The following is a 230686-nucleotide window of genomic DNA, read 5'->3' as shown; positions in this document are numbered from 1 at the left end:
CCATCGAACACCAGGCGCATCTGCGCCGGGCTCATGAACAGGTCGTCGCTGCCGTCATCGGGAACCAGGAAGCCGAAGCCGTCACGGTGACCGCTGATGCGGCCGAGGATCAGGTCGAGCTTGTCCACCGGTGCATATGTGCCGCGACGGGTGTAGATCAGTTGGGCATCGCGCTCCATGGCGCGCAGGCGGCGGCGCAGGGCTTCGATCTGGTCTTCTGTGGTCAGACCAAACTCTTCGACCAACTGTTCGCGGTTAGCAGGCGAACCCCGATCAGCAAGGTGCTGAAGGATCAGTTCGCGGCTAGGGATAGGGTTTTCATATTTTTCCGCTTCACGAGCGGCCTCGGGATCGAGGGACTGCCAATCGGCCATTAGATAAATTTCACCTTGTCTATATGCGGGTTAGTTTGGCATACGCGTATTGAAACGGGAAATTTCAGGCTAAGACAGGCTCCGAAAAGTCCTTTAGAGGCTTCAGAACCATCCTGCAAAAGCCGTCGGCAAATTTTTTTCAATATTTTCAAGATCAGGGGTTTACAGCTCAAAAGGTGGTCCGTATAGTGCGCGCCATCGACGACGGAGACGTTGCCGATACTGCCCAGATGGTGAAATTGGTAGACACGCCAGCTTCAGGTGCTGGTGGCCGCAAGGCCGTGGAAGTTCGAGTCTTCTTCTGGGCACCAATTCAGAGCTGTAGATCGCTTGAATCTTCAGGCTCCTCCAAAAACCCGCGAAAGCGGGTTTTTGCATTCTAAGTGTTTGATTTATTGAATCTAAGTCAAAACAGGGCTTTACAGATTCAAAGGCGCTCCGTATAGTTCGCCCCATCAACAGCGGCAACGCTGCTGATACTGCCCAGATGGTGAAATTGGTAGACACGCCAGCTTCAGGTGCTGGTGGCCGCAAGGCCGTGGAAGTTCGAGTCTTCTTCTGGGCACCACATTCAAGTTTCACAGCATAGCTGTGAAGCCTCACAAAAACCCGCGAAAGCGGGTTTTTGCGTTTCTGGCCCACAACAATCATTTCCCCCGCCCAAGCGCCCCTCCTCCAGGACTATCCAGCCCGCCAAGCCGCACATGAGAAACAATATCGTTTATGATTGTTACAAGTTTTTGCGGCACCACAGTGAGGAACCCTGCGAATGATGTTTAGAAACATCCCCCTTCCAACATCCCTTCTGCGTGGCTTGACCATCACTTTGCTGGGCCTGGCCCTGGCATCTCCCTTCACTCAAGCAGCCGATCCGGTTTCCCTGACGCTGTACAACGGCCAGCACAAGGAAGTCGGCGACGCCATCGCCAAGGCTTTCGAGGCCAAGACCGGCATTCACGTCAATGTGCGCAAGGGCAGCAGCAACCAGCTCGCCAGCCAGATCGCGGAAGAAGGCGAGCGCTCCCCCGCCGACGTGATCTACACCGAAGAATCGCCGCCCCTGAACAAACTCGGCGAGCAAGGCCTGCTGGCCAAAACCGATGCTGCGACCCTTGAAGTCCTGCCCAAGGACTACGTCGCCGGTAACGGCACCTGGATCGGCATTACCGCCCGAGTTCGCGTGGTAGCGTTCAACCCGAAGCTGATCGACGAAAAAGACCTGCCTGCATCAGTGATGGAGTTCTCCCAGCCACAATGGCAAGGCAAGGTAGGCTTCGTCCCCACCAGCGGTGCATTTCAGGAACAGGCCGTGGCAATCATCAAGCTGCACGGGATGGACGCCGCCGAAGAATGGCTGACCGGCCTGCGCGCTTTCGGCAAGACCTACAGCAATAATATGGTGGCCTTGAAGGCCGTGGAAAACGGCGAAGTCGCCACCGTGCTGGTGAACAACTACTACTGGTTCGCCCTGCAACGGGAGAAAGGCCAGCTTGACTCGAAGCTGCACTATTTCACCGGCGGCGATGCCGGCGGATTAATCACCGTATCCAGCGCCGCGGTACTCAAGTCCAGCAAACACCCCAAAGAAGCCCAGCAATTCCTCGCTTATATGGCCAGCGAAGAAGGCCAGCGCGTAATCACCCAGACCACCGCAGAATATCCGCTGCGCAAAGGCCTGGAGTCGGATCGAGGCCTCAAGCCGTTCAGTGAACTGCAAGCGCCGAAAGTCACCCCGGCCGACCTCGGCAACGCCGAAGAAGCCCTGGAACTGGAACGCGAAGTCGGCCTGAACTGATGAGCCCATCACTGCCCGCCCCCGCCTCGCGCACGAACCACATACCGAGGCGCAAGGGGCCATCGATCTGGCTGCTGCTACCGGTCCTGTTGCTGGTCGGGCTCAGCCTGCTGCCATTGCTCTATGTCGGGCTCAAGGCCTGGCAGGCTGGCTGGGCCGAAGCCCTGCACCTGCTGTGGCGCCCCTATGTATTCGGCCTGCTGCGCAACACCCTGCTATTGCTCATTGGCGTGACCGTTACCTGCGCTATCGTCGGCCTGTCCCTGGCCTGGCTGCTGGAACGCAGCGACTTGCCGGGGCGACGCCTCTGGGGCGTGATCTTGTGCCTGCCCTTTGCCGTACCGGCCTTTGTCAGCAGCTTCACCTGGGTCTCCCTCAGCGCCAGCTTCGAAGGCCTGGGCGGGGCCATCCTGGTCATGAGCCTGTCCAAGTACCCGCTGGTATTCCTGCCTGTGGCGGCTACCCTGCGCAATCTCGACCCCTCCCTGGAGGAATCGGCCCGCACCCTCGGGCAGAATCGCTGGGGCGTTTTCTTCCGGATCACCCTGCCCCTGCTCTGGCCCTCGCTGCTGGCCGGTTCGCTACTGATCGCCCTGCACATGCTGGTGGAGTTCGGTGCACTGTCGATTATCGGCCTGCAAACCTTCACCACCGCGATCTACCAACAGTTCGAACTGGAGTTCAGCAATGCCAACGCGGCGATGCTTTCCGCCGTGCTGCTAGCGCTGTGCCTGGCCCTGCTGTGGCTGGAGTTGCGGGTTCGCGGCAAAGGCCGCCATGTACGAACCGGCCAGGGCGCGGCGCGACATGCCGAGCAGGTGCGCCTCGGCAAGTGGGCAATTGGCGGACAACTGTACTGCGCGCTGCTGACCCTGATCGGCAGCGGCATTCCGCTGGGCATGCTGGCGTACTGGCTGGCCGTCGGCTCATCAGCCGCTTTCCCGGTAGCTGCCATCAGCGAAGCCCTGCTCTCCTCCCTGGCGCTATCGTTGGGTGGCGCGGCGCTGTGCCTGGTGCTGGCGGTACCGGTCGGACTGCTGGTGGTGCGCCACAAGGGCCGCCTGGCACTCTGGGCCGAACGCCTGCCTTACCTGCTGCACGCCCTGCCAGGCTTGGTGATCGCCCTGACGCTGGTGTTCTTTGCCCTGCACTACGTGCCGGCGCTGTATCAGACCTCAGCCCTGTTGCTGATCGCCTACGCCCTGCTGTTCCTGCCCCTGGCGCAGGCACCGATCCGCACCGCCCTGAACAAGGCGGCGCCGCCACTCGAGGAAGCCGCCCGCACCCTGGGCGCCTCCTCATTCACGGCCTTCTGCCGCGTGACCCTGCCGATCATTTTTCCGGCTTTGGGCGCCGCCTTTGCCCTGGTATTCCTCGATGCCATGAAGGAACTGACGGCCACCCTGCTGCTCAGCCCGACTGGGCTGAATACGCTGGCAACGGAAGTCTGGGCACACACGGCGAATGTGGAGTTTGCCGCCGCAGCGCCTTATGCGGCGCTGTTGATCCTGGTATCGGGACTACCGGTCTATCTGCTGACGACACGGATGTATCTGAGCCGCTGAGCCCACTCCTACAGAAAGCTTTCTGTAGGAGCCCCGCCCCGAGCATTCAAGCCTCGTGAACACTCAAGCCCGGAACTGCCCCAGGCTGGCCTTCAATTGGGCTGCCAGGCTATCCAGTACCTTGCCGCTGGCCGTGGTCTCCACCACAGCCTGAGCTGCCCGCTCAGCCTGGGCATGGATGGTCTCGACCCTACCGCGCACCGCTTGCGCGCCCTGAGCCTGATGGGCAGCCGCCTGGGTCGCCAGGCCAATCGCCGCGTGCACCTGCTCCACCGACGACTGCACCGATTGTTGCAGCCGCGCACTGTCGCGCAACACCAGCAACCCTTCGCTGGCCTGCCTTCCAGCCTGGCCGATCGCCGCCACCGCCTCGCGCGCGCCCTGCTGCAGCGCACCGATATGCGCCTGGATATCGCCGGTAGAGCTTTGCGTCTTGCTCGCCAGCGCCCTGACCTCATCGGCTACCACCGCAAAGCCGCGCCCGGTTTCCCCGGCCCGCGCCGCTTCAATGGCCGCATTCAAGGCCAGCAGGTTGGTCTGCTCGGCAATCCCATGAATCACCGTCAACACCACCTCGATCTGTTCGCTCTGCTGCGCCAGGCGCTCGATGACCTTGGCCCCCGTGTCGACCTGCCCCGCCAGTGCCTCGATCAGACCGCCCACCTGGGCCGAGGTCCGAGTGTTTTCGTCGGTCGCCTGACGGATCTCCACCACCTGCTGCAAGGCCGCCTGCATCGCCTGGCTTTCCGCCTGGGCTTCGTCAGCCATCTGCGACAGCGCCCGCAAACTCTCCGCCACCTCGTCACGCTGGGCCTCGGCCGCGGCGTCCGCCCCAGCATTACGCAGGCTCATCGCGCCGATTTCGACGCCAGTACGCTGCGCCACATCGCCGGCCTCACGCACGATCGGCTGCAACTTGTCGACAAAACGATTGACCGCCGAGGCCATGTCGCCGATCTCATCATTGCTGTTGAGCTGGACCCGCTTGGTCAGATCACCCTCACCGGCGGCCAGATCGTTTAGCGCGGCGATCAGCAGATGCAGCTTGCTGACCACTCGCCGCCCCAGCACCACCGCCAGCAACAGCAAGACCCCGCAGCCGACCAGCGCCAGGCCCATGCCGATGCGCCAGCGCAGGGTGGCCGCCGCGTCCTGCACGGTACCCGCGGTGTTGGCCTGCATGTCCGAAGCGGTGGTCTGCGCCGACTGCAGGCGCGCACGCATGGCCGCCGAACTGTCCGCCGAAGCGCCCTTGAGGCTATCGCCGACCAGCTGATCGCTGCTGGCGATCAAGGCCTCGAAACGCTTGTCCAGCGCCGCCACATCCGCCTCGACCGACGCCGTGGAAACCCCCATCAGCACCTTGCCGATCTCCACGCCGTTAGGACTGATGGAGGCTTCCAGGTAGTAGACCGATGGATCGTTCTTGGCCGCGTCCAGCACCTTGTCCAGGGCACGCTCGCCCTTGCCCTTTTCCAGCAGCGCCTTGTTGATCGGGTTTTCCCGGTTCAGATAGCGGGTCAGGTGCTCGCCATTGGCATCGTCGTACACCACGAACAGCACGTTGGGATTGCGCTGGGCGCGCCGGGCGAACTCGGAGAGGGTCGGAACGTCGCTGTCCCACATGGCGCGCGGGGCCACCGAAGCGAGCAACTGGGCCATATCGTTGGCTGAATCCTTGAGATCCTTCTCCAGCGTTGCGCGCAATTGCGCCTGCTCCTCTTCCAGGCGCGAGGAAAGCCCGGCGGTCAAGCGTTGCCGGGTGTTGCTGGAAAGGCTTTCCAGGCTCGAGGTGACCTCACGAGCCGCCTGCTCCAGTTCGCCGGACAGCTTCTGGCTATCGACGCCCAGACGAGCGGCCAGATCCGCCTCCAGCGCCGTTACCGTGCTCCGGGTCAGGGCAACGGCAACCAGCACCTGCACCAAAAGGGCGATACCAAGGGTAACGAACACAGGCCGCAACAAACGGCTTTGTAACAGTGAGAGAACGGCCGACACAGGAAATCCCTCTACTTCAACGCCATCAAATTGATGGCACTCTGGAAGAGCAAATCACAGCAAGGGTCGTGCCGCTCGGCAGGCAGAAACGACAAAGGCCCCTATGAAGGGGCCTTTGTTTTTTACATCAACAGCTTATCAAGCAAACGGGTGACGCAGAACGATGGTCTCATTGCGGTCCGGGCCTGTCGAAATAATGTCGATCGGCGCGCCGACCAGCTCTTCGATACGCTTGATGTAGGCACGGGCAGCGGCCGGCAACTCTTCCAGGGTCTTGGCCCCCAGGGTCGACTCGCTCCAGCCTGGCATCTGCTCGTATACCGGCTCCAGGCCGATATAGCTGTCTGCGTCGGTTGGCGCGTCGATGACTGCGCCATCCTGGTTTTTGTAACCCACGCAGATGTTGATGGTTTCCAGGCCGTCCAGTACGTCCAGCTTGGTCAGGCACAGGCCCGAGATGCTGTTGACGTCGATGGCGCGACGCAGGATGACGGCATCGAACCAGCCGCAACGGCGGGCACGGCCGGTGGTTGCACCGAACTCATGGCCACGCTTGGCCAGGAAAGCGCCCACGTCATCGAACAGTTCGGTCGGGAACGGACCCGAACCTACACGAGTGGTGTAGGCCTTGGTGATACCGAGGATGTAGTCCAGGTACATCGGGCCAACGCCCGAACCGGTGGCGATGCCGCCGGCAGTGGTGTTGGAGCTGGTGACGTACGGGTAGGTACCGTGGTCGATGTCCAGCAGCGAGCCCTGGGCGCCTTCGAACATGATGTCCTTGCCCGCGCGACGCAGCTGGTGCAGCTCGGCGGTCACGTCCAGCATCATCGGCTTGAGCAGCTCGGCGTATTCCATGCACTCGTCGAGCGTCTTCTGGAAGTCGATGGCCGGCTCTTTGTAGTAATTGACCAGTACGAAGTTGTGGTAGTCCAGCAACTCGCCCAGCTTCGCGGCGAAACGCTCGCGGTGGAACAGGTCGCCGATACGCAGGCCGCGACGAGCGACCTTGTCTTCGTAAGCCGGGCCGATGCCGCGACCGGTGGTACCGATCTTCTGCTCGCCGCGGGCCTTTTCACGCGCCTGATCCAGCGCTACGTGGTAGGACAGGATCAGCGGGCAGGATGGGCTGATACGCAGGCGCTCACGCACCGGTACGCCTTTCTCTTCCAGCTTGACGATTTCACGCAGCAAGGCGTCCGGCGCAACCACCACGCCGTTGCCGATCAGGCACTGGACGCCTTCGCGCAGCACACCCGAAGGGATCAGGTGCAAGACGGTTTTCTCGCCGTCGATCACCAGGGTGTGGCCAGCGTTGTGGCCACCTTGGTAGCGCACTACGGCGGCAGCATGTTCGGTCAGCAGATCAACGATCTTGCCTTTGCCCTCATCACCCCACTGGGTGCCCAGGACTACGACATTCTTACCCATAACACTTGTCCTCATTCGCGCAAACTTGGTGCCGGCAACGGCCGGCGGGAAAACTCAAGAAGCCAGCGGCAATACTTGCCAAAGCCCGTTCTGCTGAATCAATTGCCGGTCGCAGTCCGCGTCACGGGCGGCGGCCAATGGTTGTCCAGGCAAGGCCTGAACCACGCGCTGACCCTCACTGCGCAACTGGCAAACCTGCTGCCAGAGGGCTGCATCCGTACTGTCCGGCATCCAGATACCGCCAGACGGTAGCTCGATCTCAGCACGCCCCAGGGTCACCAGGGTTTTCAAATCGGTAGAGAAGCCGGTTGCCGGACGGGCGCGACCGAAGTCGGCGCCGATGTCGTCGTAACGACCGCCCTGGGCAATGGACTGGCCAACGCCCGGCACGAACACCGCGAATACCACACCGGTGTGGTAGTGGTAGCCACGCAACTCGCCCAGGTCGAAGTACAGCGGCAATTCAGGGAAACGCACGGAAAGACGCTCGGCAATCGCCAACAGGTCGTCCAGGGCCGCCAGCACCGGCGCCGGCGCATTGGCCAGGCGTTCGCGGGCTGCAGCCAGTACTTCACGGCCGCCGCACAGGTCGACCAGCGCCCGCAGCATGCCGGACAGGTCGGCCGGCAGGCCTTCGGTCAAGGTAATGACTTCATCGATGGCCTTGCGTTGCAGGGCATCGAACAGCTGCTGTTCCACTTCGCCGGAGAGACCGGCCGCGCGGGCCAGGCCACGGTAGATACCGACATGCCCCAGATCCATGTGCACATCCGGCACATCGGCCAGTTGCAGCATCGCCAGCATCAGGCTGATGACTTCTACGTCGCTGCTCGGGCTCGCATCGCCATACAACTCGGCACCCAGCTGGATCGGACTGCGCGAGGATGACAAGGCACGCGGCTGCGCATGCAGCACGCTACCGGCGTAACACAGGCGGCTCGGGCCTTCACGACGCAGGGTATGCGCATCGATACGGGCCACCTGCGGCGTAATGTCGGCGCGGAAACCCATCTGCCGACCCGATTGCGGGTCGATGACCTTGAAGGTACGCAGATCGAGGTCCTGGCCCGCGCCAGTCAGCAAGGATTCCAGGTACTCGATATGAGGGGTCACGACGAACTCGTAACCCCAGCTCTGGAACAGATCCAACACCTGGCGACGCGCAACTTCAATGCGCGCCGCCTCAGGTGGCAGTACTTCTTCGATGCCATCTGGCAGCAGCCAGCGGTCTACCGTTGCCATTACGCCATTCCCCTGTGATCCAGGCGGCCAGCCTATGGGCGGGCCTTGAGTGAAGCAGAAAATGATCGGCCCATGTGCAAACCACGCGCATGGGCGACGGGGCGAAAAGCCTGAAACCGGCTTCGCCACTCACTTTCCTCGAAAAAACTGTCGAGTCGTTCAACTCGTCGTCTTGCACCAACAACCACAATCAAACGTGCAGACGCAAAAAAGCCGGGAATTTCCCGGCTGCCGCATCATACACTCGTTTTCCCAAAGGATCACCCCGCCAGACACTTTAGCCGCCGGGCGGGGCGATTCAGGTCAACGTCGCATCAAGGCTTGGCCTTTTCCAGGTAACGGAAAAAGTCGCTGCTTGGGTCCAGGACCATGACGTCGGATTTGTTCGCGAAGCTTTCACGATAGGCACGCAGGCTACGGTAGAAACCGTAGAATTCCTGGTCCTGACCGTAGGCCTTGGAGTAGATGGCTGCAGCCTGGGCGTCACCATCACCGCGAATCTCTTCCGACTCACGATAGGCTTCGGCCAGCAGTACGCGGCGCTGACGATCGGCGTCGGCACGAATACCTTCCGCCAGCTCGTTACCCTTGGCGCGATGCTCACGCGCTTCACGCTCACGCTCGGTGCTCATACGCTCGAAGACGCTGCGGTTCACTTCCTTCGGCAAGTCGATGGTCTTGACCCGGACATCGACCACTTCGATGCCAAGCTCTTTCTCGGCCATCTTGTTGAGCGAAGCCGTGATGTCCGCCATCAGCGCATCACGCTCACCGGAAACCACTTCGTGCAGGGTGCGCTTGCCGAACTGGTCACGCAGGCCCGACTCCAGACGACGGGAAAGACGCTCGTCGGCGATCTGCTTGAGGCCGGAAGTCGCGGTATAGAAACGCTCCGCATCCTTCACGCGCCATTTGGCATAGGCATCGACCATCACGGCTTTCTTTTCCAGCGTCAGGAAACGCTGGGTCGGTGCATCCAGGGTCATCAGGCGAGCGTCGAACTTACGCACCTGGTTCACATAGGGCACTTTCACATGCAGGCCCGGCTGAACGTCAGCCTGGACCACACGACCGAACTGCAGCAACACCGCGCGCTCGGTCTGAGCGACGATGTAGAAGCAGTTCCAGGCAGCGATCGCCACGACGACGCCAACGATAAGGGCGATCAGCGATTTATTGCTCATCAGCGACTCTCCCTGGTACGCGCTTGCTGTTGCTGCAGATCAGCTGCCGCACGCGCATTCGCTTCGTTGCTGCTGGCTGCTGCGCCGGTCACCGGAGCACTGGTGCTACGGCCACTTTCGACCATTTTGTCCAGCGGCAGGTACAGCAGATTGCTCTGGCCGTTCTTGTTGCCGGTCACGAGAACCTTGCTAGTATTGCTGAAGACTTCCTGCATGGTGTCCAGGTACAGACGCTCACGGGTCACTTCAGGCGCCTTGCGGTATTCGGCCACCAGCTTGGTGAAGCGATCGGCCTCACCCTTGGCGCGGGAAACCACTTCGCCACGGTAACCGTTGGCATCCTCGATGATGCGCTGGGCCTGACCACGGGCTTCCGGCACGACGCCGTTGGCGTAGGTTTCAGCCTGGTTGCGCGAACGCTGCTCGTCTTCACGGGCACGGATCACGTCATCGAAGGCTTCCTGCACTTCACGCGGTGCCGCTGCGCTCTGTACGTTCACCTGGGTAACGGTGATACCGGTGCGATAGGTATCGAGGAAGCGTTGCAGACGCTCCTTGATTTCGCTGGCCATCAACTCACGACCTTCGGTCAGCACCTGGTCCATCGCGGTGGAACCCACTACGTGGCGCAGCGCACTGTCGGTGGCGTGCTGCAGGCTGATTTCCGGCTGATCGACGTTCAGCACGAAGTCCTGCAAGTTGCTGATCTTGTACTGCACGGTCAGCGGCACTTCGACGATGTTCTCGTCTTCAGTCAGCATTTGACCCTGCTTGGTATAGGCACGCTCGCGCGTGACGTTTTCCATGTACTTGCGATCGATCGGCGGGAAGTAGATGTTCAGGCCCGGGCCGACGGTTTCGTAGTACTTGCCGAAGCGCAGCACCACGGCCTGCTCCTGCTCGTCCACGACATACACCGCGCTGTACAGCCACACGGCCGCCAGCACGACCAGACCGATACCGAGCAGGCCGAGACCGCCGCCCTTGCCGGAACTGCCACCATCGTCACCACGTTTCTTGCCACCACCGAACAACCCATTCAGGCTTTCCTGCAGCTTGCGGAAGGCCTCGTCGAGATCCGGTGGCCCCTTGCGGTCGCCATTGTTGCGGCGCTTACCACCCCAAGGATCCTGATTATTCGAGTTGCCACCCGGCTCATTCCAAGCCATAGCGCTCTCCATCTGATAAAGCAAAGACGCACCCACGGCGCGCCGACCAATGCTACAGAATGCCTGCTACAGCGGCACAACCGCTTTCTCAGGCTTTTATTGCAAAGTGTGTTGCTCGATGAACTCCAGCGGCTGCATGCCTTCGCGGCTTACCAGTCGATTCAGCTCGACTCGCGGCAAGCGGACAGCCAGCAGGCTGACACCTTCCTCGTCGTGATCTTCTTTCTGCACTGCGCCCAACTCGAAGAACTGCGCTCGCAGTCGAGCAAAACGCTGCGGCAAGCGCAAGGTGCCTACAAACAAATCCTCGCCGAGCAACTCGGCAATGGCCTGCTTGAGCAGGTCCAGCCCTTGCCCTTCACGAGCCGACAACCAGACCCGCTGCGGCTTGCCGTCGGCATCACGCTGGATCTGCGGGTCTACTCCCTCGAGCAAATCGAGTTTGTTATAGACCTCCAGTATCGGCAAGTCCTGGGCCCCGATCTCGCCGAGCACCACCATGACCTGTTCGATCTGGGCCATGCGCTCCGGCTCATGGGCATCGATCACATGCAACAGCAGGTCGGAGTTGCTCGACTCTTCGAGCGTAGCCCGAAACGCCTCGACCAGTTTGTGCGGCAGATGACGAATGAACCCCACGGTGTCGGCCAACACGACCGGACCAAGATCGTCCAGTTCGAGCCGGCGCAAGGTCGGATCGAGGGTGGCGAACAGTTGGTTGGCCGCAAATACATCGGACTCGGTCACGGAGTTGAACAAGGTGGACTTGCCGGCGTTGGTGTAGCCCACCAACGATACCGAAGGAATGTCGGCACGCTTGCGCCCGCGACGAGCCTGCTCACGCTGGCTGCGAACTTTCTCCAGCCGGGCCTTGATCTGCCGCAGGCGAACCCGCAGAAGACGCCGGTCGGTCTCGAGCTGGGTTTCACCCGGACCACGCAAGCCGATACCGCCCTTCTGCCGCTCAAGGTGAGTCCAGCCACGAACCAGACGGGTACTCATATATTCAAGCTGGGCCAGTTCTACCTGGAGCTTGCCTTCGTGAGTGCGGGCGCGCTGGGCGAAAATATCGAGAATCAGACCCGTGCGGTCAATCACGCGACACTCGAAAGCACGTTCGAGGTTACGTTCCTGACTGGGTGTGAGGATGTGATTGAAAATCACCAGGTCGACCTGTTCGGCTTTGACCAGGTCGCGTAATTCTTCGACCTTGCCGCTGCCAACCAGGTACTTGGCGGTTGGCCGATGACGCGGCACGTTAACAAACGCGACGGTCTCGGCGCCGGCCGATATTGCCAACTCCTGAAACTCCTGCGGATCTTCGCGCGCCTCAGGGTCCTGACCATCCAAGTGAACGAGAATTGCACGTTCACCACCACCGTGGCGCTCAAAGAACAAAGGAGACTCCTATCAGGCGTTACCTGGCTCAGCGTCACCCTGTTCGGATTCGGATGCGCTAGGCAGGCGAATTGGACGAACCGGCACCACTGTCGAGATAGCGTGCTTGTAAACCATTTGGCTGACGGTGTTCTTCAGCAGGATGACGAACTGGTCGAAAGACTCGATCGTACCTTGCAGCTTGATCCCGTTGACCAGATAGATGGAAACCCCAACTTTCTCTTTACGTAAAGTATTCAAGTAAGGGTCTTGTAGCGAATGCCCTTTTGACATGTGCCGCACTCCTTTAAGGATCAATAATAAAAAATCGGAAAACAGATGGCTAAAACCGCCCCACCCCCAAGGATAGACGGCAATTGCAAGGACTCAGCTCAATATGGAGACCGTTCCCAGGTATTTCAAGGCGCGTGGCAGATTGTCGCAATCCAGGCTGTCCAGCCAGTGTAAATCAGCCCAGCTGCGTAACCAGGTGAACTGGCGCTTCGCCAATTGGCGCGTGGCAATGATGCCGCGCTCCTGCATCTCGGCGAATGTCAGCTTGCCATCCAGATGATCCCAGACCTGTCGGTAGCCTACAGCACGTATAGACGGCAACCCGGCATGCAGGTCACTTCTAGAGCGCAGAGCTACGACCTCGTCGACGAATCCCTGTTCCAACATAATTGTGAATCTTTGTGCAATACGCTCATGCAGTACCTGACGGTTTGCCGGGGCAATGGCCAAGTTCGCGACAGTATAGGGCAATTGTCCCCGTCCCGAAGCGGCTGCTTCAGTACTTTGCGCAGATTGTCGCAGTCTGTGGGCGGTCATGCTCAGGCCGCTGACCCGATAGACTTCCAGCGCCCGGGTCAGGCGCTGCGGATCATTGGGATGAATCCGCGCCGCCGATTCGGGGTCGATTATCGCCAGTTGGTCATGCAAGGCTTGCCAGCCAAGGCGTGCGGCCTCTTCTTCCAGCTCCGCGCGAACCTGTGGGTCGGCCGGCGGCATGTCTGCCAGGCCTTCGAGCAAAGCCTTGTAATAGAGCATCGTGCCGCCCACCAGCAGCGGAATCTTGCCGCGCGCGGTGATATCGGCCATGGCGGCCAGCGCATCGGTGCGGAAATCCGCCGCCGAATAGCTCTCGGCCGGGTCGAGAATATCGATCAGACGGTGTGGAAACTCGGCCAGGATTTCCTTGGACGGCTTGGCGGTGCCTATGTCCATGCCACGGTAGACCAGCGCCGAATCGACGCTGATCAGTTCGCAAGGCAGAACCTTGGTGAGCTCGATGGCCAGGTCGGTCTTGCCAGCGGCAGTCGGGCCCATCAGGAAGATCGCTGGAGGAAGCTGGCTCATCAACGACCGCGCAAGAAGAGTTTGTCCAGATCGTCCAGGCCCAACTGGGTCCAAGTCGGTCGGCCATGGTTGCATTGACCGCTGCGCTCGGTGTTTTCCATGTCGCGCAACAAGCCGTTCATTTCCGGCAGGGCCAGGCGGCGATTGGCACGGATCGCACCGTGGCAGGCCATGGTACCCAGCAACTCGTTGAGGTGCGCCTGGATACGATCGCTGGTGCCGTACTCCATCAGGTCGGCCAGGACGTCATGCACCAGGCGATTGGCTTCCGCCTGCTTGAGCAAGGCTGGAATCTGCCGGATCGCCAGCGATTCCGGGCCCAGGCGCTGCAACTCGAAGCCCAGGCGCTGGAACCAGCCGACATGCTCCTCGGCACAATCCGCTTCGCGCTGGCTGACCGCGATCGACTCCGGCACCAGCAGCGGCTGGCCACTCAGGCCTTCGCTGGCCATCGCCACCTTCAGGCGCTCGTACATGATCCGCTCGTGGGCCGCGTGCATGTCCACCAGCACCAGGCCCTGGGCGTTTTCCGCGAGGATATAGATGCCTTTGAGCTGCGCCAGCGCATAGCCCAGCGGCGGGATATCGCCCTGGGCATCCGGCAAGGACGCTGCGCCGGATTCCGGCAGTGGCGCGAAGAACTCACGATAGGCGCTTTGCGCCTCGGCCGCCGGCAACACTGGCTGCGGACGCGGCGTGTACTGATACTGATAACCCGCGCCCGAGCCAGTCCCCGACGGATTGAACGCCGGCTGGGCCTGCGGCTGCTCCAGCGTCATGTTCGCCGCCAGGCGCATTTCGCCCTGGGGGCCGAACTCGCCGGCCTCGATCCCGCTCGGCCGCACAATGCCGGCGACCGCTGCCGGCGCCGCCAGATGGTCTTCCGGCCGGACATCGCCGAGGGCGCGATGCAGGGTGCCATACAGGAAGTCGTGGACCATGCGTCCGTCGCGAAAGCGCACTTCGTGTTTGGTCGGGTGCACGTTGACGTCGACCACCGCCGGGTCGACTTCGAAGAACAGCACAAAGGTCGGATGCCGACCGTTGAACAGCACGTCGCGGTAAGCCTGGCGCACCGCATGGGCCACCAGCTTGTCGCGCACCGCACGACCGTTGACGTAGAAATACTGCAGGTCCGCCTGGCTGCGGGAAAAGGTCGGCAAGCCTACCCAACCCCACAGATGCAGGCCATTACGTTCGACCTCGATCGGCAACGCCTGCTCGAGAAAGCCCGAACCGCACACCGCCGCTACACGCCGCGCACGCGCCACATCATCGTTGGCTTCATGCAGGCTGAGAACGCTTTTACCGTTATGGCGCAGGTGAAAAGCCACGTCGAAACGCGCCAGAGCCAGGCGCTTGATCACTTCCTGCAGGTGATCGAACTCGGTTTTCTCGGCCTTGAGAAACTTGCGCCGGGCCGGGGTATTGAAGAACAGGTCGCGGACTTCCACCGAGGTACCGACCGGATGGGCCGCCGGCTGCACGCGCGGGGCCATGTCGCGGCCTTCCGTTTCCACCTGCCAGGCCTGATCGGCGTCGCGGGTACGGGAAGTCAGGGTCAATCGCGCGACCGAACTGATGGAAGCCAGTGCCTCTCCACGAAAACCCAGGCTCATGACCTGCTCCAGGTCCTCAAGGTTGCGAATCTTGCTGGTGGCGTGGCGCGCCAGGGCTAGCGGCAGATCGTCCGCGGAAATGCCGCTACCGTCGTCGCGTACCCGCAGCAACTTGACACCCGCCTGCTCGACATCCACATCGATACGCTTGGCCCCGGAGTCCAGGCTGTTCTCCAGCAATTCCTTGATCACCGAGGCCGGACGTTCGACCACCTCACCGGCGGCAATCTGGTTCGCCAGTCGCGGGCTGAGCAGCTCGATCCGGGCGCTGCTGATGACTGCGTCATTCATTCCTTGGCCGCCAGTTCTGTACCCGGGATGGTGAGGGTCTGACCGATTTTCAGCTCATCGCTGCTCAGGTTGTTGGCGCTGCGCAGGGTGGCGGCGGAAACCTGATAACGCACGGCGATCATCGCCAGGGTTTCCCCCGGGCTCACGCGGTGGTCGCGAGGTCCCTGGGCAATCTTCCCGGAATCACGCAGCCAGGCGATGTAGGTGCCCGGCGGTGGATTCTGCTGGAAGAACTGCCGCACACCGCTGCTGATGGAGCGCGCCAGTGCCTGCTGGTGGCTGACAGTGGCCAGCTTGGACGCTTCGTTGGCATTGGAGATAAAGCCGGTTTCCACCAGGATCGACGGAATGTCCGGAGACTTGAGCACCATGAACCCGGCCTGTTCGACGCGCTGCTTGTGCAGCGGGGTGACCCGGCCGATGTTGCTGAGCACTTTCTGGCCGACGTTGAGACTGGAAGTCAGCGAGGCCGTCATGGACAAGTCCAGCAGTACTCCGGCGAGCATCCGGTCCTTGTCATCGAGGCTGACGTTGCCGGCCCCGCCGATCAGGTCGGAACGGTTTTCGCTGTCCGCCAGCCAGCGGGCCGTCTCGGACGTGGCGCCACGGTCGGAGAGCGCGAACACCGAGGCCCCGAAGGCCGCGCGGGACGGTGCCGCGTCGGCGTGGATCGAGACGAACAGGTCGGCGCCTTTCTTGCGGGCGATCTCGGTGCGGCCGCGCAGCGGGATGAAGTAGTCGCCGGTACGGGTCAGCTCGGCGCGGAAGCCCTTGAGGCCGTTGATCTGGCGCTGCAGTTCGCGGGCGATGGCCAGCACCACGTCTTTCTCATGCTGGCCGCGCGAGCCGGAGGCACCCGGGTCCTCGCCACCGTGACCGGCATCGATGACCACGACGATATCGCGCTTGCCGGCCGGGGCCGGTGGCAGCTTGATCTCAGGCTTGGTCGGCGTTACCGGGACCGCCGGCACAGTCGCGACATTCGGCGCGGGCGGCGGCGTTGGCGCGGCGTCGGCCGGGTTGTCGAACAGGTCGACCACCAGGCGATTGCCGTACTGGGCATTGGGCGTCAGGGTAAAACTCTTGGGGGTGACGGCCTTTTTCAGGTCGATGACCACCCGCAGGTCGGTAGGCGTGCGCTGGGCCGAACGCATGGCGGTAATCGGCGTATTCGCCGTGGAGACATTCAGCGGCCCGCCGAGGGTCGCACCGTTGATATCGATCACCAGACGATCAGGGGCCGTCAGGGTGAAGACGCTGTGCTGGACCGGCCCGGACAGGTCAAATACCAGTCGAGTGTTATCCGGTGCCCGCCACAGGCGAACGCTACGGACCTGTGTAGCGGCCAGAGCGTCGACGGCCAATGCCGTAAGCAACAGTCCTACGACAGCAACCAACGCGCGAATGCGCATACCTAACCCCATCAATTATTTGAATTCCAACGCCAAAGCGGCACACCAGGCCTCGCCACGCGAGCCTTGCGACAACAAATGCAGGGAACGCCCACTGTTATGCGGGCTAATGGTAATGGTCAGGTCCGGCTTTGGCAAAAAGCCCGCACCACGCTGGGGCCACTCGATCAGACACAGTGCATCCCCCTCGAGATAATCGCGGATGCCGAGAAACTCCAGCTCTTCCGGATCGACCAGGCGATAAAGATCGAAGTGGAAGGCCCGCACATCGCCGATCTCGTAGGGCTCGACCAGGGTAAAGGTCGGGCTTTTCACCGCGCCGGCATGTCCCAGGCCACGGATGAGCCCCCGGGACAATGTGGTTTTCCCCGCCCCCAGATCACCTTCCAGAAAGATCACACCCACCCCTTGAGTGACCTGCGCCAGGCGCGCGCCAAAGGCGATCATGGCGTCTTCGTCTGCCAGATACAGGGTTATTTCAGACACGATGATTGTTCCTCCAGCAACTGACGAATGACCGGGATCAGATCGCTGGCCGCCAGCCCCCGGCCCAATTTACCTTGATGCTCGCCCGCGACGGCATGCAGCCAGACCGCCAGGCAAGCACTATCGAACGCCGGCATCCCCTGGGCCAGCAGCGCTCCGACCAGACCGGCCAGCACATCCCCCAACCCCGCCGTGGCCATGGCCGGATGCCCCCGGTCGCAACGGGCCAGGCGGCCATCCGGGCTGGCTACCAGACTTCCGGCGCCCTTCAGGATAGCGACAGCTGTGTATTTTTTGCTCAGTGCCCGCGCGGCGGCCGGGCGATCCGCCTGCACCTGCGCGGTTGAGATTCCCAGCAGCCGTGCGGCCTCCCCCGGGTGCGGGGTGATCACGCTGCCCGACGGCAAGGTCAAACCGCCTTTGGCCAGCAGATTGAGCGCATCGGCATCCCAGACCTGGGGCCGCGGCGCATTGGCGGCGGCAGATAAAAGGCTGCGCCCCCAGGCCGCCTGCCCCAGCCCGGGCCCCGCCACGATGATCGAGGCCTGCTCCAGCAAGCCCATCAACTGGTTGGCCGAGTCGGTGCCCAGGGCCATGACCTCCGGGACCCGCGCCAGAGCGGCCGCAACGTGCTCGCTGCGGGTCGCCAGAGAAACCATCCCGGCACCGCTGCGCAGGGCGCTCTCGGCGCAGAGCAGCGCCGCGCCGCCAAAACCGCGATCGCCGCCGATCAGCAACAGGTGCCCGAACTGGCCTTTATGGGCACTTGGCGAACGGGCAGCCAGTCGCGGTAGCGTGTTGGGCATCAACGGCTGAATGTCGGGTAAAGGGTGTTTTGTCTGCGGCATGCGTCTTCGGGCTCCGATGTCTGGCAGAATTATACGCACCTCAGCCCCGGTTTCTCTCGCCTCATGCCTGCCATTACCACCGATCTGCCCGCCCTGGCCCAATCGATCAAGGATTGGGGCCGCGAGCTGGGCTTTCAGCAAGTCGGCATCAGCGGCCTGGACCTGGCCGAGCATGAGCAGCACCTGGAGCGCTGGCTCGAGGCGGGCTACCACGGCGAAATGGACTACATGGGCGCCCACGGCAGCAAACGCTCCCATCCGGACGAACTGGTGCCCGGCACCCTGCGCGTGGTGTCCCTGCGCATGGATTACCTGCCCGGCGACACCCAGATGGCGCAGCGCCTGGCCCAGCCGGAAAAGGCCTATGTCTCGCGCTACGCCCTGGGCCGCGACTATCACAAGCTGATCCGCAAGCGCGTGCAGCAACTGGCCGAGCGCATCCAGAAGGAAATCGGCCCGTTCGGCTATCGCGCCTTCGTCGACAGCGCCCCGGTGCTGGAAAAAGCCATCGCCGAACAAGCCGGGCTCGGCTGGATCGGCAAGAACACCCTGGTACTCAACCGCAAGGCCGGCAGCTATTTCTTCCTCAGCGAACTGTTCGTCGACCTGCCCTTGCCGGTGGACGAGCCACACGCCACCGAGCATTGCGGCCGCTGCACGGCATGCCTGGACATCTGCCCGACCAAGGCCTTCGTCGGCCCTTATGTACTGGACGCCCGGCGCTGCATTTCGTACCTGACCATCGAACTGAAAAACGCCATTCCCGAGGATCTGCGCCCGCTGATCGGCAACCGGGTGTTCGGCTGCGACGATTGCCAGATCGTCTGCCCGTGGAACCGCTTCGCCCGCCCTTCCGGCGAAGGCGACTTCAAGCCACGCCACAACCTCGACAATGCCGAGCTGGCCGAACTGTTCATGTGGGACGAGGACAAGTTTCTCAGCAGCACCGAAGGCTCGCCGCTGCGCCGCGCCGGCTATGAGCGCTGGCTACGCAACCTGGCGGTGGGGCTGGGTAACGCACCGTCGAGCATTCCGGTGCTGGAAGCCCTGAAAGCCCGGCGGGATTACCCATCAGAACTGGTGCGCGAACACGTGGAATGGGCGCTGAAGCAGCATGCCAGCCGTCATTGCTCGTCGTTGTAGACGAACTTGGGCATTTCCCAGTGGAAACGGATCGCCAGCAGGCGCAGTAGGAAACCGCCGAACAGAGTGATGAGGATCGACTGCTCGCCGGGCAATTGCAGATAGATGCAGAGCATGTAGCACCAGGCCGCGGCGAACGAGACGCTGGCATACAGTTCGCGACGGAAAATCAGCGGAATATCGTTGCAGAAGATGTCCCGCAGGATGCCGCCGAACACCCCGGTAATCACCCCGCTGACCGATGCCACCACCATGCCGTGGCCCATTTCCAGGGCGGTCATGCAACCGATCAGGGTGAACGCCACCAGCCCCACGGCGTCGAGCACCAGGAACAGCGAACGCAAGTGGCGCATCAAGGGCGCGATGAAGATCGTCACCAGGGCCGCAACCGAGGTCAACACCAGGTACTCAGGGTGCTTGACCCAGGTCAGCGGGTAATGCCCCAGCAGCACGTCACGCACCGAACCGCCACCCAGGGCCGTGACGCAGGCGATCAACACCACCCCGAACCAGTCCATGCCGCGACGACCGGCGGACAAGGCGCCAGTCATGGCTTCGGCGGTAATGGCAATCAGGTAAAGCATCAGCAGCATGATGGCGGTCCTTACAGGAAGGCGCGCAGTCTACTCAGTTGCTGCCGGCACCAAAAGGGGGCGCCGGCTGGAATTGCTGGAGCCCCCGGAGCGATCTATCGCGAGCAAGCCTTGCGCGAACCCGTAGGAGCGAGGCTTGCCCGCGATGGCGTCAGAACAGACGCCACCGCACCATCAGAGCTTGATGAAGTGCTTGCGGTAATGCTGCAGCTCGGCGATCGACTCGCGGATGTCGTCCAGGGCCAGGTGGGTGCTGCCTTTCTTGAAGCTGTCGCGCACGTCCGGCGCCCAGCGGGCCGCCAGTTCCTTGAGAGTGGAAACGTCAAGGTTGCGGTAGTGGAAGTAGCTTTCCAGTGCCTTCATATGGCGGTACAGGAAGCGGCGATCCTGGCAGATGCTGTTGCCACAGATCGGCGACTTGCCCTTGGGCACCCACTGCTCCAGGAAGGCGATGGTCTGCGCTTCCGCTTCAGCCATGCTGATGCGGCTTTCACGCACGCGCTGGGTCAGCCCCGAACCGCCATGCTGGCGGGTGTTCCACTCATCCATGCCGGCGAGAATTTCATCGCTCTGGTGGATGGCGATGACCGGACCTTCAGCCAAGGTATTGAGATTGCTATCGGTGACGATGGTCGCCATCTCGATGATGACGTCGGTATCAGGGTTCAGACCGGTCATTTCCAGATCGATCCAGATCAGATTCTGCGGGTTTTGCATGTGTGGGCTCCTCGGCGTAGTTGCGCAGTTTAGCCTAGAGGGACCTGCCGGCGTGCTAAACTCGCGGCCGTTTTACCTAACCGCCGCATTATCGACACGGAACACCAATGGCCAAACGCCAGCTCAATCGTCGCCAAAACTGGCGCATCGAAAAGATTCAAGGCGAACGCGCCGCCCGCGCCGCCAAACGTGAATCCTCTGCCGTGGAAGCACTGGAAGGCGGCGATCTCGGCCCCGAACAGACCGGCCTGGTGATCGCCCACTTCGGTGTGCAGGTCGAGGTCGAGGCGCGCGAGGGCGAACTGGCCGGCCAGGTGTTCCGCTGCCACTTGCGCGCCAACCTGCCGGCGCTGGTGACCGGCGATCAGGTGGTCTGGCGTCCGGGCAACCAGGGCATCGGTGTGATCGTCGCGCAACTGCCGCGCCACACCGAGCTGTGCCGTCCCGACAGCCGCGGCCAGCTCAAGCCGGTGGCCGCCAACGTCGACATGATCGTGATCGTCTTCGCCCCGCTGCCCGAACCCCATGCCAACCTGATCGACCGCTACCTGGTCGCCGCCGAACATGCCGGTATCCGCCCGCTGCTGTTGCTCAACAAGTTCGACCTGATCGACGAGCAGAATGCCCCCGCCCTGAACGCCTTGCTGGCGGTCTACCGGCAACTGGGCTATCCGGTGCTGGAAGTCTCGGCGCACCACGGCAATGGCATGGAACAGTTGCAAGCACAGCTGGACGGACGGATCAGCGTGTTCGTCGGCCAGTCGGGCGTGGGCAAGTCGTCGCTGGTGAACAGCCTGCTGCCGGAAGTCGAAACCCGCGTCGGGCCTTTGTCGGAGCTGTCCGGCCAGGGCACCCACACCACCACCACCGCGCGCCTGTTCCACTTCCCGGGCGGTGGCGAACTGATCGACTCCCCGGGGATTCGCGAATTCGGCCTGGGCCACGTCAGCCGCGCCGATGTCGAAGCGGGCTTCATCGAGTTCAACGACCTGCTGGGCACCTGCCGTTTCCGCGACTGCAAGCATGACCGCGAACCGGGCTGCGCCCTGCTCAAGGCCCTGGAAGACGGCCGGATCCAGCAGCAGCGGATGAACAGCTATCGCTCGATCATCGCCAGCCTGCCGGACAGCAGCTATTAATAGGTAGCCCCCACGCAGAAACAAAAAAGGCCGCGATGATCGCGGCCTTTTTCATGGGCCCTCTTTTATAGGGCCTGTTGCCAGCGGTTACTGCGCGGCTGGAGGCGTAGCGGCGGGTGCAGCCGGGCCTTCGGTCTTCGGCGCTGCGTCATCGAAGATATTCAGGCGCTCGCGCAGCTCATGGGCCGGCAGCGGCTCCTGCTCCGGCGGCAAGGCGTTCGGGTCGACCGGCACTTCGCCTGGGGCGCCCTGGCCCTGGGTCGGTGCCGGGGCCTCGGGAGCGACTTCGCCTTCGATCGCGCGCTGGGCCTTTTTGGTCAGCACCACAATGTCGATACGCCGGTTGATCGGGTTGAACGGGTCCTTGCGATCGAACAGCGATGACGAGGCATACCCCACCACGCGAGCCACCTGGCCGTCCGGATAGCTGCCCGCCACCAGCGCCCGACGCGCGGCGTTGGCACGGTTGGCCGAAAGCTCCCAGTTGCCGAAATCGCCGGTGCCCGAGTAAGGCTTGGCATCGGTGTGACCGCTGATGCTGATCTTGTTCGGCACCGCCTTGATGGTGTCGGCCATGGCCAGCAGGATGTCCTCGAAATACGGCTTCAGGCGCGCACTGCCGGAGTCGAACATCGGCCGGTTTTCCGAATCGATGATCTGGATACGCAGGCCGTCCGGAGTGATCTCGAACAGGATCTGGTCCTTGAACTTCTGCAATTGCGGGTTTTCTTCGACCTTGTTCTGCAGCTCTTGAAGCAACAGCTCCAGACGCTCTCTTTCCACCTGCTCGGCCATGCTCTCGACCTGATCAGTGTCGACCGTGACCTTGTCCGGTTGCGGCTGCGACTTGATCTCGGGGTTGAGCGTGTTTTCCGGCGCCAGCTCGGGAGAACCGCCCAGGTCGATGATGTAGGGCGTGCCGCTTTCCGAGAAGCCGATCGGGTCCTTGAAGTAACCGGCAATGGCGATCTTCTGTTCCGGGGTGGCGGTGGACAGCAGCCACAGCACCAGGAAGAACGCCATCATCGCCGTGGCGAAGTCGGCGAAGGCGATCTTCCATGCCCCGCCGTGATGCCCGCCGGCAAAGCGCTTGACGCGCTTGATGATAATCGGCTGATTGTTTTCCATGGCTTAGCGACCGCGAACCGCTTGTTCCAGCTCGGCGAAGCTCGGACGGTGCGCCGGGTACAGGACCTTGCGCCCGAACTCCACGGCCAGCGATGGCGGCATGCCGGAAGCCGAGGCCACCAGGGAGGCCTTGATGGCTTCATAGACGTTCAGCTCTTCCTTGGCGTCGTGGGCCAGGGAATGGGCCAGCGGGCCGAAGAAGCCGTAGGCCGCGAGAATACCGAAGAAGGTACCGACCAGTGCCGCACCTACGTGCAGGCCGATGGACTTCTGGTCGCCATCGCCCAGGGACGCCATGGTCACCACGATACCCAGTACCGCCGCGACGATACCGAAACCCGGCATGCCGTCGGCGATGCCATTGACCGCATGGGACGGATGCTCGAGGTCTTCCTTGAGGCTGAACAGCTCCATGTCGAACAGGCCTTCCAGCTCGTGGGGAGCCATGTTGCCGGAGGACATGATGCGCAGGTAGTCACAGATGAACGCGGTCATGCGCTCGTCTTTGAGCACGGATGGGTACTTGGCGAAAATCGGGCTGGCGGCAGCGTCTTCGATATCGCCCTCGATCGCCATCATGCCTTCGCGGCGGCTCTTGTTGAGGATCTCGTAGATCAGGCCCAGCACTTCCAGGTAGAAGGTCTGGGAAAAACGCGAACCGAACATCCCCAAGGACTTCTTGAGCACGTGCATGGTCATGTAGCCGGGGTTCGCCTGCAGGAACGCCCCCAGCGCGGCGCCGCCGATAATCAAGACCTCGAAAGGCTGGATCAGGGCGGCAATCTTGCCGTGAGAAAGCACGTATCCGCCGAGCACGCTCGCGAACACGACGATGATGCCGATAATTTTAGCCATAGGTAGGAAGGTACTTACTGAGTCGGGTTCAAGGTCATATTCGGAAGTTCTTAAAACTCTTCTTCTACTTATCGGCAAAACTGCGCCAGACTATAGGCCGTTAAGGCGAAAAGCCAGTTTGGCCCGCTCTGGGCGTGTTTACAGCAGACGATGATTGCGCCCAGCCATGTCTAATGAAACGACAGTCCCAACTACCGCCCCCCACTCCCTCGAATCCTGGATAAAGCTGCTTGACGCGGTCCGCCTGCCGGTGCCGCAGGCCAGCCATGACCGGGTCTGCAAAGCCATCAGGGACAATCGCAGCTCATTGCGCGACATTGCCGACCTGATGCAGGACAGCCCCGCGTTGGCCTTGAGCGTGATTCGCGAAGCCAATCGCCACACCCACGGCAGCATGGGCGAGCCGGCCGAGAACCTCGAGGTCGCCCTCAACCGCCTGGGCCTGGCGCGTACCGAAGAATTGCTCGCCCGCCTGCCCGCCCAGCCCGAGCAGGAGATCCCGGTCGGGCTGCGCCAGTTGCAACTGATCAGCCAGCACGCGACCCAACAGGCCAACGGCTTTTTCGCCGGGCGCCTGGCCAGGCTCTGGCAGGACATTCACTGGGGCAGCCTGCTGTTTCTCTCGCCGCTGTGGCCCTTGGCGCTGGCCTATCCAAAACTGCTCGAAGAGTGGGAGCTGCGTGTCGTCCATAAAGCCGAACCGGCCCAGGAGGTCGAGCAGGAACTGTTCGGCGTCGGCCTGCTTCAGTTGGGCCAGGCCCTGGTGGAGGCCTGGCACTTGCCGATCTGGGTACAGCAAGGCTACCGCCTGCTGATCGACGAGCAGGACCAATTGGTCAAGGCCCTGCATATCGCCCGGGACAACGCCCATCCGTTGCACCAGCGACAATGCCTGGATGCCGACCCGGCCCTGCAGCGCTGGCTGAACCAGCCGGCCAACAGTGTGTTGCTGGCCAACGCCCTGGCCCTCTCGGCGCAAGAATCCTGGACCGGCCCGCACTGCATGCGCTGGCAATACCTGACCAGCCTGTACCTGCAGATGTCGATGGACGAGCTGCAACAACAGCTGCACCAGCAAGCCGCGCAGAGTGCCCGGCATCACCACATGCCCGACCTGTGGCATCCGGCCGAGGCGCTGCTCTGGCCCTGGGAGGCCCGGCGCGTGCATCGCGGCGAGCTCCCGGTTCCCGCACCAACCGCAGAAGATCTGGCCAAGTGGCGCAAGCAATGCAGCGAATTGCTGGTGGAGCCCAGCCGCTTCAGCAATGCCATGCACCTGACCACCTTTGCCCGCGACGCCCTGGTGGCGTGCGGCATGCGCCGGGTGATGCTGCTGATGGTCGACCGCACGCGGACCCAGTTGCGCGTGCATCAGATCGCCGGACTGCCCGCCCCCGCCATGAACCTGGCATTGACGATCAACCAGAGCAGCGTACTGCAAAGGCTGCTGGATGCTCCGGCGCAAGTGCGCCTGACGCCGACCAACAACGCCCAGTTCTCCGCCCGCCTGCCCGCCAGCCTGCGCACGCTGTTTCGTGGCGAGCACCTGCTGATGCGCTCGGTGCCCAGCAATGGCCGGGTGATCATGCTGATCGTCGCCGACCAGGGCGGCCAACCCTTCTCGGAAGTCTCCGTGCAGGCGTTCGGCAAGACCGCGCAGTGCATCGAAAAGGCCCTGCACAGCTTTACCAACCGCAGCCGCTGACGCTTGCGCTACAATCCCTCCCTTTGTGCCCTGGAGACCTCACATGCCTGACTTCTCTGGCTTGCCGCTGGTGATCGAGCCGAGCGACCTGCTCCCTCGCCTCGACGCCCGCGAACTGATTCTGGTGGACCTGACCAGCGCCGCCCGCTATGCCGCGGGCCATATCCCCGGCGCGCACTTCGTCGACCCCAAGCGTACCCAGCTCGGTCAGGCACCGGCGCCAGGGCTGATGCCGCCACAGGCAGCCCTTGAGGCCCTGTTCGGCGAACTGGGGCATAACCCGGACGCGGTCTACGTGGTCTATGACGACGAAGGCGGCGGCTGGGCCGGGCGCTTCATCTGGCTGCTGGATGTCATCGGCCACTCCCGTTACCACTACCTGGACGGCGGGCTGCTGGCCTGGCTGGCCGACGGCCTGCCGGTCTCGAATGAAGTCCCGGCGGCCGTCGGCGGCCCTGTCGCCCTGACCCTGCACGACGAACCGACCGCCACCCGCGAATACCTGCAAAGTCGTCTTGGCGCGGCCGACCTGGCGATCTGGGATGCCCGCGGCCCCCTGGAGTACTCGGGAGAGAAAGTCCTCGCCGCCAAGGGTGGGCACATTCCCGGTGCGATCAACTTCGAGTGGACGGCGGGCATGGACCCGACGCGCAACCTGCGGATCCGCAGCGACATGCCGCAGATCCTCGAACAGCTCGGCATCAGCAAAGACAAAGAAGTGATCACCCACTGCCAGACTCACCATCGCTCTGGCTTCACCTATCTGGTGGCCAAGGCGCTCGGTTATCCGCGAGTCAAAGGCTATGCCGGTTCCTGGGGCGAATGGGGCAACCACCCTGACACGCCCGTAGAGATTTAAGGTTTTAAGGACAGTTAATGAAAAAGCGTTTGTTTATCCTCAGCCAGTACCTGCTGCCTCACCACCTGCTGTCGCGCCTGGCCGGCTGCATTGCCGAGTGCCGCGTGCGCTGGTTCAAGAATGCCTTCACCGCCTGGTTCGCCAAGCGTTATCAGGTGGACATGTCCCAAGCGCTGGTGGAAGACCTGACCGCCTATGAGCACTTCAACGCCTTCTTCACCCGCGCGTTGAAAGACGGTGCCCGCCCGCTGGACCAGACCCCGGGCGCGATCCTCAGCCCAGCCGACGGCGCGGTCAGCCAGCTTGGCCCGATCGAGCACGGTCGGGTATTCCAGGCCAAGGGCCACAGCTTCAGCGTGCTGGAACTGCTGGGTGGCGACTCGGCCCTGGCAGCCCCGTTCATGGGCGGCGATTTCGCCACCATCTACCTGTCGCCGAAGGACTACCACCGCGTGCACATGCCGCTGGCCGGCACCCTGCGGGAAATGGTCTACGTGCCGGGACGGATCTTCTCGGTCAACCAGACCACCGCGGAAAACGTGCCGGAGCTGTTCGCCCGCAACGAGCGTGTGGTATGCGTTTTCGATACCGAGCGCGGCCCGATGGCCGTGGTCCTGGTCGGCGCGATGATCGTGGCCTCGATCGAAACCGTCTGGGCCGGCCTGGTGACTCCGCCCAAGCGCGAACTGAAGACCGTGCGCTACGACGAAGCCGCCCGCGCGCCGATCCACCTGGAAAAGGGCGCCGAATTGGGCCGCTTCAAGCTGGGTTCCACCGCGATCGTGCTGTTCGGGCCGGAGCAAGTGCAGTGGGCCGAAGAACTGGCGGCCGGCTCGCCGGTCCAGATGGGCCAGAGCCTGACGTCGGCAAACGCCTGAGGCGGTTGACTGCGCAATGAAGAGCGAACAGCTCCAGGCGCGATGAAGCCCCGCCAGTTCGGGGGAGTGTCCGAAGAATGCCGCCGGTCTTTCGACAGGCGGCTTTTTTTTGCCCGTCGCAGGCTCCCGACGCAGTACCACTGGGGCTACTAGAACAACAAGCTCAGCATCTCGCTCAGGGCACGATCCGTCGGGTGCGACGAACGGCTTTTCTGCTTCAGGCTCTGTTGCAGGCAGTCGATAAAACACATCGCGGCATAACTGTGGGTATGCCCCTGATGACTGATGATGCCCATGGCCTGCCTATCCATCTCCTCGCGCAGCGCCAAGGCTTGCACATGGGGCTGGAAGCCATGGCACAGCAACAATGGCTCCGGGCCGAAGCTCAACATGCCGGCTTGCAGCACCATGCTCGACAGCAGGGTCATCGAATGGGCACAGATCAATCGCTCGGGACCGATGCCCAATCCATGCCGACCGAACAACGAGTGCATCACCTGCTCATAAGTGACCGGGCTGTAGTTGACCACCCAGTCCTGCTCCAGCAACTCCTCCAGGGAACTGGCCCGCAACGCCGGATGGCCATGGCGGGCGAAGACCCGACAAGGGTGGGTCAACAACGGCTGGCAATGGAACTCCTGGGCGGAAATGCTGCTGAACAGCGGGCCGATGGCGAAGTCCATTTGACCATCCCGTAGCAGGGGCAAGGCTACCGCCAGCAATCCCTCGAACAATTCCAGGCGAATCTCCGGCATGCGCTGGCGAAACAACCGCACCACATCCGGCAACAGCGTTTCAGCCAGCCAGGGCGTGACCCCGACGCAGAGGCGGGCCGCGTGCTGGCCGCGCAAAGCGGCCAGTTCATCCTCGGCTCGCTCCAGTTGCCTGAGCACCTGCCGGGCATGCTTGAGCAGTACCCGTCCGGCATCGTTCAGCCGCGTACCGCCGGCATGGCGTTGTAGCAAGGGCAACTGCTGTTCGGCCTCCAGTTCGCGCAAGGTCTTGCTGACCGCGGCTTGCGACAGGGCCAGCGCCTTGGCAGCGGCGCGGATGCTGCCGTGCTCCGCCATGGCGATCAATGCCTGCAACTGATGGATCTTCATTGTTCCTCTCCCACCATCAACCAGAAGTGCTACTGACAACTTTTTTGCGCCTTCCCGGTGTTCTGGGTTGCTTCTAGTATCCCCAGGCCTAGGTCATAACCCCAACAATAAAAAGGAGACATCGCCATGGGCGCGTCCACCATCTTGCCCGGTATCCGTGAAATCACCCCATCCATGATCGCCCTGCGCCATGAGATCCATGCCCATCCCGAATTGGGATTCGAAGAGTTCGAGACCCGCGCCCAGGTGATTCGCTGCCTGCAGAATTGGGGCTACGACATTCACGAAGGGCTGGGGGAAACCGGCGTGGTCGGCACACTCCGCAATGGAGAAGGGCCCGCTATCGGCCTGCGCGCCGACATGGATGCCCTGCCGATCCAGGAAACCACCGGCCTGCCCTGGGCCAGCCGGGTCGAGGGCAAGATGCACGCCTGCGGCCACGACGGCCATACCGCCATGCTGCTGGCCGCGGCCTGGGACCTGGCCAAGCGCCGGCCTTTTCGTGGCACCCTGCACCTGTTCTTTCAGCCGGCCGAAGAAGGTCATGGCGGCTCCGGGGCCAAGCGCATGCTGGATGATGGCCTGTTCGATCTGTTCCCCTGCCAGGCGATTTTCGCCATGCACAATATGCCGGGGGTGCCCCTGGGCAAGCTGGGCTTCCTGCCTGGGCCATTCATGGCCTCCACCGATACCGCCACCATCCGCATCCAGGCCACCGGCGGCCACGGTGCGATGCCGCACAAGGCCGTGGACCCGATCGTGGTCTGTGCCTCCCTGGTGATGGCCCTGCAAAGCATTGTGTCGCGCAACGTGCCCCCACTGGAGACGGCCGTAATCACTGTGGGGGCGATCATGGCCGGCGAGGCCCCCAACGTGATTCCGGAAACCGCGCAAATGCGCCTGAGCATACGCGCCTTGTGCCCGGACATCCGCGAGCTGTTGCGTCAACGCATCGTGGCCCTGGCCGAGGCCCAGGCCGCGGGATTTGGCGCCCGTGCCGAGGTGGATTACGAGTATGGCTATCCGCTGCTGGTCAATGACGTCGCGGCGACCCGGCTGGCCGAGGCAGTGGCGCGAGACTGGCTCGGGGAGGAAGGGTTGGCGACGAACATGCAGCCGCTGACCGGCAGCGAGGACTTCGCCTTCTGGTTGGAGCAGGTACCAGGCTGCTACCTGATTATCGGCAATGGCGACGGCGAAGGCGGCTGCATGGTGCATAACCCAGGTTATGACTTCAACGACCAGGCCCTGCCGATCGGGGCAAGTTACTGGGTCAAGCTGGTGGAACGCTATCTGGCCTGACTCCGGGAGCACTTGCCATGACCACTTTACAGAAAGCGCCGGTGCTCAATGCGTCGGCTCCCAGTCGGCGCGCAATTATCGCCATCACACTGGGCAACGCCCTGGAGTTCTACGACTTCATCGTCTACAGCGCCCTGGCCACCTTGATGGGGCGCCTGTTCTTTCCATTTACCGATGAACCCTTGTTGCAATTGATGCTGTCGCTGGCGGTATTTGGCACCGGTTTTATCAGCCGGCCCATCGGCGGCATCCTGATTGGCCTGTATGCCGACCGTCGAGGCCGCAAACCGGCGTTGCGACTAAGCCTTTGGCTGATGGCCATTGGTTCGCTGCTGTTAGTGATCGCCCCCACTTACGCCCAGGCCGGCCTGCTGGGCCCGCTGCTGGTGCTGCTGGCGCGCCTGGTGCAAGGCTTTGCCGTGGGTGGCCAGGTCGGTGCGGCCACCTCCATGCTGATGGAGTACGCCAACGACCGAACACGCGGCTATTACTGTAGCTGGCAGCTGTTGAGCCAGGGCCTGGGGGTACTCTGCGGCACATTGGTGGTGGCGTTGCTGGGCGCAGTTCTGTCACCGGAAGCCATGGACAGTTGGGGCTGGCGGATGGTGTTCGCGGTCGGCGTGCTGACGATTCCGGTAGGTGAATACATTCGCCACCGGCTGGATGAAACTGCCGCCGTTAGCACCAGTTCGCCCCAAGGTGAGCCTGCGCCAGACCAGGAACCGGCGGGGCCGTTGCTGCGCCAGCACTCGCGGCAGATTATCGCCGGAGTGTTAGTGGCGGTGGGAGCAACGGCACCGACCTTTATCATTAGCCACTACCTGGCCAACCACGCCGTGACCTTGCTCGGCATGCCCCTGTCGGTGGCGATCTGGGCGGCCTCGGCGTCGGCACTGCTGACGGTGCTGCTGTCGGTCCCGGCGGGGCGATTGAGCGACCGGATCGGCCGGCGCCGATCGATCCTGCTGCCGCGGCTGGCGTTGCTGGCGCTGATCTACCCTGGCTTCCTGCTGCTGCATGCCATGCCCGGCTTGCCAATGCTGCTATTGGTAGTCAGCCTGCTGAGCGTGCCTTTGGTATATACCTCGGTACCCTCCCTTGCAGTGTTGCCGGAGCTGTTTCCACGCCGCATCCGTGCCAGCGGCATGTCCATCGTCTATTGCCTGGGAGTCATGGTGTTCGGCGGTTTTGCGCAGTTCTTCGCCTCTGGCCTGATCAAGCTCACGGGCGACCCCAGCTCGCCGGCCTGGTATGTGATGGTCTGCATTCTGTTGTCGCTGATCGGCCTGGCCATGGTGCCGGAAACCGCGGGCAAAGCCTTGGACTAGGCCTCCCGCTGCCGGCCTGGAGAGCATCGGACCGGCAGCGGACTCAGGTTCCGCGGTGCGCAGCCTGGCGACGGCGCACCTCCTACTGGATCAACTTTGGCCGTCGCGATCGCGGAAGCCCAGCAGATACAGCACGCCATCCAGGCCCAGGGTGGAGATCGCCTGCTTGGCCGACTGCTTGACCAGCGGCTTGGCGCGGAAGGCCACGCCCAGGCCGGCGATAGCTAGCATCGGCAGGTCGTTGGCGCCGTCGCCGACCGCGATGGTCTGCTCCAGGCGCAAACCTTCCTTGGCGGCCAGCTCGCGCAGCAGATCGGCCTTGCGCTGGGCGTCGACAATCGGCTCGACCGCGACACCGGTCACCTTGCCGTCAACCACTTCCAGCTCGTTGGCGAATACGTAGTCGATCCCCAGCTTGGCCTGCAGCTGCTTGGCGAAGTAAGTGAAACCACCCGAGAGGATCGCGGTCTTGTAGCCCAGGCGCTTGAGTTCGGCGAACAGGGTCTCGGCCCCTTCTGTCAGGCGCAGCGATGCGCCGATGGAGTCCAGCACCTTGATGTCCAGGCCCTGGAGCAAGGCCAGGCGCTCCTTGAAGCTGGCGCGGAAATCCAGCTCGCCGGCCATGGCCCGCTCGGTGATTTCCGCTACGCGGTCACCCACGCCGGCCGCCTTGGCCAGTTCGTCGATGACTTCCGCCTCGATCAGCGTCGAGTCCATGTCGAACACCGCCAGGCGGCGGTTGCGACGGAACAGTGAGTCTTCCTGGAAGGCGATGTCGACGTTCAGCTCTTGGGCGACGCTGAGGAACTCGGCACGCAATGCCTGCGGATCGGCCGCTTCGCCCCGCACAGAGAACTCGATGCAACCCTTGCCCTTGTCGGCCGGGGTGTCCAGCGGCATGCGCCCGGAGAGGCGATCGATGTGGTCGATGTTCAAGCCGTACTTGGCGGTGATCGAACTGACGCGCTGCAACTGCTCGGCCGTGACCTTGCGGGTCAGCAAGGTGACGATATGGCGCTTCTTGCCCTGACCGCCGACCCACTGCTGGTAATCCTCTTCGGAAACCGGCGTGAAACGGACCTGCTGGTCCAGCTCATAGGCGGTGAACAGAATGTCCTTGAGCACCGACGAACTCTGCTCGTTGTCCGGAATTTCAACCAGGATGCCGAACGACAGAGTGTCGTGAATCACCGCCTGACCGATGTCGAGAATGTTCACACCACCCTGGGCCAGAACGCCGGTAATGGCCGCAGTGAGACCCGGACGGTCTTCACCAGTGATGTTTATCAGGACGATTTCGCGCAAGGCGCACCCCCGCAGGTGGAAAAAAACCGCATTCTACCCACTTTCAGTGACCATCGGGCACAGCCAGCGCTTTGCCGGTCTAGGGCCTGTCGCTATACTGCGCCTCAACTTCACGGACAAAAGAGCCGAGCTCAGTGAACCGGCCCACGCCAGTTAAAACCGATAACTTCTTCCTGCTGATCTTCCGTGCACTGCGTCACCGCCGTGTACCGATTGCATTGCGCATTGCCAGCCATAACGTGATCCTGGTCGCCCTGGCCCTGGTGATCTATGCCTGCGTGATGGGCCTGCAGTTCAAGCAGGCCATGCACGAACAAGCCGACGCCCTGGGTCAGAGCCTGACTACCCAGACCGCGACCTCGGCCACCGAGCTGTTGGTGTCCAACGACATCCTCAGCCTCAACGTGCTGCTGAATAACCTGACCAAGAACCCGCTGGTTGCCCATGCGGCGATCTACAGCGTGGACAACCGCATCCTCGCCGAAGCCGGTCAGCGCCCGAAAAGCAGCCTGCTGGGTGAAACCGAAGGCGTCTACCAGACCAAGATCACCTTCCAGGACGTGACCGCGGGCAACCTGCGCATCAGCCTGGACATGGAACAATTCCAGCAGCCGATGACCATCAGCCTGCAGAGCATGGGCATTCTCAGCGCGATCCTGCTGGCTTTGGCCCTGGCCTTGAGCCTGCGCCTGGGACGGCACATCTCCACACCGCTGATGCAACTGCGGGTCTGGCTGCGGGATATCGACGAAAACACCCCGGCCACCCAGCGCCAGGACGAGATTGGCGACCTGGCGCGCCAGCTGCACGCCAGCTTCGCCCCCGAGAAGGTCGAGCCGGAACCCGAACCGCAAGCCGAGATCGACGATACCGACTACGACGACAGCGAAGACGCGGAACCGACTTTCGAGGTGCGCAACCTGCGTGACCCGAGCTTCGATGAAAGCGCTCCCGTAGCCGGGCTCAAGCCCGCACCGCGGCACGTGATCAATGCCGAAGAGGACCTGGCCGACGATGAAGACCCGTTCGCCGACCTTCGCGACAGCTCGTCCACCGCGACCGCTGCCAAGCCGATCGTGAAACCCACGGTACCGGCACAGCCGCAGCACAGTGCGGTCCTGGCCGTGCAACTGGGCGCCCAGGAGCAACTGCGCCGCCTGCCCCGCGCCCGCCTGACGGAATTGCTGGAACGTTATCGCGACTGCCTCGACCAGGCCGCCTCGCTGTACCAGAGCGAACTGCACACCCTGAACGACGGCAGCACGCTGATGCTGTTCCACAGCGAAGACAGCGGCGACGACTACCTGACCAATGCCATCTGCTGTGGCGAGTTGCTGCGCGCCCTGGGCCACGCCCTGCAAATCGAAGTGGCCGACAGCGGCATCACCCTGCAGCTGCAACTGGGCCTGACCCTTGGCGAAGAGCTGTTCGGCCTGAGCCAGATCGACCTGCTGCTGACCGAGACCGCCCAGGACGCCCTGGCGCTGTCCCAGCACAGCCGCAACCTGCTGCTGGTCGAGCGCAAGATCAACGATGACGCCCTGATTCGTCAGCGCGCGCGCATCCGTCCGATCGCCAGCCCGGAAGGCGCCTGCTGCGTCGAACGCCTGATGGAGCCCTACCCATCGATGCTGGAACGGCAACTGGCGCGGATGCACGAGACTCGCGCCAAGCTGTAAGCCAGCCGCCCAACAAAAAGCCCGCAGCGATGCGGGCTTTTTTGTGGCTGCGGCACAGTCGTCGCGAGCAAGCCAGTCGCCCCTCTGTAGGAGCGAGCTTGCTCGCGATACTCCATCAAGGGCGCACCATTACCTCAGGCTCAACCTGCCCCCCCCCCAGAAACGACAAAGCCCGCTGATCAGCGGGCTTTGTCCTGGAACCGCAACACTCAGAAGCGGAACACTTCCATATCCGTGCGGATAGGCGTGGCCATTGGAATCTTCGGCTGCTTCTCCTGCTCGGCCGGCTTTGCCGCCGGCGCAGGCGCCGCCTTGCGGGGTACCTCGGCTACCGTAGGCTGGTTGGCCAGCGGCTTGAGGGCACCCGACAGCTGCTCGGCCAAGCGTTGCAGCAATACGCCCTGGGCCTGGACCTGGGACGCGGTGGTACCCGCATGCTGCTCCTGCAGATGAACGATACGGTTGTCGCGAACCTGCCCACGACGATCGATCAGGCGCCATTGCGCATCGAGAACCGCCGGTTGCGAGGCGCCCGAATCCAGGCGAGTGATCGACAGCAGCACCTGCACATCCGGAGTGAAACCGGTGCTCGCCGGCGCCAGCACTACACGCTGGCTGTCCAGCTGGCCGGCGACCTGACGCAGCAGCAACTGATCGATATCGGAAGACAGGCTGCCGGCCCAGCGACCGTCGGTCGAAGCCTGCAGGCTGCCGTCGTTCTGACGTTGCAGCAAGGTTTCACGTTGCAAGTAGTCGGCAACCAGTACCGGCCCCAGCAATACGGCCATGCCGGCGCTTTGTGCCGGTTGAGCTGGACTTCCGCTGTCCAGCTGATACAGCGACACCGGCTGGTGTACGCTGCAACCCGCCAGGCCAAGAACGCCAGCGAGCAAGAAAACAAGAGGAAGGCGCAGAGCAGTCATCATCCCATCCAGGTGGCGGCCACAAGGCTAGCCACAGTGTAAATACTCAAAATAACCCTGAATAACGCTCAGCCACGCCGGCGCTTGAAAGCGCATATCATCCGTGAATATGCGCCATGACTCCAGTGTTGTAGCGCCGATCTACCGGTTAAATCGCAGATCGGACGCTCTAACCCGCATCAATTGAGAGTTTCTACCAACAACGCATCCACTCGCTGGAAGCCCCGTGGCAGCTTGTTACCCCGGCGACCGCGCTCGCCCTTGTAATGTTCAAGGTCATCGGCCTTGAGCGACAGGGTACGTTTTCCGGCCTGCAGCACCAGTGTCGCGCCTTCCGGCAGTACCGCGATATCGGTCACGTACTCTTCGCGGCTGGCCACTCGCTCACCCGGAATCCCGATGATCTTGTTGCCCTTGCCTTTGCCCAACTGCGGCAGGTCGCTGATCTTGAACACCAGCAAACGCCCTTCGGTGGTCACCGAAGCCAGCCAGTTCTGTTCACGATCACTCACCGGCCGCGGCAACAGCACCTTGGCGTTGTTCGGCAGACTCAACAACGCCTTGCCGGCCTTGTTCTTGGCTTGCAGATCCTCGCCCTTGACCACGAAGCCGTAACCCGCGTCGGAGGCGATCACGTACAGCGCCTCATCGTCCGGCAGCAGTACGCATTCGAAACTGGCCCCAGGCGGTGGCGTCAGGCGTCCGGTCAGCGGCTCGCCCTGGCCACGGGCCGATGGCAGCGTATGCGCCGCCACCGAATAACTGCGCCCGGTGGAGTCGATGAACACCGCGAACTGATTGGAGCGCCCGATGGCCGAGGTCTTGAAGCCGTCGCCGGCCTTGTAGGACAGCCCCGTGGCGTCGATATCATGCCCTTTGGCGCAGCGTACCCAACCTTTTTCCGACAGAACGATGGTGACCGGCTCGGTCGGCATCAGCTCATTTTCCGACAGGGCCTTGGCCTCGGCGCGCTCGACGATCGGCGAACGACGGTCGTCGCCGTAGGTTTCGGCGTCCTGCAGCAATTCGGTGCGCACCAGCTTCTTCAGCTTGGCTTCGCTGTTGAGCAGGGCTTGCAGCTTGGCCTGCTCCTTGAGCAGCTCGTCCTGCTCGGCGCGCAGCTTCATCTCTTCCAGCCGCGCCAACTGACGCAGGCGGGTATCGAGGATGTAGTCGGCCTGCACTTCGCTCAGGGCGAAACGCTCGATCAGCTTGGCTCGCGGCTGGTCCTCGGTACGAATGATGTGGATCACTTCATCCAGGTTGAGGTAGGCGATCAGCAAGCCGTCCAACAGGTGCAGGCGGCGCTCGACCTTGTCCAGGCGGAACTGCAGGCGGCGGCGCACCGTCAGTACGCGGAACTCCAGCCACTCCACCAGCAGGGCGCGCAGGTTCTTCAGTTGCGGCTTGCCGTCCAGGCCGATGATGTTGACGTTGACCCGGTAACTGGATTCCAGCTCGGTGGTGGCGAACAGATGCTGCATCAGCTCGTCGGGATCGACCCGGTTGGAACGCGGAATGATCACGATCCGGCATGGGTGCTCGTGGTCCGACTCGTCGCGCAGGTCGGCGACCATCGGCAGCTTCTTGGCCTGCATCTGCGCGGCGATCTGTTCCAGCACCTTGGCGCCGGACACCTGGTGCGGCAGCGCGGTGACGATGATGTCGCCATCCTCGATGCGATAGACGGCACGCATGCGCACCGAACCGCGACCGGTTTCATAGATTTTCAGCAGGTCGGCGCGCGGCGTGATGATTTCCGCCTCGGTCGGATAGTCCGGACCCTGAATGTGCTCGCAGAGCTGCTCGACCGTGGCCTTGGGCTCATCCAGCAGGCGCACGCAAGCGGTGGCGACTTCGCGCAAGTTGTGCGGCGGCACGTCAGTGGCCATGCCCACGGCGATACCAGTGGTGCCGTTGAGCAGGATATTCGGCAAACGTGCCGGCAATACCAGGGGTTCCTGCAGGGTACCGTCGAAGTTCGGCCCCCAGTCCGCGGTACCCTGGCCCAGCTCGCTGAGCAGCACTTCGGAGTAACGCGACAGGCGCGCTTCGGTGTAACGCATGGCGGCGAAGGACTTGGGATCGTCCGGCGCACCCCAGTTACCCTGGCCGTCCACCAGCGTGTAGCGATAGCTGAAAGGCTGCGCCATCAGCACCATGGCTTCGTAGCAGGCCGAGTCGCCGTGGGGGTGGAACTTACCCAGCACGTCACCGACCGTACGGGCGGACTTCTTGTGCTTGGAATCGGCATCCAGCCCCAGCTCACTCATGGCGTAGACGATACGCCGCTGTACCGGTTTCAGGCCGTCGCCGATATGCGGCAAAGCACGGTCCATGATCACGTACATGGAGTAGTTGAGGTAGGCATTTTCGGTGAAGTCAGCCAGCGATCGGCGTTCTACGCCATCCAGGCTGAGATCCAGGGAGTCGCTCATGCGGGCCTCATCAGTTCGTTGTCTGGCGCAGCAGCAAAGTGCCGCCGCGCTGGGTAAATTCAAGTTTTTTCAAAGCGCTCATGCCCAGCAACACCTGCTCGCCACCCAGGCCCGGCGCGACCAGCGCACGGACATCGCGCAGGACGATATCGCCCAGTTGCAGGCGGTCGAGGCGGGTTCGATAACCCTCGCTACGACCGTTGGCGGTACTCAGGGTCACCGGTGCGCCCTTCTCCAGGCCAAGACGCTCGGCCAGCCCGGACGGGATCGACACATCGGTCGCTCCGGTATCGAGCATAAAATTCACCGGCTGGCCGTTGATCTGGCCGCTGGCGACGAAATGCCCCTGGCCGTTGTCGACCAGTTTCACTTCGATGTAACCCTCATGTTGTTGCGAAGTGACGACAGCATTGGGGTTCTCCTGACGCTGTTCCCACTCGCCAAAAAAACGTGTCGCCAGGAACAGGCCGGCGCCCCAGGCCAGCACCAGCAGCACGCGTCCGGCACGTTTGCCCGGTGGCTGCTGGCTCACGGCTTGGCACTCCAACCGCCCTCGGGCGCGGCGAAGCGCCAGACGATCGGGCGTTTTTCACCGTCGGCACGGGCTCCGGTGTTGTTATCCACACCAATCCAGGCGCCGTCGGCATCCACCACCAGGGCCTCGGTCAGGCCATAGGCCTGTGGATAACGCCGGTTTTCCTGCAACGCCTCGGCGGCAAACGACCAGCAACGCTCGACCTTGGCCGTCGACGCATCACGACGACAGACCTGGAACGCATTGCGCTCGAGGGTGAACAACTTGCCCTCGAACAGCGACAGGTCGGCGAAATCCCGGGACACCGCCTTGGCCTTGGGCATCTGCGGCGGCTGCATTTCCAACCCGGCCTCGCTGAGCAGCACACAGCCGCCGTCGCAGTCCCAGACACTCTGCTGGCGCTTGATCAACAGCAGCCCGCGGCGCTCGCGCTCGGCGGCCAGCCAGATCCGGTCGCCGGCCGGGTTGACCGCCAGGCCTTCGAACAGGGCATTGAAGTGCAGCAACATACCGCTGGCCCGCGCTTCGCGCACCATGATCGGCGAAATCTTCAGCCAGGCGGCCGAACCCGTCGGCGGCAGCTGCAACACTGCCGCATGGGACTCGCTGACCACATACTTGTTGCCGGCGCTGTCGCAGGTAATGCCCTCGAAATCCAGGTCGCCGCCGCGCACGAACGACGCGACCCAGGTACGCGAGTTCAAGCCCCAGGGCAAACCGCTGTCCGGCACCGGCGGCACATCGATGCGCACGGTCTCGGCCTGCCAGACCCGATCGCTGGTATCGAGCCGATAGATCTGGTCGTCGTCGCGGTCGGAGACCGTCCACAGCGCCTTGCCACACAACGCCAGCCCCGACAGGTTACCGCCACGCATGCCGTCCACCGGATGCTCGGCCAGCAGCCTCAACTCGGGCAAGGGGTCGGCCATCGCCGAGGTTGCCAATAGCAGTAACGCCAGGGCAAAGCCTCTGCGCATCAGGCCAGAACCTCGGCCAGGTTGCCCTTGGACTCCAGCCAGCTCTTGCGATCGCCGGCGCGTTTCTTCGCCAGCAGCATGTCCATCATTTCCGAGGTCGCGGCGAAGTCTTCACCGAGGGTCAACTGCACCAGGCGCCGGGTGTTCGGGTCCATGGTGGTTTCGCGCAGTTGTGGCGGGTTCATTTCACCCAGGCCTTTGAATCGGGTGACCTGCGGCTTGCCACGCTTCTTCTCGGCCACCAGGCGATCGAGAATGCCATCGCGCTCGGCTTCGTCGAGGGCATAGTAGATCTCCTTGCCCAGGTCGATGCGGTACAGCGGCGGCATCGCCACGTAGACGTGACCGGCATCCACCAGCGGACGGAAATGCTGGACGAACAGCGCGCAGAGCAGCGTCGCGATGTGCAAGCCGTCGGAGTCGGCGTCGGCGAGGATGCAGATCTTGCCGTAGCGCAGCTGGCTCATGTCCTCGGCGCCCGGGTCGACCCCGATGGCCACGGCGATGTTGTGCACTTCCTGGCTGGCCAGGACTTCGCTGCCGTCGACTTCCCAGGTGTTGAGGATCTTGCCGCGCAGCGGCAGGATCGCCTGGAATTCCTTGTCCCGCGCCTGCTTGGCCGAACCACCGGCGGAATCACCTTCCACCAGGAACAGCTCGGAACGCATCGGGTCCTGGCCGGCGCAATCCGCCAGCTTGCCTGGCAATGCCGGCCCCTGGGTGATGCGCTTGCGCTCGACCTTCTTGCTGGCCTTGAGGCGACGGCCGGCGTTGCTGATGGCCAGCTCCGCCAGTTGCATGCCCAGTTCCGGGTTGGCGTTGAGCCACAGGCTGAACGCGTCCTTGACCACGCCCGAAACGAAGGCGGCCGCCTCGCGGGACGACAGGCGTTCCTTGGTCTGGCCGGAGAACTGCGCGTCCTGCATCTTCATCGACAGAACGAAGGCGATGCGCTCCCAGACATCTTCCGGTGCCAGCTTCAGGCCACGCGGCAGCAGGTTGCGGAATTCGCAGAACTCGCGCATGGCGTCCAGCAGGCCCTGGCGCAAACCGTTGACGTGGGTACCGCCCTGGGCGGTCGGAATCAGGTTGACGTAGCTTTCCTGCACGCTGTCGCCGCCTTCCGGCAACCACAGCAGGGCCCAGTCCACCGCTTCCTTGTTACCGGCCAGGCTGCCGCAGAAAGGTTCGGCCGGCAGGCGTTCGAATTCGCTGACCGCGTCCACCAGATAGGAGCGCAGGCCGTCTTCGTAATGCCACTCGACCTTCTCGCCGGTGCCTTTGTCTTCGAAGCTGACCAGCAGCCCCGGGCACAACACGGCCTTGGCCTTGAGCACATGCTTGAGGCGGCTGACGGAGAATTTCGGCGAATCGAAGTATTTCGGATCCGGGGCGAAGTACACGCTGGTCCCGGTATTGCGCTTGCCGACGCTGCCGACCACTTCCAGCTCGGTGGCCTTGAAGCCGTCGGCGAAGGTCATCTGGTATTCGTTGCCATCACGCTTGACCCGCACCCGCACCTGGTTCGACAAGGCATTGACCACGGAAATACCCACCCCGTGCAGACCGCCGGAGAACTGGTAGTTCTTGTTGGAAAACTTGCCGCCCGCATGGAGCTTGGTGAGGATCAGCTCGACACCGGACACGCCCTCTTCGGGGTGAATGTCCACTGGCATGCCGCGACCGTCATCGGACACTTCCAGGGAATGGTCGGCATGCAGGATGACCTGGATCGACTTCGCGTGCCCCGCCAGGGCTTCGTCGACACTGTTGTCGATGACTTCCTGGGCGAGGTGGTTCGGCCGGGTGGTGTCGGTGTACATGCCCGGGCGTTTGCGCACCGGGTCGAGGCCCGAGAGGACTTCGATGGCGTCTGCGTTATAAGAGCTAGCGCTGGGAGTGGCCATGGGGTCTCGTCGTTAGTCGTTCAATGAAATAGAAGCGAGGGTTCACAGCGAGGTGAAATCGATCGCCTGGTACTGATCCGGGCCGATGCCGGCAAAATTCAACAACGCCGGCAATTGTCCGGCAAAACCCTGGAAACTATGGTCGCCGCCGGCCTGGATGCGCAAGGCACAGGCTCGGTAATACAGCTGGGCGCTGCGATAGTCCAGCGTCTCGTCACCTGTCTGCAGCCAGACCTGGAACCGCTGCGGGTCCTGGGGCGCCGGCACTTCCAGCTCGGCCAGGGCCGTCACGTGGTCGTGGGTCAGTTCCCAGGTTTCCCCGGTATAGAGGTTGGTCTGCGTGCCCAGAAAGCCGTCGAACATCCGGTGCGGACTGACCGCGGGGTTGATCAGCAGGGCTTTCAGGCCGTGACGCTCGGCAAGGTGAGTCGCATAGTAGCCGCCGAGAGAGCTGCCGACCAGCAGCGGCCGTCCGAGTTCGGCAATCGCCTGTTCCAACTGGCCAATGGCCTCGCGTGGATGATGATGCAAGGCCGGCACCCGCAGCTGTTCACCGCGGCCGAGCGCCTCCATGACAGCGATCAGCTGGCTGGCTTTCTTCGACGCCGGTGCGCTGTTGAAGCCGTGGATATACAGGATCGAACCGGACATGCGCACTCCCTTTGCATCGTGCAAAAAGGCGCAGTTTACAGGGTGTATCGCCGCTTGACTTGTGTTCAGGTGTATCCCTTTGTCCTGCCGCCGCAGACTGCGGCTCCGGGCCGGAATCAGTAGCCGTCGCTGCCGTAATCGACCTGAAAATCGAAGCCGGTGACCCGCTCGACACCGGTTTCCAGGCGCCCGTCGGGCAGCAGGCGCAGCCAGCGATAACCCGGCGCGGTCTCACCGACCTGGAAATCCTCGCTGCCCGGTTCGAACTGGATGCAGGTCGAGGGCGACGCCAGCAGGCGCAAAGGCCCTTGCTGGCGGTCGATTTCCTGATGCACATGGCCCCAGAGCACCGCGCGCGCCTGTGGAAAGCGCTCCAGCACGGCGAACAGCGCATGCGGATTGCGCAGCCCGATGGGCTCCATCCAGGCACACCCGATGGAGACTGGATGATGGTGCAGGCATACCAGGTGATGGCGTTCGGGGGCTTCGCTCAGGGCACTGGCGAGCAGCTGCAATTGATCGTCCTGCAGATAGCCCGGCACCGAACCGGGTACGGCCGAGTCGAGCAGGGTGATCCGCCAGTTGCCGATATCCACCACCGGCGCCAGCAACGAACTCTGGGTCGCCGCCTGCGCCATGATTTGCGGCTCGTCGTGGTTGCCGGGAATCCAGCGCGCCGGCGCCGGAATCTGCCGGGTCATGTCACGAAACAGCTGATAGGACTCCAGCGTACCGTCCTGGGACAAATCGCCCGTGGCCAGCATCAGGTCGATCCGCGGTTGCTGTTCCAGCACCAGATCGATCACCCGCTGCAGGCTGTCGCGGGTATTCATGCCCAACAGCGTGCCGTCCGCTTCGGCGAACAGATGGCTGTCGGACAACTGCACCAGCAACACAGGATCGTCGGTGGTCAGAGTGGATACGCTCGGCAAGGCGGCCTCCCAGGGCGTGTCACGGGAAGTGAGGAATGGGGGCAATTATGCTGGGGGAAATTCAAAAGAGGAAACCGGCGAACCGGACGCAGTTCACATCTACCGCACGGCCTCGAACTCATGACCGCAAGCCAGGCAGTGGCTCAGCCATTCACCGAGAAATACATTGAGCTGGGCCTTCTCGTCCGGCTGGTGCATGAAGGCATTCGGATACGGATAGATGCCACGAAAGCGCCGAGCGTGCTCGGCACTGATGACCTCGGCCATGCGCGCGTCGTGGTAGACCTGGACCTCCAGCTGCGGCACCGGCAGCCAGGGCAGGCTGTGCTCCTGACGCACCTGCAGGGTGGTGGTGTAGGGACAGGCCAGCAGCACCTCCAGCGCCAGCACGCCCAGCATCTGGTCGCCCTGGGTCACCGCGATCCGCCGCGCCACCGGCTGGTTGCGCATGTCGGGCAACAGGCGCATCAGTCGGGCATAGTTCGCCTCGCAGGACGCTTGCAGCCCCACGAGATCGACCCGATAGCGATCGCGCACTTTGTTTACGACCATAACCCCCTCACTTCAACGCGGTTCAAAGCCAGCCATTGCAAGGCAATAATGCTCGCCGCGTTGGAAATCCGCCCATCCCTTACCGCCTGCAGTGCGTCTTCGAAAGCCCAGACCGACACACGGATATCCTCCGCCTCTTCCTCCAGCCCGTGCAGACCACCGGCACCGCTGCTGTCGCAGCGCCCCAGGTACAGATGCACGAACTCGGTACTGCCCCCCGGCGACGGGAAATACTGGATCATCGGCCACAGCGCGGAGAATGTCAGTCCAGCTTCCTCCTGCGCCTCGCGGTGAGCAACTTCTTCCGGCTGCTCGTCCTTGTCGATCAGACCGGCGACCAGCTCGATCAACCAGGGGGTCGCGGTTTTCCCCATGGCGCCGACGCGAAACTGCTCGATCAACACCACTTCATCGCGTTGCGGATCGTATGGCAGGACGCAGACAGCATCGTGACGGACAAAGATTTCACGACTGATTTCGCGCCCCATGCCACCGGCGAACAGCTCGTGGCGCAGGTGCACACGGTCGAGCTGATAAAAACCCTGGAAGCATTTCTCGCGCCGAACGATATCGACAGTGGTCGGCGTGGTGTTGGCAAAGTCCGTCATAGCAATCCTCGTTTCCTGCAATTCGATCCGAGGCTCCCCCTCGACTTCGCGCCATCCTAACGCGCCGCTGACCGATGATGCAGCCCCTTTGCCATCAGCGGGATAGACGGCAAGGGGGCAAACCTAATCTAATTGCCTCTATTGAGCTTAGTGGCGAACTGATTGCCCCGCAGGCAGTCGAAGCCGGTAACTTTTGCCTACCTCTGGTTTATCAAGGACGCACATGTCGCTTCTTAAAATCGCCTCCGTGGCTTGCCTGGCCCTGACTCTGGGCGCCTGCCAAAGCCTGTTCCAACCCAGCTATCAAAAGCCCCTGCAAAGCACCAGCGACAAGTCGGAACAGATCAAGCCCGGCTGCAGCAATCAGGATTGCCCGCTGGTGAACATCGACACCGTGCACTTCGCCGACGAGCCGCAGCTGGATGCGCTGATTGAAAAGCGCCTGCTGCAGATGACCCGCACCACCGCGGACCAGGCCGTGCCAGCGACGCTGAGCGCCTATCGGGAGAAGTTCCTGCGCGAGGCCGACAGCCGCAACAGCATGTACCTGCAAGCCAAGGTACGCGAACAGCATGACGGCCTGGTGATCATCGAACTGGCCAGCTACCTGGACACCGGCGGCGCCCACGGCACGCCCGGTCGCGGCTTCATCAACTACTCCCGCGAGCTGCACAAGGAACTGACCCTGTCCGACATGCTGCGCCCGGGCCAGGAAGCCGCGTTCTGGAAAGCCGCCCAAGTGGCTCACAACAGCTGGCTGATCAGCACCAAGCTGGACCAGGAGCCGGAGTTCATCAAGAGCTGGCCGTTCCAGAAAACCCCGAACGTGGCGCTGACCTACGGCGGCGTGATCCTCAAGTACAACGTGTCGGTGATCGCGCCTTACGCGCTGGGCCACATTGAACTGAAGATCCCTTACAACCGCCTGAACGGCATTCTCAAGCCCGAGCTGTTTCCTGGCCGTGGCTGAAGGCCCATCCCAGCAGCCCCTGCAGCAGCCCTGCCAACACCAGTGACGGCAGGGTTGCGCCAACATCCGGATAGAAGTTGGCCAGCAGGTGATAGGTGCTGACCCCGCCCAGCCAGGCCAGCAACGCCGGCCAGCGCCACCCCACGGACAGTTCCTGTGCACTGCGCTTGCGCAGGATGAAGTGATCCACCAGCACCACGCCGAACAGCGGCGCGAACACCGAGCCGATCAGCAGCAGGAAGTTCTGATACTGGGCCAACGGCGCCAGGCAGGCGATCAGAGTGCAGAGCACGCCAATGGCCAAAGCCAGGTGCTCGACTTTCAGACGCAACAGAATGCCGCAGGAAACCGCGGCCGAATGGATATCGGCAAAGGCGTTTTCCGACTCGTCCAGCAGGATCAGCAACAGCGGAATCCCCAGGCCCGCGCCGGCCAAAGCCAGCAGCAGCGCATTGACTTCGCCACTCGGCGCAAAGGCCAGGGTGTAGGCCACGCCCAGGCTCATCAACCACAGATTGCCGATAAAGAACCCCAGCGCCGTACCACCAAAGACATTGCGCGCACGCTTGCCGAACCTTGAGTAGTCGGCAATCAGCGGCAACCACGACAGCGGCATGGCGATCGCGATATCGAAGCCCACGCCGAGCGGCATGGAGCCGTCGCCGGCCTGGGCCCAGAGCGCGGCCAGATCGGCCTTGGCGAACAGGTTCCAGGTCAGCCACAGGCAGGCCGCCAACAGCAGCCAGATGCCCCACTTGCGCAGGACCTTGCGCACGAAAGTCAGCGGCCCGCTGACCGCGAGCAAAGTCGCCAGTGCGCCGAAAAACAGGGTCCAGAGCAAAGGACTGGCCAGCAGGCTGCCTTCGCTGAACGCACGAGTGCCCAACAGGCTGGCGGCATCGCGCATGACGATGATCTCGAACGAGCCCCAGCCCACCAGTTGCAACAGGTTGAGCAACGCCGGCAGGCTCGCGCCGTAAGTACCGAGGCTGAGCTTGAGCGCCGCCATGGACGACAGGCCGGTATCGCTGCCGATCACCCCGACCGCCGCGAGCAGCAAGACGCCGACCGCCGTACCGAGAAAGATCGCCAGCAAGGCACCGGACAGGCCCAGGCCTGGCGCCAGCAGCGCGCCGGTCTGCAACACCATCAGGCCGATGCCGAGGGAAAACCACAGGGAAAACAGATCGCGCGCGCCGAATACGCGCCTGTCTGCGGGGACCGCGGTGTCTGGTGAATAAGTGTTCAAGACGGTTATCTCGGGGCAGGAAAAGGGCGCGTTAGCTGCAAGCCTCAAGCTGCAAGAAAAAGCAGGACCACTTTTGCCTTTAACTTGCAGCTTGCAACTTGTCGCTTAAACCTTCTTGTACAGCTGGCTGCCTTCCTGCTTGAAGCGCTCAGCCTGCTCCGCCAGCCCCTTGGCGACATCCACGTCCACCGCTTCGATGCGCTGGTTGGCCGCGTACTCACGGACCTCCTGGGTGATTTTCATCGAGCAGAACTTCGGCCCGCACATGGAGCAGAAGTGCGCGACCTTGGCCGAATCCTTGGGCAGGGTCTCGTCGTGGTAGGCGCGCGCGGTGTCCGGGTCGAGGCCGAGGTTGAACTGGTCTTCCCAACGGAATTCGAAACGCGCCTTGGACAGCGCGTTGTCACGGATCTGCGCACCCGGGTGACCTTTCGCGAGATCCGCAGCGTGCGCGGCGATCTTGTAGGTGATGATCCCAGTCTTCACGTCATCCTTGTTCGGCAGGCCCAGATGCTCCTTCGGCGTCACGTAGCAGAGCATGGCGCAGCCGAACCAGCCGATCATCGCCGCGCCGATACCGGAGGTGATGTGGTCGTAGCCCGGGGCGATGTCGGTGGTCAGCGGGCCGAGGGTGTAGAACGGCGCCTCGTCGCAGCACTCCAGCTGCTTGTCCATGTTCTCTTTGATCAGTTGCATCGGCACGTGGCCAGGGCCTTCGATCATGCACTGCACGTCATGCTTCCAGGCGATCTTGGTCAGCTCGCCGAGGGTTTCCAGCTCGCCGAACTGCGCTTCGTCGTTGGCGTCGGCGATCGAGCCCGGACGCAGGCCGTCGCCCAGCGAGAAGCTGACGTCGTAGGCCTTCATGATTTCGCAGATTTCGTCGAAGTGGGTGTAGAGGAAGTTTTCCTTGTGATGCGCCAGGCACCACTTGGCCATGATCGAACCGCCGCGGGAGACGATGCCGGTCACGCGCTTGGCGGTCAGCGGCACATAGCGCAGCAGCACGCCGGCGTGGATGGTGAAGTAGTCGACGCCCTGCTCCGCCTGCTCGATCAAGGTGTCGCGAAACAGCTCCCAGGTCAGGTCTTCGGCCACGCCGTTGACCTTCTCCAGCGCCTGGTAGATCGGCACGGTACCGATCGGCACTGGCGAGTTGCGGATGATCCACTCACGGGTTTCGTGGATGTGCTTGCCGGTGGACAGGTCCATGACGGTGTCCGAACCCCAGCGGATGCCCCAGGTCAGCTTCGCCACTTCTTCTTCGATGGACGAACCCAGGGCGCTGTTGCCGATGTTGCCGTTGATCTTCACCAGGAAGTTGCGGCCGATGATCATCGGTTCCAGTTCGACGTGGTTGATGTTGGCCGGAATGATCGCGCGACCGCGGGCGATTTCCTCACGGACGAACTCGGGGGTGATTTCTTTCGGGATGCTGGCGCCGAAGCTGTGGCCGGCGTGCTGTTGATCGAGCAGACCCGCGGCGCGAGCCTCTTGCAGCTTCATGTTTTCGCGGATGGCGACGTATTCCATCTCGGCGGTGATGATGCCCTTGCGCGCGTAGTGCATCTGGCTGACGTTGGCCCCGACCTTGGCCCGGCGCGGGTTGTTGACGTGGGCAAAGCGCAGCTTGGTCAGCTCGGGATCGGCGAGGCGTTCCTGGCCGAAGTTGGAACTCAGGCCCGGCAGGCGCTCGGTGTCGCCACGGTCGTCGATCCAGGCCGAGCGCACATCGCCCAGACCGTTGCGCACGTCGATCACCACGTTGGGGTCGGTGTACGGGCCGGAGGTGTCATAGACGGTGACCGGCGCGTTGATCTCGCCGCCGAAGTCGGTCGGGGTCACGTCGAGGCTGATTTCGCGCATCGGCACGCGAATGTCCGGGCGCGAACCCTGGACATAGATTTTTTGCGAGCGGGTAAAGGGCTGAACCGACTGCTCATCGACCTTGGCCGATTCGCTAAGGTGGGTAGCGTTTTTTAATTTTGTAGTCATCACGGGCTCTCCAGACAGCATCCAGGCAGTGGATTTTTGTCGGAGCGAACCTGTAACGAACGGACGCAACCATGGCTGGAGCCAGAGGCGAAAACCAGCTGGTGCAGTGCTTGGTGCTCGAGGGGTGTTCGATTGTCGAACAACATCCCGGACGAAGCACAAGAGGACTCGCCGGGTGACGAGAAATCTTGTTCCCTACGCAGGCGCTAACCTGATCAGGTTCAACGGGATCCGGATTATCCGATCTCAGCCTCATAGCAAGGCACCCCGACAAGAACCCGGCCAGTCTAGACAAAGCCGGTGCAGAACGCCAACCCCACGGCAAACAGCATGATGAATGGCGTAAATGCAGGATTGTTGCCCTTCGCAGGCGCATCTACACTCGCTCAGGTTGCGTCGAACCTTGACGCTGCACAGGCCGAGACTTAGCCTTGGCGCCAGAATTATCCTCGTAATATCAACTCTAGGGATCGCCGAATGCTGCGCAAACTCTCACTGGCCATCGCCGTGTCTTGTGCGTCCAATGGAATGGCCTGGGCAGCAGAAGCGCCCCTGACCACCAAAACCGACCTGGTCAGCGTCTACCAGGAGGCGGTGGACAACAACGCCGACCTCGCCGCCGCCCGCGCCGATTACGACGCACGCAAGGAAGTGGTGCCACAGGCGCGCGCCGGTTTGCTGCCCAACCTCTCGGCCGGTGCCGACCTGAACAACACCCGGACCAAGTTCGACGAGCCGTCGATGACCGCCACCCGCAGCGGCACCGTGTACCAGGCGACCCTGGCCCAGCCGATTTTCCGCGCCGACCGCTGGTTCCAGCTGCAAGCGGCCAAGGACGTCAACGAACAAGCCGCGCTGGAACTCTCGGCCACCGAGCAGAACCTGATCCTGCAAAGCGCCGAGAGCTACTTCTCGGTCCTGCGCGCCCAGGACAACCTGGCCTCGACCAAGGCCGAAGAGGCCGCCTTCAAGCGTCAGCTCGACCAGTCCAACGAACGCTTCGACGTCGGCCTGTCGGACAAGACCGACGTCCTGCAATCCCAGGCCAGCTACGACACCGCGCGGGCCAACCGGATCCTCGCCCAACGCCAGGTGGATGACGCCTTCGAAGCCCTGATCACCCTGACCAACCGCCAGTACAACGCGATCCAGGGCATCGTCCACAGCCTGCCGGTGCTGGCGCCGGCCCCGAATGACGCCAAGGCCTGGGTCGATACCGCGGCCAAGCAGAACCTCAACCTGCTGGCCAGCAACTACGCAGTCAGCGCCGCCGAGGAAACCCTCAAGCAGCGCAAGGCCGGCCACGCCCCGACCCTCGACGCCGTGGCGCAATACAAGAAAGGCGACAACGACGCCCTCGGCTTCAGCAACCCGGCCCCGCTGGGCCAGCGTTACGGCAGTGACGTCGAACAACGCAGCATCGGCCTGCAACTGAGCATTCCGATCTACAGCGGCGGCCTGACCAGCTCCCAGGTCCGCGAGTCCTACTCGCGCCTGACCCAGAGCGAGCAGCGCCGTGAAGCCCTGCGGCGCCAGGTGGTGGAAAACACCCGCAACCTGCACCGCGCGGTGAACACCGATGTCGAGCAGGTCCAGGCCCGGCGCCAGTCGATCATCTCCAACCAGAGCGCCGTGGAAGCCACGGAAATCGGCTACCAGGTCGGTACGCGCAATATCGTCGACGTGCTCGACGCCCAGCGCCAGCTGTACACCTCGGTGCGCAACTACAACAACAGCCGCTACGACTACATCCTCGACAACCTGCGCCTCAAGCAAGCCGCCGGCACCCTCAATCCGGGTGACTTGCAGGACCTGTCGCGCTACCTGAAAGCCGACTACAACCCGGACCGCGACTTCCTGCCGCCGGACCTGGCCAAGGCCGCGGCGGAACAGCTCAAGGCCCGGCCGGGGCAGTAACCTGTAGCCGCTACCGCTGGCTGTGATCCTGTCCGCAGGACACGCAAAAAGGCCACCGCGATTCGATTGAATGGCGGTGGCCTTTTTTACGACCGTTCCGGTCGATCGCAGCCTGCGGCAGCGGCTACAGCAAGCGATCCAACCCGTCGAGCAGACGCTGCAGGGCGCCCTGATTGCTGCGCATCACCCGCAGTCCGGCATCGGCCATCTTCTGCGCATCCCGGGGCAACTCGAACAGGCGCTGCACCGCCACCGCCAGGCCATCGGCATCGTCCACTTCCTGCAGGGCGCCCGCCTCGCGCAGCATCGCCGCGATCTCCAGGAAGTTGAACAGGTGCGGCCCGCTCAGCACCGGCTTGGAAAGGGCCGCCGGCTCCAGCAAATTGTGCCCGCCATTGGGTACCAGGCTACCGCCGACAAAGGCGCTGTCCGCCAGGGCATAGAGAAACAGCAGCTCGCCCATGGTGTCGCCCAGCAGCACCGAGGTGCTGGCGCTGACCGGCTCGGCGCTCGAGCGGCGAATGGTCTCAAAGCCCTGCTGCCGGCACAGCTCGAACACCGGATTGAAACGCTCCGGATGACGCGGCACCAGGATCAGCAAGGCATCCGGGTGGCTGGCCAGCAGTTGGCGATGAGCAGCCAGCACCACGGCGTCTTCGCCTTCATGGGTACTGGCGGCGATCCACACCGGGCGTTCGCCGGCTTGCCATTGCTCGCGCAGCTCGCTGGCGCGCACCAGCAGTTGCGGGTCGACGCTCAGGTCGAACTTGATCGAGCCCGTCACCTCGACTGTTTCCGGGCGCGCGCCCAACTGGCGAAAACGCTCGGCCTCGGCCTCGGTCTGCACCGCGAACAGGCTCATTTCAGCGAGCATCGGTGCGGTCAGCTTGGCAAAGCGCCCATAACCCCGGGCCGAGCGCGCCGACAACCGCCCATTGGCCAGCGCCACCGGAATCCCGCGCCTGGCGCACTGGTGAATGTGATTGGGCCACAGCTCGGTTTCCATGATCACCGCCAGCTTCGGCCGGACCCGATCGAGAAAACGCGCGGCGGCGCAAGGCAGGTCGTAAGGCAGGTAGCAGTGCTGAATGCGCGGCTCGTTGGCGAACAGCGCCTGGATACGTTCCGATCCCGTGGGGGTCATGCAGGTGACCGTGATCGGCAGCTGTGGATAACGCGCCAGCAAGGCACGGATCATCGGCGCGGCGGCGATGCTCTCGCCTACCGACACCGCGTGCACCCAGATCCCGCCCGGCTGCATCGCCGGCAGCCCCCAGGAAAAACGTTCGCCAATCCGCCGGGCATAGGCCGGCGCCTTGCGCGCCCGCAGCCACAGACGAATCGCCACCAATGGCAGCCCCAGGTAAAACAGCGCGGTGTAGAGAGTTCTATTCATGGCGGCGGAGTTTATCGGCTTTTTCAGCCAATCGCCCGCAAGTGCACGGCAAAACGCTCCGCCAGCCAATGCGCCGCCGGCCCCAGGGGTTCATCGCGGCGCCAGACCAGTTCCACCACCAGTGCCGGCGGGGTCCACTCGCTGGCCAACTCGACCATCTGGTTCTGATAGGCCGGGTACTGCACCACATGCCGCGGCAGCCAGGCCCAGCCCAGGCCGCGCATCAGCAGCTCGGCCATCGCGTAGAAGCTGTCGGCGCGCCAGACTTGCGGGCTGACCTGCTCGCCACTGGGGTAAGTGCTCAACTGCGGAGAAATCAACAACTGTCGATGCCGCCCCAGTTGCTGGCGATCCACCTGTTTCTCGCCGGCCAACGGGTGCCCGACCGCGCACACCGTGACCATCTCGACGCTGCCCAGGGCCCGTCGCTCAAGGGCCTCGGACATCTGTTCATGGTGAAACAGCAAACCGAGGTCGGCCCGACGGTCCAACAGCTTGCGCGCCACATCACCCTGGGCGCTGCTGGCCAGTTGAACCTCAAGACTGGGGAAACGTTCGGACAACGCCTCAAGGCTATCGAGCACCGGCTGGAAAGGCATCGCCTCGTCCAGGGCCAGCCGCAAGCGCGCCTCCTCACCCCGCATCAACGCCAGCGCCCGCCCGTTCAAGCGCTCGCATTGGCGCAGCACTTCCCGCGCCTCCGCAAGCAAGGCACGACCCGCCTCGGTGAGTTTCGGCTGGCGACCGCTGCTGCGCTCGAACAAGAGCACGCCGAGATCGGCCTCGAGCAGCGCAATCGCGCTGCTGACCGCCGATTGCGCCTTGTGCTGGTCACGGGCCACCGCGGAAAACGAACGTTGCTCGGCGACGCTGACGAACAGCCGCATCTGCTCCAGATTCCACTGCACATTCATAAGGCAACCCATCTTCAAAACAGATAGGTAATGACTTTACCCCATCTGCACAATCTCTAGAATGCCGACCTCATCAAGCAAGCCCAAACACGAGGACTCTCCCATGAACGCTTACACCTACCTGGCCATCGCCATCTGCGCCGAAGTGATCGCCACTGTTTCGATGAAAGCGGTCAAAGGCCTGAGTACTCCACTGCCGCTGCTGCTGATCATCGTCGGTTACGGCGTGGCCTTCTGGATGCTGACCCTGGTGGTGCGCACCGTGCCGGTGGGCGTGGCTTACGCGGTCTGGGCCGGCATGGGCATTGTCATGGTCAGCGTGGCCGCGCTGTTCCTCTACGGGCAGAAGCTGGATATCCCGGCAATGCTCGGCATGGCCCTGATCGTCCTGGGCGTGGTGGTGATCCAGCTGTTTTCCAAGACCGCCGGGCACTGATCCATGACCACTGCCGCAGGCCCTTCAAGAGCGCGACCGCTTCGCGCTCGATCGCAGCCTTCGGCAGCGGCTACACAAAGCGCTTCGCCAAGCGCGCCCCTGCCAGTTTGATCGCCAACAAAGCCTGCGCGGCTCGAGCCTGTATACTGCGCCCCTAGTCTTGAACACTGAGGTCGCTGCATGCCATCCGTTATTTCCACCGACGTGCTGATTGTCGGCGCCGGAGTCGCCGGCCTCTGGCTGAACGCCCGCCTGCGTCGCCAGGGCTTTTCCACCGTGCTGGTGGAGAGTGCCAGCCTCGGCGGCGGACAAAGCGTCAAGTCTCAGGGAATCATTCACGGCGGCGCCAAGTACGCCCTGCACGGCGCCCTGACCGGCGCCTCGGAAGCCATCGCCGACATGCCGCGCCGCTGGCGCGAGGCCCTGGCCGGCAACGGCGAGCTGGACCTGTCCGGTGTGCGCCTGCTGTCCGAGGCCCATTACCTGTGGTCCCCCGGCACCCTGGCCGGCAACCTCACCAGCTTTTTCGCCAGCAAGGCCGTGCGTGGCCGTGTCGATCAGGTCAAGGGCGACCAGTTGCCGCCGGCCCTGCAGGACCGTCGCTTCAAGGGCAAGGTGTATCGCCTGGCCGAATTGGTGGTGGACGTGCCGAGCCTGATCGGACGCCTGGCCGAACTGGGCGGCGATAGCCTGCTGGCCGGGCAGAAGATCGAACCCCTGCGGGAAAACAGGCAATTGCTGGGCCTGCGGGTCGATGAGCGGGAAATCCGCGCGCAACGCATCGTGCTCAGCGCCGGCGCCGGCAATGCCGAGCTGCTGAACAGCCTCGGCCTGAGCCAGCCGGCCATGCAACGCCGGCCGTTGCACATGGTGATCGTCAAGGGCCCGAGCCTGAAACCGCTGTACGCCCACTGTCTGGGCGGCGGGCCGAAGCCGCGGATCACCGTGACCACCCACCCGGCGGCCGACGGCCAGTGGGTCTGGTACCTCGGCGGCGACATCGCCGAAGCCGAAGGCGTGGCGCGCGAGCCGGCGGCGCAGATCGCGGCCGCCCAGAAAGAACTCGGCAACCTGTTGCCATGGGTCGATCTCAGCCAGGCGCAATGGGCCACCCTGCGGGTGGACCGCGCCGAGCCCGCGCAGTCGGGCCTGACCCGTCCGGACAATGCCTTTCTCGCCGAACAGGACCGCCTGCTGGTCGGCTGGCCGACCAAGCTGGCCCTGGCCCCGGACTTCGCCGACCGGGTGTTCGCCGCCCTCGAGCGCGACGGTATCAAGCCGGGCCCCGCGACTGCGTTGCCGACGCTGCCGAAACCCGCCATCGCGCAACCGGCCTGGGAGCAACTGCTGCCATGAGCCAAGCGACCCTGCACGACCTGCATCGCCCCTTCGGCAGCACCGGGCTGCTGGTCTCCCCACTGGGCCTGGGCACCGTGAAGCTCGGGCGCGACCAAGGGGTGAAGTACCCCAACGGCTTCCAGATTCCGGATGACGCCGAAGCCCGCATGCTGCTCAAGCTGACCCGCGACCTGGGCATCAACCTGATCGACACCGCGCCGGCCTATGGCCGCAGCGAGGAGCGCTTGGGCCCGCTGCTGCGCGGGCAACGCCAGGACTGGGTGATTGTCAGCAAGGTCGGCGAAGAGTTCGAAAACGGCCTGTCGCGCCACGACTTCAGTGCCGCGCATACCCGCCTGTCGGTGGAGCGCAGCCTGCAGCGCCTGGAAACCGACTTCATCGACCTGGTGCTGGTGCATTCCGACGGCAATGACCTGCACATCCTTGAGCAGTGCGAGGTGTACCAGACGCTGGCCGAGCTCAAGCAGGAAGGCAAGATCCGTGGCTTCGGCCTCTCCGGGAAAACCGTCGAGGGCGGCCTCAAGGCCCTGGAACAAGGTGACTGTGCCATGGTCACCTACAATCTGAACGAACAGAACGAGCGAGCCGTCATCGATTACGCCACAGCCCACGGCAAGGGCATTCTGGTGAAAAAAGCCCTGGCCAGCGGCCATGTGTGCCTGAGCCCCGGTGTCGACCCGGTGCGCGCCAGCTTCGAACTGCTGTTCGATCAACCGGGCGTCGCCAGTGCTATTGTCGGGACCATCAATCCGTTGCACCTGGCCCATAATGTCGCCACTGTCGCGCAGGTGTTGCGCAAGAACTGATGCCGCCCACGCGGCCGACCCCGACGCAAGAAGGAGCCGACATGCCGCGTACGCTCATAAGAAAGAACCCCAGCAACTTCAAGACCCTGCCGCTGTTCGTCGAAGCGACGCCCGAAGGCCTCAGCTACCAGAGCGTCGGCATGCCGCTAAACTTTGCGCAGACCCTGCAGCGCCGGCGCCCGGTTGCGGTGGCCGACGCCGAGCGCTTCGCCCTGGAGCTGGCCAACCTCGGCGTCTCGGTACGCCTGACCCTGCATTGGCAGAACCGCGACTATTGGGTGCTGGTGCGCCAGCGCCGGCAGGATCGCGGCGACGTGGTGCTCAAGCTGATTTCCGGCTACGTCCCGGCCCATGAGCTGAACCTGCCGCTGCATACCGCCATCCAGGAAATCGCCGAGGAATGCCTGCTGGAAACCCCGGAAGGCTGGCTCGGCGGGCGCTTCAACGACACCTGGCTGCCCGCCCCTTACTCGGCGGCCCTGCATTATCGCGAGGCCCTGCCCTTTCGCCTGACACCGCTATCAGGCGCGGCACGCCCGGTGCGCTGCGCCAACCTGCAGTTGCTGGAACGGCCGCGGGCCTATGTGCACCTGCCCACCGCTTCACTGCAACTGATCTATGACCTGCGCCTGGACGTGCCGAAAGAGGCCAAGTCCCTGAGCCTGTTCCATGTCGACGAACGCCTGGAGGGCGACCAGCTGGTGGCTCGCCTGGATCGCAAGCGCCCGGACCTGTACCTGATGCCACTCAAGGACGGTCAGCCCTGCGCCGAGCTCTATACGTTGAAGAAGGATCAGTTGCACCCGGCGAGCACCCGCGGCCTGTATCTGGCCGAAAGCTTCGCTCGGCAGCAAGGCTGGCTGGTGCGTGACGAGCGGATTCGCTGGAAGGACTGGCTGAAGCAGCAGGGATTGAGCGCGCCGGAGAAGGACTCCAAACTCCAGCGTCTTACCGGCAAGGCACGGCAGATATTGCGCAAGATGGTACCGACCAAGACCAGCCGGCAACGTTGAGCGCCTCCCGCCCACTCCAGCTTTCGCGAGAGTGGGCGGATTGGCGGCAAGCCTTATTCGGTCTTGCGGATCTTCTCGACTATGGCCGTGGTGGAACTGTTCTCCACCAGGCCCAGCACCTTCACCACACCGCCATAAGCCTTGACGATATCGGCGCCGACCACCTGGTCGACCGAGTAATCCCCGCCTTTGACCAGCACGTCCGGCTTGACCTGGGCCAGCAGGTTTTCCGGAGTACCCTCGGGGAAACTGATGACCCAGTCCACCGCGCCCAGGCCGGCCAGTACTGCCATGCGCCGGTCGACGCTGTTGATCGGACGGCCCGGCCCTTTCAGGCGGCTGACCGAGGCATCGTCGTTGATCGCCACGATCAGGCGATCGCCTTGGGCCCGCGCCTGCTCGAGGTAGGTCACGTGGCCGGCATGGAGGATGTCGAAACAGCCGTTGGTGAAGACGATCTTCTCTTTGTGCGCACGCGCATCGTCGATCGCCAGCAGCAGCTGGTCGAGGCTCAGCACACCGCGCTCGGAACCTTCTTCACGCTGGATCGCGCGACGCAGCTCCGGTGCGCTGATGGCCGCGGTACCCAGCTTGCCGACCACGATGCCGGCGGCCAGGTTGGCCAGGGCCACCGCGTGCGGCAGCTCTTCACCCGCCGCGATTGCCGCCGCCAGGGTAGAAATCACTGTATCGCCGGCACCGGTGACGTCGAACACTTCACGGGCCCGGGCCGGCAAGTGCAGCGCCGGGTGGTCGGGACGCAGCAGGGTCATGCCGTGTTCGCCACGGGTCACCAGCAAGGCGCCCAGTTCCAGGTCGTGCATCAGCTTGGCGCCTTTGCTGACCAGGTCGTGCTCGTCGATGCAACCGCCGACTATGGTTTCGAACTCGCTGAGGTTCGGGGTGATCAGGCTGGCGCCGCGGTAAATCGAAAAGTCCTTGCCTTTCGGGTCCGCCAGCACCGGGATGCCACGGGCACGCGCGGCCTGGATCAGCGCCTGATGATTCCTCAGGGCTCCCTTGCCGTAGTCGGACAACACCAGCACCTTGATGCCGTCCAGCAACCGGTCGACTTCAGCGCCCAACGCCAGGGCGTCGGTGGCGAAAGGTTCTTCGAAATCGATACGCAGCAGTTGCTGGTGCCGGCTCATGACCCGCAGCTTGACGATGGTCGGCTGGTGGGCAATGCGTTGGAACAAGGCGCGTACGCCCGCCCCCTCAAGACTGTTGGAGAGACTGTCGGCAGCCTCGTCGTCGCCGGTGACGCCAACCAGCGAGGCCGGTGCGCCGAGCGCGGCAATGTTCAAGGCAACGTTCGCGGCACCGCCCGGGCGGTCCTCGATTTGCTCGACCTTGACTACCGGTACCGGCGCCTCAGGGGAAATCCGTGAGGTACCACCATGCCAGTAACGGTCGAGCATGACATCGCCGACCACCAAGACAGGGGCTTGATCGAATCGCGGCATGGACAACTTCATGGAGCAACCCACATACAAAATGAACAGGGGCGCGATATTAACACAGGGTGAACGCTGCCTAGTTCTACCGCTGCACGAGTATTCACGATCGCCCCAAACTGTTCATTTATTGAGCAAAAGCGCCATGAGCCGGTCTGTCGCGCAGGCCAGTCCAACCGTTTCGGTATCGATCTCGCAGTCAGGATCCAGTGGCGCTTCATAGGGGCTGTCGAGCCCGGTGAAGTCCCGGATACGCCCTTCGCTCGCCGCCTGATAGAGGCCTTTGGGATCGCGTCGGGCACAGACAGCGAACGCAGTGCTCACGTACACCTCGAGAAATTCGTCCGCCGCGAACAAGGCCCGGGCAGCGGCGCGCTCCGCGCGAAACGGTGATATCGCCGAAACGATCACGATCAACCCCGCCTCCACCATCAACCTCGCCACCTCGGCCAGGCGCCGGATATTTTCCTTGCGCGCCTCGGTGTCCATGCCCAGGTCACGACACAGGCCACCGCGCACGTTGTCGCCATCGAGGACAAAGGTATGCAGGCCCTGCCCGTTCAACCGCAACTCCAGCAGGTTGGCCAGGGTCGATTTGCCGGCGCCGGACAAACCGGTCAGCCAGATACAGCTCGGGCGTTGCTGCTTGAGCGCCGCCCGCTCGATCGCGGTCAGGGACAGGCTGCTGGGGCGGATGTCCGGTTGTGGGCAACGCGGTGGCAGGGGCTCATTCATAGCCGAGCATCTCGTAGTCGCGCTGGTAGGCCCGACGCACCAGTCGTCGGGTGCGCACCGTGCAGAAGTCCCGGGCAGGCGCCTCGCTCCGTTGCCGCGATTCATTGAGATGCGGCAGAGTCCTGCTCACGCCCAGATGCTCGCTGAGCAACTGATAGTCGCGCTGCAGGTGCTCCTGATAGCCGATGAAGTCCATGTCCAGGCGTCCCATGGAGTCCACCAGGAAGTCGGTCTGCGGGGCGAAGTGCAGTTGCTTGTGGATATTTTCCGGGTGCAGCCAGCGACCGACAAAATCATCGAAATCGCGATAGTGGCTGACCAGCCGCTGAGCGGCCTGGTCGCGACGACTGAGCTCGTTGCCACGCAGAAAGGCATAGGCCGAATAGGCCCGCTCCAGGGGATCGCGGACCACGGCGAACTTGAAACTGCTGGCGAATTGCTGGGGAAACTGTTGCTCGTACCAGTACAGGGGCAGATGGCCGGGCGTCCAGCCGTCGAACAATGCCGAACACAGGCTGCTCCCCGCGCACTTGGGCACATGGATGAACACACAACCGCGCTGACGGAATGGCGCCGGAAAACGGACGTTGGCGGACATGGCCTTGTTCACCACCTGCCGGTCCACCACCGACAGGCGCCCAAGCAAAAACGCCCGTTGCGACTTGGGCAATAACTTCCACAGATAACGTTGCAGCATTCCAGTACCCGCGCGACGGGGTTGGCCCCCTCGATTCAGTCGACGATTGAGGCTGGAACCATAACAAGCACGAGGCGCTGGATTATTTAGGCTTGGTCAAGACTGTAAGGGGCGGGATACAAAGACCGCCGGCGCATTGCACGCCGGGGCTGTTTCCAGGGTGGGCAGTGCCCACCCGGGCGCTGGCTCAGGCAATGCCTTCGGAGGCAGGCTCGTCCAGGCCCATGGCATGCAGACGCGAGTAGTAGCCGTTCTGCGCCAGCAGGTCGACATGAGTACCGCGCTCGACGATCCGCCCCTGATCCATGACCAGAATCAGGTCGGCCTTCTCGATGGTCGACAGGCGGTGTGCGATCACCAGGGTGGTGCGCCCCTTCATCACCTTGTCCAGGGCCGCCTGGATATGCCGCTCGGATTCGGTATCCAGGGCCGAGGTAGCCTCGTCGAGAATCAGCAACGGCGCATTCTTCAACAGGGCTCGGGCAATCGCCAGACGCTGGCGCTGACCGCCGGAGAGCAGCACGCCGTTCTCGCCGACCTGGGTGTCCAGGCCTTCGGGCAACTGCGAAATGAAGTCCATGGCATAGGCATCCGTCGCCGCCTTCTCGATGTCTTCCCGCGGCGCCCCGGCCAGGTCGCCATAGGCAATGTTGGCGGCCACGCTGTCGTTGAACAGGGTCACATGCTGGGTCACCTGGGCCACATGCCGGCGCAGGTTGCGCAGGCGGTAATCCTCGATTTCCACGTCATCGAGGAGAATCTGCCCCGTTTCGTGGTGATAGAAGCGCGGAATCAGGCTGGCCAGGGTCGATTTGCCGCTGCCGGAGCGGCCGACCAGCGCGATCATCTGCCCGGGAGCCGCGCAGAAGCTGATGTCCTTCAGCACTTCCCGGTCGGTGCCCGGATAGGTGAAGCTCAGGTTGCGCACGTCCAGGCGACCCTCGATGCGCTCACGCTCGATCTGTCCCCGATCGACTTCAGGCTCGACGTCCAGCTGTTCGAAGATGCTTTCCGCGCCCGCCACGCCTTTCTGGATGGTCGAACTGACTTCCGAGAGCTGGCGAATCGGCTTGGGCAGCAGGCCCGCCGCGGTGATGTAGGCCACCAGGTCGCCCGCGGTGGCATCGCCACGCAGGAACAGCACCAGGAACATCAACACCGCCATGGCGGAGTAGATCACCAACTGCAGCATCGGCGTGTAGACCGCACCGGTCTTGGTCATACGCAGCTGTTTATCGGTGTTGCTCTGACTGGCGTCGACGAAACGCTGCTGCTCGTAGCTTTCGCCACCGAAGCTGCGAACCACGCGATAGCCTTGAATGGTCTCGGAGGCCACATGGGTCACATCGCCCATCGCCACCTGGATCTTCTTGCTCTGCTTGCGGAATTTCTTGCTGGTACTGCCAACCATGATCGCAATCAACGGCAGGATCGCCAGCATCACCAGGGTCAGCTTCCAGTTCATCCACAACAGGTAAACGAACAGGAACACTACCGTCAGGCCTTCGCGAATCACCACCTTGATGGCGTCGGTGGCGGCACCGGTGACCATGGTGACGTTGAAGGTGATGCGGGAAATCAGATGCCCGGAGTTATGGGTATCGAAATAGCGGTTCGGCAGGACCAGCAGCTTGTTGAACAGCTCGACCCGCAGGTCATGCACCAGCCCCAGGGAAACCTTCGCCAGGTAGTAGTTGCCGAGGAAAGAGCCGAGCCCCTGCCACGCCGCGATCAGGATGATCAGCAGCGGCACCGCCATCAATAGTTGCAAGTCGCGCAGATAGGGAACGTTGGGGAAGAGCACCGCTTCGGGATTGCTCAAGCCGTCGACGAAATATTTGAGAATGCCCGCCAGCATCGGCTGGGTGGATGCAAATATCACGAAGCCCACGATACTCAGCAGGAAAATGCCTATGTAGGGTTTTACATACCCCAACAGCCGAAAATAGATTTTCAGGCTGGAATCCTGTTCCGCTTTGAGCGGTGCATCACTCATCGTCGAGCTCACTGTTTAGGAGGAACGCGGGATTTTATCACAGCCTGTGTGACCGCCCCGTGCCCAGACCAAAACAGTGGCCAGACCGATCGGCAGCCAACTGATGAACCATTCGGCGCGAGGGGTCCCCGTCAGGCTCGCAGCATCGAACTGCATGGCCAGGAAAGAGAACAGCCAGATCCCGATGACGCCCCGACCATAAAGCGTTTCACGGGCGCGCCAGGCTTCGCGCAAGACGGCAAACCAGGCCACGATCCAGAGCAATAGTCCGGGGATACCCAGTTCAATGGCAATGTGGGTGAACAGGTTGTGAGCATGGTCGAATGTCAAACCGTCGACCAGCACGTCATAGCTCGAGCCCAGGCCGAGGCCTGTCCATGGATGTTCGGCGATCATCTGCAGACTGGCCATCAGAATCTGCGGGCGAAAGGAAACCCCACGTGCCATGACCAAAGGTTCGAGAAACCAGAACGCCAGCATCGCCAGCAACAATGCCGCGGCCGCGAACATACGGCTGAGTCGGTCGCGGCACCAGATCGGCATCGCCAACACGGTCAGGAATAGAGCCAGGGCAGCACCACGGCTCTGGCACAACACGACGAACGCGCCGAGCAGCGCCAACGCTACCAGCCATACCGCTTGAAGAGAACGAGTGCGCGGCATCCAATGCAGCAACCAGATAGCAGTGAGGCCAATGACATAACCGCCCAGGATCGGATGGCCCAACTCGCCCAGCCCTTCCAGGCGTCCCCACCAGACATTTCCATGAATCCAGTAGAACTGGATAATGGACAGTAAAGCCGTCACCGCAAGCCCTATGCCGCCCCACTGCATGACAGTAATCACCCGCTCCGGGCGGGCATTGGCGAAAATCGGGAAGAACAGCAGGAACACCGCGATGTACAGCAAGCGCTTGGCCTCGCGTGACGGGTCCGCCGCTTGCGTCCATGTCAGGCTGATCAGCCCCCATATCGCCAGTCCCAGCAATGCCAGACCAATCCAGCGCTGGGAACGCCACCATTCGATCAGACGCTCACGTGCGGACCAGGCCAGAATCATTGCCGGCAACCACAGGAAGGCCACCAGCCCCTGCTGGTAGATCTTGTTGGTGGGCGCCAGTGCGATGGCCAGCAAAAACCATAGCAACCCGATTGTCATCCATACTTGCGCCCAACGTGTGGCCTGCATCTATTCGCTCCTAAATGGTTCACCAGCCAAACCGGCATGGTTAAAACAACAACTTTTCGGCATCATTGCCCGTCACTGTGCCCGCCACTTCGACAAGGCTTCCTACGATGCAATGCTCCCGGCTTCCCCAAGCCACTTTGAATCAGATGATTGAAGGCGCCAGGATTCTGGAGGCCGACAGTTACGGCCCGAAAGTCTACCTGTTGCAGGATGGGAATATTCTGAAACTGTTCCGGCGCAAGCGTCTTTTTTCATCCGCCCTGTTTCGGCCCTATTCGACGCGCTTCATCGACAACGCCGCACGCCTGGAACAACTCGGCGTTCCCACGCTGCAGGTTCTGGACTTCTACCGCCTGGAACAACCCGGCATGACCGCGGTGCTTTACCGACCGCTGCCAGGCGAAACCCTGCGCCAGGTCGCCAGCAAGGAAGGCTTCGACTGGCAGCAGACCTTGCCGGCCCTGGTCGAGCTGATTCGTAGCCTGCATACCTCGGGGATCTACTTTCGCTCGCTGCACCTGGGCAACATCGTCATCACCCCGGATAACCGCTTCGGCCTGATCGACGTGGCCGACATGCGCTTCTTCCGCGGGCCATTGCCGCGCCATTTGATCAAACGCAACCTGCAACACTTCGCCCGCTATATTGCCCGGGAGAAGCTGAATGGGAGCTTTCCGATACAAGCATTGGAACAGGCCCTACTTTCGGCATGACAGCAGGGTAGTGGCCGCCTGGCTGAAGCGCTGCCAGGCCAGGTCGGGGGCCAGAGCAGCGTACTGATCCGCCGCGATGCTCTGGGCGGGCAGGCCGAGGGCCTGAAGAATCGCCTCTTGCCAGGCGTCGATATCATTCACCGGCGCATAACGCCCGGTTTCAGCCAACTGCTCACGGAACACTGGCAAATCGCTGGTCAATACCGGCACACCGGACATCACTGCTTCCTGCAGGATCAGCCCCAGGCCCTCGTCCAGCGACGGGATGGCCACCCAGTCGAATGCCTTGTAAAGCATCGCCGCATGCTTCAGATGCCCAGGCAGCGAAACCTTGTCTTGCAGGCCCAGCCGGTTGATGCGGGCCTCGAGCGCTGCGCGATTCGAACCCTCGCCGATAATCACCAGACGCATCTCCGGCCGGCTCGCCAGGGCCTTGGCGAAGGCCTCCAACAGGCAAGCAAAACCCTTATCGTCCACCAGACGCCCGACCGCGCCGAATACCGGAGCATCGCCCGCGGGCAGGCCGAGGGTGGCCCGGGCCTCGGCACGCGGTAGCAGCCTTGCGTTGAACTCGTGCGGATTGAACGCGCTGCGCAAGGCCGTCACCGGCATCTGCAAATCGTCTTCGAGGGATGAAGCCAGGGTCTGCGAAACAGCCGCGAGAGTCAGCTGCGAAGCGGGGAACTGCCGGAACAGCTGTTGATCCTTGCGGTGCAAGCGCGTGGAACCATGGATCACCACCACCGCACGCATGTGCGGCAATGACTTGAGGACCGGCAACAAGGTACGCGCCACCCCCAGGCCATCGAGCAACAACACCTGGGCATCGCTTTCCCGCAACGCCTTGCGAAAACTGTCCCGCAGCCAGGGTTTGAGCAAGCGCCAGAAATGCTTGCCCTTCAGCCGCGCCGACGACAGGTTCCACTCCCGGCATTCCCCCACTTCGGCAACGCATCCGGTAGACGAGCCTTGCAGCAGCCAGGTCTTGACCACAGTGCCTGGCTCGGCCTGAGAGAGGATCTGCTGGTGAACCTTGTGAACGGAGGCAAATGCACTGCCGCCTGCCCACATGATGTTGAGAATGCTCATTGGGCACATAGCCCTTTCGCGGTATTCGGGAAAGTGAAACCGGTAGAACTAATTGATAAACCAGCCAATACCGACTCCAACCAACAGGACTAAAACAAGCTTGATTTGCTCGCGACGACTGCGCCGAGCCTTACGCTGCCGCTCGGCGGCAGTCTCCACATGCAGACCGAAGCCTGTATGCAGCACCGCGTCGCCTTCCAGGCTGACAGCTGTCAGGTTCAGCTCAGCATAGCGCTTGGACAGCGCTTTCTCGCCTCCGTGCCCGGCGAAAGGCGCGCACAGTCGATACTCTGCCAGCCGGCGCAAGCCCGGGTTCAGGGAAAAGCTCTGCCACTCGGGTTTGTCGGAGATCAGCGGATAACAAGGCACACCACCGATCAACTCGCGGGCACCCAAGTGGATGTAAGGGCTATGGATTCGCAGGTCGTGGGCATAACTGCGCAACCAGACCTGCAGGATGTCCGGGCGCCGCTCGAGAATCGCTTTCGAATCCTCGACAAAACCCGGGCGGTAGAACTCCCAGTCGTCTTCGCAATGGAAGATGTAGGGGGTCTTGACCTGCTCGTAGGCCAGGTCGATCGACGCCAACTGACCGAGCTTCGGCCGGTTGACGAAGAAGGTACAGTGATCTTTCCAATGGGCAGGCACAGCCGTGCGCACCCGCTCGTCGCCAGCATCTTCGGTGATGAAGACTTCGCGGATCGGCGCGCTGTTGAAGCGATCGAAACTCTCCAGCGTGAGCTTGAGCAGGTCCAGGCGACCGCAACTGGTGACCACCAACGTGATGTCACTCTCTTGACTAAACTGCACTTGATTCTCACCTACGACAAAGTGCGATCACTATTAAGGGCTCGGTGACCGCTGTCAAACACCCAGTTTCGAGCGTACGCGCTCGATAAAGCTCAAGGGTGCACGAGGCCGCAATGCGGGCTGGAGTTCCTCGACGATGCGCTGCCCGATACGGGCGAAGCTGAACTGAGAGACCGCCATATCGCGGCCGTTTCGCGCGATGCTCTGCGCCAGGGCCGGATCGGCGCGCAACATGGCGAGTTTTTCCTGCAATTGCGGGATGTTCTGATAAAAGACCACGTTGTGCAGGTCCTGCAAGCCCAGCGCGCGGTTTTCCGCCTCACCCTGGTCGAATGCCAGCAACACACAGCCACAGGCCATGGCCTCGAAGTTCTTGATCATGTATTCGCCCATGCCGACGTCGGCACTGACGAAAAAGCGGATACGGTTGAGGGTGTCGCAATACTCTTCGCCCGACTTGGTCCGCGTCACCACCAAGGGCTCGACCTGGCCGAGTTCGTCGAGCAGCGCCTTGCGCCCGCTGTAGGCCACGCTGTTGGTGCTGCCGACGAATGCCAGCTCGATATCCCGCTCGCGGCCCTGATCCTGCAGCAGGGTCTGGTCGTAGCCCTTGGGCACGAATACCGCGTCGAAACCTTCCTCGCGCAAGCGCTCGCTGACCATGAACCCCGAACTGATCACCCGTGCCCACGGCAGGCGGCGGTAGTGTGCGCTGAACTTGCCGGTGTACTTGCAGGTTATGTAGTTCTGGTAGGCGTCGTGCTCGAGGATCACCAGGTTGGGAATGCTGCGGATGAAGCTCGCCTGGCGGATTTCCTGCTTGAAACGCAGGAAGAACACGATGCGGTCATAGCGCGATACATCCACCTCACGGCGGAAATAGCCACGCAGGTTGCGCTGCTCGTCACTGCTCAACCACCGCAGGTCGCATTCGCAATGAGCGGCAACGCCTTCGTACAGGCGGTCCAGAATGGCCCGCTGTTCTTTCTGCACCAGAAATAGAACCTTCATCATCTTCCTTGCAGCCGTGAGCAACCGGACAAAAGAGCGAAACTACCCTGGCCGACAGGCAAAAGGGTGTCATGCAATATCAATTTACAAACGCCAGAACAGCTCATGCCGGCGTACCGCCTTGCGGAAAAACTCGTTCTCGCCATAAGGCGAAGCGGCGCGGCCAGCCAGCACACGCTGCAGGACCCGTCGCAGCCGGCGCTTGAACGGCGCTCGCGGCTGCAGGTCGTGCATCATGCCCAGGGCCATCGCCTTGTCCCGTTGCTGTTCGACCGACAGCGGCAAGCAGCAGGGCCTGAGCACCTGGGCCGGGTCGAACACCGGCGGCAGGGCAATGCCCGCCCCTGAATCGCCCATCGGCCAGCGGTCGTTGTCATGCAAATGGTTGGCATAACCGAGCAAGGTGGTCGGCTGCCACTCCAGCCCCTGCAACGCTTCCAATACCGCCTGCTGGGCGCAGATGTGGTCCGGGTGCGGGTCGAGTGTCGGATGCGGCAGCACTATCACCTCGGGGCGGGCCTTGAGCAACAGCGCCCGCAGGTCGGCCAGGAGATTGTTCCAGGTCGGCGCGCCATCGGCATCCGCCGGCAACGGGAACGGGTTGAACTTGCGGAACAGGCGGATATCCGACAGTTCGGCCTCGCGGGACGCCACAGGCCGGTTCGGCGCCGCCTGCATGGCCGGCAGTTGCAGGCAGAAATACCCCAGCTGCACACAACGTTCCTCGGCGACCCCGGCCCAACGCGGCACCGCAATGCTGTCCCAGGCCCGCAGCCGACCCTTGATCCGCGCCGCATCTGCAGCGTTCATGCCCATCTGCCGGTAATGCTCGGCTTCGATCTCGCCCGCGGTCAACGTGACGATCCAGGCTTCGTCGGCCTGGCTGTACAGACCGAAGGCCGCCAGTTCGGCATCGTCGGCATGGGGGGCGATGACCATTACCCGCTGGTGGCGATAGTCCGGCTCGCGGAACACCGACAACAGCGGCTCGCCGTGCACCCGGCAGAAACGCCCGCGCAGTTGCAGCTCGCCGCTGGCCAGAGGTCGGGCCAGCCCGCTGAGGTTGAGATAACGCAAGCCGTTCACGCCACGCTCGAACGTCTGCCGATCCTGCTCCGCCAAGGAGACGGAGGGGTCGAAAAAGCGCCCCAGCCAGCTGCTGCTGACCTTTACCGCGAGGATCAGGGTTTCGTCCCCCGCCAGGTCGATCGCCTGGTCCAGCACCAAGCGCTGCTTGTCCAGGTGGACCTTGGGCTGCTCGGTGCCGAACGGAAAGCTGTACTGATAATCGTCCCGGGGCGAATAAAACAGATGGTCGGCGAACCAGGCCTCATGGGCCACCCAGGCCAGCACCGCGAGCAGCAGCGGCAGCCACCAGGCCACCAGCACACCGATAGCCACCAGTACCAGCAGGCCGATCAGCAGGCCCAGGCGCTTCTGCCGGCGATGGCGTTTGAGCAACTGTTGCTTGCGACTCGGAGGCTGATTCATACCGTGAACACCGGAACCGGATTGCACCAACGATCCTTGTATTCGCGATCGGCGCGACCGAAGGAGAAACGCAGCGGCTTGTCGATGGCCCGCGCCTGCTCCCAGGCGCTTTGCGTATTGAGGAAACTCAACACGCTGCCGGGGCTGAACTCGCGGGTTTCAGGATCGACGCCACCGTTGATGTATTCGACGCTGATCCACTCTGGCGCTTCGACCCGGTACACCAGCTGGATGGCGATTGGCGCATCGTTGAGGAAAATCACCGAACCGATCAGTAACTCGCGCAGCAACTCGATGACTTCGGCCATGCGCTCGGCACCGGTGGCCGGGAACCCCCAGCGCCGCTGGAACAGATCGCAGTAGATGGCCGCCAGCTCCTGGCTGGAGAACTCGCTGACCGGGCGCACCACGCCGCCCGCCTCTTCCAGCAAGCGCAGTTCGCGGCGCTGGTTGTAGCGGAACTTCTTCGACAGCTCTTCAGGTGTGCGGGCCATGGCCAATTGCTCGGCCTGGAGCTTGAGGGTGCTGAACCGGCCCTGGTTCAAGGCCGACAGATAACGACCGCGATGACGCAGCGGGGCCTGGGTCTCAGGCGCCGCCGGCAGGATCAGCTCGGCGTTGCCCAGGTCGAACAGGCCTTTCTTGCCACGGCGCTTGAGCACGTCCTTGGACAGCGCCAGGTCGCGCCCCCAGGTCGGGATCGCCGCCCGCAGTTCACCGGCCTGTTCCCAGGCCAGGTAGCGGACCGGGATGCCCGCCAGGTTCGCCAGGCGTTCCACCACCAGTGGGTGGGTGGCGACGCTGCCGCCAAAACGCTGCCAGGCGGCGGCATAAGTCGAGGCGTCGACGACCGACCAGCCACGCTCGCGCCAGCCTTGGAATCGATTGAGCATCAGGGCCTCGCGGTCAGATCGGTAACTTGCGGCAGACGCCAGAAGGCGTCGCGTACAGCACGGTCGGAGAAGCGCTCGCGCAGGCGCTCGAACATCAGCTCGGCGCACAGCAAGCGCTGGTTCTCATCCATCCCGGCCAGGTGTTGCAGGCCCTGGGCCATATGCTCGGCATCGCCCAGCGGGAACAGGATGCCGACGCCTTCGACCACTTCCTTGGCACCGCCACAGGCCGTCGCCAGCAAAGGCACGCCAGCGGCCATGGCCTCCAGCAGCACCATGCCGAATGGCTCGTGGTCGGAGCTCAGGGCAAAGGCATCGAAAGCACGGAAATAACGCCGGGCTTCTGTGACCTGGCCGAGGAACAGCACGCGGTCGGCAATGCCCAGCTCGCGGGAAAGGTCCTTGAGGTTCTGCTCCAGACGCCCGCTACCGAGAATCGCCAGCTGGCTTTCCCGAGGCAGCCCCGGCAATGCCGCGGCAAACCCGCGCAGCAGGGTGGCCTGGTCCTTGTCCGGGTGCAGACGCCCGACATTGCCGACGATCCAGGCGGAAGGCGACAGCCCCAGTTCCTGGCGCGCTTCGGCCTTGGACAACTGGGTAGCCTGCAAGGCTTCGACGTCGATCCGGTTGTACAGCGTCTGAATCCGCGCCGCCGGCCATTGTGGCAGGCAACTGCGCATGTCATCGCGCACCGCGTCGGACACGCCGAGCAGGCTCAGGCGCTTGCGGAACAGGTTGGCGAACAGGCGGCGACTGCCGCGCTGGTAATCGCCAAACGCGTGATGCACGCCGATCACCGGCAACGCGGTGCCCAGCAATGCGATGTAGATCGGCTTGAAACGGTGGGCGATGCAGAAGCTGAAGTTGCGCGACGCGGCAATCTTGCGCAGGTCGCGTATCGCCCCCAGCTTCAGGCCACGAATGGCCTTGGAGCTGTATTCCATGAACAGCACTTCGTCGCTGGCACAGGCATCGGCCACCTCGGCATCGGCGACCCCGGTGAGGAACACCGTGGTCACGCGATAGCCGCTGCCCGCGAACAGGCTGGCATATTGCCGGGCACAGTCCAGGAACGGCCCGTCATAGCCGTGGCAGAACTGCAGGACGTGGCGCTCAGCCGAGCGTGTCATAAGGATCCACGCCGTCTTTGACTACCAGGATGTCTTCCATGATCAGGTACTGCAGATCGGAGCCGAAGAACATGTTCAGGGCGTCGGTCGGCGAGCAGATCATCGGCTCGCCACGGCGATTGAGCGAGGTGTTCAGCGACACGCCGTTGCCGGTCAGGACTTCCAGGGCCTTCATCATGTCGTAGTAGCGCGGGTTGTATTCGCGCTTGAGCACCTGGGCCCGGGAAGTGCCGTCTTCGTGGACCACTTCCGGCACGCGGGTCTTCCATTCTTCCGCCACTTCGAAGGTGAAGGTCATGAATGGCGCCGGGTGATCGACCTTGATCATCTGCGGACCGACGGTGTCGAGCATCGACGGGCAGAAAGGCCTCCAGCGCTCGCGGAACTTGATCTGCTCGTTGATGCGGTCGGCCACGCCGGTGGCGCTCGGGCAACCGATGATCGAACGACCGCCCAGGGCGCGCGGACCGAACTCCATGCGGCCCTGGAACCAGGCCACCGGGTTGCCGTCGACCATGATCTTGGCGATACGCTCGGGGGTGTTGTCGATCTGGCGCCAGGCCGGCTTGTTCGGGTGGCGGGCACAAGCGGCGATCACGTCTTCATTGCTGTAGGACGGGCCGAGATAGACGTGTTCCATCTTCTCCACCGGCACGCCGCGAGCGTGGGAAACATAGGCCGCGGCACCGACCGCGGTACCGGCATCGCCGGACGCCGGCTGCACGAACAGCTCTTTGACTTCCGGACGGGCGATGATCTTCTGGTTCAGCTTGACGTTCAGCGCACAGCCGCCGGCAAAGGCCAGCTTGCCGGTTTCCTTGAGGATGTCGCCCAGGTAGTGGTCGATCATCTGCAGCGCCAGCTTCTCGAACAGCGCCTGCATGCTGGCCGCGTAGTGGATGTACGGCTCGTCGGCGATATCGCCTTCGCGCTTCGGACCCAGCCACTCGATCAGCTTCGGCGAGAAGTAGAAACCCTTGCCCTTCTCTTTATAACGGCGCAGGCCGATGACGTTGGCGTAATCGGTGTTGATCACCAGTTCGCCGTTTTCAAAGCTGGCCAGGCGGGAGAAATCGTACTTGCTGGCATCGCCGTACGGCGCCATGCCCATGACCTTGAACTCGCCGTCGAGCATCTCGAAGCCGAGGAACTCGGTGATCGCGCCATACAGGCCGCCGAGGGAGTCCGGATCGAAAAATTCCTTGATCTTGTGGATCTTGCCGTTTTCGCCGTAGCCGAAGAAAGTCGTGGCGTACTCGCCCTTGCCGTCGATCCCGAGGATCGCGGTCTTCTCCTTGAAGCCGGAGCAGTGGTAGGCGCTGGAAGCGTGAGCCAGGTGGTGCTCGACCGGCTCGATCTTGATCTTCTTCGGATCGAAGCCCAGTTGCTCGAGGCACCAGACGATCTTGTTGCGATAACGCTTGTAGCGGCGGTTGCCCATCAGGATCGCGTCGAGGGCGCGGTCCGGGGCGTACCAGTAACGCTTGGCGTAGTGCCAGCGGGCCTTGCCGAACAGGCTGATCGGGGCGAACGGGATCGCCACCACGTCAACGTCGGAAGGCTTGATGCCGGCCTGTTCCAGACAGAACTTCGCCGATTCGTAGGGCATGCGGTTCTTTGCATGTTTATCGCGTACGAAGCGCTCTTCTTCAGCCGCCGCCACCAGCTTGCCGTCGATGTACAGCGCTGCGGAAGGATCATGGCTAAGGGCGCCGGACAGGCCAAGAATCGTCAATGCCACAGGGGTCTAGCCTCGTTTAGTCTGCATGCGGGCGCGATGCGCCTTGAAAATGATGTGTGCTCGCAAGGGGCGAGAAACAACGAAAGGGCGGGATTATAACGTAAAAGAAGGGGCAAGCCTCTAGCGACAAGCGCCAAGGCTGAAGCGCCTCACTCCCTGTAGCCGCTGCCGCAGGCTGCGATAAGGCCCGCAGGGTCTTCCGAGGGCCTCAAAAGCAGCGCCTCCTGCGGAGTCGATCGCAGCCTGTGGCAGCGGCTACAAGTCGCAGGTCAGCCCATGGACGATTCGGCGGTTTTAGGCAGGCGCTGGTCGATGACCTGATACAGCGCGCTGCTTTCTGGCCAGTTACGCATGAAGCGCGCACGGTCGCGGGCGTAGGCCGGGGCGAAGCTGCCGAGGCTGTGGTGCTGGCACATGGAATCCAGGTCGATCAGCGCCCAGCGGTCCTCTTGCCAGAACAGGTTGTGCCCCTTGAAGTCGCCATGGCTGATGCGTTCGCGGATCAACTCGGCAAACAGCCGGTCCAGCGCCTGCAACTCCGCTTCCGGAGCCGCGCCGCTGTCGATATAGGGCGCGAAGCGTTCGATGATGTCCGGCCCCGCCAGGTATTCGGTCACCAGATAGGCCCGACTGCGCAGCCAGAGAAAACGCTTCTCCAGCAAGGCCAGCGGCTTGGGCGTGGCAATGCCGAGGAACGCCAGGCGATTGCCCTCCTGCCACGAATGCCAGGCCCGGCTGGGACGCCAGAAGCGCTTGAGCCAATGGGCAAAACCCTTGATGTTGTAGCGCTTGACCACCAGGGTGCGGCCCGCCACTTCGACCCGGCCGACGCTGGCGGCGCCACCGGTCTTGTACAGGTGCCCCTGGTCCAGCAGCGCGTCGGCCTGCTCCAGCACCGGCAGCATCGCCGCCTCTTCCTCGCGCCGAATCGCCCGCAAGGCGAAGGGCCCGCGCAGCACGCTGAACAGGGTGCACTCGCGACCGACCTTGTTGAGGAAATCCTTCAAGCGCCAGCTGCGCACCTTGTCCACCTGCTTCTGCAAGGCTTCCAGCGGCAAGGCATGCTCGGCATTGTTCAGCAGGTAATGCACCAGCAGCTCTTCGGTGAAGGGCTCCAGGCTCTTGGGCAGCTGGGCGAAAAACACCCCGAGGTTTTCCAGGACTTTCTGCCGGGACAGCGGTTTGCCCGCCTGTTCCACGCAGATCCCGGCGCCGTCGATCAGGTACAACTTGCCCTGATGACGCAGCAGGTTGTCCAGATGCAGGTCTTCCTGCCACAGGCCCTTGCCGTGCAATTCGGCGATGGCGGCCAGGGCTTCGGCGAGTACCGCCTGCTGCTCATCAGCCAACGCTGGCAACGATTCCACCTGTTTCCAGGCATCGCCCAGGCTCTCGGAGCCTTCCAGGAACTCGAACAGCAGCCAGCCGCCCTCGCCTTCCTTCAGGCCGTCTGCCAGCAGCAACGGCGTGGTCATGCCCTGCTCTTCAAGCAAGCGCACGCCTTGCAGTTCGCGCTGGAAATGCCGCGCCGCCTTGGCCCCCACCAGTAACTTGGCCAGCACCGGACGCCCGCGCCATACACCGGCGCCGACGTAGCGCTGCCCCGGCAGCACCCGCAGCAGGCTGAGCAACTGCAGCGTGGCCGGCCCGGCAGCGTCGGCCAGCTCCAGGCTCAACGGCAGGCTTGGCGCGCGACCGGCCCGTTCAAGTTCGGACAGACGCATCAACGAGTCTCCTTGTGGCTGCGGCGTGCACTCAGGCGGTTCAGCCAGGCATCGACCAGCGAGCTGTCCCGCGGCTGATCCAGATACGCCGCAAGCAAGGCGCGCACATCGCTCTCACTCCAGACCGGGGCGCGACGCAACAGCGGCTCCAGGTCCTTGACCCGGTCACGCTGGCCGAACAACAGCGGACGGGTCTTTTCCAGGTCGATCAATTGCGCCTGGTAACCGTCGCCGGTGGCCCGCAGGAAAATATGCTTGGGATAAAAACAGCCGTGCACCTGGCGCACCGCATGCAGCTGGCGCGCCAGCAGGCCACAGGCCCGCAGGATCGCCGCGTGCTGGTCCGGGCTGAGCTGCGCCCATTGCTGCAGCAGCGAATCCAGGTCGTTCCAGCCATCCAGCGCCCGGGTCAGCAGGATCGCCCGGGTTTCGCCAGCCACCTTGCGCTCGCCAAAGAAGGCCGCCTGCAGCGCTGGAATGCCCAACTGCTGGTAGCGGCTGATATTGCGAAACTCGCGGGCGAAACTCGGCTCGCCGAACGGCCGGTGCAGGGTCCGCGTCAGGTAGTTGCTCTGGCGCTTGAGGTAGTAGCCGTGGCCTTCCAGGTCAAGGCGATACACGCTGCTCCAGCCCCCACCATCGGTGTTGGGCTCGTCCACCGCCTCAAGTTGCTTGGCCCACAACGCGTCGAAGCTGTCGAGGCCGTGGCGCTCCAGCAACGCACGGTCCTGAGCCGCCAGGAAATCGGTCATTCGCGTCCCTCGAAAAATCTCAGCACATGCCGGATGCGGCACTTGTCCGCGGAATTCAGCCGGGTGCGCTGGCGGTACTGCAAATAGAAGCGCAGGCGCTGGGTGGCGGACAAATGATACTTGGCCACCTTGTCCAGGCACGCCAGGTCCTTGGTGATCCGGTACTTGAGCCAGAAACCGCGCCAGAAATCGCCATTGGGGCAATCGATCAGGTAAAGCCGGACCTCATCGTCGATCAGCAGGTTGCGCCACTTCAAGTCGTTATGGGTGAAGCGATGCTCATGCATGATCCGCGTGTAGCGCGCCAGCTGCTGGCTGACCCGGTCCACCCAGGCCCGATCGGCCAGCAGCGGGTCGTTGCGCTCGGCCAGGACCGACAGGTCTTCGGTGCGTGGCAGCTCGCGGGTGATCATCGCCCCCCGGTCGTAAGCCAGGCCACGGCGCTCCAGACCCCAGGCCACCACCTCCGCCGTGGGAATGCCCCACTTGGCGAAACGCTTGAGGTTCTGCCACTCGGACTTGACCCGCGGCTTGCCCAGATAGCGCCGCAGGTTCTTGCCGGCGCCGGTGTAGCGCTTGACGTAATAGTTGATGCCGTTGCGTTCGACCCGGATGACCTCCGACAACGGGTCGCGGGTCAGGTGTTCGCCCTCGAGGGCAAAGACCGCATCCAGACTGCCGAAGTCCTGCGCCAGCTCCTGATATCCAGGTTCAAGGTTCCAACCCGCCATCAGAGCGCATCTCCGTATCGCTGCTTGCGTGCGTAGAGCTTGTTGGCCTTGCCCTCCAGCCAGGCCAGCAGAGGCGCTTCGTCGCTCAGGATCTGGCGCAACGGCTGCTGGAAATAACCCTTGAGGAAGCGCAGCTTGTCGCGCCGGGTCAGGCCGATATCCAGTGCCGAGAAATACAGCGCCGCCAGGTCCTTGTCGCGCCAGCGCCGGGTGATGGCCGGGCGGGTCTGGGCGCGGTGCAGGTCGATCACCGAGAGCTTGAAGTCATCCGGCGTCACCGGCTTGTCGGTGTGCAGCAGGAAGTGGCAGATGTAGCAGTCACGATGGTTGACCCCGGCGCGGTGCATCATGCCGGTCATGCGCGCCACTTCGGCGATCAGCGCGCGCTTGAGCCTGGGCTGCGGCGGCTGCTTGACCCAGTCGATGCTGAAGTCTTCGAGGCTGATGGTCGGCGCCAGCTCCTCGGTGACGATGAACGAATGCTGGTTGGCCGGGTTGCTGCCGCGTTCGCCATAGGCGACGGCGGTCATGGTCGGCACACCGGCTTCCTGCAGGCGCTGGATGGCCTGCCATTCCTGGCCCGCGCCGAGCACCGGCAGCTTGACGGTGAGCAGGTTCTTGAAGATCTCGCCCCAACCGATACCGCGGTGAATCTTTACGAAGAACCCTTCGCCAGCCACCTCGGTACGCAAGGTACGGCGGGCTTCCAGTTCACGGTAGACCTGGCCGTCCAGACGCTCGACTTCGGCGAACGCATCGCGCCCGGCCCAAAGGGTCTTGAACGGTTCGGCAAGAATCAACTTCATCAGTGTTGCTCCGCCAGAATCACATCCGCAGCGTGCTGCGGCATGCTATAGAGGTCGGCCGTCTCGGCGAACGCCAGGCCGTTACGGCTCCAGGTCGCGCGTGCAGCGTCGTCGGTCAACATGGTGTTCAGGTATTGATTGAGCTGTCCCTGCTCCAGTGGCTCGTCCAGTACCAGGCCGCTGTCGGCCTCGGCGATGTAATGGGCATAACCGCAGACCGCGCTGACCAGCACCGGCAAGCCGGCCACCAGCGCTTCCAGCAACACGGTGCCGGTGTTTTCGTTGTACGCCGGGTGGATCAACAGGTCGGCGCCCAGCAGGAAACGCGGAATATCACTGCGCCCCTTGAGGAACTGCACATGCTCGCCCAGGCCCAATGCCGCGCTCTGTAATTGGAATACTTTGGGGTCGTCCTGGCCAATTACAAATAGCCGGGTGCGTTTCTTCAGCTCCGGCGGCAAGGCAGCCACAGCCTTGAGGCTGCGATCCACGCCCTTGGTCTTGAACCCGGAGCCGATCTGCACCAGCAGCAAATCATCGTCTTTCAGGGCGAACTCGCGACGGAATTCGGCGCGGATCTCGGCCGCGTTGGCCGGCGCGCGACGGTCCTGGGCGATGCCTGGCGGCAGCAGGTGGAAACGCTCCACCGGGGTGTCGTAATGCTTGATGAACAGCGGCTGCTGGACCTCGGAAATCATCAGCACTTCGGTCTTGGCGTCCCGGGCGAACACCGCCCGCTCGTATTCGGCGAAGTGCCGGTAGCGGCCCCAGCGGCGGTACAGCGAGTGGCGCAGGTTCTGCGCCTTGTCTTCGAAGCAGCCGTCGGCGGCGTAGTACACGTCCAGGCCGGGCATCTTGTTGAAGCCGATCAGGCGGTCCACCGGACGCTTGGCCAGGTCGGCCTCCATCCAGGCGCTGAGCTTCTCGTTACGACGATGGTTGAAGAACGCCTTGACCGGCGCCACCAGCACCTCGAAACCCGGCGGCACATCGCCTTCCCAGATCAGCGTATAGACGCGAATCCGGTGCCCGCGTTTCTGGCACTCCAGGGCGATGCGCATGAAGTCCCGTTGCAGGCCGCCGAACGGGAAGTATTTATAAAGGACAAAAGCCAATTGCATCAGCGCAGCTCCTCAGCCAGTAACAACCTGCTCAGCCGGCTGGCGACACGCTCAGGATTCAGACGCGTGAAGCACAGCGGCCACTCGCGTTTCAGGTCGAACCGCCGCTGATCTTCAGCCGTCGGTTGATAGGTGCATTTTTTCTGCAGGCACGGCGCGCAGGGGAAGTCGCTGGCCATGTGGATCTGCGCCTTGCCATAGGCACCGGTCAGGCCCGGGTTGGTCGGACCGAACAGGGAAATGGTCGGCACATCCAGCGCCGCGGCGAGATGGCCAAGCCCGGTATCCACCGCGACGCAGGCCCGGGCTTGCGCCAGCACCTTGGCGACGCCCGCCAGGTTCAGCTTCGGCAGCACCGTGGCGTTGCTCAGGCCCTGGGCAATACGCTCGGCCCGGGCCTTCTCCGCCGGGTTGCCCCACGGCAACTTGACCTCGACGCCCAACTGGCCCATGCGTTCGGCCAGCTCGCGCCAATAGGCTTGCGGCCAGTGCTTGGTGTCCCAGGTGGTGCCGTGCAGGAACACCACGAACGGCTTGGGCCGCGGCAACTCCACCAGTTTCTCGACGTTCAGGCCGTAATCGCCCAGGCCTTGGGGCAAGTCATACCCCAGCGCCACGGCGAACAGCTGGCGCACGCGCTCCACGGCATGCTGGCCGCGGGCGACGGCCAGGCGCCGCGAGTAGAAACGCGCCGCCAGGGGCTCGCGTGCCGACTGCTTGTCCAGGCCGGCCACCGGCGCCTTGACGTAGCGCGTCAGCCAGGCGCTTTTCAGCAAGCCCTGGGCGTCGATCACCAGATCGTACTTGGTGGCACGCACGCTTTGCTTGAAGCGCCGCCACTCGCCACTCTTGATGGTCTGCCAGATGTTCTTGCGCCAGCGGCGAATCGCCACCGGGATCACTTTATCCACAGCCGGGTGCCAGGTCGGGATTTCCGCGAACCCCTCTTCCACCACCCAGTCGAACTTGATCCCCGGGATCGCCCGCGCCGCATCGGTCAGCGCCGGCAGCGCATGAATCACGTCGCCCAGGGAAGAGGTCTTGATCAACAGTACCCGCACTTACCGAACCTCGACCGCGGTGCCTTGCAACCGCTGCAAGGCCTGGTCCACCGAGTCGGGCAGCAGCTGGCGCAGGCAGTTGTAATGGCCAAAGCGGCAGGTGCGATCGAAGCACGGGCTGCACTCGATGCCCAGGCGCACGACCTCGACCTGGTCGGCCAAGGGCGGGGTGAACCCCGGAGACGTCGAGCCGTACACCGCCACCAGCGGGCGATTCAGCGCCGCCGCCACGTGCATCAGCCCGGAGTCGTTGGACACCACGGAATCGGCGCAGGACAGCAGGTCGATGGCCTCGGCCAGGGAGGTGCCGCCGCAGAGGTTGACCGACTCTTCGCGCAGCCCAGGAATCAGCCGGGCGCGAATGTCTTCGCCGACCACGTGATCGTTCTTCGAACCGAACAGCCAGACCTGCCAGCCCTCACGGATCTTCAGTTCGGCAACCTTGGCGTAATGCTCGGACGGCCAGCGCTTGGCCTCGCCGAACTCGGCTCCCGGACACAGCGCCAGCACCGGGCGGTCCAGGGTCAGGCCGAACTTGGCCAGCGCCGCTTCGCGGCTGGCCGGATCGATCTGCAGGTCGGGACGCGGATACGGCTTGGGCAGCTCGGCGCCCGGCTCGTAAGCCAGGGCCATGAAGCGCTCGATCATCAGCGGATAACGTTCTTTGTCCAGCGTGCGCACGTCGTTGAGCAGGCCGTAGCGGAACTCGCCACGCCAGCCGGTGCGTTGCGCGATGCCGGCAAAAAACGGCACCAGCGCCGACTTCAGCGAGTTGGGCAGCAGGATGGCCTGGTCGTACTGGCCGACCAGGGATTTGCCGATGCGCCGGCGAGTCGCCAGTTCCAGCACGCCGTGGCCGAGCGGGAAGCTCAAGGCCCGCCGCACTTGCGGCATGCGCTCCAGGATCGGCCGGCTCCACTCGGGGGCCAGCACGTCGATCTCGCATTGAGGATGGCGCTGTTTCAGGCACTGGAAGAGTGTCTGCGCCATCACCATGTCACCGACCCAACTGGGCCCAACGATCAGAATATTCATGTGGTTTCCAAAAACGAACCGGGGAGGCTTACGCCTCCCCGCCTCGAGAATCCAGCCCTGCGGCATTCACCGCCAGCTCATTGTGGACGAGCCGCAACCTGGCTCGCCGGATACATTTGTGGCAACGCAGCGCACGCTGCCTAGCTTAGCCCCAGCTCGCGCCAAATCCGCAATACCTCCCGTCGCTCGCTGGCGAACTGGTCGCCGGCGATGACCCCGGCCTCGTTCTGCAAGGCCTGGCGGTGAGCCGCGGAGCGGTAGGCCTTATAGACCTCGCGCAACAGACTGGCGTCGGTCGCGGGCATCAGCCCGACTTCCTCCAGACCTTCCAGAATGCGGATATTGTCGGTGTAGCGCAGCAATGACGGGTGCTCTTGCGACCACGCCAGGGCCGCGTATTGCACCATAAATTCGATGTCGACGATACCTCCGGCGTCCTGCTTGAGGTCGAACGGCGCCGTGGCCTCGAAGGCATTTGCCGCGGTTCCGGCAGCCGTCGCCCTGGTCCCCAGGTTGTCGCGCATCTTGGCCCGCATCTCGCTGACCTCCTGCTGCAACTTGGGCAGGTCACGGGCACGACCCAGCACCGCCGCCCGCACTTTCTCGAAGGCCTGGCCGACATCCTGGCTACCCACCAGCACCCGGGCGCGCACCAGCGCCTGATGCTCCCAGGTCCAGGCCTCGTTCTCCTGATAACGGGCGAAAGCCCCCAGCGAACTCACCAGCAAGCCCGACGCCCCGGACGGCCGCAGGCGCATGTCCACTTCGTACAGTTGACCGGAGTTGGTCTGGGTGGTCAGCAGGTGAATGATCCGCTGGCCCAGGCGGGTGAAGAACTGCGCGCCGTCGATCGGTTTCGGCCCATCGGTTTCCGCCTGCGGATCGCCGTCATGGATAAACACCAGGTCCAGGTCGGAACCATGCCCGAGTTCCAGGCCGCCGACTTTCCCGTAACCGACAATAATGAAGCCGGGATCGCACAAGCTGCCATCGGTGCGCTGCGGAGCGCCGTATTTGGCCACCGTCTGGCGCCAGGCCAGGGCCAGCACCTGTTCGAGGATCGCCTCGGCCAGCCAGGTCAGATAATCGCTGACCTTCATCAGCGGCAGGCTGCCGGCGATTTCCGAGGCTGCCACCCGCAGGCGGTGTGCCAGCTTGAAGTGGCGCAGCGCTTCCATCTGCTGCTCCAGGTCGTCCTCGGGGATGCGCGTCAGGCGTTCGCGCAGCTCGGCGGCCAGCTCCGGCGCCAGTGGCGGCTTGAACAGCCGGCCTTCGTTGAGCAATTCATCGAGCAGCAGCGGGAAGCGGGTGATCTGCTCGGCGATCCACGGGCTGGCGGCGCACAGGGTCAGCAGGCGGCGCAAGGCCCCGGGATTCTCGGTGAGCAGCACCAGGTAGGCGGAGCGCCGCGCCACCGCTTCGACCAGCGGCAACACCCGCTCCAGCACCAGGTCCGGATCGGCATGCTCCACTGCCTGGGCCAGCAGGCGGGGAATAAAGGCGTCGAGACGCTCGCGCCCCAAACGCTGCATGGCCCGCAATTGCGGGCTGCCACGCAGGCCGGCCAGCGCCCTGAGCGCCTTGGGCGCGTCATTGAAACCACCCTCCTGCAACTGCCGGCAGGCGGCTTCTTCGTCCTGGGCTTCTTCCCAGAGCGGCAGCCATTCACCGCCGACCACCACTTCGCATTCGCTGCCTTCGTCTTCATCCGGGTCGGCGATCACCTGACGGAAGTGCCACTCCACCCGACCGCGCCAATACATCAGCCGCTCATGGAACGCCGCCCAGTCGGCAAAACCCAGCATGAAGGCAATACGCGCCTGGTCCTGTGGATTGTCCGGCAGCATCTGCGTCTGCCGGTCGGCGATCGCCTGGATCGCATGTTCGGTGTAACGCAGGAATTCGTAACCTTCACGCAGCTCGGCGATCACCGCGGGCGGCAGGTAACCCTGCCCCTCCAGGGTGGTCAGCACCTTTAATAGAGGACGCTGCTGCAGGCTCAGGTCGCGCCCGCCGTGGATCAGCTGGAAAGCCTGGGCGATGAACTCGACTTCACGAATCCCGCCGGAGCCCAGCTTGATATTGTCGGCCATGCCCTTGCGCCGCACTTCCTGCTGGATCAGCTGCTTCATGGTGCGCAGCGCTTCGATCGCCGAGAAGTCCAGGTAACGCCGATAGACAAAGGGCCGCAGCATGTCGAGCAACTGCGCGCCGGCGATCTGGTCACCCGCCACCACCCGCGCCTTGATCATCGCGTAGCGCTCCCAGTCGCGGCCCTGATCCTGGTAGTACTGCTCCAGCGCATTGAAGCTCAGCACCAGGGCGCCCGCCGAACCGTAGGGCCGCAGGCGCATGTCGACGCGGAACACGAAACCGTCGACGGTCATCGGGTCCAGCGCCTTGATCAGGCGCTGCCCCAGGCGGATGAAAAACTCCTGGTTATCCAGCGCACGCTTCACGCCCACGGTCTCCCCGCCTTCGGGGTAGGCGAAGATCAGGTCGATGTCCGACGACAGGTTCAGCTCGACGGCGCCCAGCTTGCCCATGCCGAGGATGACCATCTGCTGCGGCTCGCCGCTGCGTCGACCGGTGGGAACACCGAACTGCTCGCAGTGGCGCTGGTACAACCATTGATAGGCCTGGTCGATGCAGGCGTCGGCCATGTCCGAGAGGTCGCGACAGGTCTGCACCAGATCCGCCTGGCGCGTCAGGTCGCGCCAGATGATCCGCACCTGATGACGATTGCGCTGACGCCGCAGCACCCGCCCCAGCTCGTCTTCGCTGGTGGCCTGCTGCACCGCCGCGGCGATCTGCGCGCATAGCTCGCCTGGGCCGAAGCCGCGGTCGAGTTCGCCGCCGCGCACCAGCTCCAGCAACATCAAAGGGTCACGAAGGCTCTGTTCAATGAAAAAGTCGCTGGCGGCGCTCACCCGGGCGAACTCGGCCCAGCGCTCGGGGGTCCAGGCGGCGAGCCCGTGATCGTCGTCCAGGGTCGACACGGCACTACGGAACGACTGCTCCGCACGGCTGACAAAAGGCAGGAGAGTCGCTGGGAGTTCGGCAAGCGCGGGCAGGCTCATGGGCTATCCTTGATCGGCGTAGAAAGGGGCGGTCGGGGCAAATTCTGCGGGCGCGGCCCTTGAAGGACTGTCGAACAAAAGTTAGAAATAGCTGAATTTTTTATTATTTTGGCAGCCAGCATCAAATTCTTACCCATTGGTGTTGGAAATCGACCAACAGTAACGATTATTCTCACAACGCAGCAGGAGGCCACAAGCCAATCTTCTGTAGTTTTACTACTCGTCTATACATTCGAAAGGCTGAAATGGCCGACGATTTGTAGTAAAACTACACGCCGCCGTATCAACCTCCGGCAATCCAAGAATTTTATCGTCTGCCCACAAGGCCAGTCGCAAACTCAGGCAACCGATTCTGGAAGCCTTTCCGCCCTGGAGCAAGCCATGCAAGACCTCGATCCCGTCGAAACCCAGGAATGGCTGGACGCCCTGGAATCGGTTCTCGACAAAGAAGGCGAAGACCGTGCTCACTACCTGATGACCCGTATGGGCGAACTCGCGACCCGCAGCGGCTCGCAACTGCCCTACGCCATCACCACGCCGTACCGCAACACGATTCCCGTCACCCACGAAGCACGCATGCCTGGCGACCTGTTCATGGAACGCCGCATTCGCTCGCTGGTACGTTGGAACGCGTTGGCCATGGTCATGCGTACGAACCTGAAAGATTCTGACCTGGGCGGTCACATCTCCAGCTTCGCTTCCAGTGCGACGCTGTATGACATCGGCTTCAACTACTTCTTCCAGGCGCCAACCGAAGAACATGGCGGCGACCTGATCTACTTCCAGGGCCACGCCTCCCCTGGCGTCTACGCTCGCGCTTTCATGGAAGGCCGCATCAGCGAAGACCAGATGAACAACTTCCGTCAGGAAGTGGATGGCAACGGCCTGTCCTCCTACCCGCACCCATGGCTGATGCCTGACTTCTGGCAGTTCCCGACCGTCTCCATGGGTCTGGGTCCGATCCAGGCGATCTACCAGGCGCGCTTCATGAAGTACCTGGAAGCCCGCGGTTTCATCCAGCCGGGCAAGCAGAAAGTCTGGTGCTTCATGGGCGACGGCGAGTGCGACGAGCCGGAATCCCTGGGCGCGATCTCCCTGGCCGGCCGCGAGAAGCTGGACAACCTGATCTTCGTCATCAACTGCAACCTGCAGCGCCTCGACGGCCCGGTTCGCGGCAACGGCAAGATCATCCAGGAACTCGAAGGCGTGTTCCGTGGCGCCCAGTGGAATGTGAACAAGGTCATCTGGGGCCGTTTCTGGGACCCACTGCTGGCCAAGGACACCGACGGCATCCTGCAACGCCGCATGGACGAAGTCATCGACGGCGAGTACCAGAACTACAAGGCCAAAGACGGCGCCTTCGTGCGTGAGCACTTCTTCAACACGCCAGAACTCAAGGCGATGGTCGAAGACCTGTCCGACGACGAAATCTGGAAACTCAACCGTGGCGGCCACGACCCGTACAAGGTCTATGCGGCCTACCACGAGGCGGTCAACCACAAAGAGCAACCGACCGTCATCCTGGCCAAGACCATCAAGGGTTATGGCACCGGCGCCGGCGAAGCGAAGAACACCGCGCACAACACCAAGAAAGTCGATGTCGACAGCCTGAAGTTGTTCCGCGACCGCTTCGACATTCCGGTCAAGGACGAAGAGATCGAAAACCTGCCGTTCTTCAAACCGGAAGAAGGCAGTGCCGAAGCCCGTTACCTGAGCGAGCGTCGTGCCGCGCTGGGCGGTTTCGTGCCTCAGCGTCGCGCCAAGAGCTTCAACATCCCGACCCCGCCACTGGATACCCTCAAGGCCATCCTCGACGGTTCGGGCGACCGCGAAATCTCCACCACCATGGCCTTCGTGCGGATCCTCGCGCAGCTGGTCAAGGACAAGGAAATCGGCCAGCGCATCGTGCCGATCATCCCCGACGAAGCCCGCACCTTCGGTATGGAAGGCATGTTCCGTCAATTGGGCATCTACTCGTCCGTCGGCCAGCTCTACGAGCCAGTCGATAAAGACCAGGTGATGTTCTACCGCGAAGACAAGAAGGGCCAGATCCTCGAGGAAGGCATCAACGAAGCGGGCGCCATGAGCTCCTTCATTGCAGCCGGTACCTCGTACTCCAGCCACAACCAGCCGATGCTGCCGTTCTACATCTTCTATTCGATGTTCGGCTTCCAGCGTATCGGCGACCTGGCCTGGGCCGCTGGCGACAGCCGTACCCGTGGCTTCCTGATCGGCGGTACCGCCGGCCGTACCACCCTCAACGGTGAAGGCCTGCAGCACGAAGACGGTCACAGCCACATGCTGGCGGGCACCATCCCGAACTGCCGCACCTTCGATCCGACCTATGGCTACGAGCTGGCGGTGATCATCCAGGACGGCATGAAGAAGATGACCGAAGAGCAACAGGACGTCTTCTACTACATCACCGTGATGAACGAGTCCTACCAGCAGCCAGCCATGCCGGCCGGTGTCGAGGAAGGCATCATCAAGGGCATGTACCTGCTCGAGGAAGACACCCGCGAAGCGGCGCACCACGTACAGCTGATGGGCTCCGGCACTATCCTGCGCGAAGTCCGTGAAGCGGCGAAGATCCTGCGTGAAGAATTCAACGTGGGCGCGGACGTCTGGAGCGTTACCAGCTTCAACGAACTGCGTCGCGATGGCCTGGCAGTCGAGCGCAGCAACCGTCTGCACCCGGGCCAGAAGCCTAAGCTGAGCTATGTCGAAGAGTGCTTGAGCGGCCGCAAGGGCCCGGTCATCGCCTCTACCGACTACATGAAGCTGTTCGCCGAACAGATTCGTCAGTGGGTCCCGTCCAAGGAATTCAAAGTCCTGGGCACCGACGGTTTCGGCCGCAGTGACAGCCGCAAGAAGCTGCGTCACTTCTTCGAAGTCGACCGTCATTTCGTGGTGTTGGCAGCCCTGGAAGCCTTGGCTGACCGTGGTGACATCGAACCTAAGGTCGTGGCCGAGGCCATCACCAAGTTCGGTATCAACCCGGAAAAACGCAACCCACTGGACTGCTGAGGAGATTTTTTGTGAGCGAACTCATTCGCGTACCTGACATCGGCAGCGGTGAAGGTGAAGTAATCGAACTGTTTGTGAAGGTCGGCGACCGTATCGAAGCCGACCAGAGCATCCTGACGCTGGAATCGGACAAGGCGAGCATGGAAGTTCCGGCACCCAAAGCCGGCGTCATCAAAAGCCTGAAAGTGAAGCTGGGCGATCGCCTGAAAGAAGGCGACGAGCTGCTGGAACTGGAAGTCGAGGGTGCCGCGCAAGCGGCTCCTGCGCCTGCCGCTGCACCGGCTGCCAAAGCCGAGGCCAAACCGGCTGCCGCTCCTGCTGCCGCGCCAGCTGCTCCTGCTGCCGCTTCGGTTCAGCAAGTGCACGTGCCGGACATCGGTTCGTCGGGCAAGGCCCAGATCATCGAGATCCAGGTCAAGGTCGGCGACAAGGTCGAGGCTGATCAATCGTTGATCACCCTGGAATCCGACAAGGCGAGCATGGAGATCCCATCGCCTGCCGCTGGCGTGGTCAAGGCCATCAGCGTCAAGCTCAACGACGAAGTCGGCACCGGCGACCTGATCCTGGATCTGGAAGTGGCAGGTGCTGCGGCCCCTGCCGCCGCTGCGCCTGCCCAGGCTGCCGCTCCGGCCGCTGCTGCTCCGGCGCCAGCTGCCGCTGCCCCTGCTGCCCCGGTAGCCGACAGCGTCCAGGACATCCACGTCCCGGATATCGGTTCGGCCGGCAAGGCCAAGATCATCGAAGTGCTGGTCAAGGCTGGCGACAGCGTTGAAGCCGACCAGTCGCTGATCACCCTCGAGTCCGACAAGGCCAGCATGGAAATCCCATCGCCTGCCGCCGGCATCGTGGAAAGCGTTGCGATCAAGCTGGACGACGAAGTCGGTACCGGGGACCTGATCCTCAAGCTGAAGGTCAAAGGCGCGGCACCTGCTGCTGCCCCGGCTCCAGCTGCCGCGGCTGCGCCAAGCGCTCCGGCACCTGCCGCTGCTGCTCCGGCTGCCGCTGCACCTGCTGCCGCCCCGGCCGCTGCACCTGCCAAGCCTGGCGCCAAAGTTCACGCAGGTCCTGCAGTGCGTCAACTGGCCCGTGAGTTCGGCGTCGAGCTGAGCGCTGTTGGCGCCAGCGGTCCGCACGGTCGCATCCTCAAGGAAGACGTGCAGGTTTACGTCAAAGCGATGATGCAAAAGGCCAAGGAAGCGCCAGCTGCTGGCGGCGCAACCGGTGGCGCGGGCATCCCGCCGATTCCGGTGGTGGACTTCAGCCGCTTCGGCGAGATCGAAGAAGTGCCGATGACCCGCCTGATGCAGGCTGGTGCATCGAACCTGCATCGCAGCTGGCTGAACGTGCCTCACGTCACCCAGTTCGACTCGGCCGATATCACCGAGCTGGAAGCCTTCCGGATCGCCCAGAAAGCCGTTGCAGAGAAGGCCGGCGTCAAGCTGACCATCCTGCCGCTGCTGCTGAAATCCTGCGCGCACCTGCTCAAGGAACTGCCGGACTTCAACAGTTCGCTGGCGCCTAGCGGCAAAGCGATCATCCGCAAGAAGTACGTGAACATCGGCTTCGCGGTCGACACCCCGGATGGCCTGCTGGTACCGGTGATCAAGAACGTCGATCAGAAGAGCCTGCTGCAACTGGCTGCCGAAGCCGCTTCCCTGGCTGAAAAAGCCCGGACCAAGAAGCTCTCGGCGGACGACATGCAGGGTGCCTGCTTCACCATCTCCAGCCTCGGTCACATTGGCGGCACCGGTTTCACGCCGATCGTCAACGCACCGGAAGTGGCGATCCTCGGCGTTTCCAAGGCCACCATCCAGCCAGTCTGGGACGGTAAAGCCTTCCAGCCGAAGCTGATGCTGCCGCTGTCGCTGTCCTACGATCACCGCGTGATCAACGGCGCCGCTGCCGCACGCTTCACCAAGCGTCTGAGCGATCTGCTGGCGGATATCCGCACCATCCTGCTGTAAGACTCGGCCGGCTTCCCTGTCATGGGGAAGCCGGCCGTTGCACCCTTTTCGAGCGCCACGCTCGTACCTCAACCCCGTCGATTTGGCGGGGCTTTTTTTTGCCGAAAAATCGCTGTAACCAGCCGCCAAAGCCCGGTAAAACACCGGGAAAGATTAGCGTTCAGAAATCTTCCGTTCTGCCGATAGATTCTTATAGCACTTAGCCTTCATCTCACTTGTCAGTCAGTGCCGCATGATGCAACCTTGCCGCAGGCAACAGTAAAGAGGGCGCGAGCCCGGCGCGATCAGCATTTACCAAGCGAGTTTCCCCATGAAAAGCCAACCCGATGCCGCCAGCCGTATGGTGGCCGAGGTAGTGACGCAGTTGCCCGTGCCCTCGCGGCTCGGCATGCTGCGTTTCGAACGGCTGAATGAAGCGAGCTGGGCCCTGCTGTTTCTCGACCCGAACTGTGAACGCCAATTCGGCCTGCCCGCCGTCGAGCTCTGCGCCCTGGTCGGCTCGCCCTATGCCAGCCTGATGGAGCCGGAAGCCCGTTATCAGCTGCACGATGCGATCCAGCAGCAACTGACCCACAGCCCGCATTATCTGATTCGCTACACCCTGCACACCGCCAAGGGCTCACTCAGCCTGCTGGAACTCGGCGAAGCCTACAAACAGCACAATCGACACCTGCTGCGTGGCTATTTCCTGGTGGTCGACGGCCTGCTCGACAACGATCAGCCGCTCTCCGCGCCCGACCTGGAAACCCAGAACAGTCGCCTGCAAATCGCCCTGGAACTCAATCAGCGTGCCCAGCAGGAACAACTCCAGCACCTCGAACGGGTGCGCGCCCAGCAAGACCTGATCCTGCTCCTGGCCCGCCAGCGCTACAGCGCCAACAACTCCCTGCTGGAAGCCGCCGAGCTGATCACCCGCAGCGCCTGCGACATCTACGAAATCGACTGTGCCAGCATCTGGAACCTGGAAGGCCAGTCGCTAGTGCCCATCTGCGCCTATCACCGCGACCTGCAGGAATACATCCTGCCGGAGACGATCGACGCCAGCGACTTCCCCGACTACCTCGAAGCCCTGCACACCAGCCGGGCCATCGATGCGCACAATGCCATGCGTGACCCGCGCACCCGGGAAATGGCCGAGAGCCTGCGCCCGCGCAATATCAACGCCATGCTCGACGCCAGTATCCGCATCGACGGCCAGGTGGTCGGCGTGCTGTGCCTGGAACAAGTGGGCAACACCCGCGCCTGGCAATCCGATGAAATCGCCTTTGCCGGCGAGCTGGCCGACCAGTTCGCCCAGGTCATCAACAACCACAACCGCCGTACCGCCACCAGCGCCCTGCACCTGTTCCAGCGCGCGGTCGAGCAAAGCGCCAATGCCTTTCTGCTGGTCAACTGCGACGGCGTGGTGGAGTACGTCAACCCGAGCTTCACGGCGATCACCCAGTACAGCACCGAGGAAGTCCACGGCCATCGGCTGGCGGAACTGCCGGCGCTGGAGAACCTCAGCGAACTGCTGTTCGACGCGCCCTCCAGCCTGGCCAAGAGCAACAGCTGGCAGGGCGAGTTCAAGAGCCGGCGCAAGAACCTGGAGCCGTACTGGGGCCAGTTGTCGATCTCCAAGGTCTATGGCGACAACCGCGAACTGACCCACTACATCGGCATCTACGAAGACATCACCCAGACCAAGCTCGCCCAGCAACGCATCGAGCGCCTGGCCTACACCGACAACCTGACCAACCTGGGCAACCGCCCCGCCTTCATCCGCAACCTCGACGAACGCTTCGCCCGCGACAGCGACAGCCCCATCAGCCTGCTGCTGGTGGACATCGACAATTTCAAGCGGATCAACGACAGCCTCGGCCACCAGACCGGCGACAAGCTGCTGATCAGCCTGGCCCGGCGCCTGCGCAACAGCCTGAGCCCGAGCGGCAGCCTGGCGCGCTTCGCCAGTAACGAGTTCGCCGTGCTGCTGGACGACACCGACCTGGAGGCAGGCCAACAGATCGCCAGCCAGTTGCTGATGACCCTCGACAAGCCGATGTTCGTCGACAACCAACTCATCAGCGTCACCGGCTCCGTGGGCCTGGCCTGCGCACCGCTGCACGGCCGCGACCCGCAGACCCTGATGCGCAACGCCGGCCTGGCGCTGCACAAGGCCAAGGCCAACGGCAAACATCAGGTGCAGGTGTTTACCGAGGCCCTGAACGCCGAAGCCAGCTACAAGCTGTTCGTGGAAAACAACCTGCGCCGCGCCCTGACCCAGAACGAGCTGGACGTGTTCTACCAGCCCAAGCTGTGCCTGCGCAGCGGACGCCTGCTGGGCCTGGAGGCGCTGCTGCGCTGGAACCATCCGGAAAAGGGCATGATCCGTCCGGACCAGTTCATCAGCGTCGCCGAAGAGACCGGCCTGATCATCCCGATCGGCAAATGGATCGCGCGCCAGGCCTGTCGCATGAGCAAGCAGCTCACCGCCGCTGGCCTGGGAAATCTGCAGGTGGCGATCAACCTGTCGCCCAAGCAGTTTTCCGACCCGGACCTGGTGGCCTCCATCGCCAGCATCCTCAAGGAGGAACAGCTGCCCGCCTCGCTGCTGGAGCTGGAACTGACCGAAGGCCTGCTGCTGGAAGCCACCGAAGACACCCACCAGCAACTCGACCAGCTGAAAAAGCTCGGCCTGACCCTGGCCATGGACGACTTCGGCACCGGCTATTCGTCGCTGAGCTACTTGAAGAAATTCCCGATCGACATCATCAAGATCGATCGCAGCTTCATCCATGAAATCCCCGCCAACCAGGACGACATGGAAATCACCTCGGCGGTGATCGCCATGGCCCACAACCTGAAAATCCAGGTGGTGGCCGAGGGCATCGAAACCGCGGAGCAGCTGTCTTTCCTGCGTCGCCACCGCTGCGATGTCGGCCAGGGCTACCTGTTCGACCGGCCGATCCCCGGCTCGGAGCTGATCGACAAGCTCAAACGTTACCCGCGCGGCCCAATCGCCTGACAGCGCCGTAACACTCGGGCAAACTGCGGGTCTGGTTAATTACTCAATCCCACCCTGACTGAGAGGACTGATCATGGTTCTGCGCTCGGAAATTCTGGTGAACAAAAACGTGCTACCTACCAAAGAACAAGCCCTGCCTGGCCGCGAAACCCCGATGACCGTGCCAGCCGAACACTTCGTCAACGGCAACCCGCTGCTGGGCCCGTTCCCGGGCAACGTGGAATTCGCCATCTTCGGCCTGGGTTGCTTCTGGGGCGCGGAACGCAAGTTCTGGCAGCGCGAGGGTGTGTTCAGCACGTCGGTGGGCTACGCCGGCGGCTTTACCCCGAACCCGACCTACGAAGAAGTCTGCTCGGGCCTGACCGGCCATAGCGAAGTGGTGCTGGTGGTCTACGAGCCGGAGAAAGTCAGCTATCAGGAACTGCTGGCGATGTTCTGGGAACTGCACAACCCGACCCAGGGCATGCGCCAGGGCAACGACATCGGCACCCAGTACCGCTCGGTGATCTATGCCACCAACCCGACCCAGCTGGAGCAGGCCAAGGCCAGCGAAAAAGTGTTCCAGGCCGAGCTGACCAAGGCCGGGCTGGGCGCCATCACCACGGAAATCGAAGAAGCCCCGACCTTCTACTACGCCGAGGCCTACCATCAGCAATACCTGGCGAAGAACCCGGAAGGCTACTGCGGGATCGGCGGCACAGGCGTGACCTGCCCGATCTGAAAGCAGCGGCAAGCTACAAGCTGCAAGCTGTCCTGCTTCAGCTTGTAGCTTGCAGCTTGCAGCTTGCAGCTTGCAGCTTGCAGCTTGTAGCTCCCCCCATTATTCGGCGATCAGCCAATCCATCTGCCAGCCGCCCTGGGTCTGGCCCAGTTTCTGCGCCAACCACGGCAGCAGCTCGCGCAACTCCTCTTCCAGCCCCCACGGCGGGTTGGCAATCGCCAGGCCCGAGCCGTTCAGGCTGTTGGGGGTATCCAGCGGATGCACCAGCAGTTCCACACGCAACAGCTTCGGCGCGCCGGTACCGGCCAGGTCCTGGTAGAAGCGGCGCAGCGCCCGTTGATCCTTGACCGGGTACCAGATGGCCGCCACGGTCTGGCGCATCCGGCCGATGGCTTCTTTCAACGACGCGGCGCAACGCTGCATCTCGTCGAGCTGTTCGAACGGCGGGTCGATCAGCATCACCGCGCGCTTCTCGGCCACCGGCAGCAGCGCCCGCGCCACATGCCAGCCCTCGCCCAGGTGGACCGCCACCCGGCGATCGCCCTTCATGTTTTCCTTGAGCAGCAACCCGTCTTCCGGATGCTTCTCGTTGAGCAGCACCCGGTCCTGGGAACGGGTCAGGCGCCGCGCCAGCTCGGGCGAGCCCGGGTAATAACGCAGTTCGCCATCGGGGTTCATCTTGTGCAGCACCGCCATGTAGTCGGCGGTCAGCGCTGGCAGGTCCTGCTCGCCCCACAGGCGCGCGATGCCTTCCAGGTACTCGCCGGTGCGGTTGGCCTGATCGCCCTGGAGGTCGTACAGGCCGATGCCGGCATGGCTGTCGAGGTAGGCGAACGGCTGCTCCTTGCGCGACATCAGGGCGATGAGGCGGGTCAGGGTCAGGTGTTTGAAGACGTCGGCGTGGTTGCCGGCGTGGAAGGCGTGACGATAGTTCATGGTTGCTCCTGCGCAGGGGGCGAAGTTTACCCTGTGCCACGGCCGGCGTCAGGTCGTGTCGGGAGCTTCCACGGCGCAGGCACGCCCATAAAAAAGCCCGCATCCCAGGGAATGCGGGCTTTTCGAATCACTGCAGGGTTAGCGCCTCAGCGGCTCCCGATCAGTGGTTGAGCTTGTAGTCTTTCTCGGCCGCCTCGAAACGCTGGACCATGCCGGCGCTCGGCGCGCTCATCTTGCTCACCAGCAGGATGGCCAGGCTGGCGAAGATGAAGCCAGGGATGATTTCGTACAGGCCCAGCACATTGAAGTGCTTCCACAGGATCACGGTCACGGCGCCGACGATGATGCCGGCCAGCGCGCCGTCGCGAGTCATGCCTTTCCACAGTACCGAGATCAGCACCACAGGACCGAAGGCTGCGCCGAAACCGGCCCAGGCGTAGCTGACCAGGCCCAGTACGCGGTTTTCCGGGTTGGCGGCCATGGCGATGGCGACCAGGGCAACCAGCAGCACCATGGCGCGACCGACCCATACCAGCTCCAGCTGGGAAGCATGTTTACGCAGGAAGGCTTTGTAGAAGTCTTCGGTCAGGGCACTGGAGCACACCAGCAACTGGCAGCTCAGGGTGCTCATCACCGCCGCCAGGATGGCCGACAGCAGCACACCGGCGATCCATGGGTTGAACAGCAGCTTGGCCAGTTCGATGAACACACGCTCGTGGTTCTCGGTCACGGGACCGGCCACTTCCGGGTGTGCCGAGAAGTAGGCGATACCGAAGAAGCCCACGGCCACGGTGCCGCCCAGGCACAGGATCATCCAGGTCATGGAGATGCGACGGGCGTTGGCGATCGACTTGACCGAATCCGCGGCCATGAAGCGTGCCAGGATATGCGGCTGGCCGAAGTAGCCCAGGCCCCAGCCCATCAGCGAGATGATGCCGATGAAGGTGGTGTTTTTCAGCATGTCGAAGTTGCTTGGGTCCTGGGCTTCGATCGCCAGGAAGGTGGTGTCGACGCCACCGGTGGCCAGCAGCACGATGATCGGCGTCAGCAGCAGGGCGAAGATCATCAGGGTGGCTTGTACGGTGTCGGTCCAGCTCACTGCCAGGAAACCACCAACGAAGGTGTAGGCGATGGTCGCCGCAGCACCGGCCCACAGGGCGGTCTCGTAAGGCATGCCGAAGGTGCTTTCGAACAGACGGGCACCGGCGACGATGCCGGAAGCGCAGTAAATGGTGAAGAACACCAGGATCACGATCGCGGAGATGATCCGCAGCAGCCCGCTCTTGTCCTCGAAGCGGCTGGAGAAATAGTCCGGCAGCGTCAATGCATCGCCGTTGTGTTCGGTTTGTACTCGCAGACGACCGGCGACGAACAGCCAGTTCAGGTAGGCACCGACGATCAGACCGATGGCGATCCAGCTCTCGGACAGGCCGGACATGTAGATGGCGCCCGGCAGGCCCATCAGCAACCAGCCGCTCATGTCGGAAGCACCGGCGGAAAGCGCAGTCACCACGCTACCCAGGCTGCGGCCACCGAGGATGTAGTCAGAAAGGTTGTTGGTAGAGCGATAGGCCATGAAGCCGATCAGCACCATAGCTGCGATGTAGATCACGAACGTGATCAAGGTTGGATTGCTTGCACTCATTGAGTTACGCCCTGGCTTTGTTTTTATGTAGCGGCGGTCAGCACCACCGCTCTCAAACGGCTACGTTTGAGAGACGACTGGGTACTCCGCGCATTTATGACTGATGTTTCCCCAGGAAAGCCACCAGCCGATGAACCGGTCGCGAGGGCCGGTTGCACCTTGGGCGCGAATGCTATTCAACAATTCAAAGAAGGTGCAACCTGTTTCGCGAGAATAAGTTGCACCCAAGCGATTTTTCCGGCGAACGCCCCGTTTTTGCTCCTTTTTGGAGCAAAAACCCATCGCGACAGAATTAAAAGCACCAAGCGGAAGCGCCGCCCAGGGACCGGAAATTAATTCCTGATGAGCTGCCTATTATTCCGATAAAAAACAGGTTGCACCCGGTTGCACCTCTCTCGGCTCACGGCTAATCTTGCCGCCAGCTGATGCCACGCAACCGTGGTAAACATGAGGATAAAAATATGGCTACCACCACCCTTGGGGTCAAACTCGACGACCCGACCCGCGAACGCCTGAAGGCTGCCGCAACCTCGATCGATCGCACGCCGCACTGGCTGATCAAGCAGGCAATTTTCAATTACCTGGAAAAACTCGAGGGTGGTGCAACCCTGACCGAGCTGAGCGGTTCGACCCGCACCGACGGCGATGACGCTGGCGAAGTGCAGACCGACCACGCTCACCAGTGCTTCCTCGAATTCGCCGAAAGCATCCTGCCGCAATCGGTGCTGCGCGCCTCGATCACCGCCGCCTACCGCCGCCCGGAACCGGAAGTGGTGCCGATGCTGCTGGAGCAGGCGCGCCTGCCGGCCACCATGGCCGAAGCCACCAACAAGCTGGCCGCGACCATCGCCGAAAAACTGCGCAACCAGAAGAGCGCCGGCGGCCGTGCCGGTATCGTCCAGGGCCTGCTGCAGGAATTCTCCCTGTCGTCCCAGGAAGGCGTGGCCCTGATGTGCCTGGCCGAAGCCCTGCTGCGCATCCCGGACAAAGGTACCCGTGACGCGCTGATCCGCGACAAGATCAGCACCGGCAACTGGCAGCCGCACCTGGGCAACAGCCCGTCGCTGTTCGTCAACGCCGCCACCTGGGGTCTGCTGCTGACCGGCAAGCTTGTGTCTACGCACAATGAGGCCGGCCTGACCTCGTCCCTGAGCCGCATCATCGGCAAGAGCGGCGAGCCGATGATCCGCAAGGGCGTCGACATGGCCATGCGCCTGATGGGCGAGCAGTTCGTCACCGGCGAAACCATCGCCGAAGCCCTGGCCAATGCGAGCAAGTTCGAAGCCAAGGGCTTCCGCTACTCCTACGACATGCTCGGCGAAGCGGCACTGACCGAGCACGACGCGCAGAAATACCTGGCGTCCTACGAGCAGGCCATCCATTCGATCGGCAAGGCGTCCCACGGCCGTGGCATCTATGAAGGCCCGGGCATCTCGATCAAGCTCTCGGCCCTGCACCCGCGCTACAGCCGCGCCCAGTACGAGCGCGTGATGGACGAGCTGTACCCGCGCCTGCTGTCGCTGACCCTGCTGGCCAAGCAATACGACATCGGCCTGAACATCGACGCCGAAGAGGCCGACCGCCTGGAGCTGTCGCTGGATCTGCTCGAGCGCCTGTGCTTCGAACCGCAGCTGACCGGCTGGAACGGCATCGGCTTCGTGATCCAGGCCTACCAGAAGCGCTGCCCGTATGTGATCGACTATGTGATCGACCTGGCGCGCCGCAGCCGTCACCGCCTGATGATCCGCCTGGTGAAAGGCGCCTACTGGGACAGCGAGATCAAGCGTGCCCAGGTCGAAGGCCTGGAAGGCTATCCGGTGTACACCCGCAAGGTGTACACCGACGTGTCCTATATCGCTTGCGCCCGCAAGCTGCTGTCGGTACCGGAAGTCATCTACCCGCAGTTCGCCACCCACAACGCCCACACCCTGTCGGCCATCTACCACATCGCCGGTCAGAACTATTACCCGGGCCAGTACGAGTTCCAGTGCCTGCACGGCATGGGCGAACCGCTGTACGAACAGGTGGTAGGCAAGGTCGCCGATGGCAAGCTGAACCGTCCGTGCCGCGTGTACGCCCCGGTCGGCACCCATGAAACCCTGCTGGCCTACCTGGTCCGCCGCCTGCTGGAAAACGGCGCCAACACCTCGTTCGTCAACCGCATCGCCGACCAGTCGATCTCCATCCAGGAACTGGTGGCCGACCCGGTCAGCCAGATCGAGCAGATGGCGACCCTGGAAGGTGGCTTCGGCCTGCCGCATCCGCGCATTCCATTGCCGCGTGATCTGTACGGCAGCGAGCGCGCCAACTCCGCCGGCATCGACATGGCCAACGAACACCGCCTGGCGTCCTTGTCCTGCGCCCTGCTGGCCACTGCCCACAACCACTGGAAAGCCGCGCCGATGCTCGGTTGCGCTTCCAGCAGCGAAACCCCGGCGCCGGTCTTGAACCCGTCCGATCACCGCGATGTGGTCGGCCATGTCCAGGAAGCCACGGTCGAAGACGTCGACAACGCCATCCAGTGCGCGCTGAACGCCGCGCCGATCTGGCAGGCCACGCCGCCGGCCGAGCGCGCCGCGATCCTCGAACGCGCCGCCGACCTGATGGAAGGCGAGATCCAGCCGCTGATGGGCCTGCTGGCCCGCGAAGCCGGCAAGACCTTCGCCAACGCCATCGCCGAAGTGCGTGAAGCCGTGGACTTCCTGCGCTACTACGCGGTGCAGGCTCGCAACGATTTCAGCAACGACGCGCACCGCCCACTGGGCCCGGTGGTCTGCATCAGCCCGTGGAACTTCCCGCTGGCGATCTTCAGCGGCCAGGTCGCCGCCGCCCTGGCCGCTGGCAACCCGGTACTGGCCAAGCCGGCCGAACAGACGCCACTGGTCGCCGCGCAAGCGGTTCGCCTGATGCTCGAAGCCGGCATTCCGGAAGGCGTGCTGCAACTGCTGCCGGGCCGTGGCGAAACCGTCGGTGCCCGCCTGGTCGGCGACGATCGGGTCAAAGGCGTGATGTTCACCGGTTCCACCGAAGTCGCGCGCCTGCTGCAACGCAACGTCGCCGGCCGCCTGGACGCCCAGGGCCGACCAATCCCGCTGATCGCCGAAACCGGTGGCCAGAACGCGATGATCGTCGACTCCTCGGCCCTGACCGAACAAGTGGTGATCGACGTCGTCTCCTCGGCCTTCGACAGCGCCGGCCAGCGTTGCTCGGCCCTGCGCGTACTGTGCCTGCAGGAAGACTCTGCCGACCGCGTGATCGAAATGCTCAAGGGCGCCATGGCGGAAAGTCGCCTGGGCAACCCCGAGCGCCTGTCCGTGGACATCGGCCCGGTGATCGACGCCGAAGCCAAGGCTGGCATCGAGAAACACATCCAGGCGATGCGCGACAAAGGCCGCAGCGTGTATCAGGTGGCGATCGCCGATGGCGAAGAGATCAAGCGCGGCACCTTCGTGATGCCGACCCTGATCGAGCTGGAAAGCTTCGACGAACTGCAACGGGAGATCTTCGGCCCGGTGCTGCACGTGGTGCGCTACAAGCGCAAGGACATCGACCAGCTGATTGCGCAGATCAACGCTTCCGGCTACGGCCTGACCCTCGGCGTGCACACCCGCATCGACGAGACCATCGCCAAGGTGATCGACAACGTCAACGCCGGTAACGTCTACGTCAACCGCAACATCGTCGGTGCCGTGGTCGGTGTGCAGCCATTCGGCGGCGAAGGCCTGTCGGGCACTGGCCCGAAAGCCGGCGGCCCGCTGTACCTGTACCGCCTGCTGTCGACCCGTCCGACCGACGCCATCGAGCAGTCGTTCGCCCGTGGCGATGCCCTGAACGCCCCGGACGTGCGCCTGCGCGATGCCATGAGCAAGCCGCTGAACGCCCTGCAAGCCTGGGCCGACAGCAACAAGCTGGCGGACCTCAGCGCCCTGTGCGTACAGTTCGCGGCGCAGTCGCAGAGCGGTGTCACCCGCGTCCTGGCGGGCCCGACCGGGGAACGCAACAGCTACGCCATCCTGCCGCGCGAACACGTGCTGTGCCTGGCGGAAGTCGAAGGCGACCTGCTGACTCAACTGGCTGCGGTCCTGGCCGTGGGTGGCTCGGCGGTCTGGCCGGAAGGCGAACCGGGCAAAGCGCTCTACGCCCGCCTGCCTGCGGAGGTGCAAGCGCGCATCAAGCGCGTGGCCGACTGGACCAAGGACGACGTGGTGTTCGACGCGGTCCTGCATCACGGTGATTCCGACCAGCTGCGCGCGGTCTGCCAGCAAGTGGCCAAGCGTGCCGGCGCCATCGTTGGGGTTCACGGCCTGTCGCAAGGCGAAACCTCGATTGCCCTGGAACGCCTGGTGATCGAGCGCGCCTTGAGCGTCAACACCGCGGCGGCCGGCGGTAACGCCAGCCTGATGACCATCGGCTGAAGCCGATAGTCCGCGGCATGAAAAAGGGCGCCCTCACCGGCGCCCTTTTTTTGCCCGATGCAATTCCCTGTAGCCGCTGCCGCAGGCTGCGATCGACCGGAACGGCCGTAGCGATTTCATTGCCGCCGAAGTCCCTGCGGGACTTATCGCAGCCTTCGGCAGCGGCTACAGAGGCTGTGCCTGTTTGGCATCTTTATCACCCGTATCAATCTTGCTGTTCAGCGTTTATTCACCCGCCTAGACTCGGCTCATTCCCTATAAAGCAGGTAGGCCGCCATGTCCGAGACGTTGCTCAGTTCCCGCAATCTGGCTTTCGAGCTGTATGAGGTCCTCGATGCCGAGGGCCTGACCCAGCGCGAGCGATTCGCCGAGCACAACCGGGAAACCTTCGACGCCGCCCTCGGCACCGCGCGCAGCATCGCCGAGAAATTCTTTGCCCCGCACAACCGCAAGGGCGACGAAAACGAGCCACGTTATGAAGACGGCAAGGCGATCCTGATTCCGGAAGTCAAACCCGCGGTCGATGCCTTTCTCGAAGCCGGCTTCCTCAACGCCGCACGCAGCTTCGAGGCCGGCGGCATGCAGCTGCCGACGCTGTTGTCCCAGGCCTGCTTCGCGCACTTCCAGGCGGCCAACGCAGCCTCCACGTCCTACCCCTTCCTGACCATGGGCGCGGCCAACCTGATCGAAAGCTTCGGCACCGACGAGCAGAAACGGCGCTTCCTGCAGCCGATGATCGACGGGCGCTTCTTCGGCACCATGGCCCTGACCGAGCCCCATGCCGGCTCGTCGCTGGCGGATATCCGCACCCGCGCCGAACCGGCGGCGGACGGCACCTACCGGCTCAAGGGCAACAAGATCTTCATCTCCGGCGGCGATCACCCGCTGTCGGAAAACATCGTGCATATGGTGCTGGCCAAGCTGCCGGACGCGCCGGCCGGGGTGAAAGGCATCTCGCTGTTCATCGTGCCCAAGTTCCTGGTCAACGACGACGGCAGCCTGGGCCAGCGCAACGACGTGTTGCTGGCCGGGCTGTTCCACAAGATGGGCTGGCGCGGCACCACCTCCACGGCGCTGAACTTCGGCGATAACGGGGGGTGTGTCGGCTATCTGGTGGGCAAGCCGCACCACGGCCTGAGCTACATGTTCCAGATGATGAACGAGGCGCGGATCGGCGTCGGCATGGGCGCGGTGATGCTCGGCTACGCCGGCTACCTGTACTCCCTGGAATACGCCCGCGAACGCCCGCAAGGTCGCCTGCCGGACAGCAAGGACCCGACTACCGCGCCGGTGTCGATCGTCCAGCACGCCGACGTCAAGCGCATGCTGCTGACCCAGAAGGCCTATGTCGAAGGCGCTTTCGACCTCGGTCTGTACGCCGCGCGGCTGTTCGACGACACCACCACCCTGGCCAGTGAAGACCAGCGCAAGCAAGCCCACGAACTGCTGGACCTGCTGACGCCCATCGTCAAATCCTGGCCCTCGGAGTTCTGCCTGAAGGCCAACGAACTGGCGATCCAGATCCTCGGCGGCCACGGCTACACCCGCGAATACCCGGTGGAACAGTATTACCGCGACAACCGCCTGAACCCGATCCATGAAGGCACCCACGGCATCCAGTCACTGGACCTCCTGGGGCGCAAGCTGGCGCAGAACGGCGGTGCGGGCCTGAAACAACTGATCCGCCTGATCGCCGATACCAGCGAGCGGGCCCGGGCCCACGACGCCCTGACGGCGCTGCGCCAACCGCTGGAAAAACTGGTGGCGCGCCTGCAAAGCGTGACCCTGGGCCTGCTCAGCGACCTGGCCCAGGGCAAGGTCAACAGCAGCCTGGCCAACTCGGCGCTGTACCTGAAAGCCTTCGGTCATGCGGTGATCGGCTGGCGCTGGCTGGAACAGGCGATTCGCGCGCAGGAAGGCCTGGCCAAGGGCAACCCGGCGGATGTGGGTTTCTACAAGGGCAAGCTGCAGGCGGCGCGTTACTTCCTGACCTGGGAAGTGCCGGCCTGTCATCACGAACTGGCCTTGCTGGAAGCGCGGGACGATACCTGCCTGGGCATGCAGGACGAGTGGTTCTGAAGCGCTAAAAGCATCGCGAGCAATCGAGCGCCGCCCGGCTGCTCGCGAAAACAATCAGTCCGACACAACCGCAACGGCGTTGCAGGTTGTGGGTAAACCCATCAGTTCTGGCTGATGGTCTTGGAGATCACTTCGACCGTGGCGCTGACTTGCTCTTGGTAACGGTCGAGCTCCTGCTGATGACGCTTTTGCATCTCGAGCTGCTGGGAGCACAGGTTCATCGCCGCCAGCACCAGCAAGCGGTCACCGATCAGCGTCGGGTATTTCTTCTTGGTCTCGGCCAGGGTGGCCTTCAACATCAATGCGGCGTCCAGCAGGGTCTGCTCTTCCCCGGCCGGCGCCTTGATCGAGTAGTCCTCGCCGAGAATCGAGACGACTTTTACCCCGTCGGCACCCTGCCTCATGCGCTGACAGGACCGGCGCTGACGCGCTCGACCAAGGCCTGGATGCGGGCCGCGGTGGCGCCTTGTTTCTCTTCCTGTTCCATCAGGCTCAGTTGCAGGCTTTCGTTCTCATCCTTGGCCTGGGCCAGTTCTGCCTTGAGGGTTTCGTTCGTGCCCGACAGTTCCTGGTTCTGTTGCACCAGATCACTGACAAGCTGTTCCAATTGGCTTAGGGATGCTTCCAACATTTTGATTTTCCGAGCATTTTTCAAAGGGCGCGTACGATAAAGAAAAGTCACCCCGGATGCCAGATTTTCCCGGCGCAACGCCTTGATTTGCCTGGCGGGTGACCTTGCCTGCGAACTTTAAAGACTGTCATTCCCCCATCTGGTTCCTGACACTTCGTCGCTCATCAGATCTTTCTGAAACTCTCGCTCCTGCTTCAAGAATCCATTTTTCCGCGCGATAGGTCTGGGGAGCCCTATCAACCACCGCGGCATGGATTGCGCATTCTCGAGGTAGATCCCCATGTCTCTTCGCAACATGAACATTGCACCGAGGGCATTTCTCGGCTTTGCATTCATCGGCTGCCTGATGCTGTTCCTGGGCATCTTCGCCCTGAACCAGATGAGCAAGATTCGCGCGGCGACCGTCACCATTTCCACCGACAACATGCCCAGCATCCAGAGCATCGATGAGTTCACCCAGCAGATGCTGCGCCTGCAAGTGCTGTCCTATCGCCTGGTGATCAACCGCGGTCCCGAGGTCCAGGCCAAGACCCGCGAGTCGCTCGAACTCGGCAACCAGCAGATCGAAAAAATCCGCACCACCTATGAAAAGCTGGTCAGCAGCCCGGAGGAAAGCGAGGCCTACGACCACTACCTCAAGCTGCTGGCCGAATACCGCAAGCTCGAAGAGCGCATCAAAGAGCTGTCGCGCAACAACCAGCTGGGTGAGCTGCAAGAGGTGCTGAACAACGAGTTGATGAAGAACTCGCAGCAGATCAACAAGGTTCTGAACCTGCTGGTACAGATCAACAGCCAGCGCTCCAAGGACGCCAACGAGCAGGCCGCCGAGGAATACGCTTCGGCATTCAACCTGGTAGTCGCCCTGCTGGTTCTGTCCACCACCCTGACCGTGGTGTTTGCCTGGTTGCTGACCCGCAGCATTACCCAACCCATCGCCAGCGCCTTGCATGCCGCGGAACACATCGCCGAAGGCGACCTCACCCAAAGCATCCGGGTCAACGGGCGCGACGAACCCGGACGCCTGCTGCAGGCCATGGCGAGCATGCAGGAAAAACTGCGTCAGACCTTGTTGCATATTTCCGGCTCCGCCAGCCAGTTGGCTTCCGCCGCGGAAGAACTGAATAGCGTCACCGACGAAAGTGCCCGCGGCCTGACCCAGCAGAACAACGAAATCGAACAGGCCGCCACCGCCGTGAACGAGATGACCTGCGCCGTCGAAGAAGTCGCGCGCAACGCCGTGAGCACCGCCGAGGCCTCGAACGACGCCACCCAGTCGGCCAGCGAAGGCCGCAACCTGGTGCGCGAGACCGTCAGCGCCATAGAGCTGATGAGCAGCGAAGTGCAGAGTTCGGCCAACAGGATCAGCGAACTGGCCGAGGAATCGCGCGACATCGGCAAGGTGCTGGACGTGATCCGCGGCCTGGCCGACCAGACCAACCTGCTGGCCTTGAACGCCGCGATAGAAGCCGCCCGGGCCGGCGATGCCGGACGCGGGTTCGCCGTGGTCGCCGATGAAGTACGTGCCCTGGCCCACCGCACCCAGCAGTCCACCAGCGAAATCGAGCGCATGATCGGCAGCATCCAGAGCGGCACCGAGCATGCCGTCGAGTCGATGCGCACCAGCACCGAGCGCGCCGACTCGACCCTGAGCATCGCCCGCGGCGCCGGCGGTGCCCTGGACACCATCAACACCGCGGTCAACGAAATCAACGAGCGCAACCTGGTCATCGCCAGCGCCGCCGAGGAACAGGCCCTGGTGGCCCGCGAAGTGGACCGCAACCTGGTGAACATCCGCGACCTGTCGGTGCAATCGGCCACCGGCGCCAACCAGACCAGCGATGCCAGCCACGAGCTGTCACGCCTGGCCGTGGACCTGAACGGCATGGTGGCGCGATTCACCCTGTAATGCCCGGCCAATCGCGCTGATCGCCACCTGCGCCAGCCACTGCGGAACGCCATGAAGTCCGTCGGTGGCCGGCGCCAGGCGACGCTTTTCCGCCGCCTGTAAACAGGCGCAAAAGCTTTTTGACAGCATCGTATTTCAACAGGTTAGAATCGCTGGCACGCAGACTGCATGGTCAGTTTGTGCCCGCCTTTCTGCTTCTGGAGTACTGCCTTTGAATGCGACGACCATCAACAGCCTGTTCTTGATCGGCGCGTTGCTGGTAGGTGCGAGCATTCTGGTGAGTTCCCTTTCGTCCCGCCTCGGCATCCCGATCCTGGTGATCATCCTGGCCGTGGGCATGGCCGCCGGCGTCGACGGTGGCGGCATCATCTTCAACAACTATCCGACGGCTTACCTGGTGGGTAACCTCGCACTCGCGGTGATCCTCCTCGACGGCGGCCTGCGCACCCGGGTCTCGAGCTTCCGTGTGGCGTTGTGGCCCGCCTTGTCGCTGGCCACCGTCGGCGTGATGATCACCACCGGCCTGACCGGCATGGCGGCCGCCTGGCTGTTCGACCTGAACCTGATCCAGGGCCTGCTGATCGGCGCCATCGTCGGCTCCACCGACGCCGCGGCGGTGTTCTCGCTGCTGGGCGGCAAGGGCCTGAACGAACGGGTCACCGCCAGCCTGGAGATCGAGTCGGGCAGTAACGATCCGATGGCGGTGTTCCTCACCGTGACCCTGATCGACATGCTCGCCAGCGGCCAGACCGGCCTGCACTGGAGCCTGTTGGGGCATCTGCTGCGCGAGTTCGGCATCGGCGGCCTGATCGGCCTGAGCGGCGGCTGGCTGATGCTGCAACTGGTGAACCGCATCAACCTGGCCACCGGCCTGTACCCGATCCTGGTGATCGCCGGCGGCCTGGTGGTCTTCGCCCTGACCAACGCCCTGCACGGCAGCGGCTTCCTCGCGGTGTACCTGTGCGGCCTGGTGATCGGCAACCGCCCGGTGCGCAGCCGCCACGGCATCCTGCATATGCTCGACGGCATGGCCTGGCTGTCGCAGATCGGCATGTTCCTGGTGCTGGGCCTGCTGGTCACGCCCCACGACCTGTTGCCCATCGCCCTGCCGGCGCTGGGCCTGGCGCTGTGGATGATCCTGTTCGCCCGTCCGCTGTCGGTGATGGTCGGCCTGTTGCCGTTCAAGGCCTTCCACGGCCGCGAGAAAGCCTTTATTTCCTGGGTCGGCCTGCGTGGCGCGGTACCGATCATTCTCGCAGTGTTCCCGTTGATGGCCGGGCTGCCCGAGGCCCAGCTGTACTTCAACCTGGCCTTCTTTATCGTGCTGGTGTCCCTGCTGGTGCAAGGCACCAGTCTGCCGTGGGTCGCCAAGTTGCTGAAAGTCACGGTGCCACCGGAGCCGGCGCCGATCTCCCGCGCCGCCCTGGAGGTGCATGTCACCAGCGAATGGGAGCTGTTCGTCTACCGCCTCGGCGCGGAAAAATGGTGCATCGGCGCGGCGTTGCGCGAGCTGAAAATGCCCGAAGGCACCCGTATCGCCGCCCTGTTTCGTCACCAGCAACTGCTCCATCCGTCGGGTAGTACGGTGCTGGAAGCCGATGATTTGCTCTGCGTCATCGGCCATGAACACAACCTGCCGGCCCTTGGAAAACTCTTCAGCCAGGCGCCGCAACGGGGCCTCGATCTGCGCTTCTTCGGCGACTTCGTTCTCGAAGGCGACGCCCAGCTGGGCGCGGTTTCGGCGCTGTACGGACTCAAGCTCGAAGGGCTCGATCCGGACATGCCACTGAGCCGCTTCATCACCCAGAAAGTGGGGGGTGCTCCAGTGGTCGGCGACCAGGTGGAATGGAACAACACCATCTGGACGGTTGCCGTGATGGAGGGGAACAAGATCAGCAAAGTGGGCGTCAGATTCCCCGAAGGAAGTCGCCCGGGCCCCGGACTCTTCCTCTAAACTGCCTAACTTCTCATCCAGCTTGACCGGTCTCTATGCCAACCCTGCGTACCCTTTTCGCCATTGCCCTGCTGGGCCTGAGCCTTTCTGTCGGCCCACTGCAAGCGGCCGAGCCGCCCAGTGCCGAGTCCGTCCAGCAGAGCCTGGATAAAATCGCCGAGCGCAAATTGCCGGAGGCCGATCAAAAGGCCCTGCAAGCGGTGCTGCAACAGACGCTGACCCTGCTGTCGAACAAGCAGGATTACGAACAGCGCCTGAACGATCTCAAGCAGCAGCTGAGCAATGCCCCGCGCCAGACCAGCGAAAACCAGCGCGAGCTGACCCGCCTGAAAGCCACCAAGGTGGTGCCGGTGGCCCAGCGCTACGCCAACCTGCCGGTGTCGCAGCTCGAACAACTGCTGACCGAACGCACCACCCAGCAGGGCGACATGCAGAAAGCCCTGGCCGAGGCCAACAGCCTGGCCATTACCGCGCAGACCCGCCCCGAACGCGCCCAGGCCGAGATCAGCAGCAGCCAGACCCGCACCCAGCAGATCAATACGATCCTCAAGAACGGCAAGGACTCCGGCAAGCCGATCAACGCCGACCAGCGCAATCAGCTCAATGCCGAACTGGCGGCGATCAACGCGCTGATCCCGTTGCGCCGCCAGGAGCTGGCCGGCAACAGCCAGCTGCAGGACCTGGGCAACAGCCAGCACGACCTGCTGATGGAAAAGACCGCGCGCCTGGAGCAGGAAATCCAGGACCTGCAGACCCTGATCAACCAGAAGCGCCTGGCCCAGTCCCAGGAAACCGTCACCCAGCAATCGATCGAAGCGCAAAAGGCCGGCAGCAGCAGCCTCCTGGCCACCGAAAGCGCGGCCAACCTGAAGCTCTCCGACTATCTGCTCAAAAGCACCGACCGCCTCAATGAGCTGACCCAGCAGAACCTGCAGACCAAGCAGCAACTCGACAGCGTGACCCAGAGCGATGCCGCGCTGGACGAGCAGATCAGCGTGCTCAAGGGCAGCCTGCTGCTGTCGAAGATCCTCTATAAACAGAAGCAGGCGCTGCCGCACCTGCGGCTCGACCGCGACCTGGCGGACCAGATCGCCGACATCCGCCTGTATCAGTTCGAGGTCAACCAGCAACGCGAACTGATCAGCAGCCCCAGCAGCTATGTCAACAACCTGCTGGCGACCCAGCCGTCCGAGCAAATCACCCCGCAGCTGCGCAAAACCCTGCTGGACCTGGCCATCACCCGTGCCGACCTGCTGGAACGCCTGAGCCGCGAGCTGAGCGCCCTGCTCAACGAATCCATCACCCTGCAGCTCAATCAGAAGCAGCTGCTGAGCACCTCGCAAAGCCTGCGCGCGACCCTCGACGAACAGATGTTCTGGATTCCCAGCAACAAGCCGCTGGACGGCGAATGGCTGCAAGCTGTGCCGCTGCGCCTGGAAAAACAGGTCACCACCCTGCCCTGGTCGTCCAGCCTGAGCGAGCTGGCCGACGGCCTGGCGCAACGGCCGCTGCTGTTCCTGCCATTGCTGCTCCTGATCGCGGCCCTGCTGTGGCGGCGCAAGAACCTGTACCAGCGCCTGACCAAGGTTCACAAGGACATCGGTCACTTCAAGCGCGACAGCCAATGGCACACGCCGCAGGCGATCCTGGTCAACATCCTGCTGGCGATGCCGGTCGCCCTCGGCCTGGCGCTGTGCGGCCTGGCCTTGCAGATCGACGCCCGCGGACAGAATGCCAACCTCGGCGCGGCGCTGTTGCAGATGGCCCAGGCCTGGCTGGTGTTCTATACCGCCTACCGGATCCTCGCCCCCGGCGGCGTGGCGGAACTGCACTTTCGCTGGGAAAAGCCCCAGGTCGAATTCCTCCAGGGCTGGATCCGCCGCCTCGGGCTGGTGGTCATGGCCCTGGTGGCCGTGGTCGCCGTGGCCGAACATCAACCGGCGGCACTGGCCGATGACGTACTCGGCATCGCCGTGGTCCTGACCTGCTACGCCCTGATGGCCTGGCTGCTCAGCCGCCTGCTGCTGAGCAGCCCGACGCACCAGAACGCCTCGCTGTTCCGCAAGGCGGTGGCGGTGCTGTTCACCGCGCTGCCGATCGCCTTGTTCATCGCCGTGTGCTTCGGCTACTACTACACCGCGCTGAAGCTCAGCGACCGCCTGATCAATACCCTGTACCTGCTGATGTTCTGGCTGGTGATCGAAGCCACTTTCGTCCGCGGACTGGGCGTCGCCGCCCGGCGCCTGGCCTACCAGCGGGCCCTGACCAAACGCCAGGCCGCCAAGGAAAGCGGCGACGGCGAAGCAGTGGTCGAAGAGCCGACCCTGGACATCGAGAAGGTCAACGAACAATCCCTGCGCCTGATCCGCCTGGCCCTGCTCGGTGGTTTCATGGCCGGGCTGTACTGGGTCTGGTCGGACCTGATCAGCGTGTTCTCCTACCTGGACAACATCACCCTCTACGAATACACCAGCGGCACCGGCGCCAACATGAGCATGGTGCCCATCAGCATCGGCGACATGCTCGGCGCGCTGATCATCGTCGGCATCACCTTCGCCCTGGCGCGCAACCTGCCGGGGCTGCTGGAGGTGCTGGTGCTGTCCAGGCTGAACCTGGCCCAGGGCAGCGCCTACGCGACCACCACGCTGCTGTCCTATGTGATTGCCGGCGTCGGCTTCGTCTCGACCCTGTCGACCCTCGGCGTCAGCTGGGACAAGTTACAGTGGCTGGTGGCTGCGCTGTCGGTGGGCCTGGGCTTCGGCATGCAGGCGATCTTCGCCAACTTCATCTCCGGCATCATCATCCTGTTCGAGCGGCCGGTACGCATCGGCGACACCATCACCATCGGCAATCTGTCGGGCACGGTGAGCAGGATCCGCATCCGCGCCACCACCATCACCGACTTCGATCGCAAGGACATCATTGTCCCGAACCAGACCTTCATCACCGGGCAACTGATCAACTGGTCGCTGACCGACACCGTCACCCGGGTGACCCTCAAGCTCGGCGTCGACTACGGCTCGGACCTGGACCTGGTCAAGGAACTGCTGCTCAAGGCGGCCCGCGATAACCCGCGGGTCCTGAAAGAGCCCGAGCCCCATGTGTACTTCCTCAACTTCGGCGAAAGCACCCTGGACCACGAATTGCGCATGCACGTGCGCGAGCTGGGGGACCGCAACCCGGTGCTCGACGAGGTCAACCGCTTCATCAACCGCGAGTTCAAGAAGCAGCACATCAACATCTCGTTCCGCCAGATGGAGGTCTACCTGAAGAACCTCCATGGCCAGGAATACAAGATGGTGCCCATCGAGCCGGAGACCAAGACCATTGTCCCGCTGCCCGACGGCAAACCGCTGCAGGAACCGCCTCCCAGCAGGCTCGACTAAGGACGCTATCCCTAGCAGAATGCTCGGACATTCTGCTGGAGATGGCCGTTGAAAGCCCTCGACGAACTGACCTTCGACAATCGCTTCGCCCGCCTGGGCGATGCGTTCTCAACCCATGTGCTGCCCGAGCCGATCGACCGCCCACGCCTGGTGGTGGCCAGCCCGGCGGCCATGGCGCTGCTGGACCTGGACCCCGGTGCTGCCGAAAGCCCGGTGTTCGCCGAACTGTTCGGCGGGCACAAGCTGTGGGCTGAAGCGGAACCCCGGGCGATGGTCTATTCCGGGCATCAGTTCGGCTCCTACAACCCTCAGTTGGGCGATGGTCGCGGCTTGCTGCTGGGCGAGGTGTACAACGCCGCCGGCGAGCACTGGGACCTGCACCTCAAGGGCGCCGGCCAGACCCCCTACTCGCGCATGGGCGATGGCCGCGCCGTACTGCGTTCATCGATCCGCGAGTTCCTGGCTTCCGAGGCGCTGCACGCCCTGGGTATTCCAACCACCCGGGCGCTGTGCGTGATCGGCTCCGACACCCCGGTCTGGCGTGAGAAACAGGAACGCGCGGCGATGCTGCTGCGCATGTCGCCCAGCCATGTCCGCTTCGGCCACTTCGAATACTTCTATTACACAAAACGCCCCGAGCAGCAGAAACAGCTGGGCGAGCACGTGCTGGCGATGCACTTTCCCGAGTGCCTGGAGCAGCCCGAACCCTACCTGGCGATGTTCCGCGAAGTGGTCGAGCGCAATGCCGAACTGATCGCCAAGTGGCAGGCCTACGGTTTCTGCCACGGGGTGATGAACACCGACAACATGTCGATTCTCGGCGTGACCTTCGACTTCGGGCCGTTCGCCTTCCTCGACGATTTCGATGCGCATTTCATCTGCAACCATTCCGATGACCAGGGGCGCTACTCGTTCAGCAACCAGGTGCCAATCGGCCAGTGGAACCTCAGCGCCCTGGCCCAGGCGCTGACGCCCTTCATCAGTGTCGAGGCCCTGCGGGAAACCCTCGGCCTGTTCCTGCCGCTGTTCCAGGCCCATTACCTGGACCTGATGCGCCGCCGCCTCGGCCTGACCAGCGCCGAAGACGAGGATCAGAAGCTGGTGGAACGGCTGCTGCAACTGATGCAGGGTAGCGGCGTGGACTACAGCCTGTTCTTCCGTCGCCTGGGGGATGAGCCGGCGGAACTGGCCCTGGCCCGGCTGCGCGACGACTTCGTCGACCGCCAGGGCTTCGATGCCTGGGCCGATCTGTACAAGGCCCGGGTCGCCCGTGATCCGATCCAGGGTCAGGAGCTGCGCCGGGAACGCATGCACGCGGTCAACCCGCTGTACATCCTGCGCAATTACCTGGCACAGAAGGCTATCGACGCCGCCGAACAAGGGGACTACTCCGAGGTGCGCCGCCTGCACGCGGTGCTGAGCAAGCCGTTCGAACAACAGGCCGGCATGGACAGCTACGCCGAACGACCGCCCGAATGGGGCAAGCACCTGGAAATCAGTTGCTCGTCCTGACCCTCAGATAAAGACCTCGGCCGAAACACCGAAGCGCTCGGCCAGCCAGCGGATCTGCCGCAGGTTGAGCTGGCGCTTGCCGCTCAATACTTCCGAAACCACCGACTGTGCACCCACGCCTGGCAGATCGCTCTGGGTCAGGCCGTGTTCGTGCATCAGGGAGCGCAAGACGTCAACACCACTGGCTATCGGCATCGGTCGATGCTCTTCGTCGTAGGCTTCGATCCAGTCGCCGATGATGTCCACCAGCGAAGTCACTGGATGGTTCTCGTCCTCTCCCATGAGATCCAGCAGTTCATCCAGCGCCGCGACCAATGCATCGTAATCGGCTTCGGTCTTGGGTTTACGCAACACAGGCGCCACGAAATGCCAATGATCCGCCGCCTGCTTCACCAGAACGTTCATCTGGTCTCCTCCTTCCACCTGCCTTTGTCGTATTCGTGATGGTCCAGCACGTGCCTGATATAGAGACGTCGTACTTCATAACGCACCACGGCGATGATTCGTAACTTGTTGCCACCAATATCGAAGACGTGAAACGCCCCCACTTTGTCGGTGGCCGGAAATACCGCCTTGATGGCTGCAAAATCGGCCGGATTGAGGCTTTTGGCTTTTCTGTACCAGGTTTCCAGCGCATTGGCCGATTGTGGCCAGCGGCTCTTGGCCTCCCAGATTCGTTTGGCGGTGATGATATGCATGCAATGTCCCTATCGCATATTGCTATAGACGGTAGTGTCGGAAGCGTGCCATAGCAAGTTGCTATGCGCCTGAACAGACCAACGGCATAAACCCGCGGCTCCGTTTCAGCCTAGATTCGCCAGCCGCCACGCAGCTCAAAGATGTATGAAGGAATGCAACAGACTCGCCCCTCGCTTGATAAACCCCGCGCCAGACTCCAGATCATGCCCATCGCCCACTTTCCTGGAGCCCCCCTCATGTCCGATCCACTGCTAATCCCCTGCCCTCACTGCAACGGCCTCAACCGCATCCCCGCCGAGCGCCTGGGCGATCAGCCCAAATGCGGGCGCTGCAAAGGCCAGGTGTTGCTGAACCAGCCTTTCGAACTGAAACAAGGCGACTACGCCAGCCAGATCAAGGGCGACCTGCCGTTGCTGGTGGATGTCTGGGCGGATTGGTGCGGGCCGTGCAAATCCTTCGCGCCGGTGTTCGAGCAGGCGGCGGCGCAATTGGCAGGCAAGTGCCGGCTGGCCAAGCTCGACAGCGAGGCCAACCAGCAATTGTCGGCGCAGTTGGGAATTCGCTCGATTCCGAGCCTGATTCTGTTCAAGAACGGACGGGAAGTGGCACGCCAGAGTGGCGCCTTCCCGTTACCGCAGCTGATGAGCTGGCTGCGTAGCCAGGGCATCTGACCGCTATCGAAATCGCCTTGAACTGTAGGAGCGAGGCTTGCCCGTGATAACGGTCTGACAGCCGACGACGATGTTGAATGTCAGGCACTCATCGCGGGTAGGCCCCGCTCCTACGGAAGAAGGTCAGGCGCTTTCCAGCAGGTTGTGCAGGTCAACGAACTGCTGGGTCAGCTTGTGCCGGGGGTCGAGGTGGATCAGCGGCAGGCTGGCCTGGTGGGATTCGCGCATGCGCACCGAACTGGCCAGGTACACCGGCAATACCGGCAGGCCCTCGGCGATCAGTTCATCGAGCATTTGCTGGGGCAGGCTGGCGCGGGCCTGGAACTGGTTGACCACGATGCCTTCGACCTGCAAATCCTCGTTGTGGTCGTCCTTGAGCTCTTCGATTTCCGCCAGCAGGCCGTACAGCGCCTGGCGGGAAAAGCTGTCGCAGTCGAAGGGAATCAATACGCGATCGGCGGCAATCAGCGCCGAAACCGCATAGAAGTTCAAGGCCGGCGGGGTGTCCAGGTAGATCCGGTCGTAGTCCTCGGCCAACTCGTCCAGCAGTTTGCGCAGCTTGTTGATCTTGTGCTTCGCCTCAAGCTTGGGCTGCAGATCCGCCAACTCGGCGGTGGCCGTCACCACATGCAGGTTGTCGAACGGCGTTTCGTAGATATCGACCTGATTCTTCTTCGAGAACGGTCCGGAAGACAGGGTCTGCTTGAAGAAGTCGGCGATCCCCATGGGGATGTCGTCGCCGGTCAGGCCGGTGAGGTATTGAGTGGAGTTGGCCTGGGCATCCAGGTCCACCAGCAGCGTGCGATACCCCTCGCTGGCGCTCACGGCCGCCAGATTGCAGGCAATGCTCGACTTGCCGACTCCCCCTTTCTGATTGAACACCACGCGCCGCATGTCAGAACCTCCCTGCATCAAAGATCACCGAGTGTAGTAGCCAGTACCGCCGCTTCGCTACCTCGCTGACGGCGGACCGCCAAACCAGTTCCAGTGGCCAGAATCAGCCTAGACTTTCTTGTAAAGCCCCCGCGCTCCCGACCTGTACCATTCGATAATGGCCAAATGACACTTTTCTGCTGTCGAGCGGGTCATTTTCACTGAGCGAAACATAACCAATGTTTGCTACCAGCCAGTCACACCGGGATAATGCGCGCCACTCGGCTGTAGCTCCGTGGCAGGTGAGTCGCGATCGAAACGCCTGACCACGTCAAGTAAGCCCGCAGGGGCGGGATGAATTTTCAAGTGATCAACTTCAACATCGCCCAATGGCGCGCGTGGGCCCCTGGGCTCGAAAGCGTGGACGATTGGCAGGCCTGGAGCCGACAACCGGTCGTGCTCCAGAGCAGTGATGCGGCCCCGGACGTGTCGTTTCTACCGGCCATGCAGCGCCGGCGCCTCAGCCGTCTGGCGCGCATGGCCTTCAGCGTGGGCTGGCCGCTGGCCGAAGGCCTGGAACAGCTACCGTTGGTCTTTATTTCCCGGCATGGCGAAACGCCGCGCACCTTCGACATCCTCAGTGACCTGGCGGCCGGCCAGCCGTTGTCCCCGACCCAGTTCAGCCTCTCGGTGCACAACGCGGTGATCGGCCTGTGGTCGATCATGCGTGGCGAAACCAGCGAAATGACCGCCCTCGCCGCTGCCGGCGACGGCCTCGAACACGGCATGCTAGAGGCCGCGGCGCTGCTTGAGGAAGGCGCCCCGGCGGTGCTGCTGGTGGTCACCGAAGAGCAGCCGCCCGCCGCCTATGCCACCTGGATCGACGACGTGCCCTTCCCCTATGCGGTCGGTCTGTTGCTGACCCCCGGCCAGCAGTGGCAACTGACGCTCGGCACCGCCACCGAGGGAGCGCCGCGCGCCGAGTGGCCCCATGCCCTGAATCTCTTGCGTACCCTGCTCGGCGAGCAGACCTTTTGCCAACATGCCTGGAAGAACCGTGTATGGAACTGGCAACGCAACCTGTAAATACAAAGCCCCGCGACGCCTACTACTGGCGTCTGATCGCCACCGCGGCAAGCTTCGCCTTGTTCGGCCTGGGCGGCCTGTGCCTGCGCCTGGTGATTTTCCCGCTGCTCGCCTGCCTGCCCGGCGACGCCGAAGCGCATCGCCAGCGCGCGCGTCGCACCATCGGCCGGCTGTTCTGGCTGTTCATCCGCTTCATGGCCCGCAGCGGCGTGCTGACCTATGAAGTCGAAGGCGCACAAAAGCTCGGCCGCCCCGGGCAAATGATCATTGCCAACCACCCATCGCTGATCGACGTGGTGTTCCTCATCGGCCTGGTGCGCAACGCCAACTGCGTGGTCAAGCAGAGCCTGTGGCAGAACCCCTTTACCCGCGGCCCGATACGCGAAGCCGAATACATCAGCAACGACGGCAGCATGGACATGCTCGACGCCGCCGGCGAAGCCCTGCGCAACGGCCAGACCCTGGTGATCTTCCCCGAGGGCACCCGCACCCCGCCGGGCCAGGCGCCGGCCTTTCATCGGGGGGGCGCGGCAATCGCCTTGCGGGGTGCGAGAATCATCACCCCGGTGGTGATCAAGGTCAGCCCGACCACCCTGACCAAGGCCGAACCCTGGTATCGCATCCCGATGCGCCGCGTGCACTTCAGTTTTCGCGTCGGAGCCGATATAGACCCGTATGCCTTTGCCGCCCAAGGCCCCGCACCGCAGGCCTCGCGCAAGCTCAACGATTATTTGCATCACTACTTCATTAAGGAGCTCGCCGAAGATGAGCGATCTGCACCAGGAAATTAAAATGCTGATCATCGATGCCCTGGGCCTCGAAGACATCAGCGTGCAAGACATCGGCAACGAGCAGACGCTCTTCGGTGAAGGCCTGGGCCTGGACTCGGTCGACGCCCTGGAGCTGGGCCTGGCGATCCAGAAACGCTACGGCATCAAGATCGACGCCGACGCCAAGGACACCCGCAATCACTTCACCAACGTGGCGAGCCTTGCGGCGTTCGTCACTGCAAAACAGGCAGCTTGAGACCGGACCATGCAAACTCGTGACGACATCTTCAACACCCTGCGTGATGCCCTGGTGGAACTCTTCGAACTGGAACCGGAACGCGTAAGCCTGGAATCCAACCTGTATCAAGACCTGGAAATCGACAGCATCGACGCCGTCGACCTGATCGATCACATCAAGCGCAAGACCGGCAAGAAAATCGCCGCCGAGGAATTCAAGTCGGTGCGTACCGTCAATGACGTGGTCGAGGCGGTATACCGTCTGGTCCAGCCGGCCGCATGAGCCGGCTGATCGGCCTTGGCCTGCTGCTGGCGGGCCTGTTGTATCCCTTTGCGGTGTATTTCGGCATGGAGCATTTCGCGCCATGGCAGTTCGGCCTGTTGCTCGGCGGCCTGTGGCTGGCCCGGGCCCTGACCGGCGAACGGCGTCCCGGCAGCCTGTGGATGGCGGGCGCCGCCCTGGCCTTCTGCCTGCTGCTGGCGCTGTTCGATAACCCGTTGTTACTGCGCTGGTACCCGGTGCTGATCAGCGGCTTCATGCTCACGCTGTTCGGCCTGAGCCTGAAATACGGCCCGCCGGTGGCTGAACGCCTGGCCCGCCTCAGCGAGCCTGCGCTGCCGGAAAAGGCGATTCGCTATACCCGCCAGGTGACTGTCGCCTGGAGTGTGTTTTTCCTCTGTAACGGATTGCTCGCCGCGGCCCTGACCCTATGGGCGCCGCTGAGCTGGTGGACGTTGTACAACGGCCTGATCTCCTACGGGTTGATGGGTTTGCTGTTTGCCATTGAATGGCTGTTACGACAACGCGTACGAGGCCGCGCATGAATTGGATAAAGCTTGAGCAGCTGCTGCTCAAGTCGTTGCCGGAACGGGCCGTCACGGTCGAACCGGCACTCGATCACAGCCACCTGCGGCACCAGGCCCTGAGCCTGGCCGCGGGCTTGCAGGCCAGGGGCGTACAGCGCCTGGCCCTGCACCTGGAAGATGCCGCCGAACTGGCCATCGCCCTGCTCGGCGCCTGGCGCGCCGGGGTCAGCGTGCTGCTGCCCGCCGACCTGCAACCGCAGACCCGGCAACGCTGGTCGACCCAGGTCGATCTGTGGCTGACCGACCAGCCGGGCGATGCCCACTTGGCCGACTTCGACTCGCCACCATTGCCCGCCGCCGAACTCGATCTCGACGGCTGCCGCCTGAGCCTGTGCACCTCCGGCTCCAGCGGCGAACCCAAGCGCATCGACAAATCCCTGCGCCAGCTGGCCAACGAAGTCGAGGCCCTGGAGCAACTGTGGGGTGAGGGATTGGGCCAGGCCTGCATCATCGGCAGCGTCGCCACCCAGCATATCTACGGCCTGCTGTTCCGTGTGCTCTGGCCGCTCTGCGCCGGGCGCACCTTCGTGCGTCGGCAGTTGCCGTTCCCGGAAGACCTGCAGCGCGCCAGCCGCGAACACCCGGCCTTTGCCTGGGTCGCCAGCCCGGCCTTGCTCAAGCGCATGGGCGACAACCTCGACTGGCCGGCCCTGAGCCCGGTACGCCGGGTGTTTTCCTCTGGCGGCGCGCTGCCTGCCGACGCCGCGCAAGGCCTGCACCAGCGTCTTGGACAATGGCCAACGGAAATCCTCGGTAGCTCGGAAACCGGCGGCATCGCCTGGCGCCAGGGCGACAGCCTGTGGCAAGCCTTCGCCGGGGTCGAGCTGAGCCAGGACAGCGACGGCGCCCTGCTGATCGCCTCGCCCTACCTGCCGACCGGGCATGTCGAACACACCGCCGATGCCGCGCGCATCGCCGCCGATGGGCGTTTCGAGCTGCTCGGGCGCCTGGACCGGATCGTCAAGCTGGAAGAAAAACGCATTTCCCTGCCGATGCTGGAACAGGCCCTGGCCGAGCATGCCTGGGTCGCCGAAGCGCGCCTTGGGGTGGTCCGGGAAAACCGCGCTTCCCTCGGCGCGCTGCTGGTCCTCAGCGAACAAGGCCTGCACGCCTTGCGCAATCAGGGTCGCAGGACCCTCACCCAAGCGCTGCGCCAGCACCTGAGCCAGCATTGCGAGGCCCTGGCGCTGCCGCGCCGCTGGCGCCTGCTGCGCCAGTTGCCCCTGAACAGCCAGGGCAAGCTGCCCCAGGCCGACATCGAAGCCCTGCTGCTGGCCCCGCGCCCGCGGGCGCCGGAAGTGCTGGAACAGCTCGAGGCCGACGGCGAATGGAGCCTGCAACTGGCGATCCCGCCGGACCTGGCCTACTTCAGTGGCCACTTCCCCCAGACCCCGGTGCTGCCGGGCGTGGTCCAGGTGGACTGGGCATTGGCGCTGGGCCAGCAGTTGCTCGATCTGCCGGGGCGCTTTGCCGGCATGGAAGTGCTGAAGTTCCAGCAACTGGTGCGCCCCGGCGACCAGGTGCAATTGCACCTGCGCTTCGATCATGAGCGCGGCAAACTCTACTTCGCCTATCGCAATGACAGCGCCGCCTGCTCCAGCGGCCGCATCCTGCTGGAGAACGCCTGTGGATAAGTTATTGACCCCAGGCAAGCGCAGCCCCCAGCGGCTTCTTGCAGCCGCTGCCGAAGGCTGCGATCGGCCGCGCAGCGGACGCCCGGGAGGCACCCCCCATGCATAACCCCTGCGCCGTGATCCCGGTCTATAACCATGAAGCCGCCGTGCCGACGGTGGTCGAGGCCCTGCTCGCCAGCGGCCTGCCCTGCGTGCTGGTGGACGACGCCAGCAGCCCGGCCTGCGCCGCCGTGCTGGAGCAGTTGGCCGAGCGCGAACAGGTGTTCCTGGTCAAGCTCGCGGTCAACCAGGGCAAGGGTGGCGCGGTCATGGCCGGGCTGCGCGAAGCCTCGCGCCTGGGTTTCAGCCACGCCCTGCAAGTGGACGCCGACGGCCAGCACGACCTGCGCGATGTGGATAACTTTATCGCCACCTCCCGCACCCACCCCGAAGCGCTGGTCTGCGGTTATCCACAGTACGACGCCAGCGTGCCCAAGGGCCGCTTTTACGCGCGCTACCTGACCCACGTCTGGGTCTGGATCAATACCCTGTCGTTGCAGATCCCCGACTCCATGTGCGGCTTCCGGGTCTACCCCCTGCCGCCCATCCTGGCGCTGATCGACTCGGTGAAGATCGGCCAGCGCATGGATTTCGACACCGATATCCTGGTGCGCCTGTCCTGGCGCAACCAGCCGATGCGCTGGTTGCCGACCCAGGTCCGTTACCCGGCGGATGGCCTGTCGCACTTTCGCCTGTTCCACGACAACCTGCTGATTTCCAGCATGCACGCCCGGCTGTTCTTCGGCATGTTGCTGCGCGCGCCGCTGATCCTCTGGCGACGGTGGCAAGCATGACGGCGCTACACGACAAGCAGGACAAGCAACATTGGGCCGAGCACAAAGAGCGCGGCAGCTTCTGGCTGATGAAGCTCACCGCCTTCGGCGTGCGCGTGCTCGGGCGCCGGGTGTTGAGCCCGGTGCTGTACATCATCGTGTTCTATTTCTTCCTGTTCGGCCGCGGCGCCCGCCGCAGCGCCTGGTTGTACCAGCAGCGCCTGGCCGACTGGAGCGGCAAGGCCGAGCTGCGCCCCAGCCACTGGCGGGTATTCGGCCAGTTCATGGCATTCGCCGACTCCCTGCTGGACAAGCTCGACGTGTGGAACGGCAAACTGCGCCTGGAACAGATCGAGATCGTCGACCCGGCCCGGCTGCGCGACCAGTTGCGCGGCACCCGCGGACAGATGCTGGTGGGCGCGCACCTGGGCAACCTGGAAGTCTGCCGCGCCCTGGCCGAGCTAGGCGAAAAGGTCACCATGAACGTGCTGGTGCACACCAAGCACGCTGAGCGTTTCAACCGCCTGCTGGGCGAGGCCGGGGCCACCAACCTGCGGCTGGTCCAGGTCAGCGAGCTGGATCCGGCGGTCATGCTGCAACTGAGCCAGCGCCTGGATCGTGGCGAATGGCTGGCGATTGCCGGCGACCGTGTACCGCTGCATGGCGGGCGCAACGTGCGGGTGGATTTCCTCGGCCATCCGGCCCCTTTCCCACAAGGGCCGTGGCTGCTGGCGGGCCTGCTGAAATGCCCGGTCAACCTGCTGCTATGCCTGAAAAACAATGGCCGCTATCGAGTATTCCTCGAACCCTTCACCGAGGCCGTGGCGTGGAAGCGCAGCGACCGCGAACAGGTCATCGCCCAGTGGACTGCCCGCTACGCCGAGCGCCTGGGCCAGTACTGCCTCGAAGCGCCCCAACAATGGTTCAACTTTTACCCTTTCTGGAAGACCGATGACGACGCATCCGCTTGAGCCGGTAACCTTCGGCGAACTCCCTTTGCGCATCGAAGACGTGCTGGCCCTGGCCAACCGTCAGGCGCCGACCCGACTGCAAGGCGACAGCGCATTCCGCCAGCGCATCGCCAAGGGCGCGCAATTCCTCGATTCGCTGCTGGACAAGGAAGGCGTGATCTACGGCGTGACCACCGGCTACGGCGACTCCTGTGTGGTCGCGGTGCCGCTGCAGCACGTCGAGGCGCTGCCCCGTCATCTGTACACCTTCCACGGTTGTGGCCTGGGCAAGCTGCTGGACGCGCAAGCCACCCGCGCGGTGCTGGCGGCGCGCTTGCAGTCGCTGTGCCATGGCGTGTCCGGAGTGCGCGTGGAACTGCTGGAGCGCCTGCAGGCGTTCCTCGAACACGACATCCTGCCGCTGATCCCCGAAGAAGGTTCGGTGGGCGCCAGCGGCGACCTGACGCCGTTGTCCTACGTGGCCGCGACCCTGTCCGGCGAGCGTGAGGTGATGTTCCGCGGCGAGCGCCGGACCTCGGCCGAGGTGCACCGCGAGCTGGGCTGGGAACCGCTGGTGCTGCGCCCGAAAGAAGCCCTGGCATTGATGAACGGCACCGCGGTGATGACCGGTCTGGCCTGCCTGGCCTTCGCCCGCGCCGACTACCTGCTGCAACTGGCCACGCGCATCACCGCGCTGAACGTAGTCGCCCTGCAGGGCAACCCGGAGCACTTCGACGAGCGCCTGTTCGCCGCCAAGCCACACCCGGGGCAGATGCAGGTCGCCGCCTGGCTGCGCCAGGACCTGGCCATCGATGCGCCGACCGCACCGTTGCACCGCCTGCAGGACCGCTACTCGCTGCGTTGCGCGCCCCATGTGCTGGGCGTGCTGGCCGACAGCCTGGGCTGGCTGCGCGGTTTTATCGAGACCGAGCTGAACAGCGCCAACGACAACCCGATCATCGACGCCGAAGCCGAACGCGTGCTGCACGGCGGGCACTTCTACGGCGGGCATATCGCCTTCGCCATGGACAGCCTGAAGAACCTGGTGGCCAACGTCGCCGACCTGCTGGACCGCCAGCTCGCGCTGCTGGTGGACGAGCGCTACAACCACGGCCTGCCGAGCAACCTGTCCGGCGCCCCGGCGGACCGCGCCATGATCAACCACGGCTTCAAGGCGGTGCAGATCGGCACCAGCGCCTGGACCGCCGAAGCGCTGAAAAACACCATGCCGGCCAGCGTGTTCTCGCGCTCCACCGAATGCCACAACCAGGACAAGGTGAGCATGGGCACCATCGCCGCCCGCGATGCGATCCGCGTGCTGGAGCTGACCGAACAGGTCGCCGCCGCTACCCTGCTGGCCGCCAACCAGGGCGTCTGGCTGCGCGGCCGGGCCGAGGACACGCGGCCGTTGCCGCCGGCCCTGGCCGCCATGCACCAAGAGCTGGCCAAGGACTTCCCGCCGGTGATCGAGGACCGCGCCCTGGAAGGCGAACTGCGCCTGTGCCTGCAACGCATTGCCGAGCAACACTGGAGGCTGCATGCGTAGTCGGGGCGTGCTGCACGCGGACACCGAGATCCAGGTGCCGTTTTTCGACGTCGACACCATGCATGTGGTCTGGCACGGGCATTACGTGAAGTACCTGGAAGTGGCGCGCTGCGCCCTGCTCGACAAGCTCGGCCACAACTACCAGCAGATGCGCGATTCCGGCTACGCCTGGCCGGTGATCGACCTACAACTGCGTTATGTGCGCGGCGCGGTGTTCGGGCAGAAGCTCAATGTCCGCGCCAGCCTGGTGGAGTGGGAAAACCGCCTGAAGATCAACTACCTGATCAGCGACCTGGAAACCGGCGAACGCCTGACCCGCGCCAGCTCGGTGCAGGTGGCGGTGGAGATCGCCAGCCGCGAGATGCAACTGGCCTCGCCCAAGGTGTTCACCGATGCCGTCGAGAGATCGCTGCCATGACGCGTCCGCTTCCTGTAGGAGCGAGCTTGCTCGCGAAAATCGTCAATCCTTACGCACGTTACCTGACACCCCGCGGCGCCCTGCGTTCTTTCGCGAGCAAGCTCGCTCCTACAGTGTTCGTGCTGTTGGGGATGCCGGGCCTGGCCAATGCCTTCGACCTGCAACAGCTCAGCGACCAGCTGGCCAAGCCCGAGGTGATCCACGGCAGCTTCGTCCAGGAGAAACACCTGCGCGCCCTGCCCCAGCCGCTGACCAGCAAGGGCAGCTTCGTCCTGGCGAAAAACCATGGCCTGCTGTGGCTGCTGAAAACACCGCTGCAACAGGACTACCGCATCACCGGCCAAGGCATCGCCCGCCGGGACGGCAGCGGCTGGCAAATGCTGCCGAACAAGAGCGCCGGGGCCGAACAGAACCGCCTGTTCCTCGCCGTGCTGCAAGGCGACAGCAGCGGCCTGCAACGGGACTTCGAGCTGGCCCTGGCCGGCGACGCCAAGGCCTGGAAACTGACCCTGACCCCACGTTCGCTGCTGCTCAAGCAGGTGTTCAACCAGATCAACATCGACGGTGGCGAACTGGTGCAGCGCATCGAGCTGCTGGAAACCCAGGGCGACAGCACCGTGCTGAAGATGCACGACAGCATCAGCAACCAGCCTTTGAGCGACGCGGAGCAACATGACTTTGCCGAGTGAACGCTGGTGGCCGCGGCTGTTCCTGCTCCTGCTGGTGGCCGTGCTGGCCCTGGCCGGCTGGCAATGGCGTCATGGCGCGCCGCTGTCGGCCAACCTCATGGAGCTGGTGCCGGGCACCGACCCCGATGCCCTGGAGCTCAAGGCCGAGCAACGCATGCAGGAGCCGCTGAACCGCGAAATGCTGGTGCTGGTGGGTCACGCCGAGCGCCAGCAGGCCATCGCCATGGCCCAGCGCCTGGGTGAGCAGTGGCAGGCCAGCGGGCTGTTCGAGAAGGTCCAGTGGAACCTGCAGGCCGACCTGCCGGCGCTGCGCACGCAATTGCTGCAAGGGCGCCTGGCGATGCTTGGCGCCGCCGACCGCCAGCAGTTGATCGAGCACCCCAACGCCTTTATCCAGCAACGCGTCCAGGCGCTGTTCGACCCCTTCAACAGTTTCAGCCTGGTCCCGAGCCAGGACGACTGGCTGGGCCTGACCGGACGCATCCAGAACAGCCAGCCGCAACGTGGCGCGGTGCAACTGGACATCGGCAGCGGCACCCTGGTCGCCGATGCCGACGGTAAGAGCTGGGTGCTGCTGCGGGCGCGCACCACCGGCAACGCCTTCGACATGCAACTGCCGCTGCAAGTGGCGGCCCTGCTCCAGCACAGCCGCGAACAGGCCGCCGAGGCCGACGTCCAGCTGCTGGCCGCCAGCGGCCTGCTCTACGCCGCCAACGGCCAGCAACAGGCCTCCCGCGAGATCACCTGGGTCGGCGGCGGCGCCACCGTCGGCATCCTCCTGCTGCTGTTGCTGGCCTTCCGGCGCTGGCGGGTGTTGCTGGCGTTCGTGCCGGTGCTGGTGGGCATGCTGTTCGGCGCGGTGGCCTGCGTCGCCCTCTTCGGCCATATGCACGTGATGACCCTGGTGCTGGGTTCGAGCCTGATCGGCGTCGCCGTCGACTACCCGCTGCACTACCTGTCCAAGAGCTGGAGCCTGCGTCCCTGGCACAGCTGGCCGGCGCTGCGCCTGACCCTGCCGGGGCTGAGCCTGAGCCTGGCCACCAGTTGCATCGGCTACCTGGCATTGGCCTGGACGCCGTTCCCGGCCCTGACCCAGATTGCCGTGTTCTCCGCCGCCGGGCTGCTGGGTGCTTACCTGAGCGCGGTGTGCCTGTTGCCGGCGCTGCTGCGCGGCGTCGAGCTGCAACCGGCGCAATGGCCGCTACGGGTAGCCGAGTGGCTGCTGAACCTGCGCACCCAGTTGCTCAAGCGCGTGTCCAGCCCCTGGCTGCTGGCGCTGGTGATCGCCTTCTGCGCCGGCGGCCTGTGGCAACTCGAGAGCAAAAACGATATCCGCCAGTGGATCGGCGCGCCGCCACAACTGCAGAGCGAAGCCCAGGCCATCGCGCGGATCACCGGCTACCAGCCCACCAGCCAGTTCTTCCTGGTGCGCGGCGCCGATCAGCCACAGCTGCTCGAACGCCTCGGCGCCCTGAGCGAGCGCCTGGAGCAACTGGTCAACCTGGAGAAACTCCAGGGCTACCTGTCGCTCAACCAGCTGGTGAGCCTGCCCAGCGAGCAACAGCGCCTGCGCCAGGCCCTGGACGCGCTGCCGCGGCACTGGCAGCCGCTGCTGGATCTCGGAGTCCCGGCCACGGCCCTGAACGCGGAACTCGCGCAATTGCGCGCGCTGCCCAACGAAGACATCGACAGCGCCCTGCAAGGCCCGCTGGCCGAGCCTTACCGCACCCTGTGGCTGGGCCCCACCGATAACGGTGTGGCGGCGATGGTCAGCCTGCAGGGGCTGAACAACCCGCAGTTGCTGCGGATACAGGCGCAGGATCTGCCGGGGGTACAACTGGTAGACCGCCTGGGCGACCTGAACCAAGTGTTCGCCGCCACCCAGGTCAGCGCCGCCGAGCTCAAGCTCGCTTCCTGCGGGCTGATCGTCTTGCTGCTGATCCTGCCGTTCGGCCTCGGTGGCGCCCTGCGCCTTGTCGCCCTGCCGCTGCTGGCAGCCCTGTGCAGCCTCGCCAGCCTGGGCTGGCTGGGGCAACCGCTGACCCTGTTCAGCCTGTTCGGCCTGTTGCTGGTGACCGCCATCAGCGTCGACTACGCCATCCTCATGCGCGAACAGGTCGGCGGGGCCGCCGTGAGCCTGCTCGGCACCTTACTTGCAGCGCTGACCACCTGGCTGTCGTTCGGCCTGCTGGCGATTTCCAGCACCCCGGCGGTCAGCAACTTCGGCCTGTCGGTGAGCCTGGGCCTGGCCTTCAGTTTTATCCTGGCGCCCTGGGCCGGTCGCCAGCGCCATCGCCAGCCCGTTACGGAGCCCGTCCTGTGATGACCGCCCTGTTCTGGCTCATGGCGCTGCTGCTGTTCGCGCTCGCCACCCGTATCGGCAGCCGTTTCGGCCTGATCCCGATCGTCAGCCAGTTGCTGCTGGCGACCTTCGGCCTGCCGCTGCTGATGCTGTTCTGGATCGAACCGCACTGGCAGCTGAGTGGCGCCCAACTGGTCTCGCCGACCTGGCTGAAGAACCTCTACGGCTTGAGTTTCGCCCTGCTGCTGGGGCATATCCTCAGCGACGTGATCGACCTGCGCCTGGACCGCCAGAGCCTGAAGATCGCCCTGCCGAGCTTCGCCATTCCCTTCGCCTGCGGCCTGGCCACGGCGGTCTGGCTGTTGCCGGCGCAACCCTGGCTGAGCTCCCTGGCGGTCGGCCTGCTGTTCGCCATTACTGCGATTCCGGTGCTGTACCTGTACCTGCGGCACATCGACTACCCGCCGCTGGCCACCCGGCGCCTGGTACAGACCGCGATCCTCATCGACCTCAGTTGCTGGACCCTGTTCGGCGTCGCCCAGGGCAGCCTGCACCTGAGCAGCCTGCTGCTACCGCTGGCCGGAGCCTGCCTGCCGCTGCTCCTGCGCGGCCTCGGCCTGCGCCAGCCGCTGCTGCACAGCCTGGGTTTCTTCGGCCTGCTGGTGGTGGCCGAGCACTACAAGCTCAACGCGCTGATTTTCGGCATCGGCTACCTGCTGTGCATGGCCGCCCTCAAGGTGCCGCTGGTGCTGCCGTTAAAGGCGGCCTGGATGAGCCGTTTGCAGACCTTTATCGCCATCCCGCTGATCCTTACGTTCGGCATCGTGCAGATCAACGTGCACAGCGCCATGGACAGCCTCGGCTGGGTGCAGATGGGGGCCTTGCTGCTGTTGCCGATTGCCAGCAAGCTGCTCGGCAACTGGCTCGGCCTGGGCTGGGCCGGCGCCTCCTTCAAGGGCGCCAGCCGCTGGCGGGAAAGCCTGCTGCTGAACATTCGCGGGCTGAGCGAGATCGTCTTTCTCAACCTGCTGCTGCAACAACAGCTGATCAGCCCGGCGCTGTACTTCGCGCTGATGCTCATGGGCCTGATCGCCACCCTGATGCCGGCCCTGGCCGGGCTGCACCGAACACCTTTGGTCCCTTTGAACCCGAACATCGCCGAACCGGCAAGGAGCCCCAGTGCCAACAGTTGAAATGGAACGCCGCCAGATTGTGGTGATCGGCGCTGGCCCATCGGGCGCCATCGCCGCCGCGCTGCTCAAGGGCAAAGGCCACGACGTGCTGATCGTCGAGCGCCAGCATTTCCCACGGTTTTCGATCGGTGAAAGCCTGCTGTCCCACTGCCTGGATTTCGTCGAAGAGGCCGGCATGCTCGAGGCGGTCAACGCTGCGGGCTTCCAACGCAAGAACGGCGCCGCGTTCGCCTGGGGCGAGCGCTACAGCGCTTTTGATTTCGGCGACACCTTCAGCGAGGGCAAGCCCACCACCTTTCAGGTGCAACGCGCCGACTTCGACAAGCTGCTGGCCGATCAGGCCGCCCTGCAAGGCGTTGAACTGCGTTATGGCGAGGCCATCGTCAGCGCCGACTTCAACCTGGCCAGGCCGCAGTTGCAGGTGCTGCGCGAAGACGGCAGCGAATACCGAGTGGAAGCGGACTTCGTCCTCGACGCCAGCGGCTACGGCCGCGTGCTGCCACGCCTGCTGGACCTGGAGGCGCCCTCGAACTTCCCGGTCCGCCAGGCGGTGTTCACCCACATTGAAGACCGTATCGACAGCCCGGCCTTTGAGCGGGAAAAGATCCTCATCACCACTCACCCCAGCAAACGCGATGTGTGGTTCTGGACCATCCCGTTCAGCAACGGCCGCTGCTCGGTCGGCGTGGTGGCGGCCAAGGAGCATTTCGACGGCCGTGGCGACGACCTGGACCAGTGCCTGCGCGGTTTCATCGAGGAAACCCCGAGCCTGGCCAAGGTCCTGCACAACGCCGTCTGGGACACCCCGGCGCGGGCCATCGGCGGCTACTCGGCCAACGTCAAGACCCTGCACGGCCCGGGCTTCGCACTGCTGGGCAACGCCGCGGAATTCCTCGACCCGGTGTTCTCCTCCGGCGTGACCATCGCCATGCGTTCGGCGAGCATGGCCGCTGCCGTGCTGCATCGGCAGTTACAGGGCGAAAGCGTGGATTGGGAAAGCGAATTCGCCATCCCCCTCAAGCGCGGTGTCGACACCTTCCGCTGCTACGTCGAAGGCTGGTACGCCGGCACCTTCCAGGACGTGATCTACCACCCGGGCAGCTCACCGGAAATTCGCCGGATGATCAGTTCGATCCTCGCCGGTTATGCCTGGGACGAACGTAACCCCTTCGTCAGCGAGCCCAAGCGCCGGCTGCGCATGCTCTCGGAAATCTGCGCCATGGAGGCTCCATGAGCGACGCCCAGCCGCAGTACCTGAGCGCCAGCTACGTCGAGGAAACCCGCTTCGGCTTCTGGTTCCTGCGCAGCCATACCTGGCAGCACCATGTGCTGCGGGTGGCGATCAACGACCTGCACCGCCTGTTCGACAACCAGCCGCCGAGCAACCCGGTGCTGCTGGATGCCGGCTGCGGCCAAGGCAAGTCGTTCCAGTACCTGCGCCAGGTGTTCACCCCGCGGCGCCTGATCGGCCTGGACGCCGACCCGCACAGCCTCAGGCTCAGCAGTGAAGAAGCGGCGCGCCAGGGCTTGCAGGTCGAGCTGATCGGCAGCGACTGCGCGACCCTGGACGTGGCCGATGCCAGCGTCGACCTGCTGTTCTGCCACCAGACCTTTCACCACCTGGTGGAACAGGAAAAGGCCCTGGCCGAGTTCTTTCGCGTGCTCAAGCCGGGCGGTTACCTGCTGTTCGCCGAATCCACCGAGGCCTACATCGACACCTGGGTGATCCGCTGGCTGTTCCGCCACCCGATGCACGTGCAGAAAAGCGCCGCGCAGTACCTGGAAATGATCCGCCGACAGGGTTTTGAATTCACTCCGCGCAATGTGTCTTATCCCTATCTGTGGTGGAGCCGTGCCAAGGATTTCGGGCTGCTCGAACGCTTCGGCCTGCGCCGCCCGAAACCCTTTGGCCAACGGGAAGAAACCCTGGTCAATGTGGTCGCCCGCAAACCCCTGCACGAAGGTGCCGCTGGATGATCCGTGCCCTGCTCGTCGGCTGCCTGCTGTTGTTGAGCGCCTGCGCCAGCCAGCCGCCGCTGCCCGAGAAAACCCCGAGCCTGGCCCTGCCGCTGCAACTGCACGTCGAGCGGCAACAGGCCGGACAGCGCCAGGACTGGCTGCTGGTGATCCAGGCCGAAGGGCCGGGCATCCGTTGGTCGCTGATCGACCCGCTGGGCATTCCCCTGGCGCGCCAGCAACTGATCGCCGGTCGCTGGCAGGCCGACGGCCTGTTGCCGCCGAACCCGGAGGCCCGCGAACTGTTCGCCGCATTGCTGTTCGCCCTGACGCCCGCGGGCGAACTGCGAGATAATTATCCAGCCGCCCGGCAGCACGGCGCGCAGCGTGACCTCGTCCCGCACTGGCAGGTCCGCTATCGCCAGGCTCTGGATTTCCGTCTGGAGTTGCCTCGTGGCTTGCACTACCACATCAGCCCGCTGACCGCCGAGAACGCCTCATGACGGCCTACCTGAATGCCCTCGGGGTGATCTGTGCCCTTGGGCGCGACAAGCAGCAAGTGGCCCGCAGCCTGTTTGCCGGCGACTGCTCCGGCATGCGCGCCGAAGCCGGCTGGGTGCCGGAGCGCAGCGTGCCCGTCGCCGCCGTCCAGGGGCCGCTGGCGAGCATTCCGCCGCCGCTGAGGCAGCAGGGCAGCCGCAACAACCAGCTGCTGCTGGAGGCCGCCCAGCAGATCCGTGGCGACATCGACCGGGCCATCGCCCGCTACGGCCACAGCCGCATCGGCATCGTCCTCGGCACCAGCACCTCGGGCATCGACGAAGCCAGCCGCGGCATCGCCCATTACCTGCGCGACCGGCACTTCCCGGCCGATTACGACTACCGGCAGCAGGAACTCGGCGCGCCGGCGAATTTTCTCGCCGACTGGCTCGACCTCAGTGGCCCGGCCTATGTGATTTCCACCGCCTGCACCTCCAGCGCCCGGGCGCTGATGAGCGCCCGCCGCCTGCTCGACCTGGGCCTGTGCGACGCGGTGCTGTGCGGTGGCGTCGACAGCCTGTGCAAGCTGACCCTCAACGGTTTCTCGGCCCTGGAGGCGGTGTCCGCGCAGCGCTGCAATCCGTTCTCGGTCAACCGCGACGGCATCAATATCGGCGAAGCCGCCGTGCTGTTCCTGATGAGCAAGGAAACCCTCGGCGCGCAACCGATCGCCTTGCTCGGCGGCGGCGCCAGTTCCGACGCGCACCATATTTCCGCCCCCGAACCCAGTGGCCGCGGCGCCCTGCAAGCCATGCAGAAGGCCTTGCACAACGCCGGCCTGCACGCCGCACAGATCGGCTACCTGAACCTGCATGGCACGGCCACCCAGCACAACGACGCCATGGAAAGCCTGGCGGTCGACCAGTTGTTCCCGGCCGGCGTGCCTTGCTCGTCGACCAAACCCATGAGCGGCCATACCCTGGGCGCCGCCGGGGCCCTGGAAGCGGCGTTCTGCTGGCTGAGCCTGTCCAGCGACAACGCCGCACATGCCCTGCCGCCCCATGTCTGGGACGCCCAGGCCGACCCGCAACTGCCGCCGCTGCATTGGGTCACCGCCACTACACGTCTGGAGCAGAACGCTCCGCGCTGCCTGATGAGCAACTCCTTTGCCTTCGGCGGCAACAACGTCAGCCTGATTATCGGAGATGCCCCATGATTGACTGGCCGCTCGCCGAACTGCTGCCCCACGCGGGCGACATGATCCTGATTGATCAGGTCCTAGGGTTCGATGAAGAGCAGATCCGCACCCGCCTCACCGTCAAGCCCGATGGCCTGTTCAACCGTGCCGACGGCAGCCTGCCGGCCTGGGTCGGCATCGAACTGATGGCCCAGAGCGTCGCCGCCTACGCCGGTTGCCATGCGCGCCAGAAAGGCCAGGCCGTCGAGTTGGGGTTCCTGCTCGGCACGCGCAAGTTCGAATGCAATGTGGAACACTTCCCCGCCGGCAGCGAACTGCAGATTCACGCCTTGCGCTCCCTGCAAGACGACAACGGCATGGGCGTATTCGAATGCCACCTGAGTGCCCCCGGCATTCAGGCCGTCGCCCGCCTCAACGTGTTCTGTCCGCCACAGGCGGACAGCTACCTGAACGAATCACCCGCTTTATCAACAGGAGTCCAGCCATGACTGAATCCATATTGGTCACCGGCTCCAGCCGCGGTATCGGCCGTGCCATCGCCCTGCGCCTGGCCCAGGCCGGCTATGACCTGATCCTGCATTGCCGCAGTGGCCGCGGCGAAGCCGAGGCCGTGCAGGCCGAAGTCGAGGCCCTGGGGCGCCAGGCGCGCATCCTGCAATTCGATGTGACCGACCGCGCCAGCTGCAAGGCCGCTCTCGAAGCCGACGTGGAAGCCCATGGCGCCTACTACGGCGTGGTGCTCAACGCCGGTCTGACCCGCGACGGCGCGTTCCCGGCCCTGAGCGAAGACGACTGGGACACCGTGCTGCGTACCAACCTCGACGGTTTCTATAACGTGCTGCACCCGCTGATCATGCCGATGATCCGGCGCCGCGCGGCCGGGCGCATCGTCTGCATCGCCTCGGTGTCCGGGCAGGTCGGCAACCGTGGCCAGGTCAACTACAGCGCTTCCAAGGCCGGCCTGATCGGCGCGGCCAAGGCCCTGGCCATCGAGCTGGGCAAACGCAAGATCACCGTCAACTGCGTGGCGCCAGGCTTGATCGACACCGCCATGCTCGACGAGAACGTGCCAGTGGACGAGCTGCTGAAGATGATCCCGGCCCAGCGCATGGGCACCCCGGAGGAAGTCGCCGGCGCGGTGAACTTCCTGATGTCCGCCGAGGCCGCCTACATCACCCGCCAGGTGCTGGCGGTCAACGGAGGCCTGGTCTGATGAAACGTGTGGTCGTCACCGGCATGGCCGGCATCACTTCGCTGGGCAGCGACTGGGACACCATCGTCGCCAACTTCGGCGCCAACCGCAGCGGCATTCGCCGGATGGACGAATGGGATCGCTTCAGCGAGCTCAATACCCGCCTGGCCGGCCCCGTGGACGACTTCAAGGTACCGGCGCACTGGACCCGCAAGCAGCTGCGCAGCATGGGCCGGGTGTCGCGGCTCGCGGTGGGGGCCGCCGAGCAAGCCCTGGCCGATGCCGGCCTGCTGGGCGACGAGTCGATCAAGGATGGGCGCATGGGCGTGGCCTGTGGCTCGTCCACCGGCAGCACCGACGAGATCAAGGCGTTCGGCAACATGTTGCTGAACTCGGTGGCCGAAGGCCTCAACGCCAACTCCTACGTGCGCATGATGCCGCACACCACCGCGGCCAATATCAGCATCTTCTTCGGCCTCACCGGCCGCCTGATCCCGACGTCCAGCGCCTGCACCAGCGGCAGCCAGGGCATCGGCTACGCCTATGAGGCGATCAAGTTCGGCCGCCTGCCGCTGATGCTCGCCGGCGGCGCCGAAGAGCTGTGCCCGACCGAAGCCATGGTGTTCGACGCGCTTTACGCCACCAGCCTGAAAAACGATGCCCCGCACACCAGCCCACGGCCCTACGACAGCGACCGCGACGGCCTGGTGATCGGCGAGGGCGGCGGCATGCTGGTGCTCGAAGAGCTGGAGCACGCCCTGGCCCGTGGCGCGCATATCCATGCCGAGATCGTCGGCTTCGGCAGCAACGCCGATGGCCAGCACACCACCCGTCCGGAGCAGGCCACCATGCGCCGGGCCATGGAGCTGGCCCTGGAAGACGCCGGCCTCGAGCCTTCGGCCATCGGTTACGTCAACGGCCACGGCACCGCTACAGAACAGGGCGACATTGCCGAAACACTGGCCACCAGCAGCCTGTTCGGCAGCCGGATGCCCATCAGTTCGCAGAAGAGTTTCCTCGGCCACACCCTGGGAGCCTGTGGCGCGCTGGAGTCCTGGTTCAGCATCGAAATGCTCAACCGCGACCTCTACGTGCACACCCTCAACCTCGACACGGTGGACCCGCGTTGCGGCGAGCTGGATTACCTGCGCGGCGAATTCCGGCAGATGAGCTGCGAATACGTGATGAACAACAACTTTGCCTTTGGCGGCGTCAACACTTCGCTGATTTTCCGCCGCTGGCCTCAATGACGTTACCCCCGGAGAAAATGGAATGTCCTCCCTGCTTCGCGCCTGCCTGATCGTGCTGGCCCTGCTGACCTGTGTCTCGTGTACCAGCAAGCGCATGTACACCCCGGACCGGGTCCTGCCCGCCACCCTCAAGGCCGACCACGAGGAAATGAAACAGGCGATCCTGAAAAACCTGGTCGCCCGCAAGTGGACCGTGCAGCGCATCAGCCCGGAGCTGATCCAGGCCGAGATCACCGTGCGCGAGCAGTACCACGTGGAAATCGACATCCAGTACACACCGACCCACTACAAGATCCTCTACCGCGACAGCCGTGGCATGAACTACGCGGACGGCAAGATCCACAAGAACTACATCCGCTGGGTGCGCCTGCTGGACAAGGGCATCCTGCGCGAGCTGAAGGACAACCAGAACGAGCGGACCGCGCAACAGCTGTCCAGCTCGGCCCAGGCGATTGCCGCGCCTAATTGAGCGCCAGCCGCCGCCCCCCTTTCTATGTCAAGGAGACCACCATGCAACTGAAGACCCTGGCCGCTGCCGCCACCCTGCTGCTCTGCACCCTGCCCGGCGTCAGCCAGGCCCGTGATACCGCGCTGTACCTGCCGTTCGACAAGGTCGTCGCCGAAGCCATCAGCACCGGCAAGATCGACGGCAGCGTGAAGTTCTACCTGGCCGGCAACAAGCCAGCCGGCAAGGTCACGGTGGTCAGCGCCGGCGCGGTCACCAACAAGAAGACCAACGCCTTCAACAAGAGCGACGAAGTGGCCTGCGAATGGGTCCTGCAATCGGCGCTGATCACCCTGCACCAGGCAGCCAAGAAAGTCGGCGCCAATGCCGTGACCGACATCGCCAGCTTCTACAAGAGCAACGAGCGCAAGGATGCGAAAACCTACGAATGCCACGCGGGCGCCCTGATGGCAGGCGTCGCGCTGCGCGGCGACCTGGCGAAGGTGGAGTAAGGCGCCAACAGGTTTCCATCCCCCCGGAAACGACAAAGGGCGCCTTTCGGCGCCCTTTCACAAACAGGCTGGCTTGTCATCGCGCTCTGCCTGTCTGGCTCTGCGATGGCTGGTTGCCCAGGATCCTCAGAGTCTCACAAGTCCCTTTCGGGTACGTGCGCAGTGTCGCTCGAAGCCTGCCGCCCGGCAACCGTGGCCATTGGCCTTATTCCTGGGAAAGGTTGACCTTAGATCCCCAAAGCCTTGCGCACAGCGGCTTTGATGGCGGCGAACTCTTCGTCTGTAAGTTGCAAGACTTCGTAAATTCGCCGGCCATGGCGGTCTTTGCGCCTGATCCGATCGAGTCGCGACAAGCCGACCGTGGCAAGCATGTCGCATTTCGCCCAGCAGACGCACGGTCGCCCCTGCATGCGGTTGGCAAGTTGCAGATGGTGCCCCAACACCACGTCAGGCGCGGTGGTGCTCAAGGGAACGACCGTCACCAGATGCCGGTTGCTCCTGTGCCTGCGTATGACCACAACAAGCCTGACCTTGACCATCTCGGGGACTTCATAACCTCTGAAGTCACAAATCAGGACACTGCCCTCCCTGGGCTGATAGTGAAGTGACATCCGTGACACTCGCGCAAAGAACCCAAGTCTGCGCAATGGGCCGGCGGATGAGCAAACCCGATCCGTTACCCGAGATGTCCACCTTCGGAACCCCGCGGAATACTACCCAGCAGGTTACAACTCGGCCTTGCGGGTCAGCAGTTCGACAAAGGCCTTGGCCATTGGCGAGCGCTGGTCGGTGCGCTGCGCCAGCCACACCGCCGAGACCGCCTCGGGGTCGAGCAGCGGTCGGTAGACCACGCCGTCGATGCGCATGCGCTGGTAGGACGCCGGCAACACCGAGACACCCAGCCCCGCCGCCACCAGGCCGATGATGGTCATGGCCTCGCCCGCTTCCTGGGCAAAGTGCGGGGTGAAGCCGACATCCCGGGCCAGGGTCAGCAACTGCGCATACAGGCCGCTGCCGTAGCTGCGCGGGAAGAACACGAAAGGCTCGTGGGCCAGGGCCGACAGCGCCAGGCCGGCTTCGCTGCCGGCCACCAGCGGGTGCTTGGAGCCCAGCACCGCCACCAGCGGTTCGCGCAGCAACTCCACCACGCTCAGGGAATCCGGCAACGGCAACGGCCGCATGATCCCGACCTGGATCGACTCGTCCAGCAGCGCCTCGGCCACCTGGGTGCTGCTCATCTCCCGCAGCTTCAGGTGCACGTCGGGAAAACGCTGGCGAAAGGCGAAGATCGCCTGGGGGATGCTGGAGTTGAAAGGTGCCGACGAGGTGAAACCGATCTTCAGTTCGCCCAGCTCCCCACGTTGCGCCCGGCGGGCCACATCCGCGGCCTTGTCGACCTGGGCCAGCACCTGTCGTGCCTCATCGAGGAACAGCCTGCCGGCCTCGCTGAGCTCGACCCGACGATTGGTACGCTCGAACAAACGCGCGCCGACCTCCTGCTCCAGCACCTGGATCTGCTGGCTCAAGGGCGGCTGGGAGATGCCCAGGACCTGTGCGGCGCGGCCGAAATGCAGCTCTTCGGCCACCGCGATGAAGTAACGCAGGTGACGCAATTCCATGATCGCCTCATTAGGTCGTAAAACATATCAATCAGGTCGAACAATATATTGGAAAGAAACATTAGCCAGCTATATGCTTTTTTCCATTGCCTGACCGGCCGCGCTCCCCCCGAGGTCCCCCGTGAAAACCGCTGTCGCTCCACTCGCCCACGAACTCCCTCCCACCGCCCTCGATGAGGTGGTCGCGCAACTGAACGAGGTCTACATCGAAAAAGGCACGCCGATGTTCATGCGCACGGTGCTGGCGCTGTTCTGCGGCGGATTCGCCACCTTCGCCCTGCTCTACTGCGTACAACCGATGATGCCGCTGCTGTCCCGGGATTTTTCCATCAACGCCGCGCAAAGCAGCCTGATCCTCTCGGTCGCCACCGGCCTGCTGGCCATCGGTCTGCTGGTCACCGGGCCGATTTCCGACCGCATCGGCCGCAAACCGGTGATGGTGGCCGCCCTGTTCGCCGCCGCGCTGTGCACCCTCGCCAGCGCCCTGATGCCGAGCTGGCACGGGGTGCTGCTGATGCGCGCGCTGGTAGGGCTGTCCCTGAGCGGCCTGGCGGCGGTGGCGATGACTTACCTGAGCGAAGAGATCCACCCACAGCACATCGGCCTGGCCATGGGCCTGTACATCGGTGGCAACGCCATTGGCGGCATGAGCGGTCGCCTGATCACCGGGGTGCTGATCGACTTCGTCAGCTGGCACACGGCAATGCTGGTGATCGGTGGCCTGGCGCTGATCGCGGCGGCGGTGTTCTGGAGAATCCTCCCCGAATCGCGCAACTTCCGCGCCCGCTCGCTGCACCCGCGCAGCCTGCTGGACGGCTTCGTCATGCACTTTCGCGACGCCGGCCTGCCGCTGCTGTTCCTCGAAGCCTTCGTGCTGATGGGCGCGTTCGTCACGCTGTTCAACTACATCGGCTATCGCCTGCTGGCCGCGCCGTATCACATGGATCAGGCCTTCGTCGGCCTGCTGTCGGTGGTGTACCTGTCGGGGATCTACAGCTCGGCGAAAATCGGTGCCCTGGCCGACCGCCTGGGACGGCGCAAAATGCTCTGGGCCACCATCTCGCTGATGCTCGCCGGCCTCGCGCTGACCATGCTCAGCGCGTTGCCGGTGGTGATCATCGGCATGCTGATCTTCACGTTCGGCTTCTTCGGCGCCCACTCGGTCGCCAGCAGCTGGATCGGCCGGCGCGCCCTCAAGGCCAAGGGCCAGGCCTCATCGCTGTACCTGTTCAGCTATTACGCCGGATCGAGCATCGCCGGGACGGCGGGCGGGGTGTTCTGGCACATGGCCGGGTGGAACGGCATCGGCCTGTTTATCAGCGCCCTGCTGTTGGTGGCGCTGCTGGTGGCGTTGAAGCTGGCCAAACTGCCGCCACTGGCCACTCGGTAGTTGCTAAACGAACATGCCGGAGACCACCCCCCGCGATCCATACGCAGGGGCCGGTCGCCGGCATGGCGATAGCTGAAGACTGTCGATCGGCTTACTTGACGATCTCCACCAGGTCGACGTCGATCTCACGCTTCATCAACCCCTTCTCGACCTCACCGGTCAGCCTGACCTGGGTCTTCTCGTTGAACGCCACTGGCGGCAGGTCTTCGTCGTCGATCTCGACGGTGATGGTGCCGCTGGCATCCTTGAATTCGTACTTGTCGTCATTGTTCAGCTTCTTGACCACATGGCCCTGCAACACCACCGGCGTATCGTCCGCGGCATCGTTGGCCGCCGCGACGCTGGTGACGGCCTGGGCGCCAGGACCGGTGTAGCCGACAGCCAGGGCGGCGGTGCTGAACAGCGGAGCGAGCAACAGAACGAGGTAACGGGTTTTCATGGCAGTGATCCAATGTGGGTTTCGATAGCGCCAGATTAACCAGTCAGGCTGAATTGAAACTTAATCCGCCAGGCCGTTTCCCGGGCACAAAAAAGGCCCGGCGAATGCCGGGCCTGGTTATCGGGTCGCGATCACTGGTGATACTGCGCCGACAATTCGTGCACCGCGCGCAGGAAAGCGCCGGCGTGCTCCGGGTCGACTTCCGGGGTGATGCCGTGGCCAAGGTTGAACACATGGCCGCTGCCCTTGCCGTAGCTGGCAAGGATGCGCCCGACTTCGGCACGGATCGCTTCCGGCTTGGCGTAGAGCACCGTCGGGTCCATGTTGCCTTGCAAGGCGACTTTGTTGCCGACCCGCCGGCGCGCTTCGCCGAGGTCGCAGGTCCAGTCCAGGCCCAGGGCGTCGGCACCGGCGTCGGCAATGCTTTCCAGCCACAGGCCGCCGTTCTTGGTGAACAGGATCACCGGCACCTTGCGCCCTTCATGCTCGCGGATCAGGCCGCTGACGATCTTGCGCATGTAGGCCAGGGAGAACTCCTGGTAGGCCGCCGCCGACAGGTTGCCGCCCCAGGTGTCGAAGATCTGCACCGCTTGCGCGCCGGCCTTGATCTGGCCGTTGAGGTAGCTGACGACCGACTGCGCCAGCTTGTCCAGCAGCAGGTGCATGGCTTGCGGGTTGTCGTAGAGCATCGCCTTGGTCTTGCGGAAGTCCTTCGACGAGCCGCCTTCGACCATGTAGGTGGCCAGGGTCCAGGGGCTGCCGGAGAAGCCGATCAGCGGCACGCGGCCGTTAAGCTCGCGGCGGATGGTGCTGACCGCGTCCATCACGTAACCCAGGTCCTTGTGCGGATCCGGGATCGGCAGGGCCTCGATATCGGCCAGGGTACTGACGACCTTCTTGAAACGTGGGCCTTCGCCGGTTTCGAAGTACAGGCCCTGCCCCATGGCGTCGGGGATGGTCAGGATGTCGGAGAAGAGGATGGCCGCATCCAGTTGTGGATAACGGTCCAGCGGTTGCAGCGTGACTTCGCAGGCGAACTCCGGGTTCATGCACAGGCTCATGAAGTCACCGGCGTTGGCACGGCTGGCGCGGTATTCAGGCAGGTAGCGCCCAGCCTGACGCATCATCCACACCGGGGTGACGTCTACGGGTTGCTTGAGCAGGGCACGAAGGAAACGGTCGTTCTTCAGGGCAGTCATGTCGGCATCCGGAAAAAAAGTGCGGGCATTTTCTCAGAGCGCGACGCAAAAGGCACGGCGAGAGCCGTGCCTTTTATCTATCGGGTCAATTTGTCGCGCCACAAGTGCCGCTTCTGTAGCCGCTGCCGCAGGCTGCGATAAGGCCGCAGGCCTTCAGCGATCTCACGATCCTGCGCCCGCGTTGCGGTCGTTCGCAGCCTTCGGCAGCGGCTACAGGGATGGCCTTTGCTGTATCAGACGCCCAGGTAGTCGAGGATCCCTTCGGCGGCGTTGCGGCCTTCGAAGATCGCCGTCACCACCAGGTCGGAACCGCGCACCATGTCGCCACCGGCGAAGATCTTCGGGTTGCTGGTCTGGTGCTTGTACTGGCCCTGCTCCGGCGCCACGACGCGGCCCTGGCTGTCGGTCTGGATGCTGAACTGCTCGAACCACGGCGCCGGGCTCGGGCGGAAACCGAAGGCGATGACCACGGCGTCGGCCGGGATGACCTCTTCGGAACCCGGGATCGGCTCGGGGCTGCGACGGCCACGGGCGTCCGGCTCGCCGAGACGGGTCTCGACCACCTTCACGCCTTCGACCTTGTCTTCGCCGACGATGGCGATCGGCTGGCGGTTGTAGAGGAACTTCACGCCTTCTTCCTTGGCATTCTTCACCTCTTTGCGCGAGCCCGGCATGTTCGCTTCGTCACGACGATAGGCACAGGTTACCGCCTTGGCGCCCTGGCGGATCGACGTGCGGTTGCAGTCCATCGCCGTGTCGCCGCCACCGAGGACCACGACCTTCTTGCCCTTCATGTCGACGAAGTCTTCCGGCGACTTTTCAAAGCCCAGGTTGCGGTTGACGTTGGCGATCAGGAAGTCCAGCGCGTCGTGCACGCCCGGCAGGTCCTCGCCGGCAAAGCCGCCCTTCATGTAGGTGTAGGTGCCCATGCCCATGAATACCGCATCGTATTCTTCGAGCAGTTGCTCCATGGTCACGTCCTTGCCCACCTCGGTGTTGAGGCGGAACTCGATGCCCATGCCGCTGAAGACTTCGCGACGATTGCTCAGCACGGTCTTTTCCAGCTTGAACTCGGGGATGCCGAAGGTCAGCAGGCCACCGATTTCCGGGTTCTTGTCGAACACCACCGGGGTCACGCCACCGCGCACCAGCACGTCGGCGCAGCCCAGGCCCGCCGGGCCCGCGCCGATCACCGCGACCCGCTTGCCGGTCGGCTTGACCTTGGACATGTCCGGGCGCCAGCCCATGGCGAAGGCGGTGTCGGTGATGTACTTCTCCACCGAACCGATGGTCACCGCGCCGAAGCCGTCGTTGAGGGTGCAAGCACCCTCGCACAGGCGATCCTGCGGGCACACCCGGCCGCAGACTTCCGGCAGGGTGTTGGTCTGGTGCGACAGCTCGGCGGCGGCGAGGATGTTGCCCTCGGCCACCAGCTTGAGCCAGTTGGGAATGAAGTTGTGCACCGGGCACTTCCATTCGCAGTACGGGTTACCGCAACCCAGGCAGCGATGGGCCTGGTCGGCCGACTGCTGGGGTTTGAAGGGCTCGTAGATCTCCACGAACTCTTTCTTGCGTTGACGCAACAGTTTCTTCTTCGGATCCTTGCGCCCGACCTCGATGAACTGGAAGTCATTATTCAGACGTTCAGCCATTACTAAAACCTCTTAACAGCAGCTCAAAGCTACAAGCTTCAAGCTGCAAGACAATCACGTGTGCAGGCATATCGCGCACTGCTGTTAACTTGCGGCTTGAAGCTTGCCGCTTGCAGCTGCGTCGTTATTGCGGATTCGCACGAGTACTGGAGAGCAGAGATTTCAAGCTCGCCGCCTTAGGTTTGACCAACCAGAAACGACGCAAGTAGTCATCGAGGTTCTCGGCCAGGTTACGGCCCCACTCGCTACCGGTTTCCTCGACGTATTCGTCCAGCACGCGCTGCAGGTGGCTGCGATAGGCTTCCATCGCTTCGCCGCTGATCCGCTGGATTTCCACCAGCTCGTGGTTGACCCGGTCAACGAAGGTGTTGTCCTGGTCGAGCACGTAGGCGAAACCGCCGGTCATGCCTGAGCCGAAGTTGTAACCGGTCTTGCCCAGCACGCAGACAAAACCACCGGTCATGTATTCGCAGCAGTGATCGCCAGTGCCTTCCACCACGGTGTGGGCACCGGAGTTGCGCACGGCGAAACGCTCGCCCGCGGTGCCGGCGGCGAACAGCTTGCCGCCGGTAGCGCCGTACAGGCAGGTGTTGCCGATAATCGCGCTGTCCTGAGTCTTGTAGGCGCTGCCTTTGGGCGGAACGATCACCAGCTTGCCGCCGGTCATGCCCTTGCCGACGTAGTCGTTGGCGTCGCCTTCGAGGTAGAGGTTCAGGCCGCCGGCGTTCCACACCCCGAAGCTCTGACCGGCAGTGCCCTTGAAGCGGAAGGTGATCGGCGCCTTGGCCATGCCCTGGTTGCCGTGGACCTTGGCGATTTCACCGGAAATCCGCGCACCGATGGAACGGTCGCAGTTGCAGATGTCGAGCGCGAACTCGGCACCGCTGAGATCGGCGATCGCAGGCTTGGCCATGGCGACCATTTTCTCGGCCAGCAGGCCCTGGTCGAACGGCGGGTTGCGATCGACCTGGCAGAACTGCGGCTTGTCCGCCGGGATATGGTCACTGCCCAGCAACGGGGTCAGGTCCAGGTGATGCTGCTTGGCGGTCTGGCCTTCGAGGATTTCCAGCAGATCGGTGCGACCGATCAGCTCTTCCAGCGAACGCACGCCCAGCTTGGCCAGCCACTCACGGGTTTCCTCGGCGACGTAGGTGAAGAAGTTCACCACCATCTCGACGGTACCGATGTAGTGGTCCTTGCGCAGCTTCTCATTCTGAGTCGCCACGCCGGTGGCACAGTTGTTCAGGTGGCAGATACGCAGGTACTTGCAACCCAGGGCGATCATCGGCGCGGTGCCGAAGCCGAAGCTTTCGGCTCCGAGGATCGCCGCCTTGATCACGTCGAGGCCGGTTTTCAGGCCACCGTCGGTTTGCACCCGGACCTTGCCGCGCAGGTCGTTGCCGCGCAGGGTCTGGTGGGTTTCCGCCAGGCCCAGTTCCCACGGCGCACCGGCGTACTTGATCGAGGTCAGCGGCGAGGCGCCGGTGCCACCGTCGTAGCCGGAGATGGTGATCAGGTCGGCATAGGCCTTGGCCACGCCAGCGGCGATGGTGCCGACGCCGGCTTCCGCCACCAGCTTCACCGAGACCAGCGCCTGCGGGTTGACCTGCTTCAAGTCGAAGATCAACTGCGACAAGTCTTCGATGGAATAGATGTCGTGGTGCGGCGGTGGCGAAATCAGGGTCACGCCCGGTACCGCGTAACGCAGCTTGGCGATCAGGCCGTTGACCTTGCCGCCCGGCAGCTGGCCGCCTTCGCCGGGCTTGGCGCCCTGGGCCACCTTGATCTGCAGCACTTCGGCGTTGACCAGGTATTCCGGGGTCACGCCGAAACGGCCGGTGGCCACCTGCTTGATCTTCGAGCTCTTGATGGTGCCGTAGCGCGCCGGGTCTTCGCCGCCTTCACCGGAGTTGGAACGCGCACCCAGGCGGTTCATGGCTTCGGCCAGGGCTTCGTGGGCCTCCGGCGACAGCGCGCCCAGGGAGATACCGGCGGAGTCGAAACGCTTGAGGATCGATTCCAGCGGCTCGACTTCGCTGATGTCCATCGGCGTGTCCAGGGTCTTCACCTTGAACAGGTCGCGGATCATCGATACCGGGCGGTTGTCCACCAGCGCGGTGTATTCCTTGAACTTGGCGTAGTCGCCCTGCTGCACGGCGGCTTGCAGGGTGTTGACCACGTCCGGGTTGTAGGCGTGGTATTCGCCACCGTGGACGAACTTCAGCAGGCCGCCTTGCTGGATCGGCTTGCGCGGGCTCCAGGCTTCGGCAGCCAGGGCTTTCTGCTCGGCTTCGATGTCGACGAAACGCGCGCCCTTGATGCGGCTCGGCACGCCACGGAAGCTCAGCTCGCAGACTTCCTCGGACAGGCCGATGGCCTCGAACAACTGCGCACCACGGTAGGACGCGATGGTCGAGATACCCATCTTCGACAGGATCTTCAGCAGGCCCTTGGTGATGCCCTTGCGGTAGTTCTTGAACACCTCGTAGAGGTCGCCCAACACTTCACCGGTACGGATCAGGTCGCCCAGCACTTCATAGGCCAGGAACGGATAGACCGCCGAGGCGCCGAAACCGATCAGCACCGCGAAATGGTGCGGATCGCGCGCGGTGGCGGTTTCCACCAGGATGTTGGAGTCGCAGCGCAGGCCCTTCTCGGTCAGGCGGTGGTGCACCGCGCCGGTGGCCAGGGACGCGTGGATCGGCAACTTGCCCGGGGCGATATGGCGGTCGCTGAGGACGATCTGGGTACGACCGGCGCGCACGGCTTCTTCGGCCTGGTCGGCGACGTTGCGGATCGCCGCTTCCAGGCCGAGGCTTTCCTCGTAGTTCAGGTCGATGACCTGACGCTCGAAGCCCGGACGGTCGAGGTTCATCAGCGAGCGCCACTTGGCGGGCGAGATCACCGGCGAGCTGAGGATCACGCGGGAAGCGTGCTCAGGCGATTCCTGGAAGATGTTGCGCTCGGCACCGAGGCAGATCTCCAGGGACATGACGATGGCTTCGCGCAGTGGGTCGATCGGCGGGTTGGTGACCTGGGCGAACTGCTGGCGGAAGTAGTCGTACGGCGTGCGCACACGCTGGGACAGCACAGCCATCGGCGTATCGTCGCCCATGGAGCCGACCGCCTCGTAGCCTTGCTCGCCCAAGGGACGCAGCACCTGATCACGCTCCTCGAAGGTGACCTGGTACATCTTCATGTACTGCTTGAGTTGGTCGACGTCGTAGAACGCCGAACCGTGGTCGTTGTCTTCCATGGTCGCCTGGATGCGCAGGGCGTTCTTGCGCAGCCATTGCTTGTACGGATGACGGGACTTCAGGCGGTTGTCGATGGCGTCGGTGTCGAGGATCTGCCCGGTTTCGGTGTCCACGGCGAAGATCTGGCCCGGGCCGACACGGCCCTTGGCGATCACGTCTTCGGGCTGGTAGTTCCAGACGCCGATTTCCGATGCCAGGGTGATGAAACCGTTCTTGGTGGTGACCCAGCGCGCCGGGCGCAGGCCGTTACGGTCGAGCAGGCAGACGGCGTAGCGGCCGTCGGTCATGACCACACCCGCGGGGCCGTCCCACGGTTCCATGTGCATGGAGTTGTATTCGTAGAACGCACGCAGGTCGGCGTCCATGGTCTCGACGTTCTGCCACGCTGGCGGGATGATCATCCGCACGCCACGGAACAGGTCGATGCCGCCGGTGACCATCAGCTCGAGCATGTTGTCCATGCTCGAGGAGTCGGAACCCACGCGGTTGACCAGCGGGCCGAGTTCTTCCAGATCCATCAGGTCGTTGGTGAACTTGGTGCGCCGGGCCTGGGCCCAGTTGCGGTTGCCGGTGATGGTGTTGATCTCGCCGTTGTGGGCGAGGAAGCGGAACGGCTGCGCCAGCGGCCATTTCGGCAGGGTGTTGGTGGAGAAGCGCTGGTGGAACACGCAGATCGCGGTTTGCAGGCGCGGGTCACCCAGGTCCGGATAGAAGGCGGCGAGGTCCGCCGGCATCATCAGGCCTTTATAGATGATGGTCTTGTGGGAAAAGCTGCAGATGTAGTGGTCGGTATCGGCGGCGTTGGCTACCGACGAACGACGACGGGCACTGAACAGCTTGACTGCCATGTCCTGGTCGCTCAGGCCTTCGCCGCCGATGTAGACCTGTTCGATCTGCGGCAGGCGCTCCAGGGCCAGGCGGCCGAGAACGCTGGTATCGATCGGCACTTTGCGCCAGCCGATCAGTTGCAGGCCTTCGGCCAGGATCTCGCGGTTCATGTTCTCGCGAGCGGCTTCGGCCTTGGCCGGATCCTGGTTGAAGAAGACCATGCCCACGGCATATTGCTTGGGCAATTCGACACTGAAGGTTTCCTGGGCAATGGCTCGCAGGAACGCGTCAGGCTTCTGAATCAGCAGACCGCAACCGTCGCCGGTCTTGCCGTCCGCGTTGATCCCACCGCGGTGGGTCATGCAGGTCAGGGCCTCGATGGCCGTTTGCAAAAGGGTATGACTGGGTTCGCCCTGCATATGGGCTATCAGACCGAAACCGCAGTTATCCTTGAATTCATCTGGTTGGTACAGACCTGCTTTCATAGACACTTTCTCACCAGGCTGCCTCTTGTCGAGACAAATTTCTTTTCAATTCAACCAGTTACCATCCACGCCGAACGTACGCCGGCTTTGCGGGGGCAAAAGGGAGGTCATTGTACACACCGACACAGACGCTCACAAATTTGGCGACGAAATGTCGCAAATCTATGTCGCATTTATGAAAGGTTTAAAGCGATATGCTGTGCTAGTCAAAACTTTTTTAGTTCGGACCGCGACGACTCAAAAGCTACTGTGACGCAGACACCACAAGGCACGCGGCCTTGAAGGCAGCATGCGCATGCGGATTTTTTTGAGGTGCTGGGAGAGGCGGCCTGGGTAAGGCCGCCGAATCTTCAGCGAGTTGCTGCCAGTTCCTGTTGGACGCTGGCGACAGTGCGAGGCCAAGGTTTACCAGCCTGAACCTTCGCTGGCAAGGCCTTGATAGCGGTAACGGCTGCATCACGGCTGCTGAAGCTGCCGTAAGTGATCACATACAGCGGTTTGCCGTTGAGGACTTTCTTGAAATAACGGTACTGAGCGCCCTGCTCCTTGACGAAGCTCTGCGCCGCGGCTTCGGAACTGGTGCCCAGGATCTGCACGACGTAGTTGCCTGGCGCCTGACCGGCGTACCAGCTACCGCCGGTGGCGGCCTTGGCTACGGTGACAGGTTTCTCGGCTGGCTTGGCAGCCGGTGCAGCCGGCTTGCTGACCGGAGCAGGCGCAGGCTTGACCACTGGAGCCGGCTTGGCGGCAGCGACCTGAGTCGGTGCCGGGGTCGGACGGGCTTCAGGCGTCGGCGCTGGACCGGCCGGCACGCCGGCTGGCGGTGCAATGGTGGTCACGGTCGGCGGCGTGGCGCTGGAGCCTTCCACCGGTACGCCATCGTCACCCTCGGTGATCCCGCCGGCGGCTTCGGCCAGAGGACCGCGCATCACCGGTTGCGACTGACCGACCAATGGCAGCGGCATTGGCTGGGAAGAACCGGCGAACTCGACAGCCGGGCTGCCATTGCTGTTCGGTTGCGGTGTCTGGCCCAGCGGCAGCTGCGCCTGTTCGTTGGCTGGCGCACCGGTACTTGGTGCCTTGCTGCGACCCGGCATCAGCCAGGCAGCGGCAACGGCCACCACTACGACTGCGGATATCGCCAATACGTGTTTCTTCGGCATGTTGAACCCCATACTTGGACGCTTGACCGCTGAGCGGCTGGCAATCATGGCTTCGATCATTGCATCCCGGGCGACCTGGTTGATGTTGCCAGGCCAGCCATCGGAGCCTTCGTGAATATCACTGATCTGATCCGCGGAGAAAAGTTCGATACCCCGTCCTGCGCCTTCGAGACGCTGCGCCAGGTATTCGCGGGTTTCTTCTTCGGTGTAAGGCTGCAGTTCGATGACATGGAAGCGCTCTTCTTCCGCACTCAGCTGCTCCAGGCCGGCAATCAGCGACGACTCGCCGAACAGGAACACATGCGGGCGACCTTCCGGAGCACCGGCGGCAAGCGCCAGCAGCGCCTCGAGCGCCGACTCGTCGAGCTGCTCGGCGTCATCCACCAGCAGATAGACTTCCTGGCCGGTCAGGGCCAGTTGCACCACTTGCGCCAGGATCGGGCCGATTTCGGCCTGCTCGACGTTCAGCGCCTGGGCCACCTGCCGCAGCACGCCCGCCGCGTCGCCGGCACCGCGGGCGGAAACCACCACGCTCTGTACCGATTGCTTGTTGGTGCTGGCTACCAGCGCCTGACGCAGCAGCGTCTTGCCGCTGCCCTGCGGGCCGGTCACGACCAGCAGCAACTGGCTGTAGCGCGCCAGGTGATGCAGTTGCCCCAGCACCGGCTTGCGCTGGGCGGGGAAAAACTTGAAGCCAGGCACCCGTGGAGCGAAAGGGTCATGGCTCAATTGATAGTGGCCGAGGAAAGCCTCGTCGGCATGCAAACTAGTCATGGGGATCTTATTAACCTTTAAGCTGAGCCAGGGCGCGGTAATCCGCTCCCAGCGTGGCCTGTAAAACCTCTTTCGGATAATCGTCGGTCACTACGGCTTCGCCCATGCGGCGCAACAGCACCAGACGCAAACGACCATCGATCACTTTCTTGTCAATTGCCATGTGTTCGAGAAAATCCGCCTCGGTCATTTCCTCGGGCGGAATGACCGGCAAGCCTGCGCGCTGGAACAGGCGAATGCCGCGGTCACGCTCCTCGGCGCTAATCCAGCCAAGGCGTGCGGACATCTCCAGTGCCATTACGGTGCCAGCGGCAACCGCTTCACCATGCAGCCAGACACCATAGCCCATGTGGGTTTCGATGGCGTGGCCGAAGGTATGCCCCAGGTTCAGCGTGGCGCGCACACCGGACTCACGCTCGTCGGCGCCCACCACGGCCGCCTTGGCCGCGCAGGAGCGTTCGATAGCATAGGTCAGCGCCTGCTGGTCCAGGGCTCGCAAGCGGTCGACGTTGTCTTCGAGCCAGGTAAGGAAGGGCTCGTCGCAGATCAGACCGTATTTGATGACTTCCGCCAGGCCGGCCGACAGCTCGCGAGGCGGCAGGGTATTGAGCGAGGCGGTATCGATCAGCACCACGTTCGGCTGATAGAAGGCACCGACCATGTTCTTGCCCAGCGGATGGTTGATACCGGTCTTGCCGCCCACCGACGAATCGACCTGGGACAACAAGGTGGTAGGAATCTGGATGAAATCGACGCCACGCTGGTAGCAGGCGGCGGCAAAGCCGGCCATATCGCCGATCACCCCGCCGCCAAGGGCGATGATCGTGGTGCGGCGATCGTGGCGTGCGGTCAGCAGGCCATCGAAAATAAGCTGCAGGGTTTCCCAGTTCTTGAACGCTTCGCCGTCGGGAAGAACCACCGAGATCACCGAGAACTGGGCGAGGCTGCGTTTCAGACGCTCAAGGTACAGCGGCGCTACGGTTTCATTGGAAACGATCGCCACTTGTCGCCCGGCGATGTGCGGAGCCAGCAACTCGGGCCGGTCCAACAAACCTTCGCCAATATGAATCGGGTAGCTGCGCTCGCCTAGATCGACCTTAAGTGTCTGCATGTGTCCCCACAGTGAAGATGGAAGCTGGTGTCCTGCCTTGCATTAACGACTGGCATCGCCTGGCTTTCTGACGCCGCGCAATAGCCATGCGCCACAACCGCGAGCGATCATGGCAAGGCGCCGAGGATAGCGCATTTCACGCTGCGCATTAACGGGGAGGCAGTTGCTGCAGGCGGTCCAGTATGTCCAGCACCACCATGCGCGGTGGCCGTTCATCGGTTTCAACCACCAGGTCGGCGATTTCCCGATAAAGCGGATCGCGAATCGCCAACAGGTCCCGCAGGGTCTTCGCCGGATCGGCCGTGCGCAGCAGCGGTCGATTGCGATCCCGTGCAGTGCGACCGACCTGCTGCTCCACCGAAGCATGCAGATAGACCACACGCCCCCCGGCATGCAGCGCCAGACGGTTGGCTTCGCGCATCACCGCGCCGCCGCCGGTCGCCAGGACCACGCCATCGGCGGAGCACAGCTCGGCGATCATGGCCTGTTCCCGATCACGAAAGCCCGGCTCACCTTCTTTATCGAAGATCCACGGGATATTGGCACCCGTGCGCAACTCAATTTCCTTATCGGAATCTTTGAATGGCAGGCGCAGCTCTTTGGCCAGCAAGCGACCAATGGTGCTTTTTCCAGCCCCCATTGGCCCAACAAGAATCAAATTTCGCACAGAATCAACGACTCACAGCAATCGCCTGGTTGTTCATGATACGCGGAGTGAGAAATACCAGCAGCTCGGATTTTTTCTCCGACACCACGTCACGCCGGAAAAGGCGGCCAAGATACGGCACATCGCCGAGAAATGGCACCTTATCTACAACCTTGCTTTGCGTATTGGAGAAAACTCCACCGATGACGATGGTCTCTCCATCGTTGATCAGGACCTTGGCGTTGACCTCGTTCTTCTTGATCGGCGGCACGTCCTGGACTTTGTTCAGGTAGTCCGGCTCGTCCTTGGTGACCTTGACCTCCATGATGATGCGGTTATCCGGGGTGATCTGTGGCGTCACCTCCAGGGACAGCGAGGCCTCCTTGAACGACACCGAGGTCGCCCCGCTGGAGGCGGCTTCCTGATAGGGGATTTCCGTGCCCTTGAGGATCTTCGCCGTCTCCTTGTCGGACGTGACGACCTTGGGCTGGGAGACGATTTCCCCGTTACCGGTCTTTTCCATGGCTGTCAGCTCAAGGTCCAGCAACACATTGTCGGTGATGAAGGCGATACCCAGGCCGGAGGTATTGGCGGTAGTGCCCAGGTCGACGAACGGTGAGTTGCTGCTGGTGCTGCCCGGCGTGCCTATGGTGGAGGAACCGTTGGTGCCGTTGCTGACCCCCGAGGCATTCCAGTTGCCCTGGTTCTGGATCGAGCCGCCCCAGCGCACGCCCAGGCTTTTGTCGTAGTCGACGTTGGCCTCGACGATCCGCGCTTCGATCATCACCTGGCGCACCGGGATATCCAGCTGGCTGACGATCCGCCGCAGCTCGTCCAGGCGCTCCCGGGTCTGGTAGGCGATGATGTTGTTGGTCCGCTCATCGACAGTGATCGACCCGCGTTCGTCGGACTTGTCCTCGGCGCGGGTGACCGACTGGAACAGCTTGGCGATCTCCGCGGCCTTGGCGTAGTTGACCTGCAGCAGTTCGCGCCGCAATGGTTCCAGGTCGGCGATCTGCTTCTGCGACTCCAGCTCCTGGCGTTCGCGGGCAGCGATTTCATCGGCCGGCGCCACCAGCAACACGTTGCCCACCTTGCGCCTGTCCAGCCCCTTGGTCTTGAGCACCAGATCGAGGGCCTGGTCCCACGGCACATTCTGCAGGCGCAAGGTAATGCCGCCCTGCACCGTATCGCTGGCCACCAGGTTGAGGTTGGTGAAATCGGCGATCAGTTGCAGCACCGAGCGAACCTCGATGTCCTGGAAGTTCAGTGAGAGCTTTTCGCCGTTGTAGGCCGAGCGCTCGGCGTTGCGTTTCTGCAGGTCGCCCGAGGTCATCGGCCTGACGCTCACCGTGAGTTTGTTGTCCGTCTGGTAGGTCGAGTAATCGAAAGTGCCGCCGGGCTCGATAGTGACGATGGCCTTGCCGGACTCCGCCCGGGCGCTGACGAACTGCACGGGGGTGGCGAAATCCTTGACGTCCAGCCTGACCCGCAGGGGCTCGGGCAGGCGGGCCTTGGCGAAGGTGAGGACGAGCTTGCCGCCGCGCTCCTGTATATCCGGGCTCATTCCCGAGTCGGAGAGATCGATCAGCACATTACCTTCGCCTTGCTCGCCGCGCTGGAAATCCACGCTGCGAATCGACCGCCCCACGGAAGCCACGGCCTTGGCCCGCCCGGACGCGACAGCCGGCTGCCCCGGCGCACTCAGCGCCGCCGTCGCCCCTTGGCCGATCACCACAAACAGCTGATTGCCGGCGACCCGAGTGCTGTAGGGCGCCAGCGCGACCAGATTGACGACGACCCGGGTACGCTGCCCCGATTCGACCACCGTCACGCTGCGCGCATTGCCATTGCCCAGGTCACGGCTCTTGTCTGCCAGCTGGCTGACAACACCAGGCAGATCGAGGGCGATCCGCGCTGGCTGGTCGGTGGTATAGCCGCGCGGCTCGGGCACCGGCCCATCGAAGGTGAGTTTCAACTCCAGGCGATCCCCCGGCAGTGCCGCGACATCCAGGGCCTTGAGGCTGGCCGCCATGGCCATCGGTGAAAGCAGCGCCATCCATAGCGCAATACCGAAGGCTGAAAAGATCCTGTTCATGATGCGAGTTCCACTATGAGTGTTCTTTTAATGGAATGGTCCGTGGTCGCTCCAGCCACGCTCCCGCTCCATCGGGAACAATCTCGACCACCTCGACCTGTGAATCGCTGATCGCGACAATCCGCCCGTCGTTACGCCCCAGGTAATCGCCGACCTTCAGCCGATGCACGCCACCGGCGCCACGCAACAGCGCAAAGAAGCCGGAAGCATTGGAAAGGGTGCCCACCATCTCGAACTGTTCGATGCTGAAGCCCTCGAGATACTGCTTGCTGCGGTTCGGATCCGGCTTGACCGCAGGCGAGCCTGCCCGACGTGCCGCCAGGTCCACCCTGACCGCAGGCTGAAACGGGCTGCGCAAGGGTGCGGCGTTATAGGTGAACGTTGGGTAAGACCCGAATGCCGGCATTGGTTCAATCTCGCCGGGCGACTGCAAGCGCGCCTCGTTCATGTAGGCATCCAGATCACTGAAGTCGTCATCGTTGCCACAACCAGCCAGCCCGACAAATGCCAGCACCAGCAACAAGCCGTGAGCGCGCTTCATGGGCGTGGCACCTTGTAGCGGTAAGTCCTGGCCAGAATGTTCATGCGCAGGTTCGAACCGACCTGCGGCGTGACCGGTTTGATCTCGAAATCATGCAGGGTGACGATTCGCGGCAAACCGGCCACGCCGCTGACGAAAGTCGCCAGTGCGTGATAGCCGCCGGTAACCCTGATCTGGATTGGCAATTCGACGTAAAACGGCTGGACCACCTCCGGCAACAGCTTGATCTCTTCGAACTCCAGCCCGCTGCCAAGCCCGGTGCGGCTGATGTCTTCAAGCAGGCCCGGCACCTCGGTATCGCTGGGCAACTGGCGCAGCATGAGGTCAAAGGCGGTTTCCATGGCCTTCATCTGTTCGGTGTAAGGCCCGAGGTTGGCCACCAGGCGCGCCTTGCTGGCGAACTGCTGTTTCAGCACGGCCTCGTCCACCCGGCGCTGGTCGAGTTGCAGCAACAGGTCCTTGAGGTACAGGTTGTAGCCGAGGGCCAGTACCAGCAGCATGACCAGCGCCACGACCACGCCTTTGACCAGCGCCGGCCACGCCCCCATGTTGCTCATTTCCAGCTCGCCGAGATCGATCCGGCGCATCTGCGCCCACCCGCCGGACAGGTTCATTGCCCTTCCTCACCCAGGGCGGGCCGGGTCTGATGGACGGTCAGCTGAAACACATTGACCTGGTCGGCGTTGTCCGCCCCGGCGGCCTTGACCTCTGTCAGGCTCGGCGCATCGAACCAGTCCGAGGCGTCCAGGTTGCGCATCAGGTCCGAAACACGATGGTTCGATTCGGCCGCCCCGGTGATGGAAAGAGTCTGCCCGCTCATCCTGACATCGGTGAAATACACCCCGTCCGGCAGGGTGCGGGCCAATTGGTCGAACATCCGCGCACTAGTGGAGCGATTGCCTTGCAGGTCCTGGATGATCTTCATCCGTTCCACCAGTTGCTCGCGATGCAGCTTCAGCTCACCGATCTTGGCGATCCGTTGATCGAGCAAGGTGATTTGAGCGCCTACGTGATTGTTGCGCGCCAGTTGCCTGTCGATCGCCCGGTCGATGATCCTGTCGCCCGCGAACAACACACCCAGGGCCACCGTCACAGCCGCCGCCAGGGCCAGGAAAAAGTGGCGACGCCGCTGTTCGCGCCGCGCCTCGCGCCAGGGAAGAAGATTGATCCGCGCCATCAGTCGAAACTCCGCAAGGCCAGCCCGCAGGCGACCATCAAGGACGGGGCTTCGCTGACCAGGGCCGCGGCGTCGACCTTGGCGCCGATGCTCATGCCAGCGAAGGGGTTGGCGATCAGCGCAGGCAAGCCCAAGCGCTGCTCGATCAACGGGACAAGCCCCGGAACCGAGGCGCTGCCACCCGCCAACAGGATGGAGTCGACCTGGTGTTGCGGGGCGGAGGCCTGGAAAAACTGCAACGAGCGCGAAACCTGTTGCACAACCGCCTCCTGAAAAGGTTGCAGCACCTCACTGGCGTAATCGTCCGGCAGGCCACCCTGCTTTTTCGCCAGGCCGGCCTCTTCTTTCGACAGCCCGTAGCGACGCTGGATGTGTTCGGTCAGTTGGTGTCCGCCGAACAACTGCTCACGGGAATAGACGATCTGCCCTTCATGCACGATGCTCAGGGTGGTCAGGGTGGCGCCGATATCGACCAGCGCCACGGTCCGGGCAGCCGGCGAGCCAGCCGCCAGGGCGAACGAACGCTCCAGCGCGCAGACTTCCAGGTCCACCACTCGGGCCGTCAGCCCGGCGAGCTCGAGCGCCGCCTCGCGAACTTCGATGTGCTCCTTGCGGCAGGCCGCCAACAGCACATCGACGCGTTCGGGATTGCGGGCCGAATAGCCGAGGACGTCGAAATCGATGGCGGCCTCGTCCAGCGGATAGGGAATGTACTGGTCGGCGTCGACCTTGAGCTGGCTTTCCCGATCGTCGTCGGACAGCCCGGCCTCCATCTCGATGACCTTGCTGATCACCGCCGAGCCGGCCATCGCCAGCGCCGCGTGCTTCGCACCCGGCCGGGCCCTGGCCAGCAGGCGAGACAGGGCATGCCCGACCCCTTCAGGCTCGACGATGTTTTTTTCGACCACGGCGTTGGCCGGCAACGGCTCCACGCCATAGGCCTCGACCCGAAAACGGCCACCGACACGGCTCAATTCAAGAAGCTTGACCGAGGTGGAGCTGATATCGATCCCCAGAAGGGAACTCGCCTTTTTACTGAAGAGTCCTAGCACTACCAATTCCCTATGACTATCCGTGACTTACGGACTCTGGAATGTCCATTGCGTTCAATCACCACGTCTTGACAGACGGGCAAATGACGCCCTTGGCGGAAAAATGCTTATAATGCCCAGCGATTTTTCCGCGATTTATCTGCTGCGTGAGCCGATTCCTGACTGTGAATACCTGACGCCCAATTCATTCCTTTCTCTGGAAATCCAAAAGCCTTGATTCGTCTGCTGAAGTTTTTCGGGTGGTCCATCGTCGCTGTGTTCTGCGGGCTGCTCCTCGCTCTCTCCGGCGCGTTTCTCTATCTTAGTCCTGGGTTACCGTCGGTAGAGGCGCTCAGAAGTATCCAGTTGCAGATTCCCCTGCGGGTGTACAGCAGCGACGGCAAGTTGATTGCAGAATTCGGCGAAATGCGCCGCACTCCAATCCGTTTCGCCGACATTCCCCCCAACTTCATTAATGCGTTACTAAGTGCTGAAGACGACAATTTCGCCAACCACTACGGCGTCGATCCCAGCAGCCTGATGCGTGCCGCGACCCAGCTGGTCAAGAGCGGGCACATCCAGTCCGGCGGCAGCACCATCACCATGCAGGTGGCAAAGAACTTCTTCCTGAGCAGCGAACGCAGCTTCTCGCGCAAGACCACCGAGATCCTCCTGGCCCTGCAAATCGAGCGCCAACTGACCAAGGACGAGATCCTCGAGCTGTACGTCAACAAGATCTACCTGGGTAACCGCGCCTACGGCATCGAGGCCGCGGCCCAGGTGTATTACGGCAAGTCGATTCGCGATGTCAGCCTGGCGCAGATGGCGATGATCGCCGGCCTGCCCAAGGCACCGTCGCGCTTCAACCCGCTGGCCAACCCGGCGCGCAGTAAAGAGCGCCGCGACTGGATCCTCGGGCGGATGTACAAGCTCGGCAAGATCAGCGAGGCGGACTACACCGCGGCGATCAACGAGCCGCTGAATGCCAGCTATCACGTGCCGACGCCGGAAGTGAACGCACCGTACATCGCCGAGATGGCCCGCGCCGAGATGGTCGGTCGTTACGGCAGCGACGCCTATACCGAAGGTTTCCGCGTCACCACCACGGTACCGAGCGACCTGCAGGAACTGGCCAACACCGCCGTCCATGAAGGTCTGATCACCTACGACCAGCGCCATGGCTATCGCGGCCCCGAGTCGCGCCTGCCCGGCAAGACCCACGCTGCCTGGGCCCAGGAACTGACCAAGCAACGCAGCATCAGCGGCCTGGAACCGGCGATCGTCACCCAGGTCGACAAGAACGGCCTGCAGGTACTGACCCGCACCGGCGAAGAGCACGTAGGTTGGGACAGCATGAAATGGGCGCGCCCGTTCCTGAACACCAACAGCATGGGCGCCGCTCCCAAGCAGCCGAGCGATGTCGCCCAGGTCGGCGACCTGATTCGCGTGCAGCGCCAGGCAGACAACTCGCTCAAGTTCCGCCAGATCCCGGTCGTTCAGGGCGCACTAGTGTCCCTCGATCCGCAAAACGGCGCCATTCGCTCGCTGGTGGGCGGCTTCGCCTTCGAGCAGAGCAACTACAACCGGGCGCTGCAGGCCAAGCGCCAACCCGGTTCCAGCTTCAAGCCGTTCGTCTATAGCGCCGCGCTGGACAATGGCTACACCGCCGCCAGCCTGGTGAACGATGCGCCGATCGTGTTCGTCGACGAGTACCTGGACAAGGTCTGGCGTCCGAAAAACGACACCAACACCTTCCTCGGCCCGATCCGCATGCGCGAGGCGCTGTACAAGTCGCGCAACCTGGTTTCGATCCGCCTCCTGCAGAGCCTGGGCGTGGACCGCACCATCGACTACATCAGCAAGTTCGGCTTCAACAAACAGGACCTGCCGCGCAACCTGTCGCTGGCCCTGGGCACCGCGACCCTGACCCCGATGGAGATCGCCACCGGCTGGAGCGTGTTCGCCAACGGCGGCTACAAGGTCACGCCGTACATCATCGACAAGATCGAAAGCCGCAACGGCGAAACCCTGTTCACCGCCAACCCGCCGAGCGTACCGGCTGGCGACACGGCCAGCAGCGGGATAGCGGCACCGGCGCAGCAGGGCTTCACGGTGGACAACGTCCCTGGCGAAACCCCGAGCCAGGCCCCTGTACAGGCACCTGCGGTGGCCGAACGCATCATCGATGGCCGCACCACCTACATCCTCAACAGCATGCTGGAAGACGTAATCAAGCTCGGCACCGGGCGACGCGCCCTAGCCCTGGGCCGCACCGACCTGGCCGGCAAGACCGGGACCACCAACGAATCCAAGGACGCCTGGTTCTCCGGCTACAACGCCGACTACGTGACCACGGTCTGGACCGGTTTCGACCAGCCGGAAAGCCTGGGACGCCGCGAGTATGGCGGCACCGTGGCCCTGCCGATCTGGATGAACTACATGGGCGCCGCCCTCAAGGACAAGCCGGCCCATACCCAGGCCGAGCCGGAAGGCATTCTCAGCCTGCGGGTCGATCCGGTCAGCGGCCGCGCCGCGACACCGGGCACGCCGAACGCCTACTTCGAACTGTTCAAGAGCGAAGACACCCCGCCTTCGGTCAACGAACTGGGCAATGGCTACGCCCCTGGCAGCCCGCTGCCGGCGGACGAGTCGGCGCCGATCGATCTGTTCTAGAGAGCAGTCGCAAGCTGCAAGCTTCAAGCGGCAAGAAAGAGCAGAGCGGCGCCGCCTTTCTCTTGCAGCTTGAGGCTTGAAACTTCCCCATAAAAAAACCCGGCTCGAAGGCCGGGTTTTTTTATGGGCTGCTATTTAGCCGTTGAACACGTCATCCACGCTTTTGAGCGGGTAGTTCTTCGGATACGGCAGGGTCGCCACGCCGGTCTCGATCGCGGCCTTGGCCACGGCATCGGAGATCACGGTGATCAGACGGGCATCCATTGGTTTCGGAATGATGTACTCACGGCCGAATTCCAGCTTGATGCCGCCGTAGGCGTCGCACACTTCCTGAGGCACCGGCAGCTTGGCCAGTTCGCGCAGGGCGTTGGCCGCGGCCACTTTCATTTCTTCGTTGATGCGCTTGGCGCGAACGTCCAGGGCACCACGGAAGATGAACGGGAAGCCCAGCACGTTGTTGACCTGGTTCGGGTAGTCCGAACGGCCGGTGGCCATGATCACGTCGTTGCGGGTGGCGTGTGCCAGTTCCGGGGCGATTTCCGGATCAGGGTTCGAGCAGGCGAACACGATCGGGTTGGCAGCCATGGAGCTCAAGCCTTCGGCGCTCAGCAGGTTCGGGCCGGACAGGCCAACGAACACGTCGGCACCTTTGAGGGCGTCAGCCAGGGTGCGCTTGTCGGTCGTGTGGGCGAAGACCGCCTTGTACTGGTTCAGGTCGTCGCGCTCGGAGTGGATCACGCCGGTACGGTCGACCATGAAGATGTTTTCGATCTGGGCGCCCATGCTCACCAGCAGCTTCATGCAGGAGATGGCGGCGGCACCGGCGCCCAGGCAGACGATCTTCGCGTCCGACAGGGTTTTGCCAGCGATTTCCAGGGCGTTGATCATGCCGGCCGCAGTCACGATAGCGGTGCCGTGCTGGTCATCGTGGAATACCGGAATGTCGCACTGCTCGATCAGGGCGCGCTCGATCTCGAAGCACTCTGGCGCCTTGATGTCTTCCAGGTTGATGCCACCGAAAGTGATGGAGATGCGCTTGACGGTGTCGATGAAGGCTTGCGGGCTTTCGGAGTCGACTTCGATGTCGAATACGTCGATGCCGGCGAAGCGCTTGAACAGCACGCCCTTGCCTTCCATCACCGGCTTGGAGGCCAGTGGGCCGAGGTTACCCAGGCCGAGAATCGCGGTGCCATCGGAAATGACTGCAACCAGGTTGCCCTTGCCGGTGTATTTGTAGGCCAGTTCAGGATCGCGGGCGATTTCGCGTACTGGTTCGGCTACGCCGGGGCTGTAGGCCAGCGACAGGTCGCGGGCGGTAGCGGTGGCCTTGGTGAGCTCGACACTCAGTTTCCCTGGACGGGGATTGGCGTGATATTCGAGAGCGGCAGTTTTCAAATCAGACATGTGGGCATTCCGCTTTTTACTGTTGGACAGACGGACCGCCGAGGATACGCGTGTCGCAAAGTCCCTACAAGACTGACCAGTCACCCCTGTCAAGGCCCGCAGGCTACGACTTTGGGCCAAGAGCCACGGAACACAAGGGATAGACTGTTCACAATCGAAATAAAAAATGTCTACAATTTTTTATTTATTGAACCAGCTGGAACATTCCGGGATGGGTCAACGGCAACATCCAGCGCGCCTGACCCGATTTCAAGCCACCCTTGCGTGAACGATCGAGCACCCAGCCGCGCGCCTCGATCTGCTGCCCCGGCAGGCGATCCAGCTGCACGCCAGCGAATTGGCCAAGCAGATTGGGTGCAATGCGCAATACAACCGAATCCTGCAATTCGATCCAGACACCGCCCCGATTGCGTTGCACCTTGCTCACCCGACCACTGAGCAGCGCAAATCCGGAGGCCTTTATCTGATCCGCTTTCAGTACAGACGATTGCCGCCACAGCCCCAGCCGGGCCTGCCGGGCGCTACGCTCGGCGGCTTGCTGGCAGCTGAACAAATCGACGTTCGGCGCGACCGCCACCTGGTAGCCCAGGCCTTCGGCAAGCAATTGCGCCTCAAGGTTGGCGCCATCGGCACCATAGACATGGGCCAGGGTCCGCCCATAGTGATCCCTGCTTTCCCGACCGGGAAGCAGGCCGACCCGACCGTTGCTGGCCTTCACCAACGCCTGCAGGCGCTGGCGGGCGGCAACCGCGAAAGGCTCGTCGGTGCGGCCTTTTTTGCCCAGTTCCGGCGCATTGAGGCCGATCATGCGCACGCTGCGGCCATCGACGAGACGCAAGGTGTCGCCATCGACCACCCGCTGGACCTGCACAGAGGCCAGCCCGACCGGCGCCGGGCAGAACGCCTGGGCGCTGGAGAGCCAAATCGCGGACACAAAAAAGGCGCCCGCAAGGGACGCCTTTTTCATCAGCGAGGAGAAGCTGAAACAGCTTTCCAGACCGATCAGCCTTAGGCCTTTTTCGCGCCGAAAGCGCCGAAACGGTCGGCGAACTTCTGAACGCGGCCGCCGGTATCCAGAGTCTTCTGCTTACCGGTGTAGAACGGGTGGCATTCGTTGCAAACGTCGATCGCCAGCGGCTTAGCGAAGGTCGAACGAGTTTCGAACTTGTTGCCGCAGCTGCAGGTTACGGCAACTGCTGGGTATTCTGGATGGATATCGGCTTTCATGGTGTCTTCCTCAGGCTAGCGTGCCGCCACCCAACACTATTGTTGAATACCGCACGTAATTAGGCCGCGGATTCTACCAGACCTTTGCGATCACGCAAGCTGTCCCTTGCACCGACCGTCTGCTAGGCTCCGGGCCTTCTTCACCGCCCGTTCAATGAGATTTCCCCGCGTGCCCGACGCCATTTTGCGCCTCGCCCTGCCCTCCCCCCTGCGCCGCCTGTTCGATTACCGGGCCCCTGCCGGCGTACTGCGCACCCAGCTGCATCCGGGCATGCGCCTGCGAGTGCCATTCGGTCGCCGGGAAATGATCGGCATCCTGGTCGAGGTCACGGACAGCAGCGAAGTCCCGGTCGATAAACTCAAACCGGCACTGGCCCTGCTGGACGCCACCCCGCCGCTGCCGCCCGCGCTGTTCAAGCTGTGCCTGTGGACCGCGCAGTACTACCAGCACAGCCTCGGCGATACCCTGAGCTGGGCGCTGCCGGTCCTGCTGCGCCAGGGCGAGCCGGCCGAGGCCCGGCAAGAACGCTTCTGGTCGGTCAGCCCCGGCGCCAGTCTCGACGACCCACGCATCGCCCGCGCCCCACGCCAGCGCGAAGCCCTGGCGACCCTGGCCCAGCACCCTCACGGCGTCGCCCACCAGTTACTGAGCAAGCTGATGCTGAGCAAGGACAGCCTGGACCTGTTGCTGGCCAAGGATCTGGTGCAGGTGGAAGTCCGCCGGCACGCTCCGGGCGAACGCCACGAACATTGGCTGGCCCAGCCGGAACTGCCGCTCAACAGCGAACAGCGCGCCGCCTATGAGGCCATCCGCTCCGGCTTCGACAGCTATCACGCCTTCCTGCTGGCCGGGGTCACCGGCAGCGGCAAGACCGAAGTCTATCTGCAGCTGATCCGCGAAACCCTGGAAGCCGGCAAGCAAGCGCTGGTGCTGATCCCGGAAATCAACCTCGGCCCGCAGACCCTGGCGCGCTTCGAACAACGTTTCAACGCCCGCATCGCCCTGCTGCACTCGGCGGTCAACGACCGCGAGCGCCTGGATGCCTGGCTGGCAGCCCGCGACGGTGAGGCCGACATTATTATCGGCACCCGCTCGGCGCTGTTCACGCCGATGAAGAACCCCGGGCTGATCATCATCGATGAAGAACACGACGGCTCCTATAAACAGCAGGAAGGCCTGCGCTACCACGCCCGCGACCTGGCCCTGGTCCGCGCCCGCCAGGAAAACATCCCTATCGTGCTGGGCTCCGCCACCCCGTCGATGGAAAGCCTGCACAACGCCTACACCGGCCGTTATGGCCTGTTGCGGCTGAACGAGCGGGCCGGTGGCGCCAAGCAGCCGCGCTTCCTGCGCCTGGATGTGAAGAGCCGGCCGCTGGACAGCGGCATTTCCGGCCCCATGCAACAAGCCATCGGCCAGACCCTGGCGGCAGGCCAGCAGGTGCTGGTGTTCCTCAATCGCCGTGGTTTCGCGCCGACCCTGCTGTGCCACGACTGCGGCTGGATGTCCGAGTGCGAACGCTGCGACGCGCGGATGACCGTGCACCAGCGCTACGGCGAGTTGCGCTGCCACCACTGCGGTCACTCCGAGCGCGTGCCGCGGCATTGCCCGAAATGCGGCAAGGTCGACCTGCGCCCGGTCGGCGCCGGCACCGAGCGCGCCGAGGAGCGGCTGGCAATCCTGTTCCCGGACTACCCGGTGCTGCGGGTCGATCGCGACAGCACCTCGCGCAAGGACGCGATGAACCAGTTGTTCGCCACCATCCAGAAGGGCCAGCCCTGCATCCTCGTGGGCACCCAGATGCTCGCCAAGGGGCACCACTTCCCGCGGGTGACCCTGGTCTCGATCCTCGATGCCGACGGCGGCCTGTTCTCCGGCGACTTCCGCGCCAGCGAACGCATGGCGCAGCTGATCGTCCAGGTCGCCGGGCGGGCCGGGCGGGCCGAAGAGCCAGGCAAGGTGATCATCCAGACCCACCTGGCCGACCACCCGCTGCTGGTGCAGCTGACCGAGCAAGGTTACTTCGCCTTTGCCGAGCAGGCCTTGAGCGAACGCCGCGCCGCCGGCCTGCCGCCGTTCGCCCATCTGGCGCTGCTGCGCGCCGAGGCGCACAAGCCGGGACAGGCCGAAGGCTTCCTCGACGAAGCCTGCGGCGAGGCCGAGCGCTTGCTGGCCGAGATGAACCTGGGCGGTATCGAATTGCTGGGGCCGGTACCGGCGCCCATGGAGCGCCGCGCCGGGCGTTATCGCGCGCAACTGCTGTTACAGGCCAACGCCCGGGCGCCGCTGCACAAGCTGTTGAGTCACTGGCTGCTGGCGCTGGAACAGATGCCCAGCGGGCGCCAGGTACGCTGGTCGCTGGATGTTGACCCTGTGGACCTGTATTGATAGAAGAACGGCCATCTCAGGCAAGCGCACCTCTGTAGGAGCGAGCGGGCGGCGATCCGACTTGTCCGCGATAAGGCCCGAACAGCCACCGCACAGCCGGCTATAGTTGGCAAGCCCGTCTTCGCAACGGATAATGCCCAGTTTTTCCACCTGCGCATCGAAGCGCCGCCGCGCCAGCGGTTGAAAGAGAAGACCATGAAAGACACCATTCGCCAGCTCATCCAGCAAGCCATCACCCAACTCGTCACCGAAGGTGTGTTGCCAGAAGGCCTGACGCCGGCGATCCAGGTAGAAAACTCCCGCGACAAGACCCACGGCGACTTCGCCAGCAACATCGCCATGATGCTGGCCAAGCCGGCCGGCATGAAACCACGCGACCTGGCGGAAAAGATCATCGCCGCCCTGCCCGCCGACGAACAGGTCAGCAAGGCCGAGATCGCGGGCCCCGGCTTCATCAACTTCTTCCAGAACACCCAGGCCCTGGCCACCCGCCTGGATGCCGCCTTGGCCGACGCCCACCTCGGCGTGCGCAAGGCCGGCGCGTTGCAGCGCACCGTGGTCGACCTGTCGGCACCGAACCTGGCCAAAGAGATGCACGTCGGCCACCTGCGCTCGACCATCATTGGCGACGGCGTGGCGCGGGTCCTGGAGTTCCTCGGCGATACCGTGATCCGCCAGAACCACGTGGGCGACTGGGGCACCCAGTTCGGCATGCTGATGGCCTACCTGCAGGAAAACCCGATCACTAGCGACGAGCTGTCGGACCTGGAAAACTTCTACCGCGCCGCCAAGCAGCGCTTCGACGAATCCGAAGAGTTCGCCGACCGTGCCCGCGGCCTGGTGGTCAAGCTGCAGGCCGGTGACGCGGACTGCCTGGAACTGTGGACCAAGTTCAAGGACATCTCCCTGTCCCACTGCCAGAAGATCTACGAACTGCTGAACGTCAAACTGACCATGGCCGACGTGATGGGCGAAAGCGCCTACAACGACGACCTGATCAACGTGGTCAACGACCTCAAGGCCAAGGGCATGCTGGTCGAGAGCAACGGCGCCCAGTGCGTGTTCCTCGACGAGTTCAAGAACGCCGAAGGCGAGCCGCTGCCGGTGATCATCGTCAAGGCCGACGGCGGCTACCTGTACGCCACCACCGACCTGGCCGCCGTGCGCTACCGCAGCGGCAAGCTCAAGGCCGACCGCGCGCTGTACTTCGTCGACCAGCGCCAGGCCCTGCACTTCCAGCAAGTGTTCGCGGTGGCCCGCAAGGCCGGCTTCGTGACCCACCCGATGGACATGGAGCACATGGGCTTCGGCACCATGAACGGCGCCGACGGCCGTCCGTTCAAGACCCGCGACGGCGGCACCGTGAAGCTGATCGACCTGCTGACCGAAGCCGAAGAGCGCGCCTACAGCCTGGTCAAGGAAAAGAACCCGGAGCTGGCCGAGGCCGATCTGCGCAACATCGCCAAGGTGGTGGGCATCGACTCGGTGAAATACGCCGACCTGTCCAAGCACCGCACCAGCGACTACAGCTTCAACTTCGACCTGATGCTGAACTTCGAAGGCAACACCGCGCCTTACCTGCTGTACGCCTACACCCGCGCCGCCGGTGTGTTCCGCAAGCTGGGCAAGGACTTCAGCGAAGTGCAGGGGCAGATCACCCTCGAAGCCGCCCATGAGCTGGAGCTGGCGGCCAAGCTGGCGCAGTTCGGCGAAGTGCTGAACGGCGTGGCCGACAAGGGTACACCGCATATCCTGTGCACCTACCTGTACGACGTGGCCGGGCTGTTCTCCAGCTTCTACGAGAACTGCCCGATCCTCAGTGCCGAATCGCCGACGCAGATGCAGAGCCGCTTGCGCCTCACCGAGCTGACCCGTCGTACCCTCAAGCAAGGTCTGGAATTGCTGGGCCTGAAAGTTCTGGAGCAAATGTAAGTTGGCTGCCAAGAAAAAACCTGCACCCAAGCGTGGCGCCAGCCGTTACCAAGCTCCTGCGAAGCAACCGATTCCGGGTTGGTTGTGGATGGCCATCGGCCTGGCCGTGGGCGCCTTCATCGTGTTCCTGATGAAGCTGGAGCCAGGCAAGGGCGGTGACAGCGTCAAGCGCGAGCGGCTGGAGCAACAGAAAACCACCAAGATCGCCGAGGCCAACAAGACCCCGCCGAGCCCGCAGCAACCGGTGAAGCCGAAGTACGACTTCTATACCCTGCTGCCGGAATCGGAGGTGATAGTGCCGCCGGAAGCCGTGCCGGAAAAAACCCTGCCGACGCCGCAGACTGCGCCAGTGGTTCCGACCACCCCGGTGACCCCGGCGGAAGCGGCGAAGATCGATACCGCGCGAGCCCAGGCGGCCCTGGCCGGCATCACCCCGCCGCCCGCACCACCGGTGGCGCAGGTGGCGAAGGCCGCGCCGGTGACCAGGTTCTTCCTGCAGGCCGGTTCGTTCCGCAAGCAGACCGATGCCGACAAGGTCCGCGCGCAGATCATCCTGCTGGGGCAATCGGTGTCCGTCGAGTCCGGCACCGTCAAGGACGAGACCTGGTACCGCGTACTGGTCGGCCCGTTCAGCAACCGCGAACAGCTGACCACCGCGCAGAAGCAATTGGCCGGCGCCGGCTTCAGCAACCTGCTGTTACAACAGCGCCAGAGCCGCTAAAGCGGCTGATCGCGAGCAAGTCCGCTCCGCATCCCCTGCAGGAGCGGACTTGCCCGCGATGGCATCCTCCCCCGGCTTCCACTCTCCCACCAAGAAATACCGCTCGTCCCACAACCCCCGCCGCAGTTGAAAAACCCCGCGTCACCCCCATATGAGTTCCCATCAGGGCATTTTCGCCCCGCAGCGTGGAGACTCTCCCCTTGACCACCATCGTTTCAGTCCGCCGCTTCGGCAAAGTCGTCATGGGCGGCGACGGCCAGGTTTCCCTCGGCAACACCGTGATGAAAGGCAACGCGAAAAAAGTTCGCCGCTTGTATCACGGCCAGGTCATCGCCGGCTTTGCCGGGGCCACCGCTGACGCCTTCACCCTGTTCGAACGCTTCGAAGGCCAGCTTGAAAAGCATCAGGGGCATCTGGTACGCGCCGCCGTCGAACTGGCCAAGGAATGGCGTACCGATCGCTCCCTCAGCCGCCTCGAAGCCATGCTCGCGGTCGCCAACAAGGACGCCTCCTTGATCATCACCGGCAACGGTGACGTGGTCGAGCCGGAAGACGGCCTGATCGCCATGGGCTCCGGCGGCGCCTACGCCCAGGCCGCGGCCAGCGCCCTGCTGAAGAAAACCGACCTGTCGGCCCGCGAAATCGTCGAAACCGCCTTGGGCATCGCCGGCGACATCTGCGTATTCACCAACCACACCCAGACCATTGAGGAGCAGGATCTCGCGGAATAAGCCTGTTTCGGCCATCGCGCCACGGCATTCATTCTTGCTTGAGGACCGCCAATTACTATGCCCATGACTCCCCGCGAAATCGTCCACGAACTCAACCGCCATATCATCGGCCAGGACGATGCCAAGCGCGCCGTCGCCATCGCGCTGCGTAACCGCTGGCGCCGCATGCAGCTGCCTGAGGAGCTGCGTGTCGAAGTGACCCCGAAGAACATCCTGATGATCGGCCCGACCGGTGTCGGCAAGACCGAGATCGCCCGGCGCCTGGCCAAGCTGGCCAACGCTCCGTTCATCAAGGTCGAAGCGACCAAGTTCACCGAAGTCGGTTATGTCGGCCGCGATGTTGAATCGATCATCCGCGACCTGGCCGATGCCGCGATCAAACTGTTCCGCGAACAGGAAATGACCCGCGTGCGCCACCGCGCCGAAGACGCCGCCGAAGAACGCATCCTCGATGCCCTGCTGCCGCCGGCGCGCATGGGTTTCAGCAACGAGGACGCCGCCCCGGCCCAGGACTCCAACACCCGCCAGCTGTTCCGCAAGCGCCTGCGCGAAGGCCAGCTGGACGACAAGGAAATCGAGATCGAAGTGGCTGAAGTCAGCGGCGTCGACATTTCCGCGCCACCGGGCATGGAAGAGATGACCAACCAGCTGCAGAGCCTCTTCGCCAACATGGGCAAGGGCCAGCGCAAGAACCGCAAGCTCAAGATCAAGGACGCGCTCAAGCTGATCCGCGACGAAGAAGCCAGCCGCCTGGTCAACGATGAAGAACTCAAGGCCAAGGCCCTGGAAGCGGTCGAACAGCACGGCATCGTGTTCATCGACGAAATCGACAAGGTTGCCAAGCGCGGTAACTCCGGTGGCGTCGACGTATCCCGCGAAGGCGTCCAGCGCGACCTGCTGCCGCTGATCGAAGGCTGCACCGTCAACACCAAGCTGGGCATGGTCAAGACCGACCACATCCTGTTCATCGCTTCCGGCGCGTTCCACCTGAGCAAGCCGAGCGACCTGGTGCCCGAGCTGCAAGGCCGCCTGCCGATCCGCGTCGAACTCAAGGCGCTGTCGCCGGAAGACTTCGAGCGGATTCTCAGCGAGCCTCACGCCTCCCTGACCGAGCAATACCGCGAGCTGCTGAAAACCGAAGGCTTGGTCATCGAGTTCCAGGCGGACGGTATCAAGCGCCTGGCGGAGATCGCCTGGCAGGTCAACGAGAAGACCGAGAACATCGGTGCCCGCCGCCTGCACACCCTGCTCGAGCGCTTGCTCGAAGAGGTGTCGTTCAGCGCCGGCGACCTGGCCAGCGCCCACAACGAAGAGCCGATCCGCATCGACGCCGCCTACGTCAACAGCCACCTGGGCGAATTGGCGCAGAACGAAGACCTGTCCCGCTACATCCTCTAAGCGGCAAGCCATAAGCTTCAAGCTGCAAGTTGACCGCCGTCATCTTGTAGCTTGCGGCTTGCAGCTTTAAGCTGCCCCCATGACCAGACTTCCCACCGCCATCAACCTGCACAAAGCCTCGAAGACCCTGACGCTGACCTACGCGCCAGACGAGGTCTATCACCTGCCCGCCGAATTCCTGCGGGTGCACTCCCCCTCCGCCGAGGTCCAGGGCCACGGCAAACCCATCCTGCAGTTTGGCAAGATCGGCGTCGGCCTGACCAAGGTCGAACCGGCCGGTCAGTACGCACTGAAATTGACCTTCGACGACGGGCATGACAGCGGCCTGTTCACCTGGGACTACCTGTACCAGTTGGCGGTGCGTCAGGACGATCTGTGGAAGGATTATCTTGCCGAACTTCAAGCAGCCGGAAAGTCCCGCGATCCAAATGAGTCTATCGTCAAGCTGATGCTCTAGATCAGACCTCTGAAGCTTTAGAGGGCATTTTCTAGATTCATCTGTTTGAATGCTGGGCTGCATGGCCAACGATTGGCCTGCTTGCGAAAAAAATTAAACTCGGGTAACCAATGGAGCTGGCAAGTTCCCTGCAGTGTTCTCTGAACAAAAAAGCAGTAATGCAGAATCAACGGTCACCCGAGCAGTAGTACCTGGCATCTTTGCTGTGTGACTACACAGCAGGTCCGGTACTCGTCTCAGGACAATGGAGCGTCGTAGATGAGTAACAAGAATAACGATGACCTGAAACGCCAAGCCTCGGAAAATACTCTGGGCCTGAATCCGGTCATCGGTTTACGTCGGAAAGATCTGCTTACCTCTGCTCGTATGGTGCTGACCCAGGCCATCAGACAACCGCTGCACAGCGCCAAACATGTGGCCCATTTCGGCGTCGAATTGAAGAACGTGATGTTTGGAAAATCGACGCTGCAGCCGGAGAGCGATGACCGTCGCTTCAACGATCCGGCCTGGAGCCAGAACCCACTGTACAAGCGTTATCTGCAAACCTACCTGGCGTGGCGCAAGGAGCTTCACGACTGGATCGGCCAGAGCAACCTCTCCGAACAGGACATCAGTCGCGGCCACTTCGTCATCAACCTGATGACCGAAGCCATGGCGCCGACCAACACCGCCGCCAACCCCGCGGCGGTCAAACGCTTCTTCGAAACCGGCGGTAAAAGCCTGCTCGATGGCCTCTCCCATCTGGCCAAGGACCTCGTGCACAACGGCGGCATGCCGAGCCAGGTCAACATGGACGCCTTCGAGATCGGCAAGAACCTGGGCACCAGCGAAGGCGCAGTGGTGTTTCGCAACGACGTGCTGGAACTGATCCAGTACCGCCCGGTGACCGAACAGGTGCACGAGCGCCCGCTGCTGGTGGTGCCGCCACAGATCAACAAGTTCTATGTCTTCGACCTCAGCCCGGACAAGAGCCTGGCGCGCTTCTGCCTGCGCAACGGCTTGCAGACCTTTATCGTCAGTTGGCGCAACCCGACCAAGGCGCAGCGCGAGTGGGGCCTGTCGACCTACATCGAAGCACTGAAAGAAGCGGTCGACGTGGTCACCGCCATCACCGGCAGCAAGGACGTGAACATGCTCGGCGCCTGCTCCGGCGGCATCACCTGCACTGCGCTGCTGGGGCACTACGCAGCCCTGGGCGAGAAGAAGGTCAATGCCCTGACCCTGCTGGTCAGCGTGCTCGATACCACCCTCGATACCCAGGTGGCGCTGTTCGTCGACGAGCAGACCCTGGAGGCCGCCAAGCGTCACTCCTATCAGGCCGGCGTGCTGGAAGGCCGCGACATGGCCAAGGTCTTCGCCTGGATGCGGCCCAACGACTTGATCTGGAACTACTGGGTGAACAACTACCTGCTGGGCAACGAGCCGCCGGTGTTCGACATCCTGTTCTGGAACAACGACACCACCCGGTTGCCCGCGGCCTTCCACGGCGACCTGATCGAAATGTTCAAAAACAATCCGCTGATCCGCCCCAACGCACTGGAAGTGTGCGGCACGCCGATCGACCTGAAGCAGGTCACCGCCGACATCTTCTCCCTGGCCGGCACCAACGACCATATCACCCCGTGGAAGTCCTGCTACAAGTCGGCCCAGCTGTTCGGCGGCAAGGTCGAATTCGTCCTCTCCAGCAGCGGGCATATCCAGAGCATCCTCAACCCGCCAGGCAACCCCAAGTCGCGCTACATGACCAGCGAAGAGATGCCGGCCAGCGCCGACGTCTGGCAGGAAAACTCGACCAAGCACACCGACTCCTGGTGGCTGCACTGGCAGGCCTGGCAGGCGGAGCGTTCGGGCAAACTGAAAAAGACGCCGAGCATTCTCGGCAACAAGGCGTATCCAGCGGCCGAGGCGGCGCCGGGTACTTATGTTCATGAACGTTAGCCGATAGCAAGCCTGTAGGATCGGGCCGCTTGCGAGCATGCTGCTGCGCAAGCGACTCTCCCCTACAGGCAACGATTCCACCAACAGGGCCAAGGCATGCCTCAACCGTTCATCTTTCGCACCGTCGACCTGGATGGCCAGACCATCCGCACCGCGGTACGCCCAGGCAAGCCTCACTTGACACCCTTGCTGATCTTCAATGGTATCGGCGCCAACCTGGAGCTGGTGTTTCCATTTGTCCAGGCCCTGGACCCGGACCTGGAAGTCATCGCCTTCGACGTACCGGGCGTGGGTGGCTCCTCGACGCCGAGCCGCCCCTACCGGTTTCCCGGCCTGGCCAAGTTGACCGCGCGCATGCTCGATTACCTCGACTACGGGCAGGTCAATGTGGTCGGGGTGTCCTGGGGCGGGGCACTGGCCCAGCAGTTCGCCTACGACTACCCCGAACGCTGCAAGAAACTGGTGCTGGCCGCCACCGCCGCAGGCGCCTTCATGGTGCCGGGCAAACCCAAGGTGCTGTGGATGATGGCCAGCCCGCGGCGCTACATCCAGCCCTCCCATGTGATCCGCATCGCCCCCCTGATCTACGGCGGCTCGTTCCGCCGTGATCCCAACCTCGCCGCCGAACATGCCAGCAAGGTCCGCTCGGCGGGCAAGCTGGGCTACTACTGGCAATTGTTCGCCGGCCTCGGCTGGACCAGCATCCACTGGCTGCACAAGATCCACCAGCCGACCCTGGTGCTGGCCGGCGACGACGACCCGCTGATCCCGCTGATCAACATGCGCATGCTGGCGTGGCGCATTCCCAATGCCCAGCTACACATCATCGACGACGGGCATCTGTTCCTGATTACCCGGGCCGAGGCCGTGGCGCCGATCATCATGAAATTCCTCGAGGAGGAACGGCAACGGGCAGTGATGCACCCGCATCCGACGCCGTTCAGCGGTACGTAGCAAAAAGCGTCTGCCGACAGGATCGTCGCGCGCAGGATGGTTCAGGACCGACTATGGTGTTTGTCTTGGTGTGCTTGTTGATGGCTTGACGAAGGAGTGTTGAAGCATGCGAGACAAACCAACGGCGGGCTCGTTGCCCACGCCCGCCACCTACATCACTGCCCAGAGTGCCATCACCGGCCTGCGTGGCCGTGACTTGTTGTCGACTCTGCGCAGCGTGGCCACTTATGGCCTGCGCAACCCGGTGCACAGCGCCCGCCATACCTTGGCGCTAGGTGGCCAATTGGGCCGTGTACTACTGGGCGAAACACTGCACAAACCCAACCCCCAGGACAGCCGGTTCTCCGATCCGACCTGGAGCCTGAACCCGTTTTACCGACGCGGCCTGCAGGCCTATCTCAGTTGGCAGAAGCAAATCAAAAGCTGGATCGACGACAGCGGCATGAGCGCGGACGACCGGGCTCGCGCGCACTTTGCCTTCAACCTGCTCAACGATGCGGTGGCACCGTCCAACACCCTGCTCAATCCGCTGGCGATCAAGGAAATCTTCAACTCCGGCGGCAACAGCGTGATCCGCGGCATCGGTCATCTGGTCGACGACCTGCTGCATAACAACGGCCTGCCCAGCCAGGTCACCAAACAGGCCTTCGAGGTCGGCAGGAGCCTGGCCACCACCCCCGGTTCGGTGGTGTTTCGCAACGAGCTGCTGGAACTGATCCAGTACAAGCCGATGAGCGAAAAACAGTACGCCCGGCCCTTGCTGATAGTGCCGCCGCAGATCAACAAGTTCTATATCTTCGACCTCAGCCCCACCAACAGCTTCGTGCAGTTCGCCCTGAAAAACGGCCTGCAGACCTTCATCATCAGCTGGCGCAACCCCGATGTCCGGCATCGTGAATGGGGCCTGTCGAGCTATGTCGAGGCCGTGGAGGAAGCCATGAATGCCTGCCGGGCGATCACCGGCAGTCGTGACGTGAACCTGATGGGTGCCTGTGCCGGCGGCCTGACCATTGCCGCCCTGCAAGGCCACCTGCAAGCCAAGCGACAACTGCGTCGGGTCTCCAGCTCCACCTACCTGGTCAGCCTGCTGGATAGCCAGCTGGACAGCCCGGCGACCCTGTTCGCCGACGAACAGACCCTGGAGGCAGCCAAGCGCCGCTCCTATCAACGCGGCGTGCTTGACGGTCGCGACATGGCCAAGGTGTTCGCCTGGATGCGGCCCAACGACCTGATCTGGAATTACTGGGTCAACAACTACTTGCTGGGCAAAGAGCCGCCGGCATTCGACATCCTCTACTGGAACAACGACAACACCCGGCTGCCGGCTGCCTTTCATGGCGATCTGCTGGACTTCTTCAAGCACAACCCGATGAGTCATCCCGGGGGCCTGGAAGTGTGCGGCACGCCAATCGACCTGCAAAAGGTCACGGTCGACAGCTTCAGCGTCGCCGGCATCAACGACCACATCACCCCTTGGGATGCGGTGTATCGCTCAACCCTGCTGCTGGGCGGCGACAAGCGCTTCGTGCTGTCCAACAGCGGGCATGTGCAGAGCATCCTCAACCCGCCGAGCAACCCCAAGGCCAACTACGTCGAAAACGGCAAGCTCAGCAGCGATCCGCGGGCCTGGTACTACGACGCCAAGCACGTCGACGGCAGTTGGTGGACGCAATGGCTGGAGTGGATCCAGCAGCGTTCCGGCGCCCAGCGCGAAACCCTGATGACCCTGGGTAACCAGAATTACCCACCGATGGAGGCGGCGCCTGGCACCTACGTGCGCGTCCGCTGAATTTCCCCGCGCCGCGGCCCTAGGGTCGCGGCCTGACTGAACAACCAAGAAGACTGGATGAAAACCCGCGACCGGATACTCGAATGTGCCCTGCTGCTGTTCAATCACAAGGGCGAACCCAATGTCTCGACCATGGAAGTTGCCAACGAAATGGGGATCAGCCCCGGCAACCTCTACTACCACTTTCACGGCAAGGAGCCGCTGGTCCTCGGGTTGTTCGAGCGCTTTCAGAATGAGCTGGCGCCCCTGCTCGATCCGCCCGCCGATGTGCACCTGGCTCCCGAAGACTACTGGCTGTTCCTGCACCTGATCGTCGAGCGCCTGGCGCACTACCGCTTCCTGTTCCAGGACCTGTCCAACCTGGCCGGACGCCTGCCGAAGCTGGCCAAGGGAATTCGCAACCTGCTCAACGCCTTGAAGCGCACCCTGGCCTCGCTGCTGGCCAGGCTCAAGGCTTCGGGCCAACTGGTCAGCGATACCCAGGCGCTGGGGCAACTGGTGGAACAGATCACCATGACCCTGCTGTTCTCGCTGGACTATCAGCGCATTCTCGATCGCGAGGGCGAGGTACGGGTGGTGGTCTACCAGATCATGATGCTGGTGGCGCCGCACCTGTTGCCACCGGCGAAACTGGCCACCGAGCAGATGGCCCTGCGTTACCTCGACGAACACGATTGACCAGCGCCGCAAGAGCCCCACGAACAAAAACGCCCGACCTTTGCAGGCCGGGCGTTTTTGTATGCCCCGAAAAACTCAGGACTGACTGGTTGGCGTCGCGGGTGCTGGCGCAGCAGTCGGGGTGACAGCAGGGGTTGGCGCCACTGCGGAGTTCGCAGGGCTGACCGGTGCTGCCGGCTTGGCGGCAATCGCAGGCTTCGGTGCAGCGGCCTTGGGTGCTGCCGGTTTCTTCACTGCTGGTTTCTTCGCCACCGGTTTCGCAGTGGGCTTGGCCGCTGGTTTTGCCGCAGGCTTGGCGGCTACCGGCTTGGCGGCAGGTTTTGCAGCCGGCTTGGCCGCCGCAGTTTTGGCTGCCGGTTTCGCCGCAGGCTTGGCTGCTGCCTTGGCCGGAGCCTTGGCTGCCGGCTTGGCCGCTGCTTTAGCCAGAGGCTTGGCCGCCGGTTTGGCCGCTGCAGTCTTGGCCGCGATCGGAGCCACCTTGGCGCCTGTGAGTTTTTCGATCTGTTTGGTCAGGGTGTCGACCTTGCTGTGCAGTGCCTTGACTTCATTGCGGCTAGGCACGCCCAGACGCGAAATGGCACTGTTCAAACGTTTGTCGAATGCACCTTCCAGCTCGTCCCACTTGCCCAGCGCGCGGTCCTTGACGCCACTGATGCGCGATTTTGCCGAGCTCGCGGAGTCCTTGGCGGCGTCGACTTTCTTGCCGACAGCGCTTTTGGTGAGCTTCTCGGCTTTCTCGCCATCCTTGACCAGCGACTCGAAAAGCTTGCTGCCGTCAGTGTCGATTTTCGAGTACACGCCTAAACCAGCAAGCCAGATTTTACGGGAGTAGTCTTCGACCTTCCCGATCCACGAGCTGCCTTCTTTTTCAGTATTCTTTTTACCAGCCATCCCGTTCTCCTTAATGTTTACGCGCGACACGTTCGAGCAATGCCGTCAGCTCATCGAGCTTAGCAGAGAGTGTCTCAACGTCATGTTTAGACGGAATGCCGATGCGATTCAAGGCACTTGCGACGCGCGTGTCAAAAGCCTTCTCGACTTTATCCAGTTGCACTTCGACTTTGCCTCTGAGACTGGTGACATCCCCCTTCACACTATCAATCTGACTGTTGGCGGCCTCAAGTTGTTCAGTCACAACTTTTTTGCCTTTCTTTTCAACAGTTTGACCAGCCTTAACGAGTTCTTGAAAGTACTCGCTGCCCTCTTGGCCAACCTTGGTGTAGGCACCCAGGCCTGCCAGCCAGATCTTGCGGGCATAGGATTTGACTTCACTCAGAGTGGTTGATGCGGCATCAACTTTTTTCTTCAGAATTACTTTGGCCATAGTGCACCTCACGCGCAGAAGGTTTGAGGAACTGCCCGCAGGAAAGTGGGCTCAGGCACAAAGTAGTGAGAAAAATTAGAATCGGCACCCTAACCAATGTCATAAAAGAGTGGACGATTATTGGAAAAGCCAGCTCGCCAACGATGCTTTCCCAGGCGTCATGACAACACCCGAAATCGCCGGCAAGCCGACTTCCGCGAAAGCGCCTCAGACTAGGGCTTTATCCAGCGCCTTTTCAATTTCCGACTTGATCATGCCGCTCATGGCGGACATCAACAGGCCCAGCTCGACATCGACCCTGATCGAATCGTCGCCCACCAGCACCGCACCTTTGACCCCCGAACGCTTGAGGTTCAGGGTATCGCCCGACCACTGCGGCTCCAGGCCATACTGATCGGCCAGTTTCTGCGCCAACTGGTCAGCCTTTTCGCGGGCTGCCTCCTTACCCAGGCCGTGGGCACGCTCAACACTTATACGGGCCATTGAATGACTCCTGATTTATCGGGACTTGCCTTGAGCGTCTTGAGCTGCGCTGCGTCAAAACGCCCCGGCGCTTCACTATCTTACATTCAGCCTTGCCAAGACAAAGACCGCCACCGGGATTAGAATGTCCCGCATTCTCTTTTGGTGACAGCGATATGACTGATCAGCGCAAAGGCAGCGATGCCGAACCCACCACTCACTTCGGCTTCAAAAACGTTCCGGAAAGCCAGAAGGCGGAAAAAGTCGCTGAGGTGTTCCACTCGGTAGCCGCCAAGTACGACCTGATGAACGACGTACTGTCCGGTGGCATGCATCGCCTGTGGAAACGCTTCACGATCGAATTGTCCGGCGTTCGCCCCGGCAATCGGGTGCTGGACATCGCCGGCGGCACCGGTGACCTGACCCGCAAGTTTTCCCATCTGGTGGGCCCTACCGGCCAGGTGGTTCTGGCCGACATCAACGCCTCCATGCTCAAGGTCGGTCGCGACCGCCTGCTCGACAAGGGCGTGGCCGGCAACATCGAATTCGTTCAGGCCGACGCGGAAAAACTGCCGTTCCCGGACAACCATTTCGACGTCGTGACCATCGCCTTCGGCCTGCGCAACGTGACCCACAAGGAAGATGCCCTGCGCTCGATGCTGCGGGTACTCAAGCCCGGTGGCCGCCTGCTGGTGCTGGAATTCTCCAAACCGACCAACGCCCTGATGTCCAAGGTCTACGACGCCTACTCGTTCGCCTTCATGCCACTGGCCGGCAAGCTGATCACCAACGACTCGGAAAGCTATCGCTACCTGGCCGAATCGATCCGCATGCACCCCAACCAGGAAACCCTGAAGTCGATGATGGTCGAGGCCGGTTTCGATCGCGTGACCTACCACAACATGACCGCGGGCATTGTCGCCCTGCACCGCGGCATCAAACCCTGATGTTGTTCAGCGGCCTGCTCGCCAGCGTCGAACACGGCCTCAACCGTGTACTGCGTCTCGACAGCACGGCTTTGCCACGCTTGCAGCCTTTGAACGGCAAGGTCATTGCCGTCGATTGCCGCAGCCCGAGCGTGCAGTTGTTCGTCATTCCCGGCGATGAGGGCCTGACCCTCGCCGCGCATTGGGCCGCCGACGCCGACTGCACCCTGCGGGCGCCGGCCTCGAGCCTGGTGCGCCTGGCCCTGAGCCAGGACAAGACCGCGGTGCTGCACGGTCCCGAGGTCGAGCTGGAAGGCGACAGCGGCGTGCTGCTGGAACTGGCGGCCGTCCTCCAGGACCTGGAGCTGGACTGGGAATACGAACTCTCGCGCTGGCTCGGCCCGGTGGCCACCCAGCTGTTCAGCGGCCATATCCGTAGCCGCGCGCGCTGGTATCGCCAGGGTTTCGCCAGCCTGAACCAGAACCTTGCCGAATACCTGGCCGAAGAGTCGCGCACCCTGGTGGGCCAGCGCGAAGCCGAAGCCCGTTTCAGCGAACTGGACCGGGTCAAGCTCGACCTGGAACGCCTCGAGGCGCGCTTCGAGCGCCTTTCCCGATCCCTTGACCCAAGCGATAACGCATGAAGCTGCTTGCCGTCCGCCGTTTGTTGCGCATCCAGCGCGTCGTGATCCGCTACCGCCTCGATGACCTGCTGTTCGCCCTGCCGCTGCCCTGGTTCCTCCTGGCGCTGCGCTACGCCTTGCCCTGGCGCTGGTTCCCGCGCAAGCCACTGGAACTGAGCCGCGGCGCACGCCTGCGCCTGGCCTTGCAGGACCTGGGACCGATCTTCATCAAGTTCGGGCAGATTCTCTCGACCCGCCGCGACCTGCTGCCCGAAGACATCGCCAACGAGCTGATGCTGCTGCAGGACCGCGTACCGCCCTTCGACTCGAAGAAGTCGGTGGCGCTGATCGAGGAACAATTGGGCAAGAAAATCAGCGAGGTGTTCAGCCGCTTCGATATCGAGCCCCTGGCCTCCGCCTCGGTGGCGCAAGTCCATGCCGCCCAGCTCAAGAGCGGCGAAGAAGTGGTGGTCAAGGTCATCCGCCCGGGCCTCAAACCGGTCATCGCCCAGGATCTGGCCTGGCTGTTCATCCTCGCCCGCGCCGCCGAGAAGGTCTCGGCCGACGCCCGCCTGCTGCACCCGGTGGACGTGGTCAGTGACTACGAAAAGACCATCTACGACGAACTCGACCTGTTGCGCGAAGCGGCCAACGCCAGCCAGCTCAAGCGCAACTTCGAAGGCTCGCCACTGCTCTACGTGCCGCAGGTCTACTGGGACTGGTGCCGGCCGAAAGTGCTGGTCATGGAACGCATCTACGGGATCCAGGTGACCGACCTGGCCACCCTCGCCGACCAGCGCACCGACATGAAAATGCTCGCCGAGCGCGGCGTGGAGATATTCTTCACCCAGGTGTTCCGCGACAGTTTCTTCCACGCCGACATGCACCCGGGCAACATCTTCGTCAGCACCGTGCAGCCCTGGAGCCCGCAGTACATTGCCATCGACTGCGGCATCGTCGGCAGCCTGACTCCGGAAGACCAGGACTACCTGGCCCGCAACCTGTTCGCGTTCTTCAAGCGCGATTACCGGCGCGTGGCGCAGTTGCACATCGATTCGGGCTGGGTGCCGGCAGAGACCAAACTCAACGAATTCGAAGCGGCGATCCGTACCGTGTGCGAGCCGATCTTCGAAAAACCGTTAAAGGATATTTCCTTCGGCCAGGTGCTGATGCGCCTGTTCCAGACCGCTCGCCGCTTCAACATGGAAGTGCAGCCGCAGCTGGTGCTGCTGCAAAAGACCCTGCTGAACATCGAAGGCCTGGGCCGCCAGCTGTACCCGGAGCTGGACCTGTGGAACACCGCCCAGCCGTTCCTCGAACGCTGGATGCGCGAGCGCGTCAGCCCGAAAGCCTTGCTGGGCAACCTGCACAGCCAGGTCGAGCAACTGCCGCACCTGGCCAACATGACCCGCGACTTGCTCGAACGCATGTCCCAGCCCCATGCCCAGGACCCTTCTCCTCCCTGGAAACGGCGCAAGGACGACTGGTTCCTGCGTCTTCTCGGCGCGGCGCACCTGGGCGGTGGGGCGATCCTCGCGGCCGGCGGACCGCTGAACGGGCTGGGTCACTGGCCGGCTGGAATCATGATTGCCGTGGGCTTGTATCTGGTCGTGCGCCGATAGCCAGCCGGGCTAGCGGCTGGCACACTGTTTCCCATCGCCGAGGCTCGACGAGCGCGTCGAGCCCTGTTGTCGGAGTCGAAGATGAAAGATTGGCTGGACGAGATCAAATGGGACGCTGACGGCCTGGTGCCAGCCATCGCCCAGGATCACAAGACCGGGCGCGTGCTGATGATGGCCTGGATGAACCGCGAGGCGCTGAGCCTGACCGCTGCCGAAAACCGTGCCATCTACTGGTCACGTTCGCGTGGCAAGCTATGGCGCAAGGGAGAAGAGTCCGGGCATGTGCAAAAGCTTCATGAAATGCGCCTGGACTGCGATGCCGACGTCATCATCCTGATGGTCGAACAGATCGGCGACATTGCCTGCCATACAGGCCGCCAGAGCTGCTTCTACCGCGTTTATGAAAACGGCGACTGGAAAACGGTCGATCCGGTACTCAAAGACCCGCACGCGATCTATCAAGCAGGACACTGAACATGAGCGATACCCTGACCCGTCTGGCCCAGGTGCTGGAAGAGCGCAAAGGCGCCGCCGCCGACACTTCCTATGTCGCCAGCCTGTACCACAAGGGCCTGAACAAGATTCTGGAAAAAGTCGGCGAGGAATCGGTGGAAACCATCATCGCCGCCAAGGACGCCGCCCACAGCGGCGACTGCAGCGATGTGATCTACGAAACCGCCGACCTGTGGTTCCACACTATGGTCATGCTCGCCCAGCTGGGGCAGCATCCGCAGGCCGTTCTCGATGAACTGGACCGGCGCTTCGGTTTGTCCGGACACGCCGAGAAAGCCTCGCGTCCGTCCGCCTGAACATCATTTAGAGAGGAAACGCAGCATGGGCATTTTTGACTGGAAACACTGGATCGTCATCCTGGTTGTCGTGGTGCTGGTGTTCGGCACCAAGAAACTGAAAAACCTCGGCACCGACGTCGGCGAATCGATCAAGGGCTTTCGCAAGGCCATGAACGACGACGAAAAACCCGCCGAACCCGGCGTGCCACCGACCGCACAGCCTGCTCCGCCGGTCCAGCCGCAAAGCGCTCCGTTGAACCAGCCGCACACCATCGACGTGCAGGCGCAAAAAGTCGAAGAGCCGACCCGCAAAGACTCGTGAGCACTGACTAATGTTTGGTATCAGCTTCTCTGAACTGCTGCTCGTCGGCCTGGTGGCCCTGCTGGTGCTCGGCCCCGAGCGTCTGCCGGGTGCCGCGCGCACGGCAGGCCTGTGGATCGGCCGCTTGAAGCGCAGCTTCAATGCGATCAAGCAGGAAGTTGAACGGGAAATCGGTGCCGATGAAATTCGTCGGCAACTGCACAACGAACACATTCTGTCGCTGGAACAGGAAGCGCGGAAGATCCTCAATCCGACCCAGCAACAGCCGACACCGGTCGAGCCCGTGGCCGAGCAGAGCATTCATGCGCCCGCCGCGGCGCCTGAAGCACCAGCCAGCGCGACCACGGCGAGCCCCACTGCCGCAACTGCACCGGCCGAACCGGCTGCGCCCGTGACAACGCCTGTCACGCCAGCCCCCCACGACCCTACTTTGCCGCCGCGAGCCCCATGAGCGATATTCCGGAAAACGACCAACATATGCCGCTGGTGTCGCACCTCACCGAGTTGCGCACCCGGTTGCTGCGCTGCGTGGCGGCGATCTTCCTGATCTTCGGCGGGCTGTTCGCCTTCACCCAGCAGATCTACACCATCGTCTCCACGCCGCTGCGCCAGTACCTGCCGGCGGGCGCAACGATGATCGCCACCGACGTGGCGTCGCCGTTCCTGACCCCGCTCAAGCTGACGATGATGGTCTCGCTGTTTCTGGCGATCCCGGTGATCCTGCACCAGATCTGGGGTTTCATCGCCCCCGGCCTGTACAAGCACGAAAAGCGCATCGCCGTACCGCTGCTGGTCTCCAGCATCCTGTTGTTCTACATCGGCATGGCCTTCGCCTACTTCCTGGTGTTCCCGCTGATCTTCAAGTTCTTCGCCGCGGCCACCCCGGCCGGCGTGGAAATGATGACCGACATCACCAGCTACCTCGATTTCGTCATGACCCTGTTCTTCGCCTTCGGCGTAGCGTTCGAGATCCCGGTGGCGGTGGTGCTGCTGGTGTGGATCGGCGTGGTCAACGTCGCCTACCTGAAGAAGATCCGCCCGTACGTGATCATCGGCTGCTTCGTGGTCGGCATGATCCTGACCCCGCCGGACATTTTCTCCCAGACCTTGCTGGCAGTACCGATGTGGCTGCTGTTCGAGATCGGCATCCTGTTCGGCAGCCTGATCAGCAAGCGCGGCGACCATCCGGACGACCAGCCGGCTGAAGACCACAACGACCAGCCGCCAGCGACCCAAGCGTGAACCTGCTGCTTCTTGAAGAGGCCGACTTCATCGCGGCCGACCGGGTGATCCTGCGCGATCGCCGCCTGACCCACATGCAGGAAGTCCATCGTGCCGCGGTGGGCGACAGCCTGCGGGTCGGTCGTATCGGCGGCCTGATGGGCTCGGCCGAACTGCTGCGCCTGGAGCCCGGGGAAGCCGAACTGCGGGTCAGCCTCGACCAGCCGCCGCCGACCAAGCTGCCCCTGACCCTGGTGCTGGCCCTGCCCCGTCCGAAAATGCTCCGCCGGGTGCTGCAAACCGTCGCCGCCATGGGTGTGCCTCGGCTGGTGCTGGTGAACAGCTATCGGGTCGAGAAAAGCTTCTGGCAAACCCCTTTCCTCGAACCCGAGGCGATTCGCGAGCAACTGATTCTTGGCCTGGAACAGGCCCGCGACAGCGTGCTGCCGGACGTGGTCATCGAAAAACGCTTCAAACCTTTCGTCGAAGACCGTCTGCCAGCGCTGGTCGAAGGTACCCTCGGCCTGGTCGGCCATCCCGGCCAGTACCCGGCCTGCCCTCGCGGCCTGGATGAGCCGGTGACCCTGGCCATCGGCCCGGAAGGCGGCTGGATCCCCTACGAAATTGACCTGCTGGGCAAGTCCGGCCTGCAACCGGTGCAGCTCGGCGAGCGCATCCTGCGGGTCGAAACCGCCGTCACCGCCCTTCTCGCCCGCCTCTTCTGATTAGCCCCCACTCCCGTAGGAGCGAGGCTTGCCCGCGATAGCCGTGTGCCTGACACAGCGCCATCGCCGGCAAGCCTCGCTGCTGTTACATGGATGCTTCAGATTAATCTGACGCAGCCGATAGCCTTGGTACAAAACCTATTAATAGCCCAAGGGAGTTCGCGGCATGTACCGTTGGTTAGCCCAGAGTCTGGGAAATGTGAGCGTCAACCTCAAACTCGGCGTTGGCTTCGGCCTGGTGCTGCTACTGACCCTGTTGATCACCGCGACCGGCTGGCTGGGCCTGGGCAATGTGATCGAGCGCGGCGACAAGCTGGGCTACATCTCCAGCCTCAACGAGCTGACCAAGGACCTGCGCAACGCGCGCCTGGACTATGAAATGCGCCGTGGCGAACAAGGCCCGGGGCCGGTCAGCGAGCTGCTGACCAAGCTCGACGACGGCTTGCAACGCGCGCGCAAGATGCTGGAAATGCCTGAAAGCATCGCCATGATCGACCAGCAGATCGCCGCCGTCAGCGAGTACAAGCTGGCCTTCGCCGACATGACCCGCGCCACCGCCAGCCGTGAAGCCGCCCGCGCCAAACTGGGCGCCACCGCCGATAACGCCGTGGCCCGGGTGGCCGAAGTGGAGAAATCCATGCTGCAGGGCGACAGCGTGGCGCAATTCAACAGCGTCATCGACCTGAGCAAGCTGATCCAGCAGGCGCGCTTCCAGGTCCGCGGCTACACCTACAGCGGCAAGGCCGAGGCCGAGCAGCCGGCGCTGGACGCCATCGACAACGCCCTGAACAACCTCGCCAGCCTGCCGGCCAAGCTGCCGGAACAGCACCTGGCCAACCTGCAACAGGCCACCGACGCCCTGAAAGGCTATCGCTCGGCGGTCAGCGACTTCCGCGACTCCCAGGTGGCCAGCGCCGCCGCCCTCAAACGCATGGCGGCCCAGGGCGACCGTCTGATGGAAGTCAGCAAGCAGCTGACCGCCGCACAAACCCACAAACGCGACAGCGACGCTGCCCAGGCCAGAAGCACCCTGGCCATCGTTACCGCGCTGGCCCTGCTGTTCGGCCTGGTCGCCGCCTGGAGCATCACCCGGCAGATCGTCATCCCGCTGCGCCAGACTCTCAAAGTGGTCGAGCGTGTCGCCTCGGGCGATCTCAGCGAGAACCTGCAGGTCGAGCGGCGCGACGAGCTCGGCCAGCTGCAACGGGCGATGCAACGCATGACCCTGAGCCTGCGCGAGCTGATCGGCGGCATCAGCGATGGCGTGACCCAGATTGCCAGCGCCGCCGAGCAGCTGTCGGCGGTGACCGAACAGACCAGTGCCGGGGTCAACAGCCAGAAAGTCGAGACCGATCAGGTCGCCACTGCCATGAATGAAATGGCCACCACGGTCCAGGAAGTCGCGCGCAACGCCGAAGAAGCCTCGGAAGCCGCGGTCGCCGCCGATCAGCAGGCCCGCGAAGGCGACAAGGTGGTCGGCGAGGCCATCGCACAGATCGAGCGCCTGGCCGCCGAGGTCGGCAACTCCACCGCCGCCATGGGCCACCTGAAGCAGGAAAGCGACAAGATCGGCAGCGTGCTCGACGTGATCAAGTCGGTCGCCCAGCAGACCAACCTGCTGGCCCTCAACGCCGCCATCGAAGCCGCCCGCGCGGGCGAAGCCGGTCGCGGTTTCGCCGTGGTCGCCGACGAGGTGCGCAGCCTGGCGCAGCGCACCCAGAAGTCCACCGAAGAGATCGAGGAACTGATCGTCGGCCTGCAGAACGGCACCCAGGAAGTGGCCAACATCATGGACAACAGCCGCAGCCTGACCGACAGCAGCGTCGCACTGACCCGCCGTGCCGGTGGCTCGCTGGAAAACATCACCCGCACCGTCTCGGCGATCCAGGCGATGAACCAGCAGATCGCCGCCGCGGCCGAACAGCAGAGCGCGGTGGCCGAGGAAATCAACAGAAGCGTGCTGAACGTGCGCGACGTGTCCGAGCAGACCTCGGCAGCCAGTGAAGAGACAGCGGCCTCCAGCGTCGAGCTGGCGCGCCTGGGGACCCATTTGCAGGCCCTGGTCGGGCGCTTCCGGGTTTGATCCGCACCCTGTAGCCGCTGCCGCAGGCTGCGATCGCCCCGAAGGGGCGCAGCGATCTCAAGGCCGTCAGATGTTCGGCCTGAGATCGGGAACCAAGGCCCTTCGGGCCTTATCGCAGCCTTCGGTAGCGGCTACAGGGCGTATTGCCAAGCAGGGTATCAGGGTGGGTTACAGGACCTGACGCAAAAACGCCTGGGCCCGCGGGTCTTTGGGTGCATCGAAGAACGCCGCTGGCGAGGCGTCTTCCAGCAATTTGCCGTGATCGAAGAACAGCACCCGATCCGCCACCTCCCGGGCGAAGCCCATTTCGTGGGTCACGCAGACCATGGTCATGCCTTCCAGGGCCAGGGTCTTCATCACATCCAGCACTTCGCCGACCATTTCCGGGTCCAGCGCCGAAGTCGGCTCGTCGAACAGCATGACCTTGGGTTCCATGGCCAGCGCCCGGGCGATGGCCACGCGCTGCTGCTGGCCGCCAGAGAGCCGCGACGGGAATTCGTTGGCCTTCTGCGCGATACCGACCTTCTCCAGCAACGCCAGGGCCTTGGCCTCGCGCTCCTGCTTGCCGCGCTTGCGCACCACCTTCTGCGCCAGGCAGAGGTTTTCCAGCACGGTCATGTGCGGGAACAGGTTGAAGTGCTGGAACACCATGCCGACTTCGCGGCGATAGGCATTCACATCGGTCTTCGGGTCGGCCAGTTGCAGGCCGTCGATGCTCACCGAGCCGGAATCGAACTGCTCCAGGCCGTTGAGGCAACGCAGGAAGGTCGACTTGCCGGAACCGGACGGACCGATCACCACCAGCACTTCGCCCTTGGCCACGCGGGTGGTGACGTTATCCACCGCGCGGACCACCTGGCCCCGGGTGTCGAAGACTTTTACCAGATCGCGAACTTCAATCACTTTGCGCGAGCCTCCGCTCAAGCCGGCTGGCCATCTTCGACAGCGGCAGGTTGATCAACAGGTACAGGGCCGCCACGCAGAACAGGATCTCGAACGGCGAGAACGAGGTGGTGATGACTTCACGTCCGCTCTTGAGCAGTTCGGTGATGGCGATCACCGATACCAGCGAGGTGTCCTTCACCAGGCTGATGAACTGCCCGGCCAGCGGCGGCAGCACGCGCTTGAAAGCCTGCGGCAGCACCACATGGCGCATCGACTGGCTGGCGTTCAGGCCCAGGGAGCGGGCCGCCTCATTCTGGCCGCGAGCGATCGACTGCACGCCGGCGCGGACGATTTCCGCCACATAGGCACCGGTGAACAACGACAGCGCGGCGATCCCGGCGAACTCGCGGGACAGGTTCAGCACCGTGCCGATGAAGAAATAGAAAATGAAAATCTGCACCAGCAACGGCGTGCCGCGTACCAGTTCGACATAGATGGTCGACAGATCGCGCAGGGTCGGGTTGTTCGACAGCCGGCAAAGCCCGGTCGCCAGGCCGATGAACAGCCCCAGCACCCCGGACACCACCGACAGCCACAAGGTGGTCCACAGGCCCAGCAGCAGCGGTCCGGCCGCCCAGTGACGGGTCACGCCGATCACATCGCCTTCGGCCACATCGTCGCCACGGGCAACTTGCAGGCTGTTCTCGTCGACCGTCAGCTGTTGCTCGTCGCCCGCGTCGTTGCGCAGCGTGACTTCGGCCTTGCCGCCTTTGCGCACCAGCTCGCTGACGGTGGAGATGTCCGCCGCCCGCTGCGATTCCTCGGCCTGGTAGGCGAAGTACTGTGGTACGCGGTTCCAGCGCCACTCGTAGGACATCAGCGAGGTGGCGTAGTACAACGCGCCGGCCAGGCCGATCAGCACCAGCACGGTCAGTACGTGCCAGGGCCATTGGGCTTTTTTATGTTTGATCACTTTGCAGGTTCCAGCCGTTTGCAGCGGGGAGGTTCGGTATTGCCGATCAGGACGCCATCGCGAGCCGGCTCGCTCCTACAGGAATTGCATGAATCCGTAGGAGCGAGGCTTGCCCGCGAATGGGGGCGACTCGGTCTGTCTGACCGAGTGTTATTCCATGTCCTTGAGCCACTCGGTGCTCTTGAACCACTTGTCATGGATGCGATCGTAGGTGCCGTCTTCGTGGATCTGGTGCAGGAAGTTGTTGATGAAGTTGAGGCTGTCGTAGTCACCCTTCTTCAGGCCAAAGGCCAGGGGCTCATAGGTGAACGGCTTGTCGAGGAACGTAAGCTTGCCGTTACCGACCTTGCTCAGCGCCACCACGTTGTACGGGGCGTCGTAGATAAAGGCGTCGGCCTTGCCGTTGACCACGTCGAGCACGGCTTCCTGCTCATTGTCGTAGCCGTGGTACTTGGCCTTGGCAATCAGCTTCTTGGCGACCATTTCGCCGGTGGTGCCCAGCTTGGAGGTGATGCGGTAGTCGGCGCTGTTCAGGTCTTTATAGGACTTGATGGTGCCTTCCAGCTCCTTGCGGATCAGCAGGGTCTGGCCGACCACGATGAAGGGTTCGCTGAAGTTCAGGCGCAGGTTGCGTTCCTGGGTCAGGGTCATGCCGCTGCCGATCATGTCGAACTTGTCGGTCAGCAGGGCCGGGATGATCCCGTCGTAGCCGGTGGAAACCAGCTCCAGCTTGACGCCCATGGCCTTGGTCATGGCCTTGAGGATATCGACCTCGAAACCGATGATCTCGCCGCGCTTGTTGGTCATCTCGAACGGCATGTAGGTCGGGTCCATGCCGACTTTCAGCGTGCCGCGCTTGACCGCATCATCGATGGCGCCAGCCTGGGCTGCATTGACCGCCAGCATTGCCGTGACGCCGAGCAGCAGCATCGAGAGATACTTCTTCATCTTCAAGTCCCCTGAACCCATTTTATTGTGAGGTGAACCCGCGGCCGGTTTTCCCTTGGAAAACCGGCAGATACGGACACCATGGGCCCGCTCGCGGCAATTCGGGGTGCGATGCTAACTCACCCGCCTATTTGCACAAGGGCTTGACCAGGATTTGTTGTTACAGAGGGGACGACAATTTCCCTGTAGCCGATGCCGCAGGCTGCGATAGGTCCGCAGGACCTCCTGCGATCTCAAGATCCTGCGCCCCCTTCGGTACGGAATGCCGCCCAATCGATCGCAGCCTGCGGCAACGGCTACAAGTGCGAACCCACAAACAACAACGCCCTTGAGAGTGCTCTCAAGGGCGTTGTCATCAGGCCGGTTGGGCGATTGTCGTTGGCGGTCGCAACGGCAACAACGGTGCATGAGGATCTTCATCCACCGATTGCCGCCAGGCGCTCAGCCAGTCGGCGTGGCCTTCGCTCCAGACCTGCTCGTGCAGGCGGGCCAGGGCCACCGGATCGCTCAGCAGCGCCAGGCGCTCGCCGTTGTTCAGCGCCGCCGGCCCGACTTTCAGGGCATGGCGGACACGTTCGATACGCAGCCACTCGATCGGCTCGGCCAGGCCGTGCCGGGACGTCGCCAGGGCGCAGGCCAGGGCGTTCTGCTGCGGATCGACCACTGCCCGGATGAAACCGTCGTTCAGCGCATGCCAACGGTTTTCATGGGTGTACTGGTCGGTGGACAGCAGTTCCTGGGGCGGCGCGTATTCCTCGGGGATCAGGAACAGGCTTTCGTCACGGGACTTCAGGCCCAGGCCGACGCGGCTGGAAATCACCGACACCGGGATCGACAGCATCAGCGAGCCGACGATCGGCACCAGCCACCAGAGGAAGCTCGGGTTCAGCCAGATCACCAGCAGCGCCCAGCAGAAGCCCAGCAGGGTCTGCGGACCATGGCGGCGCACCGCTTCGCTCCACGGCGTGGAGTCGTCGTCACGTTGTGGCGAGTTCCAGGTCGCGGCCCAGCCCAGGAACGCGGCCAGCACAAAACGGGTGTGGAAGATCATGCGTACCGGCGCCAACAGCATGGAGAACAGCATCTCCAGCAGCATCGACAGGGTCACCTTGAACTTGCCGCCGAACTCTTTCGCGCCCTTGGCCCAGATCAGGATGATGCTCAACAGCTTCGGCAGGAACAGCAGCACGATAGTGGTCGAGAACAGCGCGATCGCCTTGTCCGGATGCCATTGCGGCCACAGCGGATACAGCTGGCGCGGCTCCAGGAAGTACTGCGGCTCCATCAGCGTGTTGACCGCCAGCAGCGCCGTCGACAGCACCAGGAAGAAGAACCACAACGGCGCCGACAGGTAGGACATCACCCCGGTGAGGAACACCGCACGGTGCACCGGGTGCATGCCCTTGACCAGGAACAGGCGGAAGTTCATCAGGTTGCCGTGGCACCAGCGCCGGTCGCGCTTGAGCTCGTCCAGCAGGTTCGGCGGCAGCTCTTCATAGCTGCCCGGCAGATCGTAGGCAATCCACACGCCCCAGCCGGCGCGACGCATCAGCGCCGCTTCGACGAAGTCGTGGGACAGGATCGCACCGGCGAAGGCGCCTTTACCGGGCAACGGCGCCAGGGCGCAGTGCTCGATGAACGGCTTCATGCGGATGATCGCGTTGTGGCCCCAGTAGTGGGATTCGCCCAACTGCCAGAAGTGCAGGCCGGCGGTGAACAGCGGGCCGTAGACGCGGGTGGCGAACTGCTGCATGCGCGCATACAGGGTGTCCATGCCCGAGGCTTTCGGCGCGGTCTGGATAATACCCGCGTCCGGTGTGGCCTCCATCAGGCGCACCAGGCTGGTCAGGCATTCGCCGCTCATCACGCTGTCGGCGTCGAGCACCACCATGTACTTGTAGTCGCCGCCCCAACGACGGCAGAAGTCGTCGAGGTTACCGCTCTTGCGTTTCACCCGACGGCGGCGACGGCGATAGAAGATCTTGCCGAAACCCTTGGTTTCGCGGCAGACGTCCAGCCAGGCCTGTTGCTCGGCCACGCAGATATCGGTCTCGTTACTGTCGCTGAGCACGAAGAAGTCGAAGCGGTCCAGGTCGCCAGTGGCCGCGACCGACTCGAAGGTCGCCCGCAAGCCGGCGAATACCCGCGGCACGTCTTCGTTGCAGATCGGCATGACCAGCGCGGTACGGGCATCCTTGGGGATCGGCTCGTTGCCGGCGCTTTTGCCGGAAATGCGGTATTTGTCATGCCCGGTGAGCAGTTCGAGGAAGCCCATCAGCGCGGTCCAGAAACCGGCCGAGACCCAGCAAAACAGGATACCGAACATGATCAGAATGCTGGTTTGCAAGGCGTACGGCAGTACCTGGGTGGCGGTCTGCATCAATGGCTGACGCGTGATTTCTTCCAGGTCGACGAACGACCAGCCCTGGTACGGCATGATGCCTTTCATGTACCAGCCGGCGACGATGGTCTGGCCAAGCATCAGCAGCAACAGGATGTAGCGACGGATCGAACCGACGGTGCGCCAGCGGGCGGCCGGCAGCACGTTCTGATCTTTCGGTGGCTGCGGCGGATTGGTCCGACCGGTCAGGCGCCGCCAGCCACGCACCAGGATATTGGTGCGCCATGGCTCGGGAACGACCTTGGTCCGACGAATCGGCGGCGTGGCCTTGAGGCACACACGACCGCTGGCGTCGAGCGCCAGCATCTCGGCATCGAGCAGTTCCTCGGCGGAACCCAGGGTCAGCCGGCGGCCCACCGAGGCCTGGGCGGCATCGGCGGGCGCGTCGAACGTCGACGACGACAGGCGTTCGTGCAGTTCACTGAAGGACTTGCAGCCCGCGAGTTCCGCGCGCTGCTCATCGGTCATTGGCAGGTGCGCCAGATACTCGGAAAGAGTCTCTGGCTGTACTTGAGCGTTACTCATCGGCAGGCAACTGGTAGCTCCAGGTCTCGGTCAGGACTTGCTCGGTCGGGACAGATTCCGGTGTGGCTGGGGCCGCCTCGGCAGCAGCAGGCTGCTTGGCGTCTTTGTGGTTCTTGGCGTCCTTGGCCGGCTTGGCTTCGGCTTGCTTGGCATCCGCCTCTTTCTTCTCCTGCTGCTTGGCGGCGACTTTGTCGGCCTTGGCAATGGAGGCGCTGGAGGCTGGCGACACGGCCTTGGCCGGCTCGACAGGGGTGGCGTTCTTGACCAGGGCCGCGCGCATCTCGGTGGATTTGCTCGGGTCCTTGATCTTCATCCGCAGAGTCAGGCGCCAGCCCTTGGTTTCAGGGTTGTAGCGCACGCTGTTTTCCACCAGCTCGGCGTTGTCGCCGACGCTGACTTGGCTGCGCACCTCGGTGTCTTCCGGCAATGCCGCCAGGGATGGACCTTCGAAGTCCACCAGGTAGGCCACGCTGCCGTCCGGTTGGCGGATCAGGTTGGATTGCTTGACGTCACCGGTGGAGCGCAGGGTCTGCTCGACCCAGGAGCTGTCCGGCGAATGCAGGGAAGCTTCGTCCATGGTCCAGTGCAGGCGATAGGCGAAATCGAACGGCTGGCCTGGCTCAGGCTGCTTTTCCGGGCTCCAGAACGCCACGATGTTGTCGTTGGTTTCGTCCGCGGTCGGGATCTCTACCAGGTCGACGGTGCCTTTGCCCCAGTCGCCCTTCGGCTCGATCCAGGCGCTTGGACGCTTGTCGTAGCGGTCGTCGAGGTCTTCGTAGTGGCTGAAGTCGCGGCCACGCTGCAGCAGACCGAAACCACGCGGGTTTTCCACCGAGAAGTTGCTCACGGCCAGGTGTTTCGGGTTGTTCAGCGGACGCCAGATCCACTCGCCGTTGCCGGCATGGATCGACAGGCCGCTGGAATCGTGCAGCTCGCGGCGGTAGTTGAGGACTTTCGACGGCTGGTTGGCGCCGAACAGGAACATGCTGGTCAGCGGGGCAATACCCAGCTTGCCGACCTTGTCACGCAGGAACATCCGGGCCTTGACGTCGACGATGGTGTCGCTGCCCGGACGCAGGGTCAGGCGATAGGCGCCGGTGGCGCGCGGCGAGTCCAGCAGGGCGAAGATCACCAGATGCTTGTCGGTCGGCTTGGGTTGCTGGATCCAGAATTCGGTAAAGCGCGGGAATTCCTCACCGGACGGCAGCGCGGTGTCGATGGCCAGGCCACGGGCCGACAGACCATAGACGTGCCCCTTGCCGACGACGCGGAAGTAGCTCGCGCCGAGCATGGTCATGATTTCGTCCTGCTTGTCCGCCTTGTTGATCGGGTACAGCACGCGAAAGCCCGCATAACCGAGCTGCTCGGTGGCCTTGGGATCGAACTTGAGGTCGCCGAAGTCGAAGCGAGTCGAGTCGTATTTGATCTCTTCGACGGTGTTCGTGGTGATTTCGTTGATTTTCACCGGCGTGTCGAAATGCATGCCCTGATGATAGAAGGACAGCTTGAATGGGGTTTTCTGCTTGGCCCACTCGGCCTTTTCAGGCAGGAAGCGGATTTTCTGATAGTCCGCGAACTTCATCTCACGAAATTCGTTCGGCAGGTTACTGCGCGGAGCCTCGTACTTCTGCCCGGCCAGATCCTTAGCCTTGGCCGATACATCATCCAGATTGAATGCCCAGAGTTGGCCGGCGCTAAGCAGGCAAAGCAGTGCAGAGCCCGTCACCAGTGCGTTTCGTAACCGTTTGGCAGACAATTTTGGTGCATTACAGGGACTAACAATCACGAGCAACCCTCGCCGAAAACAGATCAAAAAACCAACGGCCAGCTATCTATATGCCAGGTTGGCGAGCATTGTTCCGACTCCGATGGGGCTAAATGATTCCCCAAACGGTCCCGAACAAGTCTCTACCTAAGTCAAAAACGGACCAACGAACGCTGATCCCCGTAGCGCGCGATTATCTAGTAGCCCGCGTTACAACGCATCAGGGGCGACCAAGTATTTATCGCGAAAAACGCCTATTTTCGGCCGGTTCCGGCCGAAAAAGATGTTTCAAGCACTTTCAGGTCTGTAACAGGAAGGTTACCGGGCCATCATTGACCAGATGGACCTGCATATCCGCCCCGAAGCGCCCTGATGCTACTTTGCCATGCAACTGTTGCGCCTTGCATAACAGATAATCAAAAAGTTCTTCACCGAGGGCCGGCGGTGCCGCCGTGGAAAAGCTCGGGCGCAGGCCGTTCTTGGTGTCCGCGGCCAGGGTGAACTGCGAGACCAGCAGCAAACCGCCGTCCACATCGGCCAGGGACAGGTTCATCTTGCCCTCGGCATCACTGAATACCCGATAGTTAAGCAGCTTGTGCAGCAGTTTGTCGGCACTGGCCCGAGTGTCCTCGGGCTCCACCGCCACCAGCACCAACAAACCCTGGTCCACCGCCCCGACGATTTCCCCCGCCACTTCGACCCGCGCGCCGCGCACGCGCTGTAACAGCCCCTTCATGCTTCTTCGGGCGGCAGGTCGAGCAGGCGCCGGGCCATCTGATCAGCGGCACGCACCAGCGCATCGGTGATGCCCGGTTCGGACGCAGCGTGACCGGCATCGCGGATCACCTGCAGCTCGCTGTTCGGCCAGGCCTGGTGCAATTCCCAGGCATTGTCCAGCGGGCAGATCACGTCGTAGCGACCATGCACGATCACGCCCGGCAGGTGGGCGATCTTGCCCATGTCGCGAATCAGCTGGTTCGGCTCGAGGAACGCATGGTTGGTGAAGTAGTGGCATTCGATCCGGGCAATCGACAGCGCGCGCTGCGGCTCGGAGAAACGATCGACCACCAGCGGGTTCGGCCGCAGGGTCGCGGTCCGCCCTTCCCAGATCGACCAGGCCTTGGCCGCATGCATCTGGGCGATCTGGTCGTTGCCGACGAGACGCTTGTGGAAGGCGCTGAGCAGGTCGTCGCGCTCGTCCAGCGGGATAGGCGCCACGTAGTCCTGCCAGTAGTCGGGGAACAGACGGCTGGCACCGGCCTGGTAGAACCATTCGATTTCCTGCGGACGGCACAGGAAGATCCCACGCAGAATCAGGCCATGAACACGCTCAGGATGGGTTTGCGCATAAGCCAGGGCCAGGGTCGAACCCCAGGAGCCGCCGAACACCACCCATTTTTCGATGCCCAGGTGCAGGCGGATCCGCTCGAGGTCGGCGACCAGGTCCCAGGTGGTGTTGTTTTCCAGGCTGGCGTGCGGGGTGGAGCGCCCGCAACCGCGCTGGTCGAAGGTGATGATGCGGTACAGGTTCGGGTCGAAGTAACGGCGACTCTGAGCATCGCACCCGGCTCCCGGGCCACCGTGGATGAACACCACCGGCAAGCCTTCCGGGGATCCGCTCTCATCGACATACAGTACATGGGGTTCGTCGACAGCCAGATCGTGCCGGGCATAGGGTTTGATCTGCGGGTACAAAGTCTGCATTGCGCGCTCCGTAAGGGGTCGAGGTCATCCCTGGGGGGACTTCAATTATTCTGCCGTCCGGCATCATAAACCCGAATTACGCAATGAGCATGTCCTTGGAAAAAATGCGGTTGTTCCCCCCGGAAAGCCAGACGCACCTGTAGCCGCTGCCGAAGGCTGCGCTCGACTGCGCAGCAGGCGCAGGATCTTGAGATCGCTGAAGGCCTTCGGCCTTATCGCAGCCTGCGGCAGCGGCTACAGGGCTTCCTGTCGGCTTCAGCGCCCGTAACGCTTCTGCCCCCAGGCCAGCAGCCCTTGCAGCAGCTGCTTGAGCACCACCTGGGTCGGCACCGCCAGATCGTCGCGGTAGCGGAACGGCTCGAACTCTTCCATATAGGTGCTCTGCGCCAGCTCCAGCTGCACGGCATGGATGTTCTCGGCCGGGTTGCCGTAGTGCCGGGTGATATGGCCGCCCTTGAAACGGCCGTTGAGCACATGGCTGTAGTCGGCATGGCGGGCGCAGACCGCTTCCAGCTGGCTGGCCAGTTCGGCATCGCAGCTGGCGCCATTGAAGGTGCCCAGGTTGAAGTCCGGCAGCTTGCCTTCGAACAGATGCGGGATCAGCGAACGGATCGAATGCGCATCGAACAGCAAGGCATAGCCGAACTCGGCCTTCAACCGTGCCAGCTCCTGCTGCAAAGTGCCGTGATAAGGCGTCCAGACCTTCTCCAGGTAAGTCGCCCGTTCCTGCTTCGACGGCTCCAGCCCCTCACGGAACAGCGGCACGCCATCGAACAGCGTGGCCGGGTACAACCCGGTGGTGGCACCGACATAGAGAGGCTTGTCGTCGGATGGGCGATTGAGGTCGATGACGAAACGCGAATACTCGGCCGCCAGGGTGCTGGCGCCTAGTTCCTCGGCGAACGCGTAGAGCTGGGGAATGTGCCAGTCGGTATCCGGCAGGCTTTGCGCCTCGGGGATCAGCCCGGCCTCGACCGCCGGTGTCAGGCGCAGGCCAGCGTGGGGCATGCTGATCAGCAGCGGCACCCGGCCTTGTTTGAAGTTCAGAACCTTATCCACAACCCTTCTCCTATAAATCCACTTCAACGCCGTGGCGCACGACGCGTTTTTCCAGGTCACCGCCCAGCCAGTAGGCCAGGTCGGCGGGACGATCGATCTGCCAGGCGACGAAGTCCGCCACCTTGCCGGCCTCCAGCGAACCGTGGGTCCGCTCCATGCCCAGCGCGGTGGCCGCATGCAGAGTCACACCGGCCAGGGCTTCTTCCGGGGTCATACGGAAACAGGTGCAGGCCATGTTCAGCATCAGGCGCAGGGACAGCGCCGGCGAAGTGCCGGGGTTGAGGTCGCTGGCCACGGCGATCTTCACCCCGTGCTTGCGCAGCGCATCCAGCGGCGGCAGCTGGGTTTCGCGCAGGAAATAGAACGCGCCCGGCAGCAGCACGGCGACGGTGCCGGCCTCGGCCATGGCGACGGCGTCCTCCTCGGTCATGAACTCCAGATGGTCGGCCGACAGCGCGTGATAACGCGCCGCCAGGCTGGAGCCATGCAACGATGACAGCTGCTCGGCGTGCAGTTTCACCGGCAGGCCAAGCTTGTGCGCGGCGATGAACACCCGCTCCACCTGCTCCGGCGAGAACGCCAGGTATTCGCAGAACGCATCCACCGCGTCCACCAGGCCCTCGGCCGCCAGGGCCGGGAGCATTTCGGCGCAGATGTGCTCGATGTAGTCGTCCGAGCGCTCGGCGTATTCCGGCGGCAAGGCGTGGGCCGCCAGGCAGGTGCTGCGCACACTGACCGGCAGCTCGGCGCCCAGGCGCCGGATCACCCGCAGGATCTTGCGTTCGCTGGCCAGGTCCAGGCCGTAGCCGGACTTGATCTCGACGCTGGTCACGCCGTCGCGCAGCAGGCTTTTCAAGCGCTTGCGGGCGCTGTCGAACAGTTCGTCCTCGCTCGCCGCGCGGGTGGCCCGCACGGTGCTGGCGATACCGCCACCGACGGCGGCGATTTCGGCGTAGCTCACCCCTTGCAGGCGTTGCTCGAATTCGCCGCTGCGGTTGCCGCCGAATACCGTGTGAGTGTGGCAGTCGATCAGGCCCGGGGTGACCCAGGCCCCCGCCAGGTCATGCAGCTCGGCATAGTTACCAGCCGGGACCTGATCGCGCGGGCCGATCCACTCTATGAGCGCTCCTGACGTCACGATGGCGGCATCCTCGATGATCGAGTAAGCACCTTGCGCCATGCTTGCGACGTGACAGTGTTGCCAGAGAGTTTTCATCCGAGGACTCCGTTAGTTATCGATGGGACAAAGAAGGGTCGCGGTGCACCTGGACCGCCTGACCGGCGGCCGGCTTGACCCACAACAGATAAGCGATCACCAGCAGCACGATCCACACCGCCCCCACCGCCAGCGCCGCCTGGGTTTGCGGGAAATAACCCAGCACGCCGAAGACGAACAGCATGAACACGATGGCGGCTGCCGGCGCCCAGGGCCAGAACGGCACCGGGAATTTCAGTTGGGCGACCTGCTCGGCGCTCATCGAGCGACGCATGGCCACCTGGGTGACCAGGATCATCAGCCAGACCCAGACCGTGGCGAAAGTAGCGATCGATGCAATCAGCAGGAACACGTTTTCCGGAATCAGGTAGTTCAGCAGCACACCGCCCAGCAGCGCGGCGCCCATGACCACCACAGTCATCCACGGCACGCCGTGTTTCGACAGTTGGGCAAAGCCTTTGGGCGCCTGCCCTTGCTGGGCCAGGCCGTACATCATGCGTCCGGCGCCGAAGATGTCGCTGTTGATCGCCGACACCGCCGCCGAGATCACCACGATATTGAGGATGGTCGCCGCCGAGCCGATGCCCAGGTTGTCGAAGATCTGCACGAACGGGCTGCCCTGGCTGCCGATCTGCGGCCATGGATAGATGGCCATCAGTACGAACAGGGTCAGCACATAGAACAGCAGGATGCGCATCGGCACCGCGTTGATCGCCTTGGGGATGACCCGCTGCGGGTCCTTGGCTTCACCGGCGGTGATACCGATGATCTCGATGCCGCCAAAAGCGAACATCACCACCGCGAACGAAGCGATCAGGCCGCCGATGCCGTGGGGCATGAAGCCGCCGTGGGCCCAGAGGTTGGCCACCCCGGTGGCCTGCTCGTTGCTGGCCGAACCGATACCGAACAACATGATGCCGAAGCCGGCGAGGATCATCGCGACAATCGCGCCGACTTTCAGCAGCGACAGCCAGAACTCCATTTCGCCGAAGACCTTGACGTTGCACAGGTTGAGGCCGCCGATCAGGAACACGATGCCGAGCACCCAGACCCAGCGCGCCACTTCCGGAAACCAGAAGCCCATATAGATGCCGAAAGCCGTGACGTCGGCCAGGCAGACGATGATCATTTCAAAGGCATAGGTCCAGCCGAGGATAAAGCCCGGCAGTGGTCCCAGGTAATTGCTGGCGTAGTGGCCAAACGAGCCGGACACCGGGTTGTGCACGGCCATCTCGCCCAGCGCGCGCATCACCATGAACACCGCGGCGCCACCGATCAGGTAGGCCAGGAGGACCGCGGGACCGGCCATCTGGATGGCCGAGGCAGAACCATAGAACAGCCCGGTGCCGATCGCCGACCCCAGCGCCATGAAGCGAATATGTCGGGCGGACAGCCCGCGTTTCAATCCTTGAGCTTGCTGTTGCATTTCTCGTTCCTAATTATTTTTATCGGAGAAAACCCAAACCGTAGCCGCTGCCGAGGTACGAGGCTGCGATGGGCTGCGCAGCAGCCCCCGACGGCGGTCCTGCGGACCGCTTCGCAGCTTCGTACCTCAGCAGCGGCTACGGGCATGGTCGTTACAGGCTCGGCAGCAACTTGGCCGGCAGCAGCTCGTTCAGGCAACGGGACGCCAGCAGTTCGCCCGCGGCATTGATGTCCGGGGCGAAGAAGCGGTCCTTCTCGTAGAACGGCACTTTGCTACGCAGGGTGGCACGGGCCTTTTCCAGCTTGGTCGAGGTCTTCAGGCCATCACGCAGGTCCAGGCCCTGGCAGGCCGCCAGCCATTCCACGGCGAGGATGCCACGGGTGTTTTCGGCCATTTCCCACAGGCGCTTGCCAGCGGCGGGCGCCATGGACACATGGTCTTCCTGGTTGGCGGAAGTCGGCAGGCTGTCCACCGAGTGCGGATGGGCCAGCGCCTTGTTTTCGCTGGCCAGGGCCGCGGCGGTCACCTGGGCGATCATGAAGCCGGAGTTGACCCCGCCATTGGCCACCAGGAACGGCGGCAGCTGGGACATGTGCTTGTCCATCATCAGCGAGATGCGGCGCTCACTCAGGGAACCGATTTCGGCGATGGCCAGGGCCATGTTGTCGGCGGCCATGGCCACCGGCTCGGCGTGGAAGTTGCCACCGGAGATCACATCGCCCTCGGCGGCGAACACCAGTGGGTTATCCGACACGGCGTTGGCTTCGACCACCAGCACCTCGGCGGCCTGGCGGAACTGGGTCAGGCAGGCGCCCATGACTTGTGGCTGGCAGCGCAGGGAGTACGGGTCCTGCACCTTGTCGCAGTTCTGGTGCGACTTGGAGACTTCGCTGCTGTCGCCCAGCAGGTCGCGGTAAGCCGCGGCGGCGTCGATCTGGCCTTTCTGGCCACGGGCGGCATGAATCCGCGCATCGAACGGCGAACGCGAGCCCAGCACCGCCTCGACGGTCAGGCCGCCGCAGGCCAGGGCGCCGGCGAACAGGTCTTCGCCTTCGAACAGGCCGCGCAGGGCAAACGCGGTGGAAACCTGGGTGCCGTTGAGCAGCGCCAGGCCTTCCTTGGCCGCCAGGGTCAACGGCTTGAGGCCGGCCACGCTCAGGGCTTCGGTGGCGTCCAGCCATTGGCCTTTATAACGGGCCTTGCCTTCACCCAGCAGCACCAGGGACATATGCGCCAGCGGCGCGAGGTCGCCGGAAGCGCCCACCGAACCCTTGAGCGGGATATGCGGGTAGACCTCGGCGTTGACCAGGGCAATCAGCGCGTCGATCACCTGGCGGCGGATACCGGAAAAACCACGGCTCAGGCTGTTGACCTTGAGCACCATGACCAGGCGCACCAGAGCGTCGCTGATCGGCTCGCCGACACCGGCGGCATGGGACAGCACCAGGGAGCGCTGGAGGTTTTCCAGGTCTTCGCTGGCGATACGGGTCGAGGCCAGCAGGCCGAAACCGGTGTTGATGCCGTAGGCGGTGCGGTTCTCGGCGAGGATCTGCTCGACACAGGCGACGCTGGCGTCGATCTGTGCCGAGGCGCTGTTATCGAGGCTGAGGGTTACCGGCTGTTGGTAGACGGCACGCAGTTGGGCCAGGGTCAGTTGGCCGGGAATCAGATTTAGCGCAGTCACATTTATGCTCCTTTTGAGAGTTTGTTATTAACTACCAGTCGCTCCGGAAGCTTCCGTTGTCCGTCGCAGCCCGCCGTTTGTGAGCGAGTGGCGCCTTGGCACGCTGGTTTTTCGTGGAAACCGTTGTCTTGGAAAATCCTGTTCTTGCAGGGCGCGGTTCAGCGCACGCCCGGTAAAACCTCCTGCAGCAAGGCCGGAGCCTTGAGCAGCGCCGCCGCGCTGGCGATGTCCGGGGCCAACCAGCGGTCCTGGTCATAGGCCGGAACCCGCTGGCGCAGGAGCTTCCAGGCCGCATCTGTGCCGGCACCGAAACGCTGCTCCTTGAGAAATTCGAAGGCCTGGGCCGCCAGCAGGTATTCGATGGCGAGGATCTGGGTGCAGTTTTCCAGCGCGCGGGAAAGCTTCAGCGCGGCGTTGGTGCCCAGGCTCAGGTGGTCTTCCTGCAGGCCGGAGGTGACGTAGTTGTCGAGCACCGCCGGTTGCGCCAGCTGGCGGTTTTCCGCGCACAGCGAGGCAGCGACGTACTGGACGATCATCATCCCGGAGTTGACCCCGGGGTTGCTCACCAGGAACGCCGGCAAACCACTGACATGGGGGTTGATCAGGCGGTCCAGGCGGCGCTCGGCGATCGAGCCGATCTCGGCCATGGCGATCGCCAGCAGGTCCGCCGCCAAAGCCACCGACTGGCCGTGGGGGTTGGCCTGGGACATCACCCGGTAGTTGTCAGGAGTGCCCAGCACCATCGGGTTATCGGTGACCGAGTTGAGCTCGGTTTCGACCTGCTGCATCGCGTGCGCCAGCTGATCGCGGGCGGCGCCGTGAACCTGCGGGATGGAACGGATGCTCAGGGCATCCTGGGTGCGGATGCCTTTGCTGGCGGCAATCACTTCGCTGCCGTCGAGCAAGGCGCGCAGGTTGATGCCGACCTGCTGCATGCCCGGGTGCGGCTTGAGCGCGATGATCTCGGCGTCGAACGCGGCGATCTGCCCGCGCTGGGCCTCGAAGCTCATGGCGCCGATCACGTCGGCCCATTGCAGCAGGCGCGTGGCATCGGCCAGGGCCAGGCAACTCAGGCCGGTCATGCACGGCGTACCGTTGACCAGGCACAGACCGTCCTTGGCCCCCAGTTGCACCGGTTCCAGGCCTTCCGCCGCCAGCGCCTGCTCGGCCGACACGACCTGCCCGCGGTAGCTGACCTGGCCGACACCGAGCAAGGCGATGCTGATATGGGCCATGTGGGTCAGGTAACCCACCGAACCCTGGGACGGTACCTGCGGGGTGATACCGCGATTGAGCAGGGCCAGCAGCGCCTCGACCACGCGGCGATGCAGGCCGGACTTGCCGTGGCTGTAGTTGACGACAGCCGCGCACATGATCGCCCGGGTCTGCTCGTCGGCCAGCGGCGCACCCACGCCACAGGCATGGCTGAGCAGGGTGTTGCGCGACAGCTGGCTGAGCTGTTCGTCCTGCAGCGAAACGTTGCACAGCGCGCCAAGACCGGTGTTGATGCCATAGGCGCGTTCGCCGCTGACGACGATGCGCTGGACAATGGCCTGGGCATTCTCGATACGCGCCCAGGCCTGGGCCGACAGCTCGAGCTGCGCGCCATGCCGGGCCACGGCGACCACATCCTGCCAACGCAGCGGGGCGTCGGCGATAACGATTTTTTCAGCCTGCGACATCTTCGACCTCACGGGTACAACCTGAACATTGATGCAGCTTTACCGCCGCCTTCGCGGGCAAGCCTCGCTCCTACAGGGGAGAGGCCCGCCCCAAGCCTTTAAACCACCGCCGCGCGTCGCTGCACGAAACGGTCGACATACTCGTCCGCCGGCGAATGCAGGATCTCTTTCGGCGTGCCGACCTGGATCAGCCGGCCATCCTTGAGGATCGCGATGCGGTTGCCGATGCGCACGGCCTCGTCGAGGTCGTGGGTAATGAAGACGATGGTCTTGTGCAGGGTCTTTTGCAGCTCCAGCAGCTGGTCCTGCATCTCGGCGCGGATCAGCGGGTCGAGGGCGCTGAAGGCCTCGTCCATCAGGATGATGTCGGTGTCCGCCGCCAGGGCGCGGGCCAGGCCGACGCGCTGGCGCATGCCGCCGGACAGCTGGTGCGGGTACTTGTTCTCGTAGCCCTTGAGGCCCACGGTGTTGATCCAGTGCAGCGCGCGCTCGGTGCAGACTTCCTTGCTCTCGCCCCGCACCTTGAGGCCGTAGGCGGTGTTTTCCAGCACGGTCTTGTGTGGCAGCAGGCCGAAGCTCTGGAACACCATGCTGATCTTGTGCCGGCGAAATTCGCGCAGGGCTTCCATGTCGTATTGCAGGATGTCCACGCCATCCACCAGGATCGCGCCGCTGGTCGGGTCGATCAGGCGGTTGAAGTGGCGCACCAGGGTCGACTTGCCGGAGCCGGACAGGCCCATGATCACGAAGATCTCGCCAGTGCCGATGCTCAGCGACAGGTCGTTGACCCCGACCACGCAGCCGGTCTCGGCCAGCACCTGATCCTTGGTCTTGTTCTGGCGAATCATGTTCAGCGCGTCGGCCGAACGGTTGCCGAAAATCTTGAAGACGTTCTTGACTTCGATCTTGCTCACGATTGCATCGTTCATTTGCTCACCTCATGGCGTGGACGACCATAGGCTTGGGTAATACGGTCGATGACCACGGCCAGAATCACGATCGCCAGGCCGGCTTCCAGGCCACGGCCGACGTTGAGGGTCTGGATGCCCACCAGCACGTCTTCGCCCAGGCCACGGGCACCGATCATCGAGGCGATCACCACCATCGACAGGGCCATCATGGTGGTCTGGTTGATCCCGGCCATGATGCTCGGCAGGGCCAGCGGCAGTTGCACGCCGAACAGTTGCTGCCAGCGGTTGGCGCCGAAGGCGTTGATCGCCTCCATGACTTCGCCGTCGACCTGGCGAATGCCCAGGTCGGTCAGGCGGATCAGCGGCGGCGCGGCGTAGATCACGGTGGCGAAGATCGCCGGCACCTTGCCCAGGCCGAACAGCATCAGCACCGGGATCAGGTACACGAAGCTCGGCATGGTCTGCATGATGTCCAAGAGCGGCATCAGCACCGAACGCAGGCGATTGCTGCGCGCCGAGAGGATCCCCAGGGGAATGCCGATCAACACCGAAATGAAGGTCGCCACCAGCATCAGCGCCAGGGTCTGCATCAGCTTGTCCCACAGGCCGACCGCGCCCACCAGGAACAGCAGGCCGACGATCACCGCGGTGGTCACCAGCTTGCGGGTCGAATGCCAGGCGATGCCGCCGACGATCGCCAGCATCAGCCACCAGGGCGCCAGGCGCAGCAGGCCTTCGAGGTTGACGATGGCCCACAGCAGGGTGTCGGAGATGTGGCGGAACACATCGCCGTAGTTGGTCACCAGCGAATCGACCCAACTGTTGACCCAGTCGGCGATGGAAAAGGTGAAGCTTTCAGGAAACATAGAGAGACTCTCGATCAAGTGGGTTGTGGTGAAGCTCCCGGCTACCGCTCAGGCAGCCGGGAAGGCTCTACCTACAAGGCCGCGTCGATTTTCTTGGCTGCGTCGTCGCTCACCCATGCGTGCCAGACTTCAGGATGTTCCTTGAGGAAAATTTTCGCCAGCTTCGGCGATTCGATACGTTCCTTCGCCATGCGACCCAGGTTCTGATTGAGCAGGTCGATCGGCAGGTTGACCTTTTCCAGCACGGCCACCAGCTCAGGCGCTTCCTCGTGGAAGGTCTTGGACAGGCCGACCTTGATGGTCACGCTCTTGTCCACGCCCGGCTTTTCTTCCAGCTTCACCAGGTCGACCTGGCCCATCAGCGGGGTTGGCGACCAGTAGTAGAACAGGATCGGCTCGCCACGCTTGTAGCTCGACAGTACCGCGGCATCCAGCGCCGGGCCGGTGCCTGGGCGGAAGTTGGTGTAGCTGCTTTCCAGGCCGTAGCTTTTCAGCATCTCGCTGTTGTCCAGCTCGCAGGTCCAGCCGGCCGGGCAGTTATAGAAACGGCCCTTGCTCGGCTCTTCCGGGTCCTTGAATACGCTGGCGTACTTGCCCAAATCGGCAATGTTCTTCAGGTCCGGGGCCTTGGCTTCCAGCTTGCGCTTGGCATCGCCTTCGATCACGTAGCGCGGCACGTACCAGCCTTCGATGGCGCCCACCACCGGGGCGCCGACGCCGACCACCTTGCCGGCCTTCTCGGCCTTGTTCCAGACCTCGCTGCGACCGACCCATTCCTCGGCGAAAACCTGGATGTCATTGCTGCTCAGGGCGTTTTCCATGGTGATGGAGTTGCCTGGCAGGCTGTCGGTCTTGCAGCCGTAGCCTTTTTCCAGGACCACTTGCAGCACGTCGGTCAGCAACATGCCGCTTTCCCAGTTCAGGCCGGCGAATTTCACCGGTTTACCGGACTCGCACCAGCCGGCCGCCTGGGTAGCGCCGGCGCTGGCCAGCAGGCCCATGGAAAGCAAAGTGGTCAGCAGGGTCTTATTCATTTTCATTGTGTGACGCTCCCAATCATTGAAATGGATTACGGCAGTCAAGAGGCATCCAGCCCGTCCACGTCCAATCAGGTCTAGACCGCAGTAGCGCGGCCTGCCCCACTCAGCTTTTGTTCTGTGATCGAGTCCTGCTCTACCGGCAGGATCAGGCGATCGGGTACGGCGCCATGCCATTTCTTCGCGCAGACGTAATACAGCGCCGCGGGAACCACCAGGCCGACGATCCAGGAGATATCCACGCCACCCAGGGTTTCCACCAGCGGGCCGGTGTAGAACTTGGTGGCGATGAACGGCAGCTGCACCAGCACACCGATCACATAGACGCTGATACCGAGGATGTTCCAGCGGCCGTAGCGACCGTTCGGATCGGCCAGCGCCGGCACGTCATAGTGCTCGCGGGTGATGCAGTAGTAATCCACCAGGTTGACCGCGCTCCACGGGGTGAAGAAGGCCAGCAGGAAGAGGATGAAAGACTTGAACGCACCGAGGAACGAGTGCTGGCCGAGCAAGGCGATCAGGGTCGCAGTACCGACGATGACCAGCACGAACACCAGGCGTTGCAAGCGCGTCACTTCCAGGTGGCCACGAAAGCCACTGATGATGGTGGCGATGCACATGAAGCTGCCGTAGGAGTTCAGCGTCGAGATGGTGACCTTGCCGAAGGCGATGCTGAAGTACAGCAGCGCGGCGGTGGCACCGCTGCCACCCAGACCGACAATGTAGGCCACTTCGTGGCCGGCGAACTGCCCGTCGGCCATGGCCGCGGCGAACACGCCGAGGATCATCGCCACCTGCGCGCCGATCACCGAGCCCGCGCCAGCGGCGAGGAAGGTTTTCACCGAAGAGGTCTTGCTCGGCAGGTAGCGCGAATAGTCGGCCACGTAGGGGCCGAAGGCGATCTGCCAGGACGCGGCGAGCGACACCGCGAGCAGGAAGCTGCTCCAGCTGAAGTGGCGGATTTCCAGGAGTGCGCCAACGTCGGTCTGGCTCATCAGGCGACTGAACAGATAAACGAAGGCGATCACGCCAATGACGCTGGCGGCGCGACCGATGAAGTGGATCACCCGGTAGCCGAGCACCGTGACCAGCACGATGACGCTGGCGAAGATCAGGATGCCAACACTGTCGCTGACCCCGAACAGCTGGCCCAGCGCCTGGCCGGAAAGCACCGTGCCGGTGGCGGTGAAGCCCAGGTACATCAGGCAGACCAGGACGATCGGAATGGCCGCGCCATAGACGCCGAACTGAACCCGGCTGGAGATCATCTGCGGCAGGCCGAGCTTGGGCCCTTGCGCCGCATGCAACGCCATCACACCGCCGCCCAGCAGTTGCCCGATGAGCAGGCCGATCAGCGACCAGAACACATCACCGCCCAGCACCACCGCCAGAGCGCCAGTGACGATGGCCGTGATCTGCAGGTTAGCCCCCAACCACAGGGTGAACTGGCTGTAGAGCTTGCCGTGGCGTTCGGCTTCGGGGATGTAGTTGATCGAGCGCCGTTCGATCAGGGGTTTGGAGCTATCGCTGGCCGTGGACATCGTTATTGTTCTCCCGGGAGATTCTTGTCATGTCAAAGCACTGCTACATGGACCGAGCCGCCGCACTGCAGCGTGCGACGGCTTCTTCCCTAATCCTGGCGGCAATCCGCCGGGAGCTTACTTGCCAGTGATCATCGGCAGGTTCAGGCCCTGTTCCTTGGCGCAGTCGATGGCGATCTGGTAACCGGCATCGGCGTGACGCATGACACCGGTACCCGGGTCGTTATGCAGCACACGGGCGATACGCTCGGCCGCTTCGTCGGTACCATCGCAGACGATCACCATCCCGGAGTGCTGGGAGAAGCCCATGCCGACGCCGCCGCCGTGGTGCAGGGAAACCCAGGTCGCGCCGCTGGCGGTGTTCAGCAGGGCGTTGAGCAGCGGCCAGTCGGACACGGCATCGGAACCATCCTGCATCGATTCGGTTTCGCGGTTCGGGCTGGATACCGAGCCGGAGTCCAGGTGGTCGCGACCGATGACGATCGGCGCCGACAGCTCGCCGCTGCGCACCATTTCGTTGAACGCCAGGCCGAGCTTGGCGCGCAGGCCCAGGCCAACCCAGCAGATACGCGCCGGCAGGCCCTGGAAGCTGATGCGCTCGCGCGCCATGTCCAGCCAGTTGTGCAGGTGCGCGTCGTCCGGGATCAGTTCCTTGACCTTGGCGTCGGTCTTGTAGATGTCCTGCGGGTCGCCCGACAGCGCGGCCCAGCGGAACGGACCGATGCCGCGGCAGAACAGCGGACGGATATAGGCCGGCACGAAGCCTGGGAAGTCGAAGGCGTTCTCGACGCCTTCTTCCTGGGCCATCTGACGGATGTTGTTGCCGTAGTCGAAGGTCGGGATGCCCTGCTTCTGGAAGTCGAGCATGGCCTTGACGTGCACAGCCATCGATTGCTTGGCCGCCTTGACCACCGCGGCAGGCTCGGTCTTGGCGCGCTCGCGGTACTGCTCCCAGGTCCAGCCGGCTGGCAGGTAGCCGTTGAGCGGGTCGTGGGCGCTGGTCTGGTCGGTGACCATGTCCGGACGCACGCCGCGACGGACCATTTCCGGGAGGATTTCAGCCGCGTTGCCGCACAGGGCGATGGAGATCGCCTTGCCTTCGGCGGTGTACTTGGCGATACGCGCCAGGGCGTCGTCCAGGTCTTTGGCCTGCTCGTCGACATAGCGAGTCTTCAGGCGGAAATCGATGCTGGTCTGCTGGCATTCGATGTTCAGCGAGCAGGCGCCGGCCAGGGTCGCGGCCAGAGGCTGGGCGCCACCCATGCCGCCGAGGCCGGCGGTCAGGACCCAGCGGCCCTTGAGGTCATCGTTGTAGTGCTGGCGACCGGCTTCGACGAAGGTTTCGTAGGTGCCCTGGACGATGCCCTGGCTGCCGATGTAGATCCAGCTGCCGGCGGTCATCTGGCCGTACATGGCCAGGCCCTTGGCATCCAGTTCGTTGAAGTGTTCCCAGGTGGCCCAGTGCGGCACCAGGTTGGAGTTGGCGATCAGCACGCGCGGGGCGTTGCTGTGAGTCTTGAACACGCCGACCGGCTTGCCGGATTGCACCAGCAGGGTCTCGTCGTCATTCAGGTTGGTCAGGCTCTCGACGATCTTGTCGTAGCACTCCCAGTTGCGCGCGGCGCGGCCGATGCCACCGTAAACCACCAGCTCTTTCGGGTTCTCGGCGACTTCCGGGTCGAGGTTGTTCATCAGCATGCGCAGCGGCGCTTCTGTCAGCCAGCTCTTGGCGGTCAGCTTGTTGCCGCGGGCAGCGCGAATTTCGACGTTCCGGTATTTCGTAGGTTTATTCTCAGTCACGAAAAAACTCCTCAGCGATCAATCCAAACCAACCCAGGCAGTGGGCGAGCGTGCCTGCGCGCAGGGCGCTGCGCAGCAAGCGAATCAGGGGACGCTGCGAAGAGTCTTCAGTGACTCATACGCATACGTCTTTACTTGTACATACAAGCATATGCAATCGATCGGCCAACTCGTTTAATGAGCCTTCAAGAAAATCGTGAAACCGGTGAAGACGCCCTTGGATCAAGGGTTTCAGCGTCGATTATTTTTTCGCGGGGATTATGGCTAGAGGCGGGAGAGCTGTTACTTCGCCAGGGCTTTGCGCCACGCTGGGGCGTTCGGTAACAAATTGGTGCGCGAGGGAAACAACATCAGGGAGGGAGAGAAACAGGTGGGCTTGTAGCCGCTGCCGAAGGCTGCGATCGACTCCGAAGGAGACGCGCTCTTGCAGACCGGAAGGCTCTTCGAGTCGAGCGCGACCCCGGCCTATCGCAGCCTGCGGCAGCGGCTACAGGTCAGATGGCTGTCAGTTCGATCACGCAGCAAGCGCCGCTGACGGTGACTTCCCGCAAGTCGGGGTTACCGAGCAGTTGCAGGCAGTCATGGCGCTCAAGCAAGGCGGCGACACCGCCACCCAGGTCGGCGCGCATTTCCTCGGCCACGCTGAATACCAGCACCGTGCCGGCCTGGGTGAAGAAACGCTGGCCACCCTGCAGCCATTGCAAGCGAGCGCTGTAGCGGTCCGGCGCGTAGATCAGGTTGAAGTCGCGAATCGGCCCGTCGATCAGGGTGCACGCGACCTGGCTGGCGCCACTGAAGGCAAAGGGGTCCAGCGGTAACAGTGCCCGGGTGTCCTCGCCGTCCACCGTCAGGGTCATGCCCGCGCCTTGCAGCACGGTGATGATCCGCTGGTAGCCGGCGAAGCTGGAGAAGCCACCGGACTCGCCGATATCGGCGATCGACAGCCGCCAGCCGAAACCTTCCAGGCCGACGCCGGCGTCCCGGGTGATCTCTTCGGTACTGCCGCCACCGTTCTTCCATGGCATGCGCGGGTAGTTGGCCGCGCGCAAAACGTTCAACTGAGTCATTGATGCCCCTTACTTATGAAACCGCCCTTCCAGGCTGTGACGAGAACCCGGGTGGATCAGGCGCGCGGCGGTTACCGGCTGGCGGCCGGACCAGGTCCGGCGGCGAATCAGCAGGCACGGCTCGCCGCGCTCGATCTGCAGCAGCTTGCACTCTTCCGGCTCGGCCAGAATCGCCTCGACCACATGCTCGCCTTCGGTCAGCGGTGCGACCTGGTTCAGGTAGGCGTAGGGGGTCTGCAGGGTGAAGTCCTGCTTGAGGTAGTCCGGTGCCACCAGCGCGTTGACGAAGCGGTCCTCGATCTGCACCGGGATATCGTTCTCGAAATGCACGATCAGCGAGTGGAAGACCCTCTGCCCTTCGCGCATTTCCAGGGCCACGGCGCGCTCGGAACCGGCTGCCTCTTCCCCCAGGGTGATGACCTTGCACGTGTGGCGATGACCGCGCGAGGCGATCTCATCGGCAATGTTGTGCACCTCGAACAGCGCCGACTGGCTTTTCGGTTCGGCGACGAAAGTCCCCACGCCCTGCATGCGCACCAGCAGGCCTTCGGCGGTCATCTCGCGCAGGGCGCGGTTGATGGTCATGCGGCTGAAACCCAGCTGGCTGACCAGCTCGCTTTCCGAGGGCACGCGGTAATGCGGCGGCCAGTTTCCACTCTCGATCTGCTGGGTGATCATCTGCTTGACGCGGGCGTACAGGGGCGCCGGACTATCGCCCAGATGGGCGGCCAGCGGGGAGTTGGCGGGCGGAGTCGGCACGGGAAATCCTTGTTGGCTGAAGAAAGAGGCTAGCTTGCCGGAGTTTACCGAGCAGGCAAACGTCTGTATATGTATATACAAATAACACACGACGGGGTGCTTGAACCATGTCCGCCTTCTTTGCCGAACGCGCACTGCTGCCTAACGGATGGGCCAACAACGTACGTCTCGAGGTCAGCGCCGACGGCCTGTTGACCCACATCCAGGCCGATGCCAGCGCAGAAGGCGCCGAGCGGCTACAAGGCCCGCTACTGCCGGGCATGCCCAACCTGCACTCCCATGCGTTCCAGCGGGCGATGGCCGGGCTGGCGGAAGTGGCCGGCAACCCCAACGACAGCTTCTGGACCTGGCGCGACCTGATGTATCGCCTGGTGGGCAAGATCAGCCCGGACCAGCTGGGCATCATCGCCCGTCAGCTGTACATCGAAATGCTCAAGGCCGGTTACACCTCGGTCGCCGAATTCCACTATGTGCATCACGACACCAACGGCCAGCCCTACGCCGACCCGGCCGAGCTGTCCCTGCGCATCAGCCAGGCCGCCAGCGCCGCCGGCATCGGCCTGACCCTGCTGCCAGTGCTGTACAGCCACTCCGGTTTCGGCGGCCAGGCGCCCAACGAAGGCCAGCGCCGCTTCATCAACAGCACGGAAAACTACCTCAAGCTGCAAAGCCGCCTGCAACCGCTGCTGGCCCGGCAACCGGCCCAGCAGCTGGGGCTGTGCTTCCACTCGTTGCGCGCGGTCACCCCGCAGCAGATCAGCGAAGTGCTGGCCGCCAGCGACAAGCAGTGCCCGGTGCATATCCACATTGCCGAACAGCAGAAGGAAGTCGATGACTGCCTGACCTGGAGCGGGCGCCGGCCGCTGCAATGGCTGTATGAAAACACCGCGGTCGATCAGCGCTGGTGCCTGGTCCATGCCACCCACGCGAATGCCGAAGAAGTCAGCCTCATGGCGCAAAGCCGAGCGATTGCCGGCCTGTGCCTGACCACCGAAGCCAACCTCGGCGACGGGATTTTCCCAGCGGTGGATTTTCTCGCCCAGGGCGGCCGCATGGGCATCGGTTCCGACAGCCATGTGTCGCTGAGCGTGGTGGAAGAATTGCGCTGGGCGGAATACGGCCAGCGCCTGCGCGATCAACGCCGCAACCGCCTGTATCGCAACGACCAGCCGATGGTTGGCCGGACCCTGTACGACGCCGCGCTGGACGGCGGTGCCCAGGCCCTGGGACAGCCGATCGGCGCCCTGGAAGTGGGCAAGCGTGCCGACTGGCTGGTGCTTGACGGCAGCGATCCTTACCTGGCCACCGCCGAGGGCGACGGCATTCTCAACCGCTGGCTGTTCGCCGGCGGCGATCGCCAGGTGCGCGATGTGCTGGTCAACGGTCAGTGGGTCGTGCGCGACGGACGTCACGCAGGCGAAGAAGAAAGTAATCGGGCCTTTACCCAGGTGCTGCGCGACCTGCTCGGCTGAAGCCCGTCACCGCGGGAGCCAGCACGCTGGCTCCCGCATGGATTCACTTCGAGGTCTTGGCCATCGCCTTGTCCGACACTCGCCAGATCAGGCGGGTGGTGTCATAACCCTGCTGGCGCGCCCTGCTCAGCAGGTCCTCACGAACCGCCTCGCTGACATTCGGCCGGCGCGACAACAGCCACAGGTATCGACGATCCGGGTTGCCGACAATGGCGGTCTTGTAGTCGTCGCTCACATACAGCACCCAGTAGTCGCCCTTGGCCAGGCCCGGTATCAACCGGGAAAACCAGGTATCGAATTCGACCCACAGCTTGTCGGTTTTATCCGGCGCCTGCGGCGTTGCCGTGCCCCGCACCTCTTCCCATTGCCAGTTGGCGGTCAGGCAGCGGTTGAGCACCGCCATATTGCCTTCGGGCAGCAAGGTGTAGCGGGCTTCGGATTGCGCGCAATTGCGCTGGAAATACATCGGCAAACGCGCCAGCTCGTACCAGGTCCCTTGGTAACGCTTGAGATCGACGTGATTCGCGGTCTTGGGCGCCAGTGAATCGTCCCGGGAAGTGGCGCAGCCGGCCAACAACAGGCCGGCCAGAAGAGTGACTAGCAAACGCATCATTATTTTTCTCCCGTGGGCACGTGGCCCCGGTTTTTTTTACTTCAGGCCTTGCCCGGAAAACATCAGCACTTTGTCACCGGCGTACTGCACGCTGATAAAGCTGTTCTTGTCACCCCAGGTGCAGCTGGACATGCCCAGCGCGCCGGAACAATCGGTTGGTTTGCCCAGCAGTTTTTCAACTTCGGCCTTGGGCATGCCGGCCGACAGCTTGGAATAGTTTTCCTGATTGATCTTGCCGCATGCAGCCAACAGCACGCAGAACGACAACAGAGCGAGAGAACGCAGGGACATGGTGAAACTCCTGGGCGAACGGGGGGATGGCATGCTGCCAACCAGAAGCTTAGAAGAGAAAAGCCCCATCTGGTTCCCCAGCCAGACGCCTATTTATTGTGACGCAGCGCCCAGCATTTCCTCCGGAATCAACCACTTTGCGGGGGCAAAACGCATTTCGTCGGGCAGACGTCGGCGTGCCTCATTTTTCATGATGGCCAGTCGACATAAAAGCAGCGCAAAAGCTGCCGTTATGGCAAATTGACGCCCCCTCGCTGACCACCCTTTCGCGGTAGTTCACCTAATGACCAGAAACATGAAATTCAGCCATAAGATCCTGCTTGCCGCCGCTCTTGTGGTCGCCGTTGCGTTCGCCTGTTTTATCCTGTTCAACGACTATCGACAGCGCGAGGCCCTGCGCAGCAGCAACGAGTCCTCCATGCAGGAACTCGGCAGCCTGACCAGCAGCAACATCCAGACCTGGCTGGAAAGCCGTATCCAGTTGCTGCACACCCTGGCCCAGCAAATCGCCGTGGACGGCAGCGGCGCCGATGGCCTGAAACGCAGCGTCGGCCTCCCCGCCTACGCCAGCAACTTTCAGCTCAGCTACTTCGGCGGCCAGGACGGCGCGATGTTCTCGGTCCCGGCGGGCAACCGCGCGCCCGACTACGACCCGCGCGCCCGTGGCTGGTACAAGGCGGCCAACTCGGCCCAGCAGACCATCGTCACCGAACCCTACATCGCCGCCTCGTCCGGCAAGCTGGTGATCACCGTCGCCACCCCGGTCCAGCACCAGGGCAGCTTCATCGGCGTCGCCGGCGCCGATATCGACCTGTCCAACGTCAGCGCCATCATCAACTCGCTGAATTTCGGCGGCCATGGCCAGGCGTTCATCGTCAGCGCCGGCGGCAAGATCCTGATCCACCCGGACAGCAAGCTGGTGCTCAAGAACCTCAGCGACGCCTACCCCAATGGCGCCCCGCAGGTCGGCCCGGGCCTGAAGGAAGTCGAGCTGGGCGGCAAGACCCAGCTCATCTCCTTCACCCGCGTCAACGGCGTGCCGGCGGCGAACTGGTACGTGGCGCTGGTGCTGGACAAGGACACCGCGTTCTCGATGCTCAGCGAGTTCCGCACCTCGGCGATCATCGCCATGCTGATTGCCGTAGTGATCATCATCAGCCTGCTGGGCATGCTGATCCGCGTGCTGATGCAGCCGCTGCACCTGATGGGTCGCGCCATGCACGACATCGCCGAGGGCGAAGGCGACCTGACCAAGCGCCTGACCATCCATGGCCACGACGAGTTCGGCACCCTGGGCGTGTCGTTCAACCGTTTCGTCGAACGGGTTCACGGTTCGATCCGCGAAGTCGCCTCGGCCACCGGCCAGGTCAACGAAGTCGCCCTGCGGGTGGTCAGCGCCTCGAACTCGTCGATGTTCAACTCCGGCCAGCAGGCCTCGCGCACCAGCAGCGTCGCTGCGGCCATCAACCAGCTCGGCGCCGCCGCCCAGGAAATCGCCCAGAACGCCGCCCTGGCGTCGCAGCACTCCAGCGATGCGCGCAACCTGGCTGGCGAAGGCCAGGCCGTGGTCGACCAGACCATCGCCGCCATGCAGCAGCTGTCGGCGAAGATCAGCGACTCCTGCGGCCATATCGAAACGCTGAACAGCAACACGGTGAACATCGGGCAGATCCTCGAAGTCATCACCAGCATCTCCCAACAGACCAACCTGCTGGCCCTCAACGCCGCCATCGAAGCCGCCCGCGCCGGTGAGGCCGGCCGTGGTTTCGCGGTGGTCGCCGATGAGGTGCGCAACCTCGCCCACCGCACCCAGGACTCGGCGCAGCAAGTGCAGAAGATGATCGAGGAACTGCAGGTCGGCGCCCGCCAGGCGGTGGACACCATGACCGAAAGCCAGCGCGAGAGCGCAAGCAGCGTCGGCATCGCCAACCAGGCCGGCCAGCGCCTGGGCAGCGTGACCCAGCGCATCGGCGAGATCGACGGCATGAACCAGTCCGTGGCCACCGCCACCGAGGAGCAGACCGCCGTGGTGGAGTCGATCAACGTCGACATCACCGAGATCAACACCCTCAACCAGGAAGGCGTGGAAAACCTGCAGGCGACCCTGCGCGCCTGCGCCGACCTGGAGCAGCAAGCGGCGCGGTTGCAGCAGTTGGTGGGCAGTTTCCGGATTTAACGATCAGCAACACTCAACTCGTCTGGCGCGGCGCACACAGGACTGAATAAAGACTAAACTCAGTCCTGCTTCCCCAGACGAGATGCTCCCATGAAGCTTTCCTCTCAGATCAAACCGATCAGTTACCTGAAAAGCCACACCGCCGAGATCGTCAAAACCATCACCGAAAGCCGTGAGCCCATGATCATTACCCAGAACGGCGAGGCAAAACTGGTGGTCATGGATGTGAAAAGCTTCGAGCAGCAGGAAGAAACCATGGCGCTGCTGAAGATCCTCGCCCTCGGTAATCGTGAGATCGATGAAGGCCAATTCCGCGATGCCCAGGACGTGTTCGACGAACTGGACCAGGCCGACCAACCGTGACATTCAAGGTAGTGCTTCTGCATTCGGCGGAAACCGACCTCATCGAGTTGCGTACCTACCTCACCCAGCGGCTCTCCACCGCTACCTGGCACAACAGCTACAGCAGCCTGAAACAAGCCATTCGCCAACTGGCCACCCTGCCCTACGCCGGGGCGATTCCCGAAGAACTCGAACAACTGCATGTCGGCCACTACCGACAGATACTCTCGGGGATGAATCGAATCATCTATGAAGTACGAGACGCTACCGTCTACATCCATGTCATCGCCGATACCCGCCAAGACCTGCAAACCTTGCTGATGAAGCGGTTACTGCGCGCCAGGCGCTAAGTATTCATGGGTCCTGAAGCCCTATCGCGGGCAATCGAGTGTCGACCGGCCGCTCCTACGGATGCATACACGCGCCTGTAGGAGCGAGGCTTGCCCGCGATAGCGATTACAGAACGCAGAAGAACTAGAAGCTGGAACCCGGCTCGCGCAGGAATGCCAGTTCCTCCGGCGTCGACTCACGCCCGAAAATCTGGTTGCGATGGGGAAAGCGCCCGAAGCGGGCGATGATTTTCTGATGCCGTTCGGCGTAGTCCAGCAGATCGGCGAACACCGGCTGGTCGGCCAGTGGCTGCTCGTCGTGCAAGGCGGCGAACCTGGAGATCGCTTCGTTCTGCACCGCCAGGTTTTCGCAATGCTCGAACACCAGGTAGATAAAGCTGCGCTGCATCGGCGCCAGCTGGCGGTCGAAATCCGCGGCAATACCCTGGGCCACCAGCGCCTGGGCGCGCAGATCGCCGGCAAAGCTCTTGGGGGTTTCGCGATACAGCATGCGCGGCAGCTGGTCGAGCAGCAGCACCAGGGCCAGCCAACCTTGCGGGCGTTGCGCCCACTCGGTCAATCCGCCGGCCAAGGCCTGTTCCACCAGATCCCCGAAACGCTCGTGCGCCTCGAGGTCCTGGCTGTCGCGCTTGCCAAACCACAGCCTGCCCTTTTCAGCCTTGATGTCCGCGGGTTTCTCGGCCGAACCGAACCACCAGTCGAGCAAGGGCTGCCAGGGCGCGGCCATGGGTTATTCCTTGTGGTAGGCGGTGACGCGGGCGACTTCTTCCTTCGAGCCGAGGAACACCGCTACGCGCTGGTGCAGGCCTTCAGGCTGGATGTCGAGAATGCGCTGGTGACCGTCGGTGGAAGCGCCGCCCGCCTGTTCCACCAGGAACGACATCGGGTTGGCTTCGTACATCAGGCGCAGCTTGCCCGGCTTGGATGGCTCGCGGCTGTCGCGCGGGTACATGAACAGGCCACCGCGGGTCAGGATGCGGTGCACGTCGGCGACCATCGCGGCCACCCAGCGCATGTTGTAGTTCTTGTTCAGCGGGCCTTCTTCGCCCGCCAGCAATTCGCTCACGTAACGCTGCACCGGCGCTTCCCAGTGACGCTGGTTGGACATGTTGATGGCGAATTCCTGGGTGCTTTCAGGAATGGTGATGTCTTCGTGGGTCAGCACGAAGCTGCCCATTTCGCGATCCAGGGTGAAACCCTTGACGCCGTCGCCCAGGGTCAGCACCAGCATGGTCTGCGGGCCGTAGATGGCGTAACCGGCGGCAACCTGCTGGGTGCCTGGCTGCAGGAAGGCCTTTTCATTGAGCGGTTCGTTCTGGCTCAGGTATTCGTTCGGGCAACGCAATACCGAGAAGATCGTGCCGACCGGGGCGTTGATGTCGATGTTCGACGAGCCGTCCAGCGGGTCGAATACCAGCAGGTACGCGCCTTTCGGGTATTTGCCCGGGATCTGGTAGGCATTGTCCATTTCCTCGGACGCCATGCCGGCCAGGTGGCCGCCCCATTCGTTGGCTTCGAGCAGGATCTCGTTGGAGAGCACGTCGAGCTTCTTCTGCACTTCGCCTTGGACGTTTTCAGTGCCCATGCTGCCCAGAACACCGCCCAGGGCGCCTTTGGACACGGCATGGCTGATCTCCTTGCAGGCACGCGCCACCACTTCGATCAGGAAGCGCAGATCGGCAGGAGTGTTGTTGCTGCGGGTCTGCTCAATCAAATAGCGACTCAGGGTAACGCGGGACATGGACGGCTCCGGAGGAATGGGGGGCTAAAAACCCGCGCAGTTTAACGCGAGTCGGGGTGCATTTCCTCCTATGAGACGAGATCCGCCACAGAGAGTTCATGCATGGGGTTGAGCGTAGCCCGAAATCCGATCCGTAGCCGTTGGCGCAGGCTGCGATAGCCTGCGCCCTTTAGACGCTACGGGGACCGCCGAGCGGCCTATTCCAGAGCCTTCCAGATCTGTGTGGCGTACTCGCGAATGGTCCGGTCCGAAGAGAACCAGCCCATGCGCGCGCTGTTGAGCACCGCCGAACGCCACCATTGATTGCTGTCGCGCCAGCGCTCTTCGACATGCAGCTGGGCATTCCAGTAGGAGTCGAAATCGGCGCACACATGGAAGCGGTCATAGTCGACCAGCGAATCGATCAGCCCGGAGTAACGGGCCGGATCGTCCGGCGAAAATACCCCGCCACGAATCGCCTGCAGCACATCGTTGAGACGATGGGAGGCGGCGATGTCCGGCACCGCGCTGAATTCGCCATTGCGTTTACGTGCCTCCACCTGCTGGGCGCTGAGGCCGAAGATGAACATGTGCTCGGCGCCGACCCGCTCGCACATCTCGACGTTGGCGCCGTCCAGGGTGCCGATGGTCAGCGCGCCATTGAGGCCGAACTTCATGTTGCTGGTGCCCGAGGCCTCGAAACCGGCAGTGGAAATCTGCTCCGACAGGTCCGCCGCCGGGATGATGCTTTCGGCCAGGCTGACGTTGTAGTTGGGCAGGAACACCACCTTGAGCAGGCCGCGCACGGTCGGGTCGTTGTTCACCGTGCGGGCGATGTCGTTGCTCAGTTTGATGATCAGTTTGGCCTGGTGGTAACTGGCCGCGGCCTTGCCGGCGAAGATCTTCACCCGCGGTACCCAGTCGATTTCCGGCTCGGCGCGGATCGCCTGGTACAGCGCCACCGTGTGCATCAGGTTGAGCAGTTGGCGCTTGTACTCATGGATCCGTTTGACCTGGACGTCGAACAGCGCCGCCGGATTGACCGCGATGCCCAGCCGTTCATGGATGATCGCCGCCAGCGCGCGCTTGCTGTGCAGGCGCTGTTCGGCGAACTGCTTGCGAAAGGCCGGCTTCTCGGCGAAGGGTTCGAGCTTGAGCAACAGCTCCTCGGGGTTGTCCAGCAGCTCCGGGCCCACGGCTTCGACCAGCATCGCCGTCAGCTTGGGGTTGGCCTGGTACAGCCAGCGGCGGAAGGTGATGCCGTTGGTCTTGTTGTTGATCCGCTCCGGATACAGCTTGTGCAGCTCGGAAAACACCGTGCTGCGCATCAGCTGGGTGTGCAGGCCGGACACGCCGTTGACGCTATGGGAACCAAGAAACGCCAGGTTGCCCATGCGCACCCGGCGGCCGTTATCTTCTTCGATCAGCGACACCGCACGCAGCACGTCGAAGTCGTGGATGCCCTTGGCCCGCAGCGAATCGATGTGCTGGGCGTTGATCAGGTAAATGATCTGCATGTGCCGCGGCAGCATGCGTTCCATCAGGCCCACCGGCCAGGTTTCCAGGGCTTCGGGCAGTAGCGTGTGGTTGGTGTAGGCCAGGGTTTCGACGGTGATCTGCCAGGCCGCGTCCCAGGCGATGCCGTGCAGGTCCACCAGCTGGCGCATCAACTCGGCCACGGCGATCGACGGGTGCGTGTCGTTGAGCTGGATCGCCGCATGCTCACCGAGGCTGAGCACCGAGTCGTGCATGTTCTTGTGCCGACGCAGCAGGTCCTGCAGGGACGCGGAGACAAAGAAGTATTCCTGGCGCAGGCGCAGTTCCTGGCCGGCTTCGGTGCTGTCCGCCGGGTAGAGCACCCGGGAGATGCTCTCGGCCCGGGCCACCTCGGCCACCGCGCCCAGGTGGTCGCCGGCGTTGAAGCGTTCCAGGTGCAGGTCTTCCATGGCCCGCGCCCGCCACAGGCGCAAGGTGTTGACGCTGGCACCGCGCCAGCCGACCACCGGGGTGTCGTAGGCCACCGCGCGCACGGTTTCCGCCGGCCACCAGACCTGCCGGGCGTGGCCGGCCTCGTCGGTGACGGTCTCGACGCTGCCGCCGAAGCCGATCGAATAGATCACTTCGGGGCGCTCGAACTCCCAGGGGTTGCCGAAGTCCAGCCAGTGCTCGGTCTGCTCCTGCTGCCAGCCATCGACGATGGCCTGGCGGAACAAACCGTGTTCATAACGAATGCCGTAGCCGTGGCCGGCGATGCCCAGGGTCGACATGCTTTCCATGAAGCACGCCGCCAGGCGGCCGAGGCCACCATTGCCCAGCGCCGCATCCGGCTCCAGCAGGCGGATGCGTTCCATATCGACGCCCAGGTCGTTCAGCGCATCGCGCGCCACGTCCAGCAGCCCGAGGTTGCTCAGGCTGTCGTAGAGCAGGCGACCGATGAGGAACTCCAGGGACAGGTAGTAAACGCGTTTCTGGCCCTTGCGGTAGATCTGCCGCGTATGGTCCATCCAGTGCTCGACCATGTGATCGCGCGCCGCCAGGGCGATGGCTTCGAACCAGTCATGGTCGAAGGCGTGGTCCGGGTCTTTGCCCACCGCGTAGGTGAGTTTGGTCAGGACGGCGTCGCGAAAAGCGGCCACCTCAGCGTCACGAACTTGCAGTTCCTGAGTCATGAATACGACCTCGAGCGAGATAGACAGTGAGCATGGAATTGTCTGAGCCTAGTCGGTCTGACAGGAGCCAAAGACTCTGGTTCGGTGCGTCGTGCGATTGCCCGAGCAGAGGCGGCGTCTCCCGCGGCAGCTGGCAAAAATGATGCAGATGCCGTGCCGACCCTCGCACTCCCCTTGGGCAGGCGCAAATTCCGTTAAATGGTTGTTCAAAAATCCACCAGTACCGGTATGATCGCGCGCCCTGATACACACGCTGGAAACAAGCCTGATGAAGTCCAACCTGATCGCCGCCGCGGAAATCGACCGACTCGATACCTGGGCCAAGTATTCCGCGCCCATGTGCGGCTCCTGCATGTCCAGCTGCTGCACCCTGCCGGTGGAGGTCAAGATCAAGGATCTGATCCGCATCGGCATCGTCGACGAATTCGAGCGCGGCGAGCCGGCGAAGAACATCGCCAAGCGCCTGCAGAAGGAAGGCATCGTCGAGCGCTACAACCAGAAGTCCGAAATCTTCACCCTGCAGCGCATGAGTAACAACGACTGCCTGTATCTGGATCGTAAGAGCCGCCTGTGCACCATTTATGACAAGCGCCCGGACACCTGCCGCAACCACCCGAAGATCGGCCCGCGCCCAGGCTATTGCGCGTACAAGCCCAAGCCGGTGGAGCGCCCGACCAACACCAGCAGCCGGACCCTGGAACGCTTCTGAGCCTCGACCTGCGCCTGCAACCCCGTTCCCCGCGTAACCCTGCCGCCCTGTAGCCGCTGCCGAGCCTTGGCGAGGCTGCGATCGGCTGCAAAGCAGCCGCAGTACGGGCCACCGCAGAGTTTCAGATACACCGTTTTACGACCGCTACGCGGTCGATCGCAGCCTCGCAGGCTCGGCAGCGGCTACAGGACCCGAGCTTTTTCACAGATCAAAAAAAACGCCCCCGGCCTTTCGACCGGGGGCGTTTTCATTCAGCCTGAACTAAAGGATCAGTTCTTGGCTTTCTTGGCAGCGCGGGTACGCTCGCCTTCGTCCAGGATCTTCTTGCGAAGACGGATGGACTTAGGAGTCACTTCGCACAGCTCGTCGTCCTGGATGAATTCCAGAGCCTGTTCCAGGGTGAAACGAACCGGCGGAACCAGGGCGATGGTTTCGTCCTTGCCCGAAGCACGCATGTTGTCGAGCTTCTTGCCTTTGGTTGGGTTCACACCCAGGTCGTTGTCACGGCTGTTCAGACCAACGATCTGACCGTTGTAGATTTCCTGGCCGTGCTCGACGAACAGCTTGCCGCGCGCCTGCAGGGTTTCCAGGGAGTAGGTCAGGGCCTTGCCAGTCTCGACCGAAACCAGTACGCCGTTCTGACGACCGGACATGTGGCCGGACTTCATCGGAGCGTAGCGATCGAAGATCGAGGTCAGGATGCCTGCACCGTTGGTCAGGGTCAGGAACTGGTTACGGAAACCGATCAGACCACGGGCTGGAATGTTGTATTCCAGGCGTACACGGCCCTTGCCATCCGGAACCATGTTGCTCAGGTCGCCCTTACGCAGACCCATTTCTTCCATGACCTTGCCCTGGGATTCTTCAGGGATGTCGATGGTGACGTTTTCGAACGGTTCCTGCTTCACGCCGTCGACTTCACGGATGATCACTTCAGGACGGCCAACGCCCATTTCGAAACCTTCGCGACGCATGGTTTCGATCAGTACCGACAGGTGCAGCTCACCACGGCCGGAAACCTTGAACTTGTCGGCCGAGTCGCCTTCTTCAACGCGCAGTGCAACGTTGTACAGCAGCTCTTTGTCCAGACGTTCCTTGATGTTACGGCTGGTCACGAACTTGCCTTCTTTACCGCAGAATGGCGAGTCGTTGACCTGGAAGGTCATGGAAACGGTCGGCTCGTCGACGGTCAGCGGCTTCATCGCTTCGACAGCGGTCGGGTCGCACAGGGTGTCGGAGATGAACAGCTCGTCGAAACCGCTGATGCAGACGATGTCGCCGGCAGCCGCTTCTTCAACGTCCACACGGTGCAGACCGTGGTGCCCCATCAGCTTCAGGATACGGCCGTTGCGCTTCTTGCCGTCGACGTCGATAGCGACAACCGGGGTGTTCGGCTTGACGCGACCGCGAGCGATACGGCCAACGCCGATCACACCCAGGAAGCTGTTGTAGTCCAGAGCGGAGATCTGCATCTGGAACGGACCGTCACGGTCAACGGCCGGAGCCGGAACGTTGTCGACGATCGACTGGTACAGCGGGGTCATGTCTTCGGCCATGTCGGTGTGGTCCAGACCGGCAATACCGTTCAGGGCCGAGGCGTAGACGACTTTGAAGTCCAGCTGTTCTTCGGTGGCGCCCAGGTTGTCGAACAGGTCGAAGATCTGGTCCAGAACCCAGTCAGGACGCGCGCCTGGACGGTCGACCTTGTTGATGACCACGATCGGACGCAGGCCGGCTTCGAACGCCTTCTTGGTCACGAAACGGGTTTGCGGCATAGGGCCGTCTTGAGCGTCGACCAGCAGCAGAACGGAGTCGACCATCGACATTACGCGTTCAACTTCGCCGCCGAAGTCGGCGTGGCCCGGGGTGTCCACGATGTTGATGTGGTAGCCGTTCCAGTTGATGGCGGTGTTTTTCGCCAGGATGGTAATACCGCGCTCTTTTTCCTGGTCGTTGGAGTCCATCACGCGCTCGTCGTTGAGCTCGTTGCGCTCCAGGGTGCCGGATTGACGCAGGAGTTTGTCTACCAGGGTGGTTTTACCGTGGTCAACGTGAGCAATGATGGCGATGTTGCGTAGATTTTCGATCACTTGTGTATCTCGATCAGAGGATTCGGTGTGCTGACAACTGCTGGCAGCGATTAACAATAGAGTCCGGCAAGGCCGTTACAGCTTGACGGTGGCGTCGGGGGGCCGGTGACGCAAGCCACAGGCAAACAGCCCCGGGCACTTAGCTCGGTCTATAAACGCGCACATTGGCATGTCCCTCACTGAGCAGATGGTGAGCATGCAGGCGACTCATGACGCCTTTGTCGCAATACAGCAGGTACTGGCGAGTAGGGTCCAGTTCCTTGAAGCGTGCATTCAATGCATAGAACGGCAGCGCTTTTATCTCGATGCCAGAAAGTGTCAGCGGGTCGTCTTCCTGAGCATCCGGATGACGGATGTCGATCACGATCTGGCCCGCCAGCGCCTCGCTGACTTCTTCGATCTGCAAATCCTGGCCCAGTTCGTCGATCACCCGATCGATCGGCACCAGTTTGGCCCGCTCGATCGCACGCTCGAGCACCGCCATGTCGAATTCTTTCTCTTCATGCTCCACGCGATGGCGCTTGGCGTGGGTCTTGGGGTTCACCGAGATGACCCCGCAGTACTCCGGCATGTGCTTGGCGAAGTCGGCGGTGCCGATTTCGTTGGCCAGGTCGATGATGTCCTGCTTGTGGCTGGCGATCAGCGGGCGCAGCACCAGCTTGTCGGTCACGCAGTCGATGACCGAGAGGTTCGGCAGGGTCTGGCTCGACACCTGGGAAATCGCCTCGCCGGTGACCAGCGCGTCGATGTGCAGGCGGTCGGCGATGCTCGACGCGGCACGCAACATCATACGCTTCAAAATGACGCCCATATGACTGTTGTCGACTTTGCCGAGGATTTCGCCGAGCACTTCCTCGAACGGCACGCTGACGAACAGCACGCGCTGGGAGCTGCCGTACTTCTTCCAGATATAGTGCGCGACTTCCATCACGCCCAATTCGTGGGCACGCCCGCCCAGGTTGAAGAAGCAGAAGTGGCTCATCAGGCCGCGACGCATGATCTGGTAGGCCGCCACCGTGGAATCGAAACCGCCGGACATCAAAACCAGGGTCTGCTCCAGGGCGCCCAGCGGGTAACCGCCGATGCTGTTGTGCTGGCTGTGGATCACGAACAACCGTTGGTCGCGAATTTCCATCCGCACTTCGATTTCCGGCTCTTTCAGGGAAATCCCGGCTGCGCCGCACTGTCGGCGCAGCTGGCTGCCGACGTATTTCTCCACGTCCATGGAGCTGAATTCATGCTTGCCGGCACGCTTGCAGCGCACGGCGAAAACTTTCCCCGACAGCGCCTCGCCAAAGTGCTGCTTGCACTTGGCGACTATGTCGTCGAAGTCGCCCAGCGGGTATTCATCGACCTGCAGGAAATGCGCGATGCCCGGCATGCAACTCAGACGCTCGGTCATCTCCTTCAAGGCTTTCGGCTCGCTGACGGCGGTTTCCAGCTCGAGGTTGTCCCACACACCATTGACCACCACAGCCGGGTCCAGATCGCGGAGCACGGCACGGATGTTCTTGGCCAGCTGACGGATGAAACGCGTCCGTACCGGGCGGCTCTTGATGGTGATTTCCGGGAAAACTTTAACGATTAGTTTCATGAAAACAGCGCGCGCTGGGCCAGCCGAAAAAGGGGGGCGCGGATTATAGCGGAAATTGCTCAAGGTTTAACCAATTAATGTGCACCGGGTTTTTCGTGCACCAAAACAGGTCATGGCCAGATAAAAACGCAACATTGCGGTGCGCCGGTTTGCCAATCTGGCCCAAATACCCCCCGGAATGCGTGAGTTTGGGGCATAAAACCCAACTCGGGGCACTGGCATGCAATTTGCTCCCTTGTGAGGCAGGTTGCCATGGCAGAGTATCTGCGCCGGCATCACCCACATTCTAAGGGCACACCAACACTCGCCCGAAGCCACCCGGAGGACACTATGTCGAAGTCGGTTCAACTCATCAAAGATCATGACGTCAAATGGATTGATCTGCGCTTCACTGACACCAAAGGCACTCAGCACCACGTGACCATGCCGGCCCGTGATGCGCTGGATGACGATTTCTTCGAAATCGGCAAAATGTTCGACGGTTCCTCCATCGCTGGCTGGAAAGGCATCGAAGCCTCCGACATGATCCTGATGCCGGTTGACGAAACCGCCGTCCTGGACCCGTTCACCGAAGAGCCGACCCTGATCCTGGTCTGCGACATCATCGAACCTTCGACCATGCAGGGCTACGATCGCGACCCACGCGCCATCGCCAAGCGTGCCGAGGAATACCTGAAGTCCACCGGTATCGGCGACACCGTATTCGTAGGTCCAGAGCCTGAGTTCTTCATCTTCGACGAAGTGAAGTTCAAGTCCGACATCTCCGGCTCCATGTTCAAGATCTTCTCCGAGCAAGGCTCGTGGATGTCCGACCAGGACGTGGAAGGCGGCAACAAAGGCCACCGTCCAGGCGTCAAAGGCGGCTACTTCCCGGTTCCTCCGTTCGACCACGACCACGAAATCCGTACCTCCATGTGTAATGCCATGGAAGAAATGGGCCTGGTCATCGAAGTTCACCACCACGAAGTGGCGACTGCCGGCCAGAACGAAATCGGCGTGAAGTTCAACACCCTGGTCAACAAGGGCGACGAAGTTCAGACCCTGAAGTACTGCGTGCACAACGTGGCCGATGCCTACGGCCGCACCGCGACCTTCATGCCTAAGCCTCTGTACGGCGACAACGGCTCGGGTATGCACGTGCACATGTCCATCTCCAAAGATGGCAAGAACACCTTCGCTGGCGAAGGTTATGCCGGCCTGTCCGACACCGCCCTGTACTTCATCGGCGGCATCATCAAGCACGGCAAGGCCCTGAACGGTTTCACCAACCCTTCGACCAACTCCTACAAGCGTCTGGTCCCAGGCTTCGAAGCTCCGGTCATGCTGGCCTACTCGGCTCGCAACCGTTCCGCTTCGATCCGTATCCCTTACGTGTCGAGCCCTAAAGCCCGCCGTATCGAAGCACGCTTCCCGGATCCGGCTGCCAACCCATACCTGGCCTTCGCTGCCCTGCTGATGGCCGGCCTGGACGGTATCCAGAACAAGATCCACCCTGGCGACGCGGCTGACAAAAACCTGTACGACCTGCCGCCTGAAGAGGCGAAAGAGATCCCACAAGTTTGCGGCAGCCTGAAAGAAGCCCTGGAAGAGCTGGACAAAGGTCGTGCGTTCCTGACCAAAGGCGGCGTTTTCAGCGACGACTTCATCGACGCTTACATCGCCCTGAAAAGCGAAGAAGAAATCAAGGTCCGCACCTTCGTACACCCACTGGAATACGAGCTGTACTACAGCTGCTGATCCGGTAGCGCCGCCCCACGCGGCGTGACATGCTACGTAACAAGAAAAAAGGCCTCCCTCGGGAGGCCTTTTTTCTTGCCCGCCCATAGCCCCGGAGCATTCCCCCGGGTTATTCATCCATGGATAATCCGCGCCTCTCGCGCCCTCTGTCCGGCGCCTCGAGGGATTCGTATGCAGTGGACTCGTTCTCTCGGCCTGATCGCCTGCCTGGCGTTCGGCAGCACCCAGGCCGCTCCTTTCTATGCCGGCAAGTCACTGGCCCACCCGCTGATCACCGGCCTGGCGGAAAGCTCGGCGACCCTGGCCTTTATCAAGCAGGGTGGCGGCGTCAAAGGTTATTACTCGGTCGACCCGAACGAGAGCCAGCCGCAGCTGCTCGACGACTTCGGCGATGCAACCATCGAGTCGGTGTTCAACATCGCCCTGGACGATGAGTCCCTGACCCGCCTGGTGCTGTTCAAACAGCGCGGCCAATACCGCGTGCATGCCTATCGCTATAACGAAAGCGACCACCTCTACCAGCGCCTGGAAAAACTGCAACCCGCCCTGGAGCGCATCGCCAAAGACCGCAAGAAACTCGATGCCCCGACGGTGAAACAGGCCCTGCGCCAACTGACACCGCTGAACTACAGCTACTTCTACGAAGACTCGGGTATCGAGGAATTCGACCGGCTCGACCATTCGGCCGGCACCCTGGTGGGTTACTTCGACCAGAACGGGCAGCCCATCACCGCCCATCCGCCCGGAGCTGAGCAGTACAGCTACAAAAAGACCTTCGCCGAAAAGGACGGACGCTTTCTCACCGCCACCTACTGGCGCGGCGAAACGCCTGCGCTGGAGGACGAGCCCCTGCTGTACAACTACCGGGCCAGCCGCATCGCCTGGGAAACCGAACCGCGACGCTTCACTGGCAGCGAGGACGGGGCCTGCGTGGAATACTCCGATTCCGGCGGTGCCGTTGCCGCCCAGGGTGCCTATGCCCACGGCCAACGCACCGGCGAATGGAGTTTTTCCAACCCGGACGATGGCTGGACCCATGGCCGCTATGTCGATGGCAAGCGCCAGGGGCAGTGGACCGAAACCTACCGCTGGCAATCCGCAACCGGCGAGTATCGGGACGATCTGCGTGAGGGACGCTGGGTGCTGTCCTACGACGAAGGAGGCGAATCCGCTGTCACTGGCTTCCAGACCTATGTCCATGGCGTGCTCAACGGCCCGAGCGAAGAGAAGGTGGACGGCTTCACCGAAAGCGGCAGCTACCGCAACGACAAACGCGAAGGACCATGGGTTACCCAAGCAGGTCGCGGCAACTTCGAGAACGGCCTGAAAAGCGGCCCCTGGATACTCAAGACGGACAAGGGCCATAGCCAGAGCGTGAACTTCGTCGCCGATAAAAAAGACGGCGAGTTGCGCGAAACCGACGCCAATGGCGTGCTGGTCCTGATCGAGCATTACCAGGCAGATGTGCTGTCCGGCACCCGCGAAGGCTATAGCCCCAGCGGCAACCTGCAGTACTCGCAGCACTATGAGAATGGCAAACGGGAAGGCCGCTCACTGGGTTACAGCGAAGACGGCAAGCTGATCAGCGATATTTCCTGGCACAACGATCGGTACGAAGGCCCTCACCTGACCTTCCTGCGTGACGGGACGCCGGCCACGGTCGGGCGCTTCGAGGGAGGGCGCTTTGTCGGCCTGATGAAACAATACGATCAGGACGGAGTGCTTTATGAGGAAGCCAACTGGTGCCGCTTCGACAAGTTCGGCTCAACCGTCGAACGCTGTGGAAAACAACGGCGGTTCACCCACGGAAAGCTGTCCTGGGAAACGGACTTTCTCTTTGGCAGCCCCCAAGGCTCCATCGAGTACAACTATGAAACAGGCCAAAAGACCCGCGAGAAGATCATCGGCGACAATGACCAGATCACTCAGCTCACCTACTACGACAATGGGCAGGTCGAGTGCCAGAAAAACTCGGTGGGTTTCACCTGGATGACCATCAACCAGCAACAGGTGAAAAGTCATGAGTCCAACGGCCAACTGGTCGGCGAACAGCTGTGCTATCACCGCAACGGCGCGGTCAAGAGCCGCGAGCTGATCGACAACGGCTTGAGCGCCTGCCGGATCGTCTATGACGAAAGCGGCCAGCGACTGTCTTCCAGTCCAACCAATTGCGGGGCGCCCGCGACTGTCGCGGCCGGCCAATGACCCACCTTGCACCCGGCGCTTGCCAGGCACTGCGGTTTTGCGTGCATCATGGCCGCCGACTTGTCCCCAGGAAACCGAGACTGCCCATGACTTCGCGATTCTGCCTTGCCCTGTTGACCCTGTTGCTGGCCGGTAATGCCTGCGCCGCCCCCGCCACCCTCGGCCCTCTGCTGGCCACCCTCGAAGAACGCCTGGCCATTGCCGACCAGGTGGCGCTGAGCAAATGGGACAGCCACAAACCGGTGGAAGACCGCCCGCGCGAGCGTGAGGTGATTGCCGGCGCAGTGGCCCAGGCGCCGGCCTACAAACTCGACGGCGCGGCGGTGGAACAGTTCTTCGCCGCGCAGATCGAGGCCAACAAGCTGGTGCAGTACGCCCATCTGTCCGAATGGACCTTGCAAGGCCAGGCGCCGGACACGCCGCGCCCGGACCTGGTGGGGCAGATCCGCCCGCAACTCGACCGGTTACAAAAACGCCTGCTGCAGCAACTGGCGGATTTCAGCCCCCACCGCAATGACCCGCAGTGCCCACAATGGCTGGCCCAGGCCACCCACGGCGGCGACCGCCCGGTGCTGCGCCAGCTGGCGCTGGTCCGCGCCACCGCCGAGCTTTGTGTGTCCAAAGGTTGAAGCAGCGAACCTGGGCCCGGTTCGCGGCTCTATGCTGGAGGCAGTTTCATCTTTGCAGCCGCCGACCCAAGCGCCCAGGAAAGCCGCCATGCGTGTGCACTGTCTCTACCTGCTGTTGCTGACCGCCCTGCCGGCCGCCGCGCAGATCTACCGCTACACCGACGCCCACGGCAATACCGCCTACAGCGACCAGCCGCCGGCCGGCGTGCCCGGTCAGGCCGTCGAGCTGGCGCCGCTGAATCGCATTGAGGCCCCCCGGCCGACCACACCGCCCGGCGTCGAGCCAGCGCAAACACCACCCTCCAGCGCACCGGCCTACACCACCCTGGAGCTGAGCGGCGTACCGAACGGCGGAGTGATCCGCGCCAACAACGGCTCCTTCAATGTCGAGGTCAGCCTGCAACCGTCCCTGCACAACGAACATCGCCTGCGCCTGCTGCTGGACGACCAACCCTATGGCCAGCCCGGTAACCTGCCGAGCCTGCAACTGGTGAACATCGACCGCGGCGAGCACCGCCTGGCGGTGCAGGTGCTCGATGGCGAGCGGGTGGTGCAGCAAAGTCCGACGCTGACCTTCACCCTGCAACGGGTTCATCGGCCCTGAGGTTTTGGCGCGCCGAAATCTGCGGGTACAGGCGCCGCTCATGCTCAAGTAACCAGCGTTTGCGCCAGAGCCCGCCGCCATAACCGGTGAGCGAACCGTCGGAACCTATCACCCGGTGACAGGCAATCACGATGGCGATCTGATTGGCGCCATTGGCCCGGGCCACGGCCCGCACGGCGGAGGCCGAACCGATGCTGCTCGCCACCTCGGCATAACTATGGCTAGTGCCCGGAGTGAAACAACGCCGAGCGGTAGATCAGGCGCGCTCGATCACCATGGCTACACCCTGGCCCACGCCCACGCACAGGCTGACCACGGCGTAACGCTGGTGGTTGCGTTGCAGGGTACGGCAGGCGCTCAACACCAGCCGGGCCCCGGACGCGCCCAGTGGGTGGCCGATGGCGATGGCGCCGCCATTGGGGTTGACCCGCGGATCGTCGAAATCCAGGTCCAGGGCCTTGAGGCAAGCCAGCACCTGCGGCGCGAATGCCTCGTTGATCTCGATCAGGTCGAGCTGCTCCAGGCCGATGCGGGCCCGCTGCAGCGCCAGCAGAATCGCCCTGTGCGGGCCGATACCCATGAACTGCGGCTCCACGCCGACCGACGCCGACGAGAGGATGCGCGCCATGGGCGCGACCCCATGTTCCCTCCCGATCTCACGGCTGCCGAGCAGCAACACCGCCGCGCCATCGTTGATCCCCGAAGCGTTGCCGGCGGTCACCACGCCCTCCGCGAACAGCGTCGGCAAGCGCGACAGGGCCGCCAGGTCGGAGCGAGGGCGCGGATGTTCGTCATCGCAGACGGTCAAGGCCGGGCCCTTGCGCCCGGCCGCCACCTCGACGGCCATGATCTCTCCGTCCAGCACTCCGGCCTGCAAGGCCGCCTGGTAGCGCGCCTGGGAAGCGGCGGCGAAGCGATCGGCGTCCTCGCGGTTGATGGCATAGAGTCGGGCCAGGTTATCGCCGGTCTCGGGCATGCTGTGGTTGCCGTAGCGTTCGACCAGCCGCGGGTTGGCGAAGCGTGCGCCGATGGTGCTGTCGGCCACGTCCAGGCTTCGGCTGTAGGCACTCTCGGCCTTGGCCATGATGAAGGGCGCGCGGGACATGCTTTCGACCCCGCCGGCCAGGTACAGCCGGCCTTCGCCGCAGGTGATCGCCCGGGCCGCGTCGATCACCGCCGACAGGCCGCTGGCGCACAGGCGGTTGACCGTCTGCCCGGGCACGCGCCAAGGCAGCCCGGCGCTGAGCAAGGCATTGCGCGCCAGGTTGCGGCTGTCCTCGCCGGCCTGGTTGGTACACCCGAGGATCACCTCTTCCAGCGCCTCGGCCGGTAGCCCCGAGGTTTCCAGCAAACGCGCCAGCAACGGCCCCACCAGGTCGTCCGGGCGCACGCTGGCGAGGCTGCCGCCATGCCGGCCGAAGGGGGTTCGCAAGCCGCTGTAGATATAGGCATCAAGCATGAAAGGACTCTCGCAGCAGTAGGGATCGGCAGGCCTCAGGCCGGCAGCGGGTTTTCCGGCTGGCGCAGGGACAGGCCCAGCAGGGCCCGACGGCGCAACCAGCCGCTGGGGCGATAACGCGGGTCGCCCGTGAGGGCGTGCAGGCGCTCGAGGATCTGCAGCAGGCGCTCGGGGCCCAGTTGGTCGCCCCACTCCAGCGGCCCCAGCGGATAGCCGAGGCCCAGGCGTACCGCGGCGTCGATATCGGCCACCGAGGCGATGCCCTGCTGGGCAATGTCACAGGCCAGGTTGACGATGGACGCCAGGGTGCGCTGGACGATGAAGCCGCAGCTGTCGCGGATCAGCGTCACCGTGCCGCCGTCGGCGCTGAACAGCGCGTGGGCGGCGTGCTGCATGTCTTCACGGGTCGCTGGGTTGAGCATCAGGCAGCGCTGGCTGTCGAGCGCGGTCAGGGTGTCGATCGCCACAGTGCGCGACGGGTCCATGGCATGACGCAGGGCCGCTTCGCTGGCGTCATCGCCCAGTGGCGCCACCAGGCACAAGGCCGAGGTGGAAGGCCGCAGGCCGTTCTCGACCCGGGCCCCCAGGCGTTCGAGCAGGTCCAGCAGACGCAGCCGGCCGACCTCGTCGTCGGCGGCGATCCACACCGGCGGCAGCACCGCGCAAGAGGGCACGGCCTGTGGCGGGCGCCGCGTATCGCCTGGCTCGTCGTAGAGGTAGAAGCCCTGCCCGCTCTTGCGCCCCAGGTGCCCACCCGCCAGCATCAGCCGCAGCACGGGGTGAGGCCGATAACGCGGCTCCTCATAGAACTGCCGGTAGACCGACTCCATCACCGGCACGCTGACATCCAGACCGATCAGGTCGAGCAGCTCGAACGGCCCCATGGCGAAACCGGCGCTGTCGCGCAGCAGCGCATCGATCCGCCATGCAGGGGCCACGCCCTCGCTGAGGATGCGCAACGCCTCGGTGCCAAAGGCCCGCCCGGCATGATTGACGATAAAGCCGGGAGAATCCTTGGCCCGCGCCGGGTAGTAGCCGATGGCGCGGACCAGCTCCTGCAAGCGCGCGCCGACGCGGGTGGCAAGGCCGTCGATCACCTCGACAATGCGCATCCGCGGCACCGGATTAAAGAAGTGCAGCCCGGCGACGCGTTCCGGATAGCGGCACACCGAGGCAATCGCGGTGATCGACAGCGACGAGGTATTGCTCGCCAGGATCGCGTCCGGTGCCAGCACCTCCTCCAGTTGCCTAAACAGCTGCTGCTTGGCCGCCAGGTCCTCGACTATCGCCTCGATCACCAGTTGGCAGTCACGCAGCGCGTCCAGGCTGTCGACCACTTCCAGATTGAGCATGGCCGCCGCGGCGTCCTGCGGGGTGATGCGGGCCTTCTCGATCTGCTGGGCAAAGATCGTCGCCAGTTGCTCCCGGGCCATGCCCGCGGCACCCGGGCGCGCATCGAACAAAAATACCTTGAGCCCGGCCATGGCCATGACCTGGGCGATGCCCCGGCCCATGGCGCCGGTGCCGACCAGGCCGATGCGTTGCAATGGTTGTGTGGTCATTTCCCCTGGTACTCCGGTTTGCGTTTCTCAAGAAAGGCCTGCATGCCTTCGCGTTGGTCATGGGAGCCGAACAGCAGCTGGAAAGCCTTGCGCTCCAGCACCAACGCCTGCTCCAACGGCAGGTCCATGCCGGCCAGCACCACCTCCTTGATCTGCGCCACGGCCAGCGGCGGCATGCCGGCGATGCTGGCGGCCAGGGCCAGGGCCCGCGGCAGGGTCTCGCTGTCCGCCACCACCTCGCTGACCAGGCCCAGGCGCAGCGCCTCGTCGGCCGGGACCTGGCAACCGGTGAGCAGCAGGCGCAGCGCCTGGAACTTGCCGATGGCGCGCAGCAGGCGCTGGGTGCCGCCCGCCCCGGGCATCACCCCGACCTTGATTTCCGGCTGGGCAAAACGCGCCGAGTGGCCGGCGACGATCAGGTCGCAATGCATCGCCAGCTCGCAGCCACCGCCCAGGGCGTAGCCGTTGACCGCGGCGATGACCGGCTTGCGGCACGCCGAGATGGCTTGCCAGTGGCGCTCGGCATACCGGGCATAGAGCTGCAGCGCGCTGGCGTTCACCAGCTCGCTGAGGTCGGCGCCGGCGGCAAACACCGTATCGCCGCCAGTGAGTACCACGACTCGGGTATCCGGGCAGGTGTCCAGGCGGCGAAAGTGCTCGGCCAGCTCCTCGCGCAGCGCCATGTTCAGCGCGTTGAGCGCCTGCGGGCGGTTCAGCCGCAGCAGCGCCACGCCCGGTGCGGGGCGCTCCAGCAGGACCAGGGGTTGGGGGCTAACGGACTCGGGATTCATGGAGTCTCCTGATGCAGATAGGAACCTGAGAAGCGCGCCAGAGGCCCGGTCGGGACTCTGGGCGCAGCCCTTCACTCGCGGACGATGCCGTGCTCGAACAGGTTTTCGATCGTCTGGTTGTCGAGGCCCAGGTCTTCGAGAACCTCGCGGGTATTCGCGCCCAATGCCGGCGGAGCACTGCGATAGCTGGCCGGGGTCCGCGACAGCTTCACCGGCGAGCCGACGCCGCGGTAGTCGCCGATCTCCACCAACAGGCCGCGATGCCGGGTATGCGGGTGCGCGACCACCTTGTCGATCGAGGCAATCGAGCCGCAGGGCACGCCCAGGCGGATCAGCCGTTGCGCCAGGGCCGTGCCGTCGTGCTCGGCCAGGCGCGCCTCCAGTGCCTGCTTCAGCGCCTCGCGGTTGACCGAGCGACAGCCGTTGTCGGCGAAGCGCGGGTCGTCCAGCAAGGCGCCGGCGTCCAGCTGTTCGCACAACTTGGCGAACTGCCGGTCATTGCCGACCGCCAGGAAGATCGGCTCGGTGCCGGTGCGGTAACTGTCGTAGGGCGCGATATTCGGATGGGCGTTGCCGGTGCGCTGCGGGGTCTTGCCAGCGGCGAAATAGTTGGCCAGATGCGGGTGCAGCAGGGACACGCCGCAGTCGTACAGGGTGATGTCGAGGGACTGCCCCAGGCCGCTGCGGTGGCGTTCGTTGAGCGCCAGGAGAATCCCCGCCAGGGCATTCAGCCCGGTGACCATATCGACGATCGGCAGGCCGATGCGCAGCGGGCCGCTGTCGGCTTCGCCGTTCACGCTCATCAGCCCCGCCATCGCCTGGATCACCGCGTCGTAGCCGGGCAACCCGCCCAGCGGGCCGTCACCGCCAAAACCGGAAACCGCGCAGTGGATCAGGGTCGGGAAACGCTGGCTCAGCACCTCGGCATAACCGATGCCCCAACGCTCCAGGGTGCCGGGCTTGAAGTTCTCCATCAGCACGTCGGCGTCTTCCAGCAGGCGCATCAGCAGCTGGATGCCCGCGGGTCGGGACAGGTCCACGGCGATCCCCTGTTTGTTGCGGTTCACGCCCCTGAAATACGAAGCGTCGGCGCCCTCGAAAGGCGGGCCCCAGCCGCGGGTCTCGTCACCGCTCAGGGGCTCCAGCTTGATCACTTCGGCGCCGTGGTCGGCCAAGGCCTGGGAGCAGTAGGGTCCACCCAGCACGCGGCTGAGGTCGATGACTTTAAGGCCGGCCAGGGCCCCTTTTGAATGGTTCATGGCAGTTCTCTGACAAAAATGGGCAAGGCCGTTCAGGCCGGCAACAGCTGCATCGCATCGGCTTTCGACAGCGCGCTCTCATTGGCCAGGAGCGTCAGCAGCTCAGGCTCAATCGATGCCTCCGGACGCAGCGGATCGCGGGGCAGCAGCTTGTGCTGGAGCAGCAGATGGGCCAGGGCCAGGCGCCGGTAATCGGGGGCCTGGCGGCTCGCTTCCCAGGCCATGAAGATCGCCGTGGCAGTGTGATAAAGGGCACTGCCGGCCAGGCGCACCTGGTCGTCGCGGCGCTCTTGCGCGACCTTTTCGATGGCCGCAACCGCACGTTGCAGGACCGTCTCGAACAGGCGCTGGCTGGCCGCCGGCAGGTCGGCCTCGGCGAGCAGGCCGGCGAGGTAGTGCCGCAGCGGCTCCAGGGCCTGCTCGCGGGTCACGGCGCGGGCGATGTCCAGCGCGACGATGTTGCTGGTGCCTTCCCAGATCGAGCCCAGGTGGGCATCGCGCACCAGCCGCGCATCGCTCCACTCCTCGATGTAGCCAACCCCGCCGCGTACTTCCATGGCGTCCCCGGTGACCCGGCGCGCATCGCGACAGGCGCGGAACTTGATCAGCGGGGTGAGGATGCGCACGCACTTGCGCGCCGCCTCGTCGCCGGCATCGGCCTTGGGCAGCAGCGTGGCGATCTGCATGAACATCGAACGGGCCTGCTCGGCGGGCAGCATCATTTTCAGCAGTTGGCGCTGCATCAGCGGCATCTCGATCAGATGGCGGTCGAAGGCCCGGCGCTGGCGGGCGACATACAGCGCCTCGTTGACCCCGCGACGCATCAGCCCGGCGGCCCGCACCCCGTTGGACAGGCGCGACATGTTGATCATGTCGGCCATCTGCTGGAAGCCGCGGCCGACCTCACCGATCAGGTAGGCGGTGGCGCCGTCCAGGCTGATTTCGCCGCTGGCCATGGAGCGGCTGCCCAGCTTGTCCTTCAGGCGCAGGATCCGGTAGGCGTTGCGCGAGCCATCGGGGCGGACCTTCGGCAGCAGGAACAGGCTGACCCCCTTCAGGCCTTCCGGTGCGTCTTCCGGACGGGCCAGGACCATGGCCAGGTCGGCGTCCGGGTTGGAGCAGAACCACTTGTCGCCGAACAGCCGCCACTCGCCGCTCTCCAGGCGCGCGCGGGTTTCGGTGCGCGACACGTCGGAGCCGGCCGCCTGTTCGGTCATGAACATCGCGCCCTGGAACAAGCGGTCGAAATCCCGCGAGGCCAGGGACGGCAGATAGCGCGCCACCAGCTCCGGCGAGCCGAACTTGCGCAGGGTGCGGGTCAGCGAGTCGGTCATGCTCACCGGGCAGCACAGGCCGAACTCGGCCTGCACGAAAAGGAAGGTCAGGGCGTACTTGACCAGCGGCAGCACCGGCTCGGCGCAATGACTCATGGAGGCCAGGCCCAGCTCGGCATAGGCGGCGCGCTCCAGGGCGATGAAATCCGGGTGCTTGTAAATGCTCTGCAGGTCTTCGCCACGGCGGGTGCGCGGTCGCAGTTGCGGCGGGTTCTTGTCCGCCGAGAGCGCCAGCACATCCAGCTCGCCACCGGCCCGCGCACCGAGCTGGCGCAAGCTCGGTAACCACTGGGCGTACAGTTGCGGCGCCAGGTAGACCTTGAGCAGGGCCGCCAGCCCGGCATCGCAATCGAACAGGTTCAGGCCTCGGCTATCGGGGATATTCAGGGTGTCTTGGATAGGTTCAGGCAGGGCAGTCATGGCGTCTCTCCAGGCTCTTGTGCCCCGAGACTAGAGTCGCCATCGATAAGTATCTAATACAAAATCAATCCACTACGATAAGAAAACCAGATCGTAAAGCGAGGACGCCAGCATGGATCTCAAACAGCTTCGTTACTTCGTCGCGGTCGCCGAAGAGCTGCATTTCGGCCGGGCCGCCACTCGCCTGTTCATCTCCCAGCCGGCCCTGAGCTTCGACATCAAGAAGCTCGAAAGCCAGCTGGACGTGCAGTTGCTGAGCCGCAACAACAAGTCGGTGAGCCTGACCAACGCCGGCCAGGTGCTGCTCGACGAAGCCCGCTACCTGCTGCTGCGGGCCGAGCAGGCGCGGCGCCTGACCCTGCGTTCGGCCCAGGGTTTCGTCGGCCGGCTGAGCATCGGTTTCGTCAACTCGATCCTGCATCGCGGCCTGCCGCAGGCGGTGAGGACCTTCGAGCAGGATCACCCGGACACCGAGATCGTGCTGATGGAGATGAACAGCGCCGAGCAGGCCCAGGCACTGCAGCGCGGGCAGATCGATATCGGCTTCGTGCACTGGAGCCACTTTCCCGAGAGCATCCGCGGCGAGCCGGTTCTCGCCGAGCCCTTCCTCTGTTGTCTGCCTCAGGGTCACCGGCTGGCGGACAAGGCGCGCATCGACCTGGCGCAGCTGGCCAACGACGACTTCATCCTGTTCCCACGCAATGTCTCGCCGCACTACCACGACCTGATCATCGCGCGCTGCGTGGCAGCCGGGTTCAGCCCGCGTATCCGCCACGAAACCCGGCTGTGGCAAACGGTGGTGGCGATGGTGGCGTATGAAATGGGCGTGGCCCTGGTCCCGCAGACCCTGGCCGGCACCTGGAAAGAGGGTGTGCATTACTGCGAAATCAGCGGCGACGGGGCGTTGTCCGAGGTCCACGCCATCCGTCATGCCGACAAACCGTCGGCCGCCGCGGAGAGTTTCCTGAGTGTCCTCAAGGCCCTGCAAAAGCCCGTGGCGCCGGGACTTTGAGGGCTGTCGACCATACGAAATCCCGTATCACACAATAAGATTTAATCATTATTTTTTTCATTCCTGCCTGTATAGGCTCCGTGCCGTCGGACCTTGCAAGTACGTGATGCGCCCATTCGTGCAATGAGTATCCGGAGCCGTCGTCAGACGAACCTCCCGCGGCGCAAATAACAATAACAACATGCAGGAATTGAATATGAATGCCGCCCAGCACGCTGCCGCGCACAAGAAAGCCCGCAAGGCAGGAATCGCTTCGTTCATCGGCACGACCATCGAATGGTATGACTTCTACGCCTACGGAATCGCCGCCGCGCTGGTCTTCGGCAAGGTGTTCTTCCCCGCCGACCTGCCTGCGGGCACCGCCACCCTGCTGTCGTTTTTGACCCTCTGGGCCGGCTTCATCGCCCGCCCCATCGGCGGCATCATCTTCGGCCACCTGGGCGACAAGATCGGGCGCAAGACCACCCTGGTGATCACCCTGATCATGATGGGCGTGGCCACCACCTGCATCGGCCTGCTGCCGACCTACCTGCAGATCGGTATCTGGGCGCCGATTGCCCTGGTGGTGCTGCGCATCATCCAGGGCATCGCGGTGGGCGGCGAATGGGGCGGCGCCATCCTCATCGCCAGCGAAAGTGCGCCCAAGGGCAAAGGCATTCTGTATGCGGCCTTCGCCCAGCAGGGCTCGCCGGCTGGCAACCTGCTGGCAACCCTGGTGTTCTTCGGCCTCAGCGCCCTGCCCGCGCCGGACTTTTTGCTGTGGGGCTGGCGCATTCCGTTCCTGCTCTCGGCGGCACTGGTCCTGGTGGGCATGGTGATTCGCCTCAAGCTCGAAGAATCGGACGACATGAAGCGCCTGATCCAGCAGAAAAAGACCGTCAAGCTGCCGATCCTGGAGGTCCTGCGCAAACACTGGCAGATCGTGCTGCTGGGGGCCGGCGTGCTGCCGATCATCCATGTCACCTACTTCAAGAGCACCTTTGCCCTGTCCTGGGCCACCAAGGAGCTGGGCTACAGCCAGAGCACCTTTCTCAGCGTGATCGTCATCGCCCTGGTGGTGCAGTTCATCACCCAGCCCCTGGGCGCGGTGCTGGTTTCCAGGATGGACATGCGCAAGGCCGTGGTGCTGATGCTGCTGCCGGAGTTCTTCCTGATGCCGGCGATGTTCTTCGCCGTGGAAACCGGCGTCTACTGGATCGCCGTGCTCGGCATGTGCCTGGCCACCGTGCCGCACTCGATGTTCTATGGCGCCGTCGGCGGCATCCTGGCCCGCGCCTTTCCGACCAGGGTGCGCTACAGCGGCCTGTCGATTTCCTACCAGCTCTGTTCCTTGCTGGTGGGCGGCGCCACGCCGGTCCTGGCCCAGGGCATTCTCAACAACACCGGGAGCATTCTCGGCGTGGCCATCGCCTCCGCTGGCTATGCCCTGGTGTCCCTGGTGTGCATGCTCCTGCTGCTCAAGCGCATCGGCCACAACGCCGCCGACCTGTCCACCGCCGAGCAGGCGGACGCCGACGAACTGGCCCGGGAACCCCGCGCCACGCTACCGGACGAGGAGCCGATCGCGACGCAGCAGGGTATCGACAAGGACCCACATCCCGCCCACTGAGACGCTATCCGCCGCACACTTCCAGGCCCGCCAGCACGCGGGCCTTTTTGCGTGCGCGGCGAATTCTGGACCGGCGCGCGGCTAGCCATTCTTTAGCGCAGCCTCGGATAAATCGCACTATATTGGTGCATCAAGCTGCACCTGCACCCATCCGCAGCCCATTTTGGTTCGAAAGTACCCAGCGCAGCCGGCAAAGCGCTGCGAAACAGAACTTTAAACGTCTGTTTCAGGGCTCGAGCGCTTCTTTTCGGAGCCTTGGTTTGGTTTTTGCATTTTCTCGATACCAGCGCCTTGTTCGCGCGCGCAA

193 protein-coding genes, 2 tRNA genes, 3 pseudogenes and 1 riboswitch (1 of these 199 only partly in view) are annotated in these 230686 nt (G+C 63.3%); of the genes and pseudogenes, 87 read left to right on the top strand and 111 right to left on the bottom strand.

Features of this window, described 5'->3' with window-relative positions; all coding sequences use genetic code 11:
* Positions 1-374: the 5' portion of a ribonuclease R gene (rnr, locus tag AC3RCP_RS04070; RefSeq protein WP_101336680.1), read on the bottom strand. The gene continues 2233 nt to the left of window position 1, outside the view; only the first 374 of its 2607 coding nucleotides appear in the window; its start codon is at positions 372-374; the stop codon falls past the left edge of the window.
* Positions 375-598: 224 nt separating this feature from the next.
* Here rnr and AC3RCP_RS04065 point away from each other — a divergent pair.
* The 4 genes from AC3RCP_RS04065 (at position 599) to AC3RCP_RS04050 (ending at position 3734) form a co-directional block, all read left to right on the top strand.
* Positions 599-685: transfer RNA gene (locus tag AC3RCP_RS04065), tRNA-Leu, on the top strand.
* Positions 686-855: 170 nt separating this feature from the next.
* Positions 856-942: transfer RNA gene (locus AC3RCP_RS04060), tRNA-Leu, on the top strand.
* Positions 943-1143: 201 nt separating this feature from the next.
* On the top strand, positions 1144-2169 hold the full coding sequence (locus AC3RCP_RS04055; RefSeq protein ID WP_492571417.1) for an extracellular solute-binding protein: 1026 nt from the start codon (positions 1144-1146) through the stop codon (positions 2167-2169).
* Complete coding sequence (locus AC3RCP_RS04050; protein WP_492571416.1) at positions 2169-3734, top strand: ABC transporter permease; 1566 nt, start codon at positions 2169-2171, stop codon at positions 3732-3734. The genes AC3RCP_RS04055 and AC3RCP_RS04050 overlap by 1 nt, the downstream gene beginning before the upstream one ends.
* Before the next feature lie 63 nt (positions 3735-3797).
* On the opposite strand, the gene AC3RCP_RS04045 is transcribed toward AC3RCP_RS04050, so the two are convergent.
* The 12 genes from AC3RCP_RS04045 to AC3RCP_RS03990 all read right to left on the bottom strand — a co-directional run bounded on the left by AC3RCP_RS04045 (position 3798) and on the right by AC3RCP_RS03990 (position 18150).
* On the bottom strand, positions 3798-5732 hold the full coding sequence (locus tag AC3RCP_RS04045; protein ID WP_053259425.1) for a methyl-accepting chemotaxis protein: 1935 nt from the start codon (positions 5730-5732) through the stop codon (positions 3798-3800).
* Positions 5733-5870: 138 nt separating this feature from the next.
* Complete coding sequence (locus tag AC3RCP_RS04040; RefSeq protein WP_009041907.1) at positions 5871-7163, bottom strand: adenylosuccinate synthase; 1293 nt, start codon at positions 7161-7163, stop codon at positions 5871-5873.
* A gap of 54 nt (positions 7164-7217) precedes the next feature.
* The gene (locus tag AC3RCP_RS04035; protein WP_492571415.1) at positions 7218-8405 is read right to left on the bottom strand and encodes an ATP phosphoribosyltransferase regulatory subunit; all 1188 of its coding nucleotides are present in this window, start codon (positions 8403-8405) and stop codon (positions 7218-7220) included.
* Between the two features lie 314 nt (positions 8406-8719).
* The gene (hflC, locus tag AC3RCP_RS04030) at positions 8720-9589 is read right to left on the bottom strand and encodes a protease modulator HflC (protein ID WP_007921367.1); all 870 of its coding nucleotides are present in this window, start codon (positions 9587-9589) and stop codon (positions 8720-8722) included.
* Positions 9589-10758, bottom strand: a complete 1170-nt coding sequence (gene hflK / locus AC3RCP_RS04025) for an FtsH protease activity modulator HflK (protein ID WP_007921369.1) — start codon at positions 10756-10758, stop codon at positions 9589-9591. The genes hflC and hflK overlap by 1 nt, the downstream gene beginning before the upstream one ends.
* A 96-nt stretch (positions 10759-10854) precedes the next feature.
* Positions 10855-12156 carry a ribosome rescue GTPase HflX gene (hflX, locus tag AC3RCP_RS04020; protein ID WP_007921372.1) on the bottom strand — a complete coding sequence of 434 codons (1302 nt, stop codon included), beginning with the start codon at positions 12154-12156 and terminating at the stop codon, positions 10855-10857.
* A gap of 12 nt (positions 12157-12168) precedes the next feature.
* On the bottom strand, positions 12169-12429 hold the full coding sequence (gene hfq, locus AC3RCP_RS04015; RefSeq protein WP_007921378.1) for an RNA chaperone Hfq: 261 nt from the start codon (positions 12427-12429) through the stop codon (positions 12169-12171).
* 93 nt (positions 12430-12522) lie between these two features.
* Positions 12523-13494: a tRNA (adenosine(37)-N6)-dimethylallyltransferase MiaA gene (gene miaA, locus AC3RCP_RS04010; protein ID WP_053259423.1), complete on the bottom strand. Its 972-nt coding sequence runs from the start codon at positions 13492-13494 to the stop codon at positions 12523-12525.
* A complete protein-coding gene (gene mutL, locus AC3RCP_RS04005) occupies positions 13494-15404 on the bottom strand; it encodes a DNA mismatch repair endonuclease MutL (RefSeq protein ID WP_492571414.1) in 1911 nt (636 codons plus the stop codon). Before mutL ends, miaA begins: the two co-directional genes overlap by 1 nt.
* Positions 15401-16828, bottom strand: coding sequence for an N-acetylmuramoyl-L-alanine amidase (locus tag AC3RCP_RS04000; RefSeq protein ID WP_202949036.1), 1428 nt, complete (start codon positions 16826-16828; stop codon positions 15401-15403). The genes mutL and AC3RCP_RS04000 overlap by 4 nt, the downstream gene beginning before the upstream one ends.
* Positions 16829-16831: 3 nt before the next feature.
* Positions 16832-17302 carry a tRNA (adenosine(37)-N6)-threonylcarbamoyltransferase complex ATPase subunit type 1 TsaE gene (tsaE, locus tag AC3RCP_RS03995; RefSeq protein ID WP_009041903.1) on the bottom strand — a complete coding sequence of 157 codons (471 nt, stop codon included), beginning with the start codon at positions 17300-17302 and terminating at the stop codon, positions 16832-16834.
* Positions 17290-18150 (bottom strand): NAD(P)H-hydrate dehydratase, encoded by an 861-nt coding sequence (locus AC3RCP_RS03990; protein ID WP_492571413.1) that lies wholly within the window; start codon positions 18148-18150, stop codon positions 17290-17292. The genes tsaE and AC3RCP_RS03990 overlap by 13 nt, the downstream gene beginning before the upstream one ends.
* Before the next feature lie 63 nt (positions 18151-18213).
* Here AC3RCP_RS03990 and queG point away from each other — a divergent pair, with 63 nt between their 5' ends.
* Positions 18214-19293: a tRNA epoxyqueuosine(34) reductase QueG gene (queG, locus tag AC3RCP_RS03985; RefSeq protein ID WP_007921396.1), complete on the top strand. Its 1080-nt coding sequence runs from the start codon at positions 18214-18216 to the stop codon at positions 19291-19293.
* Here the strand turns inward: queG and AC3RCP_RS03980 are convergent.
* Both AC3RCP_RS03980 and orn read right to left on the bottom strand, forming a co-directional pair.
* Positions 19275-19889, bottom strand: a complete 615-nt coding sequence (locus AC3RCP_RS03980) for a trimeric intracellular cation channel family protein (protein ID WP_169915460.1) — start codon at positions 19887-19889, stop codon at positions 19275-19277. The genes queG and AC3RCP_RS03980 overlap by 19 nt on opposite strands.
* A gap of 171 nt (positions 19890-20060) precedes the next feature.
* Positions 20061-20603, bottom strand: coding sequence for an oligoribonuclease (gene orn / locus AC3RCP_RS03975; protein ID WP_007921399.1), 543 nt, complete (start codon positions 20601-20603; stop codon positions 20061-20063).
* 107 nt (positions 20604-20710) lie between these two features.
* Between orn and rsgA the strand changes: the two genes are divergently transcribed.
* The gene (rsgA, locus tag AC3RCP_RS03970) at positions 20711-21742 is read left to right on the top strand and encodes a small ribosomal subunit biogenesis GTPase RsgA (RefSeq protein ID WP_053259419.1); all 1032 of its coding nucleotides are present in this window, start codon (positions 20711-20713) and stop codon (positions 21740-21742) included.
* Positions 21743-21829: 87 nt separating this feature from the next.
* Here rsgA and motB read toward each other — a convergent pair whose 3' ends face one another.
* Both motB and motA read right to left on the bottom strand, forming a co-directional pair.
* A complete protein-coding gene (gene motB, locus AC3RCP_RS03965) occupies positions 21830-22870 on the bottom strand; it encodes a flagellar motor protein MotB (RefSeq protein WP_053259418.1) in 1041 nt (346 codons plus the stop codon).
* Between the two features lie 3 nt (positions 22871-22873).
* Positions 22874-23725 (bottom strand): flagellar motor stator protein MotA, encoded by an 852-nt coding sequence (motA, locus tag AC3RCP_RS03960; RefSeq protein ID WP_007921402.1) that lies wholly within the window; start codon positions 23723-23725, stop codon positions 22874-22876.
* Between the two features lie 166 nt (positions 23726-23891).
* Between motA and AC3RCP_RS03955 the strand changes: the two genes are divergently transcribed.
* The 3 genes from AC3RCP_RS03955 to asd are packed head-to-tail and all read left to right on the top strand — an operon-like array spanning position 23892 to position 27167.
* Positions 23892-25430, top strand: a complete 1539-nt coding sequence (locus AC3RCP_RS03955) for an HDOD domain-containing protein (protein WP_150048683.1) — start codon at positions 23892-23894, stop codon at positions 25428-25430.
* A 43-nt stretch (positions 25431-25473) separates the two neighbouring features.
* Positions 25474-26289, top strand: coding sequence for a thiosulfate sulfurtransferase (rhdA, locus tag AC3RCP_RS03950; protein ID WP_492571412.1), 816 nt, complete (start codon positions 25474-25476; stop codon positions 26287-26289).
* Positions 26290-26306: 17 nt separating this feature from the next.
* Positions 26307-27167 carry an archaetidylserine decarboxylase gene (asd, locus tag AC3RCP_RS03945; RefSeq protein WP_007921406.1) on the top strand — a complete coding sequence of 287 codons (861 nt, stop codon included), beginning with the start codon at positions 26307-26309 and terminating at the stop codon, positions 27165-27167.
* Between the two features lie 149 nt (positions 27168-27316).
* Here the strand turns inward: asd and AC3RCP_RS03940 are convergent, their stop codons facing one another.
* Positions 27317-28270 carry a LysR family transcriptional regulator gene (locus AC3RCP_RS03940; protein WP_492571411.1) on the bottom strand — a complete coding sequence of 318 codons (954 nt, stop codon included), beginning with the start codon at positions 28268-28270 and terminating at the stop codon, positions 27317-27319.
* A 126-nt stretch (positions 28271-28396) separates the two neighbouring features.
* Between AC3RCP_RS03940 and AC3RCP_RS03935 the strand changes: the two genes are divergently transcribed.
* Together AC3RCP_RS03935 and AC3RCP_RS03930 are read left to right on the top strand one after the other, a co-directional pair.
* Positions 28397-29572, top strand: coding sequence for a M20 aminoacylase family protein (locus AC3RCP_RS03935; protein WP_101336671.1), 1176 nt, complete (start codon positions 28397-28399; stop codon positions 29570-29572).
* A gap of 17 nt (positions 29573-29589) precedes the next feature.
* Positions 29590-30900, top strand: a complete 1311-nt coding sequence (locus tag AC3RCP_RS03930) for an MFS transporter (RefSeq protein ID WP_007921410.1) — start codon at positions 29590-29592, stop codon at positions 30898-30900.
* A 90-nt stretch (positions 30901-30990) separates the two neighbouring features.
* On the opposite strand, the gene serB is transcribed toward AC3RCP_RS03930, so the two are convergent.
* Positions 30991-32205 (bottom strand): phosphoserine phosphatase SerB, encoded by a 1215-nt coding sequence (gene serB / locus AC3RCP_RS03925; protein WP_007921412.1) that lies wholly within the window; start codon positions 32203-32205, stop codon positions 30991-30993.
* A gap of 134 nt (positions 32206-32339) precedes the next feature.
* Between serB and AC3RCP_RS03920 the strand changes: the two genes are divergently transcribed.
* On the top strand, positions 32340-33884 hold the full coding sequence (locus AC3RCP_RS03920; protein WP_007921413.1) for an AhpA/YtjB family protein: 1545 nt from the start codon (positions 32340-32342) through the stop codon (positions 33882-33884).
* Positions 33885-34093: 209 nt separating this feature from the next.
* On the opposite strand, the gene AC3RCP_RS03915 is transcribed toward AC3RCP_RS03920, so the two are convergent.
* The 9 genes from AC3RCP_RS03915 to AC3RCP_RS03875 form a co-directional block, all read right to left on the bottom strand.
* Positions 34094-34807 carry a PqiC family protein gene (locus tag AC3RCP_RS03915; protein ID WP_007921414.1) on the bottom strand — a complete coding sequence of 238 codons (714 nt, stop codon included), beginning with the start codon at positions 34805-34807 and terminating at the stop codon, positions 34094-34096.
* Between the two features lie 179 nt (positions 34808-34986).
* Positions 34987-37245 (bottom strand): DNA topoisomerase IV subunit A, encoded by a 2259-nt coding sequence (gene parC, locus AC3RCP_RS03910; protein ID WP_009041892.1) that lies wholly within the window; start codon positions 37243-37245, stop codon positions 34987-34989.
* 10 nt (positions 37246-37255) lie between these two features.
* Positions 37256-37777 (bottom strand): retropepsin-like aspartic protease family protein, encoded by a 522-nt coding sequence (locus AC3RCP_RS03905; RefSeq protein WP_101336668.1) that lies wholly within the window; start codon positions 37775-37777, stop codon positions 37256-37258.
* Complete coding sequence (locus AC3RCP_RS03900) at positions 37774-38757, bottom strand: esterase-like activity of phytase family protein (protein ID WP_101336667.1); 984 nt, start codon at positions 38755-38757, stop codon at positions 37774-37776. Before AC3RCP_RS03900 ends, AC3RCP_RS03905 begins: the two co-directional genes overlap by 4 nt.
* Positions 38757-40664: a DNA topoisomerase IV subunit B gene (gene parE, locus AC3RCP_RS03895; RefSeq protein ID WP_007921422.1), complete on the bottom strand. Its 1908-nt coding sequence runs from the start codon at positions 40662-40664 to the stop codon at positions 38757-38759. Before parE ends, AC3RCP_RS03900 begins: the two co-directional genes overlap by 1 nt.
* A 42-nt stretch (positions 40665-40706) precedes the next feature.
* The gene (locus AC3RCP_RS03890; RefSeq protein ID WP_101336665.1) at positions 40707-41315 is read right to left on the bottom strand and encodes a YqiA/YcfP family alpha/beta fold hydrolase; all 609 of its coding nucleotides are present in this window, start codon (positions 41313-41315) and stop codon (positions 40707-40709) included.
* Positions 41316-41431: 116 nt separating this feature from the next.
* Complete coding sequence (gene cpdA, locus AC3RCP_RS03885; protein WP_101336664.1) at positions 41432-42247, bottom strand: 3',5'-cyclic-AMP phosphodiesterase; 816 nt, start codon at positions 42245-42247, stop codon at positions 41432-41434.
* 99 nt (positions 42248-42346) lie between these two features.
* Positions 42347-42799 carry a DUF1249 domain-containing protein gene (locus tag AC3RCP_RS03880; RefSeq protein WP_007921426.1) on the bottom strand — a complete coding sequence of 151 codons (453 nt, stop codon included), beginning with the start codon at positions 42797-42799 and terminating at the stop codon, positions 42347-42349.
* Positions 42790-43407 carry an NUDIX domain-containing protein gene (locus AC3RCP_RS03875; RefSeq protein WP_007921427.1) on the bottom strand — a complete coding sequence of 206 codons (618 nt, stop codon included), beginning with the start codon at positions 43405-43407 and terminating at the stop codon, positions 42790-42792. Before AC3RCP_RS03875 ends, AC3RCP_RS03880 begins: the two co-directional genes overlap by 10 nt.
* A 223-nt stretch (positions 43408-43630) precedes the next feature.
* Between AC3RCP_RS03875 and AC3RCP_RS03870 the strand changes: the two genes are divergently transcribed.
* The gene (locus tag AC3RCP_RS03870) at positions 43631-44377 is read left to right on the top strand and encodes an RsiV family protein (RefSeq protein WP_007921428.1); all 747 of its coding nucleotides are present in this window, start codon (positions 43631-43633) and stop codon (positions 44375-44377) included.
* Here AC3RCP_RS03870 and cytX read toward each other — a convergent pair.
* Together cytX and thiC are read right to left on the bottom strand one after the other, a co-directional pair.
* The gene (gene cytX, locus AC3RCP_RS03865; protein WP_101339381.1) at positions 44346-45635 is read right to left on the bottom strand and encodes a putative hydroxymethylpyrimidine transporter CytX; all 1290 of its coding nucleotides are present in this window, start codon (positions 45633-45635) and stop codon (positions 44346-44348) included. The two genes, AC3RCP_RS03870 and cytX, sit on opposite strands and share 32 nt — an antisense overlap.
* 96 nt (positions 45636-45731) lie before the next feature.
* Positions 45732-47621, bottom strand: a complete 1890-nt coding sequence (gene thiC / locus AC3RCP_RS03860) for a phosphomethylpyrimidine synthase ThiC (RefSeq protein ID WP_492571410.1) — start codon at positions 47619-47621, stop codon at positions 45732-45734.
* A 175-nt stretch (positions 47622-47796) separates the two neighbouring features.
* Positions 47797-47901: riboswitch (TPP riboswitch) on the bottom strand.
* 197 nt (positions 47902-48098) lie between these two features.
* Between thiC and AC3RCP_RS03855 the strand changes: the two genes are divergently transcribed.
* Positions 48099-49538, top strand: a complete 1440-nt coding sequence (locus AC3RCP_RS03855; RefSeq protein WP_009041884.1) for a TolC family outer membrane protein — start codon at positions 48099-48101, stop codon at positions 49536-49538.
* A gap of 124 nt (positions 49539-49662) precedes the next feature.
* On the opposite strand, the gene waaA is transcribed toward AC3RCP_RS03855, so the two are convergent.
* Both waaA and AC3RCP_RS03845 read right to left on the bottom strand, forming a co-directional pair.
* The gene (gene waaA / locus AC3RCP_RS03850; protein WP_492571409.1) at positions 49663-50934 is read right to left on the bottom strand and encodes a lipid IV(A) 3-deoxy-D-manno-octulosonic acid transferase; all 1272 of its coding nucleotides are present in this window, start codon (positions 50932-50934) and stop codon (positions 49663-49665) included.
* Between the two features lie 23 nt (positions 50935-50957).
* Entirely contained in the window at positions 50958-51842 is an 885-nt protein-coding gene (locus tag AC3RCP_RS03845) for a LysR family transcriptional regulator (RefSeq protein ID WP_162805206.1), read from the bottom strand.
* Positions 51843-51951: 109 nt separating this feature from the next.
* On the opposite strand from AC3RCP_RS03845, the gene AC3RCP_RS03840 reads away from it, so the two are divergent.
* From AC3RCP_RS03840 to AC3RCP_RS03825, 4 genes are all read left to right on the top strand, one after another.
* On the top strand, positions 51952-52284 hold the full coding sequence (locus AC3RCP_RS03840; protein WP_007921448.1) for a DMT family transporter: 333 nt from the start codon (positions 51952-51954) through the stop codon (positions 52282-52284).
* Positions 52285-52464: 180 nt separating this feature from the next.
* Complete coding sequence (locus AC3RCP_RS03835; RefSeq protein ID WP_492571408.1) at positions 52465-53640, top strand: NAD(P)/FAD-dependent oxidoreductase; 1176 nt, start codon at positions 52465-52467, stop codon at positions 53638-53640.
* Positions 53637-54449: an aldo/keto reductase gene (locus tag AC3RCP_RS03830; protein WP_007921452.1), complete on the top strand. Its 813-nt coding sequence runs from the start codon at positions 53637-53639 to the stop codon at positions 54447-54449. Before AC3RCP_RS03835 ends, AC3RCP_RS03830 begins: the two co-directional genes overlap by 4 nt.
* 41 nt (positions 54450-54490) lie before the next feature.
* Positions 54491-55462 (top strand): hypothetical protein, encoded by a 972-nt coding sequence (locus AC3RCP_RS03825; protein ID WP_007921453.1) that lies wholly within the window; start codon positions 54491-54493, stop codon positions 55460-55462.
* 53 nt (positions 55463-55515) lie between these two features.
* On the opposite strand, the gene hldE is transcribed toward AC3RCP_RS03825, so the two are convergent.
* The 5 genes from hldE to AC3RCP_RS03800 all read right to left on the bottom strand — a co-directional run bounded on the left by hldE (position 55516) and on the right by AC3RCP_RS03800 (position 61535).
* Positions 55516-56940, bottom strand: a complete 1425-nt coding sequence (gene hldE, locus AC3RCP_RS03820) for a bifunctional D-glycero-beta-D-manno-heptose-7-phosphate kinase/D-glycero-beta-D-manno-heptose 1-phosphate adenylyltransferase HldE (RefSeq protein ID WP_007921454.1) — start codon at positions 56938-56940, stop codon at positions 55516-55518.
* A 102-nt stretch (positions 56941-57042) separates the two neighbouring features.
* Positions 57043-57654: an adenylyl-sulfate kinase gene (gene cysC / locus AC3RCP_RS03815; protein ID WP_492571407.1), complete on the bottom strand. Its 612-nt coding sequence runs from the start codon at positions 57652-57654 to the stop codon at positions 57043-57045.
* Positions 57647-58351 carry a sulfotransferase family 2 domain-containing protein gene (locus tag AC3RCP_RS03810; protein ID WP_101336659.1) on the bottom strand — a complete coding sequence of 235 codons (705 nt, stop codon included), beginning with the start codon at positions 58349-58351 and terminating at the stop codon, positions 57647-57649. The genes cysC and AC3RCP_RS03810 overlap by 8 nt, the downstream gene beginning before the upstream one ends.
* A gap of 187 nt (positions 58352-58538) precedes the next feature.
* The gene (msbA, locus tag AC3RCP_RS03805; protein ID WP_007922170.1) at positions 58539-60347 is read right to left on the bottom strand and encodes a lipid A export permease/ATP-binding protein MsbA; all 1809 of its coding nucleotides are present in this window, start codon (positions 60345-60347) and stop codon (positions 58539-58541) included.
* Between the two features lie 15 nt (positions 60348-60362).
* The gene (locus AC3RCP_RS03800) at positions 60363-61535 is read right to left on the bottom strand and encodes an O-antigen ligase family protein (RefSeq protein ID WP_101336658.1); all 1173 of its coding nucleotides are present in this window, start codon (positions 61533-61535) and stop codon (positions 60363-60365) included.
* A gap of 107 nt (positions 61536-61642) precedes the next feature.
* Between AC3RCP_RS03800 and AC3RCP_RS03795 the strand changes: the two genes are divergently transcribed.
* A complete protein-coding gene (locus AC3RCP_RS03795) occupies positions 61643-62248 on the top strand; it encodes a BUD32 family EKC/KEOPS complex subunit (RefSeq protein ID WP_101336657.1) in 606 nt (201 codons plus the stop codon).
* Here the strand turns inward: AC3RCP_RS03795 and AC3RCP_RS03790 are convergent.
* From AC3RCP_RS03790 to glnE, 15 genes are all read right to left on the bottom strand, one after another.
* Positions 62234-63337, bottom strand: a complete 1104-nt coding sequence (locus AC3RCP_RS03790; protein WP_101336656.1) for a glycosyltransferase — start codon at positions 63335-63337, stop codon at positions 62234-62236. The two genes, AC3RCP_RS03795 and AC3RCP_RS03790, sit on opposite strands and share 15 nt — an antisense overlap.
* A 48-nt stretch (positions 63338-63385) precedes the next feature.
* Entirely contained in the window at positions 63386-64147 is a 762-nt protein-coding gene (locus tag AC3RCP_RS03785) for a glycosyltransferase family protein (protein WP_101336655.1), read from the bottom strand.
* Between the two features lie 54 nt (positions 64148-64201).
* Positions 64202-65158: a glycosyltransferase family protein gene (locus tag AC3RCP_RS03780; RefSeq protein WP_492571406.1), complete on the bottom strand. Its 957-nt coding sequence runs from the start codon at positions 65156-65158 to the stop codon at positions 64202-64204.
* 84 nt (positions 65159-65242) lie between these two features.
* Positions 65243-66649, bottom strand: coding sequence for a PIG-L deacetylase family protein (locus AC3RCP_RS03775; RefSeq protein ID WP_101336653.1), 1407 nt, complete (start codon positions 66647-66649; stop codon positions 65243-65245).
* Positions 66646-67542, bottom strand: coding sequence for an antimicrobial resistance protein Mig-14 (locus tag AC3RCP_RS03770; protein WP_101336652.1), 897 nt, complete (start codon positions 67540-67542; stop codon positions 66646-66648). Before AC3RCP_RS03770 ends, AC3RCP_RS03775 begins: the two co-directional genes overlap by 4 nt.
* Positions 67542-68672 carry a glycosyltransferase gene (locus AC3RCP_RS03765; RefSeq protein WP_101336651.1) on the bottom strand — a complete coding sequence of 377 codons (1131 nt, stop codon included), beginning with the start codon at positions 68670-68672 and terminating at the stop codon, positions 67542-67544. The genes AC3RCP_RS03770 and AC3RCP_RS03765 overlap by 1 nt, the downstream gene beginning before the upstream one ends.
* A complete protein-coding gene (locus tag AC3RCP_RS03760; RefSeq protein ID WP_007922192.1) occupies positions 68656-70413 on the bottom strand; it encodes a carbamoyltransferase family protein in 1758 nt (585 codons plus the stop codon). Before AC3RCP_RS03760 ends, AC3RCP_RS03765 begins: the two co-directional genes overlap by 17 nt.
* Positions 70414-70682: 269 nt before the next feature.
* Entirely contained in the window at positions 70683-72137 is a 1455-nt protein-coding gene (locus AC3RCP_RS03755; protein ID WP_101336650.1) for a lipopolysaccharide kinase InaA family protein, read from the bottom strand.
* Positions 72137-72889: a lipopolysaccharide kinase InaA family protein gene (locus AC3RCP_RS03750; protein ID WP_492571405.1), complete on the bottom strand. Its 753-nt coding sequence runs from the start codon at positions 72887-72889 to the stop codon at positions 72137-72139. The genes AC3RCP_RS03755 and AC3RCP_RS03750 overlap by 1 nt, the downstream gene beginning before the upstream one ends.
* Positions 72886-73620, bottom strand: a complete 735-nt coding sequence (locus tag AC3RCP_RS03745; protein WP_492571404.1) for a lipopolysaccharide kinase InaA family protein — start codon at positions 73618-73620, stop codon at positions 72886-72888. The genes AC3RCP_RS03750 and AC3RCP_RS03745 overlap by 4 nt, the downstream gene beginning before the upstream one ends.
* Positions 73620-74426, bottom strand: a complete 807-nt coding sequence (gene rfaP, locus AC3RCP_RS03740) for a lipopolysaccharide core heptose(I) kinase RfaP (RefSeq protein ID WP_053259391.1) — start codon at positions 74424-74426, stop codon at positions 73620-73622. The genes AC3RCP_RS03745 and rfaP overlap by 1 nt, the downstream gene beginning before the upstream one ends.
* Entirely contained in the window at positions 74426-75547 is a 1122-nt protein-coding gene (locus AC3RCP_RS03735) for a glycosyltransferase family 4 protein (protein WP_007926797.1), read from the bottom strand. Before AC3RCP_RS03735 ends, rfaP begins: the two co-directional genes overlap by 1 nt.
* Positions 75547-76608, bottom strand: a complete 1062-nt coding sequence (waaC, locus tag AC3RCP_RS03730; RefSeq protein ID WP_053259389.1) for a lipopolysaccharide heptosyltransferase I — start codon at positions 76606-76608, stop codon at positions 75547-75549. Before waaC ends, AC3RCP_RS03735 begins: the two co-directional genes overlap by 1 nt.
* Positions 76609-77643: a lipopolysaccharide heptosyltransferase II gene (gene waaF / locus AC3RCP_RS03725; protein ID WP_007926799.1), complete on the bottom strand. Its 1035-nt coding sequence runs from the start codon at positions 77641-77643 to the stop codon at positions 76609-76611. It abuts the gene before it with no gap.
* A 140-nt stretch (positions 77644-77783) separates the two neighbouring features.
* Positions 77784-80723 (bottom strand): bifunctional [glutamate--ammonia ligase]-adenylyl-L-tyrosine phosphorylase/[glutamate--ammonia-ligase] adenylyltransferase, encoded by a 2940-nt coding sequence (glnE, locus tag AC3RCP_RS03720; RefSeq protein ID WP_274305335.1) that lies wholly within the window; start codon positions 80721-80723, stop codon positions 77784-77786.
* A gap of 381 nt (positions 80724-81104) precedes the next feature.
* Here glnE and aceE point away from each other — a divergent pair, with 381 nt between their 5' ends.
* The 4 genes from aceE (at position 81105) to msrA (ending at position 89439) form a co-directional block, all read left to right on the top strand.
* Complete coding sequence (aceE, locus tag AC3RCP_RS03715; protein ID WP_007926801.1) at positions 81105-83750, top strand: pyruvate dehydrogenase (acetyl-transferring), homodimeric type; 2646 nt, start codon at positions 81105-81107, stop codon at positions 83748-83750.
* An 11-nt stretch (positions 83751-83761) separates the two neighbouring features.
* Positions 83762-85714 carry a dihydrolipoyllysine-residue acetyltransferase gene (gene aceF / locus AC3RCP_RS03710; protein ID WP_492571403.1) on the top strand — a complete coding sequence of 651 codons (1953 nt, stop codon included), beginning with the start codon at positions 83762-83764 and terminating at the stop codon, positions 85712-85714.
* 310 nt (positions 85715-86024) lie between these two features.
* A complete protein-coding gene (locus tag AC3RCP_RS03705; RefSeq protein ID WP_492571402.1) occupies positions 86025-88718 on the top strand; it encodes a putative bifunctional diguanylate cyclase/phosphodiesterase in 2694 nt (897 codons plus the stop codon).
* Between the two features lie 73 nt (positions 88719-88791).
* Positions 88792-89439 carry a peptide-methionine (S)-S-oxide reductase MsrA gene (msrA, locus tag AC3RCP_RS03700; RefSeq protein WP_007926804.1) on the top strand — a complete coding sequence of 216 codons (648 nt, stop codon included), beginning with the start codon at positions 88792-88794 and terminating at the stop codon, positions 89437-89439.
* Between the two features lie 99 nt (positions 89440-89538).
* Here msrA and AC3RCP_RS03695 read toward each other — a convergent pair whose 3' ends face one another.
* Together AC3RCP_RS03695 and putP are read right to left on the bottom strand one after the other, a co-directional pair.
* The gene (locus AC3RCP_RS03695; RefSeq protein WP_007926805.1) at positions 89539-90375 is read right to left on the bottom strand and encodes a 23S rRNA (adenine(2030)-N(6))-methyltransferase RlmJ; all 837 of its coding nucleotides are present in this window, start codon (positions 90373-90375) and stop codon (positions 89539-89541) included.
* 160 nt (positions 90376-90535) lie between these two features.
* A complete protein-coding gene (putP, locus tag AC3RCP_RS03690) occupies positions 90536-92020 on the bottom strand; it encodes a sodium/proline symporter PutP (RefSeq protein ID WP_009041859.1) in 1485 nt (494 codons plus the stop codon).
* A gap of 461 nt (positions 92021-92481) precedes the next feature.
* On the opposite strand from putP, the gene putA reads away from it, so the two are divergent.
* Positions 92482-96435: a trifunctional transcriptional regulator/proline dehydrogenase/L-glutamate gamma-semialdehyde dehydrogenase gene (putA, locus tag AC3RCP_RS03685; protein WP_492571401.1), complete on the top strand. Its 3954-nt coding sequence runs from the start codon at positions 92482-92484 to the stop codon at positions 96433-96435.
* A gap of 276 nt (positions 96436-96711) precedes the next feature.
* Complete coding sequence (locus AC3RCP_RS03680; RefSeq protein WP_101336644.1) at positions 96712-98514, top strand: acyl-CoA dehydrogenase; 1803 nt, start codon at positions 96712-96714, stop codon at positions 98512-98514.
* A 101-nt stretch (positions 98515-98615) separates the two neighbouring features.
* Here AC3RCP_RS03680 and AC3RCP_RS03675 read toward each other — a convergent pair whose 3' ends face one another.
* Together AC3RCP_RS03675 and AC3RCP_RS03670 are read right to left on the bottom strand one after the other, a co-directional pair.
* Positions 98616-98918: a cell division protein ZapA gene (locus AC3RCP_RS03675; RefSeq protein WP_009041856.1), complete on the bottom strand. Its 303-nt coding sequence runs from the start codon at positions 98916-98918 to the stop codon at positions 98616-98618.
* Positions 98915-99145, bottom strand: a complete 231-nt coding sequence (locus AC3RCP_RS03670) for a hypothetical protein (protein WP_007926810.1) — start codon at positions 99143-99145, stop codon at positions 98915-98917. Before AC3RCP_RS03670 ends, AC3RCP_RS03675 begins: the two co-directional genes overlap by 4 nt.
* Positions 99146-99425: 280 nt before the next feature.
* Between AC3RCP_RS03670 and AC3RCP_RS03665 the strand changes: the two are divergent.
* From AC3RCP_RS03665 to selO, 5 genes and pseudogenes are all read left to right on the top strand, one after another.
* A pseudogene (locus AC3RCP_RS03665) lies at positions 99426-100196 on the top strand (MCP four helix bundle domain-containing protein); the annotation flags it as partial.
* Complete coding sequence (locus AC3RCP_RS03660; RefSeq protein WP_370686810.1) at positions 100179-101051, top strand: methyl-accepting chemotaxis protein; 873 nt, start codon at positions 100179-100181, stop codon at positions 101049-101051. The pseudogene AC3RCP_RS03665 and the gene AC3RCP_RS03660, both read left to right, overlap by 18 nt.
* A 211-nt stretch (positions 101052-101262) precedes the next feature.
* Positions 101263-103005, top strand: a complete 1743-nt coding sequence (locus AC3RCP_RS03655; RefSeq protein WP_007926822.1) for a potassium/proton antiporter — start codon at positions 101263-101265, stop codon at positions 103003-103005.
* A 35-nt stretch (positions 103006-103040) separates the two neighbouring features.
* Positions 103041-106391 carry a mechanosensitive channel MscK gene (gene mscK / locus AC3RCP_RS03650; protein WP_492571400.1) on the top strand — a complete coding sequence of 1117 codons (3351 nt, stop codon included), beginning with the start codon at positions 103041-103043 and terminating at the stop codon, positions 106389-106391.
* Positions 106392-106439: 48 nt separating this feature from the next.
* Complete coding sequence (gene selO, locus AC3RCP_RS03645; RefSeq protein WP_492571399.1) at positions 106440-107903, top strand: protein adenylyltransferase SelO; 1464 nt, start codon at positions 106440-106442, stop codon at positions 107901-107903.
* Between the two features lie 3 nt (positions 107904-107906).
* On the opposite strand, the gene AC3RCP_RS03640 is transcribed toward selO, so the two are convergent.
* Positions 107907-108308, bottom strand: coding sequence for a helix-turn-helix domain-containing protein (locus AC3RCP_RS03640; protein WP_097134271.1), 402 nt, complete (start codon positions 108306-108308; stop codon positions 107907-107909).
* Entirely contained in the window at positions 108305-108601 is a 297-nt protein-coding gene (locus AC3RCP_RS03635; RefSeq protein WP_097134270.1) for a type II toxin-antitoxin system HigB family toxin, read from the bottom strand. The genes AC3RCP_RS03640 and AC3RCP_RS03635 overlap by 4 nt, the downstream gene beginning before the upstream one ends.
* Positions 108602-108838: 237 nt before the next feature.
* Here AC3RCP_RS03635 and trxC point away from each other — a divergent pair, with 237 nt between their 5' ends.
* The gene (trxC, locus tag AC3RCP_RS03630; RefSeq protein WP_007926827.1) at positions 108839-109273 is read left to right on the top strand and encodes a thioredoxin TrxC; all 435 of its coding nucleotides are present in this window, start codon (positions 108839-108841) and stop codon (positions 109271-109273) included.
* Positions 109274-109396: 123 nt separating this feature from the next.
* Here the strand turns inward: trxC and AC3RCP_RS03625 are convergent, their stop codons facing one another.
* Entirely contained in the window at positions 109397-110167 is a 771-nt protein-coding gene (locus tag AC3RCP_RS03625) for a ParA family protein (RefSeq protein ID WP_007926828.1), read from the bottom strand.
* Between the two features lie 333 nt (positions 110168-110500).
* Between AC3RCP_RS03625 and AC3RCP_RS03620 the strand changes: the two genes are divergently transcribed.
* The 22 genes from AC3RCP_RS03620 (at position 110501) to AC3RCP_RS03515 (ending at position 129683) form a co-directional block, all read left to right on the top strand.
* Positions 110501-111232 carry a beta-ketoacyl synthase chain length factor gene (locus AC3RCP_RS03620; RefSeq protein WP_101336639.1) on the top strand — a complete coding sequence of 244 codons (732 nt, stop codon included), beginning with the start codon at positions 110501-110503 and terminating at the stop codon, positions 111230-111232.
* Positions 111208-112023 (top strand): lysophospholipid acyltransferase family protein, encoded by an 816-nt coding sequence (locus AC3RCP_RS03615; RefSeq protein ID WP_492571398.1) that lies wholly within the window; start codon positions 111208-111210, stop codon positions 112021-112023. Before AC3RCP_RS03620 ends, AC3RCP_RS03615 begins: the two co-directional genes overlap by 25 nt.
* Positions 111998-112258 carry a phosphopantetheine-binding protein gene (locus tag AC3RCP_RS03610; protein ID WP_007926834.1) on the top strand — a complete coding sequence of 87 codons (261 nt, stop codon included), beginning with the start codon at positions 111998-112000 and terminating at the stop codon, positions 112256-112258. The genes AC3RCP_RS03615 and AC3RCP_RS03610 overlap by 26 nt, the downstream gene beginning before the upstream one ends.
* 9 nt (positions 112259-112267) lie before the next feature.
* Positions 112268-112522, top strand: a complete 255-nt coding sequence (locus tag AC3RCP_RS03605) for an acyl carrier protein (protein ID WP_007926835.1) — start codon at positions 112268-112270, stop codon at positions 112520-112522.
* Positions 112519-113064, top strand: a complete 546-nt coding sequence (locus AC3RCP_RS03600) for a COG4648 family protein (protein ID WP_007926837.1) — start codon at positions 112519-112521, stop codon at positions 113062-113064. The genes AC3RCP_RS03605 and AC3RCP_RS03600 overlap by 4 nt, the downstream gene beginning before the upstream one ends.
* On the top strand, positions 113061-114740 hold the full coding sequence (locus AC3RCP_RS03595) for an ApeI family dehydratase (protein ID WP_492571397.1): 1680 nt from the start codon (positions 113061-113063) through the stop codon (positions 114738-114740). Before AC3RCP_RS03600 ends, AC3RCP_RS03595 begins: the two co-directional genes overlap by 4 nt.
* A gap of 98 nt (positions 114741-114838) precedes the next feature.
* The gene (locus AC3RCP_RS03590) at positions 114839-115573 is read left to right on the top strand and encodes a glycosyltransferase family 2 protein (RefSeq protein WP_007926843.1); all 735 of its coding nucleotides are present in this window, start codon (positions 114839-114841) and stop codon (positions 115571-115573) included.
* Positions 115570-116523 (top strand): lysophospholipid acyltransferase family protein, encoded by a 954-nt coding sequence (locus AC3RCP_RS03585; protein WP_009041845.1) that lies wholly within the window; start codon positions 115570-115572, stop codon positions 116521-116523. The genes AC3RCP_RS03590 and AC3RCP_RS03585 overlap by 4 nt, the downstream gene beginning before the upstream one ends.
* A complete protein-coding gene (locus AC3RCP_RS03580; RefSeq protein ID WP_492571396.1) occupies positions 116504-118048 on the top strand; it encodes an HAL/PAL/TAL family ammonia-lyase in 1545 nt (514 codons plus the stop codon). Before AC3RCP_RS03585 ends, AC3RCP_RS03580 begins: the two co-directional genes overlap by 20 nt.
* Positions 118041-118466, top strand: a complete 426-nt coding sequence (locus AC3RCP_RS03575) for an acyl-CoA thioesterase (protein ID WP_087089806.1) — start codon at positions 118041-118043, stop codon at positions 118464-118466. Before AC3RCP_RS03580 ends, AC3RCP_RS03575 begins: the two co-directional genes overlap by 8 nt.
* A complete protein-coding gene (locus AC3RCP_RS03570; protein WP_492571395.1) occupies positions 118463-119155 on the top strand; it encodes an outer membrane lipoprotein carrier protein LolA in 693 nt (230 codons plus the stop codon). The genes AC3RCP_RS03575 and AC3RCP_RS03570 overlap by 4 nt, the downstream gene beginning before the upstream one ends.
* Positions 119139-121478, top strand: a complete 2340-nt coding sequence (locus AC3RCP_RS03565; protein WP_492571394.1) for an MMPL family transporter — start codon at positions 119139-119141, stop codon at positions 121476-121478. The genes AC3RCP_RS03570 and AC3RCP_RS03565 overlap by 17 nt, the downstream gene beginning before the upstream one ends.
* Positions 121475-122650: a cation:proton antiporter gene (locus tag AC3RCP_RS03560; protein ID WP_492571393.1), complete on the top strand. Its 1176-nt coding sequence runs from the start codon at positions 121475-121477 to the stop codon at positions 122648-122650. The genes AC3RCP_RS03565 and AC3RCP_RS03560 overlap by 4 nt, the downstream gene beginning before the upstream one ends.
* Positions 122637-123884 (top strand): NAD(P)/FAD-dependent oxidoreductase, encoded by a 1248-nt coding sequence (locus AC3RCP_RS03555; protein ID WP_101336631.1) that lies wholly within the window; start codon positions 122637-122639, stop codon positions 123882-123884. Before AC3RCP_RS03560 ends, AC3RCP_RS03555 begins: the two co-directional genes overlap by 14 nt.
* Positions 123881-124627, top strand: coding sequence for a class I SAM-dependent methyltransferase (locus AC3RCP_RS03550; RefSeq protein WP_492571392.1), 747 nt, complete (start codon positions 123881-123883; stop codon positions 124625-124627). Before AC3RCP_RS03555 ends, AC3RCP_RS03550 begins: the two co-directional genes overlap by 4 nt.
* Positions 124624-125109, top strand: coding sequence for a DUF3261 domain-containing protein (locus AC3RCP_RS03545; protein WP_007925820.1), 486 nt, complete (start codon positions 124624-124626; stop codon positions 125107-125109). The genes AC3RCP_RS03550 and AC3RCP_RS03545 overlap by 4 nt, the downstream gene beginning before the upstream one ends.
* Entirely contained in the window at positions 125106-126302 is a 1197-nt protein-coding gene (locus tag AC3RCP_RS03540; RefSeq protein ID WP_007925822.1) for a beta-ketoacyl-[acyl-carrier-protein] synthase family protein, read from the top strand. The genes AC3RCP_RS03545 and AC3RCP_RS03540 overlap by 4 nt, the downstream gene beginning before the upstream one ends.
* Entirely contained in the window at positions 126299-126772 is a 474-nt protein-coding gene (locus tag AC3RCP_RS03535; protein WP_085533540.1) for a hotdog family protein, read from the top strand. The genes AC3RCP_RS03540 and AC3RCP_RS03535 overlap by 4 nt, the downstream gene beginning before the upstream one ends.
* Positions 126769-127497 carry a 3-oxoacyl-ACP reductase FabG gene (gene fabG, locus AC3RCP_RS03530; RefSeq protein WP_007925825.1) on the top strand — a complete coding sequence of 243 codons (729 nt, stop codon included), beginning with the start codon at positions 126769-126771 and terminating at the stop codon, positions 127495-127497. Before AC3RCP_RS03535 ends, fabG begins: the two co-directional genes overlap by 4 nt.
* Positions 127497-128726 carry a beta-ketoacyl-ACP synthase gene (locus tag AC3RCP_RS03525; protein WP_007925827.1) on the top strand — a complete coding sequence of 410 codons (1230 nt, stop codon included), beginning with the start codon at positions 127497-127499 and terminating at the stop codon, positions 128724-128726. The genes fabG and AC3RCP_RS03525 overlap by 1 nt, the downstream gene beginning before the upstream one ends.
* 22 nt (positions 128727-128748) lie before the next feature.
* A complete protein-coding gene (locus AC3RCP_RS03520) occupies positions 128749-129195 on the top strand; it encodes a hypothetical protein (RefSeq protein WP_009041832.1) in 447 nt (148 codons plus the stop codon).
* A gap of 41 nt (positions 129196-129236) precedes the next feature.
* Positions 129237-129683: a hypothetical protein gene (locus AC3RCP_RS03515; protein WP_007925830.1), complete on the top strand. Its 447-nt coding sequence runs from the start codon at positions 129237-129239 to the stop codon at positions 129681-129683.
* Between the two features lie 227 nt (positions 129684-129910).
* On the opposite strand, the gene AC3RCP_RS03510 is transcribed toward AC3RCP_RS03515, so the two are convergent.
* Together AC3RCP_RS03510 and AC3RCP_RS03505 are read right to left on the bottom strand one after the other, a co-directional pair.
* A complete protein-coding gene (locus AC3RCP_RS03510; RefSeq protein ID WP_492571391.1) occupies positions 129911-130294 on the bottom strand; it encodes a type II toxin-antitoxin system PemK/MazF family toxin in 384 nt (127 codons plus the stop codon).
* Between the two features lie 114 nt (positions 130295-130408).
* Positions 130409-131302 (bottom strand): LysR family transcriptional regulator, encoded by an 894-nt coding sequence (locus AC3RCP_RS03505; protein WP_007925832.1) that lies wholly within the window; start codon positions 131300-131302, stop codon positions 130409-130411.
* A 178-nt stretch (positions 131303-131480) separates the two neighbouring features.
* On the opposite strand from AC3RCP_RS03505, the gene AC3RCP_RS03500 reads away from it, so the two are divergent.
* A complete protein-coding gene (locus tag AC3RCP_RS03500; RefSeq protein ID WP_492571467.1) occupies positions 131481-132692 on the top strand; it encodes an MFS transporter in 1212 nt (403 codons plus the stop codon).
* A gap of 91 nt (positions 132693-132783) precedes the next feature.
* On the opposite strand, the gene AC3RCP_RS03495 is transcribed toward AC3RCP_RS03500, so the two are convergent.
* From AC3RCP_RS03495 to AC3RCP_RS03440, 12 genes are all read right to left on the bottom strand, one after another.
* Positions 132784-133131 carry a YgiW/YdeI family stress tolerance OB fold protein gene (locus AC3RCP_RS03495; protein WP_007925834.1) on the bottom strand — a complete coding sequence of 116 codons (348 nt, stop codon included), beginning with the start codon at positions 133129-133131 and terminating at the stop codon, positions 132784-132786.
* A 131-nt stretch (positions 133132-133262) separates the two neighbouring features.
* Positions 133263-134330, bottom strand: a complete 1068-nt coding sequence (gene hemE / locus AC3RCP_RS03490) for a uroporphyrinogen decarboxylase (protein ID WP_007925835.1) — start codon at positions 134328-134330, stop codon at positions 133263-133265.
* 233 nt (positions 134331-134563) lie between these two features.
* On the bottom strand, positions 134564-135982 hold the full coding sequence (locus AC3RCP_RS03485; RefSeq protein WP_007925837.1) for an FAD-dependent oxidoreductase: 1419 nt from the start codon (positions 135980-135982) through the stop codon (positions 134564-134566).
* Positions 135983-136106: 124 nt separating this feature from the next.
* Complete coding sequence (gene gltB / locus AC3RCP_RS03480) at positions 136107-140552, bottom strand: glutamate synthase large subunit (protein WP_081362896.1); 4446 nt, start codon at positions 140550-140552, stop codon at positions 136107-136109.
* 350 nt (positions 140553-140902) lie between these two features.
* Positions 140903-142489: an SPOR domain-containing protein gene (locus AC3RCP_RS03475; RefSeq protein WP_053259362.1), complete on the bottom strand. Its 1587-nt coding sequence runs from the start codon at positions 142487-142489 to the stop codon at positions 140903-140905.
* A gap of 10 nt (positions 142490-142499) precedes the next feature.
* A complete protein-coding gene (gene aroB / locus AC3RCP_RS03470) occupies positions 142500-143600 on the bottom strand; it encodes a 3-dehydroquinate synthase (RefSeq protein ID WP_007925843.1) in 1101 nt (366 codons plus the stop codon).
* Between the two features lie 148 nt (positions 143601-143748).
* Positions 143749-144267, bottom strand: a complete 519-nt coding sequence (gene aroK / locus AC3RCP_RS03465) for a shikimate kinase AroK (protein ID WP_009041824.1) — start codon at positions 144265-144267, stop codon at positions 143749-143751.
* A 4-nt stretch (positions 144268-144271) separates the two neighbouring features.
* Complete coding sequence (locus AC3RCP_RS03460) at positions 144272-146344, bottom strand: type IV pilus secretin PilQ (RefSeq protein ID WP_492571390.1); 2073 nt, start codon at positions 146342-146344, stop codon at positions 144272-144274.
* 13 nt (positions 146345-146357) lie between these two features.
* Positions 146358-146885 (bottom strand): pilus assembly protein PilP, encoded by a 528-nt coding sequence (locus tag AC3RCP_RS03455; protein WP_087089780.1) that lies wholly within the window; start codon positions 146883-146885, stop codon positions 146358-146360.
* On the bottom strand, positions 146882-147499 hold the full coding sequence (locus AC3RCP_RS03450; RefSeq protein ID WP_492571389.1) for a type IV pilus inner membrane component PilO: 618 nt from the start codon (positions 147497-147499) through the stop codon (positions 146882-146884). Before AC3RCP_RS03450 ends, AC3RCP_RS03455 begins: the two co-directional genes overlap by 4 nt.
* Entirely contained in the window at positions 147496-148062 is a 567-nt protein-coding gene (locus tag AC3RCP_RS03445; protein WP_492571388.1) for a PilN domain-containing protein, read from the bottom strand. The genes AC3RCP_RS03450 and AC3RCP_RS03445 overlap by 4 nt, the downstream gene beginning before the upstream one ends.
* Positions 148062-149114 (bottom strand): pilus assembly protein PilM, encoded by a 1053-nt coding sequence (locus AC3RCP_RS03440; protein WP_101336620.1) that lies wholly within the window; start codon positions 149112-149114, stop codon positions 148062-148064. Before AC3RCP_RS03440 ends, AC3RCP_RS03445 begins: the two co-directional genes overlap by 1 nt.
* A 216-nt stretch (positions 149115-149330) precedes the next feature.
* Here AC3RCP_RS03440 and AC3RCP_RS03435 point away from each other — a divergent pair, with 216 nt between their 5' ends.
* Positions 149331-151766, top strand: a complete 2436-nt coding sequence (locus AC3RCP_RS03435; RefSeq protein ID WP_172963018.1) for a penicillin-binding protein 1A — start codon at positions 149331-149333, stop codon at positions 151764-151766.
* A gap of 135 nt (positions 151767-151901) precedes the next feature.
* Here AC3RCP_RS03435 and AC3RCP_RS03430 read toward each other — a convergent pair whose 3' ends face one another.
* The 3 genes from AC3RCP_RS03430 to rpmE all read right to left on the bottom strand — a co-directional run bounded on the left by AC3RCP_RS03430 (position 151902) and on the right by rpmE (position 154397).
* Positions 151902-153170 carry a malic enzyme-like NAD(P)-binding protein gene (locus AC3RCP_RS03430; protein WP_062823907.1) on the bottom strand — a complete coding sequence of 423 codons (1269 nt, stop codon included), beginning with the start codon at positions 153168-153170 and terminating at the stop codon, positions 151902-151904.
* Between the two features lie 184 nt (positions 153171-153354).
* Positions 153355-154137 carry a thermonuclease family protein gene (locus AC3RCP_RS03425; RefSeq protein WP_274301679.1) on the bottom strand — a complete coding sequence of 261 codons (783 nt, stop codon included), beginning with the start codon at positions 154135-154137 and terminating at the stop codon, positions 153355-153357.
* A 41-nt stretch (positions 154138-154178) separates the two neighbouring features.
* The gene (gene rpmE, locus AC3RCP_RS03420; RefSeq protein ID WP_007925855.1) at positions 154179-154397 is read right to left on the bottom strand and encodes a 50S ribosomal protein L31; all 219 of its coding nucleotides are present in this window, start codon (positions 154395-154397) and stop codon (positions 154179-154181) included.
* Positions 154398-154566: 169 nt separating this feature from the next.
* Here rpmE and AC3RCP_RS03415 point away from each other — a divergent pair, with 169 nt between their 5' ends.
* The 10 genes from AC3RCP_RS03415 to AC3RCP_RS03370 all read left to right on the top strand — a co-directional run bounded on the left by AC3RCP_RS03415 (position 154567) and on the right by AC3RCP_RS03370 (position 167384).
* Positions 154567-156786: a primosomal protein N' gene (locus tag AC3RCP_RS03415; protein ID WP_492571387.1), complete on the top strand. Its 2220-nt coding sequence runs from the start codon at positions 154567-154569 to the stop codon at positions 156784-156786.
* Between the two features lie 195 nt (positions 156787-156981).
* Positions 156982-158718 (top strand): arginine--tRNA ligase, encoded by a 1737-nt coding sequence (gene argS, locus AC3RCP_RS03410; protein ID WP_007925862.1) that lies wholly within the window; start codon positions 156982-156984, stop codon positions 158716-158718.
* Between the two features lies 1 nt (position 158719).
* The gene (locus tag AC3RCP_RS03405; RefSeq protein ID WP_007925864.1) at positions 158720-159439 is read left to right on the top strand and encodes an SPOR domain-containing protein; all 720 of its coding nucleotides are present in this window, start codon (positions 158720-158722) and stop codon (positions 159437-159439) included.
* Between the two features lie 200 nt (positions 159440-159639).
* A complete protein-coding gene (hslV, locus tag AC3RCP_RS03400) occupies positions 159640-160170 on the top strand; it encodes an ATP-dependent protease subunit HslV (protein ID WP_007925866.1) in 531 nt (176 codons plus the stop codon).
* Between the two features lie 57 nt (positions 160171-160227).
* Positions 160228-161568: an ATP-dependent protease ATPase subunit HslU gene (gene hslU, locus AC3RCP_RS03395; protein WP_007925868.1), complete on the top strand. Its 1341-nt coding sequence runs from the start codon at positions 160228-160230 to the stop codon at positions 161566-161568.
* Positions 161569-161647: 79 nt separating this feature from the next.
* Complete coding sequence (locus tag AC3RCP_RS03390) at positions 161648-162025, top strand: gamma-butyrobetaine hydroxylase family protein (RefSeq protein ID WP_007925870.1); 378 nt, start codon at positions 161648-161650, stop codon at positions 162023-162025.
* Positions 162026-162283: 258 nt separating this feature from the next.
* Positions 162284-163963 carry a class II poly(R)-hydroxyalkanoic acid synthase gene (gene phaC / locus AC3RCP_RS03385; RefSeq protein ID WP_087089764.1) on the top strand — a complete coding sequence of 560 codons (1680 nt, stop codon included), beginning with the start codon at positions 162284-162286 and terminating at the stop codon, positions 163961-163963.
* A gap of 96 nt (positions 163964-164059) precedes the next feature.
* Entirely contained in the window at positions 164060-164917 is an 858-nt protein-coding gene (phaZ, locus tag AC3RCP_RS03380; RefSeq protein WP_007925872.1) for a poly(3-hydroxyalkanoate) depolymerase, read from the top strand.
* A gap of 106 nt (positions 164918-165023) precedes the next feature.
* The gene (gene phaC / locus AC3RCP_RS03375) at positions 165024-166706 is read left to right on the top strand and encodes a class II poly(R)-hydroxyalkanoic acid synthase (protein WP_492571386.1); all 1683 of its coding nucleotides are present in this window, start codon (positions 165024-165026) and stop codon (positions 166704-166706) included.
* Positions 166707-166763: 57 nt separating this feature from the next.
* Positions 166764-167384: a TetR/AcrR family transcriptional regulator gene (locus AC3RCP_RS03370; protein ID WP_053259349.1), complete on the top strand. Its 621-nt coding sequence runs from the start codon at positions 166764-166766 to the stop codon at positions 167382-167384.
* Between the two features lie 75 nt (positions 167385-167459).
* On the opposite strand, the gene AC3RCP_RS03365 is transcribed toward AC3RCP_RS03370, so the two are convergent.
* The 3 genes from AC3RCP_RS03365 to AC3RCP_RS03355 all read right to left on the bottom strand — a co-directional run bounded on the left by AC3RCP_RS03365 (position 167460) and on the right by AC3RCP_RS03355 (position 169191).
* Positions 167460-168275: a phasin family protein gene (locus AC3RCP_RS03365; RefSeq protein WP_492571385.1), complete on the bottom strand. Its 816-nt coding sequence runs from the start codon at positions 168273-168275 to the stop codon at positions 167460-167462.
* 10 nt (positions 168276-168285) lie between these two features.
* Complete coding sequence (locus AC3RCP_RS03360; protein ID WP_007925877.1) at positions 168286-168708, bottom strand: phasin family protein; 423 nt, start codon at positions 168706-168708, stop codon at positions 168286-168288.
* Positions 168709-168915: 207 nt separating this feature from the next.
* A complete protein-coding gene (locus AC3RCP_RS03355) occupies positions 168916-169191 on the bottom strand; it encodes a polyhydroxyalkanoic acid system family protein (protein WP_101336615.1) in 276 nt (91 codons plus the stop codon).
* A 155-nt stretch (positions 169192-169346) separates the two neighbouring features.
* Here AC3RCP_RS03355 and ubiE point away from each other — a divergent pair, with 155 nt between their 5' ends.
* From ubiE to AC3RCP_RS03300, 11 genes and pseudogenes are all read left to right on the top strand, one after another.
* Positions 169347-170117, top strand: a complete 771-nt coding sequence (gene ubiE / locus AC3RCP_RS03350) for a bifunctional demethylmenaquinone methyltransferase/2-methoxy-6-polyprenyl-1,4-benzoquinol methylase UbiE (protein ID WP_007925879.1) — start codon at positions 169347-169349, stop codon at positions 170115-170117.
* On the top strand, positions 170117-170740 hold the full coding sequence (locus AC3RCP_RS03345) for a ubiquinone biosynthesis accessory factor UbiJ (RefSeq protein ID WP_009041807.1): 624 nt from the start codon (positions 170117-170119) through the stop codon (positions 170738-170740). Before ubiE ends, AC3RCP_RS03345 begins: the two co-directional genes overlap by 1 nt.
* Positions 170737-172341 carry a ubiquinone biosynthesis regulatory protein kinase UbiB gene (gene ubiB, locus AC3RCP_RS03340; protein WP_492571384.1) on the top strand — a complete coding sequence of 535 codons (1605 nt, stop codon included), beginning with the start codon at positions 170737-170739 and terminating at the stop codon, positions 172339-172341. The genes AC3RCP_RS03345 and ubiB overlap by 4 nt, the downstream gene beginning before the upstream one ends.
* An 81-nt stretch (positions 172342-172422) precedes the next feature.
* Complete coding sequence (gene hisI, locus AC3RCP_RS03335) at positions 172423-172815, top strand: phosphoribosyl-AMP cyclohydrolase (protein WP_007925882.1); 393 nt, start codon at positions 172423-172425, stop codon at positions 172813-172815.
* A gap of 2 nt (positions 172816-172817) precedes the next feature.
* Complete coding sequence (locus AC3RCP_RS03330; RefSeq protein ID WP_007925883.1) at positions 172818-173150, top strand: phosphoribosyl-ATP diphosphatase; 333 nt, start codon at positions 172818-172820, stop codon at positions 173148-173150.
* 25 nt (positions 173151-173175) lie between these two features.
* Positions 173176-173454, top strand: a complete 279-nt coding sequence (locus AC3RCP_RS03325; RefSeq protein ID WP_007925884.1) for a twin-arginine translocase TatA/TatE family subunit — start codon at positions 173176-173178, stop codon at positions 173452-173454.
* Positions 173455-173464: 10 nt separating this feature from the next.
* On the top strand, positions 173465-173905 hold the full coding sequence (tatB, locus tag AC3RCP_RS03320) for a Sec-independent protein translocase protein TatB (RefSeq protein WP_009041805.1): 441 nt from the start codon (positions 173465-173467) through the stop codon (positions 173903-173905).
* The gene (gene tatC / locus AC3RCP_RS03315; protein WP_053259344.1) at positions 173902-174696 is read left to right on the top strand and encodes a twin-arginine translocase subunit TatC; all 795 of its coding nucleotides are present in this window, start codon (positions 173902-173904) and stop codon (positions 174694-174696) included. The genes tatB and tatC overlap by 4 nt, the downstream gene beginning before the upstream one ends.
* Positions 174693-175400: a 16S rRNA (uracil(1498)-N(3))-methyltransferase gene (locus AC3RCP_RS03310; protein ID WP_101336614.1), complete on the top strand. Its 708-nt coding sequence runs from the start codon at positions 174693-174695 to the stop codon at positions 175398-175400. Before tatC ends, AC3RCP_RS03310 begins: the two co-directional genes overlap by 4 nt.
* A 166-nt stretch (positions 175401-175566) precedes the next feature.
* Positions 175567-176628, top strand: a pseudogene (locus tag AC3RCP_RS03305) (methyl-accepting chemotaxis protein); the annotation flags it as partial.
* Positions 176611-177483, top strand: a complete 873-nt coding sequence (locus AC3RCP_RS03300; protein ID WP_492571466.1) for a methyl-accepting chemotaxis protein — start codon at positions 176611-176613, stop codon at positions 177481-177483. The pseudogene AC3RCP_RS03305 and the gene AC3RCP_RS03300, both read left to right, overlap by 18 nt.
* Before the next feature lie 168 nt (positions 177484-177651).
* Here AC3RCP_RS03300 and AC3RCP_RS03295 read toward each other — a convergent pair whose 3' ends face one another.
* The 19 genes from AC3RCP_RS03295 to hutC form a co-directional block, all read right to left on the bottom strand.
* Positions 177652-178386 carry an amino acid ABC transporter ATP-binding protein gene (locus AC3RCP_RS03295; RefSeq protein ID WP_087089752.1) on the bottom strand — a complete coding sequence of 245 codons (735 nt, stop codon included), beginning with the start codon at positions 178384-178386 and terminating at the stop codon, positions 177652-177654.
* Positions 178379-179338 (bottom strand): amino acid ABC transporter permease, encoded by a 960-nt coding sequence (locus AC3RCP_RS03290; protein WP_371858164.1) that lies wholly within the window; start codon positions 179336-179338, stop codon positions 178379-178381. Before AC3RCP_RS03290 ends, AC3RCP_RS03295 begins: the two co-directional genes overlap by 8 nt.
* A gap of 153 nt (positions 179339-179491) precedes the next feature.
* Positions 179492-180289, bottom strand: a complete 798-nt coding sequence (locus AC3RCP_RS03285) for a transporter substrate-binding domain-containing protein (RefSeq protein WP_053259340.1) — start codon at positions 180287-180289, stop codon at positions 179492-179494.
* A gap of 355 nt (positions 180290-180644) precedes the next feature.
* On the bottom strand, positions 180645-183215 hold the full coding sequence (gene mdoH, locus AC3RCP_RS03280) for a glucans biosynthesis glucosyltransferase MdoH (RefSeq protein WP_101336612.1): 2571 nt from the start codon (positions 183213-183215) through the stop codon (positions 180645-180647).
* The gene (locus AC3RCP_RS03275) at positions 183208-185001 is read right to left on the bottom strand and encodes a glucan biosynthesis protein G (protein WP_087090448.1); all 1794 of its coding nucleotides are present in this window, start codon (positions 184999-185001) and stop codon (positions 183208-183210) included. Before AC3RCP_RS03275 ends, mdoH begins: the two co-directional genes overlap by 8 nt.
* A gap of 277 nt (positions 185002-185278) precedes the next feature.
* Entirely contained in the window at positions 185279-185716 is a 438-nt protein-coding gene (dtd, locus tag AC3RCP_RS03270) for a D-aminoacyl-tRNA deacylase (protein ID WP_007925900.1), read from the bottom strand.
* Entirely contained in the window at positions 185713-186684 is a 972-nt protein-coding gene (gene pip / locus AC3RCP_RS03265; RefSeq protein WP_007925901.1) for a prolyl aminopeptidase, read from the bottom strand. Before pip ends, dtd begins: the two co-directional genes overlap by 4 nt.
* A 255-nt stretch (positions 186685-186939) precedes the next feature.
* The gene (hutG, locus tag AC3RCP_RS03260) at positions 186940-187743 is read right to left on the bottom strand and encodes an N-formylglutamate deformylase (RefSeq protein WP_101336611.1); all 804 of its coding nucleotides are present in this window, start codon (positions 187741-187743) and stop codon (positions 186940-186942) included.
* A 10-nt stretch (positions 187744-187753) separates the two neighbouring features.
* A complete protein-coding gene (hutI, locus tag AC3RCP_RS03255) occupies positions 187754-188959 on the bottom strand; it encodes an imidazolonepropionase (protein WP_492571383.1) in 1206 nt (401 codons plus the stop codon).
* A 16-nt stretch (positions 188960-188975) separates the two neighbouring features.
* Positions 188976-190385: an amino acid permease gene (locus AC3RCP_RS03250; protein WP_007925907.1), complete on the bottom strand. Its 1410-nt coding sequence runs from the start codon at positions 190383-190385 to the stop codon at positions 188976-188978.
* A 151-nt stretch (positions 190386-190536) separates the two neighbouring features.
* Positions 190537-192069 (bottom strand): histidine ammonia-lyase, encoded by a 1533-nt coding sequence (hutH, locus tag AC3RCP_RS03245; RefSeq protein WP_007925908.1) that lies wholly within the window; start codon positions 192067-192069, stop codon positions 190537-190539.
* Positions 192070-192227: 158 nt separating this feature from the next.
* Positions 192228-193751, bottom strand: coding sequence for a histidine ammonia-lyase (gene hutH / locus AC3RCP_RS03240; RefSeq protein ID WP_492571382.1), 1524 nt, complete (start codon positions 193749-193751; stop codon positions 192228-192230).
* Between the two features lie 98 nt (positions 193752-193849).
* Positions 193850-194680, bottom strand: a complete 831-nt coding sequence (locus AC3RCP_RS03235) for a quaternary amine ABC transporter ATP-binding protein (protein ID WP_007925912.1) — start codon at positions 194678-194680, stop codon at positions 193850-193852.
* Positions 194677-195528: an ABC transporter permease gene (locus tag AC3RCP_RS03230; protein WP_007925913.1), complete on the bottom strand. Its 852-nt coding sequence runs from the start codon at positions 195526-195528 to the stop codon at positions 194677-194679. Before AC3RCP_RS03230 ends, AC3RCP_RS03235 begins: the two co-directional genes overlap by 4 nt.
* A 71-nt stretch (positions 195529-195599) precedes the next feature.
* Complete coding sequence (locus tag AC3RCP_RS03225; protein WP_007925914.1) at positions 195600-196568, bottom strand: ABC transporter substrate-binding protein; 969 nt, start codon at positions 196566-196568, stop codon at positions 195600-195602.
* Between the two features lie 74 nt (positions 196569-196642).
* Entirely contained in the window at positions 196643-198106 is a 1464-nt protein-coding gene (locus tag AC3RCP_RS03220; RefSeq protein ID WP_007925916.1) for a purine-cytosine permease family protein, read from the bottom strand.
* Between the two features lie 117 nt (positions 198107-198223).
* On the bottom strand, positions 198224-199906 hold the full coding sequence (gene hutU, locus AC3RCP_RS03215; RefSeq protein WP_007925917.1) for a urocanate hydratase: 1683 nt from the start codon (positions 199904-199906) through the stop codon (positions 198224-198226).
* A 494-nt stretch (positions 199907-200400) separates the two neighbouring features.
* Positions 200401-200973 carry a HutD/Ves family protein gene (locus tag AC3RCP_RS03210; protein ID WP_492571381.1) on the bottom strand — a complete coding sequence of 191 codons (573 nt, stop codon included), beginning with the start codon at positions 200971-200973 and terminating at the stop codon, positions 200401-200403.
* A gap of 9 nt (positions 200974-200982) precedes the next feature.
* On the bottom strand, positions 200983-201651 hold the full coding sequence (gene hutC, locus AC3RCP_RS03205; RefSeq protein WP_238437480.1) for a histidine utilization transcriptional repressor HutC: 669 nt from the start codon (positions 201649-201651) through the stop codon (positions 200983-200985).
* 188 nt (positions 201652-201839) lie between these two features.
* Between hutC and AC3RCP_RS03200 the strand changes: the two genes are divergently transcribed.
* The gene (locus tag AC3RCP_RS03200; RefSeq protein WP_101336607.1) at positions 201840-203204 is read left to right on the top strand and encodes a formimidoylglutamate deiminase; all 1365 of its coding nucleotides are present in this window, start codon (positions 201840-201842) and stop codon (positions 203202-203204) included.
* 43 nt (positions 203205-203247) lie between these two features.
* Here AC3RCP_RS03200 and AC3RCP_RS03195 read toward each other — a convergent pair whose 3' ends face one another.
* Together AC3RCP_RS03195 and AC3RCP_RS03190 are read right to left on the bottom strand one after the other, a co-directional pair.
* Positions 203248-203817, bottom strand: coding sequence for a lipocalin family protein (locus AC3RCP_RS03195; protein WP_007925922.1), 570 nt, complete (start codon positions 203815-203817; stop codon positions 203248-203250).
* A 36-nt stretch (positions 203818-203853) separates the two neighbouring features.
* Positions 203854-204108, bottom strand: coding sequence for a hypothetical protein (locus AC3RCP_RS03190; protein WP_007925924.1), 255 nt, complete (start codon positions 204106-204108; stop codon positions 203854-203856).
* A 283-nt stretch (positions 204109-204391) separates the two neighbouring features.
* Between AC3RCP_RS03190 and AC3RCP_RS03185 the strand changes: the two genes are divergently transcribed.
* The 3 genes from AC3RCP_RS03185 to AC3RCP_RS03175 all read left to right on the top strand — a co-directional run bounded on the left by AC3RCP_RS03185 (position 204392) and on the right by AC3RCP_RS03175 (position 206976).
* Entirely contained in the window at positions 204392-206284 is a 1893-nt protein-coding gene (locus AC3RCP_RS03185; RefSeq protein WP_492571380.1) for a methyl-accepting chemotaxis protein, read from the top strand.
* Positions 206285-206374: 90 nt separating this feature from the next.
* Positions 206375-206647 (top strand): type II toxin-antitoxin system Phd/YefM family antitoxin, encoded by a 273-nt coding sequence (locus AC3RCP_RS03180; protein ID WP_492571379.1) that lies wholly within the window; start codon positions 206375-206377, stop codon positions 206645-206647.
* Positions 206644-206976, top strand: coding sequence for a type II toxin-antitoxin system RelE/ParE family toxin (locus tag AC3RCP_RS03175; RefSeq protein WP_007925929.1), 333 nt, complete (start codon positions 206644-206646; stop codon positions 206974-206976). Before AC3RCP_RS03180 ends, AC3RCP_RS03175 begins: the two co-directional genes overlap by 4 nt.
* 124 nt (positions 206977-207100) lie before the next feature.
* Here the strand turns inward: AC3RCP_RS03175 and AC3RCP_RS03170 are convergent, their stop codons facing one another.
* The 3 genes from AC3RCP_RS03170 to AC3RCP_RS03160 all read right to left on the bottom strand — a co-directional run bounded on the left by AC3RCP_RS03170 (position 207101) and on the right by AC3RCP_RS03160 (position 211365).
* Positions 207101-207703: a DUF924 family protein gene (locus tag AC3RCP_RS03170; RefSeq protein ID WP_101336604.1), complete on the bottom strand. Its 603-nt coding sequence runs from the start codon at positions 207701-207703 to the stop codon at positions 207101-207103.
* Positions 207704-207706: 3 nt separating this feature from the next.
* Positions 207707-208717 (bottom strand): class 1 fructose-bisphosphatase, encoded by a 1011-nt coding sequence (locus AC3RCP_RS03165; RefSeq protein ID WP_007925933.1) that lies wholly within the window; start codon positions 208715-208717, stop codon positions 207707-207709.
* 197 nt (positions 208718-208914) lie between these two features.
* Positions 208915-211365, bottom strand: coding sequence for a glycogen/starch/alpha-glucan phosphorylase (locus AC3RCP_RS03160; RefSeq protein ID WP_101336603.1), 2451 nt, complete (start codon positions 211363-211365; stop codon positions 208915-208917).
* Positions 211366-211630: 265 nt separating this feature from the next.
* Here AC3RCP_RS03160 and AC3RCP_RS03155 point away from each other — a divergent pair, with 265 nt between their 5' ends.
* On the top strand, positions 211631-212074 hold the full coding sequence (locus AC3RCP_RS03155) for a YkgJ family cysteine cluster protein (RefSeq protein WP_023970087.1): 444 nt from the start codon (positions 211631-211633) through the stop codon (positions 212072-212074).
* Between the two features lie 269 nt (positions 212075-212343).
* Here the strand turns inward: AC3RCP_RS03155 and typA are convergent, their stop codons facing one another.
* Together typA and thiI are read right to left on the bottom strand one after the other, a co-directional pair.
* On the bottom strand, positions 212344-214164 hold the full coding sequence (gene typA / locus AC3RCP_RS03150; protein ID WP_009041779.1) for a translational GTPase TypA: 1821 nt from the start codon (positions 214162-214164) through the stop codon (positions 212344-212346).
* A 139-nt stretch (positions 214165-214303) separates the two neighbouring features.
* Positions 214304-215758: a tRNA uracil 4-sulfurtransferase ThiI gene (gene thiI / locus AC3RCP_RS03145; protein WP_007929954.1), complete on the bottom strand. Its 1455-nt coding sequence runs from the start codon at positions 215756-215758 to the stop codon at positions 214304-214306.
* 330 nt (positions 215759-216088) lie between these two features.
* Here thiI and glnA point away from each other — a divergent pair, with 330 nt between their 5' ends.
* The 4 genes from glnA (at position 216089) to AC3RCP_RS03125 (ending at position 220933) form a co-directional block, all read left to right on the top strand.
* Positions 216089-217495, top strand: a complete 1407-nt coding sequence (gene glnA / locus AC3RCP_RS03140) for a glutamate--ammonia ligase (protein ID WP_007929953.1) — start codon at positions 216089-216091, stop codon at positions 217493-217495.
* A gap of 171 nt (positions 217496-217666) precedes the next feature.
* On the top strand, positions 217667-219700 hold the full coding sequence (locus AC3RCP_RS03135; RefSeq protein WP_492571378.1) for a toxin-antitoxin system YwqK family antitoxin: 2034 nt from the start codon (positions 217667-217669) through the stop codon (positions 219698-219700).
* 86 nt (positions 219701-219786) lie between these two features.
* A complete protein-coding gene (locus AC3RCP_RS03130; protein ID WP_492571377.1) occupies positions 219787-220329 on the top strand; it encodes a chorismate mutase in 543 nt (180 codons plus the stop codon).
* Between the two features lie 88 nt (positions 220330-220417).
* Positions 220418-220933, top strand: coding sequence for a DUF4124 domain-containing protein (locus tag AC3RCP_RS03125; RefSeq protein WP_492571376.1), 516 nt, complete (start codon positions 220418-220420; stop codon positions 220931-220933).
* Here AC3RCP_RS03125 and AC3RCP_RS03120 read toward each other — a convergent pair.
* The 6 genes and pseudogenes from AC3RCP_RS03120 to AC3RCP_RS03095 all read right to left on the bottom strand — a co-directional run.
* Positions 220905-221162, bottom strand: a pseudogene (locus tag AC3RCP_RS03120) (methylated-DNA--[protein]-cysteine S-methyltransferase); the annotation flags it as partial. The gene AC3RCP_RS03125 and the pseudogene AC3RCP_RS03120 overlap by 29 nt on opposite strands.
* A gap of 27 nt (positions 221163-221189) precedes the next feature.
* The gene (locus AC3RCP_RS03115) at positions 221190-222392 is read right to left on the bottom strand and encodes a 3-oxoadipyl-CoA thiolase (protein WP_492571375.1); all 1203 of its coding nucleotides are present in this window, start codon (positions 222390-222392) and stop codon (positions 221190-221192) included.
* A 35-nt stretch (positions 222393-222427) separates the two neighbouring features.
* Positions 222428-223954 carry a 3-hydroxyacyl-CoA dehydrogenase gene (locus tag AC3RCP_RS03110; RefSeq protein ID WP_101336598.1) on the bottom strand — a complete coding sequence of 509 codons (1527 nt, stop codon included), beginning with the start codon at positions 223952-223954 and terminating at the stop codon, positions 222428-222430.
* Entirely contained in the window at positions 223951-224745 is a 795-nt protein-coding gene (locus AC3RCP_RS03105; RefSeq protein ID WP_101336597.1) for an enoyl-CoA hydratase, read from the bottom strand. Before AC3RCP_RS03105 ends, AC3RCP_RS03110 begins: the two co-directional genes overlap by 4 nt.
* A gap of 71 nt (positions 224746-224816) precedes the next feature.
* Positions 224817-226004: a CaiB/BaiF CoA transferase family protein gene (locus AC3RCP_RS03100; protein ID WP_101336596.1), complete on the bottom strand. Its 1188-nt coding sequence runs from the start codon at positions 226002-226004 to the stop codon at positions 224817-224819.
* A 32-nt stretch (positions 226005-226036) separates the two neighbouring features.
* Positions 226037-227758 (bottom strand): acyl-CoA dehydrogenase family protein, encoded by a 1722-nt coding sequence (locus AC3RCP_RS03095; RefSeq protein WP_492571374.1) that lies wholly within the window; start codon positions 227756-227758, stop codon positions 226037-226039.
* 112 nt (positions 227759-227870) lie between these two features.
* Between AC3RCP_RS03095 and AC3RCP_RS03090 the strand changes: the two genes are divergently transcribed.
* Entirely contained in the window at positions 227871-228770 is a 900-nt protein-coding gene (locus AC3RCP_RS03090) for a LysR substrate-binding domain-containing protein (RefSeq protein WP_492571373.1), read from the top strand.
* A 196-nt stretch (positions 228771-228966) separates the two neighbouring features.
* The gene (locus tag AC3RCP_RS03085) at positions 228967-230379 is read left to right on the top strand and encodes an MFS transporter (RefSeq protein WP_101336594.1); all 1413 of its coding nucleotides are present in this window, start codon (positions 228967-228969) and stop codon (positions 230377-230379) included.
* Positions 230380-230686 lie beyond the last annotated feature (307 nt).

It is taken from the genome of Pseudomonas sp. GW822-FHT05A08 (genome assembly GCF_058800485.1).
This window is presented reverse-complemented; position numbering and strand designations above follow the sequence as displayed.

Coding starts and splice junctions, on each gene's coding strand:
- dtd (WP_007925900.1), bottom strand. CDS start 185,716: ATGAAGGGGCTGTTACAGCGCGTGCGCGGCGCGCGGGTCGAAGTGGCG.
- AC3RCP_RS03445 (WP_492571388.1), bottom strand. CDS start 148,062: ATGGCGCGGATCAATCTTCTTCCCTGGCGCGAGGCGCGGCGCGAACAG.
- AC3RCP_RS03455 (WP_087089780.1), bottom strand. CDS start 146,885: ATGAAGCGCGCTCACGGCTTGTTGCTGGTGCTGGCATTTGTCGGGCTG.
- AC3RCP_RS03475 (WP_053259362.1), bottom strand. CDS start 142,489: ATGACTAGTTTGCATGCCGACGAGGCTTTCCTCGGCCACTATCAATTG.
- AC3RCP_RS03540 (WP_007925822.1), top strand. CDS start 125,106: ATGACGGCCTACCTGAATGCCCTCGGGGTGATCTGTGCCCTTGGGCGC.
- AC3RCP_RS03130 (WP_492571377.1), top strand. CDS start 219,787: ATGACTTCGCGATTCTGCCTTGCCCTGTTGACCCTGTTGCTGGCCGGT.
- AC3RCP_RS03550 (WP_492571392.1), top strand. CDS start 123,881: ATGAGCGACGCCCAGCCGCAGTACCTGAGCGCCAGCTACGTCGAGGAA.
- AC3RCP_RS03855 (WP_009041884.1), top strand. CDS start 48,099: ATGCTGCGCAAACTCTCACTGGCCATCGCCGTGTCTTGTGCGTCCAAT.
- AC3RCP_RS03355 (WP_101336615.1), bottom strand. CDS start 169,191: ATGGCCCGTATAAGTGTTGAGCGTGCCCACGGCCTGGGTAAGGAGGCA.
- putP (WP_009041859.1), bottom strand. CDS start 92,020: ATGAGTGCAAGCAATCCAACCTTGATCACGTTCGTGATCTACATCGCA.
- asd (WP_007921406.1), top strand. CDS start 26,307: ATGAAAAAGCGTTTGTTTATCCTCAGCCAGTACCTGCTGCCTCACCAC.
- AC3RCP_RS03170 (WP_101336604.1), bottom strand. CDS start 207,703: ATGGCCGCGCCCTGGCAGCCCTTGCTCGACTGGTGGTTCGGTTCGGCC.
- AC3RCP_RS03450 (WP_492571389.1), bottom strand. CDS start 147,499: ATGAACCTGTCCGGCGGGTGGGCGCAGATGCGCCGGATCGATCTCGGC.
- AC3RCP_RS03250 (WP_007925907.1), bottom strand. CDS start 190,385: ATGCAACAGCAAGCTCAAGGATTGAAACGCGGGCTGTCCGCCCGACAT.
- hfq (WP_007921378.1), bottom strand. CDS start 12,429: ATGTCAAAAGGGCATTCGCTACAAGACCCTTACTTGAATACTTTACGT.
- AC3RCP_RS03620 (WP_101336639.1), top strand. CDS start 110,501: ATGAATTTTCAAGTGATCAACTTCAACATCGCCCAATGGCGCGCGTGG.
- waaF (WP_007926799.1), bottom strand. CDS start 77,643: ATGAATATTCTGATCGTTGGGCCCAGTTGGGTCGGTGACATGGTGATG.
- hutI (WP_492571383.1), bottom strand. CDS start 188,959: ATGAAAACTCTCTGGCAACACTGTCACGTCGCAAGCATGGCGCAAGGT.
- AC3RCP_RS03780 (WP_492571406.1), bottom strand. CDS start 65,158: ATGAAGGTTCTATTTCTGGTGCAGAAAGAACAGCGGGCCATTCTGGAC.
- AC3RCP_RS03110 (WP_101336598.1), bottom strand. CDS start 223,954: ATGACCACACAACCATTGCAACGCATCGGCCTGGTCGGCACCGGCGCC.
- phaC (WP_087089764.1), top strand. CDS start 162,284: ATGAGTAACAAGAATAACGATGACCTGAAACGCCAAGCCTCGGAAAAT.
- parE (WP_007921422.1), bottom strand. CDS start 40,664: ATGGCCACTCCCAGCGCTAGCTCTTATAACGCAGACGCCATCGAAGTC.
- AC3RCP_RS03095 (WP_492571374.1), bottom strand. CDS start 227,758: ATGACTGCCCTGCCTGAACCTATCCAAGACACCCTGAATATCCCCGAT.
- AC3RCP_RS03750 (WP_492571405.1), bottom strand. CDS start 72,889: ATGACCGATTTCCTGGCGGCTCAGGACCGTGCGTTGCTGGAGCGCCAC.
- AC3RCP_RS03525 (WP_007925827.1), top strand. CDS start 127,497: ATGAAACGTGTGGTCGTCACCGGCATGGCCGGCATCACTTCGCTGGGC.
- miaA (WP_053259423.1), bottom strand. CDS start 13,494: ATGAGCCAGCTTCCTCCAGCGATCTTCCTGATGGGCCCGACTGCCGCT.
- AC3RCP_RS03775 (WP_101336653.1), bottom strand. CDS start 66,649: ATGAATCAGCCTCCGAGTCGCAAGCAACAGTTGCTCAAACGCCATCGC.
- AC3RCP_RS03940 (WP_492571411.1), bottom strand. CDS start 28,270: ATGAAGATCCATCAGTTGCAGGCATTGATCGCCATGGCGGAGCACGGC.
- AC3RCP_RS04035 (WP_492571415.1), bottom strand. CDS start 8,405: ATGGCAACGGTAGACCGCTGGCTGCTGCCAGATGGCATCGAAGAAGTA.
- phaC (WP_492571386.1), top strand. CDS start 165,024: ATGCGAGACAAACCAACGGCGGGCTCGTTGCCCACGCCCGCCACCTAC.
- AC3RCP_RS03605 (WP_007926835.1), top strand. CDS start 112,268: ATGCAAACTCGTGACGACATCTTCAACACCCTGCGTGATGCCCTGGTG.
- AC3RCP_RS03570 (WP_492571395.1), top strand. CDS start 118,463: ATGACGCGTCCGCTTCCTGTAGGAGCGAGCTTGCTCGCGAAAATCGTC.
- AC3RCP_RS03830 (WP_007921452.1), top strand. CDS start 53,637: ATGAGCCAAGCGACCCTGCACGACCTGCATCGCCCCTTCGGCAGCACC.
- ubiB (WP_492571384.1), top strand. CDS start 170,737: ATGAAGCTGCTTGCCGTCCGCCGTTTGTTGCGCATCCAGCGCGTCGTG.
- orn (WP_007921399.1), bottom strand. CDS start 20,603: ATGCAAAACCCGCAGAATCTGATCTGGATCGATCTGGAAATGACCGGT.
- AC3RCP_RS03100 (WP_101336596.1), bottom strand. CDS start 226,004: ATGAACCATTCAAAAGGGGCCCTGGCCGGCCTTAAAGTCATCGACCTC.
- AC3RCP_RS03695 (WP_007926805.1), bottom strand. CDS start 90,375: ATGAACTATCGTCACGCCTTCCACGCCGGCAACCACGCCGACGTCTTC.
- AC3RCP_RS03345 (WP_009041807.1), top strand. CDS start 170,117: ATGTTGTTCAGCGGCCTGCTCGCCAGCGTCGAACACGGCCTCAACCGT.
- motA (WP_007921402.1), bottom strand. CDS start 23,725: ATGGCTAAAATTATCGGCATCATCGTCGTGTTCGCGAGCGTGCTCGGC.
- AC3RCP_RS03790 (WP_101336656.1), bottom strand. CDS start 63,337: ATGAGCATTCTCAACATCATGTGGGCAGGCGGCAGTGCATTTGCCTCC.
- AC3RCP_RS04050 (WP_492571416.1), top strand. CDS start 2,169: ATGAGCCCATCACTGCCCGCCCCCGCCTCGCGCACGAACCACATACCG.
- rsgA (WP_053259419.1), top strand. CDS start 20,711: ATGGCCAAACGCCAGCTCAATCGTCGCCAAAACTGGCGCATCGAAAAG.
- AC3RCP_RS03510 (WP_492571391.1), bottom strand. CDS start 130,294: ATGTCACTTCACTATCAGCCCAGGGAGGGCAGTGTCCTGATTTGTGAC.
- AC3RCP_RS03585 (WP_009041845.1), top strand. CDS start 115,570: ATGACGGCGCTACACGACAAGCAGGACAAGCAACATTGGGCCGAGCAC.
- AC3RCP_RS03365 (WP_492571385.1), bottom strand. CDS start 168,275: ATGGCTGGTAAAAAGAATACTGAAAAAGAAGGCAGCTCGTGGATCGGG.
- queG (WP_007921396.1), top strand. CDS start 18,214: ATGCCTGCCATTACCACCGATCTGCCCGCCCTGGCCCAATCGATCAAG.
- AC3RCP_RS03090 (WP_492571373.1), top strand. CDS start 227,871: ATGGATCTCAAACAGCTTCGTTACTTCGTCGCGGTCGCCGAAGAGCTG.
- thiI (WP_007929954.1), bottom strand. CDS start 215,758: ATGAAACTAATCGTTAAAGTTTTCCCGGAAATCACCATCAAGAGCCGC.
- AC3RCP_RS03225 (WP_007925914.1), bottom strand. CDS start 196,568: ATGAAAATGAATAAGACCCTGCTGACCACTTTGCTTTCCATGGGCCTG.
- AC3RCP_RS03135 (WP_492571378.1), top strand. CDS start 217,667: ATGCAGTGGACTCGTTCTCTCGGCCTGATCGCCTGCCTGGCGTTCGGC.
- AC3RCP_RS03590 (WP_007926843.1), top strand. CDS start 114,839: ATGCATAACCCCTGCGCCGTGATCCCGGTCTATAACCATGAAGCCGCC.
- glnA (WP_007929953.1), top strand. CDS start 216,089: ATGTCGAAGTCGGTTCAACTCATCAAAGATCATGACGTCAAATGGATT.
- AC3RCP_RS03935 (WP_101336671.1), top strand. CDS start 28,397: ATGGGCGCGTCCACCATCTTGCCCGGTATCCGTGAAATCACCCCATCC.
- AC3RCP_RS03580 (WP_492571396.1), top strand. CDS start 116,504: ATGACGACGCATCCGCTTGAGCCGGTAACCTTCGGCGAACTCCCTTTG.
- fabG (WP_007925825.1), top strand. CDS start 126,769: ATGACTGAATCCATATTGGTCACCGGCTCCAGCCGCGGTATCGGCCGT.
- AC3RCP_RS03230 (WP_007925913.1), bottom strand. CDS start 195,528: ATGTTTCCTGAAAGCTTCACCTTTTCCATCGCCGACTGGGTCAACAGT.
- AC3RCP_RS04055 (WP_492571417.1), top strand. CDS start 1,144: ATGATGTTTAGAAACATCCCCCTTCCAACATCCCTTCTGCGTGGCTTG.
- AC3RCP_RS03990 (WP_492571413.1), bottom strand. CDS start 18,150: ATGCCGCAGACAAAACACCCTTTACCCGACATTCAGCCGTTGATGCCC.
- AC3RCP_RS03745 (WP_492571404.1), bottom strand. CDS start 73,620: ATGGCGGGTTGGAACCTTGAACCTGGATATCAGGAGCTGGCGCAGGAC.
- msrA (WP_007926804.1), top strand. CDS start 88,792: ATGGTTCTGCGCTCGGAAATTCTGGTGAACAAAAACGTGCTACCTACC.
- rfaP (WP_053259391.1), bottom strand. CDS start 74,426: ATGAAGTTGATTCTTGCCGAACCGTTCAAGACCCTTTGGGCCGGGCGC.
- AC3RCP_RS03430 (WP_062823907.1), bottom strand. CDS start 153,170: ATGTCTGATTTGAAAACTGCCGCTCTCGAATATCACGCCAATCCCCGT.
- AC3RCP_RS03565 (WP_492571394.1), top strand. CDS start 119,139: ATGACTTTGCCGAGTGAACGCTGGTGGCCGCGGCTGTTCCTGCTCCTG.
- AC3RCP_RS03755 (WP_101336650.1), bottom strand. CDS start 72,137: ATGCGTCTGTCCGAACTTGAACGGGCCGGTCGCGCGCCAAGCCTGCCG.
- AC3RCP_RS03200 (WP_101336607.1), top strand. CDS start 201,840: ATGTCCGCCTTCTTTGCCGAACGCGCACTGCTGCCTAACGGATGGGCC.
- AC3RCP_RS03810 (WP_101336659.1), bottom strand. CDS start 58,351: ATGCTGCAACGTTATCTGTGGAAGTTATTGCCCAAGTCGCAACGGGCG.
- aroB (WP_007925843.1), bottom strand. CDS start 143,600: ATGCAGACACTTAAGGTCGATCTAGGCGAGCGCAGCTACCCGATTCAT.
- AC3RCP_RS03195 (WP_007925922.1), bottom strand. CDS start 203,817: ATGATGCGTTTGCTAGTCACTCTTCTGGCCGGCCTGTTGTTGGCCGGC.
- AC3RCP_RS03190 (WP_007925924.1), bottom strand. CDS start 204,108: ATGTCCCTGCGTTCTCTCGCTCTGTTGTCGTTCTGCGTGCTGTTGGCT.
- AC3RCP_RS03185 (WP_492571380.1), top strand. CDS start 204,392: ATGACCAGAAACATGAAATTCAGCCATAAGATCCTGCTTGCCGCCGCT.
- AC3RCP_RS03600 (WP_007926837.1), top strand. CDS start 112,519: ATGAGCCGGCTGATCGGCCTTGGCCTGCTGCTGGCGGGCCTGTTGTAT.
- aceE (WP_007926801.1), top strand. CDS start 81,105: ATGCAAGACCTCGATCCCGTCGAAACCCAGGAATGGCTGGACGCCCTG.
- AC3RCP_RS04000 (WP_202949036.1), bottom strand. CDS start 16,828: ATGGGGTTAGGTATGCGCATTCGCGCGTTGGTTGCTGTCGTAGGACTG.
- AC3RCP_RS03610 (WP_007926834.1), top strand. CDS start 111,998: ATGAGCGATCTGCACCAGGAAATTAAAATGCTGATCATCGATGCCCTG.
- thiC (WP_492571410.1), bottom strand. CDS start 47,621: ATGACTACAAAATTAAAAAACGCTACCCACCTTAGCGAATCGGCCAAG.
- AC3RCP_RS03955 (WP_150048683.1), top strand. CDS start 23,892: ATGTCTAATGAAACGACAGTCCCAACTACCGCCCCCCACTCCCTCGAA.
- AC3RCP_RS03330 (WP_007925883.1), top strand. CDS start 172,818: ATGAGCGATACCCTGACCCGTCTGGCCCAGGTGCTGGAAGAGCGCAAA.
- tatC (WP_053259344.1), top strand. CDS start 173,902: ATGAGCGATATTCCGGAAAACGACCAACATATGCCGCTGGTGTCGCAC.
- AC3RCP_RS03515 (WP_007925830.1), top strand. CDS start 129,237: ATGCAACTGAAGACCCTGGCCGCTGCCGCCACCCTGCTGCTCTGCACC.
- AC3RCP_RS03460 (WP_492571390.1), bottom strand. CDS start 146,344: ATGAACAGGATCTTTTCAGCCTTCGGTATTGCGCTATGGATGGCGCTG.
- mscK (WP_492571400.1), top strand. CDS start 103,041: ATGCCAACCCTGCGTACCCTTTTCGCCATTGCCCTGCTGGGCCTGAGC.
- AC3RCP_RS03575 (WP_087089806.1), top strand. CDS start 118,041: ATGCGTAGTCGGGGCGTGCTGCACGCGGACACCGAGATCCAGGTGCCG.
- AC3RCP_RS03930 (WP_007921410.1), top strand. CDS start 29,590: ATGACCACTTTACAGAAAGCGCCGGTGCTCAATGCGTCGGCTCCCAGT.
- AC3RCP_RS03765 (WP_101336651.1), bottom strand. CDS start 68,672: ATGACACGCTCGGCTGAGCGCCACGTCCTGCAGTTCTGCCACGGCTAT.
- AC3RCP_RS04040 (WP_009041907.1), bottom strand. CDS start 7,163: ATGGGTAAGAATGTCGTAGTCCTGGGCACCCAGTGGGGTGATGAGGGC.
- AC3RCP_RS03870 (WP_007921428.1), top strand. CDS start 43,631: ATGTCGCTTCTTAAAATCGCCTCCGTGGCTTGCCTGGCCCTGACTCTG.
- AC3RCP_RS03180 (WP_492571379.1), top strand. CDS start 206,375: ATGAAGCTTTCCTCTCAGATCAAACCGATCAGTTACCTGAAAAGCCAC.
- AC3RCP_RS03165 (WP_007925933.1), bottom strand. CDS start 208,717: ATGTCCCGCGTTACCCTGAGTCGCTATTTGATTGAGCAGACCCGCAGC.
- mutL (WP_492571414.1), bottom strand. CDS start 15,404: ATGAATGACGCAGTCATCAGCAGCGCCCGGATCGAGCTGCTCAGCCCG.
- AC3RCP_RS03545 (WP_007925820.1), top strand. CDS start 124,624: ATGATCCGTGCCCTGCTCGTCGGCTGCCTGCTGTTGTTGAGCGCCTGC.
- AC3RCP_RS03880 (WP_007921426.1), bottom strand. CDS start 42,799: ATGGTCGTAAACAAAGTGCGCGATCGCTATCGGGTCGATCTCGTGGGG.
- rpmE (WP_007925855.1), bottom strand. CDS start 154,397: ATGAAAGCCGATATCCATCCAGAATACCCAGCAGTTGCCGTAACCTGC.
- AC3RCP_RS03625 (WP_007926828.1), bottom strand. CDS start 110,167: ATGCGGCGCGTGGTGTTCAATCAGAAAGGGGGAGTCGGCAAGTCGAGC.
- hutC (WP_238437480.1), bottom strand. CDS start 201,651: ATGATCACCCAGCAGATCGAGAGTGGAAACTGGCCGCCGCATTACCGC.
- hflC (WP_007921367.1), bottom strand. CDS start 9,589: ATGAGCAATAAATCGCTGATCGCCCTTATCGTTGGCGTCGTCGTGGCG.
- hisI (WP_007925882.1), top strand. CDS start 172,423: ATGAAAGATTGGCTGGACGAGATCAAATGGGACGCTGACGGCCTGGTG.
- AC3RCP_RS03735 (WP_007926797.1), bottom strand. CDS start 75,547: ATGCAATTGGCTTTTGTCCTTTATAAATACTTCCCGTTCGGCGGCCTG.
- argS (WP_007925862.1), top strand. CDS start 156,982: ATGAAAGACACCATTCGCCAGCTCATCCAGCAAGCCATCACCCAACTC.
- glnE (WP_274305335.1), bottom strand. CDS start 80,723: ATGAGCCTGCCCGCGCTTGCCGAACTCCCAGCGACTCTCCTGCCTTTT.
- AC3RCP_RS03615 (WP_492571398.1), top strand. CDS start 111,208: ATGGAACTGGCAACGCAACCTGTAAATACAAAGCCCCGCGACGCCTAC.
- AC3RCP_RS03115 (WP_492571375.1), bottom strand. CDS start 222,392: ATGCTTGATGCCTATATCTACAGCGGCTTGCGAACCCCCTTCGGCCGG.
- AC3RCP_RS03495 (WP_007925834.1), bottom strand. CDS start 133,131: ATGAAAACCCGTTACCTCGTTCTGTTGCTCGCTCCGCTGTTCAGCACC.
- AC3RCP_RS03085 (WP_101336594.1), top strand. CDS start 228,967: ATGAATGCCGCCCAGCACGCTGCCGCGCACAAGAAAGCCCGCAAGGCA.
- AC3RCP_RS03125 (WP_492571376.1), top strand. CDS start 220,418: ATGCGTGTGCACTGTCTCTACCTGCTGTTGCTGACCGCCCTGCCGGCC.
- AC3RCP_RS03900 (WP_101336667.1), bottom strand. CDS start 38,757: ATGCGCAGAGGCTTTGCCCTGGCGTTACTGCTATTGGCAACCTCGGCG.
- hldE (WP_007921454.1), bottom strand. CDS start 56,940: ATGAAGTTGTCCATGCCGCGATTCGATCAAGCCCCTGTCTTGGTGGTC.
- AC3RCP_RS03485 (WP_007925837.1), bottom strand. CDS start 135,982: ATGGCTGAACGTCTGAATAATGACTTCCAGTTCATCGAGGTCGGGCGC.
- AC3RCP_RS03825 (WP_007921453.1), top strand. CDS start 54,491: ATGCCGCGTACGCTCATAAGAAAGAACCCCAGCAACTTCAAGACCCTG.
- tatB (WP_009041805.1), top strand. CDS start 173,465: ATGTTTGGTATCAGCTTCTCTGAACTGCTGCTCGTCGGCCTGGTGGCC.
- AC3RCP_RS03220 (WP_007925916.1), bottom strand. CDS start 198,106: ATGTCCACGGCCAGCGATAGCTCCAAACCCCTGATCGAACGGCGCTCG.
- hemE (WP_007925835.1), bottom strand. CDS start 134,330: ATGACTGCCCTGAAGAACGACCGTTTCCTTCGTGCCCTGCTCAAGCAA.
- ubiE (WP_007925879.1), top strand. CDS start 169,347: ATGACTGATCAGCGCAAAGGCAGCGATGCCGAACCCACCACTCACTTC.
- AC3RCP_RS03210 (WP_492571381.1), bottom strand. CDS start 200,973: ATGACTCAGTTGAACGTTTTGCGCGCGGCCAACTACCCGCGCATGCCA.
- AC3RCP_RS03670 (WP_007926810.1), bottom strand. CDS start 99,145: ATGTTGGAAGCATCCCTAAGCCAATTGGAACAGCTTGTCAGTGATCTG.
- AC3RCP_RS03160 (WP_101336603.1), bottom strand. CDS start 211,365: ATGACTCAGGAACTGCAAGTTCGTGACGCTGAGGTGGCCGCTTTTCGC.
- msbA (WP_007922170.1), bottom strand. CDS start 60,347: ATGAGTGATGCACCGCTCAAAGCGGAACAGGATTCCAGCCTGAAAATC.
- hslU (WP_007925868.1), top strand. CDS start 160,228: ATGCCCATGACTCCCCGCGAAATCGTCCACGAACTCAACCGCCATATC.
- AC3RCP_RS03680 (WP_101336644.1), top strand. CDS start 96,712: ATGTCCGAGACGTTGCTCAGTTCCCGCAATCTGGCTTTCGAGCTGTAT.
- AC3RCP_RS03770 (WP_101336652.1), bottom strand. CDS start 67,542: ATGCTCAATCGATTCCAAGGCTGGCGCGAGCGTGGCTGGTCGGTCGTC.
- AC3RCP_RS03640 (WP_097134271.1), bottom strand. CDS start 108,308: ATGAACGTTCTGGTGAAGCAGGCGGCGGATCATTGGCATTTCGTGGCG.
- phaZ (WP_007925872.1), top strand. CDS start 164,060: ATGCCTCAACCGTTCATCTTTCGCACCGTCGACCTGGATGGCCAGACC.
- AC3RCP_RS03890 (WP_101336665.1), bottom strand. CDS start 41,315: ATGTCCGGTTCGATCCTGTATATCCACGGCTTCAACAGCGCACCGGCG.
- trxC (WP_007926827.1), top strand. CDS start 108,839: ATGTCCGATCCACTGCTAATCCCCTGCCCTCACTGCAACGGCCTCAAC.
- AC3RCP_RS03795 (WP_101336657.1), top strand. CDS start 61,643: ATGCAATGCTCCCGGCTTCCCCAAGCCACTTTGAATCAGATGATTGAA.
- AC3RCP_RS03840 (WP_007921448.1), top strand. CDS start 51,952: ATGAACGCTTACACCTACCTGGCCATCGCCATCTGCGCCGAAGTGATC.
- gltB (WP_081362896.1), bottom strand. CDS start 140,552: ATGAAAGCAGGTCTGTACCAACCAGATGAATTCAAGGATAACTGCGGT.
- AC3RCP_RS03370 (WP_053259349.1), top strand. CDS start 166,764: ATGAAAACCCGCGACCGGATACTCGAATGTGCCCTGCTGCTGTTCAAT.
- AC3RCP_RS03800 (WP_101336658.1), bottom strand. CDS start 61,535: ATGCAGGCCACACGTTGGGCGCAAGTATGGATGACAATCGGGTTGCTA.
- putA (WP_492571401.1), top strand. CDS start 92,482: ATGGCTACCACCACCCTTGGGGTCAAACTCGACGACCCGACCCGCGAA.
- AC3RCP_RS03595 (WP_492571397.1), top strand. CDS start 113,061: ATGAATTGGATAAAGCTTGAGCAGCTGCTGCTCAAGTCGTTGCCGGAA.
- AC3RCP_RS03635 (WP_097134270.1), bottom strand. CDS start 108,601: ATGCATATCATCACCGCCAAACGAATCTGGGAGGCCAAGAGCCGCTGG.
- AC3RCP_RS03360 (WP_007925877.1), bottom strand. CDS start 168,708: ATGGCCAAAGTAATTCTGAAGAAAAAAGTTGATGCCGCATCAACCACT.
- hflK (WP_007921369.1), bottom strand. CDS start 10,758: ATGGCTTGGAATGAGCCGGGTGGCAACTCGAATAATCAGGATCCTTGG.
- AC3RCP_RS03325 (WP_007925884.1), top strand. CDS start 173,176: ATGGGCATTTTTGACTGGAAACACTGGATCGTCATCCTGGTTGTCGTG.
- AC3RCP_RS03520 (WP_009041832.1), top strand. CDS start 128,749: ATGTCCTCCCTGCTTCGCGCCTGCCTGATCGTGCTGGCCCTGCTGACC.
- AC3RCP_RS03300 (WP_492571466.1), top strand. CDS start 176,611: ATGCAACGCATGACCCTGAGCCTGCGCGAGCTGATCGGCGGCATCAGC.
- AC3RCP_RS03675 (WP_009041856.1), bottom strand. CDS start 98,918: ATGAGGCAGGGTGCCGACGGGGTAAAAGTCGTCTCGATTCTCGGCGAG.
- hutH (WP_492571382.1), bottom strand. CDS start 193,751: ATGTCGCAGGCTGAAAAAATCGTTATCGCCGACGCCCCGCTGCGTTGG.
- AC3RCP_RS03915 (WP_007921414.1), bottom strand. CDS start 34,807: ATGACTGCTCTGCGCCTTCCTCTTGTTTTCTTGCTCGCTGGCGTTCTT.
- mdoH (WP_101336612.1), bottom strand. CDS start 183,215: ATGAGTAACGCTCAAGTACAGCCAGAGACTCTTTCCGAGTATCTGGCG.
- AC3RCP_RS03660 (WP_370686810.1), top strand. CDS start 100,179: ATGGCGAGCATGCAGGAAAAACTGCGTCAGACCTTGTTGCATATTTCC.
- motB (WP_053259418.1), bottom strand. CDS start 22,870: ATGGAAAACAATCAGCCGATTATCATCAAGCGCGTCAAGCGCTTTGCC.
- AC3RCP_RS03835 (WP_492571408.1), top strand. CDS start 52,465: ATGCCATCCGTTATTTCCACCGACGTGCTGATTGTCGGCGCCGGAGTC.
- waaA (WP_492571409.1), bottom strand. CDS start 50,934: ATGAATAGAACTCTCTACACCGCGCTGTTTTACCTGGGGCTGCCATTG.
- AC3RCP_RS03425 (WP_274301679.1), bottom strand. CDS start 154,137: ATGAAAAAGGCGTCCCTTGCGGGCGCCTTTTTTGTGTCCGCGATTTGG.
- parC (WP_009041892.1), bottom strand. CDS start 37,245: ATGAGCGACTCCCTGGATCTCAGCCTGGATGGCGTAGAACGCCGATCG.
- rhdA (WP_492571412.1), top strand. CDS start 25,474: ATGCCTGACTTCTCTGGCTTGCCGCTGGTGATCGAGCCGAGCGACCTG.
- AC3RCP_RS03390 (WP_007925870.1), top strand. CDS start 161,648: ATGACCAGACTTCCCACCGCCATCAACCTGCACAAAGCCTCGAAGACC.
- AC3RCP_RS03705 (WP_492571402.1), top strand. CDS start 86,025: ATGAAAAGCCAACCCGATGCCGCCAGCCGTATGGTGGCCGAGGTAGTG.
- AC3RCP_RS03505 (WP_007925832.1), bottom strand. CDS start 131,302: ATGGAATTGCGTCACCTGCGTTACTTCATCGCGGTGGCCGAAGAGCTG.
- cysC (WP_492571407.1), bottom strand. CDS start 57,654: ATGAATGAGCCCCTGCCACCGCGTTGCCCACAACCGGACATCCGCCCC.
- AC3RCP_RS03285 (WP_053259340.1), bottom strand. CDS start 180,289: ATGAAGAAGTATCTCTCGATGCTGCTGCTCGGCGTCACGGCAATGCTG.
- AC3RCP_RS03235 (WP_007925912.1), bottom strand. CDS start 194,680: ATGAACGATGCAATCGTGAGCAAGATCGAAGTCAAGAACGTCTTCAAG.
- AC3RCP_RS03875 (WP_007921427.1), bottom strand. CDS start 43,407: ATGACGGACTTTGCCAACACCACGCCGACCACTGTCGATATCGTTCGG.
- AC3RCP_RS03105 (WP_101336597.1), bottom strand. CDS start 224,745: ATGAATCCCGAGTCCGTTAGCCCCCAACCCCTGGTCCTGCTGGAGCGC.
- pip (WP_007925901.1), bottom strand. CDS start 186,684: ATGCAGACTTTGTACCCGCAGATCAAACCCTATGCCCGGCACGATCTG.
- AC3RCP_RS03535 (WP_085533540.1), top strand. CDS start 126,299: ATGATTGACTGGCCGCTCGCCGAACTGCTGCCCCACGCGGGCGACATG.